Annotated in this window: 225 protein-coding genes, 4 tRNA genes, 1 other RNA gene, 1 pseudogene, 1 riboswitch and 1 other annotated feature (1 of these 233 running past the window's edge); of the genes and pseudogenes, 149 read left to right on the top strand and 82 right to left on the bottom strand. The window is 45.0% G+C overall.

All coding sequences use genetic code 11. The annotated features are described in order from the left end of the window. Positions 1-191: 191 nt before the first annotated feature. From M3079_RS03340 to M3079_RS03395, 12 genes are all read right to left on the bottom strand, one after another. Positions 192-836, bottom strand: a complete 645-nt coding sequence (locus M3079_RS03340; protein WP_349293335.1) for a GTPase — start codon at positions 834-836, stop codon at positions 192-194. 87 nt (positions 837-923) lie between these two features. Continuing rightward, positions 924-1,910 (bottom strand): GTPase, encoded by a 987-nt coding sequence (locus tag M3079_RS03345; protein WP_249077229.1) that lies wholly within the window; start codon positions 1,908-1,910, stop codon positions 924-926. 24 nt (positions 1,911-1,934) lie between these two features. Continuing rightward, positions 1,935-2,153: a helix-turn-helix transcriptional regulator gene (locus tag M3079_RS03350; protein ID WP_021715225.1), complete on the bottom strand. Its 219-nt coding sequence runs from the start codon at positions 2,151-2,153 to the stop codon at positions 1,935-1,937. Positions 2,154-2,560: 407 nt separating this feature from the next. Then, positions 2,561-4,222: a hypothetical protein gene (locus M3079_RS03355; protein ID WP_249077230.1), complete on the bottom strand. Its 1,662-nt coding sequence runs from the start codon at positions 4,220-4,222 to the stop codon at positions 2,561-2,563. A gap of 14 nt (positions 4,223-4,236) precedes the next feature. Then, complete coding sequence (locus M3079_RS03360; RefSeq protein ID WP_249077231.1) at positions 4,237-5,727, bottom strand: AAA family ATPase; 1,491 nt, start codon at positions 5,725-5,727, stop codon at positions 4,237-4,239. A 62-nt stretch (positions 5,728-5,789) separates the two neighbouring features. Continuing rightward, complete coding sequence (locus M3079_RS03365) at positions 5,790-6,434, bottom strand: hypothetical protein (protein ID WP_249077232.1); 645 nt, start codon at positions 6,432-6,434, stop codon at positions 5,790-5,792. Between the two features lie 12 nt (positions 6,435-6,446). Continuing rightward, the gene (locus M3079_RS03370; RefSeq protein ID WP_249077233.1) at positions 6,447-7,271 is read right to left on the bottom strand and encodes a hypothetical protein; all 825 of its coding nucleotides are present in this window, start codon (positions 7,269-7,271) and stop codon (positions 6,447-6,449) included. A gap of 26 nt (positions 7,272-7,297) precedes the next feature. Continuing rightward, positions 7,298-8,341 carry a hypothetical protein gene (locus M3079_RS03375; protein WP_249077234.1) on the bottom strand — a complete coding sequence of 348 codons (1,044 nt, stop codon included), beginning with the start codon at positions 8,339-8,341 and terminating at the stop codon, positions 7,298-7,300. A 21-nt stretch (positions 8,342-8,362) separates the two neighbouring features. Then, positions 8,363-9,316: a WYL domain-containing protein gene (locus M3079_RS03380; protein WP_249077235.1), complete on the bottom strand. Its 954-nt coding sequence runs from the start codon at positions 9,314-9,316 to the stop codon at positions 8,363-8,365. An 87-nt stretch (positions 9,317-9,403) separates the two neighbouring features. After that, positions 9,404-9,622, bottom strand: a complete 219-nt coding sequence (locus M3079_RS03385) for a helix-turn-helix transcriptional regulator (protein WP_021715225.1) — start codon at positions 9,620-9,622, stop codon at positions 9,404-9,406. 265 nt (positions 9,623-9,887) lie between these two features. Further along, a complete protein-coding gene (locus M3079_RS03390; protein WP_249077236.1) occupies positions 9,888-10,409 on the bottom strand; it encodes a relaxase/mobilization nuclease domain-containing protein in 522 nt (173 codons plus the stop codon). Continuing rightward, a complete protein-coding gene (locus M3079_RS03395; RefSeq protein ID WP_249077237.1) occupies positions 10,409-10,804 on the bottom strand; it encodes a hypothetical protein in 396 nt (131 codons plus the stop codon). Before M3079_RS03395 ends, M3079_RS03390 begins: the two co-directional genes overlap by 1 nt. Positions 10,805-11,105: 301 nt before the next feature. Here M3079_RS03395 and M3079_RS03400 point away from each other — a divergent pair, with 301 nt between their 5' ends. The 11 genes from M3079_RS03400 to M3079_RS03450 all read left to right on the top strand — a co-directional run bounded on the left by M3079_RS03400 (position 11,106) and on the right by M3079_RS03450 (position 22,216). Continuing rightward, on the top strand, positions 11,106-11,300 hold the full coding sequence (locus M3079_RS03400) for a helix-turn-helix domain-containing protein (RefSeq protein WP_021715220.1): 195 nt from the start codon (positions 11,106-11,108) through the stop codon (positions 11,298-11,300). Positions 11,301-11,399: 99 nt separating this feature from the next. Then, positions 11,400-11,585: a helix-turn-helix domain-containing protein gene (locus M3079_RS03405; RefSeq protein ID WP_021715219.1), complete on the top strand. Its 186-nt coding sequence runs from the start codon at positions 11,400-11,402 to the stop codon at positions 11,583-11,585. 103 nt (positions 11,586-11,688) lie between these two features. After that, on the top strand, positions 11,689-13,077 hold the full coding sequence (locus tag M3079_RS03410; RefSeq protein WP_249077239.1) for an ATP-binding protein: 1,389 nt from the start codon (positions 11,689-11,691) through the stop codon (positions 13,075-13,077). A 164-nt stretch (positions 13,078-13,241) separates the two neighbouring features. After that, positions 13,242-14,483: a DNA polymerase IV gene (locus tag M3079_RS03415; protein WP_249077241.1), complete on the top strand. Its 1,242-nt coding sequence runs from the start codon at positions 13,242-13,244 to the stop codon at positions 14,481-14,483. 12 nt (positions 14,484-14,495) lie between these two features. Then, positions 14,496-14,726, top strand: a complete 231-nt coding sequence (locus tag M3079_RS03420; RefSeq protein ID WP_249077243.1) for a hypothetical protein — start codon at positions 14,496-14,498, stop codon at positions 14,724-14,726. Positions 14,727-15,189: 463 nt separating this feature from the next. Continuing rightward, positions 15,190-15,264, top strand: a tRNA-Gly gene (locus tag M3079_RS03425). Between the two features lie 374 nt (positions 15,265-15,638). After that, complete coding sequence (locus tag M3079_RS03430; RefSeq protein ID WP_021716217.1) at positions 15,639-16,808, top strand: type III PLP-dependent enzyme; 1,170 nt, start codon at positions 15,639-15,641, stop codon at positions 16,806-16,808. Positions 16,809-17,096: 288 nt separating this feature from the next. Next, the gene (locus tag M3079_RS03435; protein ID WP_249077245.1) at positions 17,097-17,834 is read left to right on the top strand and encodes a hypothetical protein; all 738 of its coding nucleotides are present in this window, start codon (positions 17,097-17,099) and stop codon (positions 17,832-17,834) included. Between the two features lie 131 nt (positions 17,835-17,965). Then, the gene (locus tag M3079_RS03440; protein WP_249077247.1) at positions 17,966-19,213 is read left to right on the top strand and encodes an outer membrane protein transport protein; all 1,248 of its coding nucleotides are present in this window, start codon (positions 17,966-17,968) and stop codon (positions 19,211-19,213) included. Between the two features lie 160 nt (positions 19,214-19,373). Then, a complete protein-coding gene (locus M3079_RS03445; protein WP_249077248.1) occupies positions 19,374-20,777 on the top strand; it encodes an FAD-binding oxidoreductase in 1,404 nt (467 codons plus the stop codon). A gap of 38 nt (positions 20,778-20,815) precedes the next feature. Further along, positions 20,816-22,216: an FAD-binding oxidoreductase gene (locus tag M3079_RS03450; protein ID WP_249077250.1), complete on the top strand. Its 1,401-nt coding sequence runs from the start codon at positions 20,816-20,818 to the stop codon at positions 22,214-22,216. Between the two features lie 35 nt (positions 22,217-22,251). Here the strand turns inward: M3079_RS03450 and gluQRS are convergent, their stop codons facing one another. Beyond that, positions 22,252-23,193, bottom strand: coding sequence for a tRNA glutamyl-Q(34) synthetase GluQRS (gene gluQRS / locus M3079_RS03455; RefSeq protein WP_249077252.1), 942 nt, complete (start codon positions 23,191-23,193; stop codon positions 22,252-22,254). A 156-nt stretch (positions 23,194-23,349) separates the two neighbouring features. Between gluQRS and M3079_RS03460 the strand changes: the two genes are divergently transcribed. From M3079_RS03460 to dnaB, 4 genes are read left to right on the top strand one after another with little or no spacing between them, the layout of a single operon-like run. After that, entirely contained in the window at positions 23,350-24,300 is a 951-nt protein-coding gene (locus M3079_RS03460; RefSeq protein ID WP_021716211.1) for a YybS family protein, read from the top strand. A 14-nt stretch (positions 24,301-24,314) separates the two neighbouring features. Then, on the top strand, positions 24,315-26,390 hold the full coding sequence (locus M3079_RS03465; protein ID WP_249077253.1) for a DHH family phosphoesterase: 2,076 nt from the start codon (positions 24,315-24,317) through the stop codon (positions 26,388-26,390). Next, positions 26,362-26,808: a 50S ribosomal protein L9 gene (rplI, locus tag M3079_RS03470; protein ID WP_021716209.1), complete on the top strand. Its 447-nt coding sequence runs from the start codon at positions 26,362-26,364 to the stop codon at positions 26,806-26,808. The genes M3079_RS03465 and rplI overlap by 29 nt, the downstream gene beginning before the upstream one ends. A 10-nt stretch (positions 26,809-26,818) precedes the next feature. Beyond that, a complete protein-coding gene (gene dnaB / locus M3079_RS03475) occupies positions 26,819-28,174 on the top strand; it encodes a replicative DNA helicase (RefSeq protein ID WP_249077254.1) in 1,356 nt (451 codons plus the stop codon). Between the two features lie 89 nt (positions 28,175-28,263). Here the strand turns inward: dnaB and M3079_RS03480 are convergent. From M3079_RS03480 to M3079_RS03490, 3 genes are all read right to left on the bottom strand, one after another. Further along, positions 28,264-28,339, bottom strand: a tRNA-Ala gene (locus M3079_RS03480). Between the two features lie 47 nt (positions 28,340-28,386). Then, positions 28,387-29,889: an HD domain-containing protein gene (locus M3079_RS03485; protein ID WP_249077255.1), complete on the bottom strand. Its 1,503-nt coding sequence runs from the start codon at positions 29,887-29,889 to the stop codon at positions 28,387-28,389. Between the two features lie 7 nt (positions 29,890-29,896). Then, the gene (locus tag M3079_RS03490; protein WP_249077256.1) at positions 29,897-30,724 is read right to left on the bottom strand and encodes an arylamine N-acetyltransferase; all 828 of its coding nucleotides are present in this window, start codon (positions 30,722-30,724) and stop codon (positions 29,897-29,899) included. Positions 30,725-30,832: 108 nt separating this feature from the next. Here M3079_RS03490 and M3079_RS03495 point away from each other — a divergent pair, with 108 nt between their 5' ends. The 16 genes from M3079_RS03495 to M3079_RS03565 all read left to right on the top strand — a co-directional run bounded on the left by M3079_RS03495 (position 30,833) and on the right by M3079_RS03565 (position 46,284). Next, positions 30,833-31,360: an ATP-binding protein gene (locus M3079_RS03495; protein WP_249077257.1), complete on the top strand. Its 528-nt coding sequence runs from the start codon at positions 30,833-30,835 to the stop codon at positions 31,358-31,360. Positions 31,361-31,422: 62 nt separating this feature from the next. Beyond that, positions 31,423-32,874, top strand: coding sequence for an aminotransferase class I/II-fold pyridoxal phosphate-dependent enzyme (locus M3079_RS03500; RefSeq protein WP_249077258.1), 1,452 nt, complete (start codon positions 31,423-31,425; stop codon positions 32,872-32,874). After that, positions 32,875-33,498 carry a dTMP kinase gene (tmk, locus tag M3079_RS03505; protein ID WP_021715369.1) on the top strand — a complete coding sequence of 208 codons (624 nt, stop codon included), beginning with the start codon at positions 32,875-32,877 and terminating at the stop codon, positions 33,496-33,498. It abuts the gene before it with no gap. Positions 33,499-33,506: 8 nt separating this feature from the next. Beyond that, a complete protein-coding gene (gene holB / locus M3079_RS03510; RefSeq protein WP_249077259.1) occupies positions 33,507-34,502 on the top strand; it encodes a DNA polymerase III subunit delta' in 996 nt (331 codons plus the stop codon). Positions 34,503-34,507: 5 nt separating this feature from the next. Then, positions 34,508-35,350, top strand: coding sequence for a stage 0 sporulation family protein (locus tag M3079_RS03515; protein ID WP_249077260.1), 843 nt, complete (start codon positions 34,508-34,510; stop codon positions 35,348-35,350). Then, entirely contained in the window at positions 35,350-36,081 is a 732-nt protein-coding gene (locus M3079_RS03520; RefSeq protein WP_249077262.1) for a methyltransferase, read from the top strand. Before M3079_RS03515 ends, M3079_RS03520 begins: the two co-directional genes overlap by 1 nt. Then, on the top strand, positions 36,078-36,914 hold the full coding sequence (gene rsmI / locus M3079_RS03525) for a 16S rRNA (cytidine(1402)-2'-O)-methyltransferase (RefSeq protein WP_249077263.1): 837 nt from the start codon (positions 36,078-36,080) through the stop codon (positions 36,912-36,914). Before M3079_RS03520 ends, rsmI begins: the two co-directional genes overlap by 4 nt. Before the next feature lie 292 nt (positions 36,915-37,206). Beyond that, the gene (locus M3079_RS09380; RefSeq protein WP_283162420.1) at positions 37,207-37,329 is read left to right on the top strand and encodes a hypothetical protein; all 123 of its coding nucleotides are present in this window, start codon (positions 37,207-37,209) and stop codon (positions 37,327-37,329) included. A gap of 15 nt (positions 37,330-37,344) precedes the next feature. Beyond that, positions 37,345-39,312 carry a methionine--tRNA ligase gene (metG, locus tag M3079_RS03530; protein ID WP_249077264.1) on the top strand — a complete coding sequence of 656 codons (1,968 nt, stop codon included), beginning with the start codon at positions 37,345-37,347 and terminating at the stop codon, positions 39,310-39,312. Between the two features lies 1 nt (position 39,313). Further along, a complete protein-coding gene (locus tag M3079_RS03535) occupies positions 39,314-40,099 on the top strand; it encodes a TatD family hydrolase (RefSeq protein ID WP_249077265.1) in 786 nt (261 codons plus the stop codon). Positions 40,100-40,273: 174 nt separating this feature from the next. After that, positions 40,274-41,248, top strand: coding sequence for a 3D domain-containing protein (locus tag M3079_RS03540; protein WP_249077266.1), 975 nt, complete (start codon positions 40,274-40,276; stop codon positions 41,246-41,248). A gap of 3 nt (positions 41,249-41,251) precedes the next feature. Continuing rightward, a complete protein-coding gene (gene rnmV / locus M3079_RS03545) occupies positions 41,252-41,794 on the top strand; it encodes a ribonuclease M5 (protein ID WP_249077267.1) in 543 nt (180 codons plus the stop codon). Beyond that, positions 41,791-42,642: a 16S rRNA (adenine(1518)-N(6)/adenine(1519)-N(6))-dimethyltransferase RsmA gene (gene rsmA, locus M3079_RS03550; RefSeq protein ID WP_249077268.1), complete on the top strand. Its 852-nt coding sequence runs from the start codon at positions 41,791-41,793 to the stop codon at positions 42,640-42,642. Before rnmV ends, rsmA begins: the two co-directional genes overlap by 4 nt. 126 nt (positions 42,643-42,768) lie before the next feature. Then, complete coding sequence (locus M3079_RS03555; protein WP_249077269.1) at positions 42,769-43,473, top strand: helix-turn-helix domain-containing protein; 705 nt, start codon at positions 42,769-42,771, stop codon at positions 43,471-43,473. Between the two features lie 5 nt (positions 43,474-43,478). Further along, entirely contained in the window at positions 43,479-44,744 is a 1,266-nt protein-coding gene (locus M3079_RS03560) for a diaminopimelate decarboxylase (protein WP_249077270.1), read from the top strand. 313 nt (positions 44,745-45,057) lie between these two features. Further along, positions 45,058-46,284 (top strand): Xaa-Pro peptidase family protein, encoded by a 1,227-nt coding sequence (locus M3079_RS03565; protein ID WP_249077271.1) that lies wholly within the window; start codon positions 45,058-45,060, stop codon positions 46,282-46,284. Positions 46,285-46,411: 127 nt separating this feature from the next. Here M3079_RS03565 and M3079_RS03570 read toward each other — a convergent pair whose 3' ends face one another. Beyond that, complete coding sequence (locus M3079_RS03570) at positions 46,412-47,086, bottom strand: Crp/Fnr family transcriptional regulator (protein WP_249077273.1); 675 nt, start codon at positions 47,084-47,086, stop codon at positions 46,412-46,414. 570 nt (positions 47,087-47,656) lie between these two features. On the opposite strand from M3079_RS03570, the gene M3079_RS03575 reads away from it, so the two are divergent. Further along, positions 47,657-48,199, top strand: coding sequence for a TIGR04076 family protein (locus M3079_RS03575; RefSeq protein WP_249077274.1), 543 nt, complete (start codon positions 47,657-47,659; stop codon positions 48,197-48,199). 55 nt (positions 48,200-48,254) lie between these two features. Here M3079_RS03575 and M3079_RS03580 read toward each other — a convergent pair whose 3' ends face one another. Together M3079_RS03580 and hydE are read right to left on the bottom strand one after the other, a co-directional pair. Beyond that, positions 48,255-49,823, bottom strand: coding sequence for a ClC family H(+)/Cl(-) exchange transporter (locus M3079_RS03580; protein WP_249077275.1), 1,569 nt, complete (start codon positions 49,821-49,823; stop codon positions 48,255-48,257). Beyond that, positions 49,808-50,866: a [FeFe] hydrogenase H-cluster radical SAM maturase HydE gene (hydE, locus tag M3079_RS03585; protein WP_249077277.1), complete on the bottom strand. Its 1,059-nt coding sequence runs from the start codon at positions 50,864-50,866 to the stop codon at positions 49,808-49,810. The genes M3079_RS03580 and hydE overlap by 16 nt, the downstream gene beginning before the upstream one ends. Before the next feature lie 149 nt (positions 50,867-51,015). Here hydE and M3079_RS03590 point away from each other — a divergent pair, with 149 nt between their 5' ends. From M3079_RS03590 to M3079_RS03620, 7 genes are all read left to right on the top strand, one after another. Then, complete coding sequence (locus tag M3079_RS03590) at positions 51,016-51,870, top strand: universal stress protein (protein WP_249077279.1); 855 nt, start codon at positions 51,016-51,018, stop codon at positions 51,868-51,870. Between the two features lie 133 nt (positions 51,871-52,003). Next, positions 52,004-52,093 (top strand) — tRNA-Ser (locus M3079_RS03595). 54 nt (positions 52,094-52,147) lie between these two features. Next, positions 52,148-52,247, top strand: an RNA gene (gene ffs, locus M3079_RS03600) — signal recognition particle sRNA small type. A 123-nt stretch (positions 52,248-52,370) separates the two neighbouring features. Next, complete coding sequence (dnaX, locus tag M3079_RS03605) at positions 52,371-54,137, top strand: DNA polymerase III subunit gamma/tau (protein ID WP_249077280.1); 1,767 nt, start codon at positions 52,371-52,373, stop codon at positions 54,135-54,137. 27 nt (positions 54,138-54,164) lie between these two features. Further along, a complete protein-coding gene (locus tag M3079_RS03610) occupies positions 54,165-54,491 on the top strand; it encodes a YbaB/EbfC family nucleoid-associated protein (RefSeq protein WP_021716074.1) in 327 nt (108 codons plus the stop codon). A gap of 1 nt (position 54,492) precedes the next feature. Further along, entirely contained in the window at positions 54,493-55,092 is a 600-nt protein-coding gene (recR, locus tag M3079_RS03615; protein ID WP_249077281.1) for a recombination mediator RecR, read from the top strand. A gap of 18 nt (positions 55,093-55,110) precedes the next feature. Next, positions 55,111-55,440 (top strand): pro-sigmaK processing inhibitor BofA family protein, encoded by a 330-nt coding sequence (locus M3079_RS03620; RefSeq protein ID WP_021716076.1) that lies wholly within the window; start codon positions 55,111-55,113, stop codon positions 55,438-55,440. Positions 55,441-55,486: 46 nt separating this feature from the next. Here the strand turns inward: M3079_RS03620 and M3079_RS03625 are convergent, their stop codons facing one another. Next, entirely contained in the window at positions 55,487-56,830 is a 1,344-nt protein-coding gene (locus M3079_RS03625; RefSeq protein ID WP_249077282.1) for a PLP-dependent aminotransferase family protein, read from the bottom strand. Positions 56,831-56,942: 112 nt separating this feature from the next. On the opposite strand from M3079_RS03625, the gene thiD reads away from it, so the two are divergent. Then, positions 56,943-57,743: a bifunctional hydroxymethylpyrimidine kinase/phosphomethylpyrimidine kinase gene (gene thiD, locus M3079_RS03630; protein WP_249077283.1), complete on the top strand. Its 801-nt coding sequence runs from the start codon at positions 56,943-56,945 to the stop codon at positions 57,741-57,743. A gap of 132 nt (positions 57,744-57,875) precedes the next feature. Beyond that, positions 57,876-59,189: an AsmA-like C-terminal region-containing protein gene (locus M3079_RS03635; RefSeq protein WP_249077284.1), complete on the top strand. Its 1,314-nt coding sequence runs from the start codon at positions 57,876-57,878 to the stop codon at positions 59,187-59,189. Positions 59,190-59,232: 43 nt separating this feature from the next. Here M3079_RS03635 and M3079_RS03640 read toward each other — a convergent pair whose 3' ends face one another. The 3 genes from M3079_RS03640 to thiW are packed head-to-tail and all read right to left on the bottom strand — an operon-like array spanning position 59,233 to position 60,348. Then, positions 59,233-59,571 (bottom strand): metalloregulator ArsR/SmtB family transcription factor, encoded by a 339-nt coding sequence (locus tag M3079_RS03640; protein WP_021716080.1) that lies wholly within the window; start codon positions 59,569-59,571, stop codon positions 59,233-59,235. Positions 59,572-59,575: 4 nt separating this feature from the next. Beyond that, positions 59,576-59,842 carry a hypothetical protein gene (locus M3079_RS03645; RefSeq protein ID WP_249077285.1) on the bottom strand — a complete coding sequence of 89 codons (267 nt, stop codon included), beginning with the start codon at positions 59,840-59,842 and terminating at the stop codon, positions 59,576-59,578. Further along, positions 59,842-60,348: an energy coupling factor transporter S component ThiW gene (gene thiW, locus M3079_RS03650; protein ID WP_249077286.1), complete on the bottom strand. Its 507-nt coding sequence runs from the start codon at positions 60,346-60,348 to the stop codon at positions 59,842-59,844. Before thiW ends, M3079_RS03645 begins: the two co-directional genes overlap by 1 nt. Before the next feature lie 165 nt (positions 60,349-60,513). Here thiW and M3079_RS03655 point away from each other — a divergent pair, with 165 nt between their 5' ends. The 3 genes from M3079_RS03655 to M3079_RS03665 are packed head-to-tail and all read left to right on the top strand — an operon-like array spanning position 60,514 to position 63,329. Then, on the top strand, positions 60,514-61,671 hold the full coding sequence (locus M3079_RS03655; protein ID WP_249077288.1) for a CoA transferase: 1,158 nt from the start codon (positions 60,514-60,516) through the stop codon (positions 61,669-61,671). Next, positions 61,672-62,760 carry a M48 family metallopeptidase gene (locus M3079_RS03660; RefSeq protein WP_249077290.1) on the top strand — a complete coding sequence of 363 codons (1,089 nt, stop codon included), beginning with the start codon at positions 61,672-61,674 and terminating at the stop codon, positions 62,758-62,760. Positions 62,761-62,777: 17 nt separating this feature from the next. Beyond that, entirely contained in the window at positions 62,778-63,329 is a 552-nt protein-coding gene (locus M3079_RS03665) for an XRE family transcriptional regulator (RefSeq protein ID WP_249077292.1), read from the top strand. Positions 63,330-63,404: 75 nt separating this feature from the next. Here M3079_RS03665 and M3079_RS03670 read toward each other — a convergent pair whose 3' ends face one another. Further along, on the bottom strand, positions 63,405-63,950 hold the full coding sequence (locus M3079_RS03670; protein ID WP_021716086.1) for an NADH peroxidase: 546 nt from the start codon (positions 63,948-63,950) through the stop codon (positions 63,405-63,407). Between the two features lie 271 nt (positions 63,951-64,221). On the opposite strand from M3079_RS03670, the gene M3079_RS03675 reads away from it, so the two are divergent. Next, positions 64,222-64,527, top strand: coding sequence for a hypothetical protein (locus M3079_RS03675; RefSeq protein WP_249077294.1), 306 nt, complete (start codon positions 64,222-64,224; stop codon positions 64,525-64,527). Between the two features lie 45 nt (positions 64,528-64,572). Next, positions 64,573-64,649: transfer RNA gene (locus tag M3079_RS03680), tRNA-Arg, on the top strand. Between the two features lie 408 nt (positions 64,650-65,057). Here the strand turns inward: M3079_RS03680 and M3079_RS03685 are convergent. The 4 genes from M3079_RS03685 to M3079_RS03700 are packed head-to-tail and all read right to left on the bottom strand — an operon-like array spanning position 65,058 to position 68,812. Next, complete coding sequence (locus tag M3079_RS03685) at positions 65,058-66,128, bottom strand: spermidine/putrescine ABC transporter substrate-binding protein (protein ID WP_249077297.1); 1,071 nt, start codon at positions 66,126-66,128, stop codon at positions 65,058-65,060. Positions 66,129-66,178: 50 nt separating this feature from the next. Then, on the bottom strand, positions 66,179-66,973 hold the full coding sequence (locus M3079_RS03690) for an ABC transporter permease (RefSeq protein WP_021716089.1): 795 nt from the start codon (positions 66,971-66,973) through the stop codon (positions 66,179-66,181). Beyond that, positions 66,954-67,811, bottom strand: coding sequence for an ABC transporter permease (locus M3079_RS03695; protein WP_249077298.1), 858 nt, complete (start codon positions 67,809-67,811; stop codon positions 66,954-66,956). The genes M3079_RS03690 and M3079_RS03695 overlap by 20 nt, the downstream gene beginning before the upstream one ends. Further along, on the bottom strand, positions 67,808-68,812 hold the full coding sequence (locus M3079_RS03700) for an ABC transporter ATP-binding protein (protein ID WP_249077299.1): 1,005 nt from the start codon (positions 68,810-68,812) through the stop codon (positions 67,808-67,810). Before M3079_RS03700 ends, M3079_RS03695 begins: the two co-directional genes overlap by 4 nt. Before the next feature lie 215 nt (positions 68,813-69,027). On the opposite strand from M3079_RS03700, the gene M3079_RS03705 reads away from it, so the two are divergent. The 3 genes from M3079_RS03705 to M3079_RS03715 all read left to right on the top strand — a co-directional run bounded on the left by M3079_RS03705 (position 69,028) and on the right by M3079_RS03715 (position 72,658). Then, positions 69,028-70,242, top strand: coding sequence for an HD domain-containing protein (locus tag M3079_RS03705; protein ID WP_249077300.1), 1,215 nt, complete (start codon positions 69,028-69,030; stop codon positions 70,240-70,242). Positions 70,243-70,451: 209 nt separating this feature from the next. After that, positions 70,452-71,636 (top strand): Glu/Leu/Phe/Val dehydrogenase, encoded by a 1,185-nt coding sequence (locus M3079_RS03710; RefSeq protein ID WP_349293336.1) that lies wholly within the window; start codon positions 70,452-70,454, stop codon positions 71,634-71,636. Positions 71,637-71,737: 101 nt separating this feature from the next. Then, positions 71,738-72,658, top strand: a complete 921-nt coding sequence (locus M3079_RS03715; protein ID WP_249077302.1) for a carbon-nitrogen hydrolase family protein — start codon at positions 71,738-71,740, stop codon at positions 72,656-72,658. Positions 72,659-72,723: 65 nt separating this feature from the next. On the opposite strand, the gene M3079_RS03720 is transcribed toward M3079_RS03715, so the two are convergent. Together M3079_RS03720 and M3079_RS03725 are read right to left on the bottom strand one after the other, a co-directional pair. Continuing rightward, positions 72,724-73,203, bottom strand: coding sequence for a YjiG family protein (locus M3079_RS03720; RefSeq protein WP_249077303.1), 480 nt, complete (start codon positions 73,201-73,203; stop codon positions 72,724-72,726). Then, complete coding sequence (locus tag M3079_RS03725) at positions 73,196-73,873, bottom strand: nucleoside recognition domain-containing protein (protein WP_021716097.1); 678 nt, start codon at positions 73,871-73,873, stop codon at positions 73,196-73,198. Before M3079_RS03725 ends, M3079_RS03720 begins: the two co-directional genes overlap by 8 nt. A 214-nt stretch (positions 73,874-74,087) precedes the next feature. Between M3079_RS03725 and M3079_RS03730 the strand changes: the two genes are divergently transcribed. Continuing rightward, entirely contained in the window at positions 74,088-75,191 is a 1,104-nt protein-coding gene (locus tag M3079_RS03730; protein ID WP_249077304.1) for an amidohydrolase, read from the top strand. Positions 75,192-75,316: 125 nt separating this feature from the next. On the opposite strand, the gene M3079_RS03735 is transcribed toward M3079_RS03730, so the two are convergent. Together M3079_RS03735 and M3079_RS03740 are read right to left on the bottom strand one after the other, a co-directional pair. Further along, the gene (locus M3079_RS03735; RefSeq protein ID WP_249077306.1) at positions 75,317-76,507 is read right to left on the bottom strand and encodes a M20 family metallopeptidase; all 1,191 of its coding nucleotides are present in this window, start codon (positions 76,505-76,507) and stop codon (positions 75,317-75,319) included. A 74-nt stretch (positions 76,508-76,581) separates the two neighbouring features. Beyond that, positions 76,582-77,304 carry a GntR family transcriptional regulator gene (locus M3079_RS03740; RefSeq protein WP_249077307.1) on the bottom strand — a complete coding sequence of 241 codons (723 nt, stop codon included), beginning with the start codon at positions 77,302-77,304 and terminating at the stop codon, positions 76,582-76,584. Between the two features lie 134 nt (positions 77,305-77,438). On the opposite strand from M3079_RS03740, the gene M3079_RS03745 reads away from it, so the two are divergent. Next, the gene (locus M3079_RS03745; RefSeq protein ID WP_021716101.1) at positions 77,439-78,224 is read left to right on the top strand and encodes a creatininase family protein; all 786 of its coding nucleotides are present in this window, start codon (positions 77,439-77,441) and stop codon (positions 78,222-78,224) included. Positions 78,225-78,263: 39 nt separating this feature from the next. Next, positions 78,264-79,553 carry a citrate:proton symporter gene (locus M3079_RS03750; RefSeq protein WP_249077308.1) on the top strand — a complete coding sequence of 430 codons (1,290 nt, stop codon included), beginning with the start codon at positions 78,264-78,266 and terminating at the stop codon, positions 79,551-79,553. An 80-nt stretch (positions 79,554-79,633) separates the two neighbouring features. Here M3079_RS03750 and M3079_RS03755 read toward each other — a convergent pair whose 3' ends face one another. The 3 genes from M3079_RS03755 to M3079_RS03765 all read right to left on the bottom strand — a co-directional run bounded on the left by M3079_RS03755 (position 79,634) and on the right by M3079_RS03765 (position 82,211). Beyond that, the gene (locus tag M3079_RS03755) at positions 79,634-80,533 is read right to left on the bottom strand and encodes a DMT family transporter (protein WP_249077309.1); all 900 of its coding nucleotides are present in this window, start codon (positions 80,531-80,533) and stop codon (positions 79,634-79,636) included. Positions 80,534-80,690: 157 nt separating this feature from the next. Further along, on the bottom strand, positions 80,691-81,260 hold the full coding sequence (locus M3079_RS03760) for a zinc ribbon domain-containing protein (protein ID WP_249077310.1): 570 nt from the start codon (positions 81,258-81,260) through the stop codon (positions 80,691-80,693). 60 nt (positions 81,261-81,320) lie between these two features. Next, positions 81,321-82,211 carry an HlyD family secretion protein gene (locus M3079_RS03765; RefSeq protein WP_249077311.1) on the bottom strand — a complete coding sequence of 297 codons (891 nt, stop codon included), beginning with the start codon at positions 82,209-82,211 and terminating at the stop codon, positions 81,321-81,323. 360 nt (positions 82,212-82,571) lie between these two features. On the opposite strand from M3079_RS03765, the gene M3079_RS03770 reads away from it, so the two are divergent. The 10 genes from M3079_RS03770 (at position 82,572) to M3079_RS03815 (ending at position 93,555) form a co-directional block, all read left to right on the top strand. Then, a complete protein-coding gene (locus M3079_RS03770) occupies positions 82,572-83,264 on the top strand; it encodes an NlpC/P60 family protein (RefSeq protein WP_249077312.1) in 693 nt (230 codons plus the stop codon). A 22-nt stretch (positions 83,265-83,286) separates the two neighbouring features. After that, positions 83,287-85,176 (top strand): sigma 54-interacting transcriptional regulator, encoded by a 1,890-nt coding sequence (locus M3079_RS03775; RefSeq protein WP_249077313.1) that lies wholly within the window; start codon positions 83,287-83,289, stop codon positions 85,174-85,176. A 223-nt stretch (positions 85,177-85,399) separates the two neighbouring features. Beyond that, positions 85,400-86,914: an OstA-like protein gene (locus tag M3079_RS03780; protein ID WP_249077314.1), complete on the top strand. Its 1,515-nt coding sequence runs from the start codon at positions 85,400-85,402 to the stop codon at positions 86,912-86,914. Positions 86,915-86,924: 10 nt separating this feature from the next. Beyond that, positions 86,925-87,485 carry a D-sedoheptulose 7-phosphate isomerase gene (gene gmhA / locus M3079_RS03785; RefSeq protein ID WP_249077316.1) on the top strand — a complete coding sequence of 187 codons (561 nt, stop codon included), beginning with the start codon at positions 86,925-86,927 and terminating at the stop codon, positions 87,483-87,485. Further along, positions 87,475-88,968 carry a D-glycero-beta-D-manno-heptose-7-phosphate kinase gene (rfaE1, locus tag M3079_RS03790; RefSeq protein ID WP_349293327.1) on the top strand — a complete coding sequence of 498 codons (1,494 nt, stop codon included), beginning with the start codon at positions 87,475-87,477 and terminating at the stop codon, positions 88,966-88,968. The genes gmhA and rfaE1 overlap by 11 nt, the downstream gene beginning before the upstream one ends. Then, a complete protein-coding gene (gene rfaD, locus M3079_RS03795; RefSeq protein ID WP_249077317.1) occupies positions 88,965-89,939 on the top strand; it encodes an ADP-glyceromanno-heptose 6-epimerase in 975 nt (324 codons plus the stop codon). The genes rfaE1 and rfaD overlap by 4 nt, the downstream gene beginning before the upstream one ends. Beyond that, positions 89,929-90,426 carry an HAD family hydrolase gene (locus M3079_RS03800; protein ID WP_249077318.1) on the top strand — a complete coding sequence of 166 codons (498 nt, stop codon included), beginning with the start codon at positions 89,929-89,931 and terminating at the stop codon, positions 90,424-90,426. The genes rfaD and M3079_RS03800 overlap by 11 nt, the downstream gene beginning before the upstream one ends. 1 nt (position 90,427) lies before the next feature. Beyond that, positions 90,428-91,465, top strand: coding sequence for a lipopolysaccharide heptosyltransferase II (gene waaF / locus M3079_RS03805; protein WP_249077319.1), 1,038 nt, complete (start codon positions 90,428-90,430; stop codon positions 91,463-91,465). After that, positions 91,458-92,489, top strand: coding sequence for a glycosyltransferase family 9 protein (locus M3079_RS03810; protein WP_249077320.1), 1,032 nt, complete (start codon positions 91,458-91,460; stop codon positions 92,487-92,489). Before waaF ends, M3079_RS03810 begins: the two co-directional genes overlap by 8 nt. 40 nt (positions 92,490-92,529) lie before the next feature. Further along, a complete protein-coding gene (locus M3079_RS03815; RefSeq protein ID WP_249077321.1) occupies positions 92,530-93,555 on the top strand; it encodes a glycosyltransferase family 8 protein in 1,026 nt (341 codons plus the stop codon). Positions 93,556-93,604: 49 nt separating this feature from the next. Here the strand turns inward: M3079_RS03815 and M3079_RS03820 are convergent, their stop codons facing one another. The 3 genes from M3079_RS03820 to M3079_RS03830 form a co-directional block, all read right to left on the bottom strand. Continuing rightward, positions 93,605-94,927: a nucleotide sugar dehydrogenase gene (locus M3079_RS03820; protein ID WP_249077322.1), complete on the bottom strand. Its 1,323-nt coding sequence runs from the start codon at positions 94,925-94,927 to the stop codon at positions 93,605-93,607. Further along, positions 94,920-95,672, bottom strand: a complete 753-nt coding sequence (locus M3079_RS03825; RefSeq protein WP_249077323.1) for a hypothetical protein — start codon at positions 95,670-95,672, stop codon at positions 94,920-94,922. The genes M3079_RS03820 and M3079_RS03825 overlap by 8 nt, the downstream gene beginning before the upstream one ends. A 115-nt stretch (positions 95,673-95,787) precedes the next feature. Then, on the bottom strand, positions 95,788-96,408 hold the full coding sequence (locus M3079_RS03830) for a YrbL family protein (RefSeq protein WP_249077324.1): 621 nt from the start codon (positions 96,406-96,408) through the stop codon (positions 95,788-95,790). Between the two features lie 144 nt (positions 96,409-96,552). Here M3079_RS03830 and M3079_RS03835 point away from each other — a divergent pair, with 144 nt between their 5' ends. After that, positions 96,553-97,317 (top strand): glycosyltransferase family 2 protein, encoded by a 765-nt coding sequence (locus tag M3079_RS03835; protein WP_249077325.1) that lies wholly within the window; start codon positions 96,553-96,555, stop codon positions 97,315-97,317. A gap of 16 nt (positions 97,318-97,333) precedes the next feature. Here M3079_RS03835 and M3079_RS03840 read toward each other — a convergent pair whose 3' ends face one another. Next, the gene (locus M3079_RS03840; protein ID WP_249077699.1) at positions 97,334-99,109 is read right to left on the bottom strand and encodes a sulfatase-like hydrolase/transferase; all 1,776 of its coding nucleotides are present in this window, start codon (positions 99,107-99,109) and stop codon (positions 97,334-97,336) included. Between the two features lie 118 nt (positions 99,110-99,227). Here M3079_RS03840 and M3079_RS03845 point away from each other — a divergent pair, with 118 nt between their 5' ends. From M3079_RS03845 to M3079_RS03930, 18 genes are all read left to right on the top strand, one after another. Next, positions 99,228-100,508: a polysialyltransferase family glycosyltransferase gene (locus tag M3079_RS03845; RefSeq protein ID WP_249077327.1), complete on the top strand. Its 1,281-nt coding sequence runs from the start codon at positions 99,228-99,230 to the stop codon at positions 100,506-100,508. After that, a complete protein-coding gene (locus tag M3079_RS03850) occupies positions 100,505-101,602 on the top strand; it encodes a glycosyltransferase family 4 protein (RefSeq protein WP_249077328.1) in 1,098 nt (365 codons plus the stop codon). The genes M3079_RS03845 and M3079_RS03850 overlap by 4 nt, the downstream gene beginning before the upstream one ends. Further along, positions 101,599-102,621: a glycosyltransferase family 8 protein gene (locus M3079_RS03855; protein ID WP_249077329.1), complete on the top strand. Its 1,023-nt coding sequence runs from the start codon at positions 101,599-101,601 to the stop codon at positions 102,619-102,621. Before M3079_RS03850 ends, M3079_RS03855 begins: the two co-directional genes overlap by 4 nt. Before the next feature lie 6 nt (positions 102,622-102,627). Beyond that, a complete protein-coding gene (locus M3079_RS03860) occupies positions 102,628-103,599 on the top strand; it encodes a glycosyltransferase family 2 protein (protein ID WP_249077330.1) in 972 nt (323 codons plus the stop codon). A gap of 3 nt (positions 103,600-103,602) precedes the next feature. Next, complete coding sequence (locus M3079_RS03865; protein ID WP_249077701.1) at positions 103,603-104,793, top strand: O-antigen ligase family protein; 1,191 nt, start codon at positions 103,603-103,605, stop codon at positions 104,791-104,793. A gap of 10 nt (positions 104,794-104,803) precedes the next feature. Further along, positions 104,804-105,466: a CatB-related O-acetyltransferase gene (locus tag M3079_RS03870; protein WP_249077331.1), complete on the top strand. Its 663-nt coding sequence runs from the start codon at positions 104,804-104,806 to the stop codon at positions 105,464-105,466. 28 nt (positions 105,467-105,494) lie between these two features. Next, positions 105,495-106,682 carry a glycosyltransferase gene (locus M3079_RS03875; protein ID WP_249077332.1) on the top strand — a complete coding sequence of 396 codons (1,188 nt, stop codon included), beginning with the start codon at positions 105,495-105,497 and terminating at the stop codon, positions 106,680-106,682. 46 nt (positions 106,683-106,728) lie between these two features. Further along, positions 106,729-106,920, top strand: a complete 192-nt coding sequence (locus M3079_RS03880) for a hypothetical protein (protein WP_249077333.1) — start codon at positions 106,729-106,731, stop codon at positions 106,918-106,920. Positions 106,921-107,016: 96 nt separating this feature from the next. Beyond that, positions 107,017-107,757 carry a peroxide stress protein YaaA gene (yaaA, locus tag M3079_RS03885; protein WP_249077334.1) on the top strand — a complete coding sequence of 247 codons (741 nt, stop codon included), beginning with the start codon at positions 107,017-107,019 and terminating at the stop codon, positions 107,755-107,757. 385 nt (positions 107,758-108,142) lie between these two features. Beyond that, on the top strand, positions 108,143-109,303 hold the full coding sequence (locus tag M3079_RS03890) for a M20/M25/M40 family metallo-hydrolase (RefSeq protein ID WP_249077335.1): 1,161 nt from the start codon (positions 108,143-108,145) through the stop codon (positions 109,301-109,303). 15 nt (positions 109,304-109,318) lie between these two features. Then, on the top strand, positions 109,319-109,978 hold the full coding sequence (locus M3079_RS03895) for a hypothetical protein (RefSeq protein ID WP_249077336.1): 660 nt from the start codon (positions 109,319-109,321) through the stop codon (positions 109,976-109,978). Beyond that, the gene (locus M3079_RS03900) at positions 109,975-110,466 is read left to right on the top strand and encodes a nucleoside recognition domain-containing protein (protein WP_349293337.1); all 492 of its coding nucleotides are present in this window, start codon (positions 109,975-109,977) and stop codon (positions 110,464-110,466) included. Before M3079_RS03895 ends, M3079_RS03900 begins: the two co-directional genes overlap by 4 nt. 16 nt (positions 110,467-110,482) lie before the next feature. After that, positions 110,483-111,640: a M20 family metallopeptidase gene (locus tag M3079_RS03905; protein WP_249077339.1), complete on the top strand. Its 1,158-nt coding sequence runs from the start codon at positions 110,483-110,485 to the stop codon at positions 111,638-111,640. Positions 111,641-111,682: 42 nt separating this feature from the next. Continuing rightward, positions 111,683-111,785, top strand: a riboswitch (TPP riboswitch). Between the two features lie 149 nt (positions 111,786-111,934). Further along, positions 111,935-112,129, top strand: a complete 195-nt coding sequence (thiS, locus tag M3079_RS03910) for a sulfur carrier protein ThiS (RefSeq protein WP_249077341.1) — start codon at positions 111,935-111,937, stop codon at positions 112,127-112,129. A gap of 4 nt (positions 112,130-112,133) precedes the next feature. Then, entirely contained in the window at positions 112,134-112,721 is a 588-nt protein-coding gene (thiF, locus tag M3079_RS03915) for a sulfur carrier protein ThiS adenylyltransferase ThiF (RefSeq protein WP_249077343.1), read from the top strand. A gap of 2 nt (positions 112,722-112,723) precedes the next feature. Further along, positions 112,724-113,488 (top strand): thiazole synthase, encoded by a 765-nt coding sequence (locus M3079_RS03920; RefSeq protein WP_249077345.1) that lies wholly within the window; start codon positions 112,724-112,726, stop codon positions 113,486-113,488. Positions 113,489-113,493: 5 nt separating this feature from the next. Next, positions 113,494-114,672 (top strand): 2-iminoacetate synthase ThiH, encoded by a 1,179-nt coding sequence (gene thiH / locus M3079_RS03925; protein WP_249077348.1) that lies wholly within the window; start codon positions 113,494-113,496, stop codon positions 114,670-114,672. After that, positions 114,665-115,231, top strand: coding sequence for a thiamine phosphate synthase (locus M3079_RS03930; RefSeq protein WP_249077349.1), 567 nt, complete (start codon positions 114,665-114,667; stop codon positions 115,229-115,231). The genes thiH and M3079_RS03930 overlap by 8 nt, the downstream gene beginning before the upstream one ends. On the opposite strand, the gene M3079_RS03935 is transcribed toward M3079_RS03930, so the two are convergent. The 4 genes from M3079_RS03935 to M3079_RS03950 form a co-directional block, all read right to left on the bottom strand. Continuing rightward, a complete protein-coding gene (locus M3079_RS03935) occupies positions 115,228-115,977 on the bottom strand; it encodes a class I SAM-dependent methyltransferase (protein ID WP_249077351.1) in 750 nt (249 codons plus the stop codon). The genes M3079_RS03930 and M3079_RS03935 overlap by 4 nt on opposite strands. A gap of 12 nt (positions 115,978-115,989) precedes the next feature. Then, entirely contained in the window at positions 115,990-117,519 is a 1,530-nt protein-coding gene (locus M3079_RS03940; protein WP_249077352.1) for an ABC transporter substrate-binding protein, read from the bottom strand. Positions 117,520-117,689: 170 nt separating this feature from the next. Further along, positions 117,690-118,349: a DUF6198 family protein gene (locus M3079_RS03945; RefSeq protein ID WP_249077353.1), complete on the bottom strand. Its 660-nt coding sequence runs from the start codon at positions 118,347-118,349 to the stop codon at positions 117,690-117,692. Positions 118,350-118,465: 116 nt separating this feature from the next. Further along, positions 118,466-119,680, bottom strand: a complete 1,215-nt coding sequence (locus M3079_RS03950; protein WP_249077354.1) for an ATP-binding protein — start codon at positions 119,678-119,680, stop codon at positions 118,466-118,468. Positions 119,681-119,962: 282 nt separating this feature from the next. On the opposite strand from M3079_RS03950, the gene pcrA reads away from it, so the two are divergent. From pcrA to M3079_RS03995, 9 genes are all read left to right on the top strand, one after another. Next, positions 119,963-122,194 carry a DNA helicase PcrA gene (pcrA, locus tag M3079_RS03955; protein WP_249077355.1) on the top strand — a complete coding sequence of 744 codons (2,232 nt, stop codon included), beginning with the start codon at positions 119,963-119,965 and terminating at the stop codon, positions 122,192-122,194. Positions 122,195-122,213: 19 nt separating this feature from the next. Beyond that, positions 122,214-124,310, top strand: a complete 2,097-nt coding sequence (ligA, locus tag M3079_RS03960; protein WP_249077356.1) for an NAD-dependent DNA ligase LigA — start codon at positions 122,214-122,216, stop codon at positions 124,308-124,310. A gap of 12 nt (positions 124,311-124,322) precedes the next feature. Further along, positions 124,323-125,009, top strand: coding sequence for a hypothetical protein (locus M3079_RS03965; RefSeq protein ID WP_249077357.1), 687 nt, complete (start codon positions 124,323-124,325; stop codon positions 125,007-125,009). Positions 125,010-125,190: 181 nt separating this feature from the next. Then, positions 125,191-125,478: an Asp-tRNA(Asn)/Glu-tRNA(Gln) amidotransferase subunit GatC gene (gene gatC, locus M3079_RS03970; protein WP_021715682.1), complete on the top strand. Its 288-nt coding sequence runs from the start codon at positions 125,191-125,193 to the stop codon at positions 125,476-125,478. A 17-nt stretch (positions 125,479-125,495) separates the two neighbouring features. Continuing rightward, positions 125,496-126,962, top strand: coding sequence for an Asp-tRNA(Asn)/Glu-tRNA(Gln) amidotransferase subunit GatA (gene gatA, locus M3079_RS03975; protein WP_249077358.1), 1,467 nt, complete (start codon positions 125,496-125,498; stop codon positions 126,960-126,962). Then, positions 126,962-128,407 carry an Asp-tRNA(Asn)/Glu-tRNA(Gln) amidotransferase subunit GatB gene (gene gatB / locus M3079_RS03980; protein WP_021715684.1) on the top strand — a complete coding sequence of 482 codons (1,446 nt, stop codon included), beginning with the start codon at positions 126,962-126,964 and terminating at the stop codon, positions 128,405-128,407. Before gatA ends, gatB begins: the two co-directional genes overlap by 1 nt. A gap of 9 nt (positions 128,408-128,416) precedes the next feature. Continuing rightward, the gene (locus tag M3079_RS03985) at positions 128,417-128,725 is read left to right on the top strand and encodes a DUF898 family protein (RefSeq protein WP_021715685.1); all 309 of its coding nucleotides are present in this window, start codon (positions 128,417-128,419) and stop codon (positions 128,723-128,725) included. Between the two features lie 332 nt (positions 128,726-129,057). Beyond that, the gene (locus M3079_RS03990) at positions 129,058-129,948 is read left to right on the top strand and encodes a Fic family protein (RefSeq protein WP_249077359.1); all 891 of its coding nucleotides are present in this window, start codon (positions 129,058-129,060) and stop codon (positions 129,946-129,948) included. Between the two features lie 207 nt (positions 129,949-130,155). Beyond that, positions 130,156-131,388: a M20/M25/M40 family metallo-hydrolase gene (locus tag M3079_RS03995; RefSeq protein ID WP_249077361.1), complete on the top strand. Its 1,233-nt coding sequence runs from the start codon at positions 130,156-130,158 to the stop codon at positions 131,386-131,388. A 94-nt stretch (positions 131,389-131,482) separates the two neighbouring features. Here M3079_RS03995 and M3079_RS04000 read toward each other — a convergent pair whose 3' ends face one another. Beyond that, complete coding sequence (locus M3079_RS04000; RefSeq protein ID WP_021715689.1) at positions 131,483-131,902, bottom strand: DUF3842 family protein; 420 nt, start codon at positions 131,900-131,902, stop codon at positions 131,483-131,485. Between the two features lie 211 nt (positions 131,903-132,113). On the opposite strand from M3079_RS04000, the gene M3079_RS04005 reads away from it, so the two are divergent. Beyond that, complete coding sequence (locus M3079_RS04005) at positions 132,114-132,902, top strand: HAD-IIA family hydrolase (RefSeq protein ID WP_044896729.1); 789 nt, start codon at positions 132,114-132,116, stop codon at positions 132,900-132,902. Positions 132,903-133,034: 132 nt separating this feature from the next. Here M3079_RS04005 and M3079_RS04010 read toward each other — a convergent pair whose 3' ends face one another. Then, a complete protein-coding gene (locus M3079_RS04010) occupies positions 133,035-134,471 on the bottom strand; it encodes a glycosyltransferase family 39 protein (RefSeq protein WP_249077363.1) in 1,437 nt (478 codons plus the stop codon). Between the two features lie 21 nt (positions 134,472-134,492). Next, positions 134,493-135,458 (bottom strand): glycosyltransferase family 2 protein, encoded by a 966-nt coding sequence (locus M3079_RS04015; RefSeq protein WP_249077365.1) that lies wholly within the window; start codon positions 135,456-135,458, stop codon positions 134,493-134,495. Between the two features lie 1,052 nt (positions 135,459-136,510). Here M3079_RS04015 and gcvT point away from each other — a divergent pair. Genes gcvT through lpdA form a run of 6 tightly spaced genes read left to right on the top strand, consistent with a single transcriptional unit; the run spans position 136,511 to position 143,124 of the window. Continuing rightward, positions 136,511-137,593, top strand: coding sequence for a glycine cleavage system aminomethyltransferase GcvT (gene gcvT / locus M3079_RS04020; protein WP_249077366.1), 1,083 nt, complete (start codon positions 136,511-136,513; stop codon positions 137,591-137,593). A 30-nt stretch (positions 137,594-137,623) separates the two neighbouring features. Beyond that, positions 137,624-138,007: a glycine cleavage system protein GcvH gene (gene gcvH, locus M3079_RS04025; RefSeq protein ID WP_021715692.1), complete on the top strand. Its 384-nt coding sequence runs from the start codon at positions 137,624-137,626 to the stop codon at positions 138,005-138,007. Between the two features lie 12 nt (positions 138,008-138,019). After that, positions 138,020-139,333, top strand: a complete 1,314-nt coding sequence (gene gcvPA, locus M3079_RS04030; RefSeq protein WP_249077367.1) for an aminomethyl-transferring glycine dehydrogenase subunit GcvPA — start codon at positions 138,020-138,022, stop codon at positions 139,331-139,333. Continuing rightward, entirely contained in the window at positions 139,333-140,742 is a 1,410-nt protein-coding gene (gcvPB, locus tag M3079_RS04035) for an aminomethyl-transferring glycine dehydrogenase subunit GcvPB (protein WP_249077368.1), read from the top strand. The genes gcvPA and gcvPB overlap by 1 nt, the downstream gene beginning before the upstream one ends. Continuing rightward, the gene (locus M3079_RS04040) at positions 140,729-141,718 is read left to right on the top strand and encodes a lipoate--protein ligase (RefSeq protein WP_249077369.1); all 990 of its coding nucleotides are present in this window, start codon (positions 140,729-140,731) and stop codon (positions 141,716-141,718) included. Before gcvPB ends, M3079_RS04040 begins: the two co-directional genes overlap by 14 nt. 14 nt (positions 141,719-141,732) lie before the next feature. Continuing rightward, positions 141,733-143,124 (top strand): dihydrolipoyl dehydrogenase, encoded by a 1,392-nt coding sequence (lpdA, locus tag M3079_RS04045; RefSeq protein WP_249077370.1) that lies wholly within the window; start codon positions 141,733-141,735, stop codon positions 143,122-143,124. A 64-nt stretch (positions 143,125-143,188) separates the two neighbouring features. Here lpdA and M3079_RS04050 read toward each other — a convergent pair whose 3' ends face one another. The 7 genes from M3079_RS04050 to M3079_RS04080 all read right to left on the bottom strand — a co-directional run bounded on the left by M3079_RS04050 (position 143,189) and on the right by M3079_RS04080 (position 147,363). After that, a complete protein-coding gene (locus M3079_RS04050) occupies positions 143,189-143,428 on the bottom strand; it encodes a thioredoxin family protein (RefSeq protein WP_021715699.1) in 240 nt (79 codons plus the stop codon). Positions 143,429-143,552: 124 nt separating this feature from the next. Beyond that, a complete protein-coding gene (locus M3079_RS04055) occupies positions 143,553-143,828 on the bottom strand; it encodes a helix-hairpin-helix domain-containing protein (protein ID WP_249077371.1) in 276 nt (91 codons plus the stop codon). Next, positions 143,821-144,087 carry a TIGR04076 family protein gene (locus M3079_RS04060; protein ID WP_249077372.1) on the bottom strand — a complete coding sequence of 89 codons (267 nt, stop codon included), beginning with the start codon at positions 144,085-144,087 and terminating at the stop codon, positions 143,821-143,823. Before M3079_RS04060 ends, M3079_RS04055 begins: the two co-directional genes overlap by 8 nt. Further along, positions 144,068-144,757 carry a nucleotidyltransferase domain-containing protein gene (locus M3079_RS04065; RefSeq protein WP_249077373.1) on the bottom strand — a complete coding sequence of 230 codons (690 nt, stop codon included), beginning with the start codon at positions 144,755-144,757 and terminating at the stop codon, positions 144,068-144,070. The genes M3079_RS04060 and M3079_RS04065 overlap by 20 nt, the downstream gene beginning before the upstream one ends. Beyond that, positions 144,750-145,682 (bottom strand): GNAT family N-acetyltransferase, encoded by a 933-nt coding sequence (locus M3079_RS09385; RefSeq protein ID WP_283162424.1) that lies wholly within the window; start codon positions 145,680-145,682, stop codon positions 144,750-144,752. The genes M3079_RS04065 and M3079_RS09385 overlap by 8 nt, the downstream gene beginning before the upstream one ends. Positions 145,683-145,912: 230 nt before the next feature. Next, the gene (locus M3079_RS09445) at positions 145,913-145,990 is read right to left on the bottom strand and encodes a putative holin-like toxin (protein WP_349293338.1); all 78 of its coding nucleotides are present in this window, start codon (positions 145,988-145,990) and stop codon (positions 145,913-145,915) included. A gap of 146 nt (positions 145,991-146,136) precedes the next feature. Further along, positions 146,137-147,363, bottom strand: a complete 1,227-nt coding sequence (locus M3079_RS04080; RefSeq protein ID WP_249077374.1) for a sodium/glutamate symporter — start codon at positions 147,361-147,363, stop codon at positions 146,137-146,139. Positions 147,364-147,815: 452 nt separating this feature from the next. On the opposite strand from M3079_RS04080, the gene nrdD reads away from it, so the two are divergent. Continuing rightward, positions 147,816-149,942, top strand: a complete 2,127-nt coding sequence (gene nrdD, locus M3079_RS04085; RefSeq protein WP_249077376.1) for an anaerobic ribonucleoside-triphosphate reductase — start codon at positions 147,816-147,818, stop codon at positions 149,940-149,942. 12 nt (positions 149,943-149,954) lie between these two features. Beyond that, positions 149,955-150,503: an anaerobic ribonucleoside-triphosphate reductase activating protein gene (nrdG, locus tag M3079_RS04090; protein ID WP_249077378.1), complete on the top strand. Its 549-nt coding sequence runs from the start codon at positions 149,955-149,957 to the stop codon at positions 150,501-150,503. 64 nt (positions 150,504-150,567) lie between these two features. Here the strand turns inward: nrdG and M3079_RS04095 are convergent, their stop codons facing one another. Together M3079_RS04095 and purC are read right to left on the bottom strand one after the other, a co-directional pair. Then, positions 150,568-151,317, bottom strand: a complete 750-nt coding sequence (locus M3079_RS04095; protein ID WP_249077380.1) for a hypothetical protein — start codon at positions 151,315-151,317, stop codon at positions 150,568-150,570. Between the two features lie 671 nt (positions 151,318-151,988). Beyond that, entirely contained in the window at positions 151,989-152,699 is a 711-nt protein-coding gene (gene purC / locus M3079_RS04100) for a phosphoribosylaminoimidazolesuccinocarboxamide synthase (RefSeq protein WP_021715707.1), read from the bottom strand. Positions 152,700-153,009: 310 nt separating this feature from the next. Between purC and M3079_RS04105 the strand changes: the two genes are divergently transcribed. The 7 genes from M3079_RS04105 to M3079_RS04135 all read left to right on the top strand — a co-directional run bounded on the left by M3079_RS04105 (position 153,010) and on the right by M3079_RS04135 (position 158,925). After that, a complete protein-coding gene (locus M3079_RS04105; protein ID WP_249077382.1) occupies positions 153,010-155,091 on the top strand; it encodes a glutamine synthetase III in 2,082 nt (693 codons plus the stop codon). An 86-nt stretch (positions 155,092-155,177) separates the two neighbouring features. Next, entirely contained in the window at positions 155,178-156,578 is a 1,401-nt protein-coding gene (locus M3079_RS04110; RefSeq protein ID WP_249077383.1) for an ammonium transporter, read from the top strand. Between the two features lie 15 nt (positions 156,579-156,593). After that, complete coding sequence (locus tag M3079_RS04115; protein ID WP_021715710.1) at positions 156,594-156,956, top strand: P-II family nitrogen regulator; 363 nt, start codon at positions 156,594-156,596, stop codon at positions 156,954-156,956. Positions 156,957-157,463: 507 nt separating this feature from the next. Next, on the top strand, positions 157,464-157,838 hold the full coding sequence (crcB, locus tag M3079_RS04120) for a fluoride efflux transporter CrcB (RefSeq protein WP_249077384.1): 375 nt from the start codon (positions 157,464-157,466) through the stop codon (positions 157,836-157,838). Positions 157,839-158,315: 477 nt separating this feature from the next. Beyond that, positions 158,316-158,525 (top strand): DUF1659 domain-containing protein, encoded by a 210-nt coding sequence (locus tag M3079_RS04125; protein ID WP_249077385.1) that lies wholly within the window; start codon positions 158,316-158,318, stop codon positions 158,523-158,525. A 22-nt stretch (positions 158,526-158,547) separates the two neighbouring features. Next, on the top strand, positions 158,548-158,760 hold the full coding sequence (locus tag M3079_RS04130) for a DUF2922 domain-containing protein (protein WP_021715712.1): 213 nt from the start codon (positions 158,548-158,550) through the stop codon (positions 158,758-158,760). A 12-nt stretch (positions 158,761-158,772) separates the two neighbouring features. Beyond that, on the top strand, positions 158,773-158,925 hold the full coding sequence (locus M3079_RS04135) for a YvrJ family protein (RefSeq protein WP_249077386.1): 153 nt from the start codon (positions 158,773-158,775) through the stop codon (positions 158,923-158,925). 1,140 nt (positions 158,926-160,065) lie between these two features. On the opposite strand, the gene M3079_RS04140 is transcribed toward M3079_RS04135, so the two are convergent. Continuing rightward, positions 160,066-160,269 carry a 4-oxalocrotonate tautomerase family protein gene (locus M3079_RS04140; RefSeq protein ID WP_249077387.1) on the bottom strand — a complete coding sequence of 68 codons (204 nt, stop codon included), beginning with the start codon at positions 160,267-160,269 and terminating at the stop codon, positions 160,066-160,068. 281 nt (positions 160,270-160,550) lie between these two features. Here M3079_RS04140 and M3079_RS04145 point away from each other — a divergent pair, with 281 nt between their 5' ends. The 5 genes from M3079_RS04145 to M3079_RS04165 all read left to right on the top strand — a co-directional run bounded on the left by M3079_RS04145 (position 160,551) and on the right by M3079_RS04165 (position 168,696). Continuing rightward, complete coding sequence (locus M3079_RS04145) at positions 160,551-161,420, top strand: Rossmann-like and DUF2520 domain-containing protein (RefSeq protein WP_249077388.1); 870 nt, start codon at positions 160,551-160,553, stop codon at positions 161,418-161,420. Then, positions 161,417-162,256, top strand: a complete 840-nt coding sequence (gene panB, locus M3079_RS04150; RefSeq protein WP_249077389.1) for a 3-methyl-2-oxobutanoate hydroxymethyltransferase — start codon at positions 161,417-161,419, stop codon at positions 162,254-162,256. Before M3079_RS04145 ends, panB begins: the two co-directional genes overlap by 4 nt. Positions 162,257-162,272: 16 nt before the next feature. Beyond that, on the top strand, positions 162,273-163,130 hold the full coding sequence (gene panC, locus M3079_RS04155) for a pantoate--beta-alanine ligase (protein ID WP_249077391.1): 858 nt from the start codon (positions 162,273-162,275) through the stop codon (positions 163,128-163,130). Beyond that, on the top strand, positions 163,131-163,514 hold the full coding sequence (panD, locus tag M3079_RS04160) for an aspartate 1-decarboxylase (RefSeq protein WP_021715828.1): 384 nt from the start codon (positions 163,131-163,133) through the stop codon (positions 163,512-163,514). Positions 163,515-163,887: 373 nt separating this feature from the next. Then, positions 163,888-168,696 carry a RecQ family ATP-dependent DNA helicase gene (locus M3079_RS04165; RefSeq protein WP_249077393.1) on the top strand — a complete coding sequence of 1,603 codons (4,809 nt, stop codon included), beginning with the start codon at positions 163,888-163,890 and terminating at the stop codon, positions 168,694-168,696. A 49-nt stretch (positions 168,697-168,745) separates the two neighbouring features. On the opposite strand, the gene M3079_RS04170 is transcribed toward M3079_RS04165, so the two are convergent. Beyond that, a complete protein-coding gene (locus M3079_RS04170; RefSeq protein ID WP_249077395.1) occupies positions 168,746-170,161 on the bottom strand; it encodes an MFS transporter in 1,416 nt (471 codons plus the stop codon). A gap of 96 nt (positions 170,162-170,257) precedes the next feature. Next, positions 170,258-170,707 carry a MarR family transcriptional regulator gene (locus M3079_RS04175; protein WP_249077397.1) on the bottom strand — a complete coding sequence of 150 codons (450 nt, stop codon included), beginning with the start codon at positions 170,705-170,707 and terminating at the stop codon, positions 170,258-170,260. A 106-nt stretch (positions 170,708-170,813) separates the two neighbouring features. Between M3079_RS04175 and M3079_RS04180 the strand changes: the two genes are divergently transcribed. From M3079_RS04180 to M3079_RS04200, 5 genes are all read left to right on the top strand, one after another. Continuing rightward, positions 170,814-171,482, top strand: coding sequence for a SprT family zinc-dependent metalloprotease (locus M3079_RS04180; protein WP_249077399.1), 669 nt, complete (start codon positions 170,814-170,816; stop codon positions 171,480-171,482). Positions 171,483-172,493: 1,011 nt separating this feature from the next. Further along, on the top strand, positions 172,494-172,907 hold the full coding sequence (locus M3079_RS04185; RefSeq protein WP_021715823.1) for a GtrA family protein: 414 nt from the start codon (positions 172,494-172,496) through the stop codon (positions 172,905-172,907). 3 nt (positions 172,908-172,910) lie between these two features. Continuing rightward, a complete protein-coding gene (locus M3079_RS04190; protein ID WP_249077401.1) occupies positions 172,911-173,861 on the top strand; it encodes a diacylglycerol kinase family protein in 951 nt (316 codons plus the stop codon). Between the two features lie 12 nt (positions 173,862-173,873). After that, on the top strand, positions 173,874-175,907 hold the full coding sequence (locus tag M3079_RS04195) for a sulfatase-like hydrolase/transferase (protein ID WP_249077403.1): 2,034 nt from the start codon (positions 173,874-173,876) through the stop codon (positions 175,905-175,907). A 614-nt stretch (positions 175,908-176,521) separates the two neighbouring features. Next, positions 176,522-176,794 carry a hypothetical protein gene (locus M3079_RS04200; RefSeq protein WP_249077404.1) on the top strand — a complete coding sequence of 91 codons (273 nt, stop codon included), beginning with the start codon at positions 176,522-176,524 and terminating at the stop codon, positions 176,792-176,794. Positions 176,795-176,857: 63 nt separating this feature from the next. Here the strand turns inward: M3079_RS04200 and M3079_RS04205 are convergent, their stop codons facing one another. After that, the gene (locus M3079_RS04205; protein WP_249077406.1) at positions 176,858-177,580 is read right to left on the bottom strand and encodes a TetR/AcrR family transcriptional regulator; all 723 of its coding nucleotides are present in this window, start codon (positions 177,578-177,580) and stop codon (positions 176,858-176,860) included. Positions 177,581-177,813: 233 nt separating this feature from the next. On the opposite strand from M3079_RS04205, the gene M3079_RS04210 reads away from it, so the two are divergent. From M3079_RS04210 to M3079_RS04225, 4 genes are read left to right on the top strand one after another with little or no spacing between them, the layout of a single operon-like run. Then, on the top strand, positions 177,814-178,011 hold the full coding sequence (locus tag M3079_RS04210; protein WP_021715817.1) for a 4Fe-4S binding protein: 198 nt from the start codon (positions 177,814-177,816) through the stop codon (positions 178,009-178,011). Beyond that, the gene (locus M3079_RS04215; protein ID WP_021715816.1) at positions 178,011-179,153 is read left to right on the top strand and encodes a 2-oxoacid:acceptor oxidoreductase subunit alpha; all 1,143 of its coding nucleotides are present in this window, start codon (positions 178,011-178,013) and stop codon (positions 179,151-179,153) included. Before M3079_RS04210 ends, M3079_RS04215 begins: the two co-directional genes overlap by 1 nt. A 24-nt stretch (positions 179,154-179,177) precedes the next feature. Further along, positions 179,178-179,999: a 2-oxoacid:ferredoxin oxidoreductase subunit beta gene (locus tag M3079_RS04220; RefSeq protein ID WP_349293339.1), complete on the top strand. Its 822-nt coding sequence runs from the start codon at positions 179,178-179,180 to the stop codon at positions 179,997-179,999. 1 nt (position 180,000) lies between these two features. Then, complete coding sequence (locus M3079_RS04225) at positions 180,001-180,528, top strand: 2-oxoacid:acceptor oxidoreductase family protein (protein WP_249077410.1); 528 nt, start codon at positions 180,001-180,003, stop codon at positions 180,526-180,528. A gap of 356 nt (positions 180,529-180,884) precedes the next feature. On the opposite strand, the gene M3079_RS04230 is transcribed toward M3079_RS04225, so the two are convergent. After that, the gene (locus M3079_RS04230; protein WP_249077412.1) at positions 180,885-181,553 is read right to left on the bottom strand and encodes an HAD family hydrolase; all 669 of its coding nucleotides are present in this window, start codon (positions 181,551-181,553) and stop codon (positions 180,885-180,887) included. 76 nt (positions 181,554-181,629) lie between these two features. Here M3079_RS04230 and M3079_RS04235 point away from each other — a divergent pair, with 76 nt between their 5' ends. The 3 genes from M3079_RS04235 to groL all read left to right on the top strand — a co-directional run bounded on the left by M3079_RS04235 (position 181,630) and on the right by groL (position 184,990). Next, positions 181,630-182,814 (top strand): DHHA1 domain-containing protein, encoded by a 1,185-nt coding sequence (locus M3079_RS04235; RefSeq protein ID WP_249077414.1) that lies wholly within the window; start codon positions 181,630-181,632, stop codon positions 182,812-182,814. Positions 182,815-183,048: 234 nt separating this feature from the next. Further along, positions 183,049-183,333, top strand: coding sequence for a co-chaperone GroES (groES, locus tag M3079_RS04240; protein WP_021715809.1), 285 nt, complete (start codon positions 183,049-183,051; stop codon positions 183,331-183,333). Positions 183,334-183,364: 31 nt separating this feature from the next. Next, positions 183,365-184,990: a chaperonin GroEL gene (groL, locus tag M3079_RS04245; protein WP_249077415.1), complete on the top strand. Its 1,626-nt coding sequence runs from the start codon at positions 183,365-183,367 to the stop codon at positions 184,988-184,990. 126 nt (positions 184,991-185,116) lie between these two features. Here the strand turns inward: groL and M3079_RS04250 are convergent, their stop codons facing one another. From M3079_RS04250 to M3079_RS04280, 7 genes are all read right to left on the bottom strand, one after another. After that, entirely contained in the window at positions 185,117-185,845 is a 729-nt protein-coding gene (locus tag M3079_RS04250) for an aspartate/glutamate racemase family protein (RefSeq protein WP_249077416.1), read from the bottom strand. A gap of 8 nt (positions 185,846-185,853) precedes the next feature. Continuing rightward, positions 185,854-186,579 carry an amino acid ABC transporter ATP-binding protein gene (locus M3079_RS04255; RefSeq protein WP_249077417.1) on the bottom strand — a complete coding sequence of 242 codons (726 nt, stop codon included), beginning with the start codon at positions 186,577-186,579 and terminating at the stop codon, positions 185,854-185,856. Then, positions 186,572-187,228 (bottom strand): amino acid ABC transporter permease, encoded by a 657-nt coding sequence (locus M3079_RS04260; protein WP_021715800.1) that lies wholly within the window; start codon positions 187,226-187,228, stop codon positions 186,572-186,574. The genes M3079_RS04255 and M3079_RS04260 overlap by 8 nt, the downstream gene beginning before the upstream one ends. 54 nt (positions 187,229-187,282) lie before the next feature. After that, positions 187,283-188,119: an ABC transporter substrate-binding protein gene (locus tag M3079_RS04265; protein WP_249077418.1), complete on the bottom strand. Its 837-nt coding sequence runs from the start codon at positions 188,117-188,119 to the stop codon at positions 187,283-187,285. Between the two features lie 50 nt (positions 188,120-188,169). After that, complete coding sequence (locus tag M3079_RS04270; RefSeq protein WP_249077419.1) at positions 188,170-188,991, bottom strand: polysaccharide deacetylase family protein; 822 nt, start codon at positions 188,989-188,991, stop codon at positions 188,170-188,172. Then, the gene (locus M3079_RS04275; RefSeq protein WP_249077420.1) at positions 188,975-189,841 is read right to left on the bottom strand and encodes a polysaccharide deacetylase family protein; all 867 of its coding nucleotides are present in this window, start codon (positions 189,839-189,841) and stop codon (positions 188,975-188,977) included. The genes M3079_RS04270 and M3079_RS04275 overlap by 17 nt, the downstream gene beginning before the upstream one ends. A 200-nt stretch (positions 189,842-190,041) precedes the next feature. Beyond that, positions 190,042-191,394, bottom strand: coding sequence for an MATE family efflux transporter (locus M3079_RS04280; RefSeq protein WP_249077421.1), 1,353 nt, complete (start codon positions 191,392-191,394; stop codon positions 190,042-190,044). Between the two features lie 173 nt (positions 191,395-191,567). Between M3079_RS04280 and M3079_RS04285 the strand changes: the two genes are divergently transcribed. From M3079_RS04285 to M3079_RS04310, 6 genes and pseudogenes are all read left to right on the top strand, one after another. Further along, on the top strand, positions 191,568-192,194 hold the full coding sequence (locus tag M3079_RS04285; RefSeq protein WP_249077423.1) for a DUF1638 domain-containing protein: 627 nt from the start codon (positions 191,568-191,570) through the stop codon (positions 192,192-192,194). 114 nt (positions 192,195-192,308) lie between these two features. Then, a complete protein-coding gene (guaA, locus tag M3079_RS04290; RefSeq protein ID WP_249077425.1) occupies positions 192,309-193,862 on the top strand; it encodes a glutamine-hydrolyzing GMP synthase in 1,554 nt (517 codons plus the stop codon). 71 nt (positions 193,863-193,933) lie between these two features. Then, complete coding sequence (locus tag M3079_RS04295; protein WP_349293340.1) at positions 193,934-194,467, top strand: flavin reductase; 534 nt, start codon at positions 193,934-193,936, stop codon at positions 194,465-194,467. A gap of 47 nt (positions 194,468-194,514) precedes the next feature. Next, positions 194,515-194,744 (top strand): annotated as a pseudogene (locus M3079_RS04300) (GMP synthase (glutamine-hydrolyzing)); the annotation flags it as partial. A 196-nt stretch (positions 194,745-194,940) separates the two neighbouring features. Beyond that, positions 194,941-195,399 carry a hypothetical protein gene (locus M3079_RS04305; RefSeq protein WP_249077428.1) on the top strand — a complete coding sequence of 153 codons (459 nt, stop codon included), beginning with the start codon at positions 194,941-194,943 and terminating at the stop codon, positions 195,397-195,399. Between the two features lie 4 nt (positions 195,400-195,403). Beyond that, complete coding sequence (locus tag M3079_RS04310; RefSeq protein WP_249077429.1) at positions 195,404-197,791, top strand: restriction endonuclease; 2,388 nt, start codon at positions 195,404-195,406, stop codon at positions 197,789-197,791. Positions 197,792-197,815: 24 nt separating this feature from the next. Here the strand turns inward: M3079_RS04310 and M3079_RS04315 are convergent, their stop codons facing one another. Next, positions 197,816-200,698 carry a DNA methyltransferase gene (locus tag M3079_RS04315; protein ID WP_249077430.1) on the bottom strand — a complete coding sequence of 961 codons (2,883 nt, stop codon included), beginning with the start codon at positions 200,696-200,698 and terminating at the stop codon, positions 197,816-197,818. A 152-nt stretch (positions 200,699-200,850) separates the two neighbouring features. Between M3079_RS04315 and M3079_RS04320 the strand changes: the two genes are divergently transcribed. The 6 genes from M3079_RS04320 (at position 200,851) to M3079_RS04345 (ending at position 206,172) form a co-directional block, all read left to right on the top strand. Beyond that, positions 200,851-201,171 (top strand): heavy metal-binding domain-containing protein, encoded by a 321-nt coding sequence (locus M3079_RS04320; protein WP_249077431.1) that lies wholly within the window; start codon positions 200,851-200,853, stop codon positions 201,169-201,171. 272 nt (positions 201,172-201,443) lie between these two features. Then, on the top strand, positions 201,444-202,916 hold the full coding sequence (locus tag M3079_RS04325; protein ID WP_249077432.1) for an aldehyde dehydrogenase family protein: 1,473 nt from the start codon (positions 201,444-201,446) through the stop codon (positions 202,914-202,916). Positions 202,917-202,957: 41 nt separating this feature from the next. Next, positions 202,958-203,210, top strand: a binding site (T-box leader). 43 nt (positions 203,211-203,253) lie between these two features. Beyond that, positions 203,254-203,832: a tryptophan transporter gene (locus tag M3079_RS04330; RefSeq protein WP_249077434.1), complete on the top strand. Its 579-nt coding sequence runs from the start codon at positions 203,254-203,256 to the stop codon at positions 203,830-203,832. Further along, complete coding sequence (locus tag M3079_RS04335) at positions 203,832-204,692, top strand: ABC transporter ATP-binding protein (RefSeq protein WP_249077706.1); 861 nt, start codon at positions 203,832-203,834, stop codon at positions 204,690-204,692. Before M3079_RS04330 ends, M3079_RS04335 begins: the two co-directional genes overlap by 1 nt. Then, positions 204,692-205,501, top strand: coding sequence for an energy-coupling factor ABC transporter ATP-binding protein (locus tag M3079_RS04340; protein ID WP_249077436.1), 810 nt, complete (start codon positions 204,692-204,694; stop codon positions 205,499-205,501). Before M3079_RS04335 ends, M3079_RS04340 begins: the two co-directional genes overlap by 1 nt. Then, positions 205,498-206,172 carry an energy-coupling factor transporter transmembrane component T gene (locus M3079_RS04345; protein ID WP_249077438.1) on the top strand — a complete coding sequence of 225 codons (675 nt, stop codon included), beginning with the start codon at positions 205,498-205,500 and terminating at the stop codon, positions 206,170-206,172. Before M3079_RS04340 ends, M3079_RS04345 begins: the two co-directional genes overlap by 4 nt. A gap of 138 nt (positions 206,173-206,310) precedes the next feature. On the opposite strand, the gene M3079_RS04350 is transcribed toward M3079_RS04345, so the two are convergent. Then, on the bottom strand, positions 206,311-206,652 hold the full coding sequence (locus M3079_RS04350; RefSeq protein WP_249077440.1) for a helix-turn-helix domain-containing protein: 342 nt from the start codon (positions 206,650-206,652) through the stop codon (positions 206,311-206,313). Positions 206,653-206,750: 98 nt separating this feature from the next. Here M3079_RS04350 and M3079_RS04355 point away from each other — a divergent pair, with 98 nt between their 5' ends. The 3 genes from M3079_RS04355 (at position 206,751) to M3079_RS04365 (ending at position 208,587) form a co-directional block, all read left to right on the top strand. Continuing rightward, complete coding sequence (locus M3079_RS04355; RefSeq protein ID WP_249077442.1) at positions 206,751-207,308, top strand: flavodoxin family protein; 558 nt, start codon at positions 206,751-206,753, stop codon at positions 207,306-207,308. A gap of 136 nt (positions 207,309-207,444) precedes the next feature. Further along, positions 207,445-208,332: a LysR family transcriptional regulator gene (locus M3079_RS04360; protein ID WP_249077444.1), complete on the top strand. Its 888-nt coding sequence runs from the start codon at positions 207,445-207,447 to the stop codon at positions 208,330-208,332. A 102-nt stretch (positions 208,333-208,434) separates the two neighbouring features. Next, positions 208,435-208,587 carry a hypothetical protein gene (locus tag M3079_RS04365; RefSeq protein WP_249077447.1) on the top strand — a complete coding sequence of 51 codons (153 nt, stop codon included), beginning with the start codon at positions 208,435-208,437 and terminating at the stop codon, positions 208,585-208,587. 119 nt (positions 208,588-208,706) lie between these two features. Here the strand turns inward: M3079_RS04365 and M3079_RS04370 are convergent, their stop codons facing one another. From M3079_RS04370 to M3079_RS04385, 4 genes are all read right to left on the bottom strand, one after another. After that, positions 208,707-210,407: a hypothetical protein gene (locus M3079_RS04370; protein ID WP_249077449.1), complete on the bottom strand. Its 1,701-nt coding sequence runs from the start codon at positions 210,405-210,407 to the stop codon at positions 208,707-208,709. A 192-nt stretch (positions 210,408-210,599) separates the two neighbouring features. Next, positions 210,600-211,607 (bottom strand): alpha/beta hydrolase, encoded by a 1,008-nt coding sequence (locus M3079_RS04375; RefSeq protein WP_249077451.1) that lies wholly within the window; start codon positions 211,605-211,607, stop codon positions 210,600-210,602. Between the two features lie 12 nt (positions 211,608-211,619). Continuing rightward, positions 211,620-212,321, bottom strand: a complete 702-nt coding sequence (locus M3079_RS04380; RefSeq protein ID WP_249077452.1) for an antibiotic biosynthesis monooxygenase — start codon at positions 212,319-212,321, stop codon at positions 211,620-211,622. Positions 212,322-212,337: 16 nt separating this feature from the next. Then, positions 212,338-212,805, bottom strand: a complete 468-nt coding sequence (locus tag M3079_RS04385; RefSeq protein ID WP_249077455.1) for a cyclophilin-like fold protein — start codon at positions 212,803-212,805, stop codon at positions 212,338-212,340. Positions 212,806-212,995: 190 nt separating this feature from the next. On the opposite strand from M3079_RS04385, the gene M3079_RS04390 reads away from it, so the two are divergent. Next, positions 212,996-214,141 carry an aldo/keto reductase gene (locus tag M3079_RS04390; protein WP_249077457.1) on the top strand — a complete coding sequence of 382 codons (1,146 nt, stop codon included), beginning with the start codon at positions 212,996-212,998 and terminating at the stop codon, positions 214,139-214,141. 94 nt (positions 214,142-214,235) lie between these two features. On the opposite strand, the gene M3079_RS04395 is transcribed toward M3079_RS04390, so the two are convergent. Both M3079_RS04395 and M3079_RS04400 read right to left on the bottom strand, forming a co-directional pair. Beyond that, positions 214,236-214,790 carry a hypothetical protein gene (locus M3079_RS04395; RefSeq protein ID WP_249077459.1) on the bottom strand — a complete coding sequence of 185 codons (555 nt, stop codon included), beginning with the start codon at positions 214,788-214,790 and terminating at the stop codon, positions 214,236-214,238. Then, positions 214,790-217,069, bottom strand: a complete 2,280-nt coding sequence (locus tag M3079_RS04400) for a DEAD/DEAH box helicase family protein (protein WP_249077462.1) — start codon at positions 217,067-217,069, stop codon at positions 214,790-214,792. Before M3079_RS04400 ends, M3079_RS04395 begins: the two co-directional genes overlap by 1 nt. 317 nt (positions 217,070-217,386) lie before the next feature. Between M3079_RS04400 and M3079_RS04405 the strand changes: the two genes are divergently transcribed. After that, positions 217,387-217,743 carry a type II toxin-antitoxin system RelE/ParE family toxin gene (locus tag M3079_RS04405; protein ID WP_249077463.1) on the top strand — a complete coding sequence of 119 codons (357 nt, stop codon included), beginning with the start codon at positions 217,387-217,389 and terminating at the stop codon, positions 217,741-217,743. A 14-nt stretch (positions 217,744-217,757) separates the two neighbouring features. Next, positions 217,758-218,057, top strand: coding sequence for a helix-turn-helix transcriptional regulator (locus M3079_RS04410; RefSeq protein WP_249077465.1), 300 nt, complete (start codon positions 217,758-217,760; stop codon positions 218,055-218,057). A 115-nt stretch (positions 218,058-218,172) separates the two neighbouring features. Here M3079_RS04410 and M3079_RS04415 read toward each other — a convergent pair whose 3' ends face one another. Further along, on the bottom strand, positions 218,173-218,748 hold the full coding sequence (locus M3079_RS04415) for a DUF3106 domain-containing protein (protein WP_249077467.1): 576 nt from the start codon (positions 218,746-218,748) through the stop codon (positions 218,173-218,175). Positions 218,749-219,001: 253 nt separating this feature from the next. On the opposite strand from M3079_RS04415, the gene M3079_RS04420 reads away from it, so the two are divergent. The 4 genes from M3079_RS04420 to M3079_RS04435 all read left to right on the top strand — a co-directional run bounded on the left by M3079_RS04420 (position 219,002) and on the right by M3079_RS04435 (position 222,387). Continuing rightward, a complete protein-coding gene (locus M3079_RS04420; RefSeq protein WP_349293328.1) occupies positions 219,002-219,703 on the top strand; it encodes a response regulator transcription factor in 702 nt (233 codons plus the stop codon). Further along, on the top strand, positions 219,696-221,231 hold the full coding sequence (locus tag M3079_RS04425) for a HAMP domain-containing sensor histidine kinase (protein WP_249077470.1): 1,536 nt from the start codon (positions 219,696-219,698) through the stop codon (positions 221,229-221,231). The genes M3079_RS04420 and M3079_RS04425 overlap by 8 nt, the downstream gene beginning before the upstream one ends. Next, positions 221,215-221,964, top strand: coding sequence for an SDR family oxidoreductase (locus M3079_RS04430; RefSeq protein WP_249077473.1), 750 nt, complete (start codon positions 221,215-221,217; stop codon positions 221,962-221,964). The genes M3079_RS04425 and M3079_RS04430 overlap by 17 nt, the downstream gene beginning before the upstream one ends. A 75-nt stretch (positions 221,965-222,039) precedes the next feature. Continuing rightward, positions 222,040-222,387 (top strand): hypothetical protein, encoded by a 348-nt coding sequence (locus tag M3079_RS04435; protein WP_249077474.1) that lies wholly within the window; start codon positions 222,040-222,042, stop codon positions 222,385-222,387. A 173-nt stretch (positions 222,388-222,560) separates the two neighbouring features. On the opposite strand, the gene M3079_RS09450 is transcribed toward M3079_RS04435, so the two are convergent. Beyond that, entirely contained in the window at positions 222,561-222,674 is a 114-nt protein-coding gene (locus M3079_RS09450) for a putative holin-like toxin (protein ID WP_349293329.1), read from the bottom strand. 92 nt (positions 222,675-222,766) lie between these two features. Then, positions 222,767-223,597, bottom strand: coding sequence for an Mrp/NBP35 family ATP-binding protein (locus M3079_RS04440; RefSeq protein ID WP_249077476.1), 831 nt, complete (start codon positions 223,595-223,597; stop codon positions 222,767-222,769). Positions 223,598-223,944: 347 nt separating this feature from the next. Here M3079_RS04440 and M3079_RS04445 point away from each other — a divergent pair, with 347 nt between their 5' ends. Continuing rightward, entirely contained in the window at positions 223,945-225,363 is a 1,419-nt protein-coding gene (locus tag M3079_RS04445; RefSeq protein ID WP_249077477.1) for a sodium:proton antiporter, read from the top strand. A gap of 63 nt (positions 225,364-225,426) precedes the next feature. After that, on the top strand, positions 225,427-226,053 hold the full coding sequence (locus tag M3079_RS04450; RefSeq protein WP_249077479.1) for an acetate uptake transporter: 627 nt from the start codon (positions 225,427-225,429) through the stop codon (positions 226,051-226,053). Positions 226,054-226,120: 67 nt separating this feature from the next. Here the strand turns inward: M3079_RS04450 and M3079_RS04455 are convergent, their stop codons facing one another. The 4 genes from M3079_RS04455 to M3079_RS04470 are packed head-to-tail and all read right to left on the bottom strand — an operon-like array spanning position 226,121 to position 228,286. Further along, a complete protein-coding gene (locus M3079_RS04455) occupies positions 226,121-226,564 on the bottom strand; it encodes a C-GCAxxG-C-C family protein (protein WP_249077481.1) in 444 nt (147 codons plus the stop codon). An 11-nt stretch (positions 226,565-226,575) separates the two neighbouring features. Next, positions 226,576-227,019: a GNAT family N-acetyltransferase gene (locus tag M3079_RS04460; protein ID WP_249077482.1), complete on the bottom strand. Its 444-nt coding sequence runs from the start codon at positions 227,017-227,019 to the stop codon at positions 226,576-226,578. Continuing rightward, a complete protein-coding gene (locus M3079_RS04465; protein WP_249077484.1) occupies positions 227,007-227,423 on the bottom strand; it encodes an SRPBCC family protein in 417 nt (138 codons plus the stop codon). The genes M3079_RS04460 and M3079_RS04465 overlap by 13 nt, the downstream gene beginning before the upstream one ends. A gap of 2 nt (positions 227,424-227,425) precedes the next feature. After that, positions 227,426-228,286, bottom strand: coding sequence for a DMT family transporter (locus tag M3079_RS04470; protein ID WP_249077486.1), 861 nt, complete (start codon positions 228,284-228,286; stop codon positions 227,426-227,428). A 263-nt stretch (positions 228,287-228,549) separates the two neighbouring features. Between M3079_RS04470 and murI the strand changes: the two genes are divergently transcribed. Both murI and M3079_RS04480 read left to right on the top strand, forming a co-directional pair. Then, entirely contained in the window at positions 228,550-229,347 is a 798-nt protein-coding gene (gene murI, locus M3079_RS04475) for a glutamate racemase (RefSeq protein ID WP_249077488.1), read from the top strand. 110 nt (positions 229,348-229,457) lie between these two features. Beyond that, positions 229,458-230,686 carry the 5' portion of a sodium:proton antiporter gene (locus M3079_RS04480; protein WP_249077490.1) on the top strand. It continues 193 nt past the right edge of the window, so 1,229 of the gene's 1,422 nt are visible here — the first part of the coding sequence; it begins with the start codon at positions 229,458-229,460; the stop codon falls past the right edge of the window.

Below are 230,686 nucleotides of genomic sequence, written 5' to 3' on the forward strand. Positions count from 1 at the left end.
AAGTTTATTCATAGTTATAATATATCATTGAAAATTTGAAGTATAACAGAAGCTGTTCCGACTCCAGTTCCAATAAAGCAAAAACTTATTTTATACATTTTTTAGTCTTTATTACTACTGTAATACCCATAAAACTATAATAAAAATAGTTTTATTATTACCGGAACTGGAACCGGAACAAAAATATACTATTATTTAAAAAATAAACTTCGTCTACAAGTAGGCATATTATCAATAATAAAATCAAATAATTTATCGATATTCCAACTATACTGTGCTGAATAATAAACAGGTTTTAATATATTTACACCAGTAGCTTCTCGTACCCTCCTTTGTATAGACAATGCTTGATTTTCTAAAAAAGCATATAATTCAGCGTCAGGCGCATTGAAAGAATGATTCCAATGATAACCTTTCATTGCAAAATCTGCCTGGTTAATGGCAACTAATATTCTGTCGCGTTGAATATTTGGAACAATGACCTCATTCAATAAAGTATAAGTAGTTCCCATATCTCTATTTCCACCTTCAATAATAACTAATACCATATCAATCCAACCATATCTTTGTTGGTCAGGATTAGTTACATAAACTTTATACAGAAGGTCAACCAGCTTCTTTTTATGAACCTGGTCTTTTGCTATGCCATCGCCTAAACCAGGGGTATCCCAAAGTCTGAACGCATCATTTAATGAATAGGAATCCAGTTCCATTGTTTCCGGGTCAACACCATCGCCTACTTTAGCAACATTTTTTTGAAAAAAAGCATTTAACGTTGTAGATTTTCCAGCTCCAGTTACACCTGTAACCATTACATCCAATGGACGTATATTCATTTTACTCAGGTTATTTTCAATATCATTAGTTCTATATGAGCTAAAATCTATCACACCATATTACTCCCTTTATAACTAAAATTATTTTTAGCTAAATAGCCCTTTAACAAATCCAACTACACCACCAATTACACCGCCAACTACTTTTCCTATTCTTCTACCGCTTTCACCAAAAACAGAACCTATTGCTCCACCAATATCGGCACCTTCGGCAGCACAGTCTTTAACTGTTTCCCACATAGATTTAGATATTTCTTCACTATAATTTTTCAAATCATCATTATCTTTCCACATTTCTTGGTTTTGATTGATGTTTTCAATGTACGCCAACCTTTTTTGTTTGGGCGTAAATTTAATAATATAATATAAAAGTTTTGACAAATTATACGGCTTGTTTTGTTCCTTGCCTTCTTCTTTAAATCCGGCACAATAATAAATAGGGTCTACATCTACACCCGTTCCTTCCTTGATTCTCCGTTTTACAGAGGTAACTTTTTCTTCAAGAAACTCTACTAAGCGTGGTTCCGGTTTATTTTCTTGATGATTCCAATAATGACCCTTCATTGCTACATCTGCCTGATTTATAGCAACAAGAATCCTATTTTCTTTATCTTCTCCAAGATTAGGAATAATTACACTATTAATCAATTCATAAGACGTACCTAAATCTCTTGAACTGCCATCCAAAATAACTAATACTAAATCTATAAGCAGATTACCATTTTCGTCACGCTCATTAAGTTTTTTTATAATATTTTTAGCATGACGGTTATCCGCTTCTTTTCCATCACCAAGCCCCGGACTATCCCAAAGAATTAGATTTTCTAATTCATACTTTTGTATGTCCATTGTTTCTGGGTCTACGCCAACGCCGACCTTTGCCTTTTCTGCGTTAAATAATGCGTTGATAGTAGAACTTTTACCACAGCCAGTTGCGCCTGTAATCATTAAGTTGATTTTTTGTTCTTTTAATTTCAAGAAATTTTTCATCAACTTATTTTTTTCGACATCCGGTATATTAGCATTCATGATGTCAGATTCCATTGCTTCCAAAACAGTTTTTTCTTTTTCCATAATAACGCCTCCTCTTAATTTAAATCATTCTTTTATTATTTCGCACACATCTACATCTAATGCCTGAGCGATAAGCAAAAGCGTTGTAAAAGGCAGGTTCTTTGCATATTTGCCATGCTCGATTTTAGACAAATAAGACGCAGATATACCTGCTTTTTCTGCCAGCTGTTCCTGTGTCATGCTTTTAAGCATTCTGTAATAAACGATTTTAGCGCCTATTTGTTTATAACGCATAGCAAACATGGTCAAATCCTCCTTTCTTTATTATCCTACTTTATAAAGCACTTTGTGCTGCTTGCTAGGCAACTACTTGCCTGATAGGCAAGACAACGCATTTTTAAGCAGTTTTATGAAATTACAAGGCAAAATAAAGAAGCCGCTGACATTTCTGCCTGCGGCTTCTTTCTACGTTCCCTATATTCCTTTGCAAGGGCTTCTGTGGCGGACACAGAGCTTGCAAGTTATTCATAGTTATAATATATAATTGAAAAATTGAATTATAACAGAAGCTGTTCCAGTTTCTGTTCCAATAGAGTGAAAAACTTATTTTATATATTTTTAAGTTCTTATTCCTACCTTAATACTCATAAAACTATAATAAAAATAGTTTACTATTACCTGAACTAGAACCAGAACACAAAATTAATAAATTACCAAAATTTTAATATATCAGGAACTCTTGGCTTTATAGCATTCCAGCCATGTTTCAGGGCACCTCCAATATCGCCATCAAGCAAACAATCTACGGCCTTTCCACCTTCTTTAAGGCGATAACAAGCATCTTCTACAACACTGCCTATTGCTTTTTTAGCTAATGTTTTAGCAGCTTTGCCAACAGCTTTAACTCCTTCATAAACTTTTTCGCCAACTACACTGCCAGCCATTCCTCCGGCAATCATGCCGGCAATACCGGCAGCAGCAAGCCCAATGGGATTAGTTACTGTTGCAAAAGCTGCAACGGCAGCACCTGCCGCACCGCCTTTAAAAGCACCAAAAGTGCTGCCAAAGGAACTGCACGTTACCCTGCCCATAGCATCCGCACCTTGGGTGGCAGTCATTTCACCATTGGCTACTTTCCATAAAACCTTAGCATTTTCTATCGCAGCACAGCCAACTGCTACTATACCGGTATTGCCAATAGTTTTCGGCAGCATTTTTAACGCGCCCTTCTCAACACCGACTTTAATAGCTGCTGCCGCACTAACTTTTGCGCCAGTATCAACACCTGTGCAAACGGCAAGTTTCATTGTTTCAGCCGGTTCAATTTCTTTGCCTTGTATCAATTTAGCGGCAGTATCAATACCGGCAGTTAAAACAGCAGCACCGGCGCCTGCATAAACAGCCTGCCTGCCAATGTTATAAGCAAGTTCCTTGGTATTATAGCTGTTCCAAGTGTCTTTTTTCGGAAGCCTGCCTTTTTCCTGTGCCCGTTCTTCCATTTTTAAAGCTTCTTTTTTGCTCAACGGGTCAGAAGCTACATCACCTGTTTTATCGTCCCCGCCGATTTTATCTATTACTGTTTTAGACGGCATTTTCTCTGCAACAGCGTCACGCTGGCCTTCCGGCACAAGTGCGCGCTGGCTTCTGTAATCGCCTTTGCCAAGCAGCCTTACCGTAGCGTCTGCGTCTTTGCCAAATTTTACCTGTATGCGCTCTACAACTTTGCCGTTTTGGCTCATGTCTTTTATCAATAAATCTACGGAATTTTTGGCATAAGCCTGACCTTCCGGACGTAAAACCTCCGCCCTTAACGAGCTGCCTTGCAGTACGGCGTTTCTGTTAAAAGCATTCGCATGGTATTGTTCGGCAATAAACCCATGCAAATTAGGATTCTGGCTTACTGCACCGCTTTTATTTAAAATAGCCATTACCATTTCACGGTTATTTTGTGCCAATACTTCGTCTATATTGGAAAGGTATTCACCGAACTGCGCTACTTCCATGCCGGTACATGCTTCGGAAATTTTCTTGGCTACCCATTTTTCCTTTGTACCGCCGTTATCACAAAACTCATTGATAGAAGCATAGCATTTATCCTGCTCTTTAATGCCGTTTACAATTTCCTCTGCGTCTTTTTGTATTTCTTCATCAGATTTTTCCGGAAGTTCTTCTTTTAACGTACCTTTTAGCCAGTCAATGTCGCTTAAACTTTCTGCCTTTTGGTCATAAGACCGGCTAAATTTTTCCATCAGCGGCAGAAGTACTTTAGTATCATTTTCCGCCAGTTCTTCTTCCGTTGCCATCAGCGCCTTACATTCTTCGGCAACTTTAACATCATCTTTTACTTCCAATTCTTTAGAAGCCATTTGCATTTCTATCCCTCCTTTTAGCAGGACGCATTTTTAAACTTGCATTCCGTATATTTTTTCTTCATCTCGTCAATGGATTTTTTCATAATCTCCGTAAGAGAATGTGTATTTTTGATAGCTCTTTTAATATCGTCAAGTTCCAGCTTATCCTTGCCGTTGGCAAAAGCGTCCTCAACTGCGTCTTTTACTACACCTTCAATATCAGCGCCGCTGTACCCGTTGGTCTCTTTAGCTAAAGCATCGATATTAATGTTTTTTAAATCAGCAGGGCGTCGCTTGCCGATATGAATTTCAAATATTTTTTTGCGTTCTTCGATATTCGGCAAATCCACATAAAAAATTTCATCAAAACGCCCTTTACGCAAAAGTTCTGGCGGCATTTTGGTAATATCGTTAGCCGTTGCCACAACAAAGGCAAGGCTCTTTTTCTCTTGCAGCCAGGTCAAAAATGTGCCGAAAAGGCGGGTAGTAACTTCTGCCGCTCCGCCGCTGCCGCCGATACCAGCAAAAGCTTTTTCCATTTCGTCAATCCATAAAACGCAGGGAGCAATGCTGTCAGCAAGGGCAAGCGCTTTGCGCATATTGGCTTCCGATTCGCCTACATATTTGCCAAGCAAACGGCCCATGTCCATACGCAGAAGCGGCACTTCAAAAAGCTTGGCAGCTGCTTTGGCATTAAGAGATTTACCGCAGCCCGGCATACCGGCAATCAACACGCCTTTAGGTGCGTCTACACCAAACTGCTGTGCCGCACCGATATTTTTAAATATTTTTGCTTTGCGCTCCAGCCACTCTTTAAGGTTCTCCAGCCCGCCAATATCGTCAACGCTTTCAGTTACCTGCACCATTTCCAAAATACCGGATTTTTTAATTACCTGCTGTTTCTGCTCAAAAACAAGTTCCAGGTCACTCTTATACAATTCGCCGTTGCCGGTAATGGCAAGAGCTAAAATATTTTGAATTTCGGTATCTGAAAGCCCTTTAAAGCTGTTGACCAGTTCGTTTAAAAATTCATTGGTAGGCTTGGTAATACCCTGTTCATCAATAAAGCTTAAAATAATTTGGCGTATTTCCGCTTCGCTTACAGGGTCAAGTTCCAAAATGGTAACGTAGCTTTCAATTTCTTTTGGTATTACGCATACCGGAGAAACAATTACCACATTACAGCCAAGCCCGTTTAAAGATTCCAAAGCAAATTTTTTTAATAAGGCTATTACCTGCGGGTCTTCAAGGTAGGGGTGAATATCTTTTAAAACGATGATTTTTTCTTCAAAGGCTTCTTCATCAACATTGATATGGTTTAAGGTTTGCAGTATGCTCTGTTCCGGTTCACGGACATTATCTTTCATATCCCAAAAGCCGTCAGCGGCGCTCCATTCGATAATGCCACGGTTATCAGCAGTTTCCTGTATTAAAGCATCGCATTTTTCAGCTTCGGCAGAGTTCAGATAGATAATTGGAAACCCTGCATCTATATAGCGTTTAAACTTTTCACGCATTGTAAGCATAGTATCAGCTCCTAATAATTCAAATTTGTTTTATTAGCGTTTGACATAATTAAAATGTTCCATTATTTATGTTTAAAAAACTTATTTGCTTCAGGTGTCTTAAATTCAAGCGGCATGGTTTCACTGAACCTATTACCGTCAAGTAAATACTTCACGGCAGCAACCCAATCTGACATCATATCTTCTGTAAAACCAAGCATATATGCCAAGTCAGAAATCATGTTTATTTCGTTATTGTAGAATGATTCATCAATTGTTGCTATAAGTAGTGCCCAAAAAATCATTCCGCCTCTTATTTTATAGCTGTCAAAATCTACTTTTTCTTCACTTACACGAGGCTTATCTGCAAGTAATGCTTGCATGAGCCCCAAAATTCCACTATTTGCTTCATAAAATATTTGGCAAGCGCAAAATTGACTTTTTCTTAAATTCATCATTGTTTGCCCTAATTTGTTAACTTGAGGTCCTCTAATTTCTGAATTTGACAAAAAACACACATCATAAACTTGTTTTATGTAAGGATTATTTAAATAATTATCTAATTTGCTATCATCAAGAATTGGCAAACAAAAAGGCATAGCAGCATATCCGTTCCCAAGAATTGTATTTTCAATGCTCATATTTGGTTTTTTAGCATAAAACCAATAGCAGGTTTCCTTTAACATTGTTTCAAATTTCGCTAATTTTACTTCACTTACATTTTCCATAACAAATACCTCCTACGCCATACGGTCTAAATAGTTTTTAAAATAACCTTTTAAATCGCTGTTTTCTATCACATTCAGCAGCTTATCGCTTTTTATATCCGGGTTAAATTCATAACTGCCAAGCCCTTCTTCTATGCAGTTAAACAACTTTTCGCTTTGGGCGCGCTGCTCATCGTTTAAAAGAAAGTCAAAGGCGGCAGATACTTTATAACCACTGCTGATTCTTCTTTTTTTAGCTTTAGGTTTTACCGCTTCTTTGGCAACTTTAATGGTATCGCCTAAAATTTTAACACCAGTCAGTTTTATGCCCAGTTCTTCCAACGTAACTTCCGGCACCTCAGCAAACTTAACCGTAGAGTTATTTAAACCGACATAGGTTTTGTTTTTGTATTTGGCGGTTAACGTAAATTCTTTGCCCAGCAGGTATACCGTTTTGCTGCTGTCATCCTTAACCAAAGCGTTTAATTCTGCCTGATTAAACGCTACATTGCCAGCATTTTCTAAAATATTTACATCATCTGTGTATTTACGAATTTCTTCTTTCCTGTCCACCAACGCTTCTACATCTTCAGCGGTTACTGCACCGGCAGATTCTGCTTTATACTGCGCTCCAAAAATTTTGCATACATTTTCTTCAAAATCGTCTTTGTCGCGGTCTAAAGCGTTAAGCTGCTCTGCAATGCTTGCATACCCTCTATCGTTAAGCCATTCGGTCAGCTTATTGTTAAAGTAGTATTCCAGCACTGCTTTCAAATCAAAATACTGTTTTAATTCTTCCATCGTCCTGATGTTTTGTTTTTCCGGCATATTAAGCCCAAATCTGATTTTTCTTGCCATTATTATCAACTCCCAATCTTTTAATTTTATTTGTGCTTAAAAAATTTATTTGCTTCAGCAGTTTTAAACTCAACAGGCATATCGCCGCTGAACATATTACCGTCCAGCAGATATTTAACCGCTTTAATCCAGTCATTTATCATATCTTCGGTAAAGTTAAACTGGTATGCCATGTCTGAAATCATATTCATTTCATTTTCGTAAAATCTTTCATCAACAGCAGCCATTACCAATCCCCAAAATATTAAAGAATCTTTAACCTTATAACTTTCAATATCTACAGCCATATAGTCTCCACATAAGTTGATAAAGCAAGTATAATACTTATCCGAATTTATTTGCTTTATTTCTTTATCCAATTCTATAGCAGATATTTCCTCTTTATTGAATAAATCTATGGTAAAATCAGGCAAAAATAGGCATATACTGTATATTGTTTTAATAAACTCATTTTCTAAATATTGCTTAGCTCTTTTTAAATCAGTAGGCGGCAAACAAAAAGGTATTACTACAAAATGGTTTTCTTTATTAGACGTTAGCCAAGCAGAAGCCGCTCCTACTATATTGATTAGCATTTTTTCTTTAACATTGTTTTTATCTGAATTTTTAAATCTATCAGCAGCTTGATTTTCAAATCCTCTTTTTGCATCTTCAACCATTACTCTTATTTCTCCCTTATAGAAATTGTTTACAGCATTCTGAAGCTGCAAATTAAATGCTTTCCTTGCATTTGATGCAAGGGAAACACTTTTAGCTGAAGATAAAACCTTATGAGAAGCATCTCTCATATCAGAAATAACTTTAGCTACTTCTGGATATTTTGCGACAATATAATCTTTAGTATATGGCTTTGCCAAAACATACATTGCAAGACAGGACAAAGGGTAGTTGTGGAGCCTTTGTTGGACGAGACATATTTCCAAAAACATCTTTCCTGCAAGAATTCCTGCATCAACATTATTGCGAAATTCTTTTAAATTTTCGTCAAATGCCGCATTTGCTATTTTAGGGTCTTCACCATTATCAATAGCATTGATAGTTTTCATCATTTGATTAATTACGTTTAACATAATAAACTACTCCTTTGAAATTTACTTATATAAATCATATATTTTCTTTATCTCGCTTTTAACCCGTTCACGAAACTGGCGCGGTTCTAAAATCTCCATATTGCAGCCCTGCGACAACGCCCATTTTACAAAACCTTCGCCGAACACTCGTGCTCCGTATACTTTATATTCGCCTTCATCTTTTATCAGCCAATGGTTCGGCAAACGGTCTTTAAAGGCTTCTTCCGCCTGCTTTTTACACCGTACTTTTACATTCAACAGTTCCCCGGCATACATAAATTGCAGGCAGTTGCGCATTTTACTGGCATTATAGGTGTTATACAAATCTTCGCTGTACTGCTCGCCAGTAACATTAAAGCTTTCAATTCGGTCAATTCTAAAAAACGCGGGGTATTTATAACCGGAGCCATCTATAAAAGCGATTAGGTAAAAGTAAAAATCAGAAAAAATAAAAATCAGCGGCAATACCCGTTTAGTTACCTGCTCACCATTGCCTTTGATGTAGTGCAGGTCAATTTTTAAACGCTTGGAAATTACGCGGTTTAAATCTTCAAGCATTTTTAATATCGCTTTGCCGTGTACAGGTGAAATATAATTATCAACTTCGGCATAAACAGAATTTACGGCTTCCCTGCGCGCCGTTGGGTCAAGCATCATACGTACAGAACGCATTATGCCCTGCATTTCATCTTTGCGCAGAACCTTTGAACCGATTAAAACTTTAAGTATCGTTATTACTTCGATACTACTGAATTTGTAATTGCTCCAACCGGAAAGGTAATAGGCGTTTTCGCTTTTATTAAAAAGCACTTCAGCATTGGAATGGATTTCCGACAGATAGTAACGTATATCCTCAAGGTCCCTGTCTACTGACCTTTCGCTGATATTGTTGCTTTTGGCAAAGTCAGCTTTATTTAGTTTTTGTCCCTGTATAAGGCTATGGAACAGCCTTAAAATTCTGCTTACTTTGTCCATAATGTGCCTCCTTTCCTTTTATCACGATTATAGCAATCAAGGACGACAGATTGTGTCGTCCTTGGTTTTTAGTTTGCAAATATCAATTTATTCTTTTATTATTTCGCACACATCTACATCTAATGCCTGAGCGATAAGCAAAAGCGTTGTAAAAGGCAGGTTCTTTGCATATTTGCCATGCTCGATTTTAGACAAATAAGACGCAGATATACCTGCTTTTTCTGCCAGCTGTTCCTGTGTCATGCTTTTAAGCATTCTGTAATAAACGATTTTAGCGCCTATTTGTTTATAACGCATAGCAAACATGGTCAAATCCTCCTTTCTTTATTATCCTACTTTATAAAGCACTTTGTGCTGCTTGCTAGGCAACTACTTGCCTGATAGGCAAGACAACGCATTTTTAAGCAGTTTTATGAAGTTATAGTACAAAATAAAGAAGCCGCTGACATTTCTGCCAGTGGCTCATTTCTATGTTCCCTATGTTTATTTGCAAGGACTTCTGTAACGGACACAAAGCTTGCAAGTTATTCATAGTTATAATATATAATTGATTTTTTCAATTTAACACTTTTTACAAATCTAATTGATAATTTGGGCTAACATTATGCTCTTTAAAACGCCGAATTATCTTAAATCCATACAGTGTAAGTATCCCACTGACCAAATCTTTTAACTGACATAATTCATCAGGACCAATCTGTAATTTATATCCGTCTACATACTTAACAGAATTAAGAACATAGTGGGCATGTAGGTTATCTGTATTACCATGCACGGCATATGCAATTTGACATTTATATCTATCGAACAACATGTCTGCAACGTTTCTTACCACCATATTAAAACGCTGAATATCTTCTTCATCATCTACTTCTGCTTCTTCTAACGATAAAACCATTTGTATGTATTCATTACCACCGGTTTTATCATAATATTTTTTGACGTTAAGCATATCTCTTGCTGCTCTAAACGGGTCTGCACCTTTTGCGTAATAATCTAAAACAAGGTTGTTATGTTCTTTGTTACTTGCAATATAATCTATCATCCCTGTTAAAGTCATATTAGTTCCATTATAAAGAGTTATCGTTGCCATTATAAACAACCTCCTAATTTATCAAAAAATTTATCTTTTAAATCATTAAATTCTGTTCTCAGAGTCTGAGCCATATCATTTCCATTCAATTTCATATGATTGATTTTTTCATCCATTTCTACAATCCTGGTTATCATTGCAGGATCTGTCTTGTTAATTTTATCTTCCAGTGAAGATTTCCTAATAAAAGCTGTTGGTTTTAACCCTGCTTCTTTACTTCTGGATTGTAACTTTCTGTATTCATCTTCAGAATATCTAATAGTCATTTTCTTCGTTCTTTTAGGCACATTATTTTTTTCATTTCTTGGTTTATACTTCTTTTGGAATTTAGATTCTTCGGTATTTAATTTGATATAAATTTGCCGCAACCCTAATTCGTTACATTTATTCGTCATTTTGTAAAACCTCCAATTCGTATTTGCCGTCTTTTTATATATCTAGTATTAAATTCCTCTCCACTTTTTATTGACACTGACATTCACGCAGACACTCATTGCTACAAACTCTCTCTGATTAAGCCTCTTGCTCTCTGCTCCTATAGTATTATTAATAGAATATATATAATACCTATAAGCATTTGCTTTACTAATATGTTATGTTCTTTTATTTTTTAATAACGGTTAAATACCAAAAATACCATTCGATTTTATTCGGTATTAACATCTCTGTAATCTAAATGAAAGGAGATGTTATAATATGCAGAAAATATTATGTACAGTGGCAGAAGCGGCTTCTATGTTAAATTGCAGTACTAGCAAAATATATAAACTGATTAACCGTGGCAATCTTCCTTATGCTAAAAATGGTAAAGTAATACTTTTACATATTGACGATATAAATGCTTATGCAAGATCAGCTGCCAGTAATTACAAATCACCTTGTATCAACTAAGCTCTACTACTGTTAAAACTCATCTTTTATAATTACTTATACTGCATTAAACATAGCTATAATTAAATATTTATTAAACTAGAAAGGGGTATTAAAATCATGTTTAACGAATATGGTGATATGTTAACGGTAGAAGATCTTATGGAAGCCTTGGGAATTGGCAAAAACGCTGCCTATGATTTATTACGCAATGGTGAACTTAAATGCTTCCGTTTAAAAGGCCGCTGGAAGATTCCCAAAGAATCAGTAATAGAATATGTACGTTCAAAAGCATTTTTAAAATAAACAAAGGCAGCATTTCAATGTGCTGCCTTTACTTATTGCTTGCCTTATTAAATTTAGTATATTATAATTTACTTAATTACGATTTACTAAATGAGGTGATTTTATGTTCATAGGACGTAAAACCGAATTACAACAATTAAATACACTATATAAACAGGATAAATTCCAATGTGTTATCATCTATGGCCGCAGACGTGTCGGCAAAACCACTCTTATTAATGAGTTTATCAAAGATAAGGACGCCGTTTATTTTACCGGTATTGAAAGCACTTCTAAGGATAATCTTGAAAATTTCAGCAGAAGCATTGCTGCCTTAAATAACGCTAATACCGATAATGCTCCGGTATATAAGGATTTCCGCAGTGCGTTAATTGATATAGACGCACTCGCCCAAAACAGAAAAATCGTTCTTGTAATTGACGAATACCCTTATCTTGCACGCTCTTACCGCCCTATATCATCACTTTTACAGGAACTGATAGATACCAAATTCAAAAATAACGCCAATTTGTTTATCATACTTTGCGGTTCTTCCATGTCATTTATGGAAAAGCAGGTCCTCGGTTACCAAAGCCCGTTATACGGACGGAGGACAGCTCAGTTTCATATCAGGCCATTTACCTTTTATGAAGCCGCTGCTTATTATAAAAACTTCAATAATGAAGATTTAGCTGTTATTTATGGCATAACTGGCGGTATACCGTTGTATATGTCTTTTATAACTGACACTCTCAGTCTGAAAGACAATATCATTAATACCTTCCTTACACCCAGCGGCTATATGTATGAAGAACCGTTTAACCTTTTAAACCAGGAACTAAGGGAACCGGCCATGTATAATGCTATCATCAGGGCTGTTGCAACAGGCAGTTCCAGAATTTCCGAAATAGCATCTAAAGTAGGTATTGAAAATGCTGCCGCCACAAGCTATGTAGACAAGCTTATTGAGCTTGGCATTATAGAAAAAGAAGTTCCGGCAGGTACAGCAGGCAAAAGCCGCAAAAGCATTTACGGCATCAAGGATGGTATGTTCCGTTTTTGGTATAAATTCATACCCGAAAATAACATTCTTGTTCAGCGTAACATGCCGGAAGCAGCATGGACAAATATTCAGCCACACATCAAGGAATATATGGGTAAAGTTTTTGAAAACATCTGCGCAGACTATTTGCTGGAAAATTATACCAAACTGCCTGTACAATTTCAAAACCTCGGACGTTGGTGGGGCAATAACCCCAAAATGAAACGCGAAGAAGAAATTGATATTGTTGCCGCAAGTAATGATAAAGCAATCTTATGCGAATGTAAGTGGCGCAATGAAAAAACTGATAAAGATGTACTGGAAACATTATTGGAAAGGCGCAAACTGCTGCCGTGGTTTAATGAGTGTTATTATTGCATTTTCTCCAAATCCGGCTTTACTGCCGCCTGCCAGCAACTTGCAAATGAAAATGACAAAGTTAAACTGGTAACTTACAAAGATATGATATAAATTTAAACATTATTGCCACATCAATTTTGATGTGGCTTTTTCTTTAAGCAATAACTTTCATTCTTGTCATGCCAATGAAATAGTGCTATACTTTATTAAAACACTTGTTTGTTGTAATGCTTTAAAAACTCTCTTTTTGTTCGTTATTATATTGAGGTTTTATTATGCGCTCTATTCTTCATGTTGATATGAATAACTTTTATGCTTCGGTCGAGTGCCTGTACCGTCCTGAAATCCGGCATCTGCCCGTTGCCGTTGCAGGAGACCCGCTTAACAGGCACGGCATTATACTTGCTAAAAATATGATAGCCAAACACTTGGGCGTTAAAACCGGCGAAGCAATCTGGGAAGCCAAGCAGAAAGCGCCAAAGCTTGTTACCGTACCGCCTGATTTTGCCAAATATCTTAAATTCTCCCGTCTTGCCAGAGGCATACTATATGATTATACAGACCAGATTGAAGCGTTCGGTTTGGATGAAAATTGGGCGGATGTTACAGGCTCGTTATCTATTTTTGGTAGTGCGCATGATATAGCAGAACTAATACGTAAGCGTGTAAAAGATGAACTCGGTATTACCGTAAGTATCGGTGTTTCTTTCAATAAGATTTTTGCTAAATTAGGCTCAGACTATAAGAAACCTGACGCTATTACAGATATTATGCCGGATAATTTTAAGTCTTTGGTATGGCCACTTCCAGCTTCAGACTTATTGTATGTAGGCAAAGCAACAAGCCGTAAGTTAACAAGTATCGGCATTACAACCATTGGCGGCATTGCCAATTGCCCTAAAGATGTTTTATGCCGTAAACTCGGCAAATGGGGCGAGGTACTTTGGCTTTTTGCAAACGGTTTAGATACTGCTCCTGTACGTTTACTTGGGCAGGAAGCCGCTGTAAAATCTGTTGGTAATGGAATTACCTGCCCAAGGGATTTAACTGCTGATGAAGATGTGCAGCTTGTTTTTACAGTACTTGCTGAATCGGTAGCGGCAAGACTAAGGGATTATAATTTAAAATGCACCGGCGTTGAAATACAGATAAGGGACAAGAACCTGTATTACATGACCCGGCAGCAAAAAATAAGCCGGCCTACTTTTTTAAGCAGCGATATTATAGCAGCAGCCATGCAGCTTTTCAGAGCAAACTACCGCTGGTTTTATCCAGTGAGAGCCGTTGCGCTTAGGGGCATTAATTTAGTAACGGCAGATACGTTGGTTGAACTTTCCCTATTTGAAGATGAGAGCAAAAATTTAGCTGCTGAAAATTTAGCCCGTACAATAGATGGCCTGCGCAAACGCTTTGGGCATGATTCCATACTGCGTGCGTCAAGCCTGTTAGACCGGAATCTGACTGGCTTTAACCCCAAAGAAGACCATACCATACACCCGGTATCATATTTTAGATAAGAGGTGCTGAAGATGCCACGAATAGAACTGGATATAATTGTTGAACACCGTAAGGACGGGCTTGCCTTACCTAAAACCATAATTTGGGATGATGGGCGCTGCTTTGATATTGACCGTGTGCTGGATATAAGAAAAGCCGCCGCAACCAAGTGCGGCGGCATAGGCATACGTTACATCTGCCGGATTAAAGGACGTGAGTATAAGATTTTTGATGAAGACGGCAAGTGGTTTATAGAACAATAGACACTTTATAAATTTCTTCTATTTCTAACAATCATTCTAATAAAAAAGTTAGTTATATTTATATGGAAATCTTGAACTCAAATTCTACTTAGGTGCGTTATTTAATAAATAAACTTACACAACCTATAACATATTAAAAATTTTGCTGTAGATTGTGCAAGTTTAATTAAAATTAAAATTATAATTATTACTTTTGAAAGCTGTCATCAGGTGCAATTTTTTTCATGGTAATTAATGGATTTTCAGATACCGCGGTGCTTGTCAGGTGCTTATTAGGTGCTTATTTGAAATAAAATCATCTAAATTCACATAAAATACAAAATTTTTGTACTTTGTACAAACACGTTTTCAATCAAAAGATTACAATTTAAAATTTTGCTTGTTTTGACTACATTTCTCAAACGCAGGTATTGCAATGCTTTAGGGAGTTATGCTATAATGTGTAAGTACAAATGTTACACATGCGGGTGTAGTTCAGTGGTAGAACAATAGCTTCCCAAGCTATGTGTCGCGAGTTCGAGTCTCGTCACCCGCTCCAGAAAATATGCGCACCTGCATTATTTGCGGGTGTTTTTTTATTGCAGTTTTTAAGATAAGATTGATTTTAAGGCGAATATAATAGTAAAGAAAAACCGTCCAGATAGTTTTGGTATGCTGAAATAGCGTTTTATTTTGCCGTATTTTGCTTAAGGCTCTTTGCCGTGCCACAATATTTGGTGGAATGAAAAAAGATTAAAAAACTGTAAAATTTAGGGATTTTTCCGCTTAAAATTGCCGCTATCAGCGATTATTAAAGTTTTGGGCGCAACTCCTTTAAAATTTTGTAATTTCTTTCATTTTCCTATTGTACTTTCTGAAAATTGTGGTACAATCATATACGTTAATTAATGCTCAGGCAAGGGGAGAGTGGATATGAAAAAAGAAAAATATTTCAGGCTTAACAAAGAAGAAACCGAGGCGCTGGCCCAGGAATATGGTACTCCGCTTCTAGTGCTTTCGCTGGAGCAGATTGAAAAAAATTACCGCCTTTTGCGCACGCATCTGCCGCGCGTTAAAGTTTTTTATGCCATTAAAGCCAATCCGCACAGGCGCATTTTGGAATTGATGCGTGACCTTGGTTCTAACTTTGACGTTGCTTCCGACGGGGAAATTATGGAATTAAGTTCCCTTGGCGTTGACGGCAGCAGGATGATTTACGCCAACCCGATGAAAACGGTAAACGGACTGCGTGCCTGCCGTAATGCCGGTGTTGGCAAGATGACTTTTGACAGCGCAGGCGAAATAGATAAAATGGCGCGTGAGTGCCCGGGTGCAACGGTACTTTTGCGCATCAGGATAGATAACAGTTCGGCTCATGTCGATTTGAATAAAAAATTCGGCGCTGCCCGTGAGCAGGCTTTGGAACTTTTGCTGAAAGCAAGGGATGCAGGGCTTGACGCTGCCGGTATTGCCTTTCATGTAGGCAGCCAGACTACGAGCGCCGACCCTTATTTGTATGCGCTTGATATTGCGCGTGAAATTTTTGAAGAAGCAGCGGCGGCAGGCATGCAGCTGCGCATTATGGATATCGGTGGGGGATTCCCCATTCCCGAACCGAAAGTACGCTTTAATTTGCAGGAAATGCTCAATCAGATTAATGCACGCCTTGACGAAGATTTTCCGGGAGTGGAAATCTGGGCGGAGCCGGGGCGTTTTATCTGCGGCACGGCAGTAAACCTTATTACCAGCGTTATCGGCGTAACGGAGCGCGGCGGGCAGCCGTGGTATTTCCTTGATGAAGGCCTTTACGGAACTTTTTCCGGCGTGCTTTTTGACCAGTGGGACTTTAAACTTATCAGCTTTAAAGAAGGCGAGCAGGTGGCCGCTACTTTTGCAGGCCCGAGCTGTGATTCGCTCGACATTATGTTCCGCGGCAAAATGACAGTGCGCCAGGAAGAGGGCGATTTAATCCTTGTGCCTATCTGCGGGGCTTATACATCGGCATCGGCAACAACTTTTAACGGCTTCAGCAAGGCCAATTTTGTTGTGTGGGAAGATGTAAAGGAAACATTAATGGCACCGCAGCTTTTAAAAGCGCAGTAAAAGAAAGAATATTTTAGCTGTTAGTGCGTTTATGTTATGCGGCTGCGCTGAAAATGTTACAAAAAATTAATAATTTTAATAAATTATAGAAAGACTTGACAAATTTCTTTTGGCAGTGTATAATTTGCATTGTGCAATGATGTTTTTATACATTGCCTTAACTAACGCTTTCCCTTATTTTAGGCTGCTGTGCGCACATCTTTCCATGTGTGCGGCAGCCCTTTTTTATGCCAAAAATATTTTATTATGGTACAATTAAATAAAGCAGACTGACAGGAGGCAGATAATATGGACCAACAGGAATGGATGGGTTATGTTTCCCGTTTGGCTAACGGAGAATACCCTGTGCCGGTAGGCATGATACAGGATTATAACGATTGGCGCTGCCGCTCGATTGTAGGGCGCGCGCTTTACTGGATGGGCGATACTGAAAGCGCAATGCGTGTTTTAAGCACGGTTGTAAATGTAGAGCCCAATATGGATGACGACCCGGAATATGGTTTAAGCGAAGCGGAACACAAGGTTTTGTGCCTGCGCGATATTGCTGAGATAGTTTGGAAACTGGCAAAAAGCGAAGAAGCGGCTCTTACCTATTTAAAAGAAGCGTATGACCTGAGCCGTGCTTATAAACACAGCTTTCACAGCTGTGCCCGCGGCGATATGTTTTACCGCAGGCTGATTGTGCTGAGCGAAGCAGGCAAAACGCAGCAGGCTGTTGATGAAGCCAAGGCAATGGTTGAAGCTGAAAAGGACAACAACGGTGTGAACCCGTATAAATACTTTGCACTGAAGTTTTTGGCAGAAGATGCGCATAACGCAGGCGATGACGCTAAAGCAAGTGAAATTTACGCCGAAGCCTTTAAGTATTACCCGCAAAACGATATTGCAGAACGTGACTTGGCTAAAGCCGCAGCGGAAGAAGACGCCGCAAAACGCTATAAAGCCTATGAATTTTGCAGCACCGTGCAGTACAAACCGTGGGAAAAGCAGCGCCCCATTGTATTGCGCCGCGGTATTGACGGCTGATATTATTGTTTTTATAACGCCTTTTGCTTTATGCAGAAGGCGTTTTTTATTTTAGTAGCCAAAATTTTATTAATCTGTTATAATAGCACCAAGTATTAAAATGTAGGTACTAATTTTACAGAGGTGATGATGTGAGATTAAAAAATAAAATTATTGCATTTGGCGTGTTGTGTGCTTTGTGTGTACCGCAGCTTGCCGGTGCGGAAGGCTTTGCCATTAACGAGTGGAGCGCTGAGGGTGTCGCTATGGGCGGGGCGCGCATGTTTGCCGAAGGCGACGCTGCCAACGTGGCGTATAACCCGGCGTCCATAACTAAAGTTGATGGCGAGGCATTTAAGGTGAGCGCAACCTACATCAGCCCACACGGCGAATATGATTTGTATAAAAATGATGGTACTCATGAAAATGACACCAACCGCGTACACTTTGGTTTTGCACCGGGCACTTACTATGTTAAAAAGCTGAACGATAAGGACTGGTTCGGTATCGGCGCGTTCAGCCGTTTTGCCATGGTGTCCGAATTTGAGCGTGATTCTGCCGTTTCTACCAACGCCTTTCTTTCCCGCCTTAACGGCGTGAGCGTTACGCCGACCTTTGCGCACAAGTTTGACAACAAATGGAGCGCAGCCGTGGGTGCGGAAATTAACTATGTTGGGCTGACGATGGAGAAAAATGCAATGTTAAATCCTGCTGTTCCGACACATACTAAAGGCGAAAGCTATGCTTTGGGCTGGAACGCTGCTGCCAACTATGCTTTTGACGATAAGAACGAAATCGGCGTAGTATACCGCAGCCGCATTAAACATTCCATGGAAGCAGATTTTAATGCATATAATCATCCGATTTATGGAAATATTTCCGGTGATGCTTACGGCGAGGTAACTCTGCCGGAATCCTGGCATATCGGTTACAGCCATAAATTTAACGATAAAACCCGCATAGAATTAAACGCTGTGCGTACCGGTTGGGATACCTATAAAAATCTTGACATTATGTTGAGTGGTACTGGTGGTATGGATGGACTTGTAAGCAACCCAAAAAACTGGGAGGATGGCTGGCGTTATGCTATCGGTGTGGAGCATAAATTAAGCGATAAATATACGCTGATGGCAGGTTTTGCTTATGATGAATCTTCCATTCCGTATGACGGCGGTGATTTTATGGTACCGACCGGCAACAGAAAAACTTATTCCATCGGCGCACGCTATAACGATAAAGACCAGACACTGGCAATCGCCTTGGGCTGGATGGACGTAGGTGATTTAAGTTTTAAATTCAGAGATTCGGCAGACCCTACTGGTGATAAGTTAGGCAGACATGCCCATACGCATGACAGTTATACCAAAATTATCGGCATCAGCTACCAGCGCAATTTTTAATTCAATGTAAAATTTTTAAAATCCCTGTTTTTTAACGGGGATTTTTGTTTACTTTGACGTCTGTAATTTTGAAATTTATGCAGTTTTGTATTATAATTATTAAAGATATGTATTTTACCTGCCTGCCATTTGGGCGGCAGTTATGGAAGGATGATGAAGTATGAAAACTTATGCTCCTGTTACCGAAGAAGTAATTGAAGCATTAAAAGGTGTTGTAGGCGCTGAATACGTTATGACTGATGCTGAAACACTGGAACACTATCAGACTGACGAAGAAACAGACCCGCGTAAATTCCACAAGCCGGAAGTTGTTGTAAAGCCTGCTTCTGCCCAGGAAATTGCGGAAATTATGAAACTTGCCAATAAATTTGATGTGCCCGTTACCGTACGCAGCGCAGGCACCAGCCTTGCCGACGGTGCAATTCCTGTCTGCGGCGGCATTGTGCTTTTAATGGAACGTTTGAATAAAATTATCGAGCTGAATACCGAAGGCATGTATCTTATTACCGAAGCCGGTGTGCCTACCATTGAAGTTCAGCGTGTTGCCAACGAAGCAGGTTATCTTTATGCAGGCGACCCGTGCAGCGCCGACAGCTGCTTAATCGGCGGCAACCTTGCAACTAACGCAGGCGGCAATAAGGCAGTGCGTTACGGCACTACCCGCGACCAGGTTCACGAAATTGAATTTGTAAGCCCGACCGGTGAAATTATTGAAGTTGGCGCACGTTTGAAAAAATGCTCTACCGGCTACTGCCTGGAACAGCTGATTATGGGCAGCGAAGGTACTTTGGGCATTATTACCAAAGCAACCCTTAAACTTTTGCCGCTGTGCCCGTATAAGTTCGACCTTGTTGCCGTGTTTACCGACCCGGACAAAGCTATTGATTTGGTGCCGCTGCTTTTAAAGGCAGGCATTGACCCGACCAGCATTGAATACATGGATAATACCTATGTACGCACCACCGCAGATTACTGCGAATATAAAAATGTGCCGCATTATGAGGACGGCATTTATGTTATCGTTACCGTTGAAACCTACAACGAAGACGAACTGGATATGAAGATGGAACGCCTTGACGAGCTGTGCACCGAAGCAGGCGCGGTAGAAGTGCTGGAAGCAGACGAACGCATCTGGAAAATGCGCCGCAACTGCCAGGAAAGCGTACGCCTTATCAGCCTCGTATCCCTTACGGACGACGTTGTTGTACCGCGCGATAAAGTTGCCGACGCAGTTAAATTTGTTATGAAAACCGGCGAAAAATATCCGTTTACACCGCTTATCTGCGCCCATGTAGGCGACGGCAATCTGCATATTGTATTGTGCAAATGCGATTTGACCGACGAAGAATGGGAAAACAACGTACAGGCATTCCACGACGAAGTTTATACCTATGCTTACAGCATTGGCGGACGCCTTGCCGGTGAACACGGCATTGGTGCCAAGAAACTTGCCGAAATGGAAAAATATACCCGCCCGGGCGAACTGAATTTAATGCGCACCATTAAAAAAGCCATGGACCCGAAATGTATTTTGAACCCCGGTAAGATTTTTAATGTAGATTAAAAATCTTAAATGAAGGACAGCAGAAAGGATTTGAGAAAATGATGAACTACAAACCGGTCACCGAAGAAGTACTGGAGGCTCTGCGCAAAGCAGTAGGCGCTGAATATGTAATGACCGACCCCGAAACTCTTGATAAATACAAAACAGATGAAGAAACTGACCCGCATTACCATCATCTGCCTGAAGTAGTTGTAATGCCTGCCAATACCGAAGAAGTGGCAGCCGTTATGAAAATTGCCAACGAGTTTGACGTACCGGTTACCCCGCGCAGCGCCGGTACCAGCGTATCCTGCGGTGCAGTGCCCGTTTGCGGCGGCATTGTGCTTTTAATGGAACGCATGGATAAAATTCTTGAACTTAACAAAGAAGGCATGTACATGGTTGTTGAAGCCGGTGCCAGAACTTTGGAAATTCAGGAATACGCCAATAAAGAAGGCTTTTTGTATGCAGGCGACCCGTGCAGCGCCGACAGCTGCTTAATCGGCGGCAATATTGCAACCAACGCCGGCGGTAACAAGGCTGTGCGTTACGGCACTACCCGCAATCAGGTTTACTCTGTTGAAGTTGTTACCCCTACCGGCGATATTGTAACGCTTGGCTCCACCCTTAAAAAGAACAGCACCGGCTACTGCCTGGAACAGCTTGTAATGGGCAGTGAAGGCACTTTGGGCATCATTACCAAGGCCACTCTTAAACTTTTGCCGCTGTGCCCTTATAAACTGGATATCCTTGCTATCTTTACCGAGCTTGACAAAGCCATCGGCGTTGTGCCGAACCTGATTAAAGCAGGCCTGAACCCGACCAGCGTTGAGTTTATGGACAACGGCTTTGTACGCAGCGCCAGCGATTACTGCGAACTGAAGCTGCCGCATTACGAGGACGGCTATTATGTAATTATTACGGTTGAAACCTTTAACGAAGAAGAACTGGAAAGCAAAATGGAGCAGCTTGACGAAATCTGCACCGAAAGCGGGGCAACCGATGTTCTGGAAGCCGACGAGCGCGTATGGAAAATTCGCCGCAACTGCCTGGAATCCACCCGCGTGCTGAGCCTTATCAGCACTTCAGACGATTTGGTTGTGCCGGTTGATAAAATTGCCGAGTGCATTGAACATCTTAACGAAGTTTCCAAAAAATACAGCTTTAAACTGCTGTGCCTGGCACATGCCGGTGACGGCAACCTGCATTTCCAGATTTTGAAATGCGATTTAAGCGAAGAAGAATGGGAAAAACAGCTTAGCGAATTCCACGCTGAAGCCTATGCTTATGTTTACAGCCTTGGCGGACGCCTGAGCGGCGAGCACGGCATTGGCGCCAAGAAGCTGCCCGCTATGGAAAAATATACCGACCCTGTCGAAATGAAAATGATGCGTGCTATTAAAGCCGCGCTTGACCCGAAAGGGATTTTAAATCCGGGTAAGGTATTTAACGTTCGTTAAAAAATAAAATCCTCCGCTTTGTGGCGGAGGATTTTTTAGTTAGTAACAGTAATGTTTTCCTTTGGTATTTTCTGCCAGTCAAATGAAGGAAGAAGTTCTGCTGCTTTTACAGGTTCTTCTTTATCAATCAGCCCGGCTAAAAAGGCGAGCCTGCCAATAACTTCTTCCGGCGTATAACGGCTGCGCAAAGCGCCCATGTCCAAATCCATGTCGCGTTTTGCAAGGCGGCGGCCGTCGGGCGCGGTTAAAAGTGGCAAATGCCCAAACTGAGGCGGCTTAAAGCCCAAAAGCCTGTATAAATAAAGCTGCGGCGCGGAAGAACTTAACAGATCGCGCCCGCGTATTACTTCCGTAACCCCCATAAGCGCATCGTCAATAACAACGGCCAGCTGGTAGGCGTAAATGCCGTCGCTGCGGCGCACGATAAAATCGCCCCATTCGCGGGCAAGGTTCAGGCTTTGCCTGCCGTAGTGCCTGTCGTTAAAGGTGATGGTTTCATCCGGCACTTTAATGCGCCAGGAATGTTTATGGCTTTGCATTTTACTGCGGCTTTCATCTTCCGTTAAATTACGGCAGGTGCCTGGGTAAATAAACTGCCCGTCGCTTGTGTGCGGTGCGCTTGCGGCGTGCAGCTCGGCGCGGCTGCAAAAACAGGGGTAAATTAAATTTTGTGCGGCCAGTTTTTCAAAAAACTCTTTATAAATTCCGCTGCGGCGGCTTTGGTAAAATTCATCCGGCGCTTTGCCGGGAAAAGCACCGCTGTCCCAGTCAAGCCCCAGCCACAGAAGGTCATCCATTAAAAGGCGCGCTTTTTCTTCTGTGCAGCGCGAAGTGTCGAGGTCTTCAATGCGCAGGAGCATGCTGCCGTTTTGCGCACGTGCGCTCAGCCAGGCCAAAAGTGCGCAGAATATATTGCCGAGGTGCATTCTGCCGCTGGGTGAAGGGGCGAAACGCCCGCAGATTTTAGCGTCAGCCATTGTGTCAGCTCCTTTTTATTTTAATTATATTCATTGTAACATTGATTAAACTAATTTTACAGGTTTTTTGCAGCTTACTTTTACTTTGCTTTTTTGCCTTTTTGCTGTAAAATATAATTATGTGGGCGTATGCCCGTTGATATAAGGAGGAATATTTTGGTAAGAAAAACTTCTGAAATGGTAGAAGCCGGTATTTTGGCGGCTATTGCCGTTTTGTTTGCTATACTTGGCACTTATCTGCCGGTGCTTGGCGTTATTTTTAATTTTCTGTGGGCAGTTCCGGTAGCGGTTTGCGGCATGCGCAACGGCCTGCGCTGGAGCATAATGACTTTAATTGTAGCAGGCGCGGTTATAGGTTCGCTGCTCGGGCCGGTGCAGGCTCTTTCCGTAATGGCCATGTTCGGCCTTTTGGGGCTGGCGCTGGGCGAGTGCATGTACCGCGGTTACACGCCTGCCAAAACTCTGGTATATAGTTCTGCGGCAACCTTTGTTTCCATTTTATTAAGCATGGGGCTGGCAATGCTTGTAATGGGCACCAATCCAGTGGATATAATGTTCAGCGGCCTTGAGGAAGCCTTAAATGAAACTCAGGGTTATTACAGGGCTGCCGGAATGAGTGAGGAGCAAATTGCAGCGGCTGTGCAGTCCAATAAAGATATGATTGAGCTTATCCGCTTAATCCTGCCCGGCTCGCTTATTGTATGTTCGCCGATAATTGCTTTTGCCAATTATATGGGTTCGCGTAAAGTGCTTTCAAAAATGGGCGTTGCTTTTGCGCCCCTGCCGCCGTTTAAAAACTGGCGTGTATCGGAATATTTAATCTGGCCTTTCGCGCTTTCCATGGGCTTTATGGCAACTTATCCGGACGCTCCGAAGCTGGCTTTTGAAATTGCCATCAATATTCAAACCGTAACCAGCGTAGCCTTTTTATTTCAGGGCTGGGCTGTAATTTACTGGTGGCTTGAGAAAAACGGCAAGCCTTTATGGCTGGGAGCAGTAAGCGTAGTGCTGGCATTGTCGGTGCAGTTGGTTTCTACATTTATTGTACTTCTGGGTGCGTTTGAATCTGTTTTTGACAATCGTAATTTAAAAGAACGCAGCCTGTAAAGGGAGCGGGTAAAATGTTTAACAAAATCTGGAACTTCTGGAATGATATGAAAGTGCCGTTAGGCATTATCGTTGGCTTTACTGTTGTACTGGCCTTTTACGGCTGGTGGTGGCTTGCCGTTGGCCTTGCGGCGATAGGCTGCTTTTACTGGTATGCCAGACGGCAGTTTTACAGCAAAGAAGTGCAGTTTAACGGCTACCTTGATACCATTGTGCGCAATATTGAGCGCACCAGCCATTATGCCGTAAGAAATCTTGATGTAGCTATGGCCGTATTCGGGCAGGACGGCAAATTGCAGTGGAAAAACGAACTGTTTGTGGAATATGCCGGTTTTGCCGGGGTGAAAAATGTAGACGGCAAATGCCCGGAAGAAATTTTTGACCTGCCGGAAAACGCCTTTGACGCTTTAAGCATTAAAGACGGCGAACGCCTGCTTTTAATTAACGGCCGTTATTACCGCCTGCGCCATTGCCGTGTGCTGGCAGGCGAAAGGGCCGGTAAAAAAGAAAGCAAAGGCTACAGCCTGATATTTTATTTAACGGATGTTACGGATTTTGAACTTTTGCGCCAGAAATACGCCAACGAAAAACTCTGCCTTGCTTATGTGCGCTTTGATAATTACGAAGACGTAACCAAAGGTATGGGCGAAAGCACGCGCGCCAATATTTCCGGCGAAGTAAACGAAGTCCTCAGCAAATGGGCCGAAGAAGAAAACGGCTTTATTCTTGCCAACAATAAAGAAAGCTTTCTGGTCGGCATCAACCAGGCTTCCTTGCAGGACTTAATGGAAAAGAAGTTCCCTGTTTTGGATAAGATACATGAAATACAGGTAGGCAATAAAATTACGCCTACCATCAGCGTGGGCATTGCCTGCGATGGCCGCAGCCTGGAAGAAGTAAGCCTTAACGCTGCCAAAGCGCTTGATTTGGCGCTTGGGCGCGGCGGCGACCAGGTTGTTGTGGCAATAGGCGGCAGCTTACAGTTCTTTGGCGGCATTACAACCGTTACAGCCAAAAGCACGCGCGTGCGTGCCCGCATTGTGGCGCATACCGTGCATGAACTGATGGTTTCGGCCGAAAAGGTTTTTGTAATGGGCCATACAATGGAAGATTTCGACGCTATCGGCAGTGCTATCGGCATGGCAAAAATGGCACGCAGCCTTGGCAAGGAAACCTATATCGTTGTCAGCGGGCAGAACGAATCGGTGCGCAAAATTGCCGAAACGCTGCGCAGCAACGATATGAAACTGATGGATGAAGACGACGTTTATGCGGATATTATGGTAGAGGAAGAAGAAGCGCTGAAGCATATTTCGCCCAAGTCGCTTTTAGTTCTGGTTGACCATCACCGCAAAATGCTCTGCGCCAGCCAGAAGGTGCTGGACGCTATTCCGTGGCGCATTATTATCGACCATCACCGCCGCGCGGAAGACGCCATTAAAAACACCACGCTGCAATATATGGAACCGTCATCGTCATCTACAAGCGAACTGGTAACGGAGCTTGTGGGCTACTTTAACGACAGGCTGGAATTTACCAAAGGCGAGGCAACTGCGCTTTATGCAGGTATTGTTGTTGATACCAAAAACTTTGCCGTGCAGACCGGCGAGCGTACTTTTGAAGCGGCAGCACTTCTGCGCCGCAGCGGTGCAGATCCGAATATGGTACGTCAGCTGTTTAAGGATGATCTTGATTCCGTACAGGTTAAATCGCGCCTGGTGGCAGAAGCCGAAATGCCGGAACCCGGTATGGTGATTTCTGTTTACGAAAATGCGCCGAAAGAAGTTAAATCGTCTGTTATTGCGGCTCAGGCTGCCGATACAATGATTAATATTACCGGCGTTTGCATGAGCGTTGTTATAACCGAATATTCCGTTGACGGTTCTTTGGGCGTAAGCGCCCGCAGCGACGGTACCGTTAACGTACAGATTATTATGGAAGAACTGGGCGGCGGCGGACATCAGACAGTAGCCGGCGTACAGCTTAAAAATATCAGTGTTGAAGAAGTAAAAAAACAAATTATCGCGTTAGCGAAAAAACAGTTAGAGGAGAATGATAATAATGAAAGTGATTCTGCTGCAGGACGTTAAAAATTTAGGTAAAAAAGGTGATATTGTAGAAACCGCGGAAGGCTATGGACGCAACTATCTGCTGCCGCGCAAAATGGCAAAGGAAGCCAACGCAGCCAACTTAAACCAGGCTAAAAAAGACCAGGCAACGCAGGCACACCGTGCCGCGCAGCGTAAGGATGAAGCTGTAATGCTTGCCGCCCAGCTGAAAAAAGTACACGTAATTGTTAAAGTGCGTGTTGGCGAAAACGGCAAAATGTTTGGCAGCGTAACCAGCAAAGACGTTGCCGAAGCTTTAATTGAACAGACCAAACTTGATATTGACCGCCGCAAGGTAGAGCTGAAGGGCGCTGTAAAAGGCATTGGCGAATACACTGCCGTTGCCAAACTGCACCCGGAAATTTCTGCCGAGTTTGCCGTAACCGTAGCGGCAGAATAAGGCGTTTGCCATGATTGACAGAGTACCACCGCAAAATATAGAGGCAGAACAGGCCGTTTTGGGCGCAATGCTGCTTGAAAGGGAAGCCATTGCCAAAGTAATGGAAAAGCTGCGTGCCGAAGATTTTTACCGCGAGGCACATAAGGTTATTTTCAACGCCATGCTTGAGCTTTATAACCGCAATGAAGCAGTCGATTTGGTAACGGTAACCGAGGTTTTAAAAAAGAACGGCAAGCTGGAAGATGTTGGCGGCATTGCTTATGTTACTTCGCTGGCCAATTCCGTGCCGACGGCTGCCAATGTGGTTTATCATGCCGGCATTGTCGAAGAAAAATCCATTCTGCGCCAGCTGGTGCGTTCCGCTACGGAAATTGCGGAACTTGGCTACGAGGGCAGCGAAGACGTAAGCGACATTATTGACAGCGCCGAAAAGAAAATACTTGATATTTCCAACCGCAAAAAGGATACCGACTTTGTGCCGATTAACAACATTGTTATGGATTCCTTTAAGGATTTGGAAGCATTAATGAATAACAAGAACGGCTTAACAGGCCTGCCGACCGGTTTTGTTGATTTTGACAACCTTACCAGCGGCCTGCACGGCAGTGATTTTATTATTCTGGCAGCACGCCCTTCCATGGGTAAAACGGCATTATCGCTGAACATTGTGCAGAACGTTGCTATCCGCAGCGGCAAGCAGACGGACGGCAAGCCGAAAGTAGTTGCTTTTTTCAGTTTGGAAATGAGTAAGGAGCAGCTTGTACAGCGTATGCTCTGCGCCGAAGCAAATATTGATTCGCAGCGTCTGCGTATTGGTGAACTGCGTGATGAGGACTGGATTCAGCTTATACAGACAGCCGATTCTTTAAGCGCTGCGCAGATTTATATCGACGATACGGCAGGCATAACGGCAATGGAAATGCGCAGCCGTGCGCGCCGCTTAAAGGCTGAACACGGGCTCGATTTAATTGTTGTCGACTACTTGCAGTTAATGCAGGGCAGCGGCAAGCGCAATTTAAGTGGTGACCGCCAGCAGGAGGTTTCCGAAATTTCCCGTTCGCTGAAGGCACTGGCGCGTGAACTGAATGTGCCGATTATCGCACTGTCGCAGCTCAGCCGCAGTGTTGAATCGCGTCAGATAAAACGCCCGATGCTTTCTGACCTGCGCGAATCCGGATCTTTGGAGCAGGATGCTGATATTGTAATGTTCCTGTACCGCGAAGACTACTATAACCCTGAAACCGAAAATAAAAACATAACGGAACTTATCGTCGCCAAGCACCGCAATGGCCCGGTTGGCACGGTAAACCTGTTCTTCCACAAGCAATTCACCAAGTTTGTAAGCCTTGCTAAAAGGGAAGAATAAAAAGCATAAAAACTCCCGTACATTACGTGCGGGAGTTTTTGCATACAAATAAAGGCAGCATATAAGATGCTGCCTTTAAAAATTAATTTTGGTGGAGACGAAGGGGATTGAACCCTCGGCCTTACGGATGCGAACCGTACGCTCTCCCAGCTGAGCTACGTCCCCATACAAATTAAGTATAGCACTTTGCATATGCAGGTACAATATAAAATTTAAATTTCTGCCTTGGCAGAAGTTTTTTGCTGGCGGTGTTTTGCCGCTTCAAGCAGTTCGGCACGTTCGTTGGGCAAATTGCCGCTGCGGACACGTTCCAGCAGGTATTTTAAAAATGTGCCAGTTTCTGCGCCGTCCGTTATAATTTGCGCAAGGTCTGCTCCGTTTACGGCAAGGTCGGCAGTATGCACAGGCATTTTATTGCGGGCAATTTCTATCACGGCATCTGCCAGTTCGCACCCTTCTGCCATCAGCTGCGGATTGTTGCCGGCGTGCGTTGCGCCCATATCTGCCAAAAACACTTCTTTCAGCTGCGAGAAGGCTTCCGTTAAGTCTTTGGAGGTACGGAATTCGCCGCTGGCAGCTTCGGCGCGTACCCAGCGCGTCAGCGTGCGTTCTTTGGTAAACATCATCGGTGCAAAGCGCATGTGGCGCGATACCAGCCATACAACGCGCTTGGCAAAATCTTTGGGGTAGCGCAGGCGCGTCATTACTCCCTGCGCCATAACTGCGCTTAACGCTTCGTGCCCGTGGTCACTGGGCGAACCGTCCGGGTGGGTGCCGCGGATGCCGGGCATGCCTTTGCCGAGGTCATGCAGCAGCATGGCCCAGCGGATTGTTAAATCGCGCGGGCTGTTATCAACGGCTTTTAATGTATGCTCCCAGGCGTTGTAACAGTGAAAGCGCCGGTTTTGCGGCAGCCCTTCCAGGTGGCGCAGTTCCGGCAGAATGTCAGTTTCATGATATGTGCCGTTTTCTTTTACGCGGCATTTGGCGTCTGTCAGCCCTGTTGCCATCAGCAGCATCAGGCCTTTGCCTGCATATTTGCCTGTAAGCAGCTTGTCAAGTTCGGTGCGCACGCGTTCAAGCGATAAACCGGCGCAGTTTCCGGCGGGGAAACTGAAATTGCGCGGCATATAGTAAGGCGTGTTTTCTTCACCGAAGGGCGGCAGCACGCCGCTTTCCTGCACATAGTCGAAGCCAAGCTGGGCAACAAAACGGCAGGCGCGCAGCATACGCAATGCGTCTTCGCTGTAACGCTGTCCGGCATCGCCGACAGTTCGCAGAATATGGTTCTGTAAATCCTCCATGCCGTTATGGTAATCATATATTCTGCCGTTTATATCCATTGCCATGGCGTTAACGGTAAAATCACGGCGGCTTAAATCTTCGCGCAGCGATTTGCTGAACCATACTTTTTCCGGCTTGTGGGCGTCAGCGCCATAACTTTCTCCGCGGAAGGTGGTAATTTCCGCAGGCACGCCGTCTATAACGGCAACCACGCAGCCAAAGTTCTGCCCGAGGTTATCAATGGTTTTAATATTGTTGGCACGGCATACTGCGCTGATTTCTTCCGGCGTAGCGCTGGTGGTAATGTCAAAATCGCCGGGCGGCAGTTTTAAAAGCAAATCGCGCACGGCGCCGCCGACAATGTAAGCCTCATAGCCTGCTTCTGTAAGCATATGCAGTATTTTTTTTACATAATCCGGTATTGCAGTCATTTTTACCTCATTCGTAGTCCATACCGTCATTTTTCAGGCGGTATTCAACATTAAGGCCAAAGTATTCCCAAAGCACCTCTTTTAAGTCGGCGCCGTTTTTTATTTTATAGCGGTATTTAACCCTGCCGCTCAGGTAAAATTTTAAAAAGTTGCCGCGGATGGTGATGTTGCAGTCCTCGCGGAAGATGGAAAGCTCTTTTTCTTTGTTAAAGGGCGAATCGGGATGTGCGTCGCACCAGAAAGAAGGGAAAACGTAATCTTTTTCCAGCTGCGGTTCTTCGGTAAAGCCCAGCATGCGTTTCCATGGTTTTCCTTTTTCCTTCTGCCACAGCAGCCAGCCCCAAAACTCGTCGCGCGTAAATTTGTACTGGCTGATGCCGTCGCTCTGCACGCGCTGTTCTTCCAGCAAAAGCGGGATGCGCGGGCTTTCGCTGTTGACGCCGACATCGGTGATATAGCGTTTGCCGTCAATAGTTACGCACATGTTGCGGTGCTGGCGCATCTGGTACACGTTTATTTTATTAATAAAGCGCCCGGCGAAGCTGACGAAATTAAAGCCCAGCGATTCGAGCAGCCAGGCGTACAGCCCGTTCAGCTCAAAACAAATGCCGCCGCGGTTGTGCAGGATGAGTTTATTAAACATGTCCTCGCGCTTCAGCGACGTTATTTTGCTGTTAAGGCAGTCAAAATTATCATAGGGGATGTATTTTAAATGCGCGTCATGCAGTTTCTGCAGCGTTGCTAAATCAGCCCTGGGCGTAAAATTTTCTAGCTGGAGCTTATGCAGGTACTGCTTTATTTGTTCTTTGGTCATCGGTTTAGAGCGCAGTTTCATAGGCTTCATCTCCAATCGGCTTTCCTATATTTATTGTAGCATGGCAGAAGTTTAATTAAAATGTTTTTGTTATTATTATGGTAAAATATAAAGTGGCGGAGGTGTAAAATGGTAATTTTAATAGGCGGAGCAGGGCATACCGGCAAAACTTTGCTGGCTCAGAACCTGCTTGAAAAGTATAAAATAAATTATCTTTCGATAGACCATTTAAAAATGGGGCTGATACGGAGCGGAAACACAAGTTTAACGCCGGAGGATGACGCTGAGTTAGTACCGTATTTATGGAACATTGTGAAAGAAATAATAAAAACGGTTATTGAAAACGGACAAGACCTTGTTATTGAAGGCTGCTATATTCCGTTTGACTGGCGCAAGAGTTTTGAAAGCAGATATTTAAAAGAGATTGACTATTATTGTTTAATAATGAGTGAAAGGTATATTAAAAATAATTTTGAAAAAATCTGCGCCAATGCGGATGTTATAGAACGCCGGGCGGCAGACAGCTGTAATGAGGAAGATATGCTGGCAGAAAATGCAGCTAATTTACGCTTGTGCCGTGAATATGGCTGCAAGTATATTCTGATTGACGGAAATTATGGTGCAGCGCAAATCGCCGCGCAGATTAAAATGCTTTAATTAGGCGGCGTGCTGTGATAAAATATAAAGATAACATGGGTTAATATGCCTTGGAGGTTGTTTTGCAGAACAGAATGCCGCTTGTTGAAGCGATGCTGAAATATAAAAACGAAAAGGTTTATCCCTTCCATACGCCCGGGCACAAGGGCGGGCGCGGAATGGAAGCGCTTTTAAAAAACGAACTCGGCGCAGGGGCCGTGGCGATGGATGTATCGCTGATGAGCGAACTGGATGATATTCATGCGCCTTCTTCATATATTATGGAAGCGCAGAATTTAGCGGCGCAGCTGTATGGCAGCGACAGATGCTTTTTTGCCGTTAACGGTACAACGGGCGCTATTCATGCCATGCTGATGGCGGCCTGCAAAGCGGGAGATAAAGTTTTAGTGCCGCGCAACGCTCACCGCAGTGTGGCAGGCGCGTTGCTTCTGGCAAATTTGGAGCCTGTTTTTGCAATGCCGGAATATGACGCGGTATTTGGCATTAACACACAAATTACGCCGCAGGCGGTGGAAGCAATGTTTGCGCGCCATGCGGATATTAAAGCCGTGCTGGTGACAAGCCCCAATTATTACGGGCAGGCTGCGGATTTAAAAGCCATTGCCGGAATTGCCCATGCCCATAATGCCGCCCTTTTGGTAGATGAGGCACACGGGCCGCACCTTGGCTTCAGCAGTAAGCTGCCGCCTTCGGCTTTGCAGTGCGGGGCGGATGCCTGCGCGCAGAGCACGCATAAAATTCTGGGCGCTATGACGCAGTGCTCGCTGCTGCATGTTAAAGGCGGGCGCATTAATTTAACGCGTGCCGCGGAAGCGGTGAGCCTTTTGACAACTACAAGCCCCAATTATTTGCTGATGGCTTCAATAGACGCCGCGCGCTATACTTTGGCTGTACAAGGCGAAAAACTGATTGAGCGAGCGCTGACAGCGGCAGAAAAGCTGCGCAAGTGCTTAAGTAAATTTGCCGGGCTGAAACTTTTGGAGGCAGAGTGCACCGGCAAAAACGGCATAGCCGGGTTTGACTGCACCAAAGTAACGGTTAATACGGCGGCGTGGGGTTACAGCGGCACGGAAGCCGGCGATGCCCTGCGCAAAGCAGGAATTGCCGTGGAGCTTACCGATGCGCAGAGCGTGCTTTTTTTGGTAACCTTTGCGGATGGCGGCGCAGAATATGATGCCGTGCTTGAAAAAATAAGCAGTGTTTTTGCAGACTTGGAGCAGCATAAACGCGCCCCTTTAAAAGAACAAAACTGCTGGAAGCTGCCGGAGTTTGTTACGGCAGTGCCGCTGCGCAGCGCGTTTGATGCGGAAACTGAAAGCCTGCCGCTGAAAAAGGCGGAAGGCAGAATCTGCGCGGAGCAGGTGAGCTTTTATCCGCCGGGCATACCGGTGCTGTGGCCGGGCGAACTTGTTACGGCAGAAGTAATTGACTACTGCCTGCGCATGAAAAAGCTGGGGCTGCCTGTAAGCGGGCCGGCCGATTATACATTAACAGAACTGCGGGTGATTAAATAAATGGCAAAAGGTTATTTTATCAGCCTGGAAGGCGCAGACGGCTGTGGCAAAACCACGCAGCTGGAGCATGTGGCTGAAGAATTGAGAAGGCTTGGGCGCGAAGTTGTATGCACGCGTGAACCGGGCGGTACGAGGCTTGCTGAAAGCCTGCGCGCAATGGTGCTTGACCCGGAACTGATAATGAATGCCCGTACGGAAACGCTTTTATATATTACGGCACGTGCCGACCATGTTGCGCGGGTAATAAAACCGGCGCTGCTGGCGGGCAAAATTGTGCTGTGCGACCGTTTCAGCGATTCTACCGAAGTATACCAGGGAATTGTACGCGGTCTGCCCTTACAGGCCATTCATGGTTTAAGCACTTTTGCTTCCGGCGGTTTGGAGCCGGATTTAACAATACTGCTTGACGGCGACCCGGACCTTTTAGCGGCAAGGCGTGCTTTGCGCGGCGTTGAAGACCGCTATGAAAATGCCGGGCTGGAATTTCAGAAGAAGGTGCGGGACGGTTTTATGCTGCTGGCAGAAAAATACCCGGAACGCATTTTTAAAATTAATGCCTTGCAGGATGAACAGAAGGTAACTGCTGAAATTATGCGTGTTATTAATACTACCATTAAAATATGAGGTTAATTATGTGGGATGAAGTGCTGGGACACCAACAGAATAAAGAGTTTTTGCAAAAACTGCTGAAACCCGGCAGCCGCCCGCATGCCCTTTTGTTTTATGGTATGGGCGGCATTGGCAAAAAAATGCTGGCCCTGCATTTTGCAAAAACGTTTTTATGCAAGTCTGCGGCAAAAAAGCCCTGCGGTATTTGCGAAAGCTGCCGTTTGATGGATATTGAAAACAATAGTTTTGCCCATCCGGATTTTTACCTGCTGACGGCAGAAGAAGCAGGCAAAGACATCAAAATCGAGCAGGTTAAGGAAATGGCAAAGCAGGCGGCATTTGCGCCGGTGCTTTCCGAACATAAAGTATGCATTATAGACGATGCCGGGCAGATGACGGCAGAAGCAGCCAACAGTCTTTTAAAGCTTCTGGAGGAGCCGCCTCCGGGCTGGCTGTTTATTTTAATTACGCAGCAGGCAGAGCGCCTTTTGCCGACGGTGCTGTCGCGCGTGGTACGCCTGCGTTTTGATGCGCCGGACAACAGTGCCGTCCAGCAGATACTGGAAGCAAAAGGCATTGTTCAAAACACACGGGTACTGGCGGCTCTTGCAGGCGGTTCGCCGGGCAGGGCGTTAAGTTATAATCAGGCAGATATTTTTGCAATCCGCCGTGAGGCGCTTGATTTACTGAAAAAACTGCCGCTGCAAAACCCTTTTGGTTATATTGCGGCGCTGGGCTGGGGCGAAAAATATGACCGCGCGGCCGCGCTGCTTTTAACGGAACAGTTTATTTACCTTCTGCGCGATGTGCTGCTTTTGCAGAGCGGTGCAGGCGGGCAGGTGTACAATACGGATATTATGGCCGGGCTTGACGGCATTGCCGCAGATTGGCCTTTACATACAGCCAGGCAGGGCGTAAACGCTGCGCAGGAAGCCTGGCAGAACATAAATAAAAATGTAAGCGCCAAAAATGTTTTGGAGGCGCTGGTTTTGAAACTTGATTTACTGCGGAAGGAGTGAAAATTTTGCTGAAAGTAGTAGGCATTAGGTTTAAAAAAGCAGGTAAAATATATTATTTTGACCCGGTTGATACCGGCGTGGAAGTTGGTGACCACGTAATTGTGGAAACGGTGCGTGGTTTGGAATACGGCACGGTTGTTATCGGCGCGAGAGAGGTTGAGGAGAACAAGCTTGTTTCTCAGCTGAAGCCCGTTATGCGCAAGGCAACCGAGCAGGACGCGCTGAAGGTGCAGGAAAATAAAGTGCGCGAAAAAGAAGCCTTTAACATCTGCCTGCGCAAAATTGCCAAGCACGGGCTCCCCATGCGGCTGATTGACGTGGAATTTACTTTTGATGTTAACAAGATTATTTTTTATTTTACGGCGGACGGGCGTATTGATTTCCGCGAACTGGTTAAGGATTTGGCGTCCGTATTCCGTACCCGTATTGAGCTGCGCCAGATTGGTGTGCGCGACGAAGCAAAAATGCTGGGAGGAATCGGCAGCTGCGGCAGGCCCTTGTGCTGCGCTACCTTACTCGGCGATTTTGAACCGGTATCCATCAGGATGGCCAAAGACCAGAACCTGTCGTTGAACCCGGCGAAGATTTCAGGCGTGTGCGGCAGGCTGATGTGCTGCTTGAAATACGAAAACGATGTTTATTGCAGCGGCTGCTGCGGTAAACGTCCGGCACCGGAGCGCGTGGAAGCACCGAAGGTTGGCGTTATGGTTGTTACGCCGCTCGGCGAAGGCCGCGTTATGGGCGTTAACCGTGCTATGCGTACTGCTTCCGTACAGCTTACGCCGGACAATACCATTCAGGTGGAATGGGACGAAATCGTGGATGCTTCCAAGGCGGATAAAATTTAATGGTACACAGCGGAATAAGGCGTGATTCATTGCCGGGCTGCGGTTATGTAGTCTGGCAGGACGCCGGTGAATTTACTTTTACAACGGATTCTGTGTTCGTGGCGGCATTTGCCCATCTGGTAAAAAAGGCGCAGGTGCTGGAACTTGGCAGCGGCACAGGGGCAATAAGCCTGTTTTTGGCGGCGCGCGGCGCGGAAAAGGTAACCGGAATAGAGTTTAACCCCAAAGTTACCGCCCTTATGGAGCGCAGCATTAAAGATAACGGGCTTGAAGAAACAGTAAAGGTAATTGGCGGCGATTTGCGTGAAATTAATAAATATTTTAAAACCGAAAGCATGGATTTGGTAATTGCCAACCCGCCCTACCGCAACAGCGGCAATACCCGCAAAATTGGCACTGCCGCCTGTCATGAGGTAACGGCAGATTTGCGTGACTTTTTTAAAGCGGCGGCGTATGCCGTGCGCTACCGCGGGCGCTTTGCCATTGTGCAGCTGCCCGACCGTTTTGCCGAGTGCATGCAGCTGGCGGCGGAGTTTGGCTTGCAGCCCAAACGTTTGCAATGGGTACACAGCGCGGTTGACAAACCTGCATGGATATTTTTAATGGAAATGGTTAAGGGCGGCAGCTACGGGCTTGACGTTTTGCCGCCGCTTGTAATGTACAACGCCGACGGAACTTTAAGCGCGCAGGCACTGGCGTATTACGATAAATCGAAGGAGCTGGCAAAATGACGGAAGCCGGAACTTTATATCTTTGCGCAACGCCGATAGGCAATCTGGAAGATATTACGCCGCGCGTACTGCGCACTTTAAGCGAAGCCGATATTATTGCGGCGGAAGATACGCGCCATACCTTACAGCTTTTAAACCATTTTAATATTAAAGGGCATTTGGTGCGCTATGATGAGCACAGCAAGGATAAAAACGGGCCGAAGCTGATAGCAGAACTTTTGGACGGCAGGAATGTAGCGCTTGTCAGCGACGCGGGCTTTCCCGGCATTGCCGACCCCGGCGAGCAGCTGGCACGCGAAGCGATTGACGCAGGCATAAAAGTTGTGCCGCTGCCGGGCGCAAATGCCGCACTGTGCGCGCTGATTGCTTCGGGGCTGCCGTCGTCACCGTTCTTTTTCGGCGGTTTTCTGCCCAAAAGCAAAAAGAACAGGGCAGAGCAGCTTGCGGCGTGGAAGAACATTCCTTCGACAATAATATTGTATGAAGCACCGCACCGCATTAAAGACGTGCTTAAAGAAATACTGGCGGCGTGGGGCGACAGGCAGCTTGCCGCTGCGCGCGAGCTTACCAAGCTGCACGAAGAATTCTTCCGCGGCAGCATAACGGAGTGCCTGGCATGGCTGGAAGTGCAGCCGCCGCGCGGTGAGTTTTGCCTTGTTATAGCGCAGGGCGAGGCTGATGTGCAGGAAGAAACGCAGGAAGCCGACCCGCTGGACGAAGTAAAGACGCTGATTGCGCAGGGCATGGATAAAAAAGCAGCGCTGGCACAGGTTGCCAAAGCGCGCAAAGTGCCAAAGCGAGAACTTTATAACAGATTATTGGATGAAGAATAAAAGGGTTTACGTTTGCTTTTATACAAAAGCCGTGCTATAATTAAGGCATAAAAAGCTGCTGTATCGTTTATGACGTACAGAAATAAAAAACCGGGAGTGCCAGCTCCCGGTTTTTTATTTGGGCTCACTGTGATTTACAAATATCTGTCGAGCCACTTGCAGATATAGTACGATACTATACCCGCCGTAACAGATACGATAAAAGCTGCAATAAAATCGTTCATGGCGTACCTCCTTTCCGCCGGAAAGGATCACAGCTTTTCCATTATGCCCAAAAAGTAAAGTTCTGTCAATGATTTGCCAAAAAGAAGTAAAACTTTTGCACAGCGGCGCAGAATGTGATAAAATTACAAAGGAATTGTCTGCAAAAATCAGCATTGCAGGCGCTTACACCGTTAAAACAATATTAACATAAAAGAAGGGAAAGCACATGAGCAAGAACAGTTTTTATATCACTACCCCAATTTATTATCCCAGCGATAATCTGCACATTGGCCACGCTTACTGCACAACCATTGCCGATACCGTTGCCCGTTATCACCGCGCGAAAGGCGAAGATGTATTCTTTTTAACCGGCAGCGACGAACATGGCCTGAAAATTCAGCGTAAAGCAGCCGAAAAAGGCATTACGCCGATTCAGTATGTTGATGCAATCGTAGCCAACTTTAAAAAGCTGTGGAAAATGCTGAACATTTCCAACAACGATTTTATCCGCACCAGCGAAGAACGCCACCATAAAGTTGTGCAGGCTGTACTGCAGAAAATTTATGACCAGGGCGACATTTATAAAAAGAATTATGAAGGTTTGTACTGCGTTCCGTGCGAATCTTACTGGCTGGAACGCCAGCTTGTAGACGGTAAATGTCCGGACTGCGGCCGCCCGGTAGAGAAAATGGCGGAAGAAAGTTATTTCTTTAAACTGTCCAAATATCAGGATAGAATTCTGGAATATATTGAAACCCATCCTGATTTTATTCAGCCCGTTTCCCGCCGCAACGAGATGATTAATTTCATCAAACAGGGTTTGGAAGATTTGTGCATTACCCGCACAACTTTCGACTGGGGCATTCCCGTTCCGTTCGACCCGAAACATGTTGTTTACGTTTGGTTTGACGCGCTCTTAAATTACTTTACCGCTATCGGCTACGGTACGGATGAAGAAAAGTTTAAAAAATTCTGGCCTGCCAATATTCACCTTGTCGGTAAGGAAATTGTACGTTTCCACAGCATTATCTGGCCGATTATGCTGATGGCAATGGGCGAAGAACTGCCGAAACAGGTTTACGGCCACGGCTGGCTGGTTGTTGACGGCGACAAGATGTCCAAATCCAAGGGCAATGTTATCGACCCTATTGCTTTAATTGAAGAATTTGGCCCGGATGCTATCCGCTACTTCCTGCTGCGCGAAATTACGCTCGGCAGCGACGGCAACTTCTCGCGCGACGCGCTGATTAACCGCATTAATGCCGACCTTGCCAACGACCTTGGCAACCTGCTGCACCGCACCGTAAGCATGATTGAAAAATACCACGGCGGCGTTGTAACGCATAAGGAAGGCACGGAAGCCGTTGATAAGGAATTTATCGCTCTTGTTAACGAAACTGTTGCCGGTTACAGTGATGCCATGGATCATATGGAACTGAACCAGGCTATTAAGGATGTATGGAACCTTATCGGCCGCGCCAATAAATATATTGATGAAACCGCACCGTGGATTCTGGCAAAAGACCCTGCGCAGGCAGAACGCTTGCAGGCCGTTATGTACAACCTTGCCGAAGCGCTGCGCATTATTGCTATTTTGATTGCGCCGTTTGTGCCTGTTACCGCGCCGAAAATTTACGAACAGCTCGGCCTTGGCAACCCGGAAAGCTTCTTTATGGCAGACGCTATTTGGGGCAAACTGGCAACCGGCACCAAAGTGCAGAAGGGCGAACCGCTTTTCCCGCGCATTGAAGTTACCGAAGCCGGTGAAACCGTAATTGCGGCTACCAAAAAAACTGCCGCCAAGGCAATTAAAGCCGAAGCTCCGAAAGCTGAAGCCAAAAAAGAAGCAAAACCTGCAGCGGCAGCAGCCGGTGAAATTAGCATTGATGATTTTGCAAAGATAGATTTGCGTGTGGCAACCGTTATTGCCGCAGAACGCGTGCCCAAAACCGATAAGCTGATTAAATTGCAGGTTAAAATCGGCAATGAGGAACGCACCATTGTAAGCGGAATTGCCCAGCATTATGAACCGGAAAACCTGATTGGCAAAAACGTTATTGTTATTGCCAACCTTAAACCGGCCAAGCTGCGCGGTATTGAAAGCCGCGGCATGGTGCTGGCAGCCAGCGACGATGAAGGCAATCTGGTACTGGCAGACGCACCGGGCATTGCCAGCGGCAGCAAGGTGAAATAAAATGTCGCGTACAGGTTTGTGGGATTCGCACGCCCATCTTGATTCCGATTATTTTACCGACGACCGTGACGAGCTGATTGCCAAAATCGGCGAAGAAATGGAAGGCTTTATCAACCCCGGCTGTGACGAAACAAGCTCTGCTTTTGCCGTACAGCTTGCAGAAAAGTATGATTTTGTTTATGCCGCTGTGGGCTGGCATCCGGAAGAACTTGCCGGTATTAAAGACGAGCATTATCTTGATAAACTGGCAGCGTGGGCTGTGTATCCAAAAGTTGCGGCAATCGGCGAAATAGGGCTTGATTATTACTGGAAAGAAAACGAGCCGAAAGAAGTACAGAAAAAACGCCTTTTGGAGCAGATTGACCTTGCCGTACAGTTTGATTTGCCGGTAATTATCCATGACCGTGAAGCACACGGCGATATTTTCGATATTTTCCGCAATGAAGTGCCAAACGGCACAAGGGCAGTGTTTCACTGCTATTCCGGCTCGCTGGAAATGGCAAAGGAACTTGCTAAACGCGGCTATTACTTTGGCTTTGGCGGTACAAGTACTTACAAAAATGCAGCCAAAGTGCGCGAGGTGCTTGCTTTTGTGCCAGACGAACTGCTGCTTTTTGAAACGGATTCGCCGTATTTAACGCCGGTGCCTTACCGTGGCAAGCGCAATAATCCGCTTTATACGGAACTTGTGGCGCAAAATGCTGCGCTGGTACGCGGAACAACTTTTGAAGCGTTGGCAGCGCAGACAACGAAAAACGTTAAAACGCTTTTTAATAAAATTAAATAATGCTGACGCGGCAGTCTGCTACTGCTGCGTCTTTTATTTACCATAAAGGTGCTTGTGCATAATACTTTTCGTAAAGAGTTGTTTGATTTTAAACTAAAAGTACCTTCAAGGAAGATGGCTTGACATTATAAAAAAGGCTGTGATAAAATACCCCCGAATTAAGGAGGTAATATTATGCCTAAAAATGTTACAGTTTTCAGAAGAACCATTTTGATAGCCATAATGTTTGTAATTTTATTCAGTGGGCATACGCATCTTGGTTTGGCGGAAGCACCTGTTACCATTTTAAAGTTTGACGGTACGGAAAGAACAGTTACAACGGAAATTTCCGACCCGCACGCTGTTTTTAAAGAAGCGGGCATTGCCGTAGGTCAGGCAGACCGTATTGAAGAAAAAACGAGCGGCCGCGGCAAAGTGCTGGTTTTAAAACGTGCCGTGCCGGTTATTGTTGTGCGCGGAGATTCACAGCAGAAGTTTTTTACCAATAAAGACACTGTTGGCGAAGCGTTAAAGGAGTTAAACATCCGCTTTAACAAAAAACGTGTTTACCCTGCCGCAGATACTCCGGTTACTGCCAATGTGGAAATCCATATCCTTAATAAAGGCGATACTTTAAGCTCCGTTGAGGCCGATTCGGAAATTCCCGTAAAGTATATTGATGACGAGAATATTCCTTACGGGCAGGAGCAGCTTGTGGAACAGGGCAAAGCCGGCAAGGTAAAAGTTGTAAAAAAATCCGTGGTAAGCACGGGCAAAGCACCAAAAGAAGTGGAAATTGCCCGCGAAGTTCTGGCTGACCCCAAATATTCCGTTATCAGGCGCGGCATTGGCATGTCGGTGGAAACGCCGGAAGGCAGAAAAAAATACAGCCGCATCATTACTGCTGAAGCAAGCGCTTATACCGTACACTGCGGCACCGGCACGGGCCTTACATCCATCGGCCTTGTGGCTGCCCGCGGCATTGTTGCCGTTGACCCGCGTGTAATACCGTACTATACCAAAATGTATATCCCCGGTTACGGCATTGCCATTGCAGGCGATACCGGCGGCGCTATCCGCGGCAACCGCGTGGATTTGTTTATGGACAGTTACGAGGAAGCAATTAACTGGGGCCGCCGTAATGTGGAAGTTTATATTTTAGAGGAATAATAAGTGCTGAAAGAAGTTATTGTAGTAGAAGGAAAAAGTGATACCGCGGCAATCAGGCGCGCGCTGGAAGCCGACACGATAGAAACGGGCGGCTTTACGCTGGCCGCGTCTACCCTGCGCAAAATTGAAGCAGCGTATAAAAAGCGCGGCATTATCATACTTACTGACCCTGACGGAGCAGGCAACCGCATACGCCGCTTTTTAACGGAGCGTTTTCCGGAGGCGGGGCAGGCTTTTATACCGCGCATTGATGCAACCGCTAATGGCGATGTCGGCGTGGAACAGGCAAGCCCCAAGGCTATTTTAGCGGCGCTGGGCAAAGTGCGCCATCATGAATTTACGCCGCAGAAAGAATTTACAGAACGTGACTTAATGATAAACGGGCTCAGCGGCGGCAGCATGGCAAGCGCAAGGCGCGATAAGCTGGCTGCGCTTTTGGGAGTCGGTTACGGCAATGCCAAATGCTTTTTGCAAAGGCTTAACACCTACGGCGTAACGCGCGAAGAATTTAATTCCGCACTGGCGGAAATTGGAGAAGTTGAATGAAGAAACCTGTAATTGCTACACCGGAAGTTACTAATTATATATTGCGCAGGTTTAACCTGCATGCCGATAAAAAGCTTGGGCAGAACTTTTTAATTGATGAAGACATTGTGCGCCGCATTGCCGCTGCCGCAGAACTTGCGCCCGGCGAACCGGTGCTTGAAGTAGGGCCCGGCATTGGCACGCTTACGCAGGCGCTGGCAGAAACCGGCGCGGACGTAACCGCTGTTGAACTGGACAAACGCCTTTTGCCGGTGCTTGAAAAAACGCTGGAAGGCTACGAGAACGTGCGTGTTATTAATGCCGACGTGCTTGAACTTGACGTTAACAGTGCCATGGGCGGCAAAACCTTTAAGGTTGCAGCCAATTTGCCGTATTACATTACTACGCCGATAATTTTTGCGCTGCTTGAAAAGAAGCTGCCGCTTGAACGCATGGTAATTATGGTGCAGAAGGAAGTTGCCGAGCGCATCACGGCAGCGCCGGGCGGAAAAGATTACGGCGCGCTTTCGGTTGCCATGCAGTATTACACGGAGCCGGAAATTGCCTTTATCGTGCCGCCGTCAAGTTTTATTCCGCGCCCAAGCGTGGACAGCGCCGTTGTGGTGTGCAAAAACCGTACCGTGCCGCCGGTGAAAATTTGTGATGAAAAACTGTTTTTCCGGGTGGTAAAGGCAGCATTTTCGCTGCGCCGCAAAATGTTAAGCAATGCGCTGAAGAACATGGGCATTACCTCGCAGCAGGCACAGGAATGGCTGAACCTTGCGGGTATTGACCCCAAACGCCGCGGCGAAACGCTTTCATTGCAGGATTTTGCAAACTTAACCAATACCTTTGAAAAGATAAAATAGTAATATTAAATTTAGCAGGCTTAAACGGCCTGCTTATTTTTTTTGCAAATTTTTTGGTTAGTTATTGACAACCGAATAAAAAAAGAGTATAGTGTTCTTGAACAGGAACAATATACAAGGGGCTGAATGAGGGGAATGGAAATCGTAGAACGCTTAATGCACTTTAACCTTACACGCCAGGAGGCAACATTATACCTGCTGCTGGTAAAAGCCGGACGCCTCACAGGCTATGAAGCGGCCAAGCAGACAGGCATATCGCGCTCCAACACCTATACGGCACTGGCCGGGCTGGTGGAAAAGGGTGCTGCCTATATAATGGAAGAAGGCAAAGTGACGCGTTATACGCCGGTTGCACCGGAGGAGTTCTGCAATAATAAAATCCGCCGTCTGGCGGAAATGCGCGACGCGCTTATAAAAGAACTGCCCAGTGTAAAAAATGAGGCCGAAGGTTATATAACCATTAAAGGCAACGCAGAAATTATCAGCAAGCTGCAAAACACCGTACTTAATGCCAAAGCGCGCATTTATGTATCGGCAAATGCTGCCGTAATGGAACTTTTGCGTACTGAACTTGAAGACGCGCTTGGCCGCGGCTTAAAGGTAGTGGTTATTACCGGCAGTGATTTCCTGCTTCCGGGGGCAATTTGCTACAACACCGTTAAACAGACAGGGCAGATAAGGCTGATAGCCGATTCGCAGACGGTGCTGACCGGTGATTTGGATGAGGGGGCAAATTCAACCTGTTTATATTCCTGTAAGCGTAACCTGGTGGATTTGTTTAAGGACGCGCTTAAAAACGAAATTAAACTGATTGAATTACAGAAAGGTTGAGATTAATGTCTGAAAAAATTCCGTTTGTTACCAAAGAACAACTTGAAGATATTGCATCACGTTATGCAACGCCGTTTTATTTATATGACGAAAAAGGTATCCGTGAAACTGCGCGCAGGGTAAATAAGGCTTTCAGCTGGAATAAAGGCTTTAAGGAATATTTTGCGGTAAAAGCAACGCCTACTCCGGGCATTTTAAAAATTTTGCACGAAGAAGGCTGCGGCGCGGACTGTTCTTCTTATACAGAGCTTTTAATGGCTGATGCGGTTGGCTTTAAGGGTGACGAAATTATGTTTTCGTCCAACGATACGCCTGCCGAAGATTTTCAGCTGGCACGCAAACTCAATGCTACTATAAATCTGGATGATATTACCCATATTGACTTTTTAGAGCGCGTGGCCGATATTCCCGATACCGTGTGCTGCCGCTACAACCCGGGCGGGCATTTTGCCATTGCCAACAACATTATGGATAACCCGGGCGACGCTAAATACGGCATGACGCGCGAGCAACTTACCGAGGCTTACAAACGCCTTATGGCTAAGGGCGTAAAACACTTTGGCCTGCATGCGTTTTTGGCAAGCAACACCGTTACCAATGATTACTACCCGGAACTGGCACGTATTTTATTTAAAGTTGCCGTTGAATTAAAAGAAGAAACCGGCGCTTCCATTGAATTTATCAATCTTTCCGGCGGTGTGGGCATTGCCTACCGTCCCGGACAGCCGCAAAATGATATTATGGAAATAGGCGAAGGCGTGCGCCGTGCTTATGAAGAAGTGCTGGTACCGGCAGGTATGGGCAATGTAAGGCTTTATACCGAAATGGGACGCTACATGCTGGCACCTTACGGTGCGCTGGTGAGCCGCGTTATTCACCAAAAGCATATTTATAAAGAATATATCGGGCTGGATGCCTGCGCTGCCAACCTGATGCGCCCGGCTATTTACGGCGCTTACCACCATATAACCGTTATGGGTAAGGAAAACGCGCCCTGCGACCACAAATATGACGTTACGGGCGGTTTGTGCGAAAACAACGATAAATTTGCCATTGACCGTATGCTGCCGGAAATAAATATCGGCGATTTGGTGTTTATCCATGACGCCGGTGCGCACGGTTTTGCCATGGGATATAACTACAACGGCAAACTGCGCAGTGCAGAACTTTTACTGAAAGAGGACGGCAGCGTTGAAATGATACGCCGCGCCGAAACTCCGGCAGATTATTTTGCCACTTTTGATTTTACGGGTTTGTTTAATAAGGATTAACGAGGATAACTCCGGTGCTTGTTTGGGCAGGCATCGGAGTTTTTTGTATGCCTGTGCTAATTGAAGAATAGGGCAACGTATGGTATGATTGTAAAGTAAATCTGATTATGCTTGAAATAAAGAAGATGTCAATACTATTACAGCCATGCAAAAATGCTGCGGCTTCTGCGATTCCGTCCGGGCTGCGCAGCCGGACTCTCTTATGTTAAATTTATAATTTTTGCCGCCGCAGTTTTTGCTTATGGCTTTATAGCATTAACATCTTCCTGGAATAAGTTCGTTTACAATAAAACTATCATAAAGGAGCAATATTATGTCGATATTGGAACATGCCTCGCTGATGACCGACGAAATAAGACGCGTACCGCTTGAAGAACTGCAGATACGCCTTGTGCGTTTCCGTGAGGAAATGGAAAAAGAACATCCTGGCTGGCAGATGGCGGTTATTAATAATAAAGTTAATATGTACTATTTTACAGGTACCATGCAGGAGGGCGCACTGGTTATCCGTCCGCAGGACGAGATTTTGTGGGTGCGCCGCAGCTATGACCGTGCCCGCAATGAATCGCTGCTGCCGGATATCCGCCCGATGCAAAGCTTCCGCACTTTGGCGGAATTTTATGGCGCTTGCCCGGAAGTTATGTATGTGGAATGCAGAAAAGCCACTGTTGACTGGCTGAATATGCTGCGCAAATATATGCCGTTTAAAGAATATGCCGATATCGACGGCCTGCTGTGCAGCCTGCGCCTTGTAAAAAGCAGCTATGAACTGGAACTGATGAAGCGCAGCGGCGCTATTCATCAGACGGTGCTGGAGAAGCTGGCGCCGAAAATGATAAAGGAAGGCATCAGTGAAGCCGAACTTGCCGTAAGCCTGTACACCGAAATGTTAAAGCGTGGTTCGCACGGCATTGCACGCATGAATCTGCCCCTGGGCGAAGATGTTATCGGCGTGGCGTCGTTTGGCAAAAGCGGGCTGGTGCGTACGGCTTTTGACGGCCCCGGCGGCACGGGCGGCACCTGCATTGCGGTGCAGAGCATTGGTTCGCCGTTCCGCAAATTAAAAGCGGGCAGGCTGGTTTATCTGGATATTCCCTGCGGCGTGGAAGGCTACCATACCGATAAAACGATAGTATATTATTTTGGCGATATTAATAAAGACCCCAACCGCGATTTGATTTTGGCAGCGCACGAACATTGTATAATGCTGGAGCGTTTTGCCGCTGCCATGTTAAAGCCCGGCACGGTGGTGGAAGATATTTATAACGAAACAATGAAGCAGTTTGACAGCCGCTTTGCTGCAGGCTTTATGAACGGCGGCAAGTTTTTGGGGCACAGCATAGGGCTTACCATGGATGAAAGCCCGGCTATTGCCAACCGTTTTAAAGAAGTGCTTACGGAAGGCATGACCTTTGCACTGGAGCCGAAGATTGCCCTGCCCGACATTGGCATGGTTGGCAGCGAAAACACTTACCTTGTAACGGCAAACGGAGGCAAGGCGCTTACAGGCTCGCCGCACAAGCTGTACTGCATTTATTAAACCATATACGTATAAAAATAACGGCAATAACTTTTGCATAGAGCAGGTTATTGCCGTTTTAGTTTTCTTTTGTATCATTTGAAGCAGACGTTTCTGCTTCTGCGCTTTATAATAAAAGCACATAATATCAGCCGGTGGTTTCGGAAGAACAGAGCCGTGCCAGTGCCGGTAAATCCGTAACGGTAATTTTGCCGCGCCCTGTGGCGATGATGCTTTGCCGGCGCAGCTGCGCAAGCCCGCGCGTTATCTGCACGCGGCTCAGGCCGAGCATTCCGGCAAGGGCGTCCTGCGTAATGGCAATATCAAAACCGTAGTTTTGCGGGTTATTTACTGTTAGCAGATACAGCAGGTTGCAGATTTTGACAAAGGATGAATTATATTCCTGATGTACGGTTTCAAACAGCAGGCGGTTGACATACATGGAATACCAGTTGACAACCTGCTCGCTTAATTCTGTGTTTTCTTCAAACATTTGGTTGAACTGTTGCCGCGTAAATTCCAGCACGGAAATTTCCGTCAGGGCAACCGTTGTAAGCGAAAGCTCTATTTTAAAGCCGCAGGTATGGTAACCGGGAAAAATACTGCCTTCGCCGTGGAAGCTGATGATTTTGCGGTGCCCGTTTTCGTGGTCGGCGTAGTGCATCAGCGCGCCGCTTTTTATGTAATGAATTTTTTCGTGCGGCTGCCCCGGACGCCACAGGTATTCGCCTTTGGCAAAGTGTTTTTCGGTATGCGGGTGCGACAGAAAATAGTCGTAAAAACGGCAGAATTCGCCTGTGAAATAATAACGTGGTGTCAGCATGGCGGTTCCTCCGATGTGTTGTGTTCAGTTAAATTGTAGCATTGGCGGCGTGGTTAGGCAATGGGTGTATTTGGGCTTTATAATAGGTTTGAATAAACAAAAGCTATGTACTGATGCGGTTCACGCTAAAAACTGCGGCTTCTCCGATTCCGGTCAGGCTGCGCGGCTGACCTCTCGTTTGAATAGATAAAAAAATTTAGCCGCCGCAGTTTTTTTATCATTCACCTTACAGCACACAGCTTTTGTTTAATTAAGGTTTTTTACTATGATATACAGATTTTTCTTTATTAAATAGTGATAAAGTACGAATTTGCAGCAAATGCGGCATATATTTTTAGCAATATTTAATAAGAAAAATTGCAAAAACTGTGTTTGTTTGAGCGAAGCGAGTTACGCAGTTTTTGTGATTTTTAAACTGGAATGTTGCGTTAAGAAAATATTCTGCCGCGAAAACTTTTTGGTTACTTTTTAGTTATAAAAAGTAACATGAGTAATAAAGTAAAAATAAAAAATTAGCGTATGGTCAAAGGCGTTAAAACAAAAATAATTAAAATAAAAGGAGCGAGCATTATGCAGCACAAATGCAAAGTAACGGTTATTGACAAAAAATGCTTTAACGATTATCAGGAAAAATATCTGGCTGACCCTAAAAGCGGCCCGTGCCCGTTTTACAATGTGGGCGACGAGTTTGTTTTTGAGCGCTACGGCGGCGACGATACCTTCTGGCGCACCGGCAACGGCACACAGTGCGGCGAAGCGTGGGACTGCATAAGCCGTTATATTTACACTGCGCTTCAGGGCGGCAGCATTATGCGCGGCTGGACTAACGACGAACGCATGATGATTGCCTGCTGCAACGACGGTACGCGCCCGGTAATTTTTAAAATTGAGCGTTTGGATTACCTGGTTGTTAAAATTGAAGGCATGGCGTGCGGAAAATGCGCGGAAAAAGTACAGGCTGCGCTGGCACAGGTGCCGGGTGTAAAAAGCGTGGCTGTAAGGCTTGACAGAAACTGGGCAGAGGTTTTTGCAGACAAAGGGCAGGAGCCTGAAGTTTCTGCTTTAACGGCGGCGGTGGAGGCTCTGGGCTACAAAGTGACAGGCATTGATTAAAACCTAAAACGCATAAAAATAGCGGCAGCAGCCTAAAAAGGTTACTGCCGTTTTATTATTTTGCTGTAAGTTTTTGCAGTTCCTCAATTTCCGTAGGGTAGCACAGCACATACAGCGTATCGCCGCTGTGCAGGCGCGTATTGCCTTCGGGGATGAGTTCTTCGTCGCCGCGTTTTACGTCTACCAAAAGCGAATGGCGCGGCCAGTTAATTTCGCGCACCAGGCGCCCGTCGGCAGTGCTGCCGGTATCTACCGTCAGCTCCATAATGCTGCGTTCCTGTTCGGCATGGTTGCGTTCTAGTGCTTTGGTGTTTTTTAAAAGGCGCATAAACAGTTCGCCGTACAGCGGTTTGGCGCGCCAAACTTCCGTTGTGGCAAAAGCCGTAAGCGAAGCAAGCGCCAGCGGCAAAAGGTGCAGAAACGAACCTGTCATTTCCATAACAAGCACCGTGGCGGTGATGGGCGTGCGTACGGAAGCCGTAAAAAATGCCGCCATGGAAAGTATAACGATATTTGTTTTATAAGCGCTGCTTAAAAGGCTCGCCTGAGAAAACAGCCCGGCCATAACCGCACCGGCAACCCCGCCCGCAACAAGCGTCGGTATAAAGGCGCCGCTAGGCAGCCCGCGCCCGAAGGCGAGCAGCGTAAGCAGTATTTTTGCGGCTAAAAACATCAGCAGTACCGTTACGGGGTAGGAGTTAAATGCTGTATTGGTTAGTAAATCGTCGCCGCCGCCTAATGCTTCCGGCAGATATAAGCCGGTAATGGCTGTAACGGCAAGCAGCAGAAAGTTTTGCAGGCAGCTGTTATTTGGCAGCAGCTTGTAAAGACGTGCGGCATTTAAAAGCCCGTAGTTAAACAATGCTCCTAGTACGCCGCAGATGATGCCTGCCGCCAGAATTACCCAGTAATCGCTGTACTGCAAAACGGGCAGCCCGGAAAAATTAAAAACCGTATCGCGCCCCAGTATTAAGCGGCTTGTAAAGGTTGCCGCCACGGATGCCGAAAGAACGGGAAACAGCAAAAAGCCTGAAAAATTGTGGTTGATTTCTTCCAGAACGAAAATAACGCCTGCCAGCGGAGCGTTAAAAACTGCGGCCAAGCCTGCTGCCGCGCCGCCGCTGATAAGGTAGCGTTCTTCGATGCGCGGGCGTGCCAGAAGGCGGCTTACGCCCTGCCCGGCCATAGCGCCCATTTGAATGGACGGGCCTGCCCTGCCGAGCGAAAGCCCGCTGCCTATGGCAAGGGCGCAGGCGGCGAATTTAATAAGTAAAATACGCAGCCAGCGCAGCTTAAAAACGCCCAGTACGGCGCCCTTTACCTGCGGAATGCCGCTGCCTGCCGCCTGCGGTTCCGCTTTGGCAAGCCACGCAAGCAAAGCGGCGGCAATAAGCAGTGCGCCGCAGAAAAGTGCAATGGCAGGCGGCGTATAACCGCCGGCAAAAACAAGGCTTTGCAAATTGGCGCGGAGTGAAGCAGCACCGGTTAAAACAAGGCGGAAGCAGCTTATGATAACGCCTGCCAGTACGCCGGTAACAACGCCGCCGGCACATAAGCGCAGGCGGAAATAGCGCGTATTGTTAAGCAGTTTGTAAGTTGTAAGAACCCTCAGCCTTGTGTCCATGGCTCCTCCGTATAATCGCCGCGGGCAGAAACAATCCGGTAGCCAATGGAGGCTACTTCACGCTTCAGTTCGTTCAGCGCTTCGGCTGCTTCTGCACCGGTGTGCAGTTTATTGTCGTACAAAAGGTATTTGCCGCGTACGTTCTGCGGCGAAAGATTGGGCATAATAACGTTTGCACCGGCCTTAATGCCCAAAAGCCTGCCGCCCGGGGCCAGAGTTCCCAGCGCCGTTGTTGCGGGCAATAAAACGTGCGGAAATAAAAGCCGCAGGACGGCAAGCAGCACCAAAGTAAGTTCCACGCTGCCTGCGGGTTCGTCCTTAAACGGCGTATCATGGTGTGGGATGAAAGGCCCTATGCCAATCATTTGTGGGCGCAGTTTTTGAAGAAACATTAAATCGTCCGCTAAATTTTCCGCCGTCTGGTAAGGAGAGCCAACCATAAAGCCTGCGCCTGCCTGATAGCCGAGTTCTTTTAAAGTATACAGGCAGTTCTGACGGTTTTGGGCACTCAGTTCTGCCGGGTGCAGTTTGGCGTAATGCGCACAATCTGCCGTTTCGTGGCGCAGAAGATAACGGTCAGCGCCTGCTTTTTTCCACAGAGCGTAGGTTTCACGGCTGCGCTCGCCGATGGAAAGCGTAACGGCGCAGTCCGGATGCTGCGCTTTAATGGCGCGCACAATGGCGGCGATATCCTCGTCACTGTAAAAATAATCCTCGCCGCCCTGTAAAACAAAAGTGCGGAAGCCAAGCCCATACCCTGCTCGGCAGCATTCCAGAATTTCTTCCTGCGTAAGGCGATAGCGCGCGGCATTTTTGTTGCTGCGCCTTATGCCGCAGTAATAGCAGTCGTTTTTGCAGTAGTTGGTAAACTCTATCAGCCCGCGCACAAAAATCTGCCTGCCGAAGCTTTTTTGTGCTGTTTGCTGTGCCAGCGCAAAAAGCAGGTTTTTATGCTGCGCGCCCTGTTTGATAAGCTGCAAGGCTTCGTCTTTATTAAGGCTGTGCGTATTGTTTAATTTTTCTATCAGCAAGGCTGTATCCATACATAAAAACTCCTTTAAATACTTTTATTATATCATGTTCTGGCAGCGGCGGCTGCAAATTTGCGGCAGGATTTTTGGCGGCGGCGGAGAATTAAAATAATATTAAGTAACTTTTCGCTGATTTTAAGTTTTGGAGGAAAGAAACAAAAATGTTTGATAAGGTTTTGCTTGCAACAGATTTATCGGAGGAAGCGGACGGTCTGCTTCCGTGTTTTTACAGCTTGTGCCCTGATGACGATACCGAGGTTGCGGTAGCGCATATTTTTAAAGACAAAGAGGATGCGGAGCCCGGCAGCAGCAGCTTTAAAAAAGTGCAGAGCCGTGTGCGGGCGGTGGTTGCCGAACTGCGCCGCGCCGGATATGAAAACGCGCGTGAAATTTACCGCAGCGGCGAAGTTTTTGAGCAGTTAACGGAAATTGCCGATGATGAGGACGCAGGGCTTATTATGGTGGCGTCGCACGGAAAAGGCTTTTTTAAAAGCGCGCTTTTGGGAAGCACCACCTTTGATTTGGCGCGTGCTACCGACAGGCCGCTGTTTGTTTCAAAACCGGTGGAAGATGCAGGCGACGAACTGCTGCAGAAAAATCTGCTGCACCGCATTCTGGTGCCGACCGATTTTTCGCTGAAGTCTTTGTCGGCGCTGGACGTTATCCGTATGCTGCGCGAGCATATCAGCGAAGTTGTGTTTGTGCATGTGGTGGAACGCAGCCGCAGCCAGGATGATTTGGAAGATAAAATGAAAACGGCTTCAAACCGCCTGCAGGAACTGGTGGACGAAATGAAAATTTTCGGCATTAAAGCAGGGTTTCATGTACGCAAAGGTGCGGCTTCCAAAGAGATTCTGCGCATTGCCGAAAAAGAGGATGTTTCGCTGATTGTAATGGCCAAAACAGGCGCGGGGCTGGTTAAAGGTTTGGTAATGGGCAGCACGGCACAGAACGTAACTTTAAATTCCGAAAGGTCGCTTTTACTTTTGCCGCCGGAAAATGCAGCGGATGATTAAATAATTTGCAGAAAAATTATGTAAAAACCTTGACAAGTAAGCAAAATATAGGTATACTGTTACTTGCGGCTGATGCCATAACCGCAAGTTTTCTTTTGCGGCAAAAACCAAATATTTATCACATTTTCAACACGGAGAGATGACCGAGTGGTTGAAGGTGCACGCCTGGAAAGCGTGTGTGCGGGAAACCGTACCGAGGGTTCGAATCCCTCTCTCTCCGCCACTTAAAAACTGCCGCGTAAGCGGTTTTTTTATTACTTCTTTGTAGGACCGCAGATGGCGGGTCCTGCGCAATGAAAGCCTGTGAACCGTGTCAGGACCGGGAGGGAGCAGCACTAAGCAGTTACTTGCATGTGCCGCAGGGGTGCCTGCATTTGCGGCCCTACAAGGAAGTAGCTTAAGCAGCTCTGATGGGCTGCTTTTTTTGTTAATTTTGTTGTACTTATGGGCAGAAATTTTATATAATTATGTGGTAGGCATATTATAAGGAGGTGCGGCAGTTGGCATACGTTGCGTTATACAGAAAGTGGCGCCCGCAGGGGTTCGATTCCCTCGTAGGGCAGGAGGCGGTGCGTACTGCGCTTACCAATGCGCTGGAAACGGGGCGCATAGCCCATGCCTATCTGTTTGCCGGGCCGCGCGGAACAGGCAAAACCAGCACGGCAAAAATTCTGGCCAAAGCTGTTAACTGCGAACACGGGCCGACCCCTAACCCCTGTAATAAATGCCAGAACTGCGTGCGCATAAATGACGGCACATCCATGGATGTGTTTGAAATCGACGCAGCTTCCAACCGCGGCATTGATGAAATCCGCGATTTGCGCGAAAAAGTTGCTTTTGCGCCCGTAAACGGACGTTATAAAGTATATATTATCGACGAAGTGCATATGCTTACGACGGAGGCCTTCAATGCGCTTTTAAAAACGCTGGAAGAACCGCCGCCGCATGTAATTTTTATTCTGGCGACAACTGAGCCGCATAAAATACCGGCAACGATACATTCGCGCTGCCAGCGCTTTGATTTTAAGCGCGTAACCGACAGCGACATTGTTAAACGCCTGCGTGAAGTTGCCGATGGCAGCGGCATTGCAGCCGATGAGGACGCCTTGCAGCTGATTGCCGTGCAGGCAGACGGCGGCATGCGTGACGCATTGAGCCTTTTGGACCAGTGCGGTGTTATGGCAGAGCGCGTAAGCGCTGAAACCGTGCGAAGCGTGCTGGGCATTGTAGGGCGCGAAGCCCTGCGGGAACTTGTAAAAGCGGTTGGCGAAGGCAATGTGCCGAAATCGCTGGAGCTTTTGGAAGCCCTGCTTGCAGGCGGCAAGGATGTTAAGCAGATTATTACTGAACTTGCGGAATACCTGCGGGCAGTGCTGCTTTACAAGGCTTCGCCCGAATACCGCGAGATTTACCTGACTGATACGAAAGAAGCAATAGCTGCTATGGAAGGCCTGTTCAGTACCGACAGGATGATGGCGGCGCAGGAACGCCTGCACCAGTGCATGCTGGAACTGCGGCAGAGCGTGCGCGGCAGAATTGCCGCTGAAATGTGCCTGTTTGATTTGTGCCGTGTGGAAGGCAGCACGCTGGCAGCTTTAACCGCGCGCGTGGAAAAACTGGAAGCCATGCTTGCCGGAAGAATACCGGTAATACAGCAAACGGTTCCTGCTGCGCCTGTGCATCAGGATTATTCCCAGCAAGCAGTCGCTGCGCCGGAAACCGGGCCTAAATTCGGCTATGTGCTTGACGAAGGGCATGGCATTCACACCGAAGCGCCGGAACCGCAGCCTCAGAAAGCTGCTGCGGAAGCAGAAAATTATCAGCCCGCGGCTGAACCTGTTAAAGCCGTGCCTGTAAAAAAAGCCGCTCCCGTGCAGAAAGCAGAGCCTGCTCCAATTATGGAGGCGGATGCCGCTGCCGGAGATTTGTGGCAGCAGGTGCTTGAAATTTTAAAAACGGAAAAGAAACGCTCCATGGTGGCCTGTGCTGCTGGTGGGCGTGCAGTAAGCTATGTCAACGGTATTTTAACGGTTGCTTTTAAAAACAAGTTTAACTGCAAGCGCATGAATGCCGATGATTATAAAAAGGCTTTTGAAGCCGTTTTGCTGCGCCTTGCACGCTGCGAGGTGCGCTTAAACTGCGTTGAAGAAGCCGGACTTGTGCAGAAACCGCCTGCACCGGCGCCTGCAAAAACGCAGGAAGAAGAACTTGAGCCGGTGGTAAAAAAAGCCATGGCGGCTTTTGGCGGAACATTGCAGAAACTGTAATCAGTAAATTTAAGGAGGAATTTATTTATGTTTAATCCCGGAATGGCAAATATGCAGGGTATGATGAAAAAAGTACAGAAAATGCAGCAGGATATGCTGAAAATGCAGGAGGAACTGAAAAACCGCACTGTTGAAGCAACTGCCGGCGGCGGTGCTGTAACCGTTGTTGTAACTGGCCGCAAAACCGTTGAAAAGGTTACCATTGCCCCCAGCGCAGTTGACCCCGAAGACGTGGAAATGCTGGAGGATTTGGTTACTACTGCCATTAACGAAGCAATGCGCAAAGTAGACGAAATGACCGAAAAAGAAATGGGCAAAATTACTGGCGGGATGAAACTGCCGGGCATGTTCTGATATGGCGCGCCTGATACGCCCGCTGGCAAACCTGCATGAACAGCTGCGGCGTTTGCCGGGCATTGGTTCCAAAACGGCGCTGCGCCTTGCCTATCATATTATTAATATGCCGGCGGAGGACGTGCAGCGGCTGGCTGCTGCTTTGGTTGATGCCAAACGCCAGGTATGCCTGTGCCGTACCTGCTATAATTTAAGCGACAAGCCGGAGTGCGGCATATGCAGCGACCCCGGGCGCGACAAAACCACCATCTGCGTGGTGGAACAGCCGCAGGATGTAATGGCCATGGAACGCAGCCGCGGGTACAGAGGCCTGTACCATGTCCTGCACGGAGCGCTTTCACCGCTGGACGGCATTGGGCCGGATAACCTGCGGATTAAGGAGCTTCTGCGCCGTTTGCAGCAGGGCGAAGTAAAAGAAGTAATTCTGGCAACCAATTCCAATGTGGAGGGTGAAGCAACGGCAGCCTATCTGGCGCAGCTGCTGAAACCCCTGGGCGTTGTAACCAGCCGTATTGCGCATGGTTTGCCTGTCGGCGGCGATTTGGAGTACGCCGACGAACTGACTTTGGCACGCGCGCTGGAGAATAGGCTGCGTCTGTAAGAAAGGCAAGATTAAAAAATGGAAATACAGGATGCGGAAAACGCAGTCAGGGAAATCGGCACGGCAGCCATTGATGCTGTACAGGGGCTCGATTCTGCAACGATAGAAGGCTCGCTGCCTTTTATTGCCGGCGTTTTAATTTTACTGATAGCGGTAAAGTTTTTGTCGCTGCCGTTTAAGCTGGTGTGGAACGGTGTTATCGGCGCCGCTGCGCTGTGGCTGGTAAACCTTATCGGTGCAGCCGTGGGCTTCGGGCTGAAAATAACTGTTGCCAAAGCGCTTATCGCCGGTATTTTCGGCGTGCCGGGCCTGCTTGCGGTTTTGTGCTGGGAAATATTTATTAAATAAAGTAAAATGCTCTCTTGTAAGCTGCGTGCTTACAAGAGAGCATTTTTTATAACTGCCATACTTTTTTTAATTCCAAGAGCGCCGGTTCAATATCTTCTTCGGCAATGCCTGCAAACGAAAGCAAAATTTCCGGGCTGCTGCTTTCGGCTGCTTTAACTGGCAGAATGTGAATGCCTTTTGACATGGCATTTTGTGCAAGTTCTTCTGCCGTGGCAGCGGCGTGTACCGCCAGGCGGATATGCAGGCCGGATTCGTAAGCCATAATGCTTGCCTTGCTGCCAAAAATATTGGCAAGGGCAGTGCGCAGCAAAGTGTTTTTTACGGCATAACGGCGGCGCATTTTTTTTATGTGGCGGCGCAGCCCGCCGGACGCAATAAATTCCGCCAGGGCAAACTGCTCAATGCTGGAGGAAGTTTGGTTATACAAATGCTTGATACGGTTATAAACGGGCAGCAGGTTTTGCGGCAGCACCAAATAGCTTATGCGCAGGCTTGGCAGCAGAATGCGCGAGAACGAGCCGCAGTAAATTACATTCTGCCCGCCGCTCATGCCCTGCAATGACGAAATGGGGTGCGAAAAATAACGGAATTCGCCGTTGTAATCGTCTTCTAAAATGTAGGCGCCGTTTTGCTGTGCCCAGCGCAGTAAATCAAGCCTGCCCTGCGGCGAAAGCGAGCGCCCCTTGTATGGGTTGGAGGGGCTTACATAAAGCAGCTGCGGCAGTTTGTTATGCAGGTTTTCGGTGTTAAAATGGCGCACCTGCCAGCCGCTCATTGCAAAAATATGTTCCGCTTTGGTAAAGCCGGGTTCTTCAAAAGCAACTGTGTGCGGCAAAGCGTCAAGCACGTCAATAAGTATTTGCAGCAGGCTCTGCATACCGGCACCAATAACTATCTGTTCCGGCGTGCAGATAACGCTGCGCGCCTCGTGGCTGTAACGCGCAAGCGTGCTGCGCAGGTAGGGTTCACCCTGCGGGTTGCCGTAACCGGCGAGCAGCGCCGAATTTTGCAGGGCATGGCCAAGGCAGCGCTTCCAAAGCGAGGCGGGAAAAAGGCTGCTGTCGATATAGTTATTGCCGAAGTCGTACCGTATGGTTGCGGCAGAAGGCTTTTGCGGCGGAAGAATTTTCTGCGGTTTGCGGGAAACTATGCTGCCCGCAAAGTAACCGCGTTTGGGGCTGGCAATAAGGTAGCCTTCGGCAACAAGCTGGCTGTATGCCGCTTCTGCCGTGGTGCGGCTTACATCCAAATCGTGTGCCAGTTTACGCAGCGACGGCATTTTTTCTTCGGCTGCAATTTCACCGCTGTGTATTTTGCTTTTTATTTCGTTTATCAGGCGCAGATAAAGCGGAAAATCTTTTTTATCTGCCTGCGGCAAGGTTATAAGCATAAATTGTCCCCTTTAAAATTGGAAATTCTGGATATTTTTTTAATAACAGTTTTAGTATATCATAATATCTGTGTTAAAAACATAAATTTTTTGTATTACAGGGGGCTTTAAAATGGCATTACATAAGGCTATGACCATTGCCGGCAGCGATACAAGCGGCGGCGCAGGCATGGAAGCAGATTTAAAAACATTTACCGCCATGGGCGTATACGGCATGACGGCGCTGACGGTTATTGTGGCGCAGAACCCGCTCAACTGGGACCACGAGATGTACCCAATAGGCATGGATGTTATTGAAAAACAGATAAAAACCATTGTGGAAGGCATCGGCATTGACGCCATGAAAACAGGCATGCTCGGCAGCGCGGAACTGGTGCAGCTGGTTGCCGATACCATTGATAAATACAGTTTGAAGAATGTTGTTATTGACCCGGTAATGGTGTGCAAGGGCATTGATGCAATTATGGTGCCGGAAGCAGCCAAAGCCATTAAAGAAGTGCTGGTAAGCCGTGCCGACGTTATTACGCCGAATACTCTGGAAGCGGCGTATATTGCCGGTATGGATAAGGTGGAAACGCTTGACGAAATTAAAGAAGCTGCGGCGCGCATTCAGGAAATGGGCGCAGGCTATGTTGTTATTAAAAGCGGCTCGCGCAATAACAGCGATGAAGCGGTAGATGTACTGTATGACGGCAAAAACTATGTTGTTAATACCGAAAAGAAAATTCCCGGCTGCTTTAACCACGGCGCAGGCTGCACTTTTTCGGCAGCCATTACCGCAGGGCTTGCCAAAGGACTGAGCGTTAAGGAGGCTTTGGCGGAAGCCAAGGAATTTATTACGGTGGCACTTAAAAATTCCTTCCGCCTGAACCAGTTCAGCGGCGCAACCGACCACTGCAAATGGAAGAAATAATTAAAAATAAATAATTTAAACGGGCTCTGTTTAGGCAGTAATGCTAAAATGCGGGCCCGTTTTTTGTTTAAAAATTTTACTAACCGGTGCAAATACCTTATACTGTAATCAGGAAAACTGATTGAGGTAAGTATGCTTAAAAAATTTTACCATCCTAAACTGTATATTGGCATTATTATTGTTGCGCTTGTTGTAACCGGCGTATATTTCTGGCTGTGCCGCCTTGCGGGTGAACATGCGGCCGAAATTTTTAACGCCGAAATGGCGCGGCAGAAAACGCTTGAAGGAAGCGTTGCCGTTGAAAGCATTACGGCCGATATGTGGGGCAATGTTGGCTTCCGCGGGCTGAAATGGCTGGACGCTGAAGGAGAACCGGTTGTATTTGTGCCGGACGGGCGTTTTAAAGTTAAACCGTGGGATGTTGTTACCGGCAGCATAAATTTAAACAGCCTGGAAGAAGCGGAACTTAACCACCCTGTAATAGCCATCCGCTTCAATAAAGATATGCGCCCGGCTTTTTTGCCGGAAAAGAAAAAGGACGCAGGGCAGGAAACAAAAAAGCGTCATAAAGGGCTGCATATCAATTTGCCCGAAAATCTGCCGCAAAGCAGCATAAAAATTAATGACTGCACTATTACTGCCAGTTATAGGCACCGTTATTTTGTTTTAAGCGGCGTTAACGCTGCTGTTCGCACGATTAATCCGCAGGAGGCGGCGCTTAAAATTACCGCAGCCGGTTTTGGCGGCATGATGATTGGCGACGAACTGGGCATAAGCGGCAAACTGTTGCTTAACGGCGGGCAGCCGCAGTGCGATTTGTATATTTCCATGAAAAATGTTGTGCCGGAATCCTTAGGGCTTGGCAAGGTTAAGGATACAGCCAGTGTTTACGGGCACGCTACGGGGCCGCTTGCCGGGCCTTCTATCGACGGCAGAATTGAATTTTTACAGCTTAATATACCGGCACTGCGTTTTTACAAAGTTAACGGCGATTTCTTTTATAAAGACGGAAAAATTGATTTCAGCAATGTAACAGGCGGCATTTACGGCGGTACGGTGGAAGCAACCGGAACCTATGACGTAGATACGCGCGGTTACAGCATTGATGCGCTGGGGCACGATTTAATGGCGTCCATTGCGGCCAAAACAAGCAAAATTAACTGCCGTGTGGAGCTTGATTTAAAAATGCGCAGCGACGGCAACCCCAAAAACGTACTTACTTACGGCAGTTTTACAAGCGGCGCGGGCACATACAGCCTGATACCGTTTGAACAGATTTCTGGCAAATTTAATGACAGGCATGGAGTGCTGAAATTTACGGATGTAAAAATAAAAACGCCGCTTGGCGAAGTTACAAGCGACGCTTTTGAAATCGTTAAGGGGCGCGTGCATATTAATGATATCTGGCTGACAGCGCCGGACGGTGAAAAAATACAGGTAAAATAAAAAGAGCGTGTGCTTGAAGCATACGCTCTTTGTGTTTATGGCATTATACCCTGTGCTTGATATGGTCCAGAGCCTGGGCAAACAGGGTTAAAACGTGGTTGTCGTCAAGACTGTAAATAACTTCCTTGCCGGTTTTGGTAAATTTAACCAGCCCTGCGTGGCGCAGAAGGCGCAGCTGGTGCGAGATTGCTGACTGCGTCATTTCCAGTGTTTCTGCAATATTCGTTACGCAGGATTCGTTTTCGGCAAGCAAAGCCAGAATACGGATACGCGTGGGGTCGCCCAGAACTTTAAAAGTATCGGCCATGGGTTGTACAAATTTTTCTGCAATGGGCACATCCAGTTTTAAATTATGCAGTTTACCTTCAGTATTTTCGTTCATAATTTCACCTCTTGTTGTAACCCTTGCTGAAAAAGAAAAGCAAAACAGCGTAATATACAAAGCTGCCCATTACCGTACGGGTAGAAAAAAGCAGCGGAAAAGCAATAAATGCGATGAGCAGAATACATACCTGCAAAAGCGACGCAAAAATGCCGCGCGCGCAGATGGTGCGCCAGGACAGCACGCTGTAGCGCGACGCAAAAATGCCGAATAAAAAGCCGCTTATAACATATAAAATTTGCGAAAGAAAATTATCAAGATTAAAATCCATTATTTACCTTCCCTGCCGGAAAATGAAGCCGGCATAAGATGAGTAAGAATGCCGCTTTTTATGAGCAGCCCCGCGATTATGCTGCCGCCCATGGTGCTGATTAAAAACGGCGGCACAAAGAACCAGGCTGCCGCCTTGCTGTTTAATATTGCCCAGGCAATAACCCATGCTGCCAGCCCGCCTAAAATGCCGGTGCCGAAAATTTCGCCAAGCATGGCTGCGCCGGTATTATGCCAGCGGCGGTAGGCAAGCCCGGCTAAGAAGGCGCCAATCATGCTGCCGGGAAATGCCAAAAGCGAACCTGTGCCTGCCATATTGCGTAGGCAGGAAATAACAAACGCAACGGAAACGGCTTCTTTAGGCCCTAAAATAACTGCGCAGAGTACATTTATAGCATGCTGAACCGGAAAGCATTTGGAAGCGCCTGCCGGTATATAAACCAGATGCGCGCTTAAAGTGCCTATGGCAACAAGCAGTGCCGCCAGCGTTAATTTATGGATATTCATAAAAATCACTCCGGAACATGAAAATGACAAAAATATTTTTTATAATAATTCATACAATAATATTATACATGTTTGTAATATCTGCCGCAAGATAAAAAGGAAAACACAGTATGGCGTAGAAGTATATAGCATATTAATTGTTTGTTGTACAAAGGGGTAGTAATTATGCAGGCTTTGGAAGGAATAAAAATAATTGATTTCAGCAAATGGCTGCCGGGGCAGTATTGTGGCATGGTTATGGGCGATTTCGGCGCGGACGTAATTAAGGTTGAAGATGTAAAGGGCGACGTTACCCGCGGCTTTACGCCGGCTAAAGAACCGGGCATGAGCTACTGGCATTTAATGCTGAACCGCAATAAGCGAGGCATTACCGTAAATTTAAAAACGCCTGCCGGGCGTGAAGTTTTGCTGCGCCTTTTAAAAGAGGCAGATGTATTTCTGGAAGGTTTCCGCCCCGGGTATTTAAAAATGCTGGGGCTTGATTACGAAAGCGTAAGCAAAATTAACCCGCGGCTTATTTACTGTTCCATTACCGGTTTCGGGCCGGAAGGGAAATATAAACACATGCCTTCGCATGACCTTAATGTTATAGGTCTTGCCGGTGTGGCAGCTCCGGAAGACGGAACGGATATAAGCGTGCCTTCGGTGCAGGTGGCGGCACTTGGCGGCAGTTTAAACGCCATCAGCGGCATTTTAATGGCACTGTATGCCCGCGAGCGCACCGGCAAAGGGCAGCTTGTAAACGTTGATTTGTACAGCTCGGCAATCAATGCGGAAATTACGGCCATCAGCAGCGTCATCGGCTGCCGCGAAACCGGCATGCCTTCTTTCGGGCGTACGGCATCGCATTATTACAGCGTATACAAAACAAAGGACGGCCGTTATTTAAGCATCGGCACTATTGAGCCGAAGTTCTGGCAGAAAATGTGCAGATTGATTGACCTGCCGGAACTTGAAAGCCGCCAGTTTGATTTTGCCCATTCGGCAGAAATAAAAGAGAAACTGGCAGATGCTTTTGCAGGTAAAACTCAGGCCGAGTGGCTGGAACTTATCGGCAAAGACGAGTTTTGCGTAACGCCAATCCGCACCTTGCAGGAGGCTTTGGACAGCAGTTTGACGACGGAACAGTCGCAAATGCTTGTAACCAAAAAAGAAGATTTCGGAAATTATACTTATGTAAAATCTGCGGCGAAGCTGTCTGACACACCGGGCACTATCCGCAAACGCGCGCCTTATTTGGGCGAGCATACGCAGGAGGTGCTGGAAAGCGCGGGCTATACCAAAGAAGAAATTGCTGCCATGCACGAAAAAGGGGAGATATAAATGGCATTAAAAAATTTTTTTAAGTTATTTGCCGGTTTGCTGTTTGCCTTTTATTTACTGCTTGGCACTGCTTTTCCGGCAGAAGCCGGCATTATAAGCAAGCAGCAGGAAATTGAGATGGGGCGCGAAACCGCCATGGCGCTGGAAGCGCAGTACGGAGTTGTGCAGGATTACGAACTGCAGGAACGTGTGAACCGCATTGGGCAAAGCCTTGTGGCTGTAAGCGACCGTCAGGATTTGGAATATACCTTTAAGGTGCTTAACTGCGACGAAGTTAACGCACTGGCCTGCCCCGGCGGGTTTGTATATGTGTTTAAAGGGCTTATTGATTACATGCCGAGTGATTCTGAACTGGCAGGCGTTTTAGGGCACGAAGTAAGCCATATTGTTGAAAAACATACCGTACACCAGATTGAAAAACAGCTTTTAACAACCCTTTTGCTGGCTGTTGCCACCAAGGGCGATATGGGGCTTACCGGGCTCGCCTCGCAGGCACTGGCAGCAGGTTACAGCCGCACTGATGAACGCGGTGCCGATAAGGAAGGGTTTAACCTGTGCGTTAAGGCAGGCTACAATCCGTACAGCATGGTGCTTACCATTAATAAACTGGAAGATTTGGCAAAGGAAAAAGGCAATCCGGGCTATGGCCTGTTCAGCAGCCATCCGGAGCCGGAAGAACGCCTGAAACGCGTAATGAAGCAGATTAAAAAGTTAGACCCTCATCCCGATATTACGGTGCATGAAGACGGCACGGCAACCGTACACGAAGGCGACTGGACTTTTAACATTACCCAGACCGTGGGCAACGATAAGCCTGAATACCGCGCCTATATGCTGGCAGGTTCGCTGTATGTAGCGCGTCAGCGCGGCCCTGTTGACCCGTACCGTTTTATTGTGTACGACAACGGCAGCAGCGCAACGCTGTACTATGAAGACGTTCAGCTTTTAACAGTATATAACCAGGATGCCTATGCCGCAGGCTTTGGCGATGCAGGCAGCTACGCCAACGGCTGTGCCCAGCTTTTGCGCGAATGGGCACCGGTAGCCAATGCCAACGACGCTGCTAAAGCCGATAAGGATAAAGATTAAACGTTAAAGGTGAATTTATGGACTTAGGGAAAATTATCGCGTTTAACTTAAATAAACTGCGTACGGAGCGCAGCCTGACGCTGGGGCAGCTGGCAAAACTTTCCGGCATCAGCAAAGCGATTTTATCGGATATTGAAAAAGGGGGCAGCAACCCTACCATTAACACTATCTGGAAAATTGCCAACGGGCTGAATGTGCCGTACACACGCCTGATGGAAGTTAAAGAGCCGGACGGCACCGTAGTGCGCAGAAGCGACACGGCGGAGCAAAGTGACGAAACGGGCGTATACCGTGTTCACTGCTATTTTTCCACTGTGCCGGACCGCAATTTCGAACTGTTTTACTGCGAACTTGACGCGGAAAGCGCCAATGCTTCAATCGCTCATTCGCCAAGGGCGCAGGAATATATTTATGTTATCGAAGGCTCACTCACTCTTAAAACGGATACTGCCGTTTATGAGCTCCATGCCGGTGATTCGCTTGTGTTCAGTTCTTCCGTTAACCATACGTATATTAACGATGGCAAGATTAAAGTAAAATTTATGGTCATCAACTATTATCCGTATTAAAACGGCAAAATAAAAACTCCTGCTATCCGTGGATAACAGGAGTTTCTTTTGCTTATTGCTTAAACAACTCTTTAATTATTTGTTGAAGTAACGAGCGAGCAGGCCTGCAAATGCTCTGCCATGGCGGGCTTCGTCACGAGCCATTTCATGAACGGTGTCATGGATAGCGTCAAGACCGAGTTCTTTAGCACGTTTTGCAAGGTCGGTTTTGCCTGCGGTTGCGCCGTTTTCAGCTTCTACGCGCATTTCAAGGTTCTTTTTGGTGCTGTCGGTAACAACTTCGCCGAGCAGTTCAGCAAATTTAGCAGCATGTTCTGCTTCTTCGAAAGCAGCTTTTTCCCAGTACAGGCCGATTTCCGGATAGCCTTCACGGAAAGCAACGCGGCTCATAGCAAGGTACATGCCTACTTCGCTGCATTCGCCGTTGAAGTTAGCGCGCAGGTCTTCTTTAATATCTTCGGGAACGTCTTTAGCTACGCCAACAAAATGTTCAGCAGCCCAGGTCATTTCGCCTTTCATTTCTACAAATTTGGAAGCCGGAGCTTTGCACTGCGGGCAGTATTCCGGAGCAGCTTCACCTTCATAAACATAGCCACAAACTTGGCAAACCCATTTTTTCATTATTCATTCCTCCATAAAGTACAAATTTTAAAATTATCATGGCGGTTCGTTCTAACCGCTTACTGTAATGATTTTAACACAGCACCGGCAAGTTGTCAATAATTATTATTAATTGTTAGAGATTGCTAACATTAAAATTTTTGTGAAATGCCGTAAAAATATCTGTTAAAGGCAGCATACTGCAAAATTCGGCTGTAAACAGCCTTTAATTGAAGTGCCCTATTGTAGAATAAGCGATAAATTGCTATAATATACAGAACGGAGGTATATTATGGAAAAATTTACTGTTACGTTAAACCACCATGCTCATTATGGTTATGTAGAATATGACCCGGAAACCAAAACCGCCAATGTCGTGCTGGATGTTCCGGAAGCCAAAGCAAGGGTAGAAGAATTTTTAAGCAAACCCTTAACGCTTGATTTGCCTGAAGGCGAAACTATCCGTCAGTTTGTTACCAAAACTTTAATGCCGCTTGACAGTTTGGAAAACTTTAAAAACTGCCTTGGCAGATTATGGTTCAATACCGATGTAAGGGTAGAGTGGAGCATGCCTCCCGGAGCAATGGATAATTTATAATTGCCCGCTGTTTAAAACTGTGATACACTTAATAAGTTAATATTCGGTTCCGTAGCTCAGTTGGATAGAGCATTCGCCTCCTAAGCGAAGGGTCGGCAGTTCGAATCTGCCCGGGATCACCAGTAAATATGCGCACTTGCAAGTAATTGTAAGTGCGTTTTTTAATGTTTTTAAAGCAATGCGACAAAATTTGCGACAAAATTTCAAAATAAATAAAAAATCCGTCAGAGAGTTTTTCGGACTCTGACGGATTTTTTATTAGTAAAATAACCGATATTATGAATATGAGGAAATGTTGAATTTCAGAATTTTTCTATTGGAAAATTCATAGCATAAATTCATAAAAAAACAAAGTTTGTGCTATCGAAAGCATAAATTTTTAAAATGCAAAATAAACATTGCTGTCTGATTTACAAACCTTTTTCCTCCTTAACCATAAACATCGCTAAGTCAGCCGCTGCAATAACAAACCCCAGCCGGAAGTTTATGCTTCAAGCGGGGGTTTGTTTAATGCAAAGTATCAGTAAATTTTATTTAGCTGTTTTCAGTTCGGTCCAGTAACGGTCGTACATAGGCAGTGCATCGCCGATATCAATCAGCCATTCGCCTTTGTCGATGTTATCCATACCGATTTTCAGCATCGGGTCATTTTTAAATTCTTCGCTGTGGAATTCCTGAGCTTTTTCGTTCGGGTCATTGTAGCCGATGTATTCATAGTTTTTAGCGCTGATTTTCGGGTCATAGATAAAGTTGATGAATTTTTCGGCCAGTTCTTTATGTTTTGCGCCTTTGGGGATAGCAAAGGTATCAGCCCAGATGGTAGCGCCTTCTTTAGGTACTACAAAGCCGATATTGGGGTTGTCTTTCAGGGTGTAGCTTGCGTCACCGGTCCACATAGTGCCAATCCATGCTTCTTCGGCAATGAATTTTTGTTTAATGGTATCGGTATCGAAGGCAAGTACGTTAGGTGCAAGCGCTTTCAAATCCTGGAAGGCTTTTTCAACCTGTGCAGGGTCGGTGCTGTTGTTGGAGAAGCCGTTTTTCTTTAATGCCATGCCGATGGTTTCGCGGCTGTCGTTTAAAAGAATCAGGCGGCCTGCATATTCAGGGTTCCACAAATCTTCCCAGCTGTCGGGAATGTCTTTAACATAGTTTTTGTTGTAGGCAATGCCGGTAATGCCCCAGGTGTAAACGAGGGAATGGTCGCCGGTGGGGTCATAAACCGGTGCTTTTAAAGTGCTTACAATGTTTTTGGCGTTGGGGATGTTGTCCATGTTCATTTTTTCCAGCAAATCAAGTTTGAGCATGGTTGCAACCATATAGTCAGAAGGCTGGATTACATCGTACTGTGCTCCGCCGGCCTGAATTTTAGCCAGAAGTTCTTCATTGTTGGCAAATACGTCGTAATTAACCTTACAATTGTATTGCTTTTCAAATTCGGCAATTACCTCCGGGTCAAAATTGTCGGCCCAGCTAAAGAGGTTGAGAACCTGCTGTTCTCCTCCTGCCGCTGCATCTTTCTTTTCTGTGTCACCTCCGCAGCCTGTCAGGAGAAGGGCCATGGTCAGTACGGAAACGAGAAAGACCAAAAGTTTTTTCATTTTGCAAATCATCCTTTCTTTATTTGGTTTTATTGAACCGTTTTACGGAATCAATCTTTGTTTTTGCTGCTGTGCTGCGGCTGTAAAATCTGCGCAATTACAATCAGCGAAATGGTTGCGAACATTAAGAGTGTGGAAAGGGCGTTAATTTCCGGGGAAATGCCGCGTTTTACCATTGCGTAAATATATAGCGGCAGCGTGGTGGAGTTAGGCCCGGCCACAAAGAAGCTGATGATAAAATCATCAATGGAAAGGGTAAAGGCAATCAGCGCGCCGGCGATAATACCGGGCATGGCAAGCGGCAGGGTAACGTAACGGAAGGTTTGAAACGGCGTTGCGTACAAATCCATGGCTGCCTGCTCAAGTTCATGGCGCATGCCTTCAAGCCTTGCGTTAACGGTAATTACCACAAAGGAAAGGCAGAAGGTGATGTGCGCTAAAATAAGCGTAACTTTACCGAGCGGAACCTGCGTCTGTGCAAACAGCACCAGAAGGCTCAGGCCCATAACGATTTCCGGAATCAGTATTGGCAGATACAAAAGTCCGTTAATAACAGGTTTGCATTTATACTGATAGCGGTTGAGGGCAATGGCGGCAATTGTGCCGAGCACGGTGGAAACAACGGTGCTGATAACTGCGATAAACAGGCTGTTCATAAGGGCTTCCAGCACGCGTCGGTTTTGGAAAAGGGAAGCGTACCAGTCAAGCGTAAAACCTGTCCATACAGCGTTAATACGCGATTCGTTAAAGGAATACAGCGCAAGAATTAAAAGAGGAAGGTATAAAAAGGCCAGTATTACAAGCGAATAGGCCAGAAGAAGATGGCTACGCCACGTCTTTTGCATCTTTAGCCCCTCCTTCCTGCGACTGCAAAGCCTTGTAGTAAAGGATAATCAGCACAAGGCTCATTACTGCCAGCACAATGGAGAGCGCGGAGCCAAAAGGCCAGTCGCGCGCTGCCAGAAACTGGTTCTGGATGAGGTTGCCGATAAGGGCGGATTTGGCACCGCCCATAACATCCGGCACAACGAACATGCCGAGCGAGGAAATAAACACTAAAATTGTGCCTGCGGCAATGCCGGGCATTGTCAGCGGCAGAGTAACCTTGCGGAAAGCCGTCATCGGCGATGCGCCAAGGTCGGAGGCCGCTTCAAGCAGGCGCATGTCAAGCTGTTCTATGGAAACGTAAATCGGCAGCACCATAAAAGGCAGCAGGGCGTAAATCATTCCCAGCATTACGGCCGCGTCGTTGTACAGCATCTGAAGTGGCTGCTCCATAAGCCCCAGTTTCATTAAAAAGGTGTTTACCACACCCTGCGTGCGCAGAATGATAACCCACGCATAAGAGCGGATTAAAAAGTTAATCCAGAAAGGTATCATCACGAGAATCAGCCCCGGCTGCTGCCATTTTTTAGGCAGGCGTGCAATGAAATATGCCAGCGGGTAGCCCATGATTATGGTAGCAACGGTAGTAATAACCGCTACTATCAGAGTGTCGGCAAAAATCTGCAAATATAAAGGTTCTAAAAAGCGCAGATAATTTTTTAGGGTGAATTCAAAAATTATTTGTCCGTAAGGCGTGCGCCCGGCAAAGGAAACGGCAACTACGATGAGAAGCGGGATAACGAAAAAGATGCTTAACCAGAGCATTGCCGGGGCAACCATCAGTTTTCCGTTTTTCATCGCGATACTTTCACCTCGTCTTTTTTATACCACCAAATGCCTACGCGCTCGTCGGGCGACCAGCGTTTAACGTCGTCAAAATACTGGTAGGCCACAACGGTTTGGTTGGAGTTGTCCAGACGGATAAATACTTTATCAATGGTACCGTAAAACACAACGTCTACAACGGTACCGTAATAACCGGGTTCCGGGTGCTGCTTTTCCGCCTGTTCGTCTTCGTATTCCGGGCAGAGGTTGAGTTTTTCCGGGCGGATAACAAGCGTTTCGCTTTCCGTTTCAAAAAAGTTGCTTTCGCCGATAAATTTGGCGACAAAGCGGGTGTTGGGATAATGGTAAATCGTATCCGGGTTGTCGTCCTGTTCGATAACGCCTTTATTCATAACCACAATGCGGTCGCTCATGGTAAGCGCTTCTTCCTGGTCGTGCGTTACATAAATGAAGGTAAGGCCAAGGCCGCGCTGCAAATTCTTAAGTTCCAGCTGCAAATTTTTGCGCAGCTGGTAGTCGAGTGCGCCAAGCGGCTCGTCCAGTAAAAGCACTTTGGGGTTATTTACAAGGGCACGGGCGATGGCTACGCGCTGCTGCTGGCCGCCGCTCATCTGCTGCGGACGGCGGTTGCGGAATTCTTCAAGCTGCGTAAGGTACAGTACCTGCGCTACACGTTCCTTTTGTTCTTCGGCGGGTACTTTTTTCATCATCAGCCCAAACTTTATGTTTTCCTCAACAGTCATGTGAGGGAATAATGCGTAGTGCTGAAAAACCATATTGACATCACGTTTATAGGGCGGTTTATTGGTAACGTCTTCGTCATCAAGGAAAACCTTGCCGGTAGTAGGCGTATCAAGCCCCGCAATCATACGCAGCAAAGTGGTTTTGCCGCAGCCGGAAGGCCCTAAAAGCGTTAAAAACTCACCGTCGTAAATGGTAAGGTCCAGCTTGGGGATGATGAGGTTATTGCCGTACTTTTTGGTAATTCCCTGCAAACGGATCATTTCTTCCATTTTTTTGTTGTCACAACCTTTCATAAAAAATTTTGTTTGCATGATACTAATATAATAATATCATATTATAAACAATTTTGTGTAAAAAAATCAATGCTTTTTTGAAAAAAATGCAGGAGAGGCAAAAGAAACAGAGAATATTAAACTTCATAAAGAATAATTTGGAAATTTTGCTGATTTTCATGAAAAATGCGTATTTTTTGCGGGGTGAAAAAATGCTGAGTAAAAAGTTTATAGAGTTTTTGTTTGAAGGTGCGCATATACAGCGGTGGAACGACCATATCCGCCCCAACGGCTTTACGGAACTGGACAAACAGGCGCATAAAATGATGATTTTGTATATTCTTGCCAAATATGAGGAGCAGGACCACGGCGCGAAATTAAACTGGCGCGTGCTTATTGAAGGCGGTATTTTTGAATTTATGCACCGCATTATTTTAACGGACATCAAGCCGCCTATTTACCACGAGCTGATGCGTGTGCACGGGCGCAAGCTGAACGCCTGGATTTACAGCCAGCTTGAACGCCGCGTGCCGGAACTGGATGAAGTGTTTTTCGATAAACTTAAACGCTGGTTTGATTATCCGGAAGAAAACCGGCTGGAGAAAAAACTTTTGCGGGCGGCACACTATCTTGCCACGCAGTGGGAATTTGGCATTATTTACCATTTTAACCAGGCAATTTACGGCATTGATGCCACTAAAGCTGCCATTGAAAGCAACATTGAGGACCATTACGATTTGGCCGGCGTTCAGAAAATATCGCTGAAAGGCAAAACCAGCAAATTTATTGACCTTGTAGGGCAGCTGCGCTTTCAAAAACGCTGGGCGCAGTCGCCGCGCGTGCCGGAAACTTCCGTTATGGGGCATGTGCTGATAGTTGCCATTTTGGGTTATTTCTGCGCTGTGGAAATGAACGCTTGTGATGAGCGCGTGGTTAACGACTTTTTGTGCGGCCTGTTCCATGATTTGCCGGAGGTACTGACACGCGATATTATTTCGCCGGTTAAAACTTCTGTAGAAGGGCTTGATGATTTAATTAAGGATATTGAAAAGCGCCAGGTTGCCGAAAAACTGCTGCCGCTGCTGCCGTGGGGCTGGCATGAGGAAATTATTTACTTTACGCAGAATGAGTTTACCAACCGCGTAATGCTTGACGGTGTTCCCACCGAGGTGAGCGAAGAAGAATTGAACAGCAAATATAATGTTGACGGGCATGGCTATAAAGCGGTGGACGGCAGAATGTTAAAAGGCTGCGACCATCTGGCAGCTTTTGTTGAAGCCTATCTTTCAACGGAATACGGCATAACAAGCAAGCATCTGCTTAACGGCATGGCCGATTTGCGTGAAAAGTATAAAAATAAAACCGTTGCCGGCATTAATTTTGGCGCAGTTTATGATGAATTTCCTGAGCTTAAAACCAATTTGTAAATTGAATGCAAGTTTATGAAAATTCAGTTTATTGCAAAAAGAAGTGGACACTTGTATTTGCAAGAGTTATAATGAAGCTGAAAGCAGCTCTTTAGATATGCAATTATCTTGGACTGTACAATATATTATATTTAAGTTTTTTAAAGGAGGCATGGATTATGAATTTATTTGAAATGGCGCAGATTCCGCTGAACAAAGCTATTGAGGTTATGAAACTTGACCCGAATGCGGCGGCAATTATTGCCTGCCCGGAAAGAACTCTGGAAGTTTCCATTCCTGTAAAAATGGATGACGGCACTACCAAAGTATTTACCGGTTACCGCAGCCAGCACAGCACAATTATGGGTCCGGCCAAAGGCGGCATCCGTTATCATCAGAGCGTTAACATGGACGAAGTAAAAACTCTGGCTTTCTGGATGACCTGCAAATGCGCAGTTGCCAATCTGCCTTACGGCGGCGGCAAAGGCGGCATTATTGTTGACCCGTCCAAACTTTCGCAGGCAGAACTTGAACGTTTGACCCGCGGCTACATTGACAGAATCGCTCCCATTATCGGCGAAAAAATGGATATTCCTGCCCCTGATATGAATACCAACGCTCAGATTATGGGCTGGATGATGGATGAATACAGCAAGCTGAAAGGCCAGTATGAACCGGGATTCATTACCGGCAAACCGATTTGCATCGGCGGCTCTTTGGGCCGTACCGCAGCTACCGGCCGCGGCGTAATGGTTGCAGCAGGCGAAGCAATTAAAGCCATGGGCATTAAACCCGAAGAAGCAACCTGCGCAGTACAGGGCTTCGGCAACGTAGGCAGCTGGACTGCTAAACTGATTCACGACCTTGGCGTTAAAATTGTGGCTTTAAGCGATGTTTACGGCGCTATTATGAATGAAGACGGACTTGACCCGTACGAAGTTGAAAAACACGTACAGGCAACCGGCAGCGTAGTAAACTTCCCGGGCAGCAAAGCAATCAGCAACGCCGACCTTCTGGCAATGGAAGTTACCGTGCTTGCTCCGTGCGCAATGGAACTTCAGATTACAAAAGACAATGCGGCTGATGTTAAGGCAAAAATTATCGTTGAAGGCGCTAATGGCCCGACAACTCCGGAAGCTGACGAAATCCTTGATAAGAATGGCATTCTGGTTGTGCCGGATATTCTCGCCAACGGCGGCGGCGTAACCGTAAGCTACTTTGAATGGGTTCAGTGCCTGTACCGTTACTTCTGGACTGAAGAAGAAGTTATTGATAAACAGACCCAGTTGATGATTGGCGCGTTTAAACAGGTATATGACACCGCTAAAAAATACGAAGTTAACATGCGTACCGCAGCTTATATCGTAGCCCTTAACCGTCTGGACGAAGCTATGAAATTCCGCGGCGCATATTAATAAGCGTTTTAAACTTCATTAAAATTTAATTGATTAATGGCAGTATTAAACCCCGGCAGCCGTTACTGCCGGGGTTTTGTGTGAATGCAGAGGGAGGATTTATGAAAGATTGGCAAAAGAGCTGCAAGATTGCTGTGGTACAGGCTGCTCCTGTATTGTTTGATAAAAAAGCCTGTGTGGAAAAGGCAGTGGCACTCATTAAAGAATGTGCTGAAAACAAGGCTGAATTAATTGTATTTCCGGAATTGTTTATACCGGGATATCCTTACGGAATGACTTTTGGTTTTACTGTTGGCAGCAGAAATGAAGCGGGGCGTAAAGATTGGCTGCGGTATTATGAAAACAGCATTGTTGTACCTGGACCTGAAACGGCGCTTTTGGCAAAAGCGGCAAAAGACGCAGGTGCCTGGCTCAGTATTGGCGTATCTGAACGTGATGCCGTAACGGCAACGCTGTATAATACTAATTTGTTCTTTTCACCGGAAGGTGAAATTATTGTACACCGCAAATTAAAACCTACCGGTTCGGAACGCGTGGTATGGGGTGATGCCGACAAAAACTATTTCCCGGTTGCCGAAACGCCGTGGGGGCCAATGGGCAGTATGATTTGCTGGGAAAGCTATATGCCGCTGGCAAGGGCTGCGCTTTATCAAAAAGGCATTACTCTGTATATTTCGCCAAATACCAATGATAATGATGAATGGCAAAGCACAATTAAGCATATAGCTATTGAAGGCCACTGCTATTTTATAAACTGCGATATGTATTTTACACGTGATACTTACCCGGCAGATTTGCAGGCGCAGGATGAAATTGCTAAACTGCCTGAAAAAGTGTGCCGCGGCGGCAGCTGCATTGTTGACCCTTATGGGCATTACCTGACAGAACCGGTATGGGACAAAGAAGCTGTTATTTATGCCGAGCTTGATATGAGCAAAGTGGCTGCAAGCCGTATGGAATTTGATGTATGCGGCCATTATGCAAGGCCTGATGTTTTAAAACTGGTTGTTGAAGATAAATAAAACCAAAATACCTTCCGCCGCGTTTGGCAGAAGGTATTTTTGCTTTATACCGTATTATTAAATTATCAAGCAAAGAATAAATTCATGATAATCATAGCGCAGAGTGCGTTGAGAAGGCTGGCAAGCATTAAAAGCGGCCAGTATTTTTTTGGTACATCGGCTACGCCTAAAAGCCTGCCCATATATTGCAGTTGTGCCCCAAGCAAAAAGAAGCAGGGCATCAGAATCGTAATGTGGCGTGAGTCAAGCATGCCGTTTGCTGCCATGTTAGCTGCAAGCCCTACAGAAGCAGAACTGGAAAGCCAAGCAGTAAGCACTACCGTAACGGCTTCGCCTGGCAGTCCAAACAGTGTCATTGCCGGTCCGAAGACATTGCCTAAAAAACTCATAACACCAAGCAAATTGAGTATTTCTGCAACGGCATAAGCCATTAAGATGTTAGGTACAAGATTGTTGATTGCTATATTAAAACCCTTGCGGGCACCGATAACGAAAATATCAAACGGATTGCCGGATACGTTTTTTGCTTGAACGCCGTTACTCATTTTTAAAATCCTCCTTGTAAACAGTATTTAAAACAAAGCGCACAAACATGGCGCCGACAAATTTAAAAACAAACATCAGTAAAAAAGGTACAAGCAGCGGCACGGTTAAATAAGAAAACAGAGCAGAACCGATAGCAAAATAGTTGTTGATAAGTCCTGCACCGGAATATTGCCATGAGCCGATGATTGTAAGCTCTTTTTTTGTTATCAGGTCCTGGTCGTATAGTTCTTTGGTTAATGCCGCACCGGCATCTGTGCTTTGCAGGTCGGTAATCAGTGCTAGCCCGGTTAAACCCGGTACGCCGAGCAATGGTCGCAGCAATGGTGTTAAAAGTTTGTGGGCAGCTTTAATAGCTCCGTAGTGCGATAAAACTTCAAGACAGCCGATTGCCAGCATTACGCTTGGCACAAGTGACAGCGCAAACATAAAACCGCCGCGTGCACCCAGCCCGCCGGTGCCGACAAATGTATCCTTGCCAAGCGTTTTAACGGTGCCGAATTTGCCTATCAGTGTACTGAAGTCAAATGCGCTGAGCCATTTCATACCGTCAAAGCCGGTCATTATTCCGGAAAAGAATAAAATTGCAGCGGCTAAGGAAATAAAAGCCTTTGGCCCTACACGCCATTCTTCGGAATCAAAGTTAGTGAGTTTTTTCTCATTTTTCTCCATAATACCCTCCTATCAAACAACAAAAACAAATAATGCAACAAATTTGTCTTTATTATATTGACAAAAATGCGCAATGTCAAGACGAAGTTGAAAATTTATTTTTAGAATTTTTAAAATAAATTTTAGTGTTGCTATTTAAAAAACGATGTGTTATAATTTTTTCAAATTTTGGTAAAATAATTGTTGTTGGTTGTTGTTTTTAGAGGAGGATAATATGGCTATTTTAAATGTAAAAGATATTTTTCATGATTTACACCAAATTCCGGAAATAGGCTTTCAAGAATTTAAAACTTCTGCTTATCTTGCAGATAAATTAAGAGAACTTGGTTACAAAGTTACAACGAATGTTGGCGGAACCGGCGTTGTAGGTGTAGTAAAGGGTGCGGAACCAGGACCAGTAATGCTTTTGCGTGCAGATATGGATGCGCTGCCGTTTGTTATTAACGGCGAGCATAAAGCAATACACGCCTGTGGGCATGATGCGCACTGCTCTATGGTTTTGGCAGCGGCTTCTAACTTAAAAGATAAAATAAAAAAAGGAACTTTAAAAATTTTGTTTCAACAGGGCGAGGAAACTTTAAAAGGCGCGCTGGCTGTAATTGACGCTGGTGTGCTAGAAGACGTCGATATTGCTGTCGGGCTGCATATCCGTCCAGTGCAGGATTTGCCGTTTGGCAAATTATCGCCTGCTGTAAGGCATGCTTCAAGCACCTTTGCCAAAGTAAAAATTACAGGGCAAAGCTGTCACGGTTCGCGCCCGCATTTGGGTGTTAACGCTGTTGAAGCAGCAGCGGCGGTTATCAATGCGGCGTCTGGGGTTAGAATTAATCCGGTAATTTCCTGGTCTTGCAAAGCTACAGCCGTTAATGGTGGCGGCAATGCGTATAATATTATTCCAGACCATGCGGAGATAACTTTTGACGTGCGCTGCCAGGAAAATGAAGGTATGACAGAATTGCTTGGCAAACTGCAGAAAGCTGCAGAAAATGTTGCCGCTGCTTACGGGGCAACGGCAGAATTTAGCTTACCGGGCGGAGTTATTCCAGCAGCAGTGCTTGATAAAGAGCTTACTGCCGAAGTTGCAGAGTGCATTAAAGAAGTCGTGGGTGAAGAAAATCTCGGCGAAGAACTTGTAAATCCCGGCGGTGAAGATTTCCATTACTTTGCTAAAACATATCCTAAATTAAAATCGGCTTATTTTGGCGTCGGCGTTGCTGCCGAACCTGGGCTGCACGACCCTAATATGCATTTTAATATCGATGGTTTACAGGCTGGCGTGGAAGTTTTGGAAAAAATTACACTGAAAAAGCTTGGGTGATTGCAGGTTGCTAACGGTATATTTTAAATAAAATAATTGACTTAGATATAAAAAATCCACCTGTTATGGAAGGTTTAAAGATTGCTTAACCTTTGAGTCCAAACAGGTGGATTTTGTTTTTTATCTTACTCCAGCATAGAAAAATCCGAGCCGGTAAACAGGAAAACAATGCCGCAGAATGTTACAGCCCCGGCTGAAATAGCGTCCTCGCTGAAAAGCAGCTTTCCGTTATGCAGGGCAAGATGCGAGTTTGGGTCTGCCATGCCAGTGCCGATACGGAAAAATGCCCCCGGTTTTTTAGCAAGATAGAAGGAAAAATCTTCCGAACCCATAGACGCGGAGGGGAGAATACTTACTTTATCGTTGCCTAAAAGTTTTGCAGCGGAAGTTTCTATCATACCTACAAGATTATCTGCTCCTATAACAGGCCCGCAGCCGGGTATAATTTCCGTTTCGGCGTGTACGCGCAGTGCCAGCGCCGTGCCGTCGGCAATGCGTTTAATGCTTTCGTGTATTTGCCTGCGTGTTTCCGGCACCAGATAGCGCATGGAACCTTCAAGCACTACTTCTGAAGGAATGATATTGGCTGCAGTGCCTGCCGTCATTTTGCCTACGGTAATAACAGCGGAATCGAGCGGATTAAGTTCGCGCGAAACTATGGTTTGAAGCTGAGTAATCATATAAGCAGCTGCAGCAATCGGGTCCGGTGTTTTATGCGGGTGCGCTGCATGGCCGCCGGGAGCGGTAATTGTAATTTTAAAACTGTCGGAACCGGCCATCATCGGGCCGTATTTAATGCCGATTGAACCGCCGGGAACATCCGGCCAGGTATGTACGCCGAAAACAGCGTCAACATCATCTAAAAATCCGTTGTTAATAATGGTTTCAGAACCGCCGAGTTTTTCTTCCGCCGGCTGGAAAAAGAATTTTACTGTACCGTGCAGGTGCTGGCGGTATTTGCTCAAAAGCCGGGCTGCCGCAAGCAGTGAAGTCATATGCAAATCGTGTCCGCAGGCATGGCAGCATCCTTCGTTTACGGATGCAAATTCCAACCCTGTATTTTCCTTAACCGGCAGCGCGTCGATATCGGCCCTTAATGCGATTGTTTTTCCGGGCATTGCACCATGTAAAACGCCGACAGCACCGGTAAAACCTTTGTTGTCATAAACTTCGATACCGTATTTATTTAATTCGTCTTTTATGAATTTTGTGGTATTTTCTTCCTGAAAGCTTAATTCCGGATGCTGGTGCAGGTAGCGCCTGATTTTTATATATTCAGGTTCAAGTTCCTGCATCATTTTTTGAATGGCTGACATATTATTACCTCCCAACAAAAGATTATAATATTATGATATTCAATCTCACAAAAATACTAATTGATAAGATTTGCTTATAATTCTCCGGCGCTGTACTGCACGCGGTAATCCCAAACATCGGAATTTACATAATATTCGCCGAAAATAATCGGTTCGTAGTTTTCGTTAAGCTCTTTGCGGACGATTTTTAAAAGCGGAAAGCCGAACGGAACGGAAAAGAGATTGCCAAGTTCTTTATCGGCAGCCACTGCTTTAACGCGTTCCTGTACATAAGCAGTTTTTAAGCCGTGTTTTGATAAAAAGCTGCGTATGGATTTTATTTCACCGGCAGCAATTACTTCTTCCGGTTCCGGTTTTTCAAAATAATGGTTAAGGAAAAATAACGGTTTTCCATCGACATAACGAACGCGGGCAACGTATGTAAAAAGTTTTGCCGGGTCGGTTTTAAATACGCTGCATTGCTGTTCGTCCATCGCTTTTTTGCAGCATTTTAATGTTTGGCAGTGTACGGAATCACTATCTACCTTTTTGTCTATAAAGTGTACGCCAAAACCGCTCATTAAAAGCATATTTTCCCATGGTAAAGAGCTGGAAACAAAAGTGCCTTTGCCTGGCATGCGTACAATAAGCTGCTCGCTTTCCAGTTTTCCTAATGCCTGGCGTATGGGAGAGAGGCTGGTGCTATAACGCTCTGCCAGCGCGCTTTCGGTAGGCAGCTGTTCGCCCGGTTTATAAAAATGGCTGCGTATTTTGTTGTATAAATCCTGATAAATTTTAAAATTAAGTGTTTGTCTCATTATCAAGTTCCCTTTATTATTGATACTTTAATAATACCACATTGCCTGCACAGTTGCCAAAAGGTTTTCTTGCTTTTTTCAGAAAATTATAATATTATAATATTATAATAAATTGATAAAAGGGAGTGGAGAATATGGAAAAACATGCTTTGTATCATATGACCTGGAAAGAAATCGAAGAAGTATTTAAAAATGACCCGGTTGTTATTATTCCTATGGGTTCTACCGAACAGCAGGGAATACATTCTTTAACCGGCGATTATCTGGCTGCTGAAGCTATTGCCAAACGTGTAGCGGAAAAAGCCGGTGCTTATTACGTCCCTGTTATTCCGTTTGGCTGCAGTGAATATTTCCGCTGTTTCCCGGGTACAATATCGCTCCGCCCTTCCACGGTAGAAGCCGTTATTACAGATGTTGTGGAAAGCCTTACCGAGCACGGTATTACAAAAATCTTTTTCATTAACGGCCATGCTGGAAATACACCCACTATTGAAGATGTGGCAAGAAAATTACGCCGCGAAAAGGGAATTGTATGTTTTTCGATAGATTTATGGCAGGGCTTAACTCCTGAAGCAAAAAAAGAAATTTATGGTGAAGGCCCTGATTCTTCCGGCCATGGCGGAGATCCTCTGACATCGGTAATGCTTTATTTATATCCGGAAGATATGCGTATGGATTTGCTTAATCCGGTTGAAAACATTAAAGAGTATAAAGGCGTTCCTGTAAACGGCCTTAAAAAGGGTATGGTTAAAGGTGTTCCGTTCAATCTTTATATGGATATGATTGACGTTACCAAGCAGGGTGTAATGGGTAATCCGTTTGCATCCAGCGCAGAACGCGGAGAAAAAATAGTTAACCATTTGGTTGATGCGTGCTGTGAGATGGTAAAAATTATAAAAGAAAACGATACCCATATTTAATTGTTGATTTATTTGGTTTTATAACGGGGAGGTAGAATTATGATAGCTGTTTTAGGCTTTGCTACCATTATCATATTTTTGTATGTTACAATGACCAAAAAATTGTCAATTCAGTCGGCGCTGATTGGCATACCTGTTATTGCAGCAATAATTGGCGGTTTTGGTTTTGATATAGGCAAAATGATGATTGCCGGTGTAATTAAGGTTACTCCTTCGGCAATGATACCTATTTTTGCTGTAATTTATTTCGGCATTATGATTGATGCAGGGTTATTTGATCCCATGGTCAACAGAATTTTAAAACTTGTAAAGGGCGACCCTGTAAAGATTACAATTGGTGCGGCGGTTCTGGCTATGCTTGTTTCGCTGGACGGCGACGGTACGACTACTTTTATTATTTCCGTTTCTGCCATGCTGCCGATTACCACTAAATTAAAAATGAATCCTCTTATTTTGCCGTTTGCAGTAGGTATGGCGGCAGGCGTTATGAATCCGCTTCCGTGGAGCGGGCCGACAACGCGTGTTATGGCGGTTTTGCATGCTGATTCTTCTGCAATTTTTACTCCGATTGTACCTGCCATGGCTGTTGGCATTGCCTGGGTATTGTTTGCCTGCTACTATGTTGGAAAAAAGGAACGCAAAAGACTCGGAGTTATGCATATTGACGAGCATACTTTTGATGGCCTCGGCGAAGACCAGAGTGCCAAAAGGCCGCAGCTTTTCTGGTTTAACTGCATTTTGACTGTTTTGATGATTGTGGTACTGCTGATGGATATTATGCCGATGGCGACTATTTTTATGATAGGTTTTGCATTGGCAATTACGGTAAACTATCCTAATCTTGAAGAACAGACAAAACGTTTGAAAGCATATGCCGGTGAAGTTTTGATGATAGTAACTTTAATTTTCTCGGCAGGGTGTTTTACCGGTATTCTTTCCGAAACCAAAATGATTACGGAAATGGCTAAGACTCTTGTTTCGTTAATTCCTGAACATATGGGCAGCCTGCTGCCGCTTTCCGTAGCAGTAACGAGTATGCCTTTAAGCCTTGTATTTCCTACGGATGCTTATTACTTCGGTGTGCTGCCGGTTATTTATGAAATGGCAGCTTCTCTTGGCATCGATCCGGTGCAAATCGGCCGTGCAGCTGTGCTTGGGCAGATGACGGTAGGTTTCCCGGTAAGCCCGCTGGCAGCGGCAACATTGGTTTTAATCAGCGTATCGCGTGTTAATTTAATTGACCACCAGAAATTTATGTTCTTCTGGGCTTTTGGCACTACGCTGATTATGACAGTTGTATGCTACCTTACCGGTGCGCTGACGTTTTGAATTTATAGCTGAAAACTTTATGGAGAAATAAAAAAGCTGGCGTTAACTTAACGTCAGCTTTTGTGTGTTTATGATATGTTTTATTTTCTTTCGGGCATCTGCGCGAGCAGGATTGCGGCAAAAACGAGCACGCAGCCGCTGATTTCGCGCATGGAGAGCGTTTCGCCGAGGAACATCCACCCGGCGAGTACGGAAAAGACGGATTCCAGGCTCAGCAGGATAGAAGCAAGGATTACGTTAACATATTTTTGCCCGGCGATTTGCAGGGTATAGGCAATGCCGCAGCTCATAATTCCGGCGTGTGCCAGCGGCAGCCAGGCCGCGGTGATGGCGGAAAGCTCCGGCTGTTCGGCCCAGATTATAACCGGCAGGCTTAACATGCCGCAGACGAAAAACTGAATGGCTGACATTCGCACCGGGTCAACAAGCTGGGTAAAACGCTCAATGGCCATGATGTGCACGGCAAAAACTACGGCACAGGCAAGTACGATTAAATCTCCTTTGTTGATGGAAAAGCCTTCGTTAATGCAGATGAAATACATACCGGCAGCGGCAACGGCAACGGCAGTCCACTGCATAAAAGTTACATGTTTTTTTACAAGCAGCCCTAAAATCGGGATTATAACAATATACAGCGCCGTTATAAACCCGGCTTTGCCTGCGGATGTGTAAGCGATGCCGGTTTGCTGCAAAGTGCTGGCAATGGTTAAAAGCACGCCGCAGCAGAGACCGCCGGTAATAAGGTCGCCGCGCTTGTGGCTGTCATCAGTTCCCCAGAAGGAAAGCGGTTTGCCGGAAAGCCTGTCGATTACGGCAATGCAGGGAACAAGAAAAAATGCGCCTAAAAAAGAACGTATGCCGTTAAAACTAAACGGGCCGAGCAAATCGGCACCGACGCTTTGGGCAACAAAGGCCGTGCCCCAGATAAACGAACATAATAACAGCATAACAATGCCTTTAAAACTATTGGTTTGCTGCATGTTAAAACCCCTCGCTGCATAAAATTTTAAACAGATAATATAATTATAGCATTTCTGTGCCATAATGTTTTCTGAAAATAATATAAAAACTGCACCTGCAAAAGCCAGGTATCGCTTTTGAGGCGCAGTTAATAACGCTGTAAGTTTAAATATTTAGTTATTGTTTGTCAGCCGGTTTTGCTTCTTCGGCAGCTTCGGTTTCCGGTTTAGCTTCTTCCGGCTTTGTTTCTTCGGTAATAACTTCAACTTCTGCTTCCGCTTCGGTTTTATGTTCGGCACTTTCGGAAACTACTTCAGCTTCCACTGTTTTTGCAGTTTCAACTGGTTCCATTTTGCTGCCGCATTCGCTGCAGAATTTGGCGCTGATGCCTACGGCTGCACCACAGTTAGGGCAGGTGGTTTTGGGTTCGTCGCCGTTAAAGGCAGTTGCCTTAATGTTGGCAATTTTAAATTTCAAATCATCTATTGCGGCAAGGCTTGCTTTAATTGCTTCACATTCTTCTTTAAATTCATCGGGCAGGCAATCGCAGTTTTGTGATTTTTCCCAAACCATTTTGCCCATTTTTTTGTAGGTGCTTTCAATTTTGCTTTCTTCTTTCCCTACGAGGGAGGTTAATTTTTGGATCTCCAGAGCGGCTTCTGCTTTTTCACCGATGGTTTTGGTAATTTCTTCGGTTTTATTAGCCGCAATTTTAGCGAATTCGCCAATTTTATCAAGTAATGCCATAGTAAGATCCTCCTTTATGCTTTGTTAAGTTTATTATAACACAGAATTGTGAAATCGCCATTAATTTACGGCGCTTACGGTTACTTCGGTTCCTTCTTTTAAATCGAGCGAAGTGTTGTCGATATTTATTTCTGCAAGGCCGTTTTCTATTTTGGCAATGCTGCCGTTAAAGGTTTTATTTATGCCTTGGGCATGGGCGGTTACTTTTTGCCCCGTTTTAAGGCTTTGCGCCGCCTGTGCGGATATTTTGATGTTTACGCTGCAATTTTCCAAATCGCGGATGCTGAGGATTTTTTCTCCGGCAGCGGCGGTTTCGCCCGCATTATGGTATTTTTCTTCAACAATGCCGGTACAGGGGCTTTCGGTTTCCAGTGCCAGCTGTTTTTGCATAAGGGCGTTATATTGCTTCTTTAAAGTTTTAAGTTCTTCCTGTTTTTGGGCAATGGCTTCGGCTGATGCCTTAACAAGGCTGCCGGCATTTTGAGCGGCGTTTAAAGCTGCCAGTGCCGCTGATTTTTCGGCAGAAGCCGCTTCATACTGCCTGCGGGCAATGGCGCCTATTTTATAAAGTGATGCCATTTTTGCTTCTGTGGCGCTGGCCTGTTCGTATTGCTGCTGCGCTGCGGCAAGTGCTGCGCCGTTATTGGGGCTGCTTTGCCCGTTCTGCATTATTTTCAGTTCTGCTTCGGCGCGGGCTGCATTGGCGTCTGCCTGTTTTATTTCTTCCGCAAGCTGCTTGTCGTCTATGGCAAACAGGGGCTGCTCTTTGCCGATGCGGTCGCCTTTTTCTAGAATAAGCCCCAAAATCTGCCCTTCGGCAGGCGCCGTAATATCGTACACGGTAAAATAAACTGAGCCGCTGCCAAGTGCAGGGGCTTTGGTTTCGTTTTTGCAGGCAGCAGAAAACAGCATTATTAAAATTGTAAAAATAATAAATGTAAACCTTTTCATTTTAAACAAACCTCGTTTTTAGTGTAGCACAAACATAGTGGCGGTGCAATTTGCTGGAATGTAAATTTTTAAAGGCGCGGCATTTTGCCGGCTGTAAATTTTACAGATTTTTATACATATGCTGCTAAAAATATCAATCATTTTTAAAACGGCGGATAATTGATGGGCTGCGGATTATTTTTTACACTGAGAAAGCACAAAGTTGTTAAAAAAGATTTTTCAAAAACTGTTAAATGCGTTATAATATACTCGAAAAGTGTATTATAAGTTGCTTATTTGCAAAGCGTTTTTCCCGTTGTGTAATATTTTGAAAAATTTATTTTATTAAAAAGCCGTTTTAGGAATGAAGGGAGGACTGTTATGCGCAAAAAAAGCTGGCTGACAGTTATTTGCTGCCTTTTATTGGTGTGCCTGCTGCCGTCTCTGGCAATGGCCAAAAATAAAACCAAGGCGCCTGCCCGTGACTGGAAGTTGACGGTGGCGCAGCAAAAGCTGGAACTTTTAGGGTATGATGTTGACCGCAAGGACGGGCGTATCAGCAAAGATACAACCGAAGCCATTAAAAAATTTCAGAAGGAACATGGGCTGAAAAAAAGCGGCAAGCTTGATACCAAAACTTATAATAAAATTTCGTGGGAAGCCTTTAAAATGGAAGGCATAGCCGATGTACGCGGCAAAGATATTGTAAAAACTGCCGCCAAATACAAGGGCGTGCCTTATAAATTCGGCGGCACAACGCCGAAGGGGTTTGACTGCAGTGCTTATGTGCAGTATGTTTTCGGCAGGCATGATGCCAAGCTGCCGCGCACGGCCGATGCGCAGGTGCTGGACGGTATTTTTGTGCTGAAAAGCAAACTTAAACCTGGAGATTTGGTGTTCTTTTCCACATATGCCAGCGGCGCTTCGCATGTGGGGATTTATGCCGGCAGCGGCAAGTTCTGGAGCGCGTCCACTTCGCGCGGGGTGGTGCTTGATTCGCTTGATACCGGTTACTGGAAAGAACATTATTATGGGGCCCGCCGTGTTTTGATTGAAAACGGCGAAACGGCTTAAATATATTTAAGGGGGAGCTTTAATGATTCGCGAAAGGCGCAATAAGGAAAAACTGGCGTTATATTATAAAAAATTTATGGAAGAAGGCATTGTCGACCCCAACGTACATCCGTGGGTGGCAGAATCGTGGCAGCGCTGCCGCAAAATGAAACTGCCTCATGAAACAATGCCGAAAATCAACAAGCTGAGCCGCGAGGAAATCGTCGAGCATCAGCGCACGCATGAATTTATTGTAAAATATGTTGACGGGCTTTATGAGCAGAGCAAGCAGCATTTTAACATTCATAATTTAAGCATGCTGCTGATAGACGAGGATGGCTATGTTATTAAAAACTATGCCCTGCCGTTCTTTCAGCGCGTAATTGAAGATATTCAGGGCATGCGCGTGCTTGAAGAAGATGTTGGTACTTCCAGCATCAGCATTGCGCGTGAACATAATGTGCCGTTTTTAATGTTCGGACCGGAAATGTGGATTAAGGACAGCCATTCCGGCGATGCCTGCAGCGCACCGATTTGTGTTGACGGCAAAATCCGCTATATCATTTCGTTCTTCTCGCTGGACCAGAACGACTTGCCGTACGACCTTCTGCTTTCGCTGCTTTTAACAATGAAATATGCCATTGAGCAGCATTTGAAGATGCTTGAATACTGGAGTATCCAGAAAATGATGATGGAAGAACTGCCGGTTGCCGTTTACTGGATTGGGCAGGACGAGAAGCTGAAATACTGCAACAGCAATGCTAAAAAGCGCCTTGAAGGCAGGGAAAACCTTGAGGATATTTTCCTTAATTATGAGCATATTCCCATTAAAAAGGCTTTGCAGGGTACGCCTACGCACCGCCGCGAAATTACCTGGATTACGCAGGACCGCACTTATGAAGATATTACCACCGTTATGCCGGTAAAAGTTGGCAGCGAGGTTGAAAGCGCGCTGGTTATGAGCATGTCGATTGAAGACTTGAAAACGACCATTGCCCATGCAACGGGTTACAGCTCCCGCTACAGCCTGTACAGCATGGTTGGCGAAACGAGCGAGTTCCTTGCTTTGCAGCATAAGGCTTCGCGCATTGCCCGCAGCGACAACAATATTCTTTTGCAGGGCGAACCGGGCACCGGTAAGCAGCGCTTGGCACACGGCATTCATCAGGCCAGCCCGCGCGCAGCCGCACCGCTGATTGTTGTTAAATGTTCCAATGCGCCTATAAGCACGCTGGAAGAAGAATTTTTCGGCAGCGAGGACGGCGACCATCAGCCGACGGCAGGCAAGCTGGAGCTTTCCATGGGCGGCACGCTGTTTTTGGACGAAGTGGAGAAACTGCCGGTTGAAATGGGCGACAAACTGGCAGACGCTTTGAAAAACGGCCTTTTAAATAAAGAAACGGGCATGCGCAAAAAACTTAATGTGCGCGTAATTGCTGCCTGCGATTCCAACCTTAAACGCCTGGCAGACAAGGGCCTGTTCAGCCGTTCTTTGTATGAGCTGGTACTTGATACTACTATCCGCGTTCCGCCTCTGCGCGAGCGCAGCAAGGATATTGAAGTTATTGCAGCACATATTCTGGCGGAAATGTCGGCGCAGCATAATCTTTCCCCGAAACGCCTTTCACCGGAAGCATTGGAGCTTTTAAAGAGCTGCAGCTGGCCGGGCAATATCAAGCAGTTGCAGGGCGTTATTGAGCAGGCTTTCTTCCATACACCGGGAAGCATTATCGAAGCGGAAAATATCAAACTGCCCGGCGATAAAACTCTGGAAAAATCGTGGAAGTACGACAAAGACGCCTTTATTGCGGCTTGGAAATCCTCCGGCGGCAATATCAGCAAGCTGGCAGGCATGCTGGATGTCAGCCGCGTAACCTTGTACCGTTACCTTAAAAAATATGATTTGACTCCGAAAACAGGAAAAAATAATTAATAGCGGCGGCAGCCTGCGTTGAATTTTTATATCGGCGCAGCCTGCCGTTTGTTTTTAGGCATATCAGGCGGTAAATATAAGAGCGCCGTCAGCAAATGTTGCAATTATTTAAAAAGTGCGGCGGCCGTGCGTCTTTAACAGCATAGCACAATGTGTTATAATTATACTGTTATAGAATGTTTTAAATTAAATTTGTGAAAATATACCAGCAAGGAGCGGAGCAATGAATAAAAAACTTTTGGCAGCCGTATGCCTGGCGGCAGCAGCAACTTTAAACACTGCCTGGGCAGAAAACTATACCAGCGGTGACGGGCGTTATGCCGAGCCGGATTTTGACAGGCAGATGACGCAGGCGGAAGCCGAAAACGTAAAAGCCGACGGCAAAACAAGAAGCGGCGAAGAAATTGATGCCGCGCAGTCGGAGCCTTTGCCGATAACCATGACCGGCGATTATGCAAGTTATGATTCCGTAAGCGGTGATTTTGTTGCCGAAGGCAATGTTGTAATTACACAGGGCAACGAAACTTTAAAAACCGTGCGTGCCGAAGGCAACATGAAAACCGGCGATGTATGGCTGAAACAGGGCGGCACGCTGGTTGAACCCAAAAGTGTAATGAACGGGGAATGGGCTTATTATAACTTTAACACCAAAACCGGCGAAATTAAAAAAATTGATGGGCAGGGCGGCAAAGACTTTTTCCGCGCTCCGCATGCCACAATATATCCTGATAAAATGGTAATGGACGAAGGCGGCGAAATGACGCGCTGCCCGGCGGTAGAACATTCTCCGTGCCTTTTGATTACGGCTAAGACCTTTGAAATTTACCCGAAAGAAAAAATGGTAGCGCATGATGTAAAGGTTTATGTTAAAGGCACTCACGTTTATTCGCGTGACACATGGGTAAATGAACTCGGTGATGAAGGCGCATCGCGCTTGATGCCTACCATCGGCTATGACGGCGACGATGACAAAGGTATGTATATCCGCCTGCGCTATGATTATAACATTGACCAGAACACAACTTTAAAGGCTGATTTGCCGTACTACAGCCAGGGGCATTTTAAACCGGTTGCCGAAGTAAAGCACGACCAGCGCAATTACTACCTTACTTACCAGAGCGGCTGGTTTGAAGAAGACGATGAATGGGTAGATAAAAAGAACGATATTGGTTTTTACTATAAACCGCATTATTTTATTGACGGTATTCCTGTAACTTACAGGGTTTATGCTCACAGAGGCCTGTGGAAAAATGAAGAAACAGGCAGGCAAAGCTGGCATACAGAATACGGGGCTTTTTTGACGCATGACCGTATTTACCTGTTTAACAGCAAAAATACCTTCCTTGATTTATCGGTAGGCAAAAAGTGGGTTGATGAAAGTTATACCGATGAAACCACTAATACCATGGCATATTATGGCACTTTAGGCCAGAAAATAAGCGATAAATGGTATACATGGGCAGGATATTACAGAGAAAAATATACGAGCAACCTGTTTGATTATGACCAGCCTGATATGGAGCGCGAACTGCGCAACGGCATCAGCTATAAGCCTGATGACAAGAATACTTTTACTATTGTTAACCGTTACGATATGGGCCAGCATGAAAATTATGAAACTACTTATACATGGACGCACCGTTTCTGCTGCTGGGCAATCAGTTTTGAATATCAGCAGGAGCATTTTGACGGCGGCGACAGACAGTTGAATATTAAGTATGAATTCCTGAACTGGTAAGAGGTGAGTTATGGATATCATCAAAACACGTTTTGAAGAACATATTGCTTTGGCGCAGCTTGTTGCACAAAGCGGTATAATGCAGCAGGTGGCTGATGCCGCTGCCATTATAAAAAATGCACTGGCCGGCGGGCACAAGGTTCTGTTTTGCGGTAATGGCGGCAGTGCGGCAGACAGCCAGCACCTGGCAGCCGAATTTGTAGGGCGCTTTCAAAAAGAACGCAAAGGCATTGCCGGTATTGCACTTACCGTTGATACTTCCATCTTAACAGCAGTTGCCAACGACTACGGCTATGACCGCGTGTTTTCCCGTCAGGTGGAAGCGCTCGGTCAGCAGGGCGACGTGCTGGTTGGCATTTCTACCAGCGGCAACAGCAAAAACGTGCTGGCGGCTATTGCCGAAGCCAAGGCCAGAGGCATGCAGTGCATTGGCATGACGGCGCAGGGCGGCGGCAAAATGAAGGACGAATGTGACATCTGCATCGCCATTCCCTGCCCGGTAACGGCGCGCGCACAGGAAATGCACATTTTAATCGGCCATATAATCTGCGAACTGGTGGATGGTGAATAAATTGTCACAACTCAGCTGCACAAAATTTTTAGCAGAAAAAATACAACAGTTAAAAATTGCCGTTATCGGCGATGTAATGCTGGACCGTTATTTTTACGGCGATGTAAAACGCATTTCGCCGGAAGCGCCGGTGCCTGTAAATAAGGTAACGCGTATTACTTCCGTGCTGGGCGGTGCAGCAAATGTAGCAGCCAACCTGGCGCATCTGGAATGTAAGGTTTATGTGGGCGGCGTTACCGGCGATGACGAAAACCGCCGCCTGCTGGAAGGCATGATGGCAGAAGCCGGCATTGATTACAGCGGGCTGATAAAATCGGACAAGCGTTCTACCATTACCAAAATGCGTATTTTGGGCGCCAAGCAGCAAATGCTGCGCCTTGATTTTGAAGAGGTCGGAGACCTGTTTGAAGATGAAACGGAGCGCCTTTCAGAGTGGCTGTTAAACCTTATTGACAGCGGGCTTGATGGCATCGCTGTTTCGGACTATGCCAAAGGAGTATGCTCGCATAACTTTCTGCAGTGGGTAATTAAAACGGCAGGAGAGTATAAAGTACCTGTGCTGGTTGACCCCAAGGGTGCAGACTGGACGAAATACAGCGGCTGCGATTTTATTACGCCGAACTTAAAGGAAATGTGCGAAGCAGCACATGAAACCGTGCCTAACGAGGATGAACCGGTATTGCGTCTGGCGCGTGCCGCTGCGGCGCAGTATGATATAAAAAATGTAGTTGTAACCCGCAGCGAAAAAGGCATGACGCTGGCAGGCCGTGACGGGCTTATTATTAACGCCCCTGCGACTGCGCTTGATGTGTTCGATGTTTCCGGTGCAGGCGACACGGTTGCGGCAACACTGCTTGCCGGTGCGGCAGGAGGGCTGGCACTTGAAGATGCCGTTTACATGGCAAACCGTGCGGCGGGCATTGTTGTTGGCAAAGTTGGCACCTACCCCGTACACCGCGACGAACTTTTAAAGGATTTGCTTGCCGAGCAGCGTAAGGACGGTTACGGTTACCGTACGCTCAGCTGGCAGGAAATCGAATCGCTGGCCAATACCTGGCGTGCCTGTGGTGAAAAAATTGTTTTCACCAACGGCTGCTTTGATATTCTGCATGTCGGGCATGTTTCGTATCTGGAGCAGGCGGCACGACTCGGCAGGCATTTAATAGTCGGGCTTAACACGGATGCTTCCGTAAAACGTTTGAAAGGCGCAACGCGCCCGCTGAACCACGAGCTTGACCGTGCACGCGTGCTGGCGGCTTTGGCCTGCGTTGACGCCGTAGTTCTGTTTGACGAAGACACGCCAACGGAACTTGTGAAAAAAATCCGCCCCGATATTTTGGTTAAGGGCGGCGATTATAAACCTGAAGAAGTAGCCGGGCGCGAATACGCCGGTGAAGTACAGATTATAAAATTTGAGGACGGTTATTCCACAACCGGGTTATTAGAAAAAGTAGCGCAGCTTGTAAAGGAGGGCAAATTATGATTATTGTAACCGGCGGTGCCGGCTTTATCGGCAGCAACATCGTTAAAGGCCTTAACGAACGCGGACGCGACGATATCCTTATCGTTGATAACCTTACCAACATGGTAAAATTCAAAAACATTCAGGGCTTAAAGGCTTTGGATTATATGGATAAAATTGATTTTGCCGAAGCACTGAAAGCAGGCAAATTCAATCATGAAAAAATTGACGTTATTTTCCACGAGGGCGCATGCAGCGATACCATGGAATACAACGGCAAATACATGATGCAGAATAACTTTGAATATACCAAAAACCTGATGCACTTTGCAGCAGATAGGAAAATTCAGATGATTTACGCTTCTTCCGCTTCTACCTACGGCAGCGGTGCGCACGGCTTTACCGAAAAACCGGAGTGCGAGGAAGCGCTGAACGTTTATGCGTTCTCCAAACTTTTCTTTGATAATTATGCCCGCCGTTATTTTGGCAAAACCGGCAGCCAGCTTGTTGGCCTGCGTTACTTTAACGTTTACGGCCCGCAGGAAAACCACAAAGGCAAAATGGCATCCATGGTGTTCCAGATGTACAACCAGTGGAAAGCCGAAGGCAAGGTTAAACTGTTTGAAGGCATCGACGGCTATGGCAACGGCGAACAGACTCGTGACTTCATTTATGTAAAAGACGTTGTAAAAGTAAACTTCTTCTTCTGGGACCATCCGGAGCTGAGCGGCGTTTACAACTGCGGCACCGGCCATGCGCATACTTTCAACACGCTTGCCAAAGGCGTGCTTAAGCATTTCGGCAGCGGTACGCTGGAATACATTCCGTTCCCGGATGTTCTGCGTGGAAAATACCAGAGCTATACGCAGGCAGATACCACGAAACTTCTGGAAGCAGGCTACGACGGCGGCTTTACCGATATTGACGATGCGGTAGCCGAATACTGCGCACTTTTGGATAAGACCGGCGGGTATTACAAATATGAAGCTTAAGGCTGCATTTTTTGACCGCGACGGCGTTTTAAACATTGATAAATCTTACTTATACAAAATTGAAGACCTGGAGTGGATTGACGGCGCCAAAGAAGCGTTGGCCTATCTTACCAAAAAAGGTTACACAGTTTTTGTTGTTACCAATCAGAGCGGCATAGCCCGCGGCTATTATACCGTCGGCGATATGCATAAGCTGCATAATTATATGGCGCAGCAGATTGCAGAAGCAGGCGGCAAAATAGAAAAATTTTATTACTGCCCGCATCTTCCCGGCGGCGCCGTGGCAGAGTTTGCCGTGGAGTGCGATTGCCGCAAACCGAAGCCGGGGTTGATTCTGCGTGCTTTTGAAGAATACGATATTGATAAGGATACTGCCTTTTTAATCGGCGATAAGCCGCGTGATGTGGAATCCGCGGAAGCGGCAGGTATTAAAGGATACCTGTTTGAAGGCGGCAGTTTACTTGATTTTGTTAAAGAGATAGCGTGAGATGGAATACAAAAATATTTTACTTATTAAAATGAGCTCGCTGGGCGACATACTGCACTCGCTGCCGTTTGCGGACGCGCTGCGCAGGCGTTACCCAAAAGCAAAAATAACGTGGCTGGTACACCCGCAGTTTGCAGGCTTTTTGCCTGATCCGCCCGTTATTGACGAGGTTATTTATTTTGATAAGGTAAAATTTAATAAAATGGGCCTTTGCGATAAGCTGCATTATTTCAGGGAAATGCGTGCGCTGCTGCACTCCAGGCACTTTGATTTGGTGATTGATTTGCAGGGGCTGTTTAAAAGCGCCGTGCTGGCGGCAATAAGCGGCTGCAAGAGCCGTATAGGCTACTGCGAAATGCGCGAAGGCAGCAGGTTCGTCAGCCGCCCAATCTGCGGCAGTCACAGCAAAGACCATGTTATCGAGCGTTATCTTGACGTTGCGCGTTATCTTGGCGCAGAGGTAAATGGAATACATTTTCCGCTGCCGGATTTGACCAAAGAAAGCAAATCCGTGGCGGAAAAACTTAAAAATAAAGGCCTGCGCGGCGAATACGTTGTAATGGTGCCAGGTGCGCGCTGGGAAACCAAAGTGTGGCCGCCGGAAAATTACGCCAAGCTGGCGCAGATGATTATTAAAGGCGGCGCAAGCGTAGTGCTGGCAGGCGGAGCGGATGACGCACCGAAGGGCGAAGAAATCGTCAAAGGATGCCAATCGGAAAAGCTGATTAATTTAATCGGGCAAACCTCGCTGCGCGAACTGGCAGCGCTGATTAAAGGCAGCGTGTTTTATATCAGCGGCGATACAGGGCCGCTCCACTTTGCGGCGGCGCTTAAAAAGCCGCTTATAGCCATGTACGGGCCTACCAAGGCAGACCGCACAGGCCCATACGGCAGCAAAAACAGTACAGTAATTATCAGCCCGGCCAAATGCGCAGGCTGCTTAAAAAAGCATTGCAGCGACTGGCACTGCATGTACGATATTACACCGGAAATGGTGTACGGGCATTATATAAAAAAGCGTGGTGAAACAAATGGTTGAACTTAACGGCAAAAAAATACTGGTTACCTTTTTAATGCATCTTGGCGATTTGACGCTGACGACGCCGTTTATTCATACGCTGCGTAAGGCTGCGCCGGACAGCCATATTGCCATGCTGGTGGATGAAAAGTTAAAAGACGTAGTGCTTTTTAATCCATATCTTGATGAAGTAATTACAATCGACAAAAAAGGGCGCGACAACAGTATTCTGGCATTAATTGCCTGCGCGCGCCATTTAAGCAAGCATAAATTTGACGTATTGATAAACCTGCATCCTAACGAAAGATGCTCTTTTATTGATGCGCTGACCAGTGTTAAACTGCGTACCGGCACAACTCATACTATTTTTAAATGGCGCTGGGATGTGTTTACGCCGCTTGACCGTACTATGCACGCGGCAGATATGTATCTGGACGTGTTGAAGCAGCTTGGCGTAAAAGACCTGACAAATAACGGGCTGGAAATTTTCCCGGGTGAACGCCATGTTAAAGAAGCGGCAGATTTCTGGCAGGCGCACGGCGTAACGGATAAAGATAAACTGATAGGCTTTAATATAGGCAGCGCGGTTGTTACCAAGCGCTGGGCACCGGAACGCTTTGCCGAAGTTGCCGACCATTTTGCAAATAATGGCTATAAAGTTGTGTACTTTGGCGGTGCCATGGATGAAGAAATGGTGCAGGAGGCCGTAAGCCATATGAAAACTGTGCCTGTTATTGCAACTGGTGCGTTCGGCATCGGTGGGCTGGCAGCAGCCATGCGCAGGTGCAGCCTTATTATAACCAACGACAGCGGCCCAATGCATGTTGCCATCAGCCAAAAAGTTCCTATTGTGGCAATGTATGGCCCAAGCAACCCTAAACTTTATGGCCCTTATACTAAAGATGCCATTATTGTAACCGCACAGCCGCCATGTCAGGGCTGTGCCGGCGGTATGAAGCACAAATGCAGCGATATGCAGTGCATGACGCGCCTTACGGTAACGCAGGTTATCGAAGCGGCAGAGAAAATGTTGGAAAATAGATAGGCAGTTAGTTTTAATTTTGCTAGGTCAGTAGGAGTAAAAAATGAAAGTACAAATTAATGAAGAATCTGCTAAAAAATTTACACGGCAGTATTTTGAAAAACAAAAAATTGTACAAAAAACATATGAATATAAATATGCCTCCGGCGATAAGCCTATGATGCATATAGCTTTTAATATAGATATTAATTTTTTTATGCCGACAGGCGTAACTATTACTTCTATTTTGGAAAATAATAAAGATATGAATTTTACTTTTCATATTTTTACGGATGAGGCAGACGAAAAAGATTTACAAAAAGTAAAACAAACTGCTGAAAAATATAAACAAAACTGCATTGTCTATATTATGGATATGGAACCTTTCAGCCATTTTCATATTAAACATGCGCGTTTCAAACGCGTAAGTTTTTTCCGTTTATATATGCCTAAGGTTTTAAAGAAAGTAACAGATAAGTTCTTATATATTGATGCTGATTTGATTTGCATTAACAGTATGCGTCCTTTTATGGAAATAGATTTAGGTGATAAAATTTTAGCTGCAGCAGCTGATTTACCTGAAGCTTCACATATGCGCAGCACTTATCTTGGATTAAATAGCGGTAAATATCTTAATTCCGGTGCATTATGGATTGATGTAAATAAGTGGGAAGCCAATAATATAACAGAGAAATGTTTTGCTTATCAGGGAGTCCCGGCTGAGAAATTTACTTGTCATGACCAGGATGTTTTAAATCTTGTTATGGATGGGGATATAAAATTTATTGATGACAGATTTAATCATTTGGGGTTTGATGGCAGTAAAGTTCCCGAAGGATGCATTATTTATCATTTCTTCGGACGCGAAAAACCATGGGATATTGCTTTAACAGAATATGATAAATTATGGCGTAAATATTTGGAAATTTCTTTCTGGGATAATATTGATGATCCTTTGCCGCCTAAAAAGCCTAAAAATTACCATAATTATAAACAAGCAGGTAAATTTTATTCCAAGCATGGCGAAACTATGAAAGCAATAAAATGCTATTTCTGGTATACGATACTAAAAATTAGATTTAAATTATAAAAAATGGAGCATATCAACTATTGATATGCTCCATTTTTTCTTAATAATTTTATAAACGCCAGAAACGGTATCCTTTTGTATGCAATTCTTCAATATTGCAAAGATTTTTTATATCAATAATTACTTTTTCACCGTTTGGCATTTCTCTAAAGAAAGTATTGATTTTATCTAAACCGAGTTCGGCAAATTCTTTATGGGCAACAGCTAAAACAATACAGTCAAGTTCTTTTATTTCGCCCATGGTATTTAATCTAATTTTGTATTCCCGTTCAACTTCTGCTGCATCAGCCCATGGGTCAACAACGAGAGGGTCAATACCATATTCATGTAACCGTTTGATGATATCTACAACTTTTGAATTACGGACATCCGGGCAGTTTTCTTTAAAAGTAATACCTAAAATGGCAATTTTTGCATTTTTTACAACTTTACCGGCTAAAACAAGCTGTTTAATAATTGCATCAGCGACGAAGCTTCCCATACCATCATTTACCTGACGCCCTGAAAGTATAATCTGGCTGTGGTAACCAAGTTTTTCTGCTTCATAAACAAAATAATATGGGTCAACGCCAATGCAGTGGCCGCCAACTAAACCGGGGCGGAATCCTAAAGCATTCCATTTTGTATTCATAGCATCAACAACTTCGTTTGTATCAATACCCATTTTGTCAAAAGCCATAGCCAGTTCATTCATGAAAGCAATATTTATATCACGCTGGCTGTTTTCAGCAACTTTAGCAGCTTCGGCAACTTTGATGCTTGATGCTTTGTGTACTCCGGCTTTTATTACAAGTTCGTAAACAGAAGCAATTGCTTCAAGAGTGTCTTTATCCATGCCGGAAACAATTTTTTTAATGTTTTCCAAACGATGAAGTTTATCACCAGGGTTAATACGTTCCGGCGAATAGCCGATTTTAAAATCCACACCGCATTTTAAGCCGGATTCTTTTTCCAAAATAGGTATGCAAATATCTTCCGTAACACCCGGATAAACGGTAGATTCATAAACTACAACAGAGCCTTTGGTTAAGTTTTGCCCCAAAATAGTACTTGAACCGATAATAGGTTTAAAATCAGGAGTTTTATCCTGATTAATAGGCGTAGGTACGGCGATAATATGAAATTTGGCTTTGCGCAAATCTTCCGGATTAGTAGTAAATTGAATAGTTGTATTTTTTATTGCATCGTCGCCGACTTCTTTAGTGGGGTCAATGCCTGATTTGTATAAATCAATTTTAGCGCTGTTTAAATCGTAGCCAATTACATTTAAATGTTTGGCAAAAGCAACAGCTAATGGCATGCCAACATAGCCAAGGCCAATAACAGAAAGATTTGCTTTTTTATTCACTAAATCGTCATAAATTTTAAGCATTGGTAAAATCTCCTTTTATTCCCCATCTGTTGATGGCTTCTTTTTCAGTAATAAATTCTTCAGGATTTCGTATATTTTTAGTTAAATAAGTATAACGTTCCCAACTTGCTTTATCAATTAACCTGCGATAAGTATACCCGGCGGGAAAATCACTACTATGCCATGCAAATGCATGGGTCAAAATTTGCAGTTTGTCATATTTATTGCTTTTTATAGTATCAATAGGATTATCACGCCAAAAGAAGCGTGAATCTGAACAGTACTTAAATTCCTTAAAAAATACATTTGAGTAAGCGTTTATCATACCATCAAAAGTGAGATTGTTTTCTAAAACTTCCGGAGCAGGGCGGTGAAAGGACAATAAATCAACAGGAGCATCCAGAATATTTTCCAAAATGCTTTTTTCTTTTTGAATTGAAGCTGCCATATCACCTTCGTAGGCTGTAGTGTCGTAATGCAGTCCAATGCTGAAACCGCGTTTTAGCATATCTTTAAGCATAATCCGGTTTTCTTTCAGCATCGGGTTATAAAAACCGGTTGCCAAAAGTACAAAGTAGGTTGATTTTACGCCGAGCGAATCTTCAAACAGCGAAAAATTATAACTGTCTTCAATAGAAAAATCAATATCATGCCTTAAAATTGCCGGTCGTTTAAATTGTTTGTAATTTTTAAAATCAGCAATTTCGTAATGATTTTCATGTAACAAATCAATGATATTTTTATATGTTGCATAACTAAAGTCCATGTCAAAGCTCCTTAAACACACTTTAAATAAATTATATAACTAAATTTGCTTATTGGCAATTATTGAAATAAGCAAAAAAGCATCTTATATCAAAGATGCTTTTGTAAAAGTTTTGTTATTTGATTTCTTCAATAAGTTTTTCAGATAAATGAGATGCGTATTTATTACGCAAAACATCTAAAAACATTTTCCAGCGGCGGAGAATTTTTGTATGGGCAAAATATTTAAAATGATATTCTAATGGTATTAAAACAGCACTGCCCATATCGTTTACAATACGTACACGGTAAGTATTTTCATCTGTTTTTTGAAATAAAATATTTTCGGGAAATAAAACCATTGTTATGATTTCGTTTTTATATAGTTCATCTTTTAGATTTTTTAAAAGATGAACTATTAAATCAAAATTTTCGGCAAAAAGAGTTGGTGAAGTTATAAAATCTTCTAAAGTTTGAGTTTTATTACCATTATAGTCACGAATTATCTCAAATACATAGCCTGTGCCTAAATTTGTATTAACTTTTCCAAAATACTGTGGCAAAATACTATAATCTTTATGCCGTCTGTTTAAAACATCAATATAATTTATTTCACGAAGTAGGTCTTTCTGTCCCCCTTTATTGTACGCGAGTTTGATGCACAGATTCTTATTATGGGGATGTAAAAAACATTTTTTATGAGAACCTTGACCATAAAGCAAAGTGTCATCGAGTTGAAGAATTTGTTTATCTAACATAAAAATACCCCAATTTTAAAAATTTGTTAATTATAAATAAAAACTATTTAAATTAATATATTTTTATTGTAAATCTAAAAATAGAAAAAAGCAAATATTTTCGTAGATGTTTTGATTTTATGTTATAATTAAATGGGTGTTATAATGAAAAATAATTTAACAGTAATAATTTTAACTAAAAATGAAGAAAAAACAATAAGGCAAGTTATACAAAATGCACAAAAATGTGCTGATAACGTTTTAATTGTTGATTCCGGCAGTACGGATAAAACTGTTGAATTTGCTGAAAGCTGCGGAGCAAAAGTAGTTTACCGTGCGTGGGATAATGACTTTGCAGCGCAGCGTAATTTTGCTTTGCAGCATGTAACAACGCCGTGGGTTTTGTACATGGATGCTGATGAATTTTTAGATGCGCAGCTTATTTCTAATATAGAAAATGTACTTACTAAAAATGAAGAAAAGCAGTATTCTATGCTGCGGCGTATACATGCTTTTGGCTTTGAATATAAGCATGGCATTTTTAAGCCGGATGAAGTTATAAGAATGTTCCGTACCGATAGTGTACATTGGGAGGGCAAAGTGCACGAACGGCCTGTTTGTGATATGCCTAAAGAAGGCTTAAAAGGTTATATTGAACATTACACCTATGAAAATTGGCAGGACTGGTGGGAAAAAGCCGGGCATTATACATCTATCTGGGCGGAAGATGCGTATAAGCGAAATAAAAAATCCAGTGTAGGCAGTGCATTCTTTCATGCAGCATACGGATTTTTTAGGGCATATATTGTAGAAGTTGGTTTTATTGATGGCTGGAGCGGATTGTATTCGAGTATGTTGCATTTTATATATACAGTGATGAAATATTTAAAATTGAATGAACTTTATAGAAAAAACGGTAAGGCTAATTAAAAGCCTTACCGTTTTTTTAGTTGTTATCATCTTTAATAGCAATTTTTCCAAGATTGGTCTTTAATGTTTCGCGTGTAAATTTATATAGCGGCGATGAAAAGCAATTGCTTTCATCAAAATGATTGGATTTTATATTAAAAATACCACACATTAAGTCATAGGCAAGATCATTGGTAAAATATTGCTTTTCGTTTTGCCGCAGGGTATTAACTGTTTGCGGAAATTTGATTATATATTCATCAGAAAAATAAGTAAACATTGGTATGCGGACGGTACCAAAACCACCAAAATCAGGCGCACGGCGCTTATCAGGTATGGTTGCATGATCTGAAAAATACAACATTGCCTGCAAATTTAATTTTTGCGTGCTGTATTCCCAAATTTTTTGCAGAATATAATCCGTGTAACGAATAGAATCGATGTAATTAGGTATTAAATCATATTTCCCAGGCTTGCTGAATTTGGCAAAGCTTTGCGGATAACGGTTTATAAAGTTAAAGTGGTTACCTTTTAAATGGATGACTACAAAATTATTCTTTGTTGGGTCAACTTCGTCCAAATAATCGAGCAAAGCTTCATCATATTGCACTTGGTTTAAATTTTGTTTTGTCCATTTAGCTGTACCGGAGGTGTTGGCAACTAAAGTTACAGGCGTATCAGCACTTCCCAAATGGCCCTGATTACTGTACCAATGCGTTGTGTAACCGGCTTTATGTGCAATATCAATAATAGAACATGAAGTATAAAATTGTTTGTTGTTATACTGATTGAATTCCGTTAAAGCACGTTCTAAACACCGTACTGTATTTGCCTCGCAGGAATATGCATTTGGATATAAAATAAAATGTTCGTCATCCTTTTTTGCTGAAAGCCATGGTGTTGTTTCTACCAGGTAATCGGTAAAGGCGCTCATATAATCGCGCGAAGCAGATTCGCCAATAACCATAATAATTGTAGAAGGCTTGCTGAATTGCGGCTGTGAAGGTGTAACAGTTAAATCTTTAATACGTTCCTGCATATTGGTTTGATACAGTAATGTAGTCGCCATATATTCTTTTACATCAAGCCACAATTCTACAAAGCCGGTCCGGCGAAAAGCTGCTCTTTCCGAAAGCCAAAGGTAAACCGTTAAAAAGGCAAATACACCGGCGATAAGCCCTGCCTGCCATAGCTCCATGCTAACAGCAGGATATTGTAGGTTAGCGTATACCATAAAGGCGTAAATTAAAATTGCCAGCGCAAAAATGCAAATGTTAAAGATGATGGAAAACGATTTAAAGAACTCAATAATTTCATTGTAATGGGTGTCCTGAATCATACTCATACCGTCCTCGCTGACGCAGGAGCCGTATAAATAATAATATACCCACTGCGCAACCGGAACAGCGCAAATTAAAAATTCGACAGTTGCAATAACCGGTAAAACAAGCTGCGGAAGCAGGTTAAAGTTAATTACTAAAACCTTTAGCGACATCAGCCAACCAATAATATACAGACCGAATACAATATCAAAATGAAAGCCAAAATCGGATGACACCTTGCGGTTAGTTAAAAAATAAAATAATGGGTAAGTAATAATCCACATAATGCCTGTTATAAGGCTGGTAATAAATATAGGGCTTGTTACAGGCAAGCCAGTACAGTAAAGTGGCAGTACAGGCAGCACAGCACAAGGGAAAAAGCGTCTTAATTGCAAATATTCGGCTTTGTGACCAAGCCCGTGCGAAACTTTCAGATAAAACAAGTACGGAAGTATATATAAAATTAGTCCTAAAATAAGGTATTCGTTCATCAAATTAAATCACTCCAATAAAAATATCCTGTTAAATTATAGCACAGAACGGCAAAAAATAGTACCGCCAATAATGTAGTGTGGTATAATTATAAAAGAATAAAATGGGAGAGTAGCGATGAAAAACCTGTATTTATGCTTAACGGATTTTCAAATTTTAAATGCTTTAAATTTGCAGCTTACCATATTTAAAAATAAAAAATCGGATTTATTTTTTATTACCAATAAAGAAGGTAATGAGCAGCTTGCACAAAGACTTAAAGAAACCGGCCTTTTTGAAAATGTTTATTTATTTAATAATTCACGCATAAAAGGCTTGCATCAGTATGCCCGTTCAACCGTAGAGGGCAAACATAATAATGGATTTTTTTCGGCGTTAACAACTTCTGTTAATGAAGTTATTTATAAAATACGCTGCAAAACAAGCGGTGAAGCGTATGCCATTAATGCGAAGCTTGTTTTAGGCGGCAAGATGGATTTTAGTTCTTATGATGAAGTATTCTGCCTTGATAAGCGTCAGCTTGTTGTTACCTGTGTTAAGCAGATTTTAAAAGAAACCAGCGGAAAATGTAAAATAAACCTTTTAGATGAAGGTACAAGCACTTACTGGAGGTCTATTTTAACTAAAAATTTTCCGGTTAGCGACATTTATTTATACGCACCTGAACTTGCTAATTATTATAATGAAGGATGGAAAGAAAAAGTTTATAAAATACCTGCAATAGACTATAATGATGCTCAATTCCGCGAAATTATTAATGCTGTATTTGGATTTTATGATGATGGCAATTATCCTCATAATGACAACGGCAGCCTGCTCTTAAAAAATAAAATAATCTTTTTTGACCAGAATTGGGACCCGATGCCGGAATATTTTAAGCATCTTAATAAATTTATGATGTTGCTTTTGCATAATCCATATAAAAAGCATAAAAAAGAAAGTGCTTTTTATGAACGAAAGATGGAAATGTTCCGCATAACTGCGGATAACAGTAGTGGCAATGAGGTTATTGTTAAGCTGCATCCTCGCAGTCCCCTCAGTTTTGTTGCGGATTATCAGAAAAGCAAGTGTACAATGGCGCCTAATTTAAAAACTCCGTGGGAAGTTTTTATGGATAATTGCTTGTTTACAAACAACATTTGGGTAACGGTAAGTTCTACCGCTTTATGTACCTATAAAATGATTTTTGCCGATTCTCGTGAAGATATACCGATGATTTTCTTGTATAAAATTGTCTACGACGGCAACAAAAGTTATCAGGAAGATGACCAATTCTTTAGAAGTTTTCAGAAAAAATATCCGCAGTCGGTATTTATACCAGAAACCACCGAAGAATTTACCCAAATTTACAAAAAACTTATTAATAAAATGAATGATAAACGGAAAGATAATAGATGAAAGATTTCTGCGTTTTAAACATAGTAATTGCAAAAGTGTGGGGCGGCGGCGAGCAGTATGTTTATGATACCGCCAAAGCAATGAAAAAGCTTGGCGTAAAAGTTTACATCGCTGTTGATAAAACCAACACAGCTATGCAGCAGCGCTTTGCCGAAGTCGCAGAAGTGGTAACTTTTAATTTGTATTCTGCCGCTGGGCTTTGTGCTGTAAACGGGCTTGCAAATTTTATAAAAAAGCAGCGCGTGGATATTATTAACTGCCATAGCGGGCATGCCATGCAGCTGTGTCTGCTGCTTAAATTTTTAACAGACGCTAAAGTAGTTATGTTTAAACATAATGCCCTGCCTGCTAAGCATGATTTTTACCATAACTGGCAGCGTAAAAACACAGATGCTTTTATTTGTGTATCGCGTTTGGTATATGATTTGCAAATACAAGGTCTTGCAGAAGCCGAAAAACAAAAATATCATCTTGTTTATAACGGTATTGATACAGAAAAATTTGACAAATATAAAAATATAAAAAAAGATCCCGATAAATTTGTCATCGGCTATGCCGGGCGTATTGCTGGTGATAAAGGCATAGATATATTGCTGCAGGCATTTGAAAAATTATCGGAAAAGTACGATAATATATATTTGCAGCTGGCTGGCACGGATGAAAAAGGCTACCTGCAAAAAGTGCAGCAGTTTATCGTTGAGCGTAACCTGCAAAAGCGCATAGAATATTTAGGCAATCAAAAAGATATGGAGCGCTATTATAAAAAACTGAACCTTTTTGTATTGCCTTCTGTTGTAAAAGAAGCCTTTGGGCTTGTGTTGTGCGAGGCCATGTACTGCGGCGTACCTGTAATAACCACTAACAGCGGTGCCCAGGGCGAGATTATAACAAACGGAAGCGACGGTACAATAGTGCAGGCAGGAGATGCTAAAGTACTGGCACAAAGTATTGAAGATGTCTATAATAATTGCCAGGAATATTTAATAATGGCAGCGAAAGCCAAAAAAAAAGTAAAAGAAAAGTTTAGCGTAATAAAGTGTGCAGAAGAATTGATGAAAATTAATGAAAATATTTGCGCCAAGAAGGTGAAATGATGAGCTACGTTAGTAAAGTTATTAAATTTGAAAATAATAAAGAAAATACAAAACACATACTACTTTGCGGTGATAAAAATTATATAAAATACTGCGGTGTAACACTTACATCAATTTTATTAAGCAATCAAAACGAAAGTTTTACCTTTCATATTTTTTGCGATGATATAAGTGAGCAGGATATTGCAAAAGTTAAAGCGACAACTGAAAAGTTTAATATAAATATTTTAATTCATATTTTTAATAAAGAATTTATTGAAGAATTTTTACAACAACTATCAAAAACAAGAAGTGGTATCGATAAAAGTGTTTCGTTTTATCAGTGCTTTAGGTTTTTAGCATATGAAGCATTAGCAGATGATAATATTGATTATGTTTTATATTTGGATTCAGATATTTTAGTTAATGGTAACATAGATGAATTTTGGGCCTATAAAAACACAGAATATGTTGCAGTAGTAATAGCAGACAAAGCGGAAAAAGAAAATGCTCCAAGGGTTAATACACAAAAATACTTTAATTCTGGTGTGATGTTTGTTAATTTGAAAAAATGGAAAAATGGTGATTATACACGTTTATCCATACAAAAAGCAAGTGAAAAAAAGTGGTATTATATTGACCAGGACTCAATGAATATTTTATTAGATAATAAATGTTTATACATATCGGAAAATTATAATTATTACTATAATCTATCAAGAGTATCAGACACATCAGATAAGCCAAGTTTAGTACAAATACCAAAAGAAGCAAAAATATTACATTTTGTTGGCATTAGCAAACCGTGGCATTCATGGGTACAGGATTTGCAGGTAATAAAAAAATATAATGAAGTAAAAGCTGTTTCACCATGGTTTGATAACGGTATAATAAAACCTGATGAAATGAAAACTAATCAGCATAAATATTTCCATAAACTTGCAAGAATCAGCAAAAAAGAAGGTAACTATTTACAAATGACAGAAGCATATTTTTCATATGGGTTAGCTAAACTAAAATACTTGATAAAGGGTGAATAATTTAAAATGAATGATAAAGTTAGTGTAATTGTTCCAGTTTATAATGTAGAAAAATATATAGGTCGTTGTATAGAAAGTATTATTAAGCAAAGTTATAAAAATTTAGAAATTATTTTAATAGACGACGGCTCAAAAGACAACAGTGGCAAAATTTGTGATGAATATGCAGAAAAAGATAATAGAATTAAAGTAATACATAAGAAAAATGGTGGGGTAAGCGATGCAAGAAATACTGGCTTAAACATAGTTAACGGAGAATATATTTGTTTTATTGATAGTGATGATTATATTCATAAAGACTTACTTAAAGATAATTTAGAAAAATTAATTCAGCAAAAAGCTGATATGATTTGTTTTAATCGTTTTGTAGTAAATGGTGAAAAAATAATTGAGAAGCCTCAGCTTTATAATGAAAATATGAATACCTATGATGTAATTTCTGGGATATGGAAGAAAAAATTATCTAATGTAGTTTGGGATAAACTGTATAAAAAATCGTTATGGGAAAATGTAAGGTTTGTTAAAGGCCAAATATTTGAAGATTTGTATGCAATGCCATATATATTAGAAAATGTAAATAAAATTATTTGTAATAACCAAGCCTATTACTATTATGAACGTGGTAATGTTTCGTCAATATCTCATAATGTTGGAATGAAGTTTTATATTTTGGAGTTCATAGGCGCATGTATAAAAATAGAAGTTGCCAAAAATAAATGGCAAGATTTATACAAATATTCGATAGATAAGGCCTATGAATATGGCTTTAAAGCTTATCAGTATAATATTTTTACAAAATATTTATCAGATGAACAAAACAAAAAAATTCAAGAGTTTTTCCGGGGGGGACATAGATATGTACCCACGGAAGTAAAATATAGAATTTTTTTATGGGATTTTCATCATGGAAATATAATTAATAAAATTAAGGGATTTTTTTATTACTGGAAAAGTAAAAAGAATGGGTGGATTGAATAAGTGATGAATATATCGGAGAAATGGATTAAGTGTTTACCAATATTACTTTTACCTTTAGGTTGCAGCGGATTGTCTAGTGTTTTTCAAGCAGTTGGAATAATTGTATTTTTATATCTGTATTTTAAAAGGAGAGAAGAATTTGATTTTAAAATATTTTTTCAAAATAAACTTGTTAAATATAGTTTAATATGTTTTATAGTTTGGATTATGGGAATGATGCTATCAGATTTTGTTTCTCGTGGTAATATTAAAGAAAGTTGGAATTGGTGCCAACGAATACTGCCGTTTTTTTTAGCAGGTTTATTTACTATAAAAAATAATAAGTACTTTAAAGCAGTTTGGATTGGTTTGACATTAAGCTTATTGATTGTTAGCTGCAATGTATTGTATAGTCTTTTTATTCAGGAACATTGGCGTCCTATTACAATGTTTAATAGCCCTAATAAGTTGGGCGGCTTTTTAATTTTACTGATACCTTTTGTATTTGGCGGTATATATACATTTAAAAATAACTTTAGATTAAAGGTATACGGAATGATAGTATTGACATTGGGAATCGTTTCATTAATTATCTCTGGCTGCCGCGGTGCGATGCTGGGATTGTTGCTTGGTTCATTTATTTGTTTTATCATGATTGAATATAAAAAATTGCCGACCCGTAAATTTGCTTTAAATATATTTAAGGCTGCGTGTATAATAATTATTGGTTTGATTATTGTATATTTTGTATTCCCTGTAATGATTAGCAGGTCTTATGATATGGAGCGAGTTTATTTATGGAACTCTGCCATAAAAATGTTTTGTGATTATCCTGTTTTTGGCGTTGGTGTTGGTAATTTTAATGAATATTACATTAATAATGGATACATTAATCCTTTGGCTAAAGAGGCAAATTTAGATACACCTCATAATATGTTTTTGTGGTTTTTAGCTGAAAGAGGTATTATTGTAGGACTTCCGTTTGTTATTATGCTCATGTTTCAAGCATATATGTTGTTACGGAATGTGTTAACAGATTATAAAAAAATTAATATTTGGTGCTGTTGTGGTGCTGTTGTAGTTGTAGGAATGATAGTTCATAGTATGGTTGATACGGTGCCTAATAATCGTACATATCAATTAATGTATTGGTTGTTATATGGAGTTTCGTGTTATAGTATTATTTATAATAAAAAGATAAATAATACTATATAAGGAATTAAAAATGGAAATGCTATATATTAATGTGAAATGGCAATATTTTATTAAATTTATTAGATTTATACGTGGAAGTAATAAATGTCCTAAATTTATATATAAATTATCGAAAAAATATTTTGGAACTCGTGATGATTTAGCGAGATATTGGCTTTATAAGTATAATAATATTTATATAGGCAAATATACCTATGGTTATACGCAGTTGCCATATACATATATAAAGAAAGTAGGTTCTTTTACATCAATAGCATCAGGGGTAAGCATAGCTACAAATACACATAACTATAACTTTGTTACAACAAGTCCTATTTTATTTGATAAAAAATATAAATTCCCTTGCAAAGAAAATATTTTAAGTTCATATTGCCCTAATTTATATCATTCCGTTGAAATAGGAAATGATGTGTGGATTGGTGCAAATGTTACTATATTTAATGGTGTAAAAATCGGGGATGGAGCAGTTATTGCGGCTGGCAGTATAATAAGAAATGATGTCCCTCCCTATGCGATTGTTGTTGGTGTTGATAGGATTATAAAATATAGATTTAAACAAGATGAAAGAGAAAAATTGTTAAAAATAAAATGGTGGGAATGGGATGAAACAAAAATAAAAGAAAAAGTTAATGAATTTTATAAGATTGATGAATTTTTAGGAAAGTATAATTAAAATTTTTACATAGGGAGCTGTATTATCAATGAGAATATTTTTATTTGATTTTTGGAATGTTGTAAATTCGAGCGGTGGCTCTGAGCGAGTTTTAAGTAATATGGCAAATGAATTAACTAAAAGAGGTTATGATATTACGGTAGTTTGTTGCGATCCTAAAAACGGCAGTATGTTTTTTCCGCTTAATGAAAAAGTAAAATTTATAAATTTAAATGGCAGTGGTAAGTTTGATGATGGAACAATTTTATTAAAAGTTAAAGGTGAAATTTTAAGAGCTTTTAAAAAATTAGATAAAGATAAACTGCGTATTGAAAAAAGATATACTAATATTTTGGGAAAACTAAAATATTTAATAGTAAAAGAAAAGCCTGATGTAATAATAACGTATGACCCTAATTCTTTAATGGTGCTTAAAAGCTTGCTGCATGAAAATACGCCGACAATCGCAATGCTGCATATGCAGGCTGAGTTCTTTTTCTATCCTTCAATGAGTAAAACATTACTAAAGTCTTTTAAAAACGTGGAATGTATTCAGACTTTAACAAAGAAAGATATTGAACTTGTAAGAAACTATTCGCCTGATAATATAGTTAAATTTATTCCTAATTGTGTTTATTCTGTAAATAATGATATTGATAGAGCAGAATGCAAGTTTAATATAATTAATGTAGGGAGAATAGATAAAAATCAGAAACGTCAATTAAATTTAATTCAAGCTTTCAATAAAATAAAAAATACAGACAAAAAGTGGAAGGTAACTATTATCGGCGGTTGTTATTCTGAATCGCATTTTGCATATAAAAATGAAATTTTAAAATATATAAGTGATAATAATCTTGATGATAGAGTGGCATTACTTGGTGAAGTAAAAAATATATCAAAAATGTACCAAACGGCAGAAATATTCGTATTTCCAAGTGCTTACGAAGGAATGCCATTAGCTTTAACTGAAGCTATGGCTGCTGGATTACCTGTAATTGGTTATAAATCCTGCCCATCTGTTAATGAATTAATTGTTGATGGAGTTAATGGATTTTTATGCGAAGATGGCATAGATGATTTTGCAGAAAAGCTTAAAATTTTAATGCAGGATGCAGAGTTGCGTAAGAAGATGGGACAAAATGCGCGGGAAAGTATGAAACAGTTTGCTCCTAAAAAAATTTGGGATGAATGGGAAGATTTAATTAACAAAGTTGTAGAAGAAAGTAAAAAATAATTTAATTTATAAAGTTATCAAATGTTATAAATTCCGGAGCCTAACCATGCCGATAAAAATAATTAAAATTCTTCTTGCCGGGATGTTTGCCGGGCATTTGTTAAAAGCGAATAGAGTGCGTTCTGTGACGCGGTTCAACCGGGCAGGATGGGTTATGTTTTTTACGGCGGTTAAATTTTTCTGGCTGGTTTTTAAATATGCGCGGCAGCGTGATAAGGAGTTAAATAAAAAGCTTTAATGATTAACCTTATTTTAAATTTTTTACACTGGTAAGTTATAGTTAAGCAAAAGATAGTTGAGCAATATAAAATAAAATCATCTAAAGGAACACATCATGCAAATTATAATTTCGCCGGCGAAGAAGATGCGTGTCGATAATGACGATATTGGCGCGGCACGTTTGCCGGTATTTTTAACCAAAACTGAAGAACTTTTAACTGCCCTGCGTGCGCTGGATTACACGGGCCTGCAAAAGTTGTGGCAGTGCAACAACGCTATTGCGGAGCTTAATTACAACCGCTTGCAGCGTATGGATTTGCGCCGCAGTTTAACGCCTGCCGTTTTCAGTTATGACGGTTTGCAGTACCAGCATATTGCGCCGAATGTTTTGGATGAAGCCGCGTTAAAATATCTGGAAGGGCATCTAAAAATACTCAGTGGCTTTTACGGAATTTTAAGTGCGTTTGACGGTGTTGTGCCTTACCGGCTTGAGATGCAGGCGCGGCTTGCCTGCGGCGGAGCAAAGAACCTGTATGCTTTTTGGGGCAGCAGCCTGTATGATGAACTTGTTAAGGACGATAACGAAGTTTTAAACCTGGCTTCCAAAGAATACAGCAAAGCGGTAGAGCCTTACGTTACGGATAAAATCCGTTTTGTAACCTGCGTGTTTGGCAGCCTGCAAAACGGCAAAATTAAAGTTAAGGCAACGGAGGCCAAAATGGCGCGGGGCGAGATGGTGCGCCGCTGTGCGGAAGATAACGTGCAGCACATTGATGAAGTGAAAAATTTTACCGTTAACGGTTACAGTTTTGCCGGAGAATTATCCTGTGCAAACGAGTTTGTTTTCTTAAAATAAAAATGTTTAATCTGCCTGCGGCAAATGCTGCGGGCTTTTTTATTTATGTGGGTTTAAAAGAAAGTGCTGACGGTATAAAACAGATTTAAGACGTTATCTGTTCCTTTACTAATAGCATAGTTTACAATAATAATAGCATAGCATAAATGCACAGAAACCGGCATAAAATAAATACTTTTGCAGAAAAACAACTCAAAGTACAATATAAAAGAACAAAAATACACTAAAATTCAAAACAATTATACAAAACTTCTTAACAGAAATGTGAAGTTTTGCTATTTTATTAATAAAGTAAAGCAAAAAAGTAAACTAATTTGCTTGAAAACGGTATTTGTCTGCGCAGACAGATGAATACTGTTTTATTTTAATTTTATGAGGAGGAAAAATGATGGGTATTAAGGAAAATGCGTTTGCGTATATTGATGCGCACCGCAGTGAGATGCTGAAAATGTGGGAAGAACTTGTCAGCATAGACAGCGGCTCTGACTATAAACCCGGCGTAGACAAAGTTGTTGCCAAAGTAGCAGGAATTTTAACGGATATGGGCGGCAAAACAGGTATTGTGGAACATGAAAATGCCGGTAATGCCGTTGTAAGCGAATTTGGCGACTGCAAAACCAGGCCTTTTATTGTTTTAACAGGCCATCTGGATACTGTTTTCAGCGACCCGGAAACGACTAAGAAGCGTCCGTTTACCATTAAAGAGGGCAGGGCTTACGGCCCGGGTGCGCTGGATATGAAGGGCGGCGTTACGCTTGCCATTCACGGGCTGCAGGCCTTGCAGAATGCCGGATTTGACAAATATGCCTTTAAAGTTGTTTTTGCCGGTTACGAAGAAACGGGGCATAAAAACAGCGATTTGGCAGAAACCATGATGGCAGAATTTAAGGGTGCATTAGCGGCGTTTGATTTTGAAACCGGCTTTATGAACGATAACGTAGTTGTAGAGCGCAAAGGGTTTTACCGTTTCATTATGGAAACCTTCGGACGCAGCGTGCATGCAGGCAATGAGCCTGAAAACGGCCGCAATGCTATCGTGGAACTGGCGCGCAAGGCTGTTGATATCGACGCTTTAACCGATTGGAACACCGGCACAACAATTAATGTCGGTACTATCGAAGGCGGCACGGTTGCCAATGCTGTTCCGGCTTATGCCAGAATGGAAGTGGATGTGCGTTACCTTGACCCGGCGGATTTTGAAAAGAAGAAAGAGCAGTTTGAAGTTATTGTCGGCAAGGTTTACATTAAAGATGTAACTACCAAAATGACGCCGGTAGCAGGGCTTGAGCCGATGGTTCGCCTTGACGGCAATATGAAACTGTTTGATGTGTATAAATCGGTTTACGAAGAAGAAGGCTTCGGCAGCCCGGAACCGATTTTAGTCGGCGGCGGCAGCGATGCTACTTACACCACCAAAGTTGGTGTACCTACCGTTTGCGCTGTTGGCGTAAAAGGCGGTTTGAACCATACGGTTGATGAATTTGCCGATGTGGAATCGCTGTTTATGCGTGCCAAAGTATTTATCGGCACGGTTTTGAAATTATAATCAGGGGGGATTACTGTGGCTGAAAAAGATGTAACTGCGGTAGAAGAAAAAGATTACGAGCATCATTTAACCTGGCGCGGCTGGCTGTCTTTTATAGTTGTTGCATTGTCGTTTTCGGGTGTTTTAAAAGATATGGGCCCGCTGAGCGCCTTTGATTTTACGGTGCTGACAGGTAAATTCGGCAAAATCGAAGGGCTGAGCTTTATCGGCAAAGGCGGCGTTGGTGCTGCCGAAGGCTTTATGTTTGCCTTAACGCTGTTCCCAACCGTTATTCTGGCTTTGGGCTTTGTGCGTGCGGTTGAATCGCAGGGCGGCCTGCTTGCGGCAGAACGCATTATCCGCCCGTTTTTAAAACCGCTGATGGGCTTGCCCGGCTATGTAGGTTTGGCGTTAATCAGCAGCTTTACCACCACCGATGTTGGCGCTGTACTTACGCGCGACCTTGTTGAAGAAGGTAAAATTACAGATGACGAGCGTTCTATTTTCGTTGCTTACCAGTACGCTGCTTCCGGCACGCTGGCCAACACCATTAACTGCGGCGCGCCGCTGATTCCGATTTCGCTACTTTCTTTCGGCGTAATTTTTATGGTGGAAATTTTTGTAAAAATCGTCGGCGCAAACATTGTAAGGTTTTACCTGATGTTTAAACGTAAAAAAGCTGGGGGTGCTGCATAATAGCTGAGGCTGCTGCTAAAAAGAAAACTTTACTGGAAGAATTTATGTCCGGCTGTAAAAAAGGCTTTTACATCGGCGCAGAAAATATTATGCCGGCCATGGTTCTGGCTTATTCGCTGATTTTGTTTTTGAATATTACCGGTTTGATGGATATTATTGCCAATGCCGTTGCACCTGTTATGGCGCTGTTTGGTTTGCCCGGCGGGGCGATTGTGGCGCTGATTTCCGCGTTTTTTGCCAAGGCTGCGGGAGCTGCTACGGCTGCTTCGCTTTATGCAGAAGGCGTTATTAACGCGGCACAGGCAACTATTTTGTTCCCGGCAACGATTACCATGGGCACGCTGGTTGGCCATTTTGCACGCTGCGTATTAACTTCCGGCGCCAATCCGAAGCACCATGCGCTGCTTTTGGCAATTCCCGTTATCGACGCTTTGCTGTCGATGATTATTGTAAGAGTTATACTTAATTTTATGGGCATTTCCTGCTAACTGGAGGAGAACTATCTTGGATATAAAAGAAAAGGCTTTTGGCTATATTGATGAACATCGTGACGGCATGATGAAAATGTGGGAAGAACTTGTTATGATGGACAGCGGCTCCGGCAATAAGCCGGGCGTTGATGCCATTGTGGCAAAGGTTGCCGGCATTTTGGAAGGCATGGGCGGCAAAACCCGCATTATTGAACACGAAAATGCAGGTAATATGCTGGTAAGCGAGTTTGGCGACTGCAAAAATAAACCTTTTGTAATTTTTACAGGCCATCTGGATACCGTTTTTGACGACCCGGAAACCACTAAAAAACGCCCTTTTACCATTAAAGACGGCACTGCTTACGGTCCGGGCGCGCTGGATATGAAGGGCGGCGTAACGCTTGCCATTCATGCTTTGCAGGCCTTGCAGAGCGTTGGTTTTGACAAATACGGCGTTAAGGTTATTTTGGCAGGCGACGAAGAAGTTGGGCACAAGCACAGCGATTTTGCCGGTAAGATGATGGAAGAAGCCAAAGGCGCGGCTTATGCTTTTAACTTTGAAACCGGCTTTATGGACGACAGCCTGGTGCTGGCGCGCAAAGGCGTGTACTGTTTTGCCATGGAAGCCTTCGGCCGCGGCGCGCATGTAGGCAATGCGCCAGAAGAAGGGCGCAGCGCCATTAAAGAACTGGCGTACAAAATTCTGGATATTGAAGCGTTAACCGACTGGAGCAAGGGGCTTAATTTAAACGTCGGCGTTATTGAAGGCGGCACTGTGCATAACTCCGCACCGGCGTATGCCAAAATGATTGTGGATATGCGCTTTACCGACCCGGCAATGCTGGAAGCAATGAAAGCCAAATTCCAGGAAATTAACGATAAAGTTTACGTTGACGGCGTAACCTGCAAAATGACGCCGGTATCTTTAATGCAGCCGATGGTAGAACTGGAAAGCAGCAAAGAATTGTTTGAGCTTGTTAAAAAAGTTTATGAAGAAGAAGGCTTTGGCAGCCCGAAAGCAATTACCGTTGGCGGCGGCAGCGATTCTGCCTACACAACCATGGTTGGCGTGCCTACCGTGTGTGCTATGGGCGTAAAAGGCGGCCGCAACCATACGGTTGACGAGTTTGCCAATGTGGAATCGCTGTTTATGCGTGCCAAATTAATGTGTGCCGTAATGCTGGCGCTGTAATTTGCGGTTGACAACGGCGGCGCAAAACTTTATACTTAATTTAACTGAACAGGGGAGCTTACAGATAGGCTGAGAGGAAGCTGTGCGCTTCGACCCTAAACCTGATTTGGATAATGCCAACGTAGGGAATGTTTGCAGATAGCGGCAAGTGCCTTGTTGGTGCTTGCCGTTTCTTTATATCAGGCAGTTGCAATTTAATATGCCGTTAGAGTGAGCAAAGCTCATGAAGGGGTGCACCACCGCGGGTGCAGGCTTCTTCATGGGCTTTTTTAATTGCGGCGGAAAGGAGAAAAGATGCGCGTTAACGGAAAAGACATTGAACTTAAACGCGGTATGACGCTGGCGGAATTTTTGGCGGCGCATAACTACCGCGCAGAACTGGTGGCGGTGGAGCGCAACGGGCAGATTGTGCCGCGTGCGGAATTTGGTGCAGCCGTTTTAACAGACGGCGACGAACTGGAAATTGTAAGTTTTGTGGGAGGAGGTTAAAGCCGTGGCAGATGATTTTAAAAACCAGCTTGCGCAAGTGAGTGTAGGCATTGCCGGGCTGGGCGGTTTGGGCTCGCACATAGCGGTGTTTTTGGCGCGTGCGGGCGTGCAGCACCTGCACCTTGTTGATTTTGACCGCGTGGACGAAAGCAATTTAAACCGCCAGCATTACTTTTTGCGCGACATTGGCAGGCTTAAAACAGAAGCGCTGGCGGAGCAGCTTTTGAAAATTAACCCCGCGCTTAAAATTAAAACGGAAAATATAAAACTTACGGAAACAAACGCCGCCGCTGTTTTTAAAGCTGACGGCATTATCTGCGAAGCGGTGGATAAGCCGGAAACCAAAGCCATGCTTGTAAACGCGCTGTTTGCCGCTTATGCGGATAAAACGCTTATTGCGTGCAGCGGGCTTGCAGGCGCAGGACGCAGCAACGCCATTAAAACGCGGCGCATAAGCAAAAACTTTTATTTGTGCGGCGATGGCGAAAGCGGCATAGAAACCTGCGGGCGGCTTTCGGCACCGCGGGCAGCCCTATGCGCGGCGCACGCGGCAAACCTTGCTGTGGCGCTTATTTTAGGATTGGAGGAATAACAATGGAAGATGCACTTATTTTAGGCGGGCATAAATTTACCAGCCGCTTTATTTTGGGCAGCGGCAAATATTCTTTGGAGCTTATTAAGGCGGCAGTGGAAAACGCCGGTGCGGAAATTTTAACACTGGCTCTGCGCCGCGTAAACGACGGCGGCATGGCCAATATTTTAGATTATATACCCAAAGGCATTACGCTTTTGCCCAACACCAGCGGCGCACGCACCGCGCAGGAAGCTGTGCGCATTGCCCGCCTGGCGCGCGAGGTATGCGGCAGCGATTTTGTAAAAATAGAAGTAATCCGCGACAGCAAATACCTGCTGCCCGATAATTACGAAACAATTAAGGCAACGGAAATTTTGGCGGCAGAGGGCTTTGTGGTAATGCCCTATATGTACCCCGATTTAAATGCCGCACGCGACCTGGCAAATGCTGGTGCTGCCTGCGTAATGCCGCTTGGCGCGCCTATCGGCAGCAACATGGGGCTGGTAACAAAAGAGTTTATACAGATTTTGATTGATGAAATTGACCTGCCAGTTATCGTCGATGCCGGTATCGGTTCTCCTTCGCAGGCGTGCGAAGCAATGGAAATGGGCGCGGCGGCAGTAATGGCCAACACTGCCCTTGCCACCAGCGGCGATATTCCCGCCATGGCGGAAGCGTTTAAGCTGGCCATTAACGCCGGGCGCAAAGCCTACCTTGCCGGCCTTGGCGCAGTAACCGGGCGCGCGTCGGCAAGCAGCCCGCTGACTGGCTTTATAGGGGAGTGACGCAGATGAAGGAAAAACAAAACCTTGCGGCAGCTGCGCAGGACTGCATGGCCTACCTGCCGGGAATGGAAATAATAGAATCGGATATTTTGCGCGAAGTGCAGCACGCGGCTGACAGCGTGGATTTTAACGCTTTTACGGAGCGGGACATAAAGGCCGCGCTTATGCGCAAACACAAAACGGTACAGGATTTTGCGGCGCTTCTTTCACCGGCGGCGCTGCCGTTTTTGGAAGAAATGGCGCAGCAGGCAAGGCAGCTTACCTTTAAATGGTTCGGCGCGGCACGCAGCATTTTTACGCCGCTGTACCTTGCCAATTACTGCGAAAATTACTGCGTGTACTGCGGCTTTAACTGCCATAACAAAATTAACCGCTTAAAACTGGACGAAGACGGCATGGAACGCGAAATGCAGGCCATTGCCGCCACCGGCCTGCGTGAAATTTTACTTTTAACCGGCGAAAGCCGCAGCATGAGCGGCGTGGAATATATTGCTTCTGCCGTAAGGCTGGCGCGCAAGTATTTTGCCGTTGTAGGGCTTGAGGTATACCCGCTGAACAGTGATGAATACGCGTACCTGCATGAATGCGGCGCGGATTATGTAACGGTGTTTCAGGAAACTTATGACGTTGACGCTTACGCCAAACTGCATCTGGCGGGGCATAAGCGTGTGTTTCCGTACCGTTTTTACACGCAGGAGCGCGCGTTAAAAGGCGGCATGCGCGGTGTGGCGTTTGCGCCGCTGATGGGGCTGAGCGGCTTTTGCCGCGATATTTTTGCCTGCGGTCTGCACGCATATTTGGTGCAGCGCAAATACCCGGCTGCGGAAATCAGCTTTTCGTGCCCTCGCCTGCGCCCGGCGGAAGGCAACGAACTGCCGCCCGAAGCCAACGGCACTGATTTGCGGCATTTAGTGCAGGCGGTGTGCGCTTACCGCCTGTTTATGCCGCAGGCAGGCATTACCGTTTCCAGCCGCGAAGGCGCCGGAGTGCGCGATAATCTTTTGCAGATTGTGGCAACGAAAATTTCCGCAGGCGTAAGCACGGGCATCGGTACGCACAGCAAGCAGGAGCGCGAAGGCGACGAGCAGTTTGAAATTGACGATAACCGCAGCGTGGACGAGGTGTTTAACAGCATAAAAAAAGCCGGCTTACAGCCGGTGCTTACGGATGGCAGTTATGTATAAAAATTTTGTTTGCGTTACGGACAGAAAAATAAGCCGCGCGCCATTTTTGCAGCAGATAGAAACCATCTGCGCATTGTGCCCCAAGGCACTTATTTTGCGCGAAAAAGATTTAACCGAAGCGGAATACACGCAGCTTGCACAGAAAGTACAGGCAGTTTGCAGAACCTGCGGCGTTAAATTTATTGTGCATACCTTCTGGCGGGTAGGGCTGGCTCTCGGCGCGGACGGAGTGCACCTGCCGCTAACAGTATGCTCTGCAATGACAGCGGCAGAGCGTTTGCAGGCAGGGCGCTTTGGCGTTTCCGTACACGGTGCGGAAGAAGCAAAGGCGGCGCTTGCTTTGGGCGCGGCATATTTAACAGCCGGGCATATTTACGCAAGCAGCTGCAAGCAGGGCTTGCCGCCGCGCGGCCCGGCGTTTTTAAAGGAAATCTGCACGCTGAGCCCGGTGCCTGTTTATGCCATTGGCGGCATCGGGCTTAATAAGGCGCAGCTTGAAGAAGTGCTGGCATGCGGCGCTGCCGGAGCGTGCGTGCGCAGTGCGTTTATGCGGTTTTAAAACTTAACGGCCTTAACGCAGAACATGGGCACGGGAATATAAAAAATATCTTCGGCGGCGTAAATGCGGCTGCCTACCGTTGTATCCGTGCTGACGCAGCACAGCCCGGTGCTTTGCAGAAATTCTTCGTCCCACTGCGGGCGGTTATAGGCGCTGATGTCCAGCATATGGTAAATATTGTGGCATTCGTCCAAAAGCTCCGGCGCAATATCCGCATGGGCGTTTTTGGCAGGCAGCTTCTGGCTGTGGTGCGCGCGGGCATATTCGGCATCGTAATTTAAAAGCAGGCCGCCCGGTTTAAGTACGCGCAGCCACTCGCAGTAGGCGGTTTCCGGGTGGGGCAGGTTCCACATTACGTTGCGGCTTATTATAGCGTCAAAACTTGCGTCATCAAAGTCCAGCGCTTCGGCGTCCATAACCATAAATTCTGCATTGCTGCGTTCTGCGGCGGCAAGTGCCCTGGCGGCTTCAATCATTTCCGGGGTCAGGTCAATGCCGGTAACGTGGTGCTTCTGCCCCAGCAAAATGCCAAAAAAGCCTGCGCCGCAGCCAATGTCCAAAATTTTTAGCCTGCGGTTCTGCGGCAGGTGGCGCGTAATTTCCTGCTGCCATAAAAGCTGTTTTTCGCTGTGCAGCTCTGCCTTGCGCAGATTGGCAAAGCCTGTGCTGCGTTTTTGCCAGTAGCCTGTTATATATTCTTTTTCGTCTGTGCGGTGGATGATGCTTGCTGCGGAAATTTCACTCATAATAATGCTCCTTTAATCTATGCTTAAATCTTTGGTAATTTCGTAATAATCGCAGGGGTGGGCGCTAAAACCCTGAACCGTGCTTTTCATGGCCAGCGTCATTTTTAAATGGGCAATGTAAGCAAAGGCACTGCCGTCAACCAGTTTCTGGCTGATAGCTGCCGCAAGTTCTGTGCGCCTTTCGGGTCTGAACTCGCTGCCGAGCTGCCCTATGAGGTTTTCGGTATCAGGGTTATAGTAATTGCCGCTGTTGTAGGCGCTTTCCTTCAGCACGTGGGTGGTAAAATAATACTGCGCGTCACCGGTGGGCGCGGTAACAAAGGCTTTGGCGTAAATATCCCACTCGCCGCGGCGCAGAAAGTCGGCATAACCGTCCGTCGGGTTAATTTCAAGGCGTATGCCGCTGCCTTTAAGCCAGCTTTGCGCAGCTTCTGCCAAAAGCGGCAGCTCCTGGCGGAAGCTGTAAGTAAGCCAGCGCAGGGTCAGCGGTTGGCCGTCCTTATCCACATAACCGTCGCCGTCGGTATCTGTCCAGCCTGCTTCGGCAAGCAGCTGGCGTGCGCCTTGGGGGTTATATTCCGGCGCATGCACTTTAGCGCCGCCAAAAGGCAGGTTCGGCGGAAACGGTCCGGCTGCGGCAATGCCGTTGCCCATCAGCTGCACTCTGGCAAAAGTTTCCTTGTCGAGGCTCATAACAACGGCGCGCCTTACGCGTTCATCCTGCAGGGCAGGCGTGTTAAAGTTAAAGGCTGCCAAAAACGTGCGCGAGGTATCGGTGCTGCTGGTTTTATAAGCCGCGCTGTCTTTAAAAAGCGGCAGCGAAGCATAGGGCAGGCCCTGCGCAGCGTCAATTTCGCCGTTTTGCAGCGCCAGTGCCAGCGTGTTGCCGTCGGTAATGCTGCTGACGATAATTCTGTCTGTTTTCGGCACGCCGCCGTAGTAAGCGGGGTTTTTAACCAGCACAACTTCTTTCGGCGTCAGGCTTTCTACCATAAAGGGGCCTGTGCCACTTATTTTTGTATCGTCGCCGGTGCCGCGGCTCATGTCAATAATGCAGCCGTAGGGGTCGCACAGGTAGTTAATCAGCACCGGCACTTTGGCGGCCGATGTAATGGTTACGGTCTGCCCTTCGGCGGTAATGCCCGTTATTTTTAAATCAACCCTGGCGCGGTTGTGGCGGCTTATTAAATCCTCCAGGCAGGCTTTAACGGCTGCGCCTGTCATTTTGTTGCCGCTGGTAAAGTAAATATTGTCTTTTAAGGTAATTTTAACTGTGTTTTCGTTAATAAATTCGTACTTTTCGGCCAGCCACGGCTGAGGCTGCATGGCATCGTCAAATTTAAAAAGCGTTTCGCCTACGCCGTAGCGGATGGCGCTCCAGCCCTGATAGGCTTCGTGCGGGTCCATACCGGCATTTTCGTTGGCAATGCCGTAGGCAGGCGTGCCGTAGCGGAATACCTTTTCGCCGCCAGTGGCAGCGTTGTTGCCGCAGGCGGATGTTAAAAGCGCGGCGGAAAGTACAAGCAAAGCTAAAAATTTCATACAATCACCCAAATAAAAAAGCCATGAAGAAACTGCCGCTTATCGAAGCGGTTACAGCCTTCATGGCTTTGGTTTATGTTTTAAAAGAATAATTTTAACAGCTGCTCCGGCAGCCCGGCGGTTGCTCCTGCAACCTGTAATTTATTATAAAACTTAAAGCGGACTCTATGTCAAGCCCTGCTGCTTAAAAAAGAAACAAATTTTACGTGTTTATCCATGTATTCGCCAATGCTGCCAATAACTTTGCCCATGGTAAAGGCGGCAAGTATTGTGCCGAAGCCCAGCCCGTCCACACGGCCCAGAAAGAAAAAGGTCATGGCGGCGGTAATGGCAAGGCAGATAACGTCAAAACCTATTTTAATGCGCGCATAGCTCCAGCCGGTAATGGCGGCAAGCTCGCGCGGAAAAAGGTCGGTTGGTATAATTGGCAGCTGGCAGCGGTTGGCAAGCGCCACGCCAAAGCAAATAACAATGTAGCTGATGATAAAATAAATAATATCAAGCGTCAGGCTCTGCGGCAGCTGCTTAATCCACATTTCGTGCACGTCAATCATGGCGCTGAAGGCCGAGCCGACAACGAAACTGAACAGGTATACCGGCACAAAGCGTTTGCTTAAAAGCATCAGGCTGAGCACCAGCGAAACCTGAAAAACCTCCGTCCACGCGCCGAGCGTTATAACCGGCAGCACATCGGCAAAAGCGTAAGGCACACTGGAAATTGCCGAAATGCCGGAACCGGAATGCAGCATTAAAACAACGCCCAGGCTGTTGATGATAATGACCAGAAGCAGCGACAGTTCGCCGCGGACGGTAAGTTTGTTTTCCTGCATAAAAAATCCCCATCAAAACAAAAATACATTATATAATTATAAAACTCTGCCTTGCTCAGCGCAAGAAGTGAATTGCCGGTCAGTAAAATTTTGCGGGAATTTAACACGGTGAGTTATCAGTTAAAGGTTTCTTTGGTTAAAAAATTGCGGATATTGCAGTGCTTTATGCCGTTACGGCTCATATCAAATTCATCAAGCGACACTACATATTTGGGGAAATTATCATTCACATTATCATAAACGTCAAACTCCCGCTCAATAGTTTCCTGCGAAGCCAGCAGGTAACAAACCTGAACATAAATTTTTTCACCGTGTTTTTCGGCAATAAAATCAATTTCTAAATTGCCGGTTTTGCCAACGGTAACATTATAGCCGCGCCGCAAAAGTTCCATAAACACAATGTTTTCCAAAATCAAATTAATATCGCGCATATTGCCGCCAAAAACGGCTTCACGCACACCGTGGTCGGCAATATAGTATTTTTCGGAAGAAGCAAGTATTTGTTTCCCTTGTAAATCCTGCCTTTTTACCGGATAGAACAAATAGGCATCAGTGCAGTGCCTGATATAGTTAAGAATGGTTTCCGGCGCGACATTGCGTTTTTCGCTTTTAAAAAATTTAGAGATGGACGTTGCTGAAAAGGTAGTGCCTACATTAGCAATAATATAAGAAAGAATGCGTTCCAATAAATCAACATCGCGTATTTTATTGCGCTTTACAATATCTTTTAACTGTACTGAATTGAATACATCCGTTAAATATTGGCGGCACGGTTCTTCGGCATAGCGCAGGTTGGCAAGGTATGGCATGCCGCCGAACAGCAGATATTTTTGAAAACATTCCTGCGGCTGCGCACCGGGGAAAATCCCCTTATAAAGTTCGGTAAATTCTGAGAAAGAAAAGGGGTAAATGGTAAATTCTACATAACGCCCGCCAAGATTGGTGGCAAGTTCGCCGGAAAGCAGTTTGGCATTAGAGCCTGTAATGTAAATATCACAGTCAAATTCTACCCGGAAAGAGTTAATGCATTTTTCCCAGTCTGCAACTTCCTGTATTTCATCAAAAAATAAGTACACCTTGCCGCTGATATTCTGTGCCCGCATGATTATTTCATCGTGCAAAGCTTTAGCCGTCAGCAAATGGGCATAGCGCATATCTTCAAAATTAATGGAGATAATGTTGGCTTCTGGCACGCCGCTGTTTTTTAATTCTTCTTTTATGAGTTCAAGCATTACAGATTTACCGCAGCGGCGGATACCTGTCATAACTTTTACTAATTCACTGCCGATAAATGGGCGTATGCGGCGCATATAGGTTTCGCGTTTAATCATCGTCAGCGCCTCCTTATGTTTATTTTATTTCTATGATTAGTTTATCACAGTCATAACTGATAAACAACGCTGAAAATATAATTTTATCAGTTATAACTTACAAAATGCGTAAAATTATCAATCTTATCAGTTATAACTGATGAAATTTTAAAAGAATGCCTGCGAAAATTACATTAAAGATTTACGGCAAAGCGGCAGGAAAATTTCAGGAAGGGGAGAATAATAATAAAGTTATGCTGGTATAGAATGAATGTTTTTAGTTAGTGTTTTATGGAGGAAAGAATGACTGTTGATTGTACTTACGGACTGAATCCGCAGCAGGCGGAAGCTGTTATTAATACCGAAGGGCCGATGCTGATTATGGCAGGCGCAGGCAGCGGCAAAACAAAAGTGCTTACCTGCCGCGTGGCCAACCTTTTGCAAAAGGGCGTGCGCCCGTACCGCATTTTGGCAATTACCTTTACCAACAAGGCTGCCGCCGAAATGCGCGAGCGCGTAAACAATATGAGCGGCCCGGCTGCCAAGGATGTGTGGCTGTTTACCTTCCACGCTTTCTGCGCACGCTTTTTGCGTATGGAAATAGATAAGCTGCCCGGGTACGGCGGCAATTTTGCCATTTATGATACAGCCGACAGCCAGAACCTGATTAAGCAGATTTTAAAGGAAATGAACCTTGACGATAAACGCTTTCAGCCTTCGGGCATTTTGTCGCGCATCAGCAATGCCAAAAACGCCTTGCAGGACGCAGCGTCTTTTGCACGCCAGGCAGGCGATTTTTACGAGCAGAAAGTGGCGGATATTTACAGCCGTTACGAGCAGAAATTGCAGTTAAACAACGCGCTTGATTTTGACGACCTTTTAATGCTTTCCATTAAACTTTTGCAGGAAAACAAAGAAGTGCGCGAAAAATATCAGGACCGTTTTGATTATCTTTTGGTGGACGAGTATCAGGATACCAACCATGCACAGTACCTTTTAACAAAGTTTCTGGCTGCCAAGCACCGCAATATATGCGTTGTGGGTGATGCCGACCAGAGCATTTACGGCTGGCGCGGTGCCGATATTCAAAACATTCTGGACTTTGAAAAAGATTACCCCGACGCCAAAGTAATTAAGCTGGAACAGAACTACCGCAGCACGCAGATTATTCTGGACGCTGCCAACGCAGTTATAGAAAACAATACCGGCCGCAAGCCGAAAAATTTGTGGACGGAAAATAAAAGCGGCGCCGATATTATTTATTTTCAGGCGGTGGACGAGCGCGATGAGGCACGCTTTGTAATTGAGCAGCTGCAGAATTTGCAGCGCACCGAAAATAAAAAACTGGGCGATATGGTAATTTTGTACCGTACCAACACTCAGAGCCGTATTTTTGAAGAAATGCTGATTAAAAGCGGCATCAGCTACAATATGGTAGGCGGGCTTAAATTCTACGAGCGCAAGGAAATTAAAGACATCATTGCCTATCTGCGCGTAATTTTTAACCCGGCCGATTCGCTGAGCCTGCTGCGCATTATCAACGTGCCGAAGCGCGGTATTGGCGACGCTTCGCTGGCAAAAATTCAGGCTTATGCCGCTGCCAACAATGTAAGTTTGTTTGAGGCTGTTTCCAATGCGGCGGCAATTGACGGTTTAAGCAGCCGCTTTGTAAGCAAGCTGGACGATTTGGCAGGCATTATTTTTGAACTGATGAATCTTGCTAATGAAGCGCCGGTTGAAGATTTGATTGACCGCGTGCTGCGCGATACCGGCTATCTTGAAGAACTGGAGAACGAGCGTACGCCGCAGGCGCAGAGCCGTATTGACAACCTGCACGAATTGATCAGCGTGGCGCAGGAATTTGCGGCATCCGAAGAAGAAAATAATCTGGAAAACTTTTTGGCGCATGTTGCGCTGGTAAGCGATATTGACGATACGGAACTGGGCGAGGACGCCATTACCTTAATGACGCTGCATTCTTCCAAGGGGCTGGAGTTTCCGGTAGTGTTCCTTGTGGGCATGGAAGAAGGGCTGTTCCCGCATGCGCGCACGCTGATGGACGAAACGGAAATTGAAGAAGAACGCCGCCTGTGCTATGTAGGCATTACGCGCGCCAAAGAAAAACTGTTTTTAAGCAGCACCAAAATGCGCACCATTTACGGCAACACGGTAACTTATCCGCCTTCCCGCTTTTTGCAGGAAATTCCCGCGCGTTTGGTGAAAACCATTAAAAGGCAGGAACGTTTCAGCGCGCTGGAGAACTTTAAACAGGTAAGCGAAAAATACAGCGCAAGGCCGCAGAAGCCTGCAAGCACTTTTAACCCGCACAGTTTTATGCCGCAAAAACCGGCTGCCGCCGCAGGAGGCACGGGCACGCGCTTTAACACCGGCGATAGGGTAAGCCACAGCAAATGGGGCGAAGGCATGGTTGTAAGCGTTAAAGACAGTCCGGACGGGCAGGAAGTAAAGGTTGCCTTTGCCGGTGCCGGTGTGCGCAGCCTGCTTACCAAATATGCGGTGCTGAAAAAATTGTAAGTTTTAAGCGGAGGGCATTATGGATTTAGAACGTGCGCAAGCACTGGACGAAGCGCAGAAACTGCGCAGGGAAATACGCCATCACGAATTTTTATATTATGTACTGGATGCGCCGGAGATTACCGACGCCGAATATGACGCTTTAATGCGCCGTTTGCAGGAGCTTGAGCGCGCATATCCTGACGATGTGCCGCCCGATTCCCCTACGCGCAGGGTTGGCGGCAAGGTAAGCCCGGAGTTTACCGAAGTGCGCCATATGACGCCGCTGCTTTCTCTGGGCAACGCCTTCAGCGATGAAGAACTTGCTGCGTTTGACGCGCGCGTAAAAAGCGGCCTGCCCGAAGGCAGCGAGGTGGAATATGTTTTTGAACCGAAAATTGACGGCCTTGCCTGCAGCCTGATTTACGAAAACGGCCGCCTGGTACGTGCTGCAACCCGCGGCGACGGCGAAGTTGGCGAAAATGTAACCGCCAATGTGCGCACTATCCGTTCCATTCCGCTGACGCTGAACGTTAAGGAAGGCGAAGAAGTGCCGGAGCTTTTGGATGTACGCGGCGAAGTTTACATGCCCCGCCACGCTTTTATGAAGCTGAACGAGCAGCGCAGCGAAGCGGGCGAAAACGAATTCGCCAATCCGCGCAACGCGGCGGCGGGCAGCCTGCGCCAGCTTGACCCGAAAGTAACGGCAAGCCGCCAGCTGAGCTTTTTTGCCTACGGCGTGGGCGCAGGGCACAAGGATAAACATTCCGCCAGCCTTGCTATGCTGCACGATTACGGCTTTAAGGTAAGCGAAGGCTATGCCGTTGTAAAAAACATCAACGAAGCGATTGCCAAAATAAAGGATTTTGCCGCCAAACGCCAAAGCCTTGCCTATGATACGGACGGCGCGGTAATTAAGGTTAACGCCGTGTATCAGCAAAACATTTTAGGTGCAACCGGCAAAGACCCGCGCTGGGCCATTGCCTTTAAATTTCCGCCGGAACAGGCAGAAACAAAACTGGAGGACATCATTATTCAGGTTGGGCGCACGGGCGTGCTGACGCCGACGGCGGTGCTGACCCCTGTAAAACTTTCCGGAAGCACCATCAGCCGCGCAACGCTGCATAATGAGGACTTCATCCGCAGCAAGGATATCCGCATTGGCGACACGGTTGTTATTAATAAAGCCGGCGAAATTATACCGGAAGTGCTGCATGTGGTGAAGGAAAAACGCACCGGCGCGGAACAGGAATTTTTTATGCCCGCCGAATGCCCGGAATGCGGGTGGAAAACGGAACGCCTGAACGGTGAGGCGGCAATACGCTGCACTAATCCGCACTGCCCGGCGCTGGGGCGCGAAGGGCTGATTCACTTTGCTTCCAAAGGGGCAATGGATATCGACGGCTGCGGCCCGGCGGTTATCAACCAGCTGCTGGATAACGGGCTTATCAGCGACCCTGCCGACCTGTACCTTTTGGTTAAGCCGCAGCTTACGGCGCTGGAGCGCATGGGCGACAAATCGGCAGACAATCTTTTAAACGCCATTGCCGAAAGCAAAAAGCAGAACCTTGACAGGCTGCTGTTCGCGCTCGGCATCCGCCATGTGGGCGCAAAGGTGGCAAGGCTGCTTGCGCTGCACTTTGGCAGCATGGAAAAACTGATGGCGGCGGAAACGGACGAAATTGCCGCCATTGAAGATATTGGCCCGAAGATTGCCGAAAGCGTGGTAACGTATTTTGCTTCGCCGGTGAATATTGATTTGATTGAACGCCTGAAAGAGCTTGGCCTTAACATGGAAATGGAAGCGGCGGAGCTTGACACGGCGCATCCGTTTTACGGCAAAACCATGGTGTTTACCGGTACCATGCCAACGCTGGACCGCGCAACGGCGCAGACCATGGCGCAGCAGGTTGGCGCAAAGGTTACGGGCAGCGTAAGCAAAAAGACCGATTACGTTGTTGCCGGTGCGGAAGCAGGCAGCAAGCTGACGAAAGCGCAGCAGCTGGGCGTAACCGTTATCGACGAAGCAGAGTTCCTGCGCCTTTTGGGCGAGCACGGCGGTGAAGCCGGAAATGACGCGCGCCCAGAAAATGAAGCAGCAAAAGCGGAGCAGGGCGAAGAACAGAGTTTGTTTTAAAGCGGTGATATTATGAAGATATTTTATAAATTTTTAGCTGTTGCGGCAGTGCTTTTGTGCTTTGCAGGTACGGCGCTGGCGGCAGAAAAAGAAGTAAGCAGCATTGACGCTATCGATATGGGCGTTGCCGATACCGGCGAGACGCATTTTACCAACACCGATGCTGAGATTACCGAATGCACGCAGCCCTATACCGTGGCTGTGCTGCCGTATGTTGATGTATCCGGCCTTGAAGGGCGCAGCCGCGAAATGGCGGTGAACGCCGTTAAAGAAGCGCTGGAAACCAAATACCCCGGCAAAAAGAAAAGCGTTACAAAAATCATAGGCAATAACGCCGTGCAGAAGGCGCTTTTGGCGCATCCGTTTGAAAACGCCGAAGTGCCGACGCTTGAAGAACTTGTTGCCGTTGGCAAAGCCTGCGGTGCGGACAGGGTGCTGTTTATCAGCCTGCTGCCGGTGCGCGAAAAGGAAACCGGCTTTATGGTTATTGTAGGCTCGCAAACCTACAGCGCCGTGGTAACGATGAAATTAAAATGCGTTGATGTTAACGAAGAACGCTTTTTGTTTAACCAGAACGTGGAAAGCATCGGCTCGTCCAGCTCCATTAACTTCTGGAAAATCGGCGAACCGAGCCGAGCCAAAGCTGTTAAACGCGGCGTTGAGGACTGCATGCGCAACTTTTTAACGTCATTTGAATAAACAATCTGCCTCCGTAAAGGTTTTGCGGGGGCATTTTTGCTGTTTGGCAGCATTAAGCATTTATTTTACGCAATTTTATTTAGCTAAGGCTTACCAAAATACTGCACAAGACTGGTACTGTGTGGTATAATAAAACAGGTTATTGATAAAATTCATCATAAATTTTTTAGGAGGCGTACTAATGAAGGTAACAGTAAAAGATGTTGAACACATCGCCGGGCTTTCCCGTTTAACGATTCCGGAAAGCGAAATGGAAAAATTTACCGAACAGTTTAACCAAATCCTCAATTATGCCGATATTCTGGAAAAGATTGATACGGAAGGCATTGAGCCGACCCCGTACGTACTGCCGATAAGCAACGCATTCCGCGAGGATGTTGTAAAACCGGGCGTATCCCATGAGGACGCGCTGAAAAACGCGCCTGCCGTATACAACGACGGCTTTAAAGTACCGCGCGTAATCGAATAACAGAAGGAGGAACAACTGTGGATTTATATAAATTAACAGCCCACGAACTGCATGACAAGCTGGTTAAAAAAGAAATCAGCTCCGTGGAGCTTACCGAAAACGTATACAGCCGCATTGACGAAGTTGAAGATAAAGTACAGGCTTATGTAACTTTAGATAAAGAAAACGCACTGGCACAGGCTGCCAAGGTTGATGCCAAAATTGCCGCAGGCGAAGAAATCGCTCCGCTGGCAGGCATTCCCGGTGCAATTAAAGACAATATCTGCACAAAAGGCCTTTTAACCACCTGCTCCAGCAAAATGCTGGCTAATGTTGTGCCTATTTATGATGCGCACGTTATCAGCAAACTGCGTGCGGATGACGCCATTTTTACCGGCAAAACCAATATGGACGAATTTGCAATGGGCTCTACCACCGAAAGCTCTTACTTCCATAAAACCTATAATCCGTGGAATCTTGACCGCGTGCCGGGCGGTTCTTCCGGCGGCAGCGCAGCTGCTATTGCCGCAGGCGAGGCAATCTGGAGCCTGGGCTCCGATACCGGCGGTTCCATCCGCCAGCCGGCTTCTTTTAACGGCTGCGTTGGCATTAAACCGACTTACGGCCGCGTAAGCCGTTACGGCTGCGTTGCGTTTGCGTCCTCTCTTGACCAGATTGGGCCTATTACCCGCGACGTTACCGACGCTGCAACCGTTTTGAACTGCATCTGCGGCAAGGATGAACACGATTCCACCTCCCTGCCGGTTGATGTGCCCGACTTTACCAAAGCGCTGCGCGCCGACGTTAAAGGCCTGCGTATCGGCCTGCCGAAAGAATACTACGGCGAAGGCGTTGACGCCAAAGTTAAAGCCGAAATTGAAAAAGCCGTTAAAAAATACGAAGAACTCGGCGCTGAAATTGTTGATGTTTCGCTGCCGCATACCGAATATGCAGTAATTACTTACTATATCATTGCTCCGGCAGAAGCAAGCGCCAACCTTGCACGTTATGACGGCGTGCGCTACGGCTTCCGCGCTGCCAACGCCACCAGCGCTCCGGAAATGACAAGGCTGAGCCGTACCGAAGGTTTTGGCCCTGAAGTACGCCGCCGTATTATGCTTGGCACTTACGTTTTAAGCAGCGGTTACTATGACGCTTACTACAAAAAAGCAATGCAGGTACGTACCCTTATTCGCCGCGACTTTAATGAAGCGTTTGAAAAATGCGACGTGCTGCTGACTCCGACTTCTCCGGTTGTTGCTTATCCGGTTGACGGCAAAATGGACCCGCTTTCCATTTACATGCTGGACGTAACCACCATTCCCGTAAACATGGCAGGCCTGCCGGGTATTTCCATTCCGTGCGGCTTTGCAGACGGTATGCCTGTCGGCATGCAGCTTATCGGCAAAGTTCTGGACGAAGAAACCGTGCTGCGCGCAGCCTACACCTTTGAACAGGCTACTGACTTCCATAAAGCAATGGCACCGCTGGGAGGTAACAAATAATGAAAAACTATATTACAGTTATCGGCCTTGAAGTACATGCCGAATTAAAAACCAAAACCAAAGCCTTCTGCTCCTGCTCCACCGAGTTCGGCAGCACGCCTAACACCCATGTTTGCCCCGTGTGCCTCGGCATGCCTGGCGCATTGCCGGTGCTGAACAAACAGGTTGTTGAATTTGCCATCCGTACGGGCCTTGCACTGGGCTGCGAAATTCAGAAATTCAATAAATTTGACCGTAAAAACTACTTTTACCCCGACCTTGCCAAAAATTATCAGATTTCTCAGTTTGACCAGCCGGTTTGCCTCGGCGGCCATATTGACATTGAAGTTGACGGTGTGCCCAAACGCCTTGGCATTACCCGCATTCACATGGAAGAAGACGCAGGCAAACTGAACCACAGCGGCGCTACCATCAGCACTTCCGATTTTTCTTCCGTAGACTACAACCGTGCCGGCGTACCGCTTCTGGAAATCGTTTCCGAACCGGATATGCGCAGCGCCGAAGAAGCACGCGCTTATATGGAACAGCTGAAAGCAGTTTTGGAATACATTGACGTTTGCGACTGCAAAATGCAGGAAGGCAGCCTGCGCTGCGACGCCAACATTTCCATCATGCCGGAAGGCGCCAAAGAATTCGGTACCCGCGCCGAAATTAAAAACCTTAACTCCTTCCGCGCACTGGTACGCGCTATTGAATATGAAGTTGAACGCCAGAAAGCAATTCTTGAGGACGGCGGCCATGTAGTACAGGAAACCCGCACATGGGACGAAGCCAACGGCGTAACCCTTTCCATGCGCAGCAAGGAAGAAGCACACGACTATCGTTACTTCCCTGAACCTGACCTTGTACCGGTTGAAATTGACGACGCATGGATTGAACGCGTACGCGGCGAACTGCCGGAACTGCCGGCACAGCGTTTGCAGCGCCTTGTTGAAAAACACGGCCTACCGAAATATGACGCTTCCTTAATCGTTGCTACCAAAGCCATGGCAGATTACTTTGACGCTGCCTGCGCAAACAGCAAGGATGACAAAGGTGTATCCAACTGGCTGCTGGGCGATGTTTCCGCATATCTTAATGCTGAAAACATTACCATTGAACAGTTCCCGGTTAAACCGGAAAACCTTGGCGAACTGGTAACTTTAACCAAAGACGGCGTACTGAGCAGCAAGCTTGCTAAAAAAGTATTTGCCGAAATGCTGAAAAACAGCGATAAAACCCCGAAACAGCTTGTTAAAGAGCTTGGCCTTGAACAGGTTAGCGACGAAGGCGCCATTGCCGCTATCGTTGACGAAGTGCTGGCAGAAAATCCGCAGTCCGTTGCCGACTACAAAGCAGGCAAAGATAAAGCCATCGGCTTCCTTGTTGGTCAGGTAATGAAAAAATCCCGCGGCAAAGCTAACCCGGGCATGGTTAACAAACTGCTGAAAGAAAAAATGCAGTAAGGAGCGCACATGAAACGCGATTTTGAATTTGACGGCAGCGGCTTCGGTTATCTGTGGCTTTGCATATGGACAACCGTGCTGACCGTTATTACCTGCGGTTTGTTCTTTCCGTGGGCATACAGCGCGCAGCAGCGCTGGATTTGCAGCAACACCTACGTTAACGGCAGGCAGCTGCGCTTTGAAGGAACAGGTTTTGGCTTTTTCTTTCAGTGGCTGCTGATTATGGTGCTGACAACCATTACCTTCGGCATTTACATTCCGTGGGGCTATTGCCAGTTTAAACGCTGGGAAACCCGCAACACCGTATTTGCGGACTGAAAACTAAAAAGTTATAACAAATATAAAAACGGCAGGCGTAAAAGCCTGCCGTTTTTGCGTACGGGTGTTATTTTATTGTAAGTCCATGGCGTATTCCAGTTCCTTAATTTTTGCGCGTTCGCATTCGTCAGTATAAGGCTGTATGCTATGCGTCAGTGGTTTTGTTAACTACCTTGCGTGTAGGCCTTTTAAAAGGTGCTGGTCGAGCAGGGTTAAAATAAAGACGGATTTTACCGGCAAAAAATATTTAAAATACAAAAGAATAAAATTGTAAATTTTGCCGGTAATATGTTATACTTTAAATATAGTTAATTGAGTTGGGAGGCGGGAAAATGCAGTATCTTTCGGCAGCAGAAGCGGCAAAAAAATGGAAAATTTCCGAGCGCAGCGTTCGTAATTACTGTGCTAAAGGGCGAGTAGAAGGCGCGGTTTTAAACGGCAAAACGTGGCAGATTCCCGCGGATGCGGAAAAGCCTCAGCGCAGCAACACTAAAACTGCAAAGCCGCAAACCTTGCTTGAAATTTTGCAGCGCGAAAAAGCTAATAAATACAGCGGCGGCATTTACCATAAAACGCAGATTGAAATGACGTATAATTCCAATCATATTGAAGGAAGCCGTTTAACGCATGACCAGACCCGCTATATTTTTGAAACCAATACTATAGGTGTAACGGGCGAAGCGGTTAATGTAGATGATGTTATTGAAACAGCCAATCATTTCCGCTGTATTGATTTAATTATTGATAAAGCCAAAGCAGTGCTTACGGAAAAATTTATAAAAGAACTGCACCTTATTTTAAAAAACGGCACCAGTGATGCGCGGCAGGATTGGTTTGCCGTTGGCGCCTACAAAAAAATGCCTAACGAAGTAGGCGGCATGGCTACAACATTGCCGGAAGATGTTGCTGCTGAAATGCAGGCGCTGCTGGCGGCGTATAGTGCCAAAAAAGTAAAAACGCTGGAAGATATTTTGGATTTTCACGTACGGTTTGAAAGGATACATCCGTTTCAGGATGGCAACGGCCGCGTCGGCAGGCTAATTATGTTTAAGGAATGCTTAAAATACGGCATTGTTCCGTTTATCATTGAAGATAATTTAAAAATGTTTTATTACCGTGGTTTAAAGGAATGGGGCAGGGAAAAAGGTTATCTTACCGATACCTGCCTTACAGCGCAGGACAGGTATAAAGCCTATCTTGATTATTTCAGAATTAAATATTGATTTTATCGGCAAATACAAAACGGCAGCAAGGTTTGAGCCTTACTGCCGTTTTTGCGTGCTTGCGTTTATTAAGCTGTCAGTTTTTCAAATACGGAAACTACGTGTTTGGGCTGCTGCGGTTTAAGCGCCGGTAAAAAATTCTGCCCGGCAGGATTAACGCCTGCGGCGGCGAATTTAATTAGTATAGCAAATTAAAGGAGGATAGCCATGCGTAAATTTATTAAAGACTATCTGGCAAAAGAGTACGATAACTATGTGAAGGATTTGGAAGCGCTGACCAATATCGACAGCGGTAACGGCGATTTGGAAGGCACCACGGAAGCCAATAAATTTGTAGCCGCCAAAATGGAGGCGCTGGGGGCGGAGACGGAGTTCCGTTATAACGACCGCGCCTGCCATTTAATTTCGCGCCTTAAGGGCAAGGGCACGCAGACTGTGCTTTTGGTTGCGCATGTTGACACCGTGTTTAAACGCGGCGAAGCTGCCAAACGCCCCTTCCGCGTGGATGAAAACGGCTTTGCCTGGGGACCGGGCGTAGGCGACGACAAAGCAACGGTTATGGAAGTTATTTACGGCCTTGCGGCTTTAAAAGAAGCAGGCTTTGACGATTATAAAGAAATTATTTATTACACCAACGCCGAAGAAGAAGGCGGCAGCCCGACTGCCGAAGGCATTGTGGCAGAGCTTTCGCAGCAGGCAGATTTTGCCGTTATTATGGACGTTGCGCGCCCGAACTGGGGCATTGTAACCCAGCGTAAAGGCAACGCGAAATACAAAATTACCGTTACCGGCAAAGGCGGGCACCACGGCAACGCTTCGCAGTGCTGCGCCAACGCCATTCACCAGCTGGCTTACACCATTACCGAGCTGCATAAGCTGGCAAGCCCCATGCCCGGCAAACCGGAAGATTTTACCGCCAAAGCACTGGAAGCACGCGGTATTGTGGACAGCGGTCAGTTCATTCCGCCCAACACCGTTAACGTGGGCGTTATCGGCAGCACCAACGATAAAATCAGCGTTATCCCCGGCGACGCTTACTGCGAAGTAAACGTGCGCTGCTTTGAAGTGGCTGAGCAGAAACGTTTGGACGCAGCCATTAAAGCACTGGCAGATAAAATCGTTATCGACGGCACTAAAGTAGAAGTTACCGGCGGCATTGTAACCGGCCCGATGGAAAAAACTCCTGCCGTGCAGAAAATGATTGATGTATACAGCAGCGTTGTTGCCGAAGAATTCGGCGGCAAGGTGAACGAATGGGTGGCAGGCGGCTTAACGGACGGCAACCGCACCGCTAAATTCATTCCGACTTTGGACGCTTTGGGCGTAGAAAACTATGACGAGCATACCGACCACGAATCGGTAGATTTAAAAACCGCCGTACCGCGCACCGCGGCGTTTGCCATTACCCTGGCAGAACTTTTAAAAACCGGCGTTAAATAAAATTAAGGCAATTTAGAACCAAAATAAAAACGAGGTTAAGCGTCAGGCTTAGCCTCGTTTTAACATATAACCGTTTTGTGCGGCATATTAAGTTTTAATTTTTGTTTGACGCTATTTCCACAATTTTTTCGGCGGCTTCTTTTACAAGTACGCCGATGGATTTATTTTCCACGCCGATAAATTCAAAGTGGCTTTGCGATACCGGCAAAAGCAGTTTACGCGCTCGGCTTGAAGCAACCGCCTCTGCCATACGCGGAGTTACTTCGCCAAGCATGGCGTTTGGCAGTACAATGCCGATGGGGCCGACGATAATATCCGCCGTCTGTGCCGTTACGCACACCGCATTTTCGCCGGTGGCCACACGTTTAAGCCCTGCTTTAAGCATTGCCGCAGTGGCAAGCGCGTTGGTGCCAAGCCCGATAAGTTCCGTATCCGCCGGAAGGCGCCCTGCTGCCTGGCTGATAACCTGTGCAACAAGCCCGCCGCCCATGCCGTCTATAAAAACAATGCGCATAAAAACCTCCTGTAAACACCTTAAAACAAAATAAAACCCTGTTTATTATAACATAAATCCGTTTTGCCAAAAAGAACAGTATTTTTTACATTCGTTTTAAAGCGGCGTAAATTTTTTGTTAACTTTGCAATTTATCTGCCCGCGCAGTTGAATTTATGATGATTTTACTGCATAATAAAAATAGAGTTTGGCACTGAAAGGAGTGTTTACAATAGAAAATTTAGATGAAATCAGAAACAAAAAAGGCTTTATATGCGATATGGATGGTGTTATTTACCACGGCAACAGGCTGCTGCCCGGCGTTAAGGAGTTTGTGGAATGGCTGTACAAGGAAGACAAAAAGTTTTTGTTTTTAACCAATTCCAGCGACCGTTCGCCGCGCGATTTGCAGCAGAAATTACAGCGCATGGGGCTTGATATTGACGAAACCCATTTTTACACCAGCGCACAGGCTACGGCGCGTTTTTTAAACAGCCAGTCGCCAGGATGCAGCGCTTACGTTATGGGCGAAGCTGGTTTGATGAACGCTTTGTATGAAGTTGGCATTACCATGAATGATTCTACGCCGGATTACGTTGTTATCGGCGAGCCTAAATCTTATAATTACGAGATGATTATTAAAGCCGTTAAGCTGATTCAAAACGGGGCAAAACTTGTTGCAACCAATTCCGATTTGACCGGCCCTACGGAAAACGGCATTATTCCGGCCTGCCGCGCTTTTGTTGCGCCGATTGAACTGGCAACGGGCAAAAGCGCCTACTTTGTTGGCAAGCCGAACCCGCTGATGATGCGCACCGGTCTGCGCCTTTTGGGTGTGCACAGCGACGAAGCTGCCATGATTGGCGACCGCATGGACACCGATATTGTTGCCGGTATGGAAAGCGGACTGGAAACGGTGCTGGTGCTCAGCGGCGTAACCACGCGCGAAAACATGCAGGTGTTTGCTTACCGTCCGCGCCATATTTTAAACGGCGTCGGCGATATTGTACCGAAAGAATAACGCGTTCTAGTACTGCAAAAGCAATAAACGAAAAAGTAAATAACTCAACCTAAACAACAGCCCTTCCGTGCCTTTATGGTGCGGAAGGGCTGGTTTGCGTGTTTATACACTGAGATTCTTGATAAAACTGGTTTATTTTTGTTTTATTAAAACAAAGTTTGATGTCTGATTACAAATATCGTATTCAAATTTTAAATTAGAAAGTTCTTCTTTGTTAATTATGAGATAACTATTCTTATTTTTTATAAAAGCATCAATACCGCCATGTTCGCCTATCATATCTCCATAAAGTTCAATGGCTAAAAAACTGCTTTGAGGCCAATTGCCTTTAGTTTTTTTATCCCAGAAATATACAGTTTTCATATTATATTTTTCGTTTCTGCTTAACAAAACTTGGATATGATCTGCTGGAACATTATCTGTATGCACCTTTGCTATCATTTTAATATTTTTAAAAGAAAAAATTGAGATACAACATATAACAATTATTAATAAAGCAGTTCTTATCTTTGGTAACATTAATACCTTATTATATAATAAACTAAATCCATAACCAGCTAAAATACACATTAAAGGGTAAGTACCCCAAACATACCATGGAAATTTAGATTTAACAATGGAAAATAATATAAATGGAATTAAAATAGCGATTATGCACGGTTTTAAGTTTATTTTTTTGATATCATATTTTTTACAAAGAATTATAAAACTCATTAGAAAAGGAAAAATAACAAAAGCAAATTTACTATTAAAAAATTGTCTTACGTAAAATAATGGCCCGCCGACATGCCCTTCAATAGTTTTAGTGCTTCTTGCTATTACATCATAAAAAATCATTTGTTCTAAAAATTTAGGCCCATCGGCTATATATCGTGAAACAGCCCATATTGCAATAGGCGTAACAGCAAAAATAAAACAAGTTAATATTTCTTTTATAGTAAGTTTTTTTATAAAACTACTTCCAAAAATAACAATAAAAATGCATACAACAAATATTCCTGCATGAGTTGCTTTAGCCAAAAAACTTAAAGCACAACAGAAGCATGCTAAATATAGAAATTTTTTATTTTTCTCTATCATACATAAACTTAATGTAGCTATGACATAAAGCATTATGAAAAAGCTATCTGCATCGCCATACCTAACATAATGCGAACCATAAAATGTTTTCCAAGCGACAAAAGCATATAAAGTAAAAATAGCAGAAAGTTTTCCTAAATACTTTTTAGAAAAAGAAAAACAGATAATAACAGTAATGAGGTGAGATAACGCCGAATAAATTCTTAAACCTAAAGTGTTAAAACCAAAAATTTTATAACCTAATATGATTAACCATTCGCTTAAAGGCGGTTTTAAATTCCAATAATCATTTTTATAGCCATAAGTGGTTATAAGCCAATTATCATTTTTCAGGAGTTCATAAGCATTAACGCCGTGCCGCGCTTCATCCCAATCTTTTATAGAACTTACATCAAGTTTATAGAATGTTAAAAAGATAATGAGTAAAAAGCCAATTATACTTAGGACTTTAAATAATATTGGTTTATTATTTTCAATAAAATATTTCATTTTAACAAAATCTCCAATATATTATTTGTGCCCAGTTCTATCGCTGATAATATATCTTGGACGGCTTTTTACTTCCATATAGGTTTTACCAACATATTCTCCAATCATCCCTAAACAAATTAATTGGATACCGCCCATAAAGCAAACAATACAAATGGTGCTTGCCCAACCTGCTACAGTACGTCCGCTGAATTCAGATAATACTGCCCATAAAGCGCCTATAAAACTTAATATTGATACTACAAGTCCTAATGCTGTAATAATTCTTAATGGTTTTATGCTTAAACTGGTAATGCCGTCAATAGCTAAACTTAACATTTTTGACAATGGATAATGGCTTTCGCCGGCAATACGTTCAAATCTTTCAAAATAAACATTAGTATGCTTAAAACCTACCAATGGAATTAGTCCGCGGAGAAATAAATTTACTTCTTTAAAATTTGCAAATTCTTGTAATACTTTAGACGAAAGTAATCTATAATCAGCATGATTAAATACGACATCCGCTCCCATAAATTTTAAAAATTTATAAAATGATTCCGCTGTGAAACGTTTAAAAAATGTATCTGAAGTTCTTTTTTCTCTAACGCCATATACAACGTCAAAATTATGATTAGTATATGCGTCTATCATTTTATCCATGGCATTAATATCGTCTTGACCATCACAATCGATTGAAATGGTTATATCACATATGTCCTTAGCTTCCATTAATCCTGCCAAAACACTGTTTTGATGACCACGATTCCTGCTCTGACAAATACCCATATAATGTTCGTCTTTATGAGATAATTCTTTGATAATATCCCATGTTTTATCACTGCTGCCATCATTAATAAACAAAATTCTGCTTTTTGGAGAAATTTTATTATCATTAATTAACTGATTTAGTTTAGCTAAAAATTTTGGGGCTGTAATAGGTAATACTTCTTGTTCATTGTAGCAAGGGATAATTATATATAATATAGGGTTATTTTCAGAAAACACTTAATTTCACCTCAATATCTAATTTCAAGGAGAAAAAACTACCTGACTAAAAAGTGTACTTTTTGTATTTAGCATTACTGTTTTATTATATCATCAAAAACTTTATTTTCAAGATTTCAACAGTGCTTAAAAGTCCCTAAAATCTGTTTGCTACAAAGTACAAATTTCTGCAAAAAAACACTTCTGCAAGAATATTGTACTTTTTATTGTTTTAGGTGTCATTCCGGCAATTTTAAATTAAGGCTGATTACCATACGATATTTGCTGAAAGCAAAATAAAAAAGCTCTCTCTAAAACGGGAGCTTTCAGTTTGTCAGCAAAGTAGCCAAACGGCGGTTTTGTTGTTATCATAGATATTGATGAAAATGTTAGCAAAAGAAAAATCCGAAAGAAACCTTTTAAAATTTGTAAATATAGAAAATTTAGTACCACAAAACCATATCTTACGGAAAATAGGCAACGCAATAAACTTCAGCGAAATCTACCCAATAGTAAATGAACTCTATTGCAACGACAACGACAGGACGAGCATCGCCCCTGTAGTCCTCTTTAAAATCGTGCTCATCCATCACATTTATGGCATGCCTTCGCTGCGCCGCACACTCAAAAGATATACCAAAGAATTTCTGAAAGAGATAAATGAAATAAAGTAAGACTAAAACAAAAAGCCATTTGATGGTAACAGCGGCAGGGAAAAAGAAACCTTTGTATTAACTGCAGATCTGGAAAGTGGCATTTCCCATAAAGGTAAACACAAGAAATGCTTTGCTTACGAAGCACATACAGCGTGCAGTATGTATAACTTTATACTGACAGCAGAAGTAACAACAGGCATAAAAACTTGCCGTTTTTGTACGTTAGGGCAGTAATGATTTATACATTGAATAAAAGGTAAACATTATTTTATTTACAAGCGGAGTGAAAAAATGTAAGCTTTATACTGTAAATTTTTAAAATAAAGTTTTCATTGAAGCTTGTCCATCTAATAGTATATAATGGAACTATATACCGGATAACTACCGGATTATTAGTTATAAAGGAGCATTGTTTTGATGGAACTGAAAACACCTCTTTATGATTGCCATGTTGCGGCCGGTGGTAAAATTGTGCCTTTTGCAGGGTATCTCCTGCCGGTGCAGTATACGGGCGTTATTAAGGAACATATGGCAGTACGCACTGCCTGCGGGCTTTTTGACGTATCGCACATGGGCGAATTTTTAATTAAAGGCGCTGATGCGCTTAACAATGTGCAGAATTTGTTCTGCAACGATTTTGAAAATATGTATGACGGACAGGTACGTTACAGCCCGATGTGCAACGAGCGCGGCGGCATTGTTGACGATGTTTTGATTTATAAAGTAAACGGCGAAGAATATCTTTTGGTTGTTAACGCCGCTAACCGCCATAAGGATGCGGAGTGGGTCAAGGCGCATCTTTTTGGCAGCGCTTCTTTTGAAGATATTTCCGATTCCGTTGCCCAGCTGGCACTTCAGGGGCCGAAATCCAAGGAAATTGCGGCTAAAATTGTACCGGAAGACGGCATACCCAAAAAATATTACAGCTTTGTAAAAGATGTGGACGTGCAGGGCATTAAGTGCATTGTTTCGCGTACCGGCTATACCGGCGAATTTGGCTACGAGTTTTACTGCGCTGCCGCAGACGGCCCGAAGCTGTGGGATATTTTGCTGGAAGCAGGCAAAGAGTTTGGCCTTATTCCCTGCGGCCTTGGCGCGCGCGACACTCTGCGCCTGGAAGCTGCCATGCCTCTTTACGGGCATGAACTGACCGACGATATTACCCCGCTGGAAGCAGGGCTGGACTTTTTCGTAAAACTCGGCAAAGACCGCTTTATCGGCATGGACGCCATTTTAGCCAAGGGTGACCCGAAGGTAATCCGCGTGGGCTTAAAAATTACCGGCCGCGGCATTGCGCGCGAGCACTGTGATGTTTACAGCGGCGAAGAAAAAATCGGCATTGTAACAAGCGGCACGCACTGCCCGTACCTTAACGCGCCCGTTGCCATGGCAATGGTGCCCGCTTCTTATTCCGAACCCGGCACCAAAGTGCAGGTGGATGTGCGCGGACGCAGAATTGACGCCGAAGTAGTACCCCTGCCGTTTTATAAACGCGCTTAAAATAAAATCAATTTAAGGAGGCTATTTATTATGAACATTCCTAACGACGTTTGCTACACCAAATCCCACGAGTGGGTAAAATTTGCCGAGGACGGCAGCGCAACGGTAGGCCTTACCGATTATGCACAGAACGAATTGGGCGACCTGGTTTTTGTTAACCTGCCCATGCCGGGCGATACCTTTGCCGCAGGCGATACTTTCGCCGATGTGGAATCCGTAAAAGCTGTATCTGACGTTTACAGCCCTGTTACCGGCACCGTTGCCGAAGTGAACGAAGAACTGGCCGACGCTCCGCAGACCATTAACGAAGCTCCTTATGATGCCTGGCTGGTACGTTTTGACGAAATTACCGATCAGGAAGATTTGCTGACTGCCGAAGAATACGAAGCATTTGTAAAAGAAGAACAAGCATAAAGGAGGGCGCCTATGGGAAGCTATATCCCCTCTACCAAAGAAGAACGGCAGGAAATGCTTGCCGCAGCAGGCTACGGCAGTATCCGCAGCCTGTTTAAAGACGTGCCTGCCGAAGTTTACCTTGATAAGCCGCTGAACCTGCCCCAAGGCATGAGCGAACTGGAAGTGCGTGCCAAAATGCAGGAGCTGGCCGGCAAAAATACCGTGTTCCGCACAATTTTGCGCGGCGCAGGCGCTTATGACCACTACATTCCTTCCATTGTTAAATACATTACCTCCAAAGAGGAGTTTGTAACCAGCTACACGCCGTACCAGGCAGAAATGAGCCAGGGCATTTTGCAGTCCATCTTTGAATATCAGACGATGATTTGCGATTTGACCGGCATGGACACTGCTAATGCTTCCGTGTATGACGGCGCTTCTGCCGCTGCCGAAGCCGCTGCCATGTGCCGCGACCGCAAACGCAGCGTGGCGCTTGTAAGTGCTGCCGCTAACCCGGACGTTATTGCCACCATGCAGACTTACTGCTTCGGTGCAGGTACTGAACTGCGCCTTGTGCCTGCCAAAGACGGCAGAACCGACCTTGACGCGTTAAAAGCAATGCTTACGCCTGATGTTTGCTGCGTTTATGTGCAGCAGCCCAATTTTTACGGTCAGTTTGAAGAAGCAGAAAAGATTGCTGAACTTACCCACGCAGGCGGTGCCAAATACATTATGGGCGTAAACCCCATTGCTCTTGCCATTATGAAAACCCCGGCCGAATGCGGCGCAGACATTGCCGTTGGCGAAGGGCAGCCTTTGGGCCTGCCGCTGGGCTTCGGAGGGCCGTACCTTGGCTTTATGGCAGCAACCGGCGCTATGATGCGCAAGCTGCCGGGGCGCATTGTTGGTGAAACTGTTGACGCTGACGGCAACCGTGCCTATGTTTTAACTTTGCAGGCGCGCGAGCAGCACATCCGCCGCGAAAAAGCCAGCAGCAACATCTGCTCCAACGAGGCGCTGTGCGCTTTAACAGCTTCCGTTTATCTGGCAGCGGTAGGGCCGCAGGGCTTAAAGCAGGCGGCAACGCTGTGTCTTTCCAAAGCGCACTACCTGGCGCAGGAGCTTACCAAAATCGAAGGCGTAAACCTTGTTTACGGCGGCGAATTTTTCCACGAATTTGTTACCACTCTGCCTAAGCAGGAGGAAGTGCTGGCCGCACTTGCCAAAGAGGGCATTCTCGGCGGGCTGCCGGTTAAAGAGGGCGTGCTGTGGTGCGTAACCGAAAAAGCCACCAAAGAAGCACTTGATAAGGCGGTTGCCATTGTGAAGGAGGTGTGCGCATAATGGAATTGTTGTTTGAAAAAAGCACTCCCGGGCATGGCTGCGATATTTTTCCGGCCTGCGATGTGCCTGTAACTTCACTGCCGGAGGCTTTGGCGCGCAAGAGCGCTTTGCCGCTGCCGGAACTTTCCGAAACGGAAATCAGCCGCCATTATACTGCGCTTGCAAACCGCGCGCACGGCGTAAACAACGGCTTTTACCCGCTGGGCAGCTGCACCATGAAATACAACCCGCGCATTAACGACGAGATGGCAAACCAGGCAGGTTTTGCCGCCGTTCACCCGCTGCAGCCCAAAGAAACCGTACAGGGCTGCACGGAAGCGCTGGAACTTTTAGATAAATACCTGTGCGAAATTACCGGCATGGATAAGATGGACTTTCAGCCGGCAGCAGGCGCACACGGCGAATTTACCGGGCTTTTGCTGATAAAGAAATATCATGAAGCCAACGGCGATACCAAACGCACCAAAATTATCGTTCCGGACAGCGCGCACGGCACTAACCCGGCAAGCGCTGCCATGGCGGGCTTTACCACGGTTAACGTGCCCTCCAATGCGGATGGCTGCGTAGACCTTGACGCACTGCGCGCCGCTGTTGACGATACTACCGCCGGTTTAATGCTGACGAACCCGAATACCGTCGGCCTGTTTGACAGCAATATTCTGGAAATTACCAATATCATCCACGAAGCGGGCGGCCTGTGCTATTACGACGGCGCTAACTTAAACGCCGTTATGGGCATTGCGCGCCCCGGCGATATGGGCTTTGATGTTGTGCATCTTAACCTGCATAAAACCTTTTCCACTCCGCACGGCGGCGGCGGCCCGGGCGCAGGCCCTGTCGGCTGCAAAGCCCTGCTTGAGAAGTTCCTGCCAAAATCCGCACTGGGCGATGGTGCAGGCGAAGGGCATTTGCAGATGCGCGCGTTTTACGGCAACTTCCTTGTTTGCATGAGGGCTCTTACTTATGTGCTGACCCTCGGCGCGGAAGGCGTGCGTGAAGCCAGTGAAACGGCAGTGCTGAATGCCAACTACATGATGCACAAATTAAAAGATACTTACGATATGGCTTATGACCATACCTGCATGCACGAATTTGTTATGAGCCTGGAGGAACTGAAAAAAGCCACCGGCGTAACGGCGCTGGATGTTGCCAAGTCCCTGATTGACCGCGGTATTCACCCGCCGACGATGTACTTTCCGCTGATTGTACACGAAGCGCTGATGCTGGAGCCTACAGAAACCGAAGCGCGCAGGACGCTGGACGAAGCAGTGCAGGCACTTTTGGAGCTGTACGAGCTGGCGCATACCGACGCGGAATATATGCATAACGCTCCGCACCATGCGCAGATTAAGCGCCCGGACGAAGTACAGGCGGCACGCAAACCTGTTTTAAAATATGTACACAAATAAAGTTCCGGTTTCCTGTTATATTACCGGCTGCACCGAACCTTACCGCAACCTTGCCGTGGAGCGTTACCTTTTGGAACACACCCCGGCAGGCAGCGTAACGCTGTATTTATGGCAGAACAAAAATACGGTGGTCATCGGGCGCAACCAAAATCCATGGGCCGAGTGCAATATGGCGCAGCTGCGCAGGGACGGCGGGCATCTGGTCCGCCGTCTTTCCGGCGGCGGTGCCGTGTACCACGACAGCGGCAATTTAAACTTTACTTTTTTAACGGACGCGCGCACCTACAATCTTGCGCGCCAGCTGGAGGTTATTACCGGCGCGCTTAAAAGCCTCGGCATTAATGCCGTAAAAAGCGGGCGCAACGATATTCTGGTAGACGGGCGCAAGGTATCGGGCAACGCTTTTTATACCAGTGGCGGCAAAAAGTACCATCACGGCACGCTTTTAATTGACGTTAAAACGGACGAAATGGCAAAATACCTTACCGTATCGCCGCTTAAATTACAGGCTAAAGGCGTAAGTTCCGTTAAAAGCCGCGTGCTGAACTTAAAGGAAGTTTGCCCTTCTTTAACGGTGCCGGTGCTGCAAAACGCGCTTGTACATTCCTTTGCGGAAATTTACGGCAGCGAGCCTGTGCAGCTTACGGAAGCTGATTTTAACGCGGCGGAAGTTGCACGCTATGAAGTGGTGTTTAAAAGCGACGCCTTTCGCCTCGGCACGCGCCTGCCGTTTACCTGGCAGGCAGAAGCGCGCTTTGAATGGGGCAGCTTTACGCTGGCGTGCCGCGTTGACGGCGGTAATGTGCAGGACGCGGCAGTTTATACCGACGCTATGGACTGGAAGGCGCTTGCCGGTGCAGGGCAGTTTTTTAAAGGCTGCGCGTTTACGCCGGAGGCACTGGCGCAGGCAGCACAAAAAATTGCCGGACAGGCAGGAAACGACGTCAGTAAATTTTTAGCACAACTTACAATATAGAAAGGCATACAACCATGCAATACGATTTAATTGTTATCGGCGCAGGGCCGGGCGGCTATGTGGCGGCTATCCGTGCGGCGCAGCTGGGGCTGAAAACTGCCGTTGCGGAACGTGCGGAAGTTGGCGGCACCTGCCTGAACCGCGGCTGCATACCTACCAAAACCTTAATGCACAGCGCCAATTTGTACCGCGAAATCGGCGAAGCCGGTAAAATGGGCGTTAACGTAACCGGCGCAGAGGCAGATTTTAAAGCCATGCATGCACGCAAAGCGCAGGTAGTGGAACAGCTCCGCGGCGGTGTGGCGCAGCTTTTAAAGGGTAACGGCATTGATGTGCTTGAAGGTGAGGCGGCTTTTGCTTCGCCGGAAAGCATTACCGTCGGCGGCGAAAACTATACCGCAAAAAACTTTATTATCGCCACCGGCAGCAAACCGGCAGTACCGCCCATTCCCGGTTCGGATTTTCCCAATGTTGTTACCAGCGACGAAATGCTTGATACCGACAGCTGCGATTATAAGGAGCTTGTAATTATCGGCGGCGGCGTTATCGGCGTGGAAATGGCGGGCGTTTATAACGGCATAGGCCGCAAAGTTACCATTATTGAAGCACTGGAGAGGATTTTAGCGAATATGGACCGTGAAATTTCGCAGAACCTTTCCATGATACTGAAAAAACGCGGCGTTGCGGTTAACACCGGCGCCATGGTAACCGGCATTACGCAAGAAGGCGGCCGCCTGACCTGCACTTTTGAGCGCAAGGGTAAAACTGAAAGCGTCAGCGCCGACGGCGTACTGATTTGCGTAGGGCGCCGCGCCGTTACCGAAGGGCTGAACCTTGAAGCTGCGGGCGTGGAAAGCGAACGCGGGCGCGTAAAAGTAGGCGAGGGCTATAAAACCAACGTGCCGCATATTTACGCCATCGGTGACGTTACCGGCGGCATTCAGCTGGCGCACGCTGCCGAAGCGCAGGGCATTGCCTGCGTGGAAGGTATCTGCGGGCTTGCGCCGACGGTTGACGCAAACCTTGTGCCTTCGTGCGTATATACTTCGCCCGAAATTGCCACGGTTGGCATTACGGCAGACGAAGCCAAAGCGCAGGGACGCGCCGTTATTACCGGCAAATACGTTATGAGCGGCAACGGCAAATCCATTATCGAAAATGAGGAACGCGGCTTTATTAAGCTGGTGTTTGACGCAGAAACGGAAAAACTCATCGGCGCGCAGCTGATGTGCGGCCGCGCTACCGATATGATTGGCGAAATGGTTACGGCTGTAAGCGCAGGGCTGACCAAAGCGCAGCTGGCAATGGCGCTGCACCCGCACCCAACCTTCTGCGAAGGCATTACCGAAGCGGTACACGCCGCAGACGGCCACAGCATACACACCATGCCTCCGCGCAGGCGGTAACACTGCATAACAAAAAAGCAGGCTTAACGCCTGCTTTTATTTTTTATATTTATATATTCAATTTTCACTGCATTTGTTTGATAATCTGCATAATTTCTTCAACGCCTGGCACATTGCCGCCTGCCACAACTTTGCCGTCGATAACAAGCGCCGGTAAAGTCATTACACCGTAGGCCATAATGCGGCGCAGTTCGCTCACGCGTTCAAATTTTGCAGGGCATTTTAACTTTTTAGCGGCCACGGCAGCATTTTGGAACAATACCTCCACCTGTTTTGTCATTGGCCCTAAAACTTTAATTTGCATATCATCTCACCTTCGTTTCTGTATTTGCTGCACCTTTATCATAACAAAAGGCTTTGGCTAAAGTAAGTACAAACGGTGAACTATTTGCAAATTTTATTACATTCAAAATAAGATGTATTTTTATTTAGCACTTTGGGTAGCTTTTATCCTTCCAATACCACCATTTCAGCTTTTCGGGGTCCGGGCTTTCGGTGTCGGCATAATACACTGCCATGCGGAAAACATACAGCTGGCACAAATCCTCCTGCCGTCCTTTAAATTCGCAGTCCATGCGGTAAAGTTCTTTCGGGTCTTTGCCTTTTAAATCGGCAATGCGGCGGATGCCGATATTTAATAAATCCTGCTCTATGTTTGGGCCAATAAACGGTATTTTGCGCAGTTCGCTTTTGTTTTTATTCATCTTTTACCACTTCAATCTTAAAAACATTGATGGTATCAACATCGGGGCAGCAAAATACTGCCGTGCCGGGTTCTGCACCGGGAATTGAACCGCCGTAGCGTAGAATGTCGATATAGGGAAAGGCAACATGCATTGCCATTGGGCACAGCTTGCCGCGTTCCGTGTCAAAATCAAAGCTGTCGCCCGGTTTATGCCCGCGGTGGCAGCCGCAGGGGCCTTTGCGGCCGATAACGGTTATTTTAATTTTCGGTTTTTGCATTGCTGCCGCCTCCGTAATTTTTTATAACAGCCGCAGCCCAGTTTAAAAGCAGCCCGGAATAAGCGCTGAATTCCGCGGGGCTGATTTTTGTTTTAAACTGCGCCGGGCAGGTGAGTATTTTAAAATCTTCACCCTGCAATTTATTGGCAAGGTCTTTTCTTTTGGCAATATAAGCGCCGGTTTCAAGGTAATGTTTTGCCTGCAAAGCAAAAAAGGCTGATTTGTAAAGCATTTTTAAAACTTCCGCGCTTTCTTCATGCACAAAATTGTGTACGCAGGCGTGGTAAATATTGCATGCCGCCGTGTGCAGCGCACGTTTGGCATCAGCTTCGCCTGTTAAAAAAGCAATAAACTCCAAATCGCCGTAAATGGCTTTGGTGTCGCGGCAAAACTGAAATAAATCTGCCTTGTCCCACGCTTTCAGTTCTTCGGTGCCGCTTACAAAGCCGCATATTTTTGTGCGTTCTTCTAAACTAGCAATGGCGTTTTTGTAAAGGGTTAAGTCATCAAGCGTAAGGCTGTTTAAAATTAAAACAACGTCAATGTCGCTGCCTTCGTGCGCTTCGCCGCGCGCATAGCTGCCTTGCAGCCCGATAAACACAATCCTTGCGCCAAACGCCGCGTCCACGGCTTCTATGTATTTATCAAGCCAGCGGTCTAAATTAAACATTGCCTGCTCCGTTTCTGCCGCTTTTTTGCGGCTTTTTCAGTATGTAAATAAGGTGCGGCATTTCTTTGCCTTTGTAGGTTTTTACAAAACTGCCGCTTATTGCCATGCCAAGCCTTTCCGCCACGCGGCGGGATTTTTTGTTTTCCGGGCGGATTTCCGCGATAACTTCTTCTGCACCAAGCGCGCCGAAAGCATAATTGACGCTTGCCTGCGCTGCTTCAGTGGCGTAGCCCTTGCCCCAGCAGGATTTGTTAAAGATATAGGCCACGCCCATGCGGCGCTCGCCGTTTATGGTTTCTATAAGCGGTCCGCACACGCCCAAAAATTTGCCGCTGCATTTTTCGGTTACGGCGTAAAAGCTAAAGCCGTCTGCCTTGTAGCGGCGCAGGTTTTCAGTAAGCCATGCCGTAACTTCCGCATCTGTAAACGGCGCTTCCCAGGCGTACATTACTTCTTTATTCTGCAAAAAGGTTTTCAGTTCCGCTTCGTCACCGGGCGTAAGTTCACGCAGGTAAAGGCGTTCGGTTTGTATTTTGGCGTTTGCCTGTGCCGCAATTTTAGCAACTATTGCTTTATCTGCCGGGCAAAAGTCATAGGCGGTTATGTTTTGGGGCAGTATCCACGCCAGTTCGCTGTGCTCCAGGCGCTGCGGCTCGTCCTGCGTGGTGCAGTTAAACAGCGTTAAGTGTATCGTAATATCGGGGTAGGTGTGCGTTACTTCATAATAAACGCTGCCGGGCACAACGGTTATGCCCAGTTCTTCGCGGCATTCGCGCACCAGCGCCTGTTGTTTTGTTTCGCCTGCTTCCACCTTGCCGCCGGGAAACTCCCATAACAGCGCCCTTGCCTTGTTTGCCGGGCGGCGGCAGATTAAAATTTTATCTTCGCGCCATATCAGCGCGGCCACAACCTGTGTTATTTTCATAAATATACCTTGCTTTCTTAAATAAACGGCAGAATAAGCCGCTTCTGCCCTAATATTAACATAAGTAAAAGTGCGCGGCAATAAAATTTGCCGTTTTAAAAGCTATGATGTATAATAAGAAAAGAGAGATAATCTGATGTTGGTGCGTCAGTCCTCTCCTTGAATATTTTCAGTATTGAAAGAAAGGCTGTCCGCGACCGTTGGGACGGCCTTATTTCATTTCCGCGTTATTAACGCCGGGCAGAAATAATGGCAGCTACCAGAATACCGAAAGCTACCATTAAAGATAACGTTTCATAGGTACTCACTGGTTCACCACCTCCATTTTAAGGGAGAGAAGCCGACCATCAGATTATCTCACGAAGGGTATTATACCATAAATACAACTTACATAAAAGCAAACAGCCGGTAAAGAAAATACCGGCTGTTTTTTAGTATAAGCATTAAAATTAAGTTACAGCGTTATCATCCACGTTATGATGATGGCGTTGGTAAAGTCAATTAAAAACGCGCCGACGAGCGAAACTATCATCCACGCTTTGGGGGAGAAGCCGTATTTATCGGAAAGCGACTGCATGTTGGCAAGGCCGTTGGCGGTTGCGCCCATGGCAAAGCCGATGCCGCCTACCGCGAGCATTACAGAGTCGTAATCCTTGCCGAACATTAAGAAGTATACGCCCCAGGCGAAGGCCACCATTAAAAGGGTCTGAATGATGAGAATAACAATCAGCGGCAATGCCAGGTTAATAAGCTCGTACAGTTTAAGGCTGTTAATGGCCATGGTTACATAAAGCACCAGCGAAATATCGGCAATGCAGTCCATGCCGACGCCTTCAATTTTGTACGCTTTGCTGAAGTCGCCGATGTTGCGGATAACTGCGGCGATAAGCATACTGCCGATATATACCGGCAGCGTAATAAACTGGCCGAGGTAGGTGCTTAAAATACTGCCCAGCCCCATGGCGATAGCGACAAAGCCCAGCGCTTTTAAAATTTCCGCAGCAGCCGCCGGTGCGGGAATGAGGTTTTCGCCGGTAACGGTGGTTTCCGTTTCGTCAATTTCTTCCAGCGGAGCATCCTCTTTAGCTGCTTTAGGGGTTTTGAGCTTATATTTTTTAATCAGCTTTTCGCCGAAAGGGCCGCCGATAATGAGCGCCGTTGCCATACCGAAGGTAGCGGCCGTAATGGCAACCGTTGTTGCGCCGGTAACGCCGTAGTTCTGTTCAAAAAACGGGCCGAAGGCGGCGCTTGTGCCGAGCCCGCCCATCAGTGCCACGGCGCCGGCAAGAATGCCGTAGAATTTGTCAATGCCCATCAAGCTGCAAACGCCCATGCCGATGGCGTTCTGCAAAATGCCGAGTATTGTTGAAGTGAACCAGAAGCCTACGAGAAGCAGGCCGCCTTTTTTAACAAGTTTTAAGCTTGCCATCATGCCGATGGTGGTAAAAAAGCACAGCAGCGCTACTTTTTGCAGCGTGTCGTCAAAGGTAAAATCGGCGATGCCGTAAATTTTCAGCAGCGAAAATACCAGCGCAAAAGGCAGGCCGCCTATTACCGGCGCTGGAATGCTGAACCTTTGCAGGGCGGCGCTGTGGCTTTTTATCCACGTGCCGATGTAATAGCTGACTATGGCGAGGGCAACCGACTGCACCATATCAAGATGAATGGTTGTAATTTCCATATTATAACCTCCGGTTATTTATTAACAGATGTCTGCATTTTAGTGTGAGCCTTTCAATATCAGACTTGTATATTATAGACTTTTTTTAATAAATTTACAATACTGTTTTCAATTTGCAAACTAATGTATAATAAACGCCGCTGCGGTAAATTTTCCGTCAGCGGATAATTTTTATTAAAAAACTGCGAAAAAACAAGATAACCAAAGTAAAAACCGAAAAATTACTGTTAAAAGAAGGCGCACGGGCTTGACAAAAACAAACTTTGCCGGGGCGTAAACAGATGGAACAAAAACTGTAAAGCACAAAATATTGTTAACATAAAAATTAAATTAACAATATATGGTGGTGTTTTGCTTTACTTTGATATTAAAGTATGGTATTATGGTTAGGAATTATTTTGTAAAAGCGATGACTTTACGTTAAATATTTAAACACGGAAAGAGGGAGGACAATGAAGGTAATCAAGCGCGATGGCTCTACGGTTGACTTTGACCGCAGCAAAATAGTTGTAGCCATCCAGAAAGCCAACAATGCTGTTGATGAAAGTGAACGCATTGCCGAAGACAGAATTGAAAACATTGCACATTATGTAGAAAGCCGCAACCGTATGCGCCTTTTGGTAGAGGATATTCAGGATATGGTAGAGCATCAGCTGATGCAGGAGGGCAAATTCGACCTTGCCAAAGCCTATATCATTTACCGCTATACCCGTGCGCTGGTGCGCAAGGCAAATACTACGGACGAAAGCATTCTGTCTTTAATCCGCAACAGCAATAAAGACGTTATGGAAGAAAATTCCAACAAAAACGCCGTTATGGCTTCCACTCAGCGCGATTTGATTGCCGGCGAGGTTTCCAAAGACTTAACCCGCCGCATTATCCTGCCTGAAGAAATTTCCAAAGCGCATGACGAAGGCGCAATCCATTTCCATGATGCCGATTATTTTATTCAGCCTATTTTTAACTGCTGCTTGATTAATATCGGCGATATGCTGGACAACGGCACGGTTATGAACGGCAAACTTATTGAAAGCCCCAAGAGCTTCCAGGTTGCCTGCACCGTTATGACGCAGATTATCGCCAGCGTTGCCAGCAGCCAGTACGGCGGCCAGTCGGTGGATATCCGCCATTTGGGCAAATACCTGCGCCGCAGCTACAACAAATTTAAAAAAGCCGTGCTTGACGAAGTGGGCGACAGCCTGCCTGCCGAAACGGTGGAACGCCTTGTGCAGGCTCGCTTAAAGAGCGAACTGCAAAGCGGCGTGCAAACCATTCAGTACCAGATTAACACTTTAATGACCACTAACGGGCAATCGCCGTTTGTAACCATCTTCCTCAACTTACAGGAGGACGACGAATATTTGAAAGAAAACGCCATGATTGTGGAAGAAATTCTGCGCCAGCGTTTGCAGGGCATTAAAAACGACAAGGGCGTTTATGTAACCCCTGCCTTCCCGAAACTGGTTTATGTTTTGGATGAACACAACTGCTTAAAAGGCGGCAAATATGATTATATTACCAGGCTTGCCGTTAAATGCAGCGCCAAACGCCTGTATCCGGATTATATTTCCGCCAAGAAAATGCGCGAAAACTACGAAGGCAACGTATTTTCGCCGATGGGCTGCCGCAGCTTCCTTGCTCCGTGGAAGGACGAAAACGGAAACTACAAATTTGAAGGCCGCTTCAATCAGGGTGTTGTTTCCATCAACCTGCCGCAGGTGGCAATTATTGCCAAGGGCGACGAGCAGAAGTTCTGGAAGCTTTTGGATGAAAGGCTTGAGCTTTGCTACAAGGCTTTAATGTGCCGCCACAACGCGCTGATGGGCGTTAAGAGCGACGTAAGCCCTGTGCACTGGCAGTACGGCGCCATTGCCCGCCTGAAAAAAGGCGAAACCATTGATAAATACCTTGTTGGCGGTTACAGCAGCATTTCGCTCGGGTATATCGGCGTGTACGAAATGACCAAGCTGATGAAGGGCGTAAGCCATACCGACCCCGTGGGCGAAGAATTTGCGCTGCGCGTAATGCGCTACCTGCGCGCCAAATGCGATAAATGGAAACAGCAGACCGGCATCGGCTTTGCCTTGTACGGCACTCCGGCTGAAAGCCTGTGCTACCGTTTTGCCCGCATAGATAAAGAACGCTTCGGCACTATTGACGACGTTACCGATAAAGGCTACTACACCAATTCCTATCACGTTGACGTGCGCGAAAATATCGACGCCTTCAGCAAATTTGCCTTTGAAAGCCAGTTCCAGAAAATTTCCAGCGGCGGCGCCATCAGCTACGTGGAAATTCCGAACATGCGCCACAATACCGAAGCGCTGGAAGATGTAGTGCGCTTTATTTACGATAACATTCAGTACGCAGAGTTCAACACCAAGAGCGACTACTGCCATGTGTGCGGCTTTGATGGCGAAATTATCATCAACGACGATTTGGAATGGGAATGCCCGAACTGCGGCAACAAAGACCATAACCTGATGAACGTAACCCGCCGTACCTGCGGCTATCTGGGCGAAAACTTCTGGAACGTGGGCAAAACCAAAGAAATTAAATCCCGCGTTCTGCATCTGTAACGGAGGCCTGCCATGAACTACGCGGCAATTAAAACACATGATGTCGCCAACGGGCCGGGCGTGCGCGTATCGCTGTTTGTAAGCGGCTGCACGCATTACTGCAAAGGCTGCTTTAACCAGGAAGCCTGGGATTTTGACTACGGCCGGCCGTTTGACGCAGCGGCGGAAGAAGAAATTTTAAACGCTTTAAAGCCGCCGTATATTAAAGGCTTCAGCCTTTTGGGCGGCGAGCCGTTTGAACCCGCCAACCAGAAAGCCCTGCTGCCCTTTATGCAGCGCCTGCGCAAAATGTACCCCAATAAAACCGTATGGTGCTACACCGGTTACGACCTTGAAAAAGACCTGTTAACCGGCCGCCTGTGCGACTATGAAATTACGCGCGCCCTTTTGGACTGCATTGACATACTGGTAGACGGCGAATTTGTGGAAGTAAAAAAAGACCCCAACCTGCGTTTCCGCGGCAGCAGCAACCAGCGCGTTATCCGCCTTGCGGAAACCTTAAAAGAAGATAAAATAGTTTTGTGGGACGACAACGAAGGTTTGTTTGAACCGGGGAAATAATTGAAAAACAAAAACGCACTCAGATTTTATCTGTGTGCGTTTTTTTAGTATATATTTATTGATTTTATTTTACTTCAATATTTAATTCAATGCCATGAGGTATATTTGGATTCATAGCTTCTTTTAAATTTTCTGGAGTAGTTTGCAGATCTACATTGTTACGTACTTCAACTTCAAAATTTGTTCCGGCTGGATACTCAATATTTGTACCTTTCATAAAGAGGCCGCCAACTAAGCTTACTGCTGCTGCAACAGCGACTGCGCCTCCATCTGTTTTTCCTTTACCTTCTAAGCCTTTTTTTAGTGGTACAGTTATGTTATTTAAAGTTTTGATTTCTTTACCGGCTATTCTTAATACACCTTTGCGTCCAAAACCGCCAGCTTTTTGTACTTCGTAAACATAGCCGATGCCTATGGTATCTTTTGGAATAACAATAACTCCATTTATAATTAAGTTTTCGACCATTTTAAATTCAACGAGTTGATTTTTCTTTAATTTTTTAGATGTAGCCATTTCCAATAATTCTACATTTAGCTTTGTTCCTTTTGGAATATAAATATGCCCGTTTTCAACACCTTCAATAATTTGTTTTTTATTTTTATTTTTTTCTTCCTCCATAATTTTTGCAACTCGTTGTTTCATAGTTAGATTTTCTGGCTCTTTAGTAGTTTCTTCGTCAGCAAAAGGGTCATAATTTTCATTGACTACAACTTGTTTGTACGTAGCTTCGCTTGCAAAAACTACGGGCATATATGTACTATTAATTAAAAAATTAGCACATAATATTGCTGAAAATAATTTTTTGTAATTCATCAATAACACTCTCCCATAATTATGATACTATATTAAAAATATTATATCATAATTAGTAACCTTTCGGAATGTTATAATATAATTTTGACAAGAGCTGCTATAAATAATAGTTGATTATAATATTTGATTTTTAAACATAAAAATTTAGTACTGATAATAAGAAAATTTGCTATTCCCTCATTCTTTTGATTACTCAAAAGAATGAGGATGAAAGAAAAAATTGATAATGCATAATTAAAGCCGCAACGTAAACAAAAACAAATAATAAATCCATAGTTTGCATTTGCAAAATACTTGTGCTATAATAACCTTACAAATGGATAGAAGTGCTATCGAAATCAATTTGGTGCACGCAAAAACAAAAAACCGGGAGTTGCCGCTCCCGGTTTTTTAATTGTGCTGGCTGTGAGTCGAATTTATCTGTCCAGCCACTTGCAAATATAATACGAAATTACACTTGCTATGACAGATACAATTATGGATAGAAGAACATCTATCAATTTAGCACACCTCCTTCCTGCCGGAAAGAGTCACAGCTTTTCTATTATGCCTGTAAAATAAAATTTTGTCAATCTAACATTAAACAAATAAAAAACGCCGCTGTTAAGGCGGCGTTTAATCTGTACATCTGTACATCTGCATATTTGCATATCTGCGCAAGCAGGGTTATTTTATTTCCCTTCACCCGTTAAGCGGCGGATTACTTCGTGGTAGGCTTCTTCAACATTGCCCATGTCGCGGCGGAAACGGTCTTTATCCAGCTTTTCGTTGGTGTCCCAGTCCCACAGGCGGCTGGTGTCCGGAGTAATTTCGTCGGCAAGGATGATGTTGCCTTCGCTGTCGATGCCGTATTCGGTTTTAAAGTCAATCAGGCGTACTTTGCGCTGTGCCAGGAAGTCTTTTAATACGGCGTTGATTTTGAGCGCCATTTCGCGGATTTTTGCAATCTGTTCATCGGTTGCAAAACCAAAGGCTTCGCCGTAGTCGGGGCTGATCATCGGGTCATCAAGTGCATCGCTTTTGTAGTAAAATTCTACCAGCGGGCGTTTAAGCACATAGCCTTCTTCAACGCCCATTTTTTTGGCAAGGCTGCCTGCGGCAATGTTGCGGCATACAACTTCAACCGGAATGATTTTTACTTTTTTGCAAAGCTGTTCGCGGTCGCTGAGCTTTTTAATAAAGTGGTGTTCAACACCGTTTTTGCCGAGCAGGTCAAAAAAGAAGCTGGTAATGGTGTTGTTCATAATGCCCTTATCAACAATGGTGCCTTTTTTGGCGCCGTTTAAGGCAGTGGCGTCATCTTTATAATAGATAACTACTTCGTTGGGGTCGGCGGTGGCGAAAACTTTTTTGGCTTTGCCTTCGTATAACATTTCAGCCATGTGTTAAAACCTCTTTCTTTTATTAAGTAATGCCCGGCGTTTTTCCGGGCATCCTGGTTAACTTGTGTTTTTGATGTAAATATTTTAGAACTTTTAAAAGTGCTTGTCAATTGTTTTTACAGAAATTTGTCTAATACATACGGCACAAAATCCACTAAATTTTCAGAAAATAAAAACATTTACCTGAAGGCTTTACAAAATGTGTAAAGGGGGCTATAATTACAGCATAAGCAACAGCGAAGTTGCAGAACCATTTAAACTTCGCGCGTTGCTTTTTTTATTTTGTTTTTATTTTGAGGGGGACTAAAAAATGACGAGTGTTCCGAAACTTTTTGGCAGCGAGGTTTTTAACGAAACTGTTATGAAGGACCGTCTGCCAACCGCTACTTACAAGGCTTTTAAAAATGCGGTTTTAAAGGGCGAGCTGTTGGATTTGCCTATTGCCAATATCATTGCCAACGCTATGAAGGACTGGGCGCTGGAGCATGGCGCAACGCATTTTACGCACTGGTTCCAGCCGATGACGGGCATTACCGCCGAAAAGCACGAAAGCTTCATCACGCCTACGGCGGACGGGCGCGTTATTATGGATTTTTCGGGCAAGGAACTGGTACAGGGCGAGCCTGATGCTTCGAGCTTTCCTTCCGGCGGGCTCCGTGCTACTTTTGAAGCGCGCGGCTACACTGCCTGGGACCCGACAAGCTATGCTTTTATTAAAGACGGCTGCCTGTATATTCCGACGGCGTTTTGCTCTTACACGGGCGATGTGCTTGACAAGAAAACTCCGCTTCTGCGCAGCATGTGCTGTGTAGACCGTGCGGCAAGGCGCATTTTAAAACTGTTTGGCGAAAGCACCGAAAAGGTTATTACAACGGTTGGGCCGGAGCAGGAATACTTTTTGGTTGATAAAGATATGTACGATAAACGCCGCGATTTGAAGTTTGCCGGCCGTACGCTGTTCGGCGCAATGCCGCCGAAAGGGCAGGAGCTTGAGGACCATTATTTCGGCATTATCAAACCACGCGTTAAGGCGTTTATGAAAGAGCTTGACGAAAAACTGTGGGAACTGGGCGTGCTTGCCAAAACCGAGCATAACGAGGTTGCACCTGCCCAGCACGAGCTGGCGCCGATTTTTGCAGGCACCAACATCGCAACCGACCATAACCAGCTTACTATGGAACTTATGCAGAGCGTGGCACGCAAGCATAATCTGGTGTGCCTGCTGCACGAAAAACCTTTTGACGGCGTAAACGGCAGCGGCAAGCATAACAACTGGTCGCTGGGCACGGTTGAAGGTGAAAACCTGCTCAACCCTGGGGCAGAGCCGTATAAAAACCACCGCTTCCTGCTGTTTTTGGCAGCCGTTATTAAAGCGGTTGACGAATATCAGGACCTTCTGCGCATAAGCGTTGCCAGCGCAGGCAATGACCATCGCCTGGGCGCCAACGAAGCGCCGCCGGCGATAGTATCAATGTTTTTGGGCACCGAGCTTACCAATGTGCTGAAAGCCATTGAAGCAGGTGTTGAATATAAACCCGCAGACGAAGGCGAATTGAAGCTGAGCGGCAATGTGCTGCCTGCTTTGAAAAAAGACAATACGGACAGAAACCGTACTTCGCCGTTTGCATTTACCGGCAACAAGTTTGAGTTCCGCATGGTTGGTTCTGCCGCCTCCATTGCCGGGCCGAACGTTATTTTAAACGCCATTGTTGCCGAAGCTCTGGAGGAGTTTGCCGATAAATTAGAAGCAGCGGCCGATTTTGATGCCGCAGTGGTAGAACTCGTCAGAGAAACCGTAATCGCGCATAAACGCATCATCTTCAATGGTGACGGTTATACCGATGCATGGGTTGAAGAGGCCAAATCGAGGGGGCTGCTCAATCTCAAATCCACTCCTGAAGCGTTGCCTTACATGGTTAAAGAGAAAAACATCAGCCTGTTTGTAAAACACGGCATCTTTACCGAAGCGGAAGTCCGCAGCAGGCTGGAAATTTCGCTTGAAAATTACAGTAAGGCAATCCGCATTGAAGCGCTGGCAATGCTTGATATGCTGTTTAAAGACATTTTGCCCGCCGCAGCACTTTACACTGCCGATTTAACGGCGGCAGCAAAGAGCAAAAAAGAGCTTGGCATTGCAGGCAGCTTCGAAACGGAGCTTGCTTCCAAAATTGCAACGCTCAGCAGCCTGCTTTACACAGATGCAGAAAAATTAAAAGCAGGGCTTGGTGACGTTGTAAAAACATCTGCACAGGCAGAGGCAGATTATTACCATGACGTTATTTTAAAAGACATGGGCGCTTTGCGCGAAGCCGGCGACGAACTGGAAAAACTGATGGGCGGCAAATACCTGCCGTACCCGACTTACAGTGAATTGCTGTTTGGAGTATATTAAAACCGAATTTGAGTTTTGCTGCACAACGGGGTGTATCTTAAAAGGTACACCCCGCTTTTGTTTTAGTTACAGAAAAGAGGGCTAATATGAGGGGATTAATACATGGTTTACTGGCGGCAGGCGTGCTTTTGGGCATTCCGGGCACGGTGCTTGCCGCAGAAGGAGCGCCGGCAGTTGATACCGGCGACACGGCGTGGGTATTGATAAGTGCTGCGCTTGTAATGCTGATGACACCGGGGCTGGCGTTTTTTTACGGCGGCATGGTGCGCAGCAAAAACGTACTGACGACAATTATGCAGAGCTTTTTTATTGTGGCAATGGTAAGCGTGCAGTGGGTGCTGTTCGGCTTCAGCCTTGCCTTCGGGCCGGATATTAACGGCGTTATCGGCAGCTTGAGCTGGGCAGGGCTTACCGATATGGCGCTTTTTGCCGCTCCTTACGAAGATTATTCCGCAACGGTGCCGCTGTTTGCCTTTGCGGCATTCCAGTGCATGTTTGCGGTAATTACGGCGGCGCTTATTACCGGCGCTTACGCCGAACGCTTTAAATTTGGCGCGTTTGTGCTGTTTACCTTTTTGTGGACTACGTTTTTGTACGACCCCATGGCGCACTGGGTATGGGGCGTTGGCGGCTGGCTGCGCGATTTAGGCGCGCTCGATTTTGCGGGCGGCACGGTTATTCATATTTTAAGCGGCGTCAGCGGTTTGGTAGCCTGCATTATGCTTGGCAAACGCAGCGGCAAGGGTGTTGTGCCCATGCTGCCGCACCATTTGCCGATGACGGTGCTGGGCGCAGCACTTTTGTGGTTCGGCTGGTTCGGCTTTAACGCAGGCAGCGCGCTTGGCGCTAACGGCCTTGCAGCCGGTGCGTTTGTGGTAACGCAGGCAGCGGCGGCAGCGGCAACCTTATCGTGGGTTGGCGCAGAATGGCTTGTAAACGGGCACCCCACCATGCTTGGCGCAGCAAGCGGCTGCATTGCCGGGCTTGTTGCCATTACCCCGGCGGCAGGCTTTGTAACTGTTGTGCCGGCCGTTTTAATCGGGCTTATCGGCGGCGTGCTGTGCTTTGCGGCAGTGGCCATTGTTAAGGCAAAACTCGGGTACGACGACGCACTTGACGCATTCGGCGTACACGGCGTTGGCGGCACCTGGGGCGCACTGGCAACCGGGCTTTGGGCAACAAAAACCGCAAACTCCGCCGGTGCGGACGGGCTTTTTTACGGCAACGCGCACCAGCTGTATGTACAGGCGGTAACGGTAGTGGTTGCCATTGTGCTGGCCGTTGTTGGCACCTACATAATTTTAAAAATAGTGGGCGCAGTTACAACCCTGCGTGCTGATGCTGCCGAAGAAGAAAGCGGGCTTGACATTGTTGAACACGGCGAACGCGCTTACCGCCAGAGCATTATAAACGGCACGCCGCTTACTAACCTTGCCGTGCAGGAAGCACCGGCCTTTGCCGCCAAACCGGCACCGGCGGGCAAATAATTTACGGAGGCAGTTATGAGACCGATTACCAAAATAGATATTATAACCAGAACCGAAAAACTGGACGAACTGAAAGTTGCTTTTGCGGAAATTGGCGTTACCGGCATGACGGTAAGCCAGGTGTTTGGCTGCGGTTTGCAGAAGGGGCATAAGGAAGTGTACCGCGGGCAGGCTTACGATATTAACCTTGTGCCGAAGGTTAAAATAGAAACCGTTGTCTGCGAAGTCCCTGTGGACGAAGTTTTGCGCGTAGCCCAGAAAGTCCTTAAAACCGGTCAGCCCGGCGACGGCAAAATCTTTATCTACCCGCTGGCCAATGCAGTTAAAATCCGCACCGGCGAACAGGGCGAGGCAGCCATTATCGACGACCATAAATGAGCGCCGCTTAGTGCCGGGTGATAGATACGGCAATAAGCGTAACGTAAAAGCCGTGCAAATTTCGCGATTGAATAAAGAGCGAAGTTTACGGTCCTTAACATCGCCCAATATAAGCGATCCTTTGGCGAAGCTTAGATTTTTAAATAATAACCAGCATAGACTGATAAACAGTAACGGCGGAGCTTATACAGATATAAAAACACAGCACGCCGTTATATAAAAACCCCACAGTCATCACCTTTCATTGCACTGCGTGCCCAAAGCGCCGCAGTGCGCTTTTTTAGCTGAGTCGCCACTTAGTGCCAAACAGAAGCGCAGGCAATAAGTGTGCCAGCGAAGCTATGCAAATTTTACGATTGAATAAAGAGTAAAATTTGTAATCCTAAATGAGTCGCCACTTAGTGCCAAGCCTCTCATTACAAACCTTCCTGCCAAAAGTTTTATCAAACATCCATGAGTATGTTATAATTAAAAATGCTTTTAAAATCATCAGCAGGGAGTTAAGCCATGAACCTTTTATACATCGCCGTTGGGGGCGCGTTTGGCGCAGTGCTGCGTTACCTTGCAGGTAATGCCGCCGTAAAATATTTTAACCCGCAGCTGCCGTACGGAACTTTTATTATTAACATCAGCGGCTGCTTTTTAATGGGGCTTTTGATGACGCTGATTGTGGATAAAGGCCTTCTGCCGCCGGTTTGGCGTTTGTTTTTGTGTGTAGGTGTTTTGGGCGGGTTTACCACGTTTTCATCCTTCGGGTATGAAGTATATACGCTTTTTGCGGAAGGAAACCTTGCCTGCGCTTTGTTATACGCAGCGTTAAGCTGCCTTTTGGGCGTGCTTGCGGCGGCTTTCGGTGTTTTGGCAGTAAAAATTTTAATATAGCTTTTGCATGTTTAAAGAGGGCAGTGCTGCTCTCTTTTTTTATTTTGTGCATGAAGGGATATAGTTTACTGCTTACGGCACTATCTCGGCCTGGAGATAGTGCCTGTTTTGCGTGGGCATTTTTGGGTTTTACTGCTTACGTACGGTAGTACTTAGGGAACAAGGTAAATTATATATATAATCTTTGAATTACTTAAGAACAAGGTAAGAACGTAATACGGCAAAGAAAAGATAAAGAGAAAAAACAAGAAAAAAGAGAAAAGAAAAGAAACTCACCCATATAAACAGCAAAACAGGGGCAAAAATTAACCATGCGCAAAAAAATTGCCAAAAAATTTTTACGGGCGGAAAAATAAAAAAATTTTACAGGCAGGTAAATTTTTAAGGCATAAAATCCGTTTATATGGGTGTAAGGGCAAACGCAAAAAACAAACAGCCCAAGGAAAGGAGCATGCTAAAATGGCAGCAGCAAAAACAGTGTTATCTCAAACAATGTCTATCAACGTGGAGGATGGCTTCGATGGCGAAGGTACAGCGCAGACCAAGGCGCACACCTACTCGGGCATCAAAAAAGACGCGGGTGCTGATGAGCTTGTTAAAGCTGGTACGGCGCTGGGCAGCCTGATGGAAAACGAAGTTGTGAACATTGTTGTAACCGAAAAAGCGGAAGTGGCGGAAGCCGAGTAATTAACCGAAGGGAGATTGAAAAATGGAAAAAGTATTACAGCTTGTATTTAAAAAGGCCGACGGCAAACAGAAGGTGCTTAACGTAACCGACCCGCGCGAAAATGTTACGGCGGAAGAAGCGCGCACCGCCATGCAGAGCATTGTAGACAGCGGCGTATTTAATGCCGACGGCAACGCGCTTGCCGAAGTTGTGGAAGCGCGTGTGCGTACTACCGAAGTGAACGTGCTGAAATAAGGCGGCTAAGCGATGGACGCGGAACTTATCTTCAGCCAGCTGGCTAATTTCGGGTTTCCGGTAATGCTTTCGTGGTATTTATTAATACGCATGGAAAGCAAGCTGGATAAACTTACCGAAAGCATCAGCGCACTGACGGCAAATATCGCGCAAGGCGTAAATTAGCACGAAAAGCCGTGCAGGCTAAATGCTCATTCTTTCCGCCGCTGCAAAATGCTGCGGCTTCTCCGTTAACGGTCAGGCTTCGCAGCTGACCTTGCGGAGTTTAAAACTAAAAATTTCAGCCGCCGCAGTTTTGCCTTTGCGCCGGAAATTATAAACATTTAGCCTGTTATATAACTTAAAACTTCATTACTTGCCAAACTTTTATAAGCACAAAACCAGCCCGATGCTGTTATGCAAAGGGCTGGTTTTTCTTTTCCTTTTTATAATAGTTATAGTCATTGTAATTAGTTATTATATCTTTATTTACTTTATTATTCATGTTACTTTTTATGGGCTAAAAAGTAACCAAAAAGCCTTCGCTCCTCCAAAAATTATACGGATGACTGTATCAAATTCGTATAGCACTTGCTGCGCCTGCGGAACTCGTTTGCTGCGCAAACTCAAACAGTCCTCGGCAAACGCTGCAAGTGCCTTAATTATGGTTTGCCTATTTTTTGAATGTCGCGGCTTCGCCCAAATTCGTAGTTTGATAATTCTTTTCTAAAATTTAACTTGTTGCCGCACTGCTAAAAATTTATTGAGTTCCGATTTCATTGCTGAAAAGTAAGGAATAATTAGTTTATCAGGTAATTTAATAGATAGAATGTCAGTATACAAATTTATGGCTGATGGCTATAATAATATTTTTTATTATCGTTTATTATGTATTTTCGTCTAATTAAAAAATTAAAAGTACGAGTTAAATGCAATCGCGGCATTAAAAATTTAGCGGCATTTACTAAAAAGCAATAAAAATTTTCCGGTGTTTGAGCGCAGCGAGTTCCGTGGAAATTTTTATTGGTTGCGGTGTGCCGCGTGCGGATTTTTTGCTTTAGCAACAAAATTCGTAAATTTTTGCTAGCCGCGTGACTTTTCTTGCTTCGTTCTTTTGGTCAGTCAAAAGAATGAAGATGAATAATAAAGTAAATATAAAATATTAAATGTACATGCAAAGGAGCAAAGCAAAATGAAAAATAAGATGAATAAAAAAGTAAATTAAGATATACTAACGTAAATACAAAGATAAAACCAAAATTAAAAAATCCAAACTCCACATTAAGGTAATAAAAAATGGCACGATTTACACCGCGCCATTTTTTATTACTTCTTCTTCCTAAGCTCCGTTACCGGCACGCCGCCAATGCCCCAGTTATCGGTGTCAACTTCGTCGATAACCACAACCGTGGTGGCGGTGTTTTTGTTCAGCACGCGGTGCAGAAGCTCCGTTGCTCCTTCGATAAGCTGTTTTTTCTGCTCCGGCGTTACGTTGCCTTCGCGGGTAATTTTAATGTTAACGTATGGCATGGGCGTCACTCCTTTTTGTTTTATTATAACACGGCATTAAAAATTTTACTTGCTATTTAAAATCCGTTGTGCTATTATTTATCTGCATTCAGATGCCTTAGGGCAGCATCCGCAGGAGCTGTACCATATAAAGGGCATTAATGCAAAAACAAGGTCGGTAAAACGCTTGGACTTAATTGCCGGGACGTGACGGAATAGTGCATTTATGCGTATTTTGGCGTACTCTGCCCGGAGTGCGCTTTTTTTATGCTTCCGGTTAATCCTTGCAGAAAGGAGTTGTTATGGATTTATCTTTTGGCGTTGCAGGCCCGGGGCGCGTTGGCAGTTCGCTTGCTATGTCGCTTGGCGGAGCAGGCTTAAGCTGCGCCGGTGTTTACGGCGGCACCCATGCCAAAGCAAGGGCGGCTGAACTTGGTGTGCGGCATTTTAATGAGCCTTTGGGGCTTGTTGCCGCGGCAGACGTTATTTTTATCTGCGTGCCGGACAGGTTTATTAATGAGGCGGCAGAGAGCATGGCAAAGGCTGCTGCACAAGCCGGGCTTGATGTGCGCGGCAAGTATTTTTACCATGTGAGCGGCAGCGCCGGGCTTGATGAACTTGCTCCGCTTAAAGCGCTGGGCGCGGAAACAGGTAGCCTGCACCCGCTTCAGAGTTTTGCTGCGCCGGTAAAAAGCCTTGCGGGAATTGGCATGGCGGTGGACGGCAGCGCAAAGGCGCAGGAGCTCGGTTTTAAGCTGGCGCGCCTTTCAGGGGCGGCTGCCTTTAAAGTGCCGCCGCAGGAGCGGGAGCTGTATCACGCGGCGGCGTGCTTTTGCAGTAATTTTACGGTAACGGTTACGGCCCTTGCCGAAAAGCTGCTTTTACGCTGGACTGATGACGAAGAAACCGCGCACAGGCTGCTTGTGCCGCTTTTAGCCGGTACGGCGGCAAATCTTGCTTCGGCAGAAAATGCGGGCGCGGCGTTAACCGGCCCGATATCGCGCGGGGACGCGGTTACTGTTGCCGGGCATTTAAAAGTTTTGCCGCAGGAGTTTGTGCCTGCTTACTGCGCGCTGGGGCTGGCAACGGTTAAGCTGGCACGCGAAAGCGTGCGCATTACAGAATCCGCAGCGGCGGAAATGACGGAATTATTTACGGAGGCAAATAAATGAAACAAATTACAACAGCTGTAATAAAGCAAATGAAACAAAACGGCGAGTCGGTAACCATGGTTACGGCATACGATTACGCCATGGCCAAAAACGTATGCGAGGCCGGTATTGAAATGATTTTGGTGGGCGATTCGCTGGGCAATGTGGTGCTGGGTTATAACAGCACCGTGCCGGTAACGATGGACGAGATGATTCACCATACCAAAGCCGTTATGCGCGCGGCGCAGGGCAGCGGCACAATGGTTGTGGGCGATATGCCTTTTATGAGCTATCAGGCAAGCGTGGTGGACGGCATGTACAACGCTGCCCGTTTTTTGAAGGAAACCGGCTGCGCGGCAGTAAAGCTGGAAGGCGGCGCGGAAGTGTGCGGACTGGTGCAGAAACTTACGCAGGCAGGCATACCGGTTGTGGGGCATATTGGGCTTACGCCGCAATCTGTAAACCAGCTGGGCGGTTTTAAAATACAGGGCAAAAGCGCAGAGGCGGCGCAGAAGCTTTTGGACGACGCCCGCGCACTGGAACAGGCAGGCGCATTTGCCATTGTGCTTGAATGTGTGCCCGAAGCACTGGCGGCAAAGGTTACGGAAAACCTTAAAACGGCGGCAACTATCGGCATCGGCGCTGGCAAATACTGCGACGGGCAGGTGCTGGTATGCAACGACCTTTTAGGCTATACCGATGGTTTTTGCCCCAAATTTGTTAAGCGCTACGCCGATTTGCACAGCGTAATGACGGCGGCGTTTAAAGCCTATGCGGCAGATGTAAAATCCCGCAGCTTCCCTGCGGCGGAGCATACTTTTAAAATAGACGACGAAGTTTTGGAAAAACTGTACTGATAAAGGAGAACGCAAAATGAAACTTTGCAGAACAACCGCGGAACTCCGCGAAGAAATTGCGCTTGCCAAAGCGGCAGGCAAAACCATCGGCCTTGTGCCGACTATGGGCGCGCTGCACGAAGGGCACGCTTCGCTTATTAAAGCGGCGGCAATGGAAAACGAACTTGTTGTGGTAAGCGTGTTTGTAAACCCCACGCAGTTTGGGCCTAACGAAGATTTGGACGCCTACCCCCGCACGCTTGACGCCGACTGCAAACTGGCGGAAAGCTGCGGCGCGGACATTGTTTTTGCACCCACGCCAGCCGAAATGTACCCCAGCGAGGATATGACCTGGGTAGAAGTTACCGGCGACATTACCAAAGTGCTGTGCGGGCGCACAAGGCCCATTCATTTCCGCGGCGTAACAACGGTTGTTGCCAAGCTGTTTAACCTGGCCCAGCCTGACCACGCTTATTTTGGGCAGAAGGACGCCCAGCAGGCAGAGGTTTTAAAACGCATGGTTAAAGATTTGTTCTTTAACGTAAAGCTGCGCATTATGCCCATTGTGCGCGAGGCGGACGGGCTTGCCAAATCTTCGCGCAACACATATTTATCAAAAAGCGAGCGTGCGGCGGCGGTAATTTTAAACAGCAGCCTCGAAACCGCCTCCATGCTTTTTAAAGCGGGCGAGCGCAGCAGCCAGAAACTGGTGGAGGGCGTTAAAAAACTCATCGGCGACGAGCCCATGGCACAGATTGACTACGTGGAAATATACGCACTGCCGGGGCTTACGCCTGCGCCGGAGGTTTTAACCAAGGGGCAGTATCTTTTGGCGCTGGCCGTAAAATTTGGCACCACACGCCTTATTGACAACGTAATTTTGGAGGTAGAATAAATGCTTTATACGATAATGCACGGCAAAATTCACCGCGCAACGGTAACGGAAGCCAACCTTGAATACATGGGCAGCGTTACAATCGACAGCGAACTTATGGAAATGGCAGGCATTTTGCCGGGCGAGCGCGTGCAGATTGTAGACAACAATAACGGCGCGCGCCTTGAAACCTACACCATTGCGGGTGCACCGGGCAGCGGCGTAATTTGCCTTAACGGTGCGGCAGCACGCCTTGTGCAGCCGGGCGACAAGGTTATTATTATGGCTTACGCGCAGATGACGGAAGAAGAAGCGCGCCGCTGCGAGCCAAAGGTTGTAATGGTGGACGAAGCCAACAAACCGCTGAAAGTGCGCGGCACGGAGCTGGAAAGAGAAATTGGCTGACGGCGCTTTGCCATTAAGTAATAAAACAAGGAAATATATAGCAGAAAAATAAAACCCCAAACGGGCTGCGGCGTAGGCAGTTTTGGTTAACTGCCTTGCGGTGCAGCCTGTTTTGTTTAAACTTTAAACCATGTTTTTATTAAAAATAATATAAAGTTTAAGTTAACACTAAAATTAGATTGACAAAAAACTTAAAATTAAATATCTTATAAGTAAGAATTGTGCAAAATATTTTTCACATAAGTAAATCACCTTTGAAGATTGTTTTATTTTAATAATAAATTGCAGATTTTATTAATAGAAGTATCAAAATAAAATCATTGTTATATTAAAAATTTTAAAGCATCGCTTTAAAAGCGCAAAGGAAGTGGAAATGATGGCAAAGACAGTAGTCTTTATTGATTCTGAGGTTGGCATTGCCGATAAGAAAATTTATGACCTTGGAGCAATACGTGACAGCAATGTTTGTTTTCATTCCGCTTCGATAAATAATTTTTGCGATTTTATAAGCGGTGCTGATTTTTTGTGCGGGCATAATATAATTCATCATGACCTAAAATATATTGAAGCTGCTGCCGGAAGAAAGATAAGCTGCAAAGTAATAGATACGCTCTATCTTTCGCCGCTGCTTTTTCCTAAACGGCCGTATCATGCTTTATTAAAAGATGATAAATTACAGACAGATGAAATAAACAATCCTTTAAATGACAGCAAAAAAGCACAGCAATTATTTTATGATGAGGTAAATGCTTTTATTGCCTTGTCATTAAAAATGAAGCAGATTTTTTATTGTCTGCTGCATGAAGCAGTGGAATTTGAAGCTTTTTTTGAATACATAGATTTTTACTGTGCCGTTAATGACGCAGAAACTTTGATTAAGAGTGAATTTGCCGGGAAAATTTGTGAAAATGCAGACCTTAAAACGCTTATTGCAGGAAATAAAATAGAACTTGCGTATGTGCTTGCGCTGATTTCTTCCGATGACTATCATTCTATAACTCCGCCATGGCTTATGCATAATTTCCCGAAAATTGAAAATGTAATTAAGTTATTGTGCAATACTCCATGTTCTGAAGGCTGTGGCTATTGCCAAAACAAACTCAACATTCATAAAAGTTTAAAAGAAATTTTTGGTTATGACAGTTTCAGAACTTATAATGGTGAGCCGCTTCAAGAAATGGCGGCACAGGCGGCTGTGGACGGTAAATCACTATTGGCGGTGTTTCCTACCGGCGGCGGTAAGTCTATAACTTTTCAGCTTCCGGCACTTATGGCGGGCAAAGCTGTACATGGTTTAACTGTTGTTATATCGCCGCTGCTTTCTTTAATGAAAGACCAGGTTGATAATTTATATAATACCGGCGTACTTGAAGCCGTAAGCATTAACGGGCTGCTTTCACCGGTAGAAAGAGCGGATGCCATTGAACGTCTGGCTGACGGTTCGGTAAATATTTTATATATTGCACCGGAATCTTTGCGTTCACGCACAATAGAAAAAATACTTCTTAAACGTAATATTGTCCGTTTTGTAATTGATGAAGCCCATTGCTTTTCTGCTTGGGGGCAGGATTTCAGGGTTGATTATTTATATATAGGCGAATTTATAAGTGAACTCCAGCGCCAGAAAGTTTCACAGATGCCCATACCTGTTTCCTGTTTTACAGCAACGGCAAAACCTAAAGTAATAAGTGATATTTGCGATTATTTTAAGAAAACTCTGGATTTGGACCTTGTTCTTTACGCATCATCGGCAACGCGTGAAAATTTACAGTATACGGTTTTATATAAAGAAACGGATGAAGAAAAATATAATGCTCTGCGCAGGCTTTTGGAACAAAAAAATTGCCCTAGCATAGTTTATGTTTCCAGAACAAGGCGTACAAGAGAATTGGCTGAGCGTCTTTCAAAAGACGGGTTTCCGGCATGCCCTTTTAACGGTAAGATGGACCCGGCTGATAAAATCGCCAATCAGGAAGCGTTTATAACTAATAAAATACAGGTAATTGTAGCAACGTCTGCTTTTGGCATGGGCGTTGACAAAAAAGACGTTAAACTCGTAGTTCATTATGACATATCAAGTTCACTGGAAGATTATGTTCAGGAAGCCGGCCGTGCCGGCCGCGACCCTTCCATGCAGGCAGATTGCTATGTTCTTTATAATGATAGTGATTTGGACAAGCATTTTATTTTGCTGAACCAGACCAAGCTCAGCATTAGTGAGATACAGCAGGTATGGAAAGCCATTAAGGATATGACAAAACTTCGCCCGCGCGTTTGCTGCTCGGCACTGGAAATTGCCCGGCAGGCAGGGTGGGATAATTCCGTTACTGATGTTGAAACAAGAGTAAAAACAGCAATTTCTGCGCTTGAAAATGCTGGTTATATTAAACGCGGCAAAAATATGCCGCGCATATACGCAACAAGTATTTTGGCAAGTGATATGAATGAAGCTGCCAGGCGTATAGAAGCTTCTCCGCTTTTTACAGAACCGCAGCGCTTAAATGCCAAACGCATAGTTAAGTCGCTTATTTCAAGCAGAAGCATTGCCAAAGCCGGTAACGACGATGCGGAATCGCGTGTCGATTATCTTGCCGATATTCTTGGTTTGACCAAAGAAGAAGTAATTACTGCCGTTAATTTAATGCGGCGTGAAGGCATTTTAGCCGATACGCTGGATATGTCTGCCTATATTTTGGCGACCGAAAAAGAAAACAGGGCTGTCAGTTTGCTTGAACGTTTTGCAAAACTGGAATTATTTTTTGTGGAACAGCTAAAAGACGATGTGTGCGAATTTAACCTTAAAGAATTAAACGAACAGGCAGAGCAGCGGCGGCTGGCGGGGGCAAACGTAAAAAATTTCCGCACGCTTATTTATTACTATACAATTAAAAAGTACATTCAAAAAAATGAATGGAAAGCTGCACAGGCAGTACAAATACTGCCGCTTATCAGCGTTGAAAAATTAAAAGATAAAATTGATACCAGAATAGATATTTGCAGGTTTGTATTAAAAGAACTTTTTGCTAAAGCAGCAAAGCCTGTCTATGACGGTGAAGAAATGAAACCGGTAGAGTTTTCGCTTGTCGGTTTGTTTAATGCGTATAAAGAACATCAGCAAATGGACTTAACTGCTAAAGAAGTATCTCTGCATGATGTTGAGGACGCATTGCTGTACCTTTCAAAAATAGAAGCATTAAGGCTTGAAGGCGGCTTTTTGGTTCTTTACAACAGTATGGAAATTGAACGCTGCATAATGGATAATAAAATAAAGTATAAAATTGCCGATTACCGTTATCTTGATGAATTTTACAAACAAAGAATTCAGCAGATTCATATTATAGGTGAATATGCCAATTTGATGGTGCGTGATTATAAATCTGCACTGCAATTTGTAAAAGATTATTTTCAGATAGATTTTCAGAAGTTCATTAAAAAATATTTTGCCGGTGAACGTGAAAATGAAATAAACCGTAATATTACGCCTAAAAAATACAGGCAATTATTTTACGGTTTATCTGCTGTGCAGTCGCAAATTATTAATGATGCCGATTCTCCGTATATTGTTGTGGCAGCAGGTCCTGGCAGCGGCAAAACACGAGTTTTAGTACATAAACTTGCTTCACTGATAATATTGGAATCCGTAAAATCGGAGCAGCTTTTAATGCTGACATTTTCAAGAGCTGCGGCTACGGAATTTAAAAAACGCCTTGTTGAATTAATAGGCAATGCAGCAAATTATGTGGAAATAAAAACTTTTCATTCATATTGTTTTGACCTTCTTGGAAAAATCGGCAGGCTTGAGGGCGCAGACAATATTGTAAAAAATGCCGTGGAATTAATCCGCAGCGGCGAAGTTGAACGAAGTAAAATCAGCAAAAGCGTGCTTGTAATTGATGAAGCACAGGACATGGACGAAAATGAATTTAACCTGGTACGCGCTTTAATAGATAATAATGACAATATGCGTGTGATAGCGGTAGGAGATGATGACCAGAATATTTATGAATTCCGCGGTTCAAATTCCGAATATCTGAAATCTTTAATAAAAGATTATGGTGCCGTGAGATATGAAATGGTGGAAAATTACCGCAGTAAACCGGCAATTGTGGAACTTGGCAACGCTTTTGCGGCAACGATACATAACAGGATGAAAAATTCGCTTATTCATTCTGTGCAAAAAGAAAAAGGCAGAGTTGTTATTACGCATCATAGCGGCAGAAACATGGAAGAAGCAGTAGTGAAGCAGATTGCAGAAACACGCGGCAACGGCAGGTGCTGTGTGCTGACTAATACAAATGATGAAGCATTACAGCTTTTGGGAATGCTTCTGAAAAAGGGTATCAGGGCTAAACTTATACAATCAATTGATGGATTTTATCTTTATAATTTGGCGGAAATACGTTACTTTTTAAAACAAATAGAAAATGCTGCTCCGCATGCCGTTAAAATTTCTGACACGGTTTGGGAAAAAGCGGCAGATAAGTTATTTAAAACTTATGCAGGCAGCAGTTGCCTTGAAATTTGCAGAAACCTGCTCCGTGATTTTGAAACGGTTAATCCGGATAAGTATTACAATGATTTGTTGGAGTTCATCAAAGAATCAAGTTATGAAGATTTTTATGATGACGAAACAGAAGCTGTGTATGTATCTACTATCCATAAAGCCAAAGGCAGAGAGTTTGATACTGTTTACATGATGCTTAACGGCAATAATGCTTCAACTGATGAAGAAAAGCGCATTTTGTATGTTGGCATGACAAGGGCTAAAAATGAACTGTATATTCATAGCAATACGAAATTATTTTCTGCATATAATTTACCTGATATAGAGCATTGCTATGATAAAGTTGTTTATAGTAAACCCTTGGAAATTTCATTGCAGATGACACATAAAGATGTGTTCCTTGATTATTTTAAGAATAAAAAGCAGTTTATTTTTAAACTCCGCAGCGGCAGTAAACTTTTAATTAACGGCATGTATCTCTGCGCGCAAATTGAGGGGAAAAATATGCCTGTTGTAAAATTTTCCAAAGCATTTTTTGAAAAAATACAAAATTTGCAGAAGAAAGGTTATATGCCTTATGCTGCTGAAGTTCGGTTTATAGTTGCATGGATGGGCAAAGAAGATACTGAAGAAACAGCAGTTATTTTGCCTGATATTTATTTAAAACGAAACAAATAAATAAAAACGCCTGTGTAATTAATATACAGGCGTTTTTGTTATTATTAAGCTATTTTTGAACAGATAAATTTGGTGTATTTACTGTATGGCTTTTGCCATTTAAAAGGTATAAATTACAAAATAAAATTACTGCTGTAAATACTGCAAGCAGTACCAGCGCATGGGCGGTGCCGGTCTGCGTGCCTGCCGCTCCGGCAGATGTGTTTTGCGCTGCTGCAACAATGCTGGCGCATATTGATGTGCCAAGGGCGCCGGAAAGCGGCTGCAGGGTATTAATTACGGCGTTGCCGGAGGCAGAATCATCTGCTGATAGGCAGCGGATAGCGCAGAGCGTAACGGTAGGTATCGAAGCAGCCTGCCCAAAGGCAAAAAATGTGTACAGCACGGCAAATAAAGTGTTGCTGATATCGGGCGTAAGCCACGCCATGGCTGAAACGGAGCCTAACATTAAAAAGCTGCCGCCCAAAACCGGCAGTGCGGCTCCGCAGCGGTCAAGCACACGCCCGGCTGATGGTGTTACCAAAATGCCAAGTATGCAGCCCGGCAGCAGCAGGCAGCCTGCTGTAAAAGCATCGGCGCCGAAAACAAGCTGGGCATAGTTGGAAATTAAAAAGCCAAGCCCGAGTACCGTAAAATAAATAAAAACCATAGCGGCGGCACCGCTGTTAAAACGGCCGCTGCGGAAAATTTTTACGTTTATTACAGGAGTAGGGCTTGTAAGCGAGCGGCGGTAAAATAAAGCAAGCAGCACAGCGCTTATAAGAAGCGGAACTGTTACCGCAGTACTTAACCAGCCTGCCTGTGTATGCGCAGTGGCTGTAATAAACAGTGCAAAACCAACAGCCATTAAAAGGTAATTGCTCCATTCAAAGCGGGTGTGTTTAAGCTGCGGATTTGCAGGTACGGTTAAAAGCCCGGCTATCAGCGAAAGCAGCAGCAAGGGCAGCATAAACACAAAAATAAGCCGCCAGCCCCACAATGTTATAATAAGCCCGCCAGCAAAAGGGCCCACTACCGGTGCCATGGCAGTTATCATGCAGGCAACGCCCATCATAAAGCCGGTTTTTTGAGCAGGTACTTCTTCAAAAACCAGGTTAAACATCAGCGGCAGGGCTATGCCTGTGCCAAGCCCTTGTACTATGCGGCCGGTAAGCAGCAGGGCAAAGCTGGGAGCGGCGCAGCATAACACAGTGCCGGTTATAAAAAAGGCTTCTGCCGCTATAAAAAGCCGCTTATGGCTGAAATTATTTTTTAACCAGCCGGATGCAGGCACAATTATGGCAAGCATCAGCAGATAACCTGTGGTAAGCCACTGCACGGCGGCAGTACCAATGCCAAATTCACGCATTAGCGTTGTAAAGGTAATGTTCATGGCGGTTTCGGCAACCACTCCGGCAAAGGCCATAATACCGGCAGAAATTATTGCCGTTACAAGCTTGGGCGTTAATTGTTTATCTTTTTGCATGTATGTCACCTCGAAAATTACGCATAATAATTACCTAAAGTAACTATACTGGTAATTATATAGGCATTGACGTATATTGTCAATGCCTGCTGCAATTTAGGGTTTGGGCGGCTCGCTGTTTTTTAAAGCTGCATAAAAGCTGCGTATCGTTTTAGCGGCGCAGATAAGGTCATCGGGCTTAATGCCTGTTAACTGCCTGCTTACCCAGTTGTGGTAGCGTTTAACATAAAAATCGCAGCAGCTTTTACCTTTATTTGTAAGGGCAACGTAAGTAACACGCCCGTCGGTAGCGCTGCCGGCTTTTTGGGCATAGCCTGCGGCGGCAAGCTCTGATACAAGCCGGGTAATGCTTGGGCGCGTTACGTGCAGCGCAGTGCTGATGTCGCTTATTTTAACCAGCCCGTTTTTTTCTTCGAGCTGGGAAATGGTGTCGATAATCTGTATATGGCGCGGTGTTAAACCCTGCGGCAGCGGCGGCAAAAGTTCCAGTATTTTTTTAGCGTCGCGGCAGCAGTCGAAAAAATCTTTAATTAAAGCGGTATCCATCAGAAACCCTCCGTAATTGTTTGTAAAAATTATATAACAAAAGGCGCTGCAAGGCAATTTGCGCCGCTGATTTAAACGCTGTATAATAATTTTCGGAGGGGATTTTATGCAGTACGAACTGGTGCGCAGCAACAGGCGCACTTTGGCAATAACAATAGACGGCAGCGGCAGGTGCGTGGTGCGCGCGCCCATGCGGATGCCTATGGCGGAAATAAAAAAATTTATCGAAGAAAAGCGCAGCTGGATTGAAAACAAGCTGTGCGAAATAGAGTTAAAAACAGAGCTTGCCCCGCGTGAACCGGAGTTTAAAGAAGGCGCGGAGTGGGTGATAGCAGGCAATCGCGTGCGCATTAAATTTATTGCAGGCGCTGCGAAGGACTATGCGAAGCTTGCGCCGGACGAATTTATTTGCAGCAAAAAACTGGGGCGCCCCGGGCTGATTAAGTTTTTGCGCGGCTTTGCCAGGGATTTGTTTTACTGGCGCGTTGATAAATATGCACCGGTAATTGACGTAAAGCCGCTGGGGGTAAAGGTATCGGAAGCACAGGCAAGATGGGGCTCGTGCAGTGCGCAGAACGTGCTGAATTTTTCGTGGCGGCTTATTTTTGCACCGCCCGCGCTGATAGATTACGTGGTGGTACACGAACTGTGCCATATCGGCTGCATGAACCACAGCCCTGCCTTTTGGCAGAGAGTGGCGGCTGTAATGCCGGATTATAAACAGCGCAGACAGGCATTAAAGCAGCATGGGTATTTGCTGAAGTGGTTCAGGTAGGGTTCTTTTGTTTTGATTTGGGTTTAGTCTTTGTAGTTACGTTAGTATATCTTAATTTACTTTATTATTCATCTTGTTTCCAATTTTTTCGTCTTTGTATATAGTTTTTATATTTTAATTTACCTTTTCATTCATCTTACTTTTTGTGGGCCAAAAAGTAACAAAAAGCCTTCGCTCCTCCAAAAATTATACGTATGACTGTATCAAATTTGTATAGCACTTGCAGCGCCTGCGGAACTCGTTTGCTGCGCAAACTCAAACAGTCCTCGGCTATTGCTGCAAGTGCTTTTTGATAGGAAGTCAGCATCCTATTTTTGGAAAGTCGCGGCTTCGCTCAAATTCGTACTATGATAATTTTTTATGAGCAATAGTAATGTTGCCGTAGGTTTTAATAGTGCAAAATCATTAGTTGCATATCTTTGAATAATAAGCAGTTGTAAAATACGATACAAAGCAAGTATATACTAAATTAAGCAGTTAAAAAGTACGGGTTAAGTGCAATCGCGGCATTAAAAATTTAGTGGTATTTACTAAAAGAAAATAAAATTTTCCCGGTGTTTGAGCGCAGCGAGTTCCGTGGAAAATTTTATTTTTATCTAAAGTGCCGCGTTAAAAATTTTTTCAGCCGCGTGAGTTTGGGCTGAGTCGCCAATTAGTGCCGAGTGGTAGCGAAGGCAATAATTGTGCCAGCGAAGCTACGCAAATTTTGCGATTGAATAATGAGCAAAATTTACGGTCCTTAATATATTTTGGTTACAAAGAATGAACATGAATGATAAAATAAATGAAAAATAATTAAAGTGCCATCAAAGACGAAACGTAAATAAAAATACAATAACGTAAATACAAAAACCTAACCCAAAATCAAAAAAATATAAGTAAATTTAAACATAATTTCAAAAACCAAACGTAAAATTAAAAATAATAAAACTTCATAATATAAAAATCTTAAAATCCCGCTTTAACTAAAATATAAAAAATGCTATAATTATACGTCAAGGAGTTTGTAAAATGTCTAAAAAGGTTTTGTTTGGTTTTGATTATACAAACAACGAATTTGTAAAAATAATTTTATATTTGTTTGTCGGCGGCAGCGCCGCGCTGATTGAGTGGGCGTTTTTTTACGTTTTCTCGGAGGCGGCGGGCATAAATTATCTGGCGTCGACGGCGTGCGCTTATTTTTTATCAACGTTGTACCATTATTTTATGTGCAATATTCTGGTGTTTACAAGCGGCGTGCGCTATGGCAAAGCCAAAGAAATAAGCCTTGTGTTTTTGGTAAGCGGCATGGGGCTTTTATTTAATCTTATATTAATGTATGTTTTTGTTGGGCTTTTTGCACTGCCGGGGCTGCTTTCAAAAATTGCCGCTACCTGCATTGTGGTGGTATGGAACTATCTGGCGCGCAAAAAGTGGATTTTTTAAGGTGTGATAAAAGTGGAAACCAACGGCGTTGAAATTAAAAATTTTAAAAAGGTTGTTATTATTTACAACCCCAATTCCGGCAAGCAGATTTTTGTGAGCATGCTCTCGAGAGTGCTCGATTTAAAGCGCCGCCTGACGGCGATTATTGGCCCGAACAGGGTGGAGCTTACGGAGCTGCGCGAGTTTAAAAAGCTGACGGACTGGGCCGATAAAATTAAGGAAGAAAAGTACGACTGGGTAATTGTAGCCGGCGGCGATGGTACTTTGCGCGCCATGATTGCCGAGCTTGACCGCAACGGCTATGTGCCGTACATCAGCGTGTTCCCCGCAGGCACGGTAAACCTTGTTGCCAAGGAGTTTGACATGCCTGCCGACCCGGTACGCTGGATTCAGCGTGTGCGCAAAGGGCGCATTAAACCGGTGCGCATCGGCAAGGCCAACGGGCATATCTTTTTAACCGTTGCCGGTATCGGGTTCGATTCCAAAGTTGTGGACAGCGTATCAAGCCTCGAAAAGCGTTTCCTGTCCTCTTTTGCCTATGTTGTGCAAAGCGGCGAGCTGGTGCGCAAGGAGCTTTTGTTAAGCAACTGGCGTTACAGGTTCCGCGTTAAGTTTGACGGCGACCCCGAGTGGTACGAGGCTTCTTCCGTTATCATCGGTAAAAGCCGCTATTATGCAGGGCGTTACAGCCTGTTTAAGGGCGCTGCCATTACCAACGATTATTTTGACGTGGCGCTGTTTACCGGCTGCAAGCGTGCGGACTTTTTAAAATATGCCGCCATGATTTTAATGGAATCGCTGGAGGGCGAGCAGGGCGTTATTGTTAAAAAAGCGCATACGCTTACCATTGAGTGCAATGTGGACGGCTTTCCGGCGGAACTGGACGGCGACGTGGTTACTGCAACGCCGCTTTTGATAGAGATGTATTCCCAAACGGTTAACTTTCTGGCGTAAGGCGGGGAGAAGATGAGAAAACGTTACTGGCTGCTTGTGTTTATGGTTATTGCCTTTGCGGCCGAATATTTTTTATCGTGGAAATTTTACAGAAGCATAGTGCCTTTCCCGGAAATGGAGTTCTGGTATACAGCAATAAGCAGCTTTTTGCGCGACGTGCTGCTTTTGGGCGTGGCAGGGCTTTTGTATCTGCGCCGCACGCGTATCCGCGACAGGGTGAAGCGTTATTTTCCGGTAGTTGTAACCGGCGTTTTGTACCTTGGCGTAACGGTGTTTATGGTGCATCAGCTGCGGCTGGACGGCGGCGTTGTAACGGCGCTGGCAATACTTGCCGGGCTTAACAACAATATTTTTGCGGTGCTTGTAACTGCCATGTGTTACCACAAATGGGCAGGGCGCACCATGAAAACGGTGTATTTTGCCGTTTATTTTTTGTCGGCAGTTATTGTAATTTTTGACGCCTTTTATTTTTGGCAAACCAGCATGCACGTGCAGAGCGTGCTTTTTGCCAACCTTAATATATATGCCGTTAAGGGCGTGCTGGCCAGCATGGGCGCGCTTAAACTTGCGCTTATCGCCGCGGGGCTTCTGCTGCTTGTGCTTTTGTTCCGCGTAAACAAGCCCACCAAAAAGAAACCGAACTTTGTATGGTCGCTGATGTGCGTAGCAGCGTTTTCGCTGGCGCTGAACATTGGCTACATGATGATGGGCAGCCTGAACGGTTATGTAATGAAAGAATACATGGGCATGTGGACGGAGGTTGAAAGCGAAAAAACGCGCGAAGCCTACCGCGATATGCTTACCGTGCCCGTAAACGTAAATTTTTTTGGCAAAATGCTGTTTAATACCGATAAAATCGTCAGCCGCAGCCATATTGAGCAGCGCCCGCTGACGGTGAAGGATGAGCAGGTTTTGCAGGAGCTGGGCATTATGCGCAAGAGCGAAGAAAAGGCGGAGCCGAAAGCAAGCTACGACCGTATTGTAATGCTGGTGCTGGAATCCGTACACCGCGATTACATGCATTATTACAACGAAAACATACCGGCGGAGGCAACGCCTTACCTTGACAGCCTGCTTGAAAAATACCCGCACCTTGACCACTACTATTCTTCGGCAGTGCCTACAACGCAGGGGCTTAACGCAACCTTCCGCTCGCACTTAATTTATGACCCCGACCTGCCGGGCGAAGCGCAGCCTTCCATCTTCCGCAGCGTGCAGCAGGCAGGCTGGCGCGGCATATTTATGAACGCCAGCAGCCAGTATTACAACAACGAGCTGCACGAATACCCCACGCAGTTTGGCATGGAGGAATACTACGCCAAAGAATACCTTGAGGACGCAGGCTACACCGGCGCCAGCGGCTGGGGCTACCACAACGATGTTATGTATGCCGAAGCGCTGAACCTGCTTGAAAAAGGGCAGAAAAATAACGATAAAATGCTGCTTGTTGTTAAAACGCTGGATATGCATCAGCCGTATCCGTACTACGGCACTGCCTACGGCGATATGCCGGAAGGCGTGCGCGACAACAAATACGTTACCGTGCGCGGCATTTACTGGGTAAACCTCACCATTCAAAACTTCTTTAAAGAAGCATCACGCCGCGGGCTGATGGATGATCGCACGCTGTTTGTAATAACCAGTGACCATAATCCGCACAGCGGCGGCGAATATATGGAACTGGTTACGGATGAACGCTCGCGCCGCAGCATTGCGCCGATACCCTTGATTTTTATAGGCAAAAATTTAGCGCCGTTTGCACTTTTAGACGAAGAACAGTACGCTTCGCAGATTGACCTTGCGCCGACGCTTTTGGCCTTGGGCGGCATTACGGTGCCGGAAGAATTTATGGGACGCAACTTTTTGCAGTATGCACCCTTGCCGTATGCGCTGGGCTATTTTGGCGGCAAAGCGTATTATTACAACGAAGATTTTTCGTTTGAGGACAAAATGGACGAGCCGGAGCAGGACCGTTACTGCGACGCGCTTACCAATTATATTATTCATGAATATGCAGACCGCCATTTAAAATACGGCGGGCAGTAAAAATGCAATAACCCCTTGCTGGTTTTTAGCAGGGGGTTATTATTGCCGTATGTAATTTGACAAGAAAATTAACTTTGGTATAATATAAGAAAGAGATAGCTGGTAATGGGTACACCGGCTCTCCCCTGATGAATTAAAAATTCGACGGAAGGCCGTGTAACCGCAAGGTTATGCGGCTTTTCTCATGCCGTTATTTGCGGAATGAAAGAATGAGTACTACTAAGGTTGCAAACATTACCGCAAACGATAACGCTTCAAACACTGTCATAGTATCACCCCCACTCTTTTTGGAGTGGGAAAGCCAAGTCCAGCTATCTCATGAAAAAGATTATAACACAAAAACATATTTAATAAAAGCAAACAGCCGGTGAATTTTCACCGGCTGAAATTTTTTGCTGGGGTTTATGCTTGTGGGTGATAGTTTTATTATAAACATATACCATCGTTTTATCGGGAACTATGTAAAAATGATGGAAGTAATTGATAAAAAGTTGAATTCAATTAAAACTTAATTAAGTGCAATAAATAATAAATATTGATTAAAACTCAAAAGAATGATATAATTAAAACAGGCAGTAACAGATATTGTGTTTGTAAAGAAGGGGGCGGAAATTATGCTGTTTACTTTTGAGGACGCTTTACAGATTCACCATGCCAAATGTGAGAAGATTGAGGTTTATAAACTGGCAAACCCGGCGGAAGCATGGGCCGGTTTTGGCGTAACGGCTATTTGCCCTACTGATGATTTTTACAGCGACGATGAGCTGGTGGCTTTCGATTCTTTCGACCGCACGGCTTACGAAGAAAAAATCAGCAAAGGCCCTTCCGCCTTGCCGGATAAGGCTTTTCCCGTGCTTGTGATTGTAAGGGCAGAACGTGAAGGTTAAGTTAATATGGCATAATAAAAACTCCGCGGCTTTTGCTGCGGAGTTTTGCTGTTGCGCTTAAATTTATTCTGCTTTGGCGGCGTGGCCGTTTAAAAAGTAATCTACTATTATCGAGGTCAGCTCCGTGTTATCCATGGTGCTGTTTATTACGTGGAACACGCCGTTGGCAATGCCTGCAAACAGGTGGTAGGCGCCAAAAATTGCTTCGGATGTTAATTTACTCGTCGGGTCGGGCACGGTAAATATCTGCTGCGAAGGGGTATATTTTAAATAGCCGCTTTCCTGCCCGTCCTGCAAAATTGCTGCCAGTACGTAAACTTCCTCCCACAAAATTTTGTAGTAACGCAAAAGGCGTTCTTCCTCCGGTTTGGGCAGCGGGTCGCCGTAAAGGGAGGTTAATATCCAGTTGCCGTTTTCGTCAAAATCGGGGTGTATGCCCTGGTGTGCTGCGTTAAGCTCGTACCATACAATCAGCCACAGGCCTTTATTGGTGCGCAGAAATTTTAACATGCAGTTAAGGTAGGCCTGCAGCTTGCCGCGGATATCGGGCTGCTGTGCCGTTAAGGAATGCAGCTCATCCATTAAATGGCTGTGCTTTTCTTCTATCAGCGTGTAAAAAAGGTTATCTTTATTGCCGAAGTATTTATAAAGTGTGCCTTTGCCGGTATCGGCCAGGGCAATTATTTCATCAAGCGTGGCTTTGGTGTAGCCGCGGCGCGAAAAAACATCTTCCGCGGCAATGAGGATACGTTCTTTTTTTGGCAGTGAAGCATCTATGGCAGTCATGGCGGCCTCCGTAAAACAATTTCATCATTAAAATATATTTATAAATTTATACCATTATATCATTTTTGGGCATTATGTGCAATTTGCACGGTTTATCCAAATATTTTGCGGGTATCATCCAAAAAATAAATTTGACTAATGAACTGTATCAATTATAATTATTATAGAGGTAGTATGTGCTTATTTGAGCATGAGAAATATTTTTAAAGAGGCAGGTTAAAGGAGGTTTAATAATGAGCTTAAAAATTTATACCGAGCGCTGCAAAGGCTGCGGCATTTGCGCTGCGTTCTGCCCCAAAAAGGTTCTGGCGGTAAGCGAACTTGAAAAGATTGAAGCTGTTGCGCCCGAAAACTGCATTCAGTGCGGCCAGTGCGAACTGCGCTGCCCGGATTTTGCCATTTTTGTACATAAAGAAGGAGATGAGAAGTAATGTCCAAGGTTTTATTATTGCAAGGCAACCAGGCTGTTGTTGAAGGTGCAATTGCAGCCGGTGTAAAATTCTTTGCGGGTTACCCCATTACTCCTTCCACGGAAGTGGCGGAATCCCTGGCTGAAAAGCTGCCGAAAAACGGCGGCAAATTTATTCAGATGGAAGACGAAATTGCTTCCATGGGCGCTGTTATCGGTGCGTCCTTAACCGGCAAAAAGGTTATGACGGCTACCAGCGGCCCGGGCTTTTCGTTAAAGCAGGAACTTATCGGTTATGCCTGCGCTGCGGAAATTCCTCTGGTAATTGTTAACGTGCAGCGTGTGGGCCCGTCTACCGGCCAGCCTACCAGCCCTTCACAGGGCGATGTTATGCAGGCACGCTGGGGCACCCACGGTGACCACTGGCTGATTGCCCTTACTCCTGCAAGCGTTCCCGAATGCTTTGAGCTTACTCTGCGCGCTTATGCGCTGAGCGAAAAATACCGTGTGCCGGTAATTCTTTTGATGGATGAAGTTATCGGCCATATGCGCGAAAAAATTGAACTGCCTGATGATTACAGCGATTTTCCGCAGGCAGAACGCAAACAGCCGGACTGCGCACCGGAAGATTTTAAAGCTTATGCCACGGACGAAAGCCTTGTTCCGGCAATGCCTGCTTTCGGCAGCGGCTACCGCTGGCATGTAACCGGCCTTGTTCATGACGAAACCGGTTTCCCGAAAGGCACTCCGGCAGCTACTCTTGCTGCTGCCAACCGTCAGCGCGCTAAACTTGAAAACAACCTTGACGATATCGTACAAGTTGAAAACTACCGTATGGAAGATGCCGATTTTGCCGTTGTAGCCTTTGGCGGCGCTGCCCGTACCGCTTACGAAACGGTTGACATGGCCCGTGCGGAAGGCCTTAAGGTTGGCCTTGTACGCCCGGTTACCATCTGGCCGTTTGCCGAAGCGCAGATGAAGGAACTGGCCGGCAGGGTAAAAGGCATTTTGGTGCATGAGCTGAACTGCGGCCAGTATGTTCACGAAGTTGAACGTGCCGTTAACGGCAAGGTGCCTGTAAGCCTGTACGCAAAATATGATAACGAACCTGCAACTCCGGCCCAGCTTTTGGAAGAAGTTAAAAAAGCTATGGCGGCCCTGTAAGGAAAGGAGACTATATTTATGAATATGGAAGAAATGATCAATAAATATTTCCGTCCGGGCCGTTTGCCGCATATCTGGTGCCCCGGCTGCGGCAATGGCGTTGTTACCGGCAGCGTTGTTAAAGCTATTGCCAAACTCGATCTTTCCAAAGACGATGTGGCTGTAATTTCCGGTATCGGCTGCTCCAGCCGTGCTTCCGGCTATCTTGATTTTAATACCGTTCATTCTGCTCACGGCCGTGCTATTCCGGTTGCAACCGGCGTTAAACTGGCAGAGCCTAAACTGAATGTTATTGTTCTTACCGGTGACGGCGATGCTACCGCTATCGGCGGCAACCACTTCATTCATGCGTGCCGCCGCAATATCGACCTTACCGTTGTTGTTTACAACAACAGCATTTACGGCATGACCGGCGGCCAGTATTCGCCGATGACTCCGTATCACAGCAAGGCAACCACCGCGCCTTACGGCATGATTGAACCTGATTTTAACCTTGCCGAGCTTGCCAAAGCAGCAGGCGCAACCTTTGTTGCACGCTGCACAACCTTCCATGCGCAGATGCTGAGCGACCTTATCGTTAAAGGCATTCAGCACAAAGGCTTCAGCCTTATTGAAGCAGTATCTGCCTGCCCGATTTCCTTCGGACGCCAGAACAAAATGGGCGGCCCTGCCGAAATGATGATGTGGCAGCGCGACCACGCCGTTCCGGTTGCAGCCTGGGATAAACTGCCGGAAGAAAAACGCGAGGGCAAATTCCCGATTGGCGTTTTGTATCAGGTAGAAGGCAGAAAAGAATACACCGAAGCCTATGATGAACTTATTGCCATGGCGCAGGGAGGTAAATAATATGAAACATGAATTACGTTTATCCGGCACCGGCGGCCAGGGCCTTATCCTTGCCGGCATTATCTTAGCCGAAGCAGCACTTTTGGACGGCAAGCTTGCTATCCAGTCGCAGTCCTACGGCCCGGAAGCACGCGGCGGCTCCTCTAAATCGGAAGTTATTATTTCCGAGGACGCCATTCACTTCCCCAAGGTTACAAAACCCGATTTGCTGCTTGCCATGAGCCAGGAAGCTGCCAATAAATATTCTCATGACCTTACCAAAGACAGCGTAATGATTACTGACAGCCTGTTTGTAAGCGAAGTACCCGATTTTGGCGGCAAAGTTTACGAACTGCCGATTACCCACAGCGCACGCGAAGGGCTTGGCAAAATTTTATTTGCCAACATTGTTGCCCTTGGCGCACTGGTTAAATTAACCGGCGTTGTAAGCGCAGAAAGCCTTGAAAAAGCAGTTTTGAACCGCGTACCGAAAGGCACCGAGGACAAAAACCGCAAGGCTCTGCAAATTGGCATGGATTTAATTAAATAATTCAGTTCGAGCAAAAATAAAACCCGTCCATTTTTATGGACGGGTTTTGTGCGTTTATATTGCTTTTTTTGATATTAGCCTGTTAAAATATACAAGCACGATAAAGTACCTATGCAGTCGGTTTTTCCACTCTTGAATGGGTGGGGGTGGTGCTATGACCACATACGAAGCATTGTCTTTGATGATAATGTTTGCTATGTTAATAGTATCCATTTTTCGTCATAAATAATGTAACGAAAAAAACCGCTTAACGCGCGGTTAAACGGCTTTCTCTCAAACTATAAATTTGTACGGGAAAGACCGACGCCGCCACGCATAGGTACTTTCGTGCTTTTATTATACAACGTTAAGCTGCGTTATGCAAGTTTGTTTTGCCCGCAGATAAGTTTTACAACATCCTGCGGCGCAGTACAGATAAAATCGGCGCCTGCTTCTTCAAGTTCGCCGGGCGCAGCATAGCCGTAACGCACGCCAATGGTTTTAAGGCCGCATTTTTTAGCGCCGGTAATATCCTGGCTGCGGTCGCCTATCATCAGTGCCTGCGCTTTGGCAGTGCCTGCCAGCCCAAAGTGTTTCAGGGCATCGGCAATAACATCGGCCTTGGTGGGCAGCGAGCCGTTAAAATCCGGCCCGGTAATATAAGTAAAGTATTGGGTTAAATTAAAATAATCCGTTACGCGGCGGGCAAATTCCACGGGCTTGCTGGTGGCAACGGCAAGCGTAAAGCCGTTTGCTTTAAGCCGGGCAAGCATTTCCGGCACGCCGGGGTAAACTTTGTTTTCGTAAATGCCGGTGTCTTTAAAACGCTCACGGTATTTGGCGGTGCATAAACGGGCTTCTTCTTCCGTCATGCCGTAAAATTTCATAAAACTTTCAATTAAGGGCGGGCCAATAAAGGGGCGCAGGGTGTTTAAATCCGGCACCTTAATGCCGCGCGATTCAAGAGCGTACTGCACGCATTTGGTTATGCCTTCGGCAGAATCGGTGAGAGTACCGTCCAAATCGAAGAAAATATATTTAAACATGAAATTACTCCTTTGCTATTTTTACAAGAGTAATTATAATATAAGCATAGATTGTTTTACAAGTGAGGGGTTTAAAATGACAGAAAAATTATTTGAAAACGATGCTTATTTATGGGAATGTGAGGCTGTGGTTACCGCCTGTGAACCCTGCAAAAACGGGTTTGCCGTTGAGCTTGACAAAACGGTGTTCTTCCCCGAAGGGGGCGGGCAGCTCAGCGACCGCGGCAAGCTGGGCGAGGCTGCCGTTACGCACGTGGCGGAAGAAGGCGGGCGTATTCTGCACTTTTGCGATAAGCCGCTTGCCGTTGGCAGCACTGTTAAAGCCGTGGTTGACGGCGTGGTGCGCCTTGACCATATGCAGCAGCACTGCGGCGAACATATTTTGTCTTACGCGGCGTGGGAGCTGTTTGGCGCAAATAATATCGGCTTTCATATGAGCGAAGGGCTGGTAACGATTGACCTCGACAAAGAACTGACGCCGGATGAGCTGGCACAGACGGAGGATTTTGCCAACCGTGAAATCTGGCTGGATAAGCCCATCAGCGTAAGCTATGTTCCGCATACCGCTTTAGATAACTACACCATGCGCAAAAAGAACACCAGGCTTACGGGTACGCTGCGTTTGGTAAGCGTGGAAGGCGGCGATATCTGCACCTGCTGTGGCACGCACCCAAACAGAACGGGCGCGGTGGGCAGCATTCGCATTATAAGCGCGGAAAAACATAAACAGGGGCAGCGCATAAGCTTTTTGTGCGGGCGCTGGGCGCTGGAGGATGCACGCCGTAAAAATGCCGCGCTGCGAAAAACAGGGCAGATGCTTTCGGTTAAAACGGAGCAGGTCCCTGACGCAGTGCAGCGTTTAAAAGGCGAAATTGCCGAGCTTAACGCACGCCTTAAAGAAAAAACAATGGCGCTTTATGACGCGCAGCTGCCGCAGTTTTTAAGCACGGCGCGCGTATTGCCGGACGGCAGCCGTTTTGTTGTGGTAACGCCTGAAGATACCGGCGCAGCGGAAGCCAAATTGCTGCTGCAAAAGGTTACTGCCATGGAAAACCTGCTGGTAGGCATAGTTTACGAGGCAGGCGGCAGAGTAAACTATATGTTCGGCCACTCGGACGGCGTTAACGCCGACTGCCGCGAATACTGCAAAAAAGCAAACGAAATTTTTAACGGGCGCGGCGGCGGCAAGCCCGATTTTGCACAGGGCAGCGGCAGCAGCACGGAGGACTGGCAGCAAAAAGCACATACTTTATTGATGTGAAAATAAAATAAAACAATTAACGGGGCATAATCAAAAGTTATGCTCCGTTTTGGTTTATAAAGGCGGTTAAAAAACTTTTTACCTCTTTTTTTCACTATTTTGTCAAAAAAGGTACTTGCATTTTTACAAATAACGGATATAATAATAATTGTAGTTAGCACTCGAAGAAAGTGAGTGCTAACAAGATAAAACGAAATTAATACTAACGTAACTATATTGAAAGGGGAATTACAAATGTTAAAACCATTAGCAGACCACATTGTTGTAGAAATTACTACTAAAGAAGAAAAAACTGCCAGCGGTATTTACCTTCCCGATACTGCTTCCAAAGAACGCCCGCAGACCGGCAAAGTAATTGCTGTCGGCGCAGGCCGCGTGCTTGATAACGGCACCCGCGTTGCTCCGGAAGTTAAAGTTGGCGAAGAAGTTGTTTTTGCAAAATATTCCGGAACCGAATTTAAACTGGACGGCAAAGAATATTTGATTTTGAGCGAACGCGACGTACTTGCCGTACTGTAATTGATAAAGAATTTAAAGGAGTGCATTTTAAATGGCTAAAGAAATAAAATTCAACGAAGAAGCTCGCCGCAGCCTTGAACGCGGCGTTGACGCACTGGCTAATGCCGTAAAAGTAACCCTTGGGCCTAAAGGCCGCAACGTTGTGCTGGAGAAAAAATTCGGCGCACCGACCATTACCAACGACGGTGTAACCATTGCCCGTGATATTGAACTGGAAGACCCGTTTGAAAACATGGGCGCACAGCTTGTTAAAGAAGTTGCAACCAAAACCAACGACGTAGCAGGCGACGGCACCACCACCGCAACCGTTCTGGCACAGGCTATGGTGCATGAAGGCCTGCGCAACGTAGCTGCTGGTGCAAACCCGATGATTCTTAAAAAAGGCATTCAGAACGCAGTAAACGTTCTGGTTGACGAACTTAAAGCAATCAGCAAAAAAGTAGAAACCAAAGAAGCAAAAGCTCAGGTAGCTTCCATTTCTGCAGCTGATGAAGAAATCGGCAATCTGATTGCTGATGCTATGGAAAAAGTTGGCGACGACGGCGTTATTACCGTTGAAGAATCCAAAACCATGGAAACCTGCCTTGAAACCGTTGAAGGCATGCAGTTTGACCGCGGCTACATCAGCCCGTACATGGTAACCGATACCGATAAAATGGAAGCTGTTCTCAGCAATCCGCTGGTGCTTATTACCGACCGCAAAATCAATGTAATTCAGGACATTATGCCTGTACTTGAAAAAGTTGTACAAGGCGGCCGTGAACTCCTCATCATCGCTGAAGATGTTGAAGGCGAAGCACTGGCAACCCTTGTTGTAAACAAACTGCGCGGCACTTTCAAAGCAGTTGCCGTTAAAGCTCCTGGCTTCGGCGACCGCCGCAAAGCTATGCTGCAGGATATCGCAATCCTCACCGGCGCAACCGTTATCAGTGAAGAAGTTGGCCGCAAACTTGACAGCGCAACCCTGGAAGACCTCGGCAGCGCAGGCCAGGTTCGCGTAACCAAAGAACTCACCACCATTGTTGACGGCGGCGGCAGCAAAGAAGAAATCGCAGCACGTGTTGCACAAATCCGTTCCCAGATTCCGGAAACCACTTCCGAATTCGACAGAGAAAAACTTCAGGAACGCCTTGCCAAACTTGCAGGCGGCGTAGCAGTAATTAAAGTTGGCGCTGCAACCGAAGTTGAACTGAAAGATAAAAAACTGCGCATTGAAGATGCTCTTAACGCAACCCGCGCAGCAGTTGCCGAAGGTATTGTTGCAGGCGGCGGCACCGCACTTCTGCAAGTACAGCCCGCACTGAACCGCATTAAAGCAACCGGCGACGAAAAAACCGGCGTGGAAATTGTTAAACGCGCTATCGAAGAACCTGTCCGCCAAATCGCTTACAACGCAGGCCTTGAAGGCGCAGTTATTGTAGATACCATTAAACGCAGCCGCAAAGGCTTTGGCTTCAACGCTCTTACCGAAGAATATGTTGACATGATTGAAGCCGGTATCGTTGACCCGACCAAAGTTACCAGAAGCGCACTGCAAAATGCAGCAAGCATTGCCGCTATGATTCTTACTACCGAATCCATTGTTGCCGACAAACCTGCCAAAGAAGCAGCTGCACCGGCAATGCCTATGGGCGGCGGCATGCCCGGCATGATGTAATGACATTTAGCTGAACTTCAGCTAAAATACATCCTTTCAAACTTTTCATAGAACTTCCCCTTACAACAAAACCCCGTGGTTTTTACCGCGGGGTTTTTGCTGTTTATGTGGTTTTAATTTAATGTTTTAAATTTCCCTTATAATCTCACGTGCTTTGCCGCACAGCAGGGGGTAGCTTACTTTACTGGTAAAAAGGCGCTGGCGCACAATGCTTTCGGCGGTTGTTACTGCGGCGACTGCAGGATCGATAACCGGTAAGCCAAGCACGCGGCTTAAAGGCTCTGCCAGCCCCAAAAAGGAAAGGCAGCCTAAAACAATGGCTTCGGTGTGCGTTTCACGCATCATTTTCTGACCGCAGGCCAGCAGCTTTTTAAAGGTGGTTTCTCTGTCCGCCCAGGGCGAGATGCCACTTAAATTAACGGCGGCAATTTGCCCGATGCGTTCCGGGCTTACGCCGAGCGTACGCAGGAACAGTTTTTTCTCCGGCAGGCGTGCTTCGTCTGCCAGTATTACGCCAAAGCTGCGGCATACATTAAGTGCTGCCAGGCAGGAGGCCTGCGCCCCGCCGATAACGGGAATGCGCAATGCTTCGCGGCAGGCGTCGATAACAGGGTCGCTGAAGCAGTACAAAACAATGGCGTCAAAACCGGCGTTCTGCCCGTCTGCCGCAAGCTGCACAATTTCGGGTGCGGCAAGCACAACATCAAGGGCAGAGTTAAGCTCCACACCGGAGTTTTGCGGGCACACCATGGCAAGCTGCGTATCGGGCGCCGTGTATTCTTCCAGAATGCGGCAGCGCAAAGCCATTTCTTCCTGAGTCATGCCGTAATCTGGGTTGATAATTAAAATTTTCATAAGCTGCCTCACGATAAAATGGTGGATAAAAATTTACGCGCGCGTTCCGTTTTGGGATTCGCAAAAAATTCCTGCGGCGGCGCACTTTCAATTAAATAGCCTTCGTCCATAAAATGAATAACATCCGAAACATCGCGGGCAAAGCCCATTTCGTGCGTTACCAGCACCATGGTAATGCCAGTGTTGGCAAGCCCTTTAATAACGTCAAGCACTTCTTTTACCATTTCCGGGTCGAGTGCGGAGGTAGGTTCGTCCAAAAGCAGCACTTCTGGTTCCATGGCCATGGCGCGGGCAATGGCAACGCGCTGTTTCTGTCCGCCGGAAAGACGGCTGGGGTACTGGCCCGATTTATCGCCAAGGCCTACTTTTTCCAGCAGCTTCTGCGCTTTGGCTTCGGCGTCGGCACGGCTCAGCCCGTTAACAATGCGCGGCGCATAAGCCACGTTTTGCAGCGCCGTCATGTTGGCAAACAAATTAAAATGCTGAAAAACCATGCACGCATTTTTACGGATGCTTTCAATTTTTACTTTGCCGCTTAAAATATCGGTGCCGTCAAAAATAATTTTGCCGCTGTCAGGGCGTTCAAGCAGGTTTAAGCAGCGCAGAAGCGTCGATTTGCCGCTGCCCGAAGGGCCGATAATGGTTACGACTTCGCCTTTATTAATGCTGAGCGAAATATCTTTTAAAACTTGCAGTGTGCCGAAGCTTTTGGCAAGATGTTCAACTTTAATCACTTACGCGCACCTTCCTTTCAAGGTATGCGCCCAAAAGGTTGAGCAGCATTACCAGCACATAATAAACTGCGGCGGCCACAATAAAGGCTTCAAACGCGCGGAAGGTTTTGGCCTGAATCAAATCCGCCCAGCGCAGGGTGTCGGCCACTCCGATAACGGAAACAAGGCTGGAATCCTTCAAAAGCATAATGCTTTCGTTAACGAGCGAGGGCAGTGCGTTTTTAATTGCCTGCGGCAGAATAACGTCAAGAATAAAGCGGTGCGTAGGCACGCCCAGCGACATGGAGGCTTCCCACTGGCCGCGGTCTACGGAAAGGATGCCGCCGCGCAGCGCTTCGGAGATATAGGCGGCGGAGTTCAGCCCGAAGGAAAGCACGCCTGCTTCCAGCGCGCTGATGGTATAGCCCGTAAGCTGCGGCGTAGCAAAATAGATGAGCATAAGCTGAACCAGAAGCGGCGTGCCGCGGAAAACGGAGATGTACGCTTTGGCAAGGAAGGAAAATACCTTGTTGTGCGAAAGCGTGATAAGCGCTAAAATAAAGCCCCCCAAAAAGCCGATAAGGGTGGAAAAGAACGTAAATTTAATGGTAATCCATACGGCTGAGGCTAAAAGCGGCAGGTATGGGTCAAGTACGGAAAAATCAAGCATAATGTTGCTCCTTTAAGTTAAAGCCCGGCAGTACAGCGCACTGCCGGGTTGGTTTTATTTTGCAATCTCGAGTTTGGCAATGGCTTCTTCATATTGTTTGGTAGCCGTTTCGCCAAGGTGCTTAACCAGAATTTTGTGCATTTCGCCGTTTTTCTGCATTTCTTTTAAAATGCCGTCCACCGTGGCAACATCTTTAGAGCCTTTCGGCAGCGCAATGGCAAAAGTATCGGCGTAAACAATCGGCAGGTTTAAGGTGTGCATTTCCAGTTTATCGTTCTGGCTGATGAATACGGCGGCCTGTGCTGCGTCAAACAAGCCAGCGGCAAGGCGTCCGTTTAAAATGTCCTGCACAACCAGCGGCGTGTTGTCAAGTTCCACAACTTCAATGCCGCCTGCGTCTTTCAGCTCCTGTACATAGGTGGTGCCCATGGAAGCGCCTGCTTTCTGGCCTTTAAGTTTTTCAAAGCTGTCGTAGCCTGCGCCTTTCTGGCAGATAATGGCTTTCATCGGGTAGTAGTAAGGTTCGGTAAAGTCAAGCACTTCTTTGCGCTCGTCCGTGGGGCTGATGGCCGATACAATCATATCGGCGCGGCCGCTTTGCAGAGTGGGCACAAGGGAAGCGAATTTCATGTCGGTGAAGGTAACTTCTTTGCCGAGCTTCTGTCCGATATAACGGGCAATATCAATATCGACGCCGACATAATCGTGCGTACCCTCCTTAACGCTTTCAAATGGCGGGAAGGTGGCGTTAATGGCAATGGTAAGCTTGCCGTTTGCCGCTTCCTTCGGAGCGTCGGCCTTATCGCTGCCGCCGCAGCCGGCTGCTGCCAGTGCAAGCATTGCTGCCGCACCTAAAGCTAATAATTTTTTGGTAAGTTTTTTGCTGAACATTTTTTAAACCCCTCTCATCTTTTTATTTATTGCAGGCGCAAGCGCCCAAATCAGGCAAATTCGGTAAAGCCGTTCTGCGCCAGCACCCAGCGTGCGGCCTGTTCGTCGGTGCAAATCCAGGCGCCGTTGTCCCTGGCGTAGCGTATAAAATCGCGCAGGGCGCGCACATAGCCGGGGCGGCCAATAAACTGCGGGTGCATTACAAAATTCATCATGCGTCCTTCGTCGGCAAGCCCGTCAAATTCTTCCATCCAAATGCCGGTCATTTCGCGCCCGCTGCGCAGGTAGTGGTGTTCCGGCGCCTGAATGGTGTACATATCGTAGCTGGTGTCATCCACTATGCCGTCTTTGGGCAGTTCCACAATGGGCACGGTTTTGCCGTTTATTTTGTGCAGGAACGGCCCGTCGTTATCGCGCCAGTTGGAGGAATAAATATATCCCCTGTCCAGCCACAGCTGAAGGTGAAAATCGTATATAAAGCCGTCTGGGGAACGCTGGCCAACCATCTGCCTGCCGGTAAGGCCTTTAATGATGTTTTCGGCCTTTGCCATCAGCGCGTTTTCTTTTTCGTAAGTATCGTAAACTTCGTGCAGGTAGCCGTGGTAGGCAATTTCGTGCCCGCAGGCGGCAATGCATTTAATAACTTCCGGGTGAAGCTCCGCAGTGTAGGCCGTGGTAAAAAATGTGGCGTGCTGATTTTCTTCTTCCAGCATCCGCAAAATGCGGGGAATGCCCTGCTTTACGGAATACAGCCCGCGGCTTAGGTTGGCGGGGTGGTTTTTGTTGATTTCGTTGCGCGTAAGCCACAGCGTTTCGGCGTCGATATCGAAAGAAAGCATCAGCGCAAGGCGTTTGTTATTTGGCCACAGCATCGGCGTCAGCCTCCTTTCCGTTTTGCGCCAGCACATAGCGCGCAACTTCTTCGCAGCCGGCAATCCACGCACCGTTTTGGCGCATGTAAAGCACCAGTCGCTCCAGCATGCGGATGCGGCTTGAGCGCCCAATCAGCTGCGGGTGCAGCTTAAGGCACATAATTTTGTCGCCCTCGTTTGCCAGTTCGTCAAAGGCGTCCTTCCACATGTTGTAAACATATTCTGCCGGGTAGCTGCAGGTAATGGTGTGCGCATCGGCGTACGAAAAATAAAAGAACGAAAAATCGTCAAAGCCGGGTTCGGTAGGCAGCTCCACAACAGGGTGTTCACCTTCGTGGATATATGCCCAGTCGCAGTCTTTTAAGGTGCTGCTGTATAAATAACCGCGTTTTTGCATCAGCTTAACGCCGTAAGTCTGCAAGGTATCAAGCGGGGCGCGGTGGCCAACTACTTTTTTGCCGCTGATGGCTTCAAGAATGGCTTCCGCTTTTGCCATATTGGCTTCTTCTTCCGCTTCTGATATGCCGGGGCGCGCGTCGTGCGCATAGCCGTGGTAGGCAAGCTCGTGCCCTGCGGCGGCAATTTGTTTTACTTCGTCCGCGTATTTTTCGGCAACAATACCGGGCACAAAAAACGTGGTTTTAATGTTCTGGCGCGCCAGCATGTCAAGGCAGCGCTTTAAGCCTTCGTGCGGCCCGTACTGCCCGCGCGAAATATCCGAAAAGCCGAGCGTACTCTGCCCGGTTACGGAATAACGCAGGTATTCGGCGTCAAAATCAAAGGTCAACAAAACGGCAATGCGCTTGCCGTGCGGCCATTTGATACCGTCACCGTTTTTTAAGGTAATCAATTTTATTTCCTCCTGCTTGTTACAGGTGCATTTTAAAAACATGCTGCTGTATTTTTATTAATAGTAAAATTATATCACAAGCATTTGCAATAAACAATTTAATATATAATTGATTTAATTTTTTGATAATATTATTCAAATAAAAAATCCCGCTTGTTTGCGGGATTTTTTATTGAAATTTTGAAACTGCTTTTATTTTTTTAGGTATGTTTCTGCTTCGCTTTTGCAAGCAAATCCTTGCTGAAGCGTTTGATAATTATAACGGAAAGCACGGCGCAGACTATTGCCGTCAGCGGGTAGTTAAGCCATAAGCCGTCAAGCCCGAGCGGAAAAAGCACAATAAGTATCAGCGCGGGCGCGGCAAACGCTGTAACAACGGAAATAACCGAAGCCTGCAAGTATTTGCCAACCGCCGTCATGTAGCTTTCGGTTGCCAGTGAAACCCAGCGTGCCAGATACGCTACTGCAAATATGGGTACGGCAGCAGCGGCAAGGGTTAAAAGCCTGCTGTCGCCATCGGGCACAAAAAACTGGGTAATTTTAAGCGGAAACAGTATCATCACCGCTGCCGATATAAGTGATACGCCGGCCGCCGTTCCGTAGCAGTAGCGCTCTATCTGGCTGATGCGCCGCGAATTGCCAGCACCCCAGTTGTAGCCAACCGCAGGCTGCAAGGCGTCGCACATGCCGTATAAAAACTCCGTAATAAAGCTGTCGGCGTACATTAAAACGCCGTATACCGAAACCGCCGTGGTGCCGCCGAAGCGCAGCAGCAAAAAGTTCATCATTATCGAAGTTAAGCGCCCGGAAACATTGTTTAAAAATATCGGGCAGCCGCATACAAAAATATTGGCAATCATCGCCGCTGAAAAACTGGGACGGCAGAATTTAAGCTGCAAATATCCCCGCCAAAACGGATACAGCGATACAGCTGCTCCTGCCATCATGGCAAGGCTGGAAGCAAAAGCCGCTGCCCAAATGCCCCAGCCGAAAACGGCAAGAAATAAAAATTCCAGCACAAAGCTGATAACCGCCATGCCTATATTAAGGAACATACTGGTGCGTATTTGCCCGCAGATGCGCAGGTAGCTGTCTGCGCCGAAAACAATGGTGGTAACAGGTGCCGTTAATGCATAAACCCGCAGGTAGCTTAACGCCAGCGCATGCAGCTCGCCCTTTGCGCCCAACAGCGAAAGCAGGTATGGCCCGCCAAAATACAGCAGCGCGCCCACGCCGATACTTGTTAAAAAGGTAAGCACGCAGGAGCAGGTAAAAATATTGTTGGCGGTGTGGTTCTTTTTTTCGCCAAGCTTAATGGCAATAGGCACGGAAGAACCGACGCCGATTAAATCAGACAGCGAAAAATTAATGATTACAAACGGCAAAGCAAGGTTCAGCGCGGCAAACGCCGTTTCACCAAGATAGCGGCCTATAAAAATGCCGTCTACCATGTAAAACAGCACCGAAGCCAGCATGCCCACCGCTCCCGGCCCGGCCGTAATTAAAAACAGCCTGCCCGGCGGCATATGCGTAAATAAAAATCTGGTGTTCATAAAAACCTCGCTTAAAGTATGGTAACGGTTTAAAATTTATAAATTTACAATTTTATTATATTATTGCCAAAAGGGCGCGGTCAATCTCCGCCGCGATATTTTACAAAACTGCATTTAACGCCGCATTGCTCTGTGCTATACTTATTACAGAAGGTTATAAAAGGAGCATCAGCATGAAACAGGTAATTTTATCATGCCCAACACTAAAAAAAGAAATACTGCATTTAATTGATGAACTGAATCTCGATACGCCGGTGTATTTTCTGCCGAAGCGCCTGCACAGCAATCCGCAGGAGCTGGCAGAGTATTTGCAGAACACCATCGACAGTTTTGCCAACGTAGACCGCATTTTAATCTGCGTAAGCGGCTGCGGCGGCGGAACGGCAAAGTTAAGGGCAACTACGGCAGAACTTGTAATACCCAAAACGCGCGACTGTGTGGATATTTTGCTTTCCAAAACGGATATAAAAAGCATTAACCGCGCGCCCAAAGGCATTTTTATGACGGAAAGCTGGCTTGATTTTATGCGCAGCGGCAGCCTGAACCTTGAAACGCAGATTGCCGAAAAGGGTGAGGAAGAAGGCAAGGCTTACCTGCGCAAAATGTTTAAGGGCTTTGAGCATTTTTACGTTGTGGATACCGGCACTTACAATACGCAGGCTGTTGTTGACGAACTGAAGCCGCTTGTAGATGTGCTTGACGGCACGATTGAAGTTGTTGGCGGCGGTTACAGCATTTTGCGCAAGCTGCTTACGGGCGATATTGACGGCGATTTCCGCGTTATTGCCAAAGAAGGGTAAACAGCCTGTAAACCCTTGCAAAAGCGGGCATTTTGTTTGCTTTTTTACACTTAATATTGTAAAATTAAAAGATAAAGAAAAACGTAAAAAACTTTACAGGAGGATGAAGCCGTTATGAAAACCGACAACCAGGAAATGATTTTAGTAATTGACTTCGGCGGCCAGTACAACCAGCTTATCGCCCGCCGCGTAAGGGAAAGCGGCGTTTACTGCGAAATTGTGTCTTACAGGCAGAGCCTTGAAAAAATTAAAGCCAAAAACCCGAAGGGCATTATTTTTACCGGCGGCCCCAACAGCGCTTATTTAGAGGATTCGCCCACGATTGATGCGGAAATTTACAGCTGGGGCGTGCCTGTTTTAGGCATTTGCTACGGCAGCCAGCTGATGATGCACATGCTGGGCGGGCATGTTTGCAAAGCGCCGGAACGCGAATACGGCAAAACACTGGTTGACTTTGATACGGAAAGCCTTCTTTTTAAAGATATACCGGCCAAAAACGTGTGCTGGATGAGCCACAACGACTATATTGAAACGGCAGCACCCGGCTTTAAAATTACCGCGCACACCCCCAACTGCCCGGTAGCGGCGGCAGAGGACGCAAGCCGCGGGCTGTACTGCGTGCAGTTCCACCCCGAAGTGCTGCACACCGACAACGGCACCAAAATGCTGAGCAACTTTGTATATAATGTATGCGGCTGTGCCGGAACCTGGAAAATGGACAGCTTTGTTGAAGAAACCGTTAAAGAGCTGAAAGAACGCATCGGCAGCGGCAAAGTACTGTGCGCATTAAGCGGCGGCGTAGACAGCAGCGTCTGTGCGGCAATGCTTGCCAAAGCCATCGGCAAACAGCTTACCTGCGTATTTGTAGACCACGGCCTGCTGCGCAAAAACGAACGCGAAGAAGTATGCTCCGTATTCGGCGAAGGCGGCCTGTTTGACATTAACTTTGTATGCGTAGACGCACGCGAACGTTTTTACAGCAAACTGGCAGGCGTAACTGCGCCGGAAGCCAAACGCAAAATTATCGGCGAAGAATTTATCCGTGTGTTTGAAGAAGAAGCTAAAAAAATCGGCGCAGTCGATTATCTGGCACAGGGCACCATTTACCCGGACGTTGTTGAAAGCGGCCTCGGCGGCGAATCGGCAACCATTAAGAGCCACCACAATGTAGGCGGCCTGCCCGATTTTGTAGACTTTAAAGAAATTGTTGAGCCTCTGCGCGATTTGTTTAAGGACGAAGTGCGCCAGTCCGGCAGAGAGCTTGGCCTTCCGGAATATCTGGTAACCCGCCAGCCGTTCCCGGGACCTGGGCTTGCCATCCGCATTATCGGCGAAGTAACGGCAGAAAAAGTTGCCATTGTGCAGGATGCCGATTACATTTATCGTGAAGAAGTGGACAAACTGCCGCTGGCAGAGCGCCCCAGCCAGTATTTTGCGGCGCTGACCAATATGCGCAGCGTAGGCGTTATGGGCGACGAACGCACTTACGATTACGCCATTGCCCTGCGTGCCGTAACCACCACCGACTTTATGACGGCGGAAGTTACCATGCTGCCCCCTGCAACAATTACCACCGCAGCCAACAGAATAGTAAACGAAGTAAAACATATCAACCGCGTGCTGTTTGACTACACAACCAAACCGCCTGCAACGATAGAGTTTGAGTGAGATTTAAAATTTTAAGATCACTAAGCTGTGGCTGATGTTGCTCTGAGAGGTTTTCGATTGGAGGAACCGTTATAAAAGAAAAAATTAATGTTCCTGAATATGCAGGCAAAATTATAGAAGCTTTACCCAAAGGCATCCTTTTAAATTCGAAACATACAAAGTTTAACAGTATGGTAATTGGATGGGGCGGCCTTGGAACTGTATGGGGAAAACCTGCGTTTACAGTATATGTTAGGGAACACCGCTATACAAAAGCACAGCTTGATGCAACGGGAGAATTTACGGTCAGCATTCCCATGGAAGGGGTAATTCCTTCTATTGTTAAAATATGTGGCTGGCAATCCGGTTACGATATTGACAAAGAACCGGCAGCGCATTTAACCTTGGAAGCGCCGGAAGTAATTCATGTGCCCGGAATTAAGGAATATCCGTTAACTTTGGAATGTAAGGTTCTGTATTCCCAAAAGCAGGATTTAGAAAAAATCCCTGAAGACATAAGAGCGAAAATGTATCCACAGGATGTTGACGTAACCTACTGCATGGCAAATCGTGATGCGCATACCGCATATATCGGAGAGATTGTTGCGGCGTATATTATTAGGTAAGGTTAAAAAGAACATATCGCATTGGCAAATAGTTGTGTATGCTTTAAGCGGCGTTGACCAACATGCGTAATGTAGATGTTATGGGCGACGAATATACTTGCGATTACGCCATTGCCCTGCGTGCCGTAACCACCACCGACTTTATGACGGCGGAAGTTACTATGCTGCCTCCTGCAACAATTACCACCGCAGCCAACAGAATAGTAAACGAAGTAAAACATATCACTAGAGGTTTAATTACACAATAAAACCTCTAGTAATGATAGGGTTTGATTGAGATAAAAAAATAAGGAGCATCTAAATTTTTATTTAGATGCTCCTTATTTTTTTGTTATTTTGCTAATTAAATAATTCAATATTAAATTAGTGATGTATGATTTTGCATTGTTTGACAATAAAATAACATGTATTATTAAAACATAATGAAAAAAGAAACTATAAGAAAAGAAATATTAATGAAAGGAGAAGGTGTTTTGAGAAGTACAGAGATTTTATTAGAAAATTTAAAGCATTATTACTCATTAACTTCTAATAGAGCAATTGCTAAGAAACTTAATTTATCTGAAGCTGTTATTTTAAATTGGTCAGCTGGTAGAAGTTCGCCGAGTGTTGCGCAAATTAATGAAATTGCTTATATGATAGGTATAGATGTTTCGCAATTAATAATTCCTAATAATAGATTTGATGTATATACTCCTATTTGGAGAGATAAAATAAAAGAAACTATAATAAATAATTTAAAAAGATTAAAATTGGAACTAGATATACATGAAAGTAATTTTTATACGGAATTTTATGATAAAGAAAAAATGAGTTATAGAACTTTTTTACGGTATATTAATGGACAAAATAAAAATTTGAATTTAAAAAATTTAGATAAATTGGCTAATATATTATCAGTAAAGACATATGAATTATTAGAAAGAGAGTGAAATTATGAGAAAGAAAATATCTACAACAGAAATTGCAAATAAGATAGCTAATGTTTTAAAAGATACGCCAAATACAATTTCGCGGGATATTAAAGAAACTTATACATTTAAAGGTAGAAAATCACCGGAAATAATAGAGAAAGTTCTATTAGCGTTTACTAAAGAAGGTGATTTAATTCTAGATCCTTTTTTGGGAAGTGGAATGACGATATTAGCAGCGCAAAAAGCTAATAGACGATTATTTGGAATAGAATTAGATAATTATACTTATTATGTTAACAAGTCTTTGTTTGAACGTGTTAACATTAATTTATTAGAAGAATATTATAAGTTAGTTGAAAATGATGTTAAAGAAAAGATTCTTTATTTGTATCAAACTAAATGCTGTGGAAAGAAAAATTTTATAAAAAAAATATTATTTGATCCACAAAATGGCAAAGAAGGTTATTTTAATCCGCAGGCAAATAGAGAAATTCAAGATAATAAAAATGTAAAGTTATTACAACAATGTCCTGTTTGTAAATGTTTTGCTAAAAAATTTGATGATGTAGATTGGGAAAAGGTGTTGGAAGTTGATAAAATTGATGCATCAGATTTTCCTAAGGATATATATATTGTAAATAGTCGTATTAATATTACTGCTTCTACTGGTGCGCATAAGTATAATGCTATATTTACACATAGAAATCAGGTTGCATTGATGTTATTACAAAAATCTATTTCTAAATTACCTTATTCTAAAGAAAAAGAATTTTTGCAGCAAGTTTTAGTTTCATCTTTGAGCTTGGCTAGAGTAGCAATGTATGGAAGTTCTACTGATATTTTATATCATGTAGTAAATGAAAAAGCTCAAGATATGAATGTTTGGGAATTATTTGCGTCAAAATATAAGAAGTTTTCTAGATTTCAACAAAATTATAAATTAGTATTATCAGATGATTTTTCAAATAACAATCAATATTCTGTTATTAATGATGATTACTATAATTATTTAAATAAACATCCTAATTTAATATTTGATGCAATTATTACGGATTTCCCTTATACAGATCAAGTTCCATATTTGGAAAGAAATCAGATGTTTAGAATATGGCTAAATCATTTTGCTGATAATAGTACTCGATTTGATTTAACTAAAAGTATGTTAAAAAGTGAAATGGTTGTCACTAATGCTGATGAAAGACAAGATAAGAATTTAGAAAATTACTATAAAGATATTGATAAGATGTTTAAGTGTTTTTCTGAACATTTGAAAGAGGGTAGTCCTGTTATAATATTCACTAAATTAGGAAAAATGAAATATTTTAATATTTTTGCTAGAATAGTGGATTATGCTAGAAAAAACGGATTTGAATATACTTTTAGAATTGGTGTAGAGAAAAATGATCCTACACTTAGAAAGCAATCTGCTTATAAAAATACACTAATCAATGAAGTAATCATAGGTTTTGAAAAATTACCAAAAGAAAAACGATATTTTTATATTGGTAATGAAAATTATGAAGCTAAAATAGTAGATGATGTTTATAAAGATTTAAAAAAAATAAAAGATTTTCCATATACAGTAACCGCTGCTGTTAACAAAATAAAGAAAGATATTTTAAAAAAAGGTATACATTTTGATGTACATATTCAGAAACTTGTGATAGATACTATTTTAAATAATTTTTATGTTGATGATAAACAGGAAATACAATTGGATAAAAAACGATTGTATCTTGATCAAGAAGATGAAGACACCTTGTTTAAAAAATTGTATGAACTTGTACCTTTTTTTATCAATAAACTGCTTAATAAAAAAGGGAGATTTGTTATAGAAGATCTTTATGTAGAGCTTATTGATGAGTTATCAGATGGTAATAATAAGACATTATATAGTTTATTAAATGATGATGATAATATAAAAGAAATTGATCTGCTTGTCGAATTGAAAACAGATACAGATGGGAAATACTATATTAAAAAAGCTATACCTAAAGATTTTAATAAAAATGCTATTGATATAGCAACTATGGACCCTTATGATTTTGAAAATTTGTGTAAAAAATTATTAGAATGTGAAAATTATGCAGATGTGCATAGAAAGGGTGGTAGTGGAGATCTAGGGGTGGATATAGTTGCAAAATGGTTTAATGGAAATTCTAGTGAAACATGGCTGATACAATGTAAACGCTGGGTTAGTAATGTTGATGCTACACCTATACAACGTTTAATTGCGGAAAGAGAAAGATTAGGTGCAAATAAAATTGCATGCTTTACAACTTCTGATTTTTCCGTTGATGCAAAAAAAATAGCCAAATTGCAAGACGTTGTATTAATTAATGGTGTGGAATTAGTAATAAAGTTAAATGCGTACTTTCCAAGTATGTATTACAATTCAAATATAAAATAAAAAATAGAGAAATGGCATCTTCAATTATTGAAGATGCCATTTCCCAGATTCTCTTTTCCAAATAAAATGTGCTTCGAATATATCTACAAGGGTTTTATATTTTGTGGAAAGTTGCTCTAACCAACCATTTTCAATAAGCATTTCCATAATTCCTATATCATATAACTCTTGTGTAGATAGATCACCATGTTTTTCAAGAAGTTTTTTAGCTTCTAAAAAAACGAAGTGCTCAATTTCATTTGTTGAAAATGATGTAATATGTTGAGGGAGTTTTTGACGTGTATTTTCAAAAAAAAGAATAGCATCTCCACCAAGAGATTTTTTAGGACTCAAAATATTTTTTACAGTTTTGGTTTTTTTGATGTGTTCTTGAGTAATAAATCTAAAGCCATTTGATTCTAGAATATTAATTAATTTTACCCATACTTCAAGATTGCTATCGTGAAAAAATAAACACATAAAATGATTTTCTTTTAATTTATTACTACAAATTTTAAAAACATCATTTAAAAGAGAAAAATATTCAGATTTACTACGCTTTCTTTCATTGGCAGAACTTACAATAATTTCATCATTAAGATTAAAATCTAAGCCAATAAAAGGTTTATATAGCTGCATATATTCTGAATATAATACTTGATCCATATATGGAGGATCTGTGATGATTAATGCAACAGAATCATTTGGTATTTCTTCAGCAGTAATAAATTGGCTTCCTTTTGTAAGTAATAATGCATTATTAGGTTTTAAATCGCTAAATTTAGTAACAATGTTACTTTTAGAATAATTTTTTGTAATAAACGATTTAGATTCTAATAATAAATTCATTTTTTTTCTTAGTAAATCAATAATATTTTTTTCAACACAATTTAATTTTGGTATCCATAAAGGCCACTGTGAATTTGAATGAGTATCAGTTATTTTAGATAAATGTATTATCGACATAAGAAGATATCTCAACACGTTATTATTATTAGATTTTTTTATATATCCTACAATTTCATTTAATACTGAAAAATTTCTTGGCGTAAATAAATCGCTTATAAAATCAGATTCACCAACAGCAATTTTACTATTTTGTAATAATTTGAAGTTTTCTACATAATTAGTACATTTAAATTTGCAGAAATTTTGGTAATCATATAAATCTGCTTCTTTAATTTTTTTACCACAAGAGGGGCAATTATAAGATATGGCTTTCAATGTAAAATCATTTTTGGTTCTATTTGGTTTATCAAAAACTATTTTTGATATATAACCAATTCTATTACAATATGGACAAATTGTTTCATAATAATTTTCTAAATCATTTAATTTGCAATTAAATGATTTAAAGATATTAATGAGATCACTTTTTGGTATATTATTAATAATGTTATTAATAATAAATTTGGGCATTTCATTTACATCACAGCCTATTCCAGAACGGTTATATTTATTTTGGATAGCTTCAAGAATGGTTACGCCAGAGCCCATAAAAGGATCAAAAATAATATCATTTTCTTTTGAAAGGTTTGTTATTAGAGTGTCAATTACATTAAAAGATTTTTGGGACCAATATAAATGAGTATTGTATATTGGGTTTTTAGAAGTGGGTATAAGAGTTTTTAATTCTTTTTTTAAATTAACTATATTGTATTGAGATTTATGTACTTCTTGTCCACAAATAATTAAATATTCAAAAACGTCTTTAGTAAAACTATTTCTATGGTTTGTATGTTTATAACTTTCTTGTTCAATTTGAACTTTTTTGTGTCCAAATGTCTTTTTAGCCATATAAACAAGATTTTCGATAGAAATAGTATATCTATCGGTTTTTTGATAAACTTTATTTTTAGGATAGGCATAGCTCAATACTAAAATAATCTTATGTTCAAAACAATAATCAAAAAGTTTTTGTAATGTTTCTTTAGCTGTGCTTTTTTGACTTAATTTAGATTGATTTCTTCCTTCTGTATATAATCCTTTAGTAAATTTACCTTTAATAATAGTTGGTTCGGGATAATTATATTGTGCAGCAACATTCAGCAAGTGATAATATCTAGAATATTGCATATCAGTATATGGCGGATCTGCATAAATTAATTTTATGTTTTGTTTAATAAATGATTCATTATTAAGCAAATCTATAATATCTTCATTATATATGATATGAGATTTATTATTATTATTATTATTACTTATAAAAATAAATTCTTCTAATTTTTTGCTAAAATATTCTATTAATTTTTTTGAACGCTGTTTGATGTGTCTTGACGAATTTTTATTAATATTTAGTGGTTGTGCCATATGGCCGTCTTTTGCAAAAACTGTTTCTGACATAGCATAAAACAAACAACTCCATAGTACATTAGTGGTTAAATCAGAAACACTTTCATGAATAGTTTTTATAATTGCGTCAATAGATATAGCTTGTTCTATGCTAAAATATGTTCCGGAATAATAATATAAAAACAGATTGTATTCATTTTTTTCTTTTAAAATTTTAGCATTTATAGAATCATTAATTTTATTCCAAATTGTTGGAAAATGATTGTATAAATTTATTAATTCATTATTGTTCGCAGTGGATACAAAAAAACGTTCTTTTGCTATATAACTTTCATGTTTCTTTAAAAGTTTATTAAAATTATATTTATATCCCTTAAAAAAAACCTCTTTTATATTATTTAGTGCGTCTGTGGAAGGAATATTTAATAATGCCGAAGAAATAATAGAAGAATATAATTCAGCATCATTAGCAATAATGGAATAATTATTTTTTAAGGTGGCAGCAACGCAACCAGAACCTGAGAAAATATCGCATATAGTATCTTCCGGGGAGATGTATTTTTCGATATTTTTACTTATAAATGGCATCAATGAAGATTTGCTTCCTTGATAGTTCAGTATTTTGATAACATTCATAAGTACTCCCCTTTCTTATCTATGGTAGTATAGCATTTTTTTGATTTTAAATCAAATTCAAATAAAAAATTTGAGCAATATTTTATGCATCGCAAATTAAAAAAATTATTAATTTAAATTTTAGAAAATCATAAACAAAAGGAGGCACACCCATGATTGTTACAACTACACAAACTGTTGAAGGTAGGCAGATTGCCGAATATAAGGGCATTGTTTTTGGTGAAGTGGTATCCGGTGTAAATTTTGTTAAGGATTTGTTTTCCGGCATTACGGATATTTTTGGCGGGCGCAGCAGCACTTACGAAAATGAATTGCAGGAAGCGCGCGAAAAAGCTATTGACGAAATGTGCAAGCGTGCCGAAAGATTAGGCGCTAATGCCGTTGTCGGTGTCGATGTTGACTACGAAGTATTAGGCAAAGAAAACGGCATGCTGATGGTAAGCGTCAGCGGCACAGCCGTTAAAATAAAATAATATTTACAGTATGGGCAGCTTTAGGGCTGCTCTTTTTTTATGCGGTTTTGCAATTTTTATGCCGTAATTAAATTGATTTAGAACATTAAAAATTGTACGGTTTTATATTTCCTAACCTTTCTCAAATATTTCACAAAACAACTGCCAAAGTGTATTTATTGTAACATTATTTCATATTGACTTAAAAACAAATAATAATTATAATTGATTACATAAGGTTTATCGCAAAAACAGTGATCTCTTAAAATAAGATAGAAGGTTAGGTATTGAAAATGAAAAATTTACAGAAAGAATACGGACTTTACATTAACGGCAAGTGGCAGCCCGCCTCCGACGGCGCCACATTTAAAACTTACAGCCCTGCTACCGGCGAAGAACTGGCAGTTTGCGCCGAAGCAACGCGCGAAGATGTTGACGCTGCGGTAAAAGCTGCGCACGCTGCGTGGGAAAGCTGGAAGAACACCACTCCTGTTGAAAGAGCGGTTATTTTAAACAAAATTGCCGATATTATCGACGCCAACGCCCAGCACCTTGCAGAAGTTGAATCGCTGGACAACGGCAAACCCATCCGCGAAACCAGTATGATTGATATTCCGATGAGCGCAGACCATTTCCGCTATTTTGCGGCTGCCATCCGTACGGAAGAAGGTACTGCAACCATGCTCGACAACAACACTTTAAGCCTCGTCCTGCACGAGCCTATCGGCGTAGTGGGGCAGATTATCCCCTGGAACTTCCCGTTCCTCATGGCTGCGTGGAAGCTGGCTCCGGCACTGGCCGCGGGTGACTGCATTGTGCTTAAACCCTCCAGCACTACCAGCCTGAGCGTTTTGGAGCTTGTGCGTTTAATTGAAGGCGTGCTGCCGGCAGGCGTGCTTAACGTAATTACCGGCAAGGGCAGCAAGTCCGGTCAGTATGTTTTGGAACACCCCGGCTTTGCCAAACTTGCCTTCACCGGTTCTACCGAAGTTGGCCGCGGCGTGGCACAGGCTGCTGCCGATAAATTGATTCCGGCTACTTTGGAACTGGGCGGCAAATCGGCCAATATTTATTTTGACGACTGCAACTGGGATTTGGCTATGGAAGGCCTGCTTCTGGGCATTCTGTTCAACCAGGGCCAGGTTTGCTGCGCAGGCTCGCGCGTGTTTGTACACGAAAAAATTTACGATAGATTTGTTGAAGAAGCGGTTAAACGCTTTAACGCCGTAAAAGTCGGCAACCCGCTCGACCCGTCAACGCAGATGGGCTCGCAGATTGACGCGAAACAGGTTGCCAAAATTGCAAGCTACATTGATATTGCCAAAGCAGAAGGAGCAGCTATTGCCTGCGGCGGACATAAGCTTACGGAAAACGGGCTTGATAAGGGCAACTTCTTTGCGCCGACGCTGATTACCAATGTTACCAACGATATGCGCGTGGCACGCGAAGAAATTTTCGGGCCTGTGGCCGTGGTTATTAAGTTTAAGGACGAAGCCGAAGTTGTTAAAATGGCAAACGACAGCAATTACGGCCTTGGCGGCGCTGTATGGACGCAGGATATTAACCGCGCCATCCGTGTGGCAAAAGCCGTGCAGACGGGCAGAATGTGGGTTAACACCTATAACGCTATTCCGGCAGGCGCACCGTTTGGCGGTTATAAGGAATCGGGCATTGGCCGCGAAACGCATAAAGTAATGCTGGAGCATTACAGCCAGACCAAAAATATTATGATTAACCTTGGCGAAAAGCCTTTGGGATTGTATTGACAACCGCTCTTTACAATGTTAAACTTTTAGTAATTACAAATTTGCAGCTGATGATAAGGAAAAGTACCTTTAAAAGGCAGCCTAAAGCGAGCCGGTGGCGGTGAAAGTCCGGCGGCGGGCATTAAAGGGAATGGGCCTTGGAGGCGCACTGCGAGCCGCAAGGGGTAGCAGCGCCGGGAATGCTTTGCCCGTTACCATAAAAGCGGATATCGGCATCGGCCCGTATCTTTTAAGCGGACTTATTTAAGTCAAGCAGGGTGGCACCGCGAAAGTTTACAGCCTTTCGTCCCTACAGGGATGGAAGGCTTTTTTATTTACCTGTTAAGGAGTGAGCGGCATGGAAGCAGCAGAAAAAGAAAAAAAGATAGTAACATTAACGGAGGTTAAACCAACGCAGGACGGTTACCGCTGGGTGGCGATAACGGCAATGCTTCTGGCAATAGGCATTATTCTGCATACCGTAAGCCCTAATGTTGGCGGCGTTACGCCGAACTGGACCATTGCCATGTATTCCATTGTAATTAACCTTACCAACCCTTCGCTGCCGCAGGCACTGGGCATTGGTTTTATTTCCGGCATGACGCTTGTGCCGTCCTCCAAATCGGCTTTTCCGCTGGGCAATATTGCCAGCGAGGTTTGCGGCGCGGTGGTGTGCTGCCTCCTGGTTAAGGCCATGCTTGCCGTTAAACTTGAAAAATGGCGCCTGCGCCCGTTTATTGCCGGCCTTGTGGCAACAATGGTGAGCGGCGGCGTATTTACCTTTATTTTAAAAATAGTTTTGGGGCTGCCCTTCAGCGTATGGCTGTATGCCATGCTGCCGGTGGTGGCGGTAATAGGCGTGCTTAACGGCAGCATTACCTTTTTGCTGTACGGGCCGGTGCGCAGGCTGTTTTTTGTGCAGGAGGAAGATAATTGATGGAAACGGTTGCAGAATTAAAGCATTTTTATTTTGCTTATAAAAAGAATAACCTTGTGCTGCACGATATTGATTTTAAAATAGAAAAAGGCTCTTTTACCGTTATCGCAGGGCCGAGCGGCAGCGGCAAAACAACGTTGTGCAAGGCCATGGCGGGCATTGTGCCGTTTTATATGGGCGGCGCGTACAGCGGCGAAGTAATGGTGCTGGGCGAAAGCACCAAAGGCAAAAAGGTATCGGATATTGCCATGCGCCTGGGGCTGATGCTGGAGGATTACGAAAGCCAGCTTGTTTCCCTCACTGCGGGCGAGGAGGTTGCTTTCAGCCTGTTAAACCACGGCTTTAAGCCGGAAGAAGTTGAAGAACGCACGCGCAGGGCGCTTGAAGATGTAGGCCTGCCGGGGCGCGAAAGCTATCAGCTGGACGAGCTCAGCGGCGGGCAGCGCCAGAGGCTGCTTTTGGCTTCGGTTTTGGCGGTGCATCCGGAAATTATCGTTTTGGATGAGCCTGTATCGGCCATGGACCCGGACGGCGCCAATTCGCTGTACAAGCTGCTTTACAAAATACATAAGGAATACGGTACAACCATTGTGGTTGTAGAACACCGCATTGACTATCTGCTGCCGTATATGACAGATTTAGTTGTACTTAAAAAAGGACGCCTTGTGGCAGCCGATAAGTTTGAAAACACCGCCCGCGTTATGTATAAGGATGAAACCCTGCGGCATTTTGTACCGGCGCTGTGGCGCATTAAGCTGGGGCTTGAAGAAAAATTCGGCGTAAGCCTTGGTAATTGGCGTACGGAAGAAGAAGCCTTTGCGGAACTGAAGGCAAAAGGGTTTACAGGGGGTGAGGCGTAATGCTGGAGGCAAAAGAGGTTAATTTTGCGTATCTGCGCGGGCAGCCTGTGCTGAACGATATCGACATTAAAATTGAAAGCGGCGAATTCGTGGCGCTTTTGGGGCACAACGGCAGCGGCAAAACAACGCTGAGCCGCCTGTTCATGGCGCTTATTCATCCGCGCAGCGGGCAGGTGCTGGTAGACGGCACGGACATTGCCGCCATGGAGCCCGCCGATTTGGCAGATAAAATAGGCTATGTGTTCCAGAACCCGGATTTGCAGATTTTGGAGGACACGGTTTTTGACGAAGTGGCATACGGACCGCGTGCCAAAAAATTGAGCGAGGACAAGGTTAAACGCCAGGTGGAAACCGCGCTTGCCGCAACGGGCCTTACGGATTTGGCAGACGCATACCCGCGCCTTTTAAGCTTTGGGCAAAAGCGCCGTTTGGGTGTGGCGGCGGCACTGGCCTTAAACCCGCGCACGCTTATTCTGGACGAGATAACCAACGGGCAGGACGCTGTGGAAAAAGAGCGCATGATGAGTTATTTAAAGGCTCTTAATGAAGAAAACGGTATTACGGTAGTGCTTATTTCGCACGATATGGACACCGTGCGCCGCTATGCGCAGCGCACCATTGTGCTGCATAACGGGCATTTGGTGTTTGACGGTACGCCCGCAAAGCTGTTTGACGGCAGTATTAACGTAGAGCGCTGGGGGCTGCGCTGCCCTACGGCAACGGCAGTTGGCAACGCGCTGGGCATTACGGCAACCAGCCCGGAGGATTTTTGCAGCAGCATTAGTATGAAAGGAGAGCGGCAGGCATGAAAATATCGGCATTTACGCAGATTATAGTAACGGTAGCCGTAACGGCATGGGTATTTATTTTGCCGGTAATGGCTGTTGCCACCATTTTAGTGCTGGAACTGGCGCTGCTCCTTTCCATTAAGCACGACCGCATGACGATGGCTGCAATAGGCGGCCTGGCGGTATTTACCGGGCTGATGGTGCTTTTGCAGCTTCTGTTCGGTTCGCCGCTTGAAATTGCGCTTGTAGGCGGCCTGCGCATGCTGGTTATGACCATGGCCTTTTTGTGCATGCTGGCAGCAACACGCATACAGGATATTGCCCAGGCACTGGTAACAAAATTCCACCTGCCGTGCGAATATGCCTTTATGCTGACAACGGCGCTGCGTTTTGTGCCTAACTTTCTGGCAGACAGCACCATTACTTTGGACGCGCAAAGCTGCCGTGGCTATTCCAACCGCGGCAACGCGATTAAAAGGCTGATGTCCTACGTTGTTGTTATACGCCCGCTGGTAATGCGCGCCGTAGCCAAAAGCGAAACGCTGGCGCTGAGCATGGAGCTGAAGGGCTTTGGTGCCAACACCTATAAAAACATGCCGCAGCAAAAACTCGGCCTTGCCGATTACGTTGTGCTGCTGGCGGTAATTGCGCTCAGTACGTATCCCTTCTGGCAGGAATACGTAAAAATATAAAAAGCGCCTGCATTGGCAGACGCTGAAGCTGATGTAAGTTTTGGGTTTTGTATAGCAGGATAAGCTGGTGCCGGTGCGCCGGTTATCTTTGCATAATTTAAATTTGAGTAAAGGGCTGCCCGCAACCGCCGGGCGGCTTTATTTTTTAGCAGGTTTATTTTCCTCGCCCCATGTGCAAAGCTGGTCGAGTATCGTCATCAGTGATTGGCCTAGCTCCGACAGGCTGTATTCCACTTTGGGCGGAATCTGCGGATATTCGGTGCGGATGATGAGCCTGTCTTTTTCCAGCTCTTTCAGCGACAGGCTGAGTGTTTTGTGCGAGATGGTGCGGATGTAGCGTTTAAGTTCGCTGTAACGCACTACGCCAAACTCCATCAGGCAGTACAGAATAACCATTTTGTATTTGCCGTTAATCAGCGACAGCGTGTAGCTGAAGCCGGTATCCTCAAAATTTGCCTTTTCTATATAATTCTTAATCATTATACTCTCCTTTTGGTTAGTATCTGATAAAAATGTGCGTACTTCATCTTTGATTTATATATTGCTATAATTATAGCAGAAAGACGGAGGTGGAGCAAATGGCTAAAAAAATAGTTGTTTTAAACGGCAGCCCGCGCGCAAACGGCAACACAAAAGAACTGGTAAAGGCTTTTGTTAAAGGTGCTGAAAGTGCGGGCAACACCGTACAGGTTTTTGATTTGCAGAAAATGAATATTCACGGCTGCCTTGGCTGCTGCATGGGAGGCAAAGATGAAGCAAGCCCCTGCGTGCAGAAAGACGATATGGCTTTAATTTACCCGGCTTACCGCGAGGCGGATGTGGTTGTGCTGGCATCGCCGATGTACTACTGGGGCGTAAGCGGCCAGCTTAAATGCGCGTTTGACCGCCTGTTTGCGGTGGCAGAATGTATGCCCGGCTATGCCAACCCCATTAAGGAGTGTGCACTTTTAATGGCGGCAGAGGGTGATACGGCTGATAATTTTGCCCCGGTAAAAGCCTTTTATGAAGGCCTGGCAGGGCATTTGGGCTGGAAAAACCGCGGCATTGTTTATGCAGGCGGCAATTTTGCGGCGGGCGATATTTTAAATAAACCGGCGCAGCTTGCCGAAGCTGAAAAGCTGGGCACGGAAATTTAACTAAAAGCAAAACTTATAAATCTCCGCAGAATATAACTGCGGGGATTTTTTTACCCTTTAACCATGCTTCACCTTGCTTAACGCCTTTATTTTAAGTACAATAAAAATATAAATGCGTATGTGAGGGGGAATGCAAGTGGAACTGCGTATTTTAAAATATTTTTTAACGGTGGCCCGCGAAGAAAACATTACCAGAGCAGCTAATCTGCTGCATGTAACGCAGCCTACGCTGAGCCGCCAGTTAATGCAGCTGGAGGACGAACTGGGCGTAAAACTGTTTTGCCGCAGCAAGCACCGCATAACGCTTACCGACGAAGGCCTGCTTTTAAAGCGCCGTGCGCAGGAAATTACCGAGCTTGCCGAGCGTACAACCCGCGAAGTATCGCGCAGCAGCGAAAATTTAATGGGCGAAATCGCAATAGGCTGCGCCGAAGCAAGCAGTATTTCCGTATTGGCAGGTTTGATGAATTATTTCCGCCAGAAATATCCGCTGGTGCATTATACGCTTTATTCCGGCATTGCCGACGATATTAAAGAACGCATTGAAAACGGGCTTTTGGATATAGCCTTTTTAACAGAACCCGTGGATATTTCCAAATATGGCTTTGTGCGCCTGCCGCATAAGGAAGAATGGGGCGTTTTAATAAGAAAAGATTCGCCGCTGGCAGAAAAACAGGCGGTGATGCCGCAGGATTTACTGGGCATTCCGCTATTAATGCCCAAGCGCGACCTGGTTAAAAATGAACTTGCCAGCTGGTTTGGCAGTTTAAATGGCAGAATGGATTTTGCCGTTAATTACACAATGCTGATGAATGCGGCAGTAATGGTGCACAGCGGCTTTGGTGCGGCGCTGTGCCTTAACATGGGCACCGATTTTTATGACGATTTGCGTTTTGTGCCGCTTGCGCCGCCGCTTGCAACAGGCTGCGTGCTGGCGTGGAAAAAGAGCCAGCGGCAGGCACCGGCGGTGGAGGAGTTTATCAGTTCGGCGCATTCATACGTTTTGAGCATTTCCGGTAATTAAATATAGGTATTAGCTTATTTAAAGCGGCCATATTACAATGTAGGTGTAAGAAATTTGCACCTGCATTTTTTATTGCATAAAAAGTTTAAGGAGGGGAATGATATGCAGGGAGAAGCCACGGAGCCGGGGCGGCTGGCCATATTAAATGCCAGACGCAATGCCATGCTGGATGAAATACATTTCCGCGAAAAGCAGCTTGACCGCCTTAATTACCTGCGTTACGAAATACAAAAGAAAAACAGCAGCAGGGATTAATGCTCCGGAAGGGCTTAAAAAACCGACGCAATTTTAAAACAAAAATAAAAAATCTCCGTTTAACAAAGTGTTAAGCGGAGATTTTTGTTTATAAGATTTATTTAAAATAACGGCGCGTTTTATTCTTCCTGCTTTTCAAAACCGGTAAAATCAATTATTTTATGATGGTAAGCGGCATCAAAATACGGCAGCGCATCGGTTAAATATTTAATGGTTTTTTGCCAAAATTCTGTTCCGCCGTTGTGCGGAAAAGCAACTTCAATAAGATAAATGTCGTTGTCTTTGCTTCTTGCGTAAACGGAGCAGCGCATAAACCAGTACGCATCGGCGTTGTTGGGGTTTTGCTGCCACAGGATAATGAGCTGTTCCGGCTCGGTGGTAAGGCTGCGCAGCGCTTTTTCAACCTGCCCGTAAGCAGGCGTGGGGGTGTCCTCGCTGTTTAAACGGCTGCGGATAGTCAGTATCCAGTCGAAAGTGGTGCTTGGTTGGGGCAGCTGCGGCGCTTCTTTTTTATCGCTGCCGAACATGGATTGCAGGCGCAGCAAGCCGCGCAGCACGGTTTCGGTTTTATCGCGGCGCACCCATTTGCCAAAAAAGTTCTTTTTGTAATGGCTTAATTCCTCCTGCGCTTCCGGAAGGTCCTTGGCTTTTTCCAGGTAGCTAACGCCTTTGGCGATATCCTCCGGACCGCCCTCGCCGTTGCAGTACAGCCAGCCCAGCAGAAAAAACGCATCCTGGCAGTCCCAATCCACCGCTTCTAAATACTTGCGCGCCAGCACATAGTCCCGTTCCGTGCCCTCTCCGTAGGTATAGCAGTAACCCAGGTAATACGCGCCCCAGTTGCCGGTTTTGCCGCTGTCGTCCGCCCATTTCAGCAGGCGGAAGGCTTTGTCATAATCCTGTTCCACGCCGCGACCGTCAAAATACATCGCGCCCAGGCGGTTGTAGCAGCCCGCCTTAACGGGAATGTTGGAGTCGATAGCTTTTTGGTAATACTCTGCGGCTTTCGCATCGTCGTGCGGTGCGGCAATGCCGTTTTCGTAATAATTGCCCACAAAAAAGTAAGCGCGCGGTTCACCGGCCTCCGCCGCCTTGCAGAACAGGGGAAAGGCTTCCTCGTGTTTATCTTCATCGAACAAATCGCAAGCGTAAAAATACTGGTAGTTGGGGTAGCCCTTGGCGGCGTAAATGCGGTCCAGCTCTTTGGCTTTTTCCGGCTGCGGCGGCAGTACGCCTTCAATACCGTCGATGTACATCAGCATAAGGTTCGCACCAGCGGTTGCCACGCCGCCGTCAAGCGCACTTTTGTACCAGTATTCGCATTTCAGCATATTTTCGTGAATGAAGCTTTCAAAAGCCTCGTCGCTGTCAAAATCCTCGGGGTTAATGTTTTCTATCTGCAAAAAATCGTACCAGTAATACACGTTGCCGATAACCATCTGGCAAAAGGCATCGCCTGCTTCCGCCTTTTCTAAAATAATATCGTAGGCGGTTTTTAAGCTTGCCAGCGGCATGGCTTCTTGCAGCTCTTTATTCATCACGCCGCAGCGCATGGCGATAAGCGTTCCCAGCGCACTGCCCATCATTACCGATTGGTATATCAGCTCGTCCGCGGCGTCCTCGTCTACCGGAAAATCATGCCCCAGCCAGGTGTATTCCTGCCCGTACAGACAGCGCGCCAGCAGGCAGTAAGCGTCGGCGTCGCCCTTGCGGCATGCCTCCTGCAATAGGCGGAATCCCTCCTGCCCGCGCTGTGCGCCAAGGTCGTAATAAATATAGCGTATCGCTGTTTCTACTTTATCGCTGAAAAAACGTCCCATCTTTTTCCGCCCCTCATTTCTGTTCTGCGTACATTTCTGCTTTTTTGGCTGTTGCTGAACTTTGCTTTAAGTGTAGCACTGCACCTGGCAATTTACAATTGGTTTATGGCGAGCAGTATGTAAAATTTAAAAGCACCGCTCTGCAAAGGGAACGATGCTTTTGGTATGGTCATTTTTAAATTTACGTTTAAATCATTCCGCCAGTTTTTCTGTGCTGAAGGCATACACGCGCTGCCAGAAAATTTTGCTCTGTTCGGCTTCGGGAGCGGCAATTTCAAAAGCGTGGTACAATCCGGGAATTACGTGCAGTTCGGTATCGACATTTGCTTCCGTAAGTTTTGCGGCGTAGTCAATGTCTTCATTAACAAATAAGTCAAGCCCGCCGACATAAATAAACGCAGGCGGCAGGTTGGCAAAATCTTCCGCAAAGGTGGGCGAATAATAACCCAGCATTTTGCCGCTGAGGTTTTGCCCTCCGCGCAGAACTTCCCACGCATACTTGTTGCTGCTGCGCGGCCAGCAAATGTGCCCGGTCTGCTGCGTATGGTAGGGCGAGTTTTCAGTTGCGGTGCGGTAATCAAGCATGGGGTAAATTAAAACCTGCCCCTTAATGGGGATGTTGGCGTTATCGCGGTTATACAGTGCAAGGCTTGCGGCAAGGTTGCCTCCGGCGCTGTCGCCCATTAAAATAATTCTTCCGGCATCAAGGCCGAGTTTGTCTGCGTTTTCTTTAACGTACATTAAGCCGCTGTAGGCGTCCTCAAGTGCCGCGGGAAAGGGCGCTTCTACCGAAAGGCGGTAGCGCGGTGTAATAACGGCAGCGTTTAAGGCGTTGGCAATGTTCTGGTAGCGTTCGCGGTCGTCAAGCGAAATTCTGAACAAATAACCGCCGCCGTGGGCGTAGTACACTACCGGCAGTTTGGCTTCGCTGCTTTTGGCAGGGCGGTAAATGTAAAGCGGCACATCCGCTGCGCCGTAAAGGCTTTTGGCGTTAACGGTTTCAAAGATAATGCTGCTTTGGGCAGGAACATAGTTTTTTACGCGCTGCTCTACATCCTGCGGCGATGTGGCTTCAATAAGATAACCTTCTGCCGCCGCACGGTATTCCGGCTGCACGCGGCCGATATAGGGTATTTCCGCAGCCAGTGCGGAAGCAGCTATGTTAAAGGCCAAAAGGCAAAGGGCAATAAATTTTTTCATAGGGTCACCAGCTTATTTTAAATTTTTGCCGCTGAGCGTTACTGCCTGCGGTTTGTTAACGATAAGTACTTTATCCGTAACCATTGTTTGTACGGCTTTATTATATTCCTGAAAATATGGCCCGTCAATGTGGGCGCGGTAAGCGTTGTCGTCGGCATACAATTCCAGCAGGTGGAATACGTTGGGACGTGCGGTTTCTGTTGTTGCAAGCAGTGCCAGTACGCCTTCTTCGCTGGCAACGGCGCTTTGCATTTCTTTGGCAAGTACTTTTTTATAAGCGTCAAGCTGCGCCGGGTCGATAACAAGCAGTGCCATGCGTGCCTTATCGGCAGTGCCTGCGGTTTTGCTTTGCAGGTTAAAGGCGTCGGCGGCAAGGGTTTTATGTACCTGCGCCAGTTTAAGCGCCTGTGCGGCGGCTGTTTTTACGTTGGTGTTATTTTGTGCGGTATTAAAAGCGTTTTCGTCCGTATAAATTTCCAAGTAGCGCATTACGCCGTTTTCATCCTCACCGCCGTAAACAGCCAGCACGCCTTCGCTGTTTTGCAGTGCTGTGTTAAGTGCGGCAACGGCTGCGCGCAGGGCGTTTTCGTTACCGGTGGCAGCGCTGTATACGCTCCAGCGCACAAAGGGCTGGGCAGCGGCTGCGGCGTTTACCGGCAGTGCCTGCAAGCCTGAAAGCAGCATCATAGCTGCGCAAAATAATAATTTTTTCATGGTGCATCTCCTTTACTTACTCTGCTTTTTCAAGCGTTGCGGTAAAACTGTCGTGGGCTTTAACAATATCAAGCCCGCTTTCCAGCCTCCCGATGGGGATTAAGTTGCGGTCGTCTTTAAAATCAACATAAAAAATGCTTAAATTGCCCCACGGCTGATAAACGCACAAATCGCCCGCAAGGGGATGGCAGCCAACCTTTTGCCCCTTTTCGTCAAGGCGCTTGTCGAAGTAGGCAATCTTTTCCATGCCGGAAAAATCCTTAAACGAAAGCGTTACCGGCAAACGGCTGTATAAATCGTTGGCGCTCGGTTCATTGCGCAGCGTAACAGGCAGGCGGCTGCCGTCAATAACAAGCACGGCTTTGTGGTCATCTGCTGCGGTAGTGTTTTGCGGTGCAGGCTGAGCTGCAGGTGAGGAAGCGCCGCAGGCGGAAACGGCAAGTGCCGTCAGTGCAGCGCTTAACAGCAAAAGTAATTTTTTCATAGGTATCCCTCCATTTTATTTGTATAGTTTAATTATAAAAAGCGCAGGGCATGGCGTCTAATGCTTAATTGTTATGCACCAACATGCGTTTTTGGCATGAAGTGCAGGCGGGAGTATGCTTCAACTTGCGCGTTTAAAAATTTTTAACTAAAATAATTATATGGAGAAATGCTTTAAAGGAGGAACTGGCATGAAATACCGTGAACTTGGCAAAACAGGATTGAAAGTAAGTGAAATAGGCCTTGGCTGCGAAGGCTTTAACGGCAAAGACGCCGCTTTTACGCAGGAAATGTTTAAACTTGCTCTGGCAGCGGGCGTAAACTGCATGGATTTATATAGCCCCAACCCGGATATGCACAAAAATATTGCAGCTGCACTTGGCAGCCGCCGCAAAGATTTTATTTATCAGGCGCATTTATGCACGGAATGGAAGGACGGGCAGTATAAGGCTGTGCGCGATATTGCCAGTGTAAAAGCTGCGTTTGAAACTATGCTTAAAAATTTGAACACGGATTACATCGACATCGGCATGATTCATTACGTAGATTCGCCGGAACTTTGGCGCACGATTGAAAGCGGCGGCGTTCTGGATTATGCGCTGGAACTGAAAGCCAAAGGCAAAATTAAGCATATCGGCGTAAGCAGCCATAACCCTTTGGCGGTGCTGGAAGCCGTAAAAAGCGGCAAGGTGGAAGTGCTGATGTTCAGCGTAAACCCCTGCTATGATTTGCTGCCCGGCACGGATGACGTGGAAAAACTGTGGGCGGAAGAAAGCTACAAAAAGCCTTTGCTGAACCTTGACCCCAAACGTGCGGAACTTTACGAAACCTGCCAGCGTTTGGGAGTGGGCATTACCGTTATGAAAGCCTTTGGCGGCGGCGACCTTTTGAGCGAGTACAGCCCGGCAGGTAAGGCGCTGACAGCGGTACAGTGCCTGCATTATGCGCTGACACGCCCGGCGGTAGCGGCTGTTATGAGTGGTGCGCGTACCATGGAAGAATTAAAAGCCTCGCTTGATTACGAAAAAGCAAGCGAAGCTGAAAAAGACTATGCAGAAGTTTTTGCAAGCTTCCCCAAAATCAGCTGGGAAGGGCATTGCATGTACTGCGGTCATTGCGCGCCGTGCCACAAAGGCATTGACGTGGCAAACGTAACCAAGTTTTTGAACCTTGCCAAAGCGCAGGGCGAAGTGCCGGAAACCGTACGCGAGCACTATGCGGCGCTTGAAGCCCACGCCGGCGACTGCATTGCCTGCGGCGCTTGCGCCAAACGCTGCCCCTTCGCTGTTGACCCCGTTGCGAACATGAAAGAGGCAAAAGAAGTTTTTGGGTATTGAGGAAAGTATAAAAAAGTGAAAATAAATAGAGACTAAAACAAAATAGTATGAAATAAAGAATCAGCACCACCTTATGATAAGATGGTGCTGATTTTTAGTTTTTTATACGGAAAATAATAGTATCATCAACATTTACTTTTCGAATGTCGCATTCTTTATTACCAGGCAAATAAATTTGCAATTGATAAAACCATATACATAGTAAAAACTTATCAATAAATTTTTGTGAGCGGCGTTTTAACCCGTAACGTTTTAATAATGTACGTAGCTTTATTCTTACATAATCCTGTTTGCCAATATAAAGTATGCGCAAGCGGATGCTTTTGAAAAACAAATCCAAATCAGAATAATCGGCAGTAAAATCGCCGTCTGAAATTTCTATGTCTTTAGTGCTTAATAGCTTTTTGATTGCCGGAAATTCAGCATCGAGTGCTTCTTTATCGACAAAATAATAACTCCAATATGAGGCCGCTAAAAATAATTTCCGACGGTCATTTTTGTATTTAAGCGCAATTAAATCTTTTTCGTTTTCAGCTATCTGCTTTAAAACATTGGAAAACTCGATAACTGTTAAGTTTGCTTTTGATAAAATAACGCCTAAATCAAGAGCAGTATAATAAAATGGCTTTAATTCTTTAAGTGTTACCATTATTTATCGCTCTTTTTGCGGTTGCAGCTTCTGCAAAGTATTTGCAGGTTTTCGGGAACACTTTTGCCGCCTTTATTCATAGGTGTAATATGGTCAACTTCAAATCCGAGTCTGTTATCACCTGTTACCCCGCAGTGTGCACACTGAAATTTACCATCTGCATTTTTCGATTTTTCAAAAGTTATATCTCGAAGATATTGTTCATGCTGAGGAAATACTTTTCCAATTTCATACAGCGGTAAATCTATTAAAGGAATTTTAGGATAGGATATATTTATTCCTTCAGGCGGTTCTAAGATTTTATCTATTTCTATATCAATATGACGCTTAAAAATAGTTTTGTTTACAAAGAATAATTTTAAAATGTTTTCATCATTGTTGTTCCAAAGTGCAGTTATATATTCTTTTTCTTCGATGCGACCTAATTTAGCATTAATAATAAATTGTGCTATTTGTGTTATATCGAGTCTGTTTTTATCAATATAATCAAAGGAATAAAATTGTGGTGCAACGGAATATTGGTCGTAGTATTTTAAAATATTAAGCACATCTTCCTCGGCATAAGGCGGAATAGTTTCGTATTTAAAGAATTTATCGTGGCATTCTGCTTCCATTTTAAATAAAATTTCATCTGGCAGCGTATCTGTGTCAGTAGAATTATATTTTTTGAAAAGTTCAGGCAGATAATTAATAAAGTCCTGATAGGATTTTTCTGTACTGTTATAAACCATAACTTCGCAGGTATAGTCAATATCTTGATTTTTGCCAAAACTGTTTTCAGTATAGCTGAAGGTATACATACCTAAAGGTATACGTTCTAAAAACGGCACGTTTTCAAGTTTTGTTGTGTCTACTGTATCATCAAGAATTTTTGCAAATTCTTCAAGCTTGGCAACAGAAATCATCATCATATCACGTTTAATACGTTTGCCAGGGTCTTTGTCAAAGAAATCATTACTGCCTTCAAACAGGCTTTCCGGGTTAACCCAGGCAATGTGTTCATTCCAGTTATCAATAAAGGAAACAATATAGGCATTAGCTGTACCACCTGCTTTTACACCGCGCAAAGCCCTGCCGACCATTTGAGTCATTAAAATTGTTGAAACAGTCGGACGGGCAAGAAATACTGTTTGTGTCTGTGGCAGGTCTACGCCTTCGGTTAAAATATTTACGTTAATTAAAACCTGAAGTTTGCCTTCTCGGTAAGCCTGTATCTTTTTTTCATTTTCTTTACTTAAATTGATAAGTAATCTGGAAATTGTAAGTGATGATACAATATAATCTGCCTTAATGCCTGCTTTTTCAAACAGAGCTTTTAACTGTATAGCATGGTCGATATTTACAGCGAAAACAAGAGTCTGGCCGTATTCTTTTTGTTTTTCTTTATAGGTTTTTACAATAAGATTGTTACGTTCTTTGCTCTGTACCATTTTTATGGCAATGTCTTCGGGAATACTGTCGAAGCGATGAATGGTATTCCATTCATCAACGCTTAAATCATCACCATAGCGTTCTTCGGTGTAGTAGTGTTCAAAAATAGGTGTTGAAAGAATCTGTCTTTTAATAAGTTCTTTTAAATTGATAGCATAGGCTAAACCTAAATCACCGTAAACAGGGTCAGTTTTCTTTAAATCAACGCCATCAGTAAAAATTTTAGAAAGCAAACCTTCTTCTTTTTTGCTTGTACGGAATGGTGTTGCTGTTAAACCAATAATTTTTAAATTTGGAACAAGTTCTTTAACATGGTCAATTATTTTACGGTATGTTTTAGCAATAGAGTGGTGAGCTTCATCAATAACGAAATAAAGTTCGTCATCATCTGCCAGCCAGTTATCAAGGCATTTTAAATTTCTGCCGATACTGTCTTTGCTTGCGATTACAAGCTGGTCGTCTGTGTTAATGTCAATGGTTCTGCCGTGTCTTTCCGCACCGGAAACTATACGAAAGTTAAAAGACGAAATATTCGGGATATAATCTAAACATGCGTGATTGGCAAAGGATTCCAGTGCCTGGTCTAAAAGCATTTGGCGGTGTGCAATCCACAAAACTTTTTTCTTTTTGTTAATGGCATTCTTTAACAGCCATACGGAAGCCGTGTAAGTTTTGCCGCCGCCAGTCGGCAAAACTACCATTGTAGCAAAGGATGGGCTTTCGTTTATTTTATCAAGGCATTGCATAGCTTTTATTTGATGTTCATAAGGTATGCGCGTGCTTTTTGCTTTTTTGCGTAAAATTTGTCCGGAAGAAGTTGATTCTACATATTCAAATTCTTTTTCCATTGCGTTCATCCTTTCGGCGAGTATATATAATTTAGTATAGCACTGCATATATTTTGTGGCAAATAAATAACTTTATTTAATTGTTACATAATCTAATAAAATGCCGAAAAATAAATAATTACCGGCAATTATTATAAGTATACTTGCAATAATTCTTAAGAAAAATGCAAGTTTGAAACTGTTTTTTTATGATAAGTTCAAAATTTATGCAGTTGTTGCTTAAATATTAATAGTTTTTTCTTTCTTGCTTTTTAATGAAATATCTATTAAAATATTCCTGAAAAGAATAAAAAGCGGATACGGAAAGGCAGGGTTGTGTGGAATCAAATTTTGAAATTAAATTTTTTAAAACGGCTAATGGCCGTGAACCTGTCAGAGAATATCTGAAAGACATGGCACTGACAAATGAAAAAGTTACGCGTGATACATTAGACACAATATCAGAATTATTAATGATGTTAAAAGCCAAGGGTAATGCTTTGGGTGAACCTTATATCAAACATTTGCAAGGCCCTATATGGGAACTGCGTCCAAAAAACAGGCGTATTTTGTATTGCTGTATTTTAGAAAATCAGATATATTTGCTTCATATATTTAAAAAGACAACGCAGAAAACTCCTAAAAAAGATATACAAAAAGCATTGAGCAGATATAAATTATTGATTGGCAGATAAAAGAGGTGAATAAAATGAAAGAAGCAAATGTTAAAATTAACACAAAATATAGTGGAAGCAGTGTAGATGATTTTTTTAATGAAATTTATAGCGGTGATGAGTTAGAGATAATTAAAGAACGCGCAGATTTTTTGCTGCAAATTGTTGAGGCAAGAAAGGCGGTAAATTTAACGCAGATTGATTTAAGCAAAAAGACTGGTATTTCTCAGTCTACCATAGCAAAAATAGAGAACGGCAAAATTAACCCAAGTTTAAATAATATTTTTAAAATCCTGCACGCCATGGGCAAAACCATTAAAATAGCATCGTTGTAAAACAACAAAACCGGCATCGTTATGATGCCGGTTTTTGATTAGAAGGGGAAAGGTTTATGGATGTTTCAAATCTGCTGTTAGGTTATTTTATTGTGCTGTCTGGTTATTTGCGGGGTTATTTATCCTCGTTGTAGAACGGGCATTCATCGCCCCAGTCGCAGTGGCCGTCATGGTGGTAACGGTCATAGTGGCGGTCGCGGTCATAGCGTCCTTCGCCATGGTGGCGGCCATAACCCGGGCCCCAGCCGCAGTGCAGTCCGCGGAAGTTGCCGCGCGGGCCGCGGAACATATCTTTCAGTGCTTCCTGCTTCTGTTCTTCGCTCATGCTGGCCCATTTTGCTCTGGCTTCGGCTTCACGTTTTTCGATAGCTTCGCGTTTTTCTGTCGGCAGTTTGCTTAAAAATTCGTCATGCCATTTCTGGCGCTGTTCAAATTTCTGCTGCGGGGTCATTTCCATCCATGCCAGCCTTGCAGCATCACGCTCGGCGCGCTGTTCGGGGGTAAGCGGAGTGCCGCGGCGCAGAGGCATCGGGCGGCGTGCATCGGTATCGCCTTCGCTCAGAATTTTTTCTACTTTATCGCGCATGGTGGGCTGAACCTGTTCGGTTTGGCCTGCCGCAAAAACCGGTACGCTGATGGCGGTGATTAAACCTGCAACTACTAAGGATTTGAATAATTTGCTTTTCAACATATCAGGTCACTCCTTTAATTTATGCTTATTTGTTATGCTCTTTATCTTGTCTTTATTGTACAGTGTGCTTGTGGCAAAATTATGGCAAAAATATTTTATTTTGAGGTTTTTTAGCCACATTTTACTGTTAATATTATATCAGCAATTAAAGCAAAAAGTAAAAAAACTGCCGCCTTTGGGCTGATGTAAGGGTTAAATTTCTGCGCAAAAATATGTATAATATAGGTAAGTTTTGTGCAGAGAGGTGATGGCAGTGGCAAAAATGCTTATTGCTGATGATAATAAACAAATTACTTCCATTTTATCCAACTATGCGCGTAAGGAAGGCTTTGAGCCGGTGGTTGCGCTTGACGGCGAGGAGGCTTTGCGCCTGTTTGACGAGCATGAGCCGGATATTGCCATGGTGCTTTTGGATGTTATGATGCCGAAAGTGGACGGCTTTGAAGTGTGCCGCCGCCTGCGCGGAAAATCGCTGGTGCCGGTAATTATGGTTACTGCCCGCGGCGAAGATTTTGAAAAAATCATGGGGCTTGATATCGGCGCCGACGATTATATTATAAAGCCTTTCAGCGCGGGCGAGGTAATGGCACGCGTGCGCGCTATTTTGCGCCGCATGCAGCCGCGCGAGGAAAAAACTGCGCATAATATTTACAGGTACAGTAATTTAATGATTGATTTGGACAAATACGCCGTAACCGTAAATGGCAGCGAGGTGTCGCTGACGAAAAAAGAGGTTGAGCTTTTATGGACTCTTGCCAAAAACAGCAGCAAGGTCTTTTCGCGCGATAACCTTCTGGACAGCCTGTGGGGCTACGATTATTACGGCGACAGCCGCACGGTGGATTCGCACATTAAGCGCATGCGTGCCAAGCTGGATAAGTTTGAGCATCCCGGCTGGGAAATAAAAACCATTTGGGGTGTAGGTTACCGCTTTGAGGAGAAAGCAAATGCATAACAAAATAGCTTTAAAACTTACATTGTATTTTGCCGCAGTGCTTTTGGTGTTCGCACTGGTGGTAGGCGGCAGCTTTGCGCATTTTTTCCGCGAGCATACGGTGGATATAAAAAGCACGGAGCTTAAACAGCGCGCCGTGCGCATTGCCGAAGTGCTGAGCGAAAATGCAGGCTGGCTGGAAAAACGCGGCGGCATAGCCAATACGCGCTTTATAAGTTACATTAACAACATCACCATGGAAGATGTGTGGGTTGTTAACAGTGACCGCGAACTGAAGCTGCCGCAGCGCATGAACCACCATATGGGCATGCACCGGCGGATGATGCACGCAGATACCCAGGCTCAGGTGCCGCCGCTGAAGGAGTTTCCGCGCCGCAGCGTTACTTTTGAGCAGCTGTCCGATGTTACCCGCAACTGCGTGGAGCAGGCGTTTGCCGGTACGGTATCGGTAGCGGAAGATTTTAACCCCGTACGTGAGGAAACCATGCTTTGCGCCGCTGCGCCTGTATACGACGAAAACGGCGCTATCCAGGCGGCAGTGCTTCTGCATTACCCCGTGCAGGGCTTGCAGTCCGCAACGTGGGAAGGCGTAAGAATCCTGCTTTTATCCTGCGCTATTGCGCTTTTACTGGTATCGTTTTTAAGTGTGCTGTTCAGCTGGAAGTTTACGCGCCCCTTAAACCGTATGAAGGAAGTGGCGCAGAAAATGGCAGAGCATGATTACACTGAACGCTGCAGCATCAAGCAGAATGATGAAATAGGCGCGCTTGCCGCCACGCTTGACGAACTTGGCAGCCGCCTTCTGGACGCCGACGAGGCAGGGCGCAAGCTGGAAAAACTGCGCCGCAGCTTTATTGCCAACATTTCGCACGAGTTGCGCACGCCGGTAACGGTTATCCGCGGCAGCCTGGAAGCGCTTAACGACAAAGTTGTTACCGATAAGGAAGAAGTAGAGCAGTATTACAGGCAAATGCTGAAGGAAAGCCTGTTTTTGCAGCGGCTGATTAATGATTTGCTGGATTTGTCGCGCTTGCAGAATACGGATTTCCCCATTGAAAAGGAAAACATTAATTTGTGCGATGTAGTGCAGGATGCCGCCCGTGCCAGTAAGCAGCTGGGGCAGAAAAAAGGCGTGCACGTTGACGTTAAACTGGATAGGAATGTTTACCTTATGGAAGGCGATTACGGCCGCCTGCGCCAGATGCTGATGATATTTTTGGACAACAGCATTAAGTTCAGCCACGAAGGCGGCTCTGTGGAACTGCGCCTTTTGGGCGACAGGCTGACGGTGACGGACCACGGCAGCGGCGTAAAACAGGAAGATTTGCCGTATGTGTTTGAACGGTTTTATAAAACACGCGGCGAAGCCAATAAAAACGGCAGCGGGCTTGGGCTTGCTATTGCCCGGGAAATAGCCCTGCGCCACAATATTAAAGTGAGCATGGAAAGCGTGCCTGATGAAGAAACCGCGGTAATTATGATATTGCCGCCGGCAGGAGAGGATGCGGAAAATGAATTACGGATGTAACGGCAGGCGCGCCGTAATAAGCGGCGGCACCAGCGGCATAGGGCTTGCCGTAGCGCGAACGCTTTTGGCGGACGGCGCGGAAGTGTGGCTTTTGGCGCGCACGGAACGGCCGCAGCTTTTGGCGGAACTTAAAGAAAACTACGGAGAAAAAGTGCATTTTATACAATGTGATGTTGCAAATGTTGCCAGCTGCAAAGCTGCGGCGGCGCAGATAAAAAATGCCGGCAGCGTTGATTTTTTGGTAAACAGTGCAGGCATTTACCGCGAGCAGAGTATGGAAATGCTGACGGAAACCGAGTTTGATGAAATTTTTGGCGTGAACGTAAAAGGCACGGTGTTTTTAACGCAGGCGCTGCTGCCATACATGGCAGCAGGGGGCGCGGTGGTAAACGTAGCTTCGGACGCAGGGGTAAGCGGCAACTACGGCTGTGCTGCCTACTGCGCCAGCAAAGGGGCGGTAGTGGCGTTTACCCGCGCCCTGGCGCTGGATACAGCGCCGCGCCTGCGGGTTAACTGCGTATGCCCTGCCGATATTGATACGCCGCTTTTGCAGCAGCAGATTGAAGCGGCAGGCGGCAGCTATACACTGGCGGATGTTGCGGAAGCCTACCCAATGGGGCGCGTTGGGCGTGCGGAGGAAGTGGCGCACGTAATCTGCTCGCTTTTAAGCCCGGCCAACAGCTTTATGACCGGCAGCATCGTCATCGTAGACGGCGGCTTAACGGCGAAGTAAGCAGTTAAGCTATTTTGGTTGGCGGCAAATTACAGCAGGTTAGAAGTATGAAATTTTAATTTTTGGAGTTTAGTTATGGAACAAGTATGGGGTTTGGTGGCGCTGATTGGCGCTGCGCAGATTTTAAATTCGCTAAAACAGTTAAAAAACAGCCGCCGGGAAATGTTTAACGGCGGCGGAACGTATACTTTATTTTTGCTTTCCAATTTGTTAAATATTTTAAGCATGCTTGTGGTTATTTACGGCGTATTTTTTAACAGCGGTGTTATTTTGCCGGCATTTACTTTATGGATTTTTAACTGGCATTTATTTACTTATTATGCTGCAAAGATAAATAAAAATACAGGCCGCATTATGATTATTGCCATGCGCGTAATTACCGGGCTGCTGTTGTTGGGCTGCGTGTATATTTTGGTAATGTAAGTTTGGCAAAATGCTAAAAGCTGTTTGCAAATGCCGTTTGTTTGTTGTATAATACAAAAAGAGAGATAATCTGATGTTTGCCCGTCAGCCCTCTCCTTGTAAATTTTGAGTTTGAAAGAAAGGCTGCCAGACTTTGGCGGTCTTATTTCATTTTACGCCAAAGTTGTAAAAACTCAGCGCTTGCCAGAAATAATGGTAGCTACAAGAATACCGAAAGCAATCATTAAAGACAAAGCTTCGTATGTGCTCATGTACTGCCACCTCCTGCATTGGGAGGAACCGACCATCAGAAATCTCTCTTTTTGCAGTAATTATTATAACATAACGCAAATAAAAAGCAATTACCGTCCTAAAAATGGGGCAGTAATTGCTTTTTTTATTATTTATTTTCTGTTGTCAGTTTTTCAAGTACGCCGTCAAGCCATGCACCGTTAAAGCTTTCTATCGTGCCTGCGTCACAGGCGGCTGCAAGTGCCGGGTCAATCGGCATGCGGGCAGCGGTTTCAACGCCGTGTTTTTTGGCAATTTCATCAATGTGGCTTTTGCCGAAAACATGTATTTCTTTTCCGCAGTCGGGGCAGGTAATGTAGCTCATGTTTTCAACCAGTGCCAGTACCGGCACATCCATCATTTTAGCCATATTAACGGCTTTTTCAACAATCATGCCTACAAGTTCCTGCGGCGAGGCAACTATAACAATGCCGTCGACTGGAATGGACTGGAATACCGTCAGCGCTACGTCGCCGGTGCCGGGAGGCATATCAATAAACATGTAATCAACATCGCCCCAGATTACGTCAGTCCAAAACTGTTTAACGGCGCCGGAAATAAGCGGGCCGCGCCATACAACCGGGTCGGTTTCGTTTTTCATCAGCAGGTTAAGCGACATAACGCCTATGCCTGCCGCGGTTTTTACCGGAAACAAGCCCCATTCGCTTGCTTCGGCGTGGCCGTGCAGGCCAAAAGCCTTGGGGATGGAAGGGCCTGTGATATCGGCATCCATAATTGCTGTTTTATAGCCTTGGCGCCGGGACAGTACTGCCAGAAGCGAGGTTACGAGCGATTTGCCGACGCCGCCTTTGCCGCTGACTACGCCTATTACTTTTTTTATGTGGCTCATTTCGTTAGGTTTTTCCAAAAAACTTTCTTTTGTACGTTCGCTGCAATTTTCGGTGCAGCCTTCGCAGTTATGCGAGCAGTTTTCAACCATTTGCTTTGCCTCCTGTTGTCTGGCAGCGCTTTGCTGCCGTTTGCATTACAGTGCTTATAAATTTCAGCATAGCACCGTAAACGGCATCTGTCAATATTTGCAGATTGCAAGTATTTGCCTGAATTTTATTCGCACATACGGCGCAGGCGGCAGCTTTTATTTTTGCTGTATATTATATATAGGAAGGAAGTTGCACTTTAAAAAATTTTTCTGAAAATTTGCCGAAATATTATTGACTTAGTAGGAATTTATCCAGTAAAATAGTGGTGCGCAGCTTATTTAATATTAATTTCCGTTTTGATTTATATTAATTACAGGCGCAGCCTTATAGTACAGGAGGATACGCTATGAAAAATGTAATTTTAGGTATGTGGGCATTTTTGTTAACGCTTGTTTTGCCGCAGCCTGCTTTTGCAGCCGGGCTTAACGGCGCGGAACTTTCTATCGGCTGGGTGCTGCCGTTTGCGGGCATACTTTTATGCATTGCCATCTGCCCTTTGGCGGTACCGCATTTCTGGCACAGCAATTACGGCAAGGTAGCAGTGTTTTGGGCGCTGGCAACAGCTGTGCCGCTGTTTGTAATTTACGGCAGCAGTGTTGCGGCAGGCAGTGTGGCGCACGCGCTTATCGGTGATTACATTCCCTTTATTATTTTTGTAGGTTCGCTGTACACGGTGGCGGGCGGCATTCATATCCGCAGCAGCTTTACCGGCACGCCGCTTACCAACACCTGCTTTTTGGCGCTGGGCGCAGTGCTTGCCAACATTATGGGCACAACGGGCGCGGCAATGCTCTTAATCCGTCCGCTTATTGCGGCTAATGAGCGCCGCCGTTATGTAATGCACACTTTTGTATTTTTTATTTTTATTGTTGCCAACATTGCAGGCTCGCTTACGCCGTTGGGCGATCCGCCGCTGTTTTTGGGCTTTTTGCGCGGGGTAGACTTTTTTTGGACGGCCGAGCATTTAATTTTGCCGATGCTGACGGCTGTGGGCCTTTTGCTGGCGCTGTATTTTGTGATGGACAGCGTTTTGTTCAATAAAGAAAAGGATGAGTTTTTACTGGCGGAAAGCACCTGCACCAAAGAGCCGTTTGGCGTGGAGGGCAAAATTAACTTTGCGCTTTTGGGCGTAATTATTGGTGCTGTTTTAATGGCCGGCGTGTGGGACAGCGGCATGGAATTTACCGTACTGGGCGTGCATTTAACCGGCCAGGGCGTGCTGCGCGATGTGATTTTCCTCGCGGCGGCAGGGCTTTCGCTGGCTTTAACGCCTGCTGATGTGCGCAGTGCAAACCAGTTTACCTGGGAGCCTGTGCTTGAAGTCGGCAAGCTGTTCTTCGGCATTTTTGTTACCATTGTGCCGGTGCTTGAGATGTTAAAAGCCGGTATGGCAGGCGCGTTTGCGCCGGTGGTGGCAATGGTTACCAACGCCGACGGCACGGCCAACAACGCCATGTATTTCTGGATGACGGGCGCGCTTTCGGGCTTTTTGGATAACGCGCCGACCTACCTTGCCTTCTTTAACATGGCAGGCGGCGATGCTTCCGTGCTGATGACGGAAGGCGCGCTGACGCTGATGGCTATTTCCATGGGCTCGGTATTTATGGGCGCCAACAGCTATATCGGCAATGCGCCGAACTTTATGGTGGTTGCCATTGTGCAGAACCGCGGCTTGAAAATGCCGAGCTTCTTCGGCTACCTGCTGTGGTCGGTGGGCATTTTAATTCCCATCTTTTTGCTGCTGACATGGCTGTATCTCGTGTAAGGTACACTAAAGGTATTTATGCCAAGGCATATCAATACAAAATTTAATAAGGAGGAATAAACGATGAGTTCAGACAACAATGAAACCAGGCAGGTGCAAATTGCTGTTGCCGACCCGACACCGCTCGGATTGTTCGGACTTTCCGTGGTGACGTTTGTTGCATCCATGCAGAAGCTGGGTGTGGTCAGCGATGTTTCGTGGGTCATTCCCTGGGCACTGGTCTGCGGTTCATTTGCTCAACTGCTCGCCGCCTATTTCGATTTTTGCCACAAGAATATTTTTGGAGCATCGATCTTCGGCGCATTCGGCTTTTTCTGGTCGGGCGTAGCGATGAGCTGGATGATTAAGGCCGGCACCTTTGGTGCGGGGCTGGCAGCGGGGGTAGACCCCAAGGCGCTGGGCTTTGCCTTTCTGGCGTACTTTATGTTTGCGTGCATCGGCACTATTGCCGCAGCGGAAGCCAACACATTTTTATTTGTGGATATGCTCCTGATTGATGTACTGCTTTTGTGCCTGGGCCTTGATACGCTTGGTATCGGCGGACACTGGGCGCACGATGTTGCCGCTTATTCGGAACTGGCTATTTCGCTGCTTTCGATGTACGGCGCAGGCGCGGTATTTTTAAATAATTTCTTCGGGCACGTGTTCTGGCCGCTGGGCAAACCGCTCGGAATCTTTAAAAAAGTCTGATTAAAAGCCTTAAGATGGCAATATAAAAGCACTATCCGTATTGGGTAGTGCTTTTTGTATGCCCGGTTTATTGCAGGTTGTTGTTAAAATGTTTGTGCAGCTCGTCTTTGGCAAGCAGTTCTTCCAGCTTTTTGGCAATTTCTTCCACAATAAGGTGGCAAGGGTTTTCGTAGCCTGCAATTTGCATATCGTGCAGGGTGGCACATTGCAGCGTGCCGAATTTTTCAATAACAAAGTCCGTCAGTTCCGTTACCATGCTGTAACCATGAAAATTCTCGCTGTCCTCCTGTCCGTCCTGTGCGGTAACGAGGCCGATAATGCCAACGGCAACGGTAAAGGCGCCGCAGCACGAAAGCTGCGTTTGCATGCCGATGCCCATAATGGAGAACATTTTCCGCGTATTTTCCGGCAGGTTTAAGCCGTAATATTCGTTGCAGGCTTTAAACATAGCCTCGGCGCAGCTTAAAGTTGTGCCTACATGATATTTATTGACAAGTTCGTATAGCTGCATAAAATCCTCCTTTATAATCGCTTGCGCAGATAAACCATATCTGTCAGCAGTATGCCGCCGTCATAGATGGGGTGGCTGTAATTATCGGTAAAAAAGTTTTTAATAATATGCGAGCGTATAAAGCCGAGCTTTTGGTAAAAAGGCACGGTGGCAGGGCTGTCGCCGGTGCCAACCTGCAAAATTTTAAAGCGTTCTTTGTATTTTGCTTCTATAAAATTAATCAGCACTTTGGCGTAGCCGCGGCGTTGAAACTGCGGCAGCGTGGCAAGGCTTTTTATTTCCAAAATGCCATCGCCTTCGTTTGTTACAAGGCATTCAGCCTTAACATCACCATCTTCAAGCACATACATGATGCCGCGCTCCAGATAGCGGTCAATCATTGCTTCTTCTTCGTCTGCCAGCAGAAGCAGCGGCAAATATTGTTTTTTGTTGCTGGTTACTTTTATGATTTGCATTTGCTTTCCTTCTTTTGCAAATAGGCCTGTAAATCTTTTATAAAAAGTTTTTGCTGCCTGCGCAGATAAAATTTTAGTATTGGTTTTAAATAAAACTTTTTGATGGTAATTTCTTCGGTAAAGTGTACAAGGGTAGAAGTTCCCTGTTCAAGAAAAATTCCGCGCCAGCGGCCGCTGATGCTGCTGTTTTCAAGTGTAAATTCCCAACAGGAATACGGTTTAAAAACAGTTGTTGTAAAATGGGTTGGCGTGCCGTTTTTGGCATATTCGGTGAACTGGTACTTGTTTAATACCTCGGTATGGCTTAAATCACTGCGCCAGTGGTAGTTTTTAATGTCGGTAACAGCTGTCCATACGGTTTTTATGTTGTAGGGTAAAGTTGCCTGTATTTGTGAAATAATCATAATTAATCCTTTATATAAGGCATAACAATGCTGGCGAGTATTAAAACGAGCCCCAAAACATCAAGTGTTCCAAAGGGTTCGCCTAATACTGTTATGCCTAAAAGTGCGGCTATGGCAGGGCTTACGGCGCAGAACAATCCCGCCCGGGCGGCGCTGACATGGCTTTGCGCCATGGGCTGCAAGGTAAAGCCAAAGCCGGTGCATACTATTATAAGCATGGCAAGCATCAGCCATTGCGAGCCGGAATGCGGCAGCTGAGGCGTTTCCGTAAGCAGCATGGCCAAAAACGAAAGCACGCCCATGGTGCCAACCTGTACTATGCCTATGCCAAGCGTGGAGTTGCTGCCGTGCGAAAGGCGCTCCGTTACAATTATTGCCGCCGCATAGCAAAGGCCTGCCAAAAGCCCCCAGGTAAAGCCGCCGCTTAACTCTCCCTGGCCCAGTGCCAGAAGCACAACGCCAAGCATGGCCATGCCAGTGCTGATTACTGTAAGTTTGCCGGGCAGCTTTTTATATAAAAGAATTTCAAGCAGCGGCACAAAAATAATGGCGCAGTTTTCCAAAAGTGATACAAGCGATGATGCCGCCTGCGTCAGGGCAATCATCTCGCACGCCATGGTAATAAAAAAGGCTGTGCCAATAACTGTGCCCGCAAGTAAATCGCGCACGGAGAGGCTGCGCACTGCTTTATTAAAAATAAGCGCCAGAAGTACAAAGGCAATTATAAAACGCACTGCCAAAAGGTTAAAAGGCGCAAGGCTTTCCAAAATCATTTTGCTGAAAATAAAGCTTGTTGCCCTTGCGGCGATAACGGCTATTAAAAGCAGTTCATAGCTGCGGGCGGAACCGGTTTGCTGCTGCATGTTAAAATCCTCTTAATTTAAATGTTAGTTTGAGTTTATTATAGCATAAGGCGCGTTTTTGCGCTTGAGATTATCTGCCGCATAGCAAGACGCATTGAATTTTGAATTTGCTTTTGATGAAAGAAATGCGGTAAACTGTTAAAAATATTACAAAATATCTTTGGCTTAATAAAATATGCCTTTTATAAAAATTTTTTGTATAAAATTGCAGGCAAAAGGGCTATAATAGAGCTATGATTTTATTTTGCTTTGGGGGAGATATAATGGATAAAAACTTGCCGGTAGGCGTTATCGATTCCGGTGTGGGCGGACTGAGTGTGCTGAAAGTTTTGCAGCAGGCGCTGCCGCACGAAGATTTTTTATATATCGGCGATACGGCGCGCACACCTTACGGGCAGCGCCCGGAAAAGGAAATTCGCGCCATGGTGCATGACCTGACGGATTATCTTGACAATGCGGGCATTAAGCTTTTGGTTGTGGCCTGCAACACCATTACCGTTTTGGGAACGGAAAGCATCAGAAACGGTTATGCGTTTGACGTTGTCGGCATGAGCAAGGGCGCGGAACTGGCGCTTGGCGTAACTAAAAACAAAAAAATCGGCGTAATGGCCACGCCTTTTACCGTGGCAAGCGGCGCGCACAAGGCTGCCGTTAACGCGCTTGATGCAGACGCGGAAGTTTTTGCGCAGGGGTGCCCCGATTTTGTACCGCTGATTGAGCAGGGTGTGTTCAGCGGGGCGGCAATTGAAGACGCCGTTGCGAGGTATTCTGCTCCGCTGAAAGAGGCCGGTGTGGATACGGTGCTTTTATCCTGCACGCATTACCCGTTTATCCGTGCGGAAATTGAAAAAGGCTTCGGCGAAAGTGTTACGGTTTTAGACCCGGCGGAAGCAACCGCCTTGCAGGCAAGAATTTTTCTGGAACGCGCAGGGCTTTTAAAAATGCAGGGCACGGGGCGCAGCAGGGTTTGCTTTACGGCCGAGTTAAACCGCGGCAAAGCCATTGCGGAGCGGATGCTTGACATGGAAAGAAGCAGTTTTGAAGAAATAAGCCTACTGTAAAGCTGATTGTATACATAAGCTATATGCAGGATTTTATAAAATTTTGTCTAAATATATACCAGTGTTGTTATTAATACGCTGGTTTAATAAATTTGTGGGGAGTGGTTTTAATGTTTAAGCGCAAAAATCTGGCTGCACTGGCTGCATTCAGCGCCATGATGCTGCCGCAGCCCGTATTTGCGGCGGGGCTTAACGGCGGCGAACTGTCATTTGTGTGGGCCGTGCCCTTTATAGGCGTGCTTTTATGTATTGCAATCTGTCCGTTGGTTGTGCCTAATTTCTGGCATCATCATTTTGGCAAGGTAGCAGTTTTCTGGGCTCTGGCGTGTGCCGTGCCGATGTTTATCTCCTACGGCGGCGGTGTGGCTGTTAACTCCATCGCACATGCGCTTATTGCCGATTATATTCCGTTTATTATTTTCGTCGGTTCGCTGTATACGGTTGCGGGCGGCATTCATATCCGTTCAAGCTTTATCGGGCGCCCGGCGGTTAACACTGCGTTTCTGGCACTAGGCGCTGTATGCGCCAACATCATGGGCACCACCGGCGCGGCCATGCTGTTAATCCGTCCGCTTATTGCGGCCAATGCGCACAGGCGTTACGATATGCACACTTTTGTGTTCTTCATTTTTATTGTGGCAAACATTGCAGGCTCGCTTACGCCTTTGGGCGACCCGCCGCTGTTTTTGGGCTTTTTGCGCGGTGTTGAGTTCTTCTGGACTACCGAGCATTTAATTGTGCCGATGGCAACGGCAGTAGGTCTTTTGCTCCTCATTTATTTCATTGCCGATACCATTCTCTTTAATAAAGAAAAAGAAGAATTCCTTGAAAAAGAATCCCACTATCCGAAAGAACCGTTCGGCATCGACGGTAAAATTAACTTTTTGCTGCTCGCCGTTATCGTAAGTGCTGTTTTAATGGCAGGCATCTGGCATTCCGGCGTTGAGTTTTCCGTGCTGGGCGTGCATTTAAGCGGCGAAGGCGTGCTGCGCGACGTTATTTTCCTTATCGCCGCAGGCTTGTCGCTTAAATTAACAAGCAAAGAAGTGCGCGAAGCAAACCAGTTTGGCTGGGACCCGATTCTGGAAGTAGGCAAATTGTTCTTTGGCATTTTTGTTACCATTGTACCGGTGCTTGAAATGCTGCGTGCAGGGCTTGACGGTGCTTTTGCCCCGGTTGTTGCGCTTGTTACCAACCCCGACGGCAGTGCCAACAACGCCATGTACTTCTGGATGACCGGTGCGCTTTCCAGCTTCCTCGATAACGCGCCTACCTACCTTGCATTCTTTAACATGGCAGGCGGCGAAGCTCAGGTGCTGATGACGGAAGGTGCCAAAAC

Source organism: Phascolarctobacterium sp. ET69, assembly GCF_023336935.1.
Lineage (GTDB): Bacteria > Bacillota > Negativicutes > Acidaminococcales > Acidaminococcaceae > Fusicatenibacter_A > Fusicatenibacter_A intestinipullorum.

Coding starts and splice junctions, on each gene's coding strand:
- M3079_RS04465 (WP_249077484.1), bottom strand. CDS start 227,423: ATGATTATTTCACAAATACAGGCAACTTTACCCTACAACATAAAAACC.
- M3079_RS03535 (WP_249077265.1), top strand. CDS start 39,314: ATGTCGCGTACAGGTTTGTGGGATTCGCACGCCCATCTTGATTCCGAT.
- M3079_RS04180 (WP_249077399.1), top strand. CDS start 170,814: ATGCAGTACGAACTGGTGCGCAGCAACAGGCGCACTTTGGCAATAACA.
- rsmA (WP_249077268.1), top strand. CDS start 41,791: ATGAAGAAACCTGTAATTGCTACACCGGAAGTTACTAATTATATATTG.
- M3079_RS04340 (WP_249077436.1), top strand. CDS start 204,692: ATGCTGGAGGCAAAAGAGGTTAATTTTGCGTATCTGCGCGGGCAGCCT.
- panC (WP_249077391.1), top strand. CDS start 162,273: ATGAAACTTTGCAGAACAACCGCGGAACTCCGCGAAGAAATTGCGCTT.
- M3079_RS03415 (WP_249077241.1), top strand. CDS start 13,242: ATGCGCTCTATTCTTCATGTTGATATGAATAACTTTTATGCTTCGGTC.
- M3079_RS03855 (WP_249077329.1), top strand. CDS start 101,599: ATGATGAGCTACGTTAGTAAAGTTATTAAATTTGAAAATAATAAAGAA.
- M3079_RS03590 (WP_249077279.1), top strand. CDS start 51,016: ATGTTTGATAAGGTTTTGCTTGCAACAGATTTATCGGAGGAAGCGGAC.
- M3079_RS03620 (WP_021716076.1), top strand. CDS start 55,111: ATGGAAATACAGGATGCGGAAAACGCAGTCAGGGAAATCGGCACGGCA.
- M3079_RS04170 (WP_249077395.1), bottom strand. CDS start 170,161: ATGCAAAAAGATAAACAATTAACGCCCAAGCTTGTAACGGCAATAATT.
- M3079_RS03775 (WP_249077313.1), top strand. CDS start 83,287: ATGATTCGCGAAAGGCGCAATAAGGAAAAACTGGCGTTATATTATAAA.
- M3079_RS04330 (WP_249077434.1), top strand. CDS start 203,254: ATGGAAGCAGCAGAAAAAGAAAAAAAGATAGTAACATTAACGGAGGTT.
- M3079_RS03940 (WP_249077352.1), bottom strand. CDS start 117,519: ATGAAATTTTTAGCTTTGCTTGTACTTTCCGCCGCGCTTTTAACATCC.
- M3079_RS04060 (WP_249077372.1), bottom strand. CDS start 144,087: ATGCAAAAACCGAAAATTAAAATAACCGTTATCGGCCGCAAAGGCCCC.
- M3079_RS04115 (WP_021715710.1), top strand. CDS start 156,594: ATGAGACCGATTACCAAAATAGATATTATAACCAGAACCGAAAAACTG.
- M3079_RS03890 (WP_249077335.1), top strand. CDS start 108,143: ATGATGGGTATTAAGGAAAATGCGTTTGCGTATATTGATGCGCACCGC.
- M3079_RS03945 (WP_249077353.1), bottom strand. CDS start 118,349: ATGCAGGAAAACAAACTTACCGTCCGCGGCGAACTGTCGCTGCTTCTG.
- M3079_RS04460 (WP_249077482.1), bottom strand. CDS start 227,019: ATGCAAATCATAAAAGTAACCAGCAACAAAAAACAATATTTGCCGCTG.
- M3079_RS04400 (WP_249077462.1), bottom strand. CDS start 217,069: ATGGAAAAAGAATTTGAATATGTAGAATCAACTTCTTCCGGACAAATT.
- M3079_RS04225 (WP_249077410.1), top strand. CDS start 180,001: ATGAAACATGAATTACGTTTATCCGGCACCGGCGGCCAGGGCCTTATC.
- M3079_RS04435 (WP_249077474.1), top strand. CDS start 222,040: ATGGAACAAGTATGGGGTTTGGTGGCGCTGATTGGCGCTGCGCAGATT.
- M3079_RS04375 (WP_249077451.1), bottom strand. CDS start 211,607: ATGAAAAAATTTATTGCCCTTTGCCTTTTGGCCTTTAACATAGCTGCT.
- M3079_RS04365 (WP_249077447.1), top strand. CDS start 208,435: ATGCAGGGAGAAGCCACGGAGCCGGGGCGGCTGGCCATATTAAATGCC.
- M3079_RS03735 (WP_249077306.1), bottom strand. CDS start 76,507: ATGTCAGCCATTCAAAAAATGATGCAGGAACTTGAACCTGAATATATA.
- tmk (WP_021715369.1), top strand. CDS start 32,875: ATGGCAAAAGGTTATTTTATCAGCCTGGAAGGCGCAGACGGCTGTGGC.
- M3079_RS03625 (WP_249077282.1), bottom strand. CDS start 56,830: ATGCTTATAACCTTGCCGCAGGCAGATAAAAAAGATTTTCCGCTTTAT.
- M3079_RS03365 (WP_249077232.1), bottom strand. CDS start 6,434: ATGGAAAATGTAAGTGAAGTAAAATTAGCGAAATTTGAAACAATGTTA.
- M3079_RS03700 (WP_249077299.1), bottom strand. CDS start 68,812: ATGGAAGAAATGATCCGTTTGCAGGGAATTACCAAAAAGTACGGCAAT.
- murI (WP_249077488.1), top strand. CDS start 228,550: ATGGATAAAAACTTGCCGGTAGGCGTTATCGATTCCGGTGTGGGCGGA.
- M3079_RS04345 (WP_249077438.1), top strand. CDS start 205,498: ATGAAAATATCGGCATTTACGCAGATTATAGTAACGGTAGCCGTAACG.
- M3079_RS04260 (WP_021715800.1), bottom strand. CDS start 187,228: ATGCTTGATTTTTCCGTACTTGACCCATACCTGCCGCTTTTAGCCTCA.
- M3079_RS03725 (WP_021716097.1), bottom strand. CDS start 73,873: ATGGAGAAAAATGAGAAAAAACTCACTAACTTTGATTCCGAAGAATGG.
- M3079_RS03950 (WP_249077354.1), bottom strand. CDS start 119,680: ATGATTAAACGCGAAACCTATATGCGCCGCATACGCCCATTTATCGGC.
- panB (WP_249077389.1), top strand. CDS start 161,417: ATGAAACAAATTACAACAGCTGTAATAAAGCAAATGAAACAAAACGGC.
- pcrA (WP_249077355.1), top strand. CDS start 119,963: ATGACTGTTGATTGTACTTACGGACTGAATCCGCAGCAGGCGGAAGCT.
- M3079_RS03570 (WP_249077273.1), bottom strand. CDS start 47,086: ATGCTGACACCACGTTATTATTTCACAGGCGAATTCTGCCGTTTTTAC.
- M3079_RS03675 (WP_249077294.1), top strand. CDS start 64,222: ATGGAAAAATTTACTGTTACGTTAAACCACCATGCTCATTATGGTTAT.
- M3079_RS04425 (WP_249077470.1), top strand. CDS start 219,696: ATGCATAACAAAATAGCTTTAAAACTTACATTGTATTTTGCCGCAGTG.
- M3079_RS03705 (WP_249077300.1), top strand. CDS start 69,028: ATGCTGAGTAAAAAGTTTATAGAGTTTTTGTTTGAAGGTGCGCATATA.
- thiS (WP_249077341.1), top strand. CDS start 111,935: ATGCGCGTTAACGGAAAAGACATTGAACTTAAACGCGGTATGACGCTG.
- M3079_RS03830 (WP_249077324.1), bottom strand. CDS start 96,408: ATGTTAGATAAACAAATTCTTCAACTCGATGACACTTTGCTTTATGGT.
- rfaE1 (WP_349293327.1), top strand. CDS start 87,475: ATGGTGAATAAATTGTCACAACTCAGCTGCACAAAATTTTTAGCAGAA.
- M3079_RS04320 (WP_249077431.1), top strand. CDS start 200,851: ATGATTGTTACAACTACACAAACTGTTGAAGGTAGGCAGATTGCCGAA.
- M3079_RS04140 (WP_249077387.1), bottom strand. CDS start 160,269: ATGCCATACGTTAACATTAAAATTACCCGCGAAGGCAACGTAACGCCG.
- M3079_RS04455 (WP_249077481.1), bottom strand. CDS start 226,564: ATGCAGCTATACGAACTTGTCAATAAATATCATGTAGGCACAACTTTA.
- M3079_RS03770 (WP_249077312.1), top strand. CDS start 82,572: ATGCGCAAAAAAAGCTGGCTGACAGTTATTTGCTGCCTTTTATTGGTG.
- gluQRS (WP_249077252.1), bottom strand. CDS start 23,193: ATGGCTGACGCTAAAATCTGCGGGCGTTTCGCCCCTTCACCCAGCGGC.
- M3079_RS04200 (WP_249077404.1), top strand. CDS start 176,522: ATGCTGTTTACTTTTGAGGACGCTTTACAGATTCACCATGCCAAATGT.
- M3079_RS04050 (WP_021715699.1), bottom strand. CDS start 143,428: ATGCAAATTAAAGTTTTAGGGCCAATGACAAAACAGGTGGAGGTATTG.
- M3079_RS03400 (WP_021715220.1), top strand. CDS start 11,106: ATGCAGAAAATATTATGTACAGTGGCAGAAGCGGCTTCTATGTTAAAT.
- M3079_RS03575 (WP_249077274.1), top strand. CDS start 47,657: ATGCAGCACAAATGCAAAGTAACGGTTATTGACAAAAAATGCTTTAAC.
- M3079_RS04265 (WP_249077418.1), bottom strand. CDS start 188,119: ATGTTCAGCAAAAAACTTACCAAAAAATTATTAGCTTTAGGTGCGGCA.
- M3079_RS03375 (WP_249077234.1), bottom strand. CDS start 8,341: ATGTTAAACGTAATTAATCAAATGATGAAAACTATCAATGCTATTGAT.
- M3079_RS03780 (WP_249077314.1), top strand. CDS start 85,400: ATGAATAAAAAACTTTTGGCAGCCGTATGCCTGGCGGCAGCAGCAACT.
- rplI (WP_021716209.1), top strand. CDS start 26,362: ATGAAAGTGATTCTGCTGCAGGACGTTAAAAATTTAGGTAAAAAAGGT.
- M3079_RS03695 (WP_249077298.1), bottom strand. CDS start 67,811: ATGAAAAACGGAAAACTGATGGTTGCCCCGGCAATGCTCTGGTTAAGC.
- M3079_RS03715 (WP_249077302.1), top strand. CDS start 71,738: ATGAAAGATTGGCAAAAGAGCTGCAAGATTGCTGTGGTACAGGCTGCT.
- M3079_RS03835 (WP_249077325.1), top strand. CDS start 96,553: ATGAAAAATAATTTAACAGTAATAATTTTAACTAAAAATGAAGAAAAA.
- M3079_RS03495 (WP_249077257.1), top strand. CDS start 30,833: ATGGTAATTTTAATAGGCGGAGCAGGGCATACCGGCAAAACTTTGCTG.
- M3079_RS04380 (WP_249077452.1), bottom strand. CDS start 212,321: ATGAAAAAATTATTATTTTGCGCAGCTATGATGCTGCTTTCAGGCTTG.
- M3079_RS04335 (WP_249077706.1), top strand. CDS start 203,832: ATGGAAACGGTTGCAGAATTAAAGCATTTTTATTTTGCTTATAAAAAG.
- M3079_RS03985 (WP_021715685.1), top strand. CDS start 128,417: ATGAAACGCGATTTTGAATTTGACGGCAGCGGCTTCGGTTATCTGTGG.
- M3079_RS04470 (WP_249077486.1), bottom strand. CDS start 228,286: ATGCAGCAGCAAACCGGTTCCGCCCGCAGCTATGAACTGCTTTTAATA.
- M3079_RS03390 (WP_249077236.1), bottom strand. CDS start 10,409: ATGGCAACGATAACTCTTTATAATGGAACTAATATGACTTTAACAGGG.
- M3079_RS04185 (WP_021715823.1), top strand. CDS start 172,494: ATGTCTAAAAAGGTTTTGTTTGGTTTTGATTATACAAACAACGAATTT.
- M3079_RS04370 (WP_249077449.1), bottom strand. CDS start 210,407: ATGGGACGTTTTTTCAGCGATAAAGTAGAAACAGCGATACGCTATATT.
- M3079_RS03370 (WP_249077233.1), bottom strand. CDS start 7,271: ATGGCAAGAAAAATCAGATTTGGGCTTAATATGCCGGAAAAACAAAAC.
- gcvH (WP_021715692.1), top strand. CDS start 137,624: ATGAACATTCCTAACGACGTTTGCTACACCAAATCCCACGAGTGGGTA.
- crcB (WP_249077384.1), top strand. CDS start 157,464: ATGAACCTTTTATACATCGCCGTTGGGGGCGCGTTTGGCGCAGTGCTG.
- M3079_RS03645 (WP_249077285.1), bottom strand. CDS start 59,842: ATGGATTTTAATCTTGATAATTTTCTTTCGCAAATTTTATATGTTATA.
- M3079_RS03420 (WP_249077243.1), top strand. CDS start 14,496: ATGCCACGAATAGAACTGGATATAATTGTTGAACACCGTAAGGACGGG.
- yaaA (WP_249077334.1), top strand. CDS start 107,017: ATGCAAATTATAATTTCGCCGGCGAAGAAGATGCGTGTCGATAATGAC.
- M3079_RS04235 (WP_249077414.1), top strand. CDS start 181,630: ATGACAGAAAAATTATTTGAAAACGATGCTTATTTATGGGAATGTGAG.
- M3079_RS03825 (WP_249077323.1), bottom strand. CDS start 95,672: ATGGACTTTAGTTATGCAACATATAAAAATATCATTGATTTGTTACAT.
- M3079_RS03465 (WP_249077253.1), top strand. CDS start 24,315: ATGTTTAACAAAATCTGGAACTTCTGGAATGATATGAAAGTGCCGTTA.
- M3079_RS03655 (WP_249077288.1), top strand. CDS start 60,514: ATGCAGGCTTTGGAAGGAATAAAAATAATTGATTTCAGCAAATGGCTG.
- M3079_RS03450 (WP_249077250.1), top strand. CDS start 20,816: ATGATGAACTACAAACCGGTCACCGAAGAAGTACTGGAGGCTCTGCGC.
- M3079_RS04270 (WP_249077419.1), bottom strand. CDS start 188,991: ATGCTGTGGCCAAATAACAAACGCCTTGCGCTGATGCTTTCTTTCGAT.
- M3079_RS04280 (WP_249077421.1), bottom strand. CDS start 191,394: ATGAACACCAGATTTTTATTTACGCATATGCCGCCGGGCAGGCTGTTT.
- M3079_RS04250 (WP_249077416.1), bottom strand. CDS start 185,845: ATGAAAATTTTAATTATCAACCCAGATTACGGCATGACTCAGGAAGAA.
- M3079_RS04000 (WP_021715689.1), bottom strand. CDS start 131,902: ATGCGCATTGTTTTTATAGACGGCATGGGCGGCGGGCTTGTTGCACAG.
- M3079_RS03845 (WP_249077327.1), top strand. CDS start 99,228: ATGAAAAACCTGTATTTATGCTTAACGGATTTTCAAATTTTAAATGCT.
- M3079_RS03840 (WP_249077699.1), bottom strand. CDS start 99,109: ATGAACGAATACCTTATTTTAGGACTAATTTTATATATACTTCCGTAC.
- gatC (WP_021715682.1), top strand. CDS start 125,191: ATGAAGGTAACAGTAAAAGATGTTGAACACATCGCCGGGCTTTCCCGT.
- panD (WP_021715828.1), top strand. CDS start 163,131: ATGCTTTATACGATAATGCACGGCAAAATTCACCGCGCAACGGTAACG.
- M3079_RS03380 (WP_249077235.1), bottom strand. CDS start 9,316: ATGGACAAAGTAAGCAGAATTTTAAGGCTGTTCCATAGCCTTATACAG.
- gcvT (WP_249077366.1), top strand. CDS start 136,511: ATGGAACTGAAAACACCTCTTTATGATTGCCATGTTGCGGCCGGTGGT.
- M3079_RS03640 (WP_021716080.1), bottom strand. CDS start 59,571: ATGAACGAAAATACTGAAGGTAAACTGCATAATTTAAAACTGGATGTG.
- M3079_RS03385 (WP_021715225.1), bottom strand. CDS start 9,622: ATGTTTGCTATGCGTTATAAACAAATAGGCGCTAAAATCGTTTATTAC.
- M3079_RS03800 (WP_249077318.1), top strand. CDS start 89,929: ATGAAGCTTAAGGCTGCATTTTTTGACCGCGACGGCGTTTTAAACATT.
- M3079_RS03870 (WP_249077331.1), top strand. CDS start 104,804: ATGGAAATGCTATATATTAATGTGAAATGGCAATATTTTATTAAATTT.
- M3079_RS04175 (WP_249077397.1), bottom strand. CDS start 170,707: ATGGATACCGCTTTAATTAAAGATTTTTTCGACTGCTGCCGCGACGCT.
- M3079_RS03445 (WP_249077248.1), top strand. CDS start 19,374: ATGAAAACTTATGCTCCTGTTACCGAAGAAGTAATTGAAGCATTAAAA.
- M3079_RS03345 (WP_249077229.1), bottom strand. CDS start 1,910: ATGGAAAAAGAAAAAACTGTTTTGGAAGCAATGGAATCTGACATCATG.
- M3079_RS04220 (WP_349293339.1), top strand. CDS start 179,178: ATGGAAGAAATGATCAATAAATATTTCCGTCCGGGCCGTTTGCCGCAT.
- M3079_RS03490 (WP_249077256.1), bottom strand. CDS start 30,724: ATGAAACTGCGCTCTAAACCGATGACCAAAGAACAAATAAAGCAGTAC.
- groL (WP_249077415.1), top strand. CDS start 183,365: ATGGCTAAAGAAATAAAATTCAACGAAGAAGCTCGCCGCAGCCTTGAA.
- M3079_RS03435 (WP_249077245.1), top strand. CDS start 17,097: ATGGACCAACAGGAATGGATGGGTTATGTTTCCCGTTTGGCTAACGGA.
- M3079_RS03485 (WP_249077255.1), bottom strand. CDS start 29,889: ATGACTGCAATACCGGATTATGTAAAAAAAATACTGCATATGCTTACA.
- M3079_RS03670 (WP_021716086.1), bottom strand. CDS start 63,950: ATGAAAAAATGGGTTTGCCAAGTTTGTGGCTATGTTTATGAAGGTGAA.
- M3079_RS04010 (WP_249077363.1), bottom strand. CDS start 134,471: ATGAAATATTTTATTGAAAATAATAAACCAATATTATTTAAAGTCCTA.
- M3079_RS04430 (WP_249077473.1), top strand. CDS start 221,215: ATGAATTACGGATGTAACGGCAGGCGCGCCGTAATAAGCGGCGGCACC.
- M3079_RS04325 (WP_249077432.1), top strand. CDS start 201,444: ATGAAAAATTTACAGAAAGAATACGGACTTTACATTAACGGCAAGTGG.
- M3079_RS03720 (WP_249077303.1), bottom strand. CDS start 73,203: ATGAGTAACGGCGTTCAAGCAAAAAACGTATCCGGCAATCCGTTTGAT.
- M3079_RS03710 (WP_349293336.1), top strand. CDS start 70,452: ATGAAACTTGACCCGAATGCGGCGGCAATTATTGCCTGCCCGGAAAGA.
- M3079_RS04315 (WP_249077430.1), bottom strand. CDS start 200,698: ATGAATGTTATCAAAATACTGAACTATCAAGGAAGCAAATCTTCATTG.
- M3079_RS03730 (WP_249077304.1), top strand. CDS start 74,088: ATGGCTATTTTAAATGTAAAAGATATTTTTCATGATTTACACCAAATT.
- thiH (WP_249077348.1), top strand. CDS start 113,494: ATGAAGGAAAAACAAAACCTTGCGGCAGCTGCGCAGGACTGCATGGCC.
- M3079_RS03920 (WP_249077345.1), top strand. CDS start 112,724: ATGGAAGATGCACTTATTTTAGGCGGGCATAAATTTACCAGCCGCTTT.
- dnaB (WP_249077254.1), top strand. CDS start 26,819: ATGATTGACAGAGTACCACCGCAAAATATAGAGGCAGAACAGGCCGTT.
- M3079_RS03355 (WP_249077230.1), bottom strand. CDS start 4,222: ATGCAAATGGCTTCTAAAGAATTGGAAGTAAAAGATGATGTTAAAGTT.
- M3079_RS04055 (WP_249077371.1), bottom strand. CDS start 143,828: ATGAATAAAAACAAAAGCGAACTGCGCAAAATACCGTTTATTGGCCCA.
- M3079_RS03405 (WP_021715219.1), top strand. CDS start 11,400: ATGTTTAACGAATATGGTGATATGTTAACGGTAGAAGATCTTATGGAA.
- M3079_RS03635 (WP_249077284.1), top strand. CDS start 57,876: ATGCTTAAAAAATTTTACCATCCTAAACTGTATATTGGCATTATTATT.
- rfaD (WP_249077317.1), top strand. CDS start 88,965: ATGATTATTGTAACCGGCGGTGCCGGCTTTATCGGCAGCAACATCGTT.
- M3079_RS03610 (WP_021716074.1), top strand. CDS start 54,165: ATGTTTAATCCCGGAATGGCAAATATGCAGGGTATGATGAAAAAAGTA.
- M3079_RS03580 (WP_249077275.1), bottom strand. CDS start 49,823: ATGGACACAAGGCTGAGGGTTCTTACAACTTACAAACTGCTTAACAAT.
- M3079_RS04450 (WP_249077479.1), top strand. CDS start 225,427: ATGAGTTCAGACAACAATGAAACCAGGCAGGTGCAAATTGCTGTTGCC.
- M3079_RS09385 (WP_283162424.1), bottom strand. CDS start 145,682: ATGAAAATAACACAGGTTGTGGCCGCGCTGATATGGCGCGAAGATAAA.
- gatB (WP_021715684.1), top strand. CDS start 126,962: ATGAAAAACTATATTACAGTTATCGGCCTTGAAGTACATGCCGAATTA.
- M3079_RS03995 (WP_249077361.1), top strand. CDS start 130,156: ATGCGTAAATTTATTAAAGACTATCTGGCAAAAGAGTACGATAACTAT.
- M3079_RS03765 (WP_249077311.1), bottom strand. CDS start 82,211: ATGAAAAGGTTTACATTTATTATTTTTACAATTTTAATAATGCTGTTT.
- M3079_RS04040 (WP_249077369.1), top strand. CDS start 140,729: ATGTACACAAATAAAGTTCCGGTTTCCTGTTATATTACCGGCTGCACC.
- M3079_RS03935 (WP_249077351.1), bottom strand. CDS start 115,977: ATGAGTGAAATTTCCGCAGCAAGCATCATCCACCGCACAGACGAAAAA.
- M3079_RS04130 (WP_021715712.1), top strand. CDS start 158,548: ATGGAAAAAGTATTACAGCTTGTATTTAAAAAGGCCGACGGCAAACAG.
- M3079_RS03875 (WP_249077332.1), top strand. CDS start 105,495: ATGAGAATATTTTTATTTGATTTTTGGAATGTTGTAAATTCGAGCGGT.
- M3079_RS03815 (WP_249077321.1), top strand. CDS start 92,530: ATGAAAGTACAAATTAATGAAGAATCTGCTAAAAAATTTACACGGCAG.
- M3079_RS03520 (WP_249077262.1), top strand. CDS start 35,350: ATGGTACACAGCGGAATAAGGCGTGATTCATTGCCGGGCTGCGGTTAT.
- groES (WP_021715809.1), top strand. CDS start 183,049: ATGTTAAAACCATTAGCAGACCACATTGTTGTAGAAATTACTACTAAA.
- M3079_RS03560 (WP_249077270.1), top strand. CDS start 43,479: ATGTCTGAAAAAATTCCGTTTGTTACCAAAGAACAACTTGAAGATATT.
- M3079_RS03865 (WP_249077701.1), top strand. CDS start 103,603: ATGAATATATCGGAGAAATGGATTAAGTGTTTACCAATATTACTTTTA.
- M3079_RS03395 (WP_249077237.1), bottom strand. CDS start 10,804: ATGACGAATAAATGTAACGAATTAGGGTTGCGGCAAATTTATATCAAA.
- M3079_RS03990 (WP_249077359.1), top strand. CDS start 129,058: ATGCAGTATCTTTCGGCAGCAGAAGCGGCAAAAAAATGGAAAATTTCC.
- M3079_RS04445 (WP_249077477.1), top strand. CDS start 223,945: ATGAAAAATGTAATTTTAGGTATGTGGGCATTTTTGTTAACGCTTGTT.
- M3079_RS03965 (WP_249077357.1), top strand. CDS start 124,323: ATGAAGATATTTTATAAATTTTTAGCTGTTGCGGCAGTGCTTTTGTGC.
- M3079_RS04285 (WP_249077423.1), top strand. CDS start 191,568: ATGAAACAGGTAATTTTATCATGCCCAACACTAAAAAAAGAAATACTG.
- M3079_RS03755 (WP_249077309.1), bottom strand. CDS start 80,533: ATGCAGCAAACCAATAGTTTTAAAGGCATTGTTATGCTGTTATTATGT.
- M3079_RS03880 (WP_249077333.1), top strand. CDS start 106,729: ATGCCGATAAAAATAATTAAAATTCTTCTTGCCGGGATGTTTGCCGGG.
- M3079_RS04105 (WP_249077382.1), top strand. CDS start 153,010: ATGACGAGTGTTCCGAAACTTTTTGGCAGCGAGGTTTTTAACGAAACT.
- M3079_RS04065 (WP_249077373.1), bottom strand. CDS start 144,757: ATGTTTAATTTAGACCGCTGGCTTGATAAATACATAGAAGCCGTGGAC.
- M3079_RS04095 (WP_249077380.1), bottom strand. CDS start 151,317: ATGAATTACAAAAAATTATTTTCAGCAATATTATGTGCTAATTTTTTA.
- M3079_RS03745 (WP_021716101.1), top strand. CDS start 77,439: ATGGAAAAACATGCTTTGTATCATATGACCTGGAAAGAAATCGAAGAA.
- gcvPB (WP_249077368.1), top strand. CDS start 139,333: ATGGAATTGTTGTTTGAAAAAAGCACTCCCGGGCATGGCTGCGATATT.
- M3079_RS03665 (WP_249077292.1), top strand. CDS start 62,778: ATGGACTTAGGGAAAATTATCGCGTTTAACTTAAATAAACTGCGTACG.
- M3079_RS04135 (WP_249077386.1), top strand. CDS start 158,773: ATGGACGCGGAACTTATCTTCAGCCAGCTGGCTAATTTCGGGTTTCCG.
- M3079_RS04410 (WP_249077465.1), top strand. CDS start 217,758: ATGAAAGAAGCAAATGTTAAAATTAACACAAAATATAGTGGAAGCAGT.
- ligA (WP_249077356.1), top strand. CDS start 122,214: ATGGATTTAGAACGTGCGCAAGCACTGGACGAAGCGCAGAAACTGCGC.
- M3079_RS04350 (WP_249077440.1), bottom strand. CDS start 206,652: ATGATTAAGAATTATATAGAAAAGGCAAATTTTGAGGATACCGGCTTC.
- M3079_RS03685 (WP_249077297.1), bottom strand. CDS start 66,128: ATGAAAAAACTTTTGGTCTTTCTCGTTTCCGTACTGACCATGGCCCTT.
- M3079_RS04205 (WP_249077406.1), bottom strand. CDS start 177,580: ATGACTGCCATAGATGCTTCACTGCCAAAAAAAGAACGTATCCTCATT.
- M3079_RS04210 (WP_021715817.1), top strand. CDS start 177,814: ATGAGCTTAAAAATTTATACCGAGCGCTGCAAAGGCTGCGGCATTTGC.
- nrdD (WP_249077376.1), top strand. CDS start 147,816: ATGAAGGTAATCAAGCGCGATGGCTCTACGGTTGACTTTGACCGCAGC.
- M3079_RS03430 (WP_021716217.1), top strand. CDS start 15,639: ATGAAAAAAGAAAAATATTTCAGGCTTAACAAAGAAGAAACCGAGGCG.
- M3079_RS04395 (WP_249077459.1), bottom strand. CDS start 214,790: ATGGTAACACTTAAAGAATTAAAGCCATTTTATTATACTGCTCTTGAT.
- M3079_RS03360 (WP_249077231.1), bottom strand. CDS start 5,727: ATGCTTACAATGCGTGAAAAGTTTAAACGCTATATAGATGCAGGGTTT.
- rsmI (WP_249077263.1), top strand. CDS start 36,078: ATGACGGAAGCCGGAACTTTATATCTTTGCGCAACGCCGATAGGCAAT.
- M3079_RS04195 (WP_249077403.1), top strand. CDS start 173,874: ATGAGAAAACGTTACTGGCTGCTTGTGTTTATGGTTATTGCCTTTGCG.
- M3079_RS04215 (WP_021715816.1), top strand. CDS start 178,011: ATGTCCAAGGTTTTATTATTGCAAGGCAACCAGGCTGTTGTTGAAGGT.
- lpdA (WP_249077370.1), top strand. CDS start 141,733: ATGCAATACGATTTAATTGTTATCGGCGCAGGGCCGGGCGGCTATGTG.
- M3079_RS03350 (WP_021715225.1), bottom strand. CDS start 2,153: ATGTTTGCTATGCGTTATAAACAAATAGGCGCTAAAATCGTTTATTAC.
- thiD (WP_249077283.1), top strand. CDS start 56,943: ATGGCATTACATAAGGCTATGACCATTGCCGGCAGCGATACAAGCGGC.
- M3079_RS03340 (WP_349293335.1), bottom strand. CDS start 836: ATGAATATACGTCCATTGGATGTAATGGTTACAGGTGTAACTGGAGCT.
- M3079_RS04165 (WP_249077393.1), top strand. CDS start 163,888: ATGATGGCAAAGACAGTAGTCTTTATTGATTCTGAGGTTGGCATTGCC.
- recR (WP_249077281.1), top strand. CDS start 54,493: ATGGCGCGCCTGATACGCCCGCTGGCAAACCTGCATGAACAGCTGCGG.
- M3079_RS03410 (WP_249077239.1), top strand. CDS start 11,689: ATGTTCATAGGACGTAAAACCGAATTACAACAATTAAATACACTATAT.
- M3079_RS04355 (WP_249077442.1), top strand. CDS start 206,751: ATGGCTAAAAAAATAGTTGTTTTAAACGGCAGCCCGCGCGCAAACGGC.
- M3079_RS03750 (WP_249077308.1), top strand. CDS start 78,264: ATGATAGCTGTTTTAGGCTTTGCTACCATTATCATATTTTTGTATGTT.
- purC (WP_021715707.1), bottom strand. CDS start 152,699: ATGGCTGAAATGTTATACGAAGGCAAAGCCAAAAAAGTTTTCGCCACC.
- hydE (WP_249077277.1), bottom strand. CDS start 50,866: ATGGATACAGCCTTGCTGATAGAAAAATTAAACAATACGCACAGCCTT.
- metG (WP_249077264.1), top strand. CDS start 37,345: ATGAGCAAGAACAGTTTTTATATCACTACCCCAATTTATTATCCCAGC.
- M3079_RS04110 (WP_249077383.1), top strand. CDS start 155,178: ATGAGGGGATTAATACATGGTTTACTGGCGGCAGGCGTGCTTTTGGGC.
- M3079_RS04390 (WP_249077457.1), top strand. CDS start 212,996: ATGAAATACCGTGAACTTGGCAAAACAGGATTGAAAGTAAGTGAAATA.
- M3079_RS03820 (WP_249077322.1), bottom strand. CDS start 94,927: ATGCTTAAAATTTATGACGATTTAGTGAATAAAAAAGCAAATCTTTCT.
- M3079_RS09380 (WP_283162420.1), top strand. CDS start 37,207: ATGATTTGCCAAAAAGAAGTAAAACTTTTGCACAGCGGCGCAGAATGT.
- M3079_RS03660 (WP_249077290.1), top strand. CDS start 61,672: ATGGCATTAAAAAATTTTTTTAAGTTATTTGCCGGTTTGCTGTTTGCC.
- M3079_RS04145 (WP_249077388.1), top strand. CDS start 160,551: ATGGATTTATCTTTTGGCGTTGCAGGCCCGGGGCGCGTTGGCAGTTCG.
- M3079_RS03850 (WP_249077328.1), top strand. CDS start 100,505: ATGAAAGATTTCTGCGTTTTAAACATAGTAATTGCAAAAGTGTGGGGC.
- M3079_RS03860 (WP_249077330.1), top strand. CDS start 102,628: ATGAATGATAAAGTTAGTGTAATTGTTCCAGTTTATAATGTAGAAAAA.
- M3079_RS03555 (WP_249077269.1), top strand. CDS start 42,769: ATGAGGGGAATGGAAATCGTAGAACGCTTAATGCACTTTAACCTTACA.
- M3079_RS04415 (WP_249077467.1), bottom strand. CDS start 218,748: ATGTTGAAAAGCAAATTATTCAAATCCTTAGTAGTTGCAGGTTTAATC.
- M3079_RS04385 (WP_249077455.1), bottom strand. CDS start 212,805: ATGAAAAAATTACTTTTGCTGTTAAGCGCTGCACTGACGGCACTTGCC.
- thiW (WP_249077286.1), bottom strand. CDS start 60,348: ATGAATATCCATAAATTAACGCTGGCGGCACTGCTTGTTGCCATAGGC.
- gcvPA (WP_249077367.1), top strand. CDS start 138,020: ATGGGAAGCTATATCCCCTCTACCAAAGAAGAACGGCAGGAAATGCTT.
- M3079_RS04230 (WP_249077412.1), bottom strand. CDS start 181,553: ATGTTTAAATATATTTTCTTCGATTTGGACGGTACTCTCACCGATTCT.
- holB (WP_249077259.1), top strand. CDS start 33,507: ATGTGGGATGAAGTGCTGGGACACCAACAGAATAAAGAGTTTTTGCAA.
- M3079_RS09450 (WP_349293329.1), bottom strand. CDS start 222,674: ATGGTCGGTTCCTCCCAATGCAGGAGGTGGCAGTACATGAGCACATAC.
- M3079_RS03810 (WP_249077320.1), top strand. CDS start 91,458: ATGGTTGAACTTAACGGCAAAAAAATACTGGTTACCTTTTTAATGCAT.
- M3079_RS03930 (WP_249077349.1), top strand. CDS start 114,665: ATGTATAAAAATTTTGTTTGCGTTACGGACAGAAAAATAAGCCGCGCG.
- M3079_RS03760 (WP_249077310.1), bottom strand. CDS start 81,260: ATGGCATTACTTGATAAAATTGGCGAATTCGCTAAAATTGCGGCTAAT.
- guaA (WP_249077425.1), top strand. CDS start 192,309: ATGAAAACCGACAACCAGGAAATGATTTTAGTAATTGACTTCGGCGGC.
- M3079_RS03690 (WP_021716089.1), bottom strand. CDS start 66,973: ATGCAAAAGACGTGGCGTAGCCATCTTCTTCTGGCCTATTCGCTTGTA.
- waaF (WP_249077319.1), top strand. CDS start 90,428: ATGGAATACAAAAATATTTTACTTATTAAAATGAGCTCGCTGGGCGAC.
- M3079_RS03540 (WP_249077266.1), top strand. CDS start 40,274: ATGCCTAAAAATGTTACAGTTTTCAGAAGAACCATTTTGATAGCCATA.
- M3079_RS04310 (WP_249077429.1), top strand. CDS start 195,404: ATGAGAAAGAAAATATCTACAACAGAAATTGCAAATAAGATAGCTAAT.
- gmhA (WP_249077316.1), top strand. CDS start 86,925: ATGGATATCATCAAAACACGTTTTGAAGAACATATTGCTTTGGCGCAG.
- M3079_RS04080 (WP_249077374.1), bottom strand. CDS start 147,363: ATGGAAATTACAACCATTCATCTTGATATGGTGCAGTCGGTTGCCCTC.
- M3079_RS04440 (WP_249077476.1), bottom strand. CDS start 223,597: ATGGTTGAAAACTGCTCGCATAACTGCGAAGGCTGCACCGAAAATTGC.
- nrdG (WP_249077378.1), top strand. CDS start 149,955: ATGAACTACGCGGCAATTAAAACACATGATGTCGCCAACGGGCCGGGC.
- M3079_RS03565 (WP_249077271.1), top strand. CDS start 45,058: ATGTCGATATTGGAACATGCCTCGCTGATGACCGACGAAATAAGACGC.
- M3079_RS03740 (WP_249077307.1), bottom strand. CDS start 77,304: ATGAGACAAACACTTAATTTTAAAATTTATCAGGATTTATACAACAAA.